The sequence below is a fragment of the Aliisedimentitalea scapharcae genome, assembly GCF_045277565.1.
Lineage (GTDB): Bacteria > Pseudomonadota > Alphaproteobacteria > Rhodobacterales > Rhodobacteraceae > Aliisedimentitalea > Aliisedimentitalea scapharcae.
Map to the genome: position 1 here is coordinate 3,620,195 of NZ_CP123584.1, position 230,686 is coordinate 3,850,880.

Below are 230,686 nucleotides of genomic sequence, written 5' to 3' on the forward strand. Positions count from 1 at the left end.
CAGGGTCAGGGCACCACCCGGAGCGATATCCCAATGTTCCCTTTCGAACCGGGTCATGATCTGCTTGTCCTGATGGGCTCGTTTTCCGTTAGGCGCAAACAAAAATGCCCGGTTGACCGGACGCCCCTGGCCTTCGATAACCGGAGCCGACGCTCCAAGGATATGGACCCCATGGTCCATCGCCAATTTCTGATGCAGAACCGCAGCTTCATCCATCCGCTCCGATACGGCATGGATCGAATGTTCCAGATCTCCGGCAACTTTTGCACCGGCCAGGGTCGACAACTCCATGGCCCCATATTCCGGAAACACCAACAGATCCGCCCCCTGCCCGGCCGCATCAGCCACCCAGGTCGCGATCTTGTCTTCGTAATGTGCCCAGCTGTCCAGCCAATCAAGCGGATAGGCGGCGGTGGCAATCTTCATCAATGCAACTCCCCGACAGATTCCCGCAGATGTAACGACAGCCACAGGGCAAAGGCAATCCTGGTGGCCCTGACGTTACAGATCCCTAATCCAGAATTGCAGCGGCTTGGCTGTGGCCTGTGTCTGTCCCACATCCTTCCAGGTGAACTGAGCCACAGCCCCTGTCAACGGCTCATACCCTCGTTTGCGCCAGAACGGATCAAGCGGCGCATAATCTGGCGGTCGCATCACATGATCCTCGGGCCGTTGCACCCCACAAAACGCCGACTTTGAAAACCCATGCGCCCGGGCGTGTGCCTCGCGGGCATCAAAGAATCCATGCCCGACCCCGTGGCCACGATAGTTGGGCAGCAATACGGATTCGGCACAGTAAAACACGGTTGTCAGATCAACTCCCGTGCCCACAAAGGCGGCGGCAAAATCATCGGCATGATCAGCCAATGGCGCGCCGGTTGATGCCCCCACCAACCGGGTGCCATCAAAGGCACCAACAACAACAGCCCGGTCGCTGTCCCGATAGCTCTGCAGGTACGCCCGCTCGTATCCCAAATCCCCGTCATACAGATACGGCCAGGCCCGGAACACAGCAATCCGCAGTCGCGCAACATCGTCCAAGGCCGCCTCAAGAGCCGCACCTGTCATCGGACGCACATCAATCTGCGTCATGCAGAAACCTGTCGCGTCCAATCTGCCAGATTGTAAAACGTGGTAACTCGGATGATTTTGCCATCCCGCAGGGAAAAGAACGATCCAGCGGGCAACCGATAAGTCTGCCCATTGGCCTCGGGCAGCCCGTCGTCTGTCACCAAATAGGTGCCGTTGACGATGAATTCGGCGGCCGCGCGGGTCCCATCCTGCGCCTCGAAGACAACTATATCGGTCAACTCTTCCTTATAGCAACGCTCCATGTGGGCGCAAAAATCGGCAAACTTTTCCTTGCCCAAGCGAATTTGGCCTTCGTTGACGTGATGTGCCACATCATCGGCCAGACAGGCCAACATCCCATCAATATCACCCGCGTTAAAGGCGGCGAAATACTGTTCGATTGTCTTGTTCATCTCAGTTCTCTCGGTTCCCCCCAGCGCCCCTTGAGCTGCTGGATAATCTGATCTCGGGTTTGTCGGTAGCTATTTAGCTTGGCGTCTCGTGTTTCGCCCAGCCCAGTTGGGTCCATTATTGGCCAATATTCGACATCAAGATGAAAAAACCGGGTTAACTCCAGCGCCCGCCGCTGGGATGCGGGGGACAATGCAACGATCAGATCAAAGGATGACAGGTCATCCCCCCATTGCTCCATCTCATCAAAAGAACGGGACCGATGACGGCTCAGTTCGACCCCGATTTCCTGACAAACGGCGATACAGAACCCGTCGATTTCCATATCGTTCTTGACCCCGGCCGACTGCACATAGGTGCCCGTGCCAAAGAACTTCTTCATCAGCCCTTCGGCCATGGGGGATCGAACTGCATTGTGGTCGCAACAAAACAGGATCGACTGCGGAAGCGTCTCCACCCGTTAGCTCCCGAAATGCAGGACGCAGATCAACGTGAACAGACGACGGGCCGTGTCCGTATCAATTTCGGCCTTGCCCTCCAACCGCTCCTGCAGAACACGACTGCCTTCATTGTGGATCCCACGTCGCGCCATGTCGATGGTTTCAATTTGGCTGGGGGGCATGGTCTTGACTGCGTTAAAATAGCTTTCGCAGATTTGATAGTAGTCTTTTACAACCTGCCGAAACGGCGACAGGGACAGATGAAACTCTGCTGCTTTTTCTCCGGCCTCTGTATTGACGTCAAACACCAGCCGTTTGTCCCGGATCGCGAGCCCCAGGTGATAAGGACCATCCGGGATTTCCCGTCCGTCCCGTTCAGGCAGATCAAAGTTGTTCTCTTCGATCAGATCGAACATTGCCACTTTGCGCTCCTGCTCGATTTCGGGCGTTGGCGGCGGCAAGTTGCGGTCATCAAGTTCGATATGACTGATACGGCTCATCTTCTCGTGGGTCTCGGCTCTGAAACTGGGTGTCAAAGACCTACAACATGGCGCACAGCGGGGCAATGCGGCGCACGCGTCAAAAAGCACCATCAAAGCGTCAGACCGCTTGGAAAAATCTACGCCTTTTCTCTGAAAAGGCTTGAGGCCTCCGGCGGGGATATTTTTGGCCAGATGAAGTAACGGATCCTTAACCCTGTTGCGCCACCTTGATTGGGCGGAACAGGCAGGGATGCCGATGGCCGCGCCAGGTGAAGCTCTCCGGCCAGACCCGGGAGAGCGGATCGCCTGTTCATCTGGCCAGAAATATCCCGGGGGAGTCACGCCTGCGTGACGGGGGCAGAGCCCCCATTCGTCGCACCACCCGGAATGCGGTTAGTCGTTCAACGCATCCAACCGCACCCGAACCGACAACCCATGGGCTTCCAAGCTCTCAGATATCGCCAAAGCTTCGGCGGAGGGACCAATGGCACGCAACGCCTGAGGGGTCATTTGCGACATCGTGGTGCGTTTGACAAAATCCATCACTGACAAGCCAGACGAAAACCGGGCCGAGCGCGCAGTGGGCAGAACGTGGTTGGGACCACCGACATAATCGCCGATGGCCTCGGGCGTAAACTGCCCAAGAAAAATCGCCCCCGCATGAATTGTCTTTTCCGACAACGCCAGAGGATCAGCCACACAGAGTTCCAGATGTTCAGGCGCGATGCGGTTCGACAGCTTGGCCGCCTCGTCCAGATCCCGAACGGTGATAACTGCGCCAAAGTCGCGCCAGCTGGGACCAGCGATGGCGCGACGCTCGAGGGTTTCCAACCGTGCATCCACGGCTTGGGCGACTGCCCGACCAAAATCTGCATCGTCGGTGATCAGCAGAGACTGGGCACTTTCATCATGTTCAGCCTGGCTCATCAGGTCCAGCGCGATCCAATCGGGATTGTTGTCCGCATCCGCGATTACCAGAATTTCCGAAGGGCCAGCGATCATGTCGATGCCAACCTTGCCAAACACCCGACGCTTGGCCGCCGCAACAAAGGCGTTGCCAGGGCCGGTGATCTTGTCCACCGGAGCAATGGTCTCGGTGCCATAGGCCAGCGCCGCAATCGCCTGTGCGCCGCCAATTCGATAGACTTCATCGACCCCTGCCAGATCAGCGGCCAACAGCACCAGCGGATTGATTTGCCCGTCGGGCGTCGGAACCGTCACCACCAACCGTTCGACCCCGGCTACCTTGGCGGGAATTGCATTCATCAAAACAGAAGACGGATAGGTCGCCAAACCGCCGGGCACATACAGTCCTGCTGCAGACACAGCAGACCAACGCCACCCCAAAGTTGCGCCGGCCTCATCCGTCCAACTGTCATCCTGCGGCATCTGCCGGATGTGATAAGCCCGAATCCGGTCCGCTGCCAATTCCAGCGCGGCACGATCATCGGCGCTGACCTGGGCAATGGCGCTGGAAATCTCGTCAGCGCTGACCCGCATTGTCTCTGCCGTCAATTCGATGCGATCAAATTTAGCCGTCAGTTCGGTCACCGCGGCATCACCCCGGGTGCGCACATCCTGAATGATACCAGCAACGATGGCGTCTACATCTGGGCTGTCTTCGCGTTTGGCAGCCAGCAGAGTGGCAAAGCGGGTTTCGAAATCAGTGTCGGCAGTATCGAGGAATACGGGCATGGCTCTCTCCGAAAGTTGCCTTTCCCTTAGCGCTCCCCGCTGATTGTCTCAAGTGGGCTCAAGCCGTGTCAGGTGCGCGAGATAGTCGCTTGACCATGGATTGGCACTGGCTTCGGCCTTTGCCACAGGGGGTGCTGTCGGTTTTCCATCCCCGTGCCACATAGAAACCCCTTGCAGTTTGTGTGGCTTCGAGCCGGGCGAACTCGGCCCCCAATGTGACAAGCCGCGCTTCGAGATGTGTCAGAAGCGTGTTGCTGAGACCCTGGAACCGGAATTCCGGAGACACGTAATTCAAGGTGATCAACCCTTCGCGCTCCGCCAGCGGCCCGATGCCGCCAACCGCGGCCAGGTGCCCGTCCACTTCGATCACCCAGATCTCTCCGGGGTCGCCCAGCCAGTCGCGAATGTGTTCGGGTGTCTTATTGTGTAGCCAGTCCTGCAAGGCGGTGGGGTCATCCAGATGGTCCGCCCTGCACAATTCCCGAATCGATGAACACAGGACCCGACTGATATCAAAGACATCAAACACTGTGGCCCGCCGGGTCAAACGGCCAACCTCGGCCGCCCCAAACGCCTGACTGATCCCACGTTTGTTCTGCATGTTACCCGGCCAGCTCTCAGGCGTCGTGATCAGGCACATGACCTGACGGAGCCCGATACGGGCGGGTTACGTCGCGGATAGACACATCCAGCGCCTCTACAGACAACCGCAGACCACCGTCTCCCGCCAGGGTCAGCTCGACATGTCCTGCGCCGTCCGCGCCCGGTTCGAATGCAACCGACAGCAACGAAAGCACCACGTCCTTGTCCTTGCGATCAATTCCCTGGCTGGCGACGCCCAGAACATTGTCGATGACCAACAGGGATTGCACCCGCTCATAGGCCCGCCCCCGGGCCTCGGCAGCGGAGCGATCTTCCCACCGAAACCTGTTCAGCAAAATGGCAAAACGGCGCTGCGACGACCGCCATGACATTTCCGACGCAGGAAACACTGCGTCCTGCAGCAGGGTCGAAATCACTTTGAGGTCGTCGCTATCCTCGGCCCCCAGGTTCAATGGGGTTTCGCGCCCATCGTCAAAACTCGCGTCACTCATCATTCACCCCGGATCCGTTCAATCTTGGCACCAACGCCAGACAGCTTGCGCACCACATGTTCATACCCACGATCCAAATGATACACCCGGCTGACCTTGGTTTCACCCTCGGCCGCCAAACCCGCCAGAATCAGCGACACCGACGCACGCAGATCGGTGGCCATCACCGGCGCGCCTTTCAGGCGTTCAACACCAGTCACCGTAGCTGTTCCGCCATGGACGTCGATACTGGCCCCCATACGGATCAGTTCAGGAGCGTGCATGAACCTGTTTTCAAAAATTTTCTCTTCCAGAACGCTGGTGCCGGACGCCGTGCACAACAGAGCCATCATCTGCGCCTGCAAATCGGTTGGAAATCCCGGGAAAGGTTCGGTGGTGACATTCACAGCTTTGATCCGTTCCTGCCCGCGTGTCACCTTCAACCCTTTTTCGGTCTCCTGCACATTGACACCGGCGTCGTGCAGCTTGTCCACGAACGCCTGGAGCAAACTGATCCGCCCACCCAGCAATTCGACTTCGCCACCACAGATCGCCGGGGCCAACATATAGGTCCCCAGCTCGATCCGATCAGTGACGACAGGGTGCGTTGCCCCATGCAGCCGGTCAACGCCCTGGATTGTAATGGTCGACGTGCCATCGCCTTCGATCTGGGCGCCCATTTTACGCAGGCAATCGGCCAGATCGACAATTTCTGGTTCGCGTGCAGCATTCTCAATGACCGTCGTCCCCTTGGCCAACGTCGCCGCCATCAACGCGTTTTCCGTTGCCCCAACCGAGACCAACGGGAATGTCACCCGCCCCCCCTTGAGCCCGCCGGGAGCCTTGGCATGGACATATCCGTCTTTCAGCTCCAGTTCGGCCCCCATGGCTTCCAGCGCCTTGAGATGCAGATCAACCGGTCGCGCGCCAATGGCACAACCCCCAGGCAAAGACACGACCGCATGTCCGTGTCGGGCCAGCATCGGCCCCAACACCAGAATCGACGCCCGCATTTTGCGAACGATGTCATAGTCGGCCTTGTGATTGTTCAAATCGTGGCTCGACATTGCCAGAACCTGCCCGTCCTGCAGGCTCGATACTTCGGCCCCCAATGACTGCAACAACGTTGTCATGGTGCGTATATCGCTGAGACGCGGCGCATTGGTCAATGTCAGCGGCTCGTCGCTGAGAAGCGTGGCCGGCATCAGCGTCAAACACGCATTTTTTGCCCCCGCGATCGGGATCTGCCCATTCAATGGGCCATTGCCGGTTACCAGAATCGAATCCATCTGCTCTTACCTTTCGGATTTACCCGTAGTGTCGTCCGTTTCGCTGGTGCGTGCCTTGGCCTGCGCCTTGCGGCGGCCCAGGTTTGCCTTGAGCGCCGCCTTGAGACGATCCTCGCGCGATGCAGCGGATTTGCCGCCGGATTTGGGTGATTTTTTATCTGCCATGTCCCTTCTGTAACGAAGTGCGAAAAAAGCGTCCAGATTGCTCTTGCACCACGTTTCGTTTGAGTCTAATCACCCCCTCACCGGCGCTGCTGTAGCTCAGAGGTAGAGCACTCCCTTGGTAAGGGAGAGGTCGAGAGTTCAATTCTCTCCAGCAGCACCATTAAATCCCTCTAAAACAACACTATGACCTGCGACACCCGAACCCTGTTGCTGTCCTTTGTGCGGGATTTCACCGGAATACGCAGGGAACGACTATGACGTTCGTGCAATGCCGGTCGGACATTTCACACCCCGTTCTCAAAGCAATCCCTTGTTGCGCCGACTCGCAGGGTGGAATCAAATCTGCCAATCCGCGTTCTTCGATCCAGTGCCCGTTTCAGGCATTGCCACGTCACAGCCAGCCCTCGATGCGATTCGAAACGCTTGACGATGGCTGCGCCAGAATACGCGCACCGGAAACAGGCTCCCACGTCAGCAACGATGACATGGGACATCAAATAGGCACAAAGGGCTTTGTCATCGTGCGGTGCACGATAAGTGCCTGGCAAAAGCTATCGGGCCCAAGGGCGGACGCCTGCAACCACTGCGCAGCAGCCCATCGCAGCAACCAAGTCTGCGCAAATCGAAACGGGTCGGTTTGCGCCGCTCTTTCAGTCCAGATCTTCAGTCCAGGTCAATATTGGCGATCAGCTTCTTGCGACTGGCCCCCAACCGTTCACTCACCTGATCGCGGATGTCGGCATATTGACGCCCGCTCAGGCTGGCCCGTTGGGCCGCCATCCAATATTTGACTTCGTTCTTGCCCCATTTGACGAACAGCACGTTCTTTTGTTCATCCGTCCAGCGGTAGTGGAACGCACCCAGCGCCATGGACACGACTTCGCCACTGGCTTCTGCCGCACCGACCTGAAAATGCCCGCCTTCCGTTACCGACGTTGATCGGTCAAACAGTTTTATCTGGCCGGAGTTGTCAGCCAACTTACCCAATGCTCCCAAGGCTTCCTGCAGGATCGCAAACTGGCTTTGGCTGGCAACCACCGCGAGGATTTTCAGTATTGCCTCGTCAAACGTGGCATTGGCCTTGAGCGTCTGTTGCTGCATCTGTGGTGCGCTTTCGACCGACCAGCCCAACAGACTGAGCGTATCCAGATAAACGGTGAGCCAGGCCTGTATTTCCTTGACCGGATCTTTTTTTGCGCTGGCAGCCCGTTGTGCGAACAACGTGGACAACAGCACGTCATCCTTTTGCTGCGGTGTCAGGTTCTCGACAAACGAAACGACACTGGACGCATTCACCGCAGCATTCAGCTTTTGTTTCTCCAACGCCAGCGCTGTTTCTTCATCCGCAGTCTCAGGGGAGCGAAACGCGGATCGAACCCGTGGCAGACGGCCTTGGATTGGTGCCAGATCTATCGCCTCGATCATCGCCCGGCGATCTTTGGGTGACAGATCCGCATGTCGGGGTGCCAATACGGTACCAGCGGGAGATGCGGCATTTTTGAATTCCGGTGGCCAAGTGGCATTCACCCCCCGCGTATCCACATGAACAAAACTGTTATATAGCCCGACCCCTCCTTTGAACCGGTTTTCGTCATCACGCATCTGACGCAGGGCCCAGGCGATGTCCCGGGTTGATACACCTGGCACCTTGAAGTCCAAAGCATTGAACTGCTTGTGCTGGCTACCCGTCGCTCCGCCGATACAGGTATTATAGGCAGGTGCGCGATAGGCATTGGTGATCACTGTCGGCTTGCCAATGCGATCCCGCAGTTCATCCAGAACCTGGGCAGTATTGGCGATATTGGGCCACAGCGACCGAGGCGGATAGCTGTTCTTGCCCGCGCAGGGGCCAGTACCATTGTGTGATCCGCCCAGGATCAGGAATTCACCGGGCGAAAAATGGCGCAAACCCAGCGCCTTGATAAAGTCAAAGAAATCCTGCGCATCCGGCCATGAGGCCACCGACCGTGTGCCCGGATCTGCCGGGCTGCGCCAGCGGCCTTCGGCAATCTCGGTCACAACATCATCCGGTAGATCGTCATGCTCGTCGCCCTCGGTCGCCAACATGCGATCAGCCAATGACATGGGAGGCGCTGAAACGGGAACCACCTTGGGTGGCGCAGGCGGAGCTATCCCCCCCAAAACCGTGCTGCTCGGGTTGGTCCAAAGCGTAAACGGCACCTGCGCCCTGAAGCCTGCATCCTCGGCCCCTGTCCAATAAAGGTTGGGTGTCTGGTCAGGCGAACCAATTGCCCGATCAACCGCTGTGCGAAATTGTACATAATTCCCCGAGAAACGTCCCTTATTCCAGACCTTCAACAACGCTTCAGTAAAGGCTCCGTTCTGATGCCCATCCATGGCGACCTGATGATCCTGACAGGCCGTCAGGCTCAGAACCGACGCACGCACCCGCGCACTAAGAGGGTTGTGAAGGATGTCATCGCGTTGGTGGGCGAATTCGTCGATATAGTTGCGATATGCCTGTTCATTTTGCTCAAACGTCCGCGATCCGATGGCTTGCGGCATCATACGCATCTTGGGTTGGTCTACTTCTGGAAACATGGCCCGAATAACCGTCCCGGAGTGACAGCAATCAGGCACCATCAGAATCCGCACCCCAGGTTTAAACCGGCTCCAAAGGCTGAACAGCTCATCATCGATAATCTGAAAATCGTAAAGCACCAGCGTCTCGTCCCAATGCTCTCCCTTTGCGTCCGGGGCTTCGTCTCGGTTGAAATCAGGTAGCTTGTACCCATGCCCGGCAAAGCTCCAAAAGAACATATCCCCTTCGGTGAGCGTCTCAGCAGCAGCAGCCAAGCGGGCCACAACGGCTTCGCGCGTGGCATTCCGAGTCAATAGGAGTTCTGGTTCAAAGCCTTGGCCTGCTGCCAAATTCGCCATCGCATGGGCGTCGTTTTCGCAGGCGTTTAGCGCACCGTCCCAACCCGCATAGTGATCGGCGTCGACCGAATTCAACCCCACATGCAGCGACATGGCCTTGTTTGCGCGCCCCACGACAGCGGGCGCTGCAAGATGCGAGGCACCGCCAAATGGGCCACGACTGTGCGGCAGGCTGCGCGGTGCCGCATTGGAAATCCGCCGGATTTCGCGGTCGAACTTGCCTGCCACATCCGCATATCCGGGGTTTTCCGGGTGCAATTCATCATACCACCGGCCATCACCCACGACACTGCGACAATCAATATAGGTTACATGCGGCATTGATTTGGCCAGACGTCGCATGCCCCGATTGAACCGATCCATCATCTCGGCGGCAATCGCCTTTTGCAGGCTGCGGTCACGGATCCCACGGGTTTCCATCGGTTTGCCCAACCATTTGCCCCGGTTGGGGATCGGATAGTCATAGCCGTGGCACAGGATCTGAACATGCGGAAAAGCGCCCTGAACCTGACGGCACATTTGTTCGTAATAGCCAAAGGCGCTGTCCAGAAGCCCCTGGAATTCGGGTTTCAGGTAATCCGCAGGTTTCAGATCGACATCAAATTCTTCGAGATAGTCAGCCAAAGCGCCATTGGCCACCAGATCATTCCCGCCGCCTGACAACAGCAGAATGGATGCGCCAGTGTCGCGCAAGGCCTTGAGATACTCCTGCTTGCGCGCCATGCGCTCTAACAGGTCGCCGGCCGCGCCCAGCGACAGAATCGCATAGCGTTCCATCAGCTTGTCGATGGTGTCATGCAAACGTATCGGATATTGGAACCAGCTGTCGCCTTCGGAGACGATGATCGGCCCATCATAACCGCTGCGGATCTTTTCATAAAACCGACCGGTGCGGCGCCAGCGTTCAAAGCGGTTGGCCATATTCATAATCTGGGCAGAACGTGCCTGACCATCCGGGCCCAACGGAATATCAACAGTATCCGGGTTAAAGGTGAACACAGGCGCGAATGGTCCAGATGCCTCCTGGTCCAGAATGAAATAATCGGACAGATCTGCATCCGCGCGTGCGGGATCTGCGATCAACGCTTCGAGTTGCTCCAATGTGATTTTGGTCATTTTATCCTCCAATACCGGGGCGAAAATGCGGGCCACCCCATTGCCCGAACATCAATGCTCTGATTTTTGGTGCTGAACCGTTGCTGCCAGAATTGCAGCTTCCAGCTGTGGGCTGCGGCTCAGTTCATGTTGCTGAACCGCCCCAACTCCGGGCGAAATCTCCATACGAATGGGTGTGAACATGCCGGTTTGAAAATCGGGCCAATTGTTCTCTGGGTCACTGGCTATTTCGCCGGGCGCACCGGCCATCCCCAGCATGGCGCGGGGCGGCGCATCCGGATGGGTGGTGCGGCGGTCTTCAAACGCGTTGGCAACCAGATGCAAGATGGACTTCCCATAGACCCCGACACGCAGCGTTTGTTCCAAATCCCGATCCGGGATCAGGATCCGCCCCGGCAAAAGATCATCGGCACCCAAAGCTGCCTGGCCCCCTCCCAAAACAATCTCCTGGGGTGCGTGGTTTGGTCGGCCGGCATTCAGCGCATTCAAAAACGGAAGAATGGTTTCACCGGCTCTGGGCACATCAATGGCGGGCAACGACAGTTGGGCGCTGGTAATCTGGCGCGCCTTGGCCACGATCCGCATTTCGGCGGCGTCCTCTGGAAGGCTGGACTGTACGCGGGATGTTTCCGTCACCAATGGCTGCTCCAACCATTCAGCCAAAACCAGCGCCCCGGCCCCTTCACAGACCAAATGCAATTCGCTCCCCTGCATTTCTGCCTGCTCAACCAGCCGGTTTATCAGATGGTCCACATGACCGGGGTGTTTGGGGGGGACGTGATTGCGCGGATGTTCCGAGATACCCTCGATCGCCCGTTGCGCCGCGTGTTCGATATCCCTCCAAAATGCGCGACCGATTCCACGCGCCTGGTTTTCGATGATCACGTCCAGATGCTCTGAACCTTCGCCCACAAGGCTTTGGCTGTCGGCGAATACACGTTCCAACACCCCCATGGACTGCTCAAAGAAATCGTTGCACCAGAACACCGTGATCAGAAACAATCCGCGTTCCTTCAGCCATTTCTTGCGTCGTACAGATGCGGCAAAACCCGCCTTCATCGGATCCAGATTGCCGGCAATCCACAGCACGACACCGCGATAGCCTTTGGGGGCATCGACCGCCCCGCCCAGCCGGCCATCCAGAAAGTCCAACGTTTTTGCAACCATTTGATCGCTGGACGGGTATGATCCACGTTCAACATGATGACCGTCGTCCAGATGTAAAAAATGTCCCAGCAATTCACGACATGGGACCGACCCGGATTGTGTCGGACCATAAATGCGGCTGGTCCCCTGTTCCCCGACACTCAGATCAAACGCTTCGGGCGTCGGCACGCCCAACCGCAACACCCAACCATCCATCACGTTTTCCGCCCAATCGGCGTATCGCCATAGCGCAACACCGGGCATTCCATTGAAACCGCCCCAATTGCCCCAGGAATTCAGAACCAAAAAACCCTGCTGCGTATATCCGACGATGACCACCGCATGGGACCCGTTCAGGGGCTCTACCCCAGCGCCAAAATCAATGACACCGTCGGGGCTGCGCCACCCGGTCGTCAAATTGGCGGACACCAGTATCACTCCGGCTTCGTTCAACGCGGCGTGATAATGGTTCAGGACCGGGCGCAGCCGGTAATAGGCTCCCAGCGAAACCTGCTGCGCAGCCTTGGCCTGTTCGACGCTGGGAAAGACGTCTTCTTTCAGGTCGGTTCCGAACCGATAGCACAGGCTTTGCCAGCGTCGCGCACGCGCGCCTTGGTCCACCACACATTCACCGGGCAAGTCGAGACAGACACCGTGGTGGTAGAACCCCTTGATCGCAGAGCGCAAGGAATAAACGCCCTCGGCTGCCATCCTGCCACCGTTTGTTGACCGGGCTGCGTTCATTTCGTGAAACCGTGCCATATGATACAGCATGTCGGCACTGACCTGATCGGTAGGTCCCAATGGAACATCGCCCTGCAACGCCCGTTGATAGTCGATCAGGTTGGCCATCGCAAAACCGACACATCGCCCGGTTTCTCCTTGATCACGCAACCCGAACACCGGACCGGTGACCGGATCAATGCATTCAGGGTCCGGCAGGCATGTGGATTTAAGAGAGCCAAGATTGGGCGAATAATAGAAATCGCGTAAATCAACCCAATCGCGGCTGACGCCCTTTCCGAATAAGAGTCCGGTATCTAGATGACTTGTTGGTGACATGAAAACCACCCAAACATATGTGGGTTGTGCAACCCTGGAAAACCTACACAACCTAACATAATATGGGTCGCGTCCATACCCCTGGCCCGGCTGCCGCCCAAATCGGCCCCGTTTTTTTACGCTAATTTAAGATTTCCAACCAGTTGCGCCGCTGTGGTTATGTCTCGCTCAGATTATCCAGACCAGCCATCAATGCCGCCGCCATACCCTGATCTACCATATGATCGCGTAGCCTCGCATTATAGCCACCAGGCGTATCCAACGCCTCCAGCAATGGCCCGGTTTCGCTGGCCAACAGGCTGCTACCCACCAGCACCCTCAGAAAGTCCTCGGCCTGTTGTGGATCAGCGACCCGTTCACCCAACCACCCTGCAGCACCGTTCACCATCTTGGCCGCCGGTGACAAAACCGCCTGCGCACATAGATACGCCGCCAATTCGGCATCGGTTTTCAGGTCGAACACAGAGTTGGCGGGCGCAAACAGATCCCGGATCAAAGCCGCGTTGCCACGTACCATGATCGGGGACCCGCCCTGGGCAATTCCTGGGAACGGAATCATGACGGCTTCGGCTTTGGCTGGGCCGACCATGTGCTGGACCTGATCCAGCGACGCCCCCGCCATAAGCGACACAATTCTGTGGTCCGCATCAAAGCTCAATGGCTGCAAGACTTCGGCTGCATGCTCGGCCATGAGCCCCAGAAAAACCACATCGCTGGCATTCAGGATCGACTGATTGTCTGCAATGTTCACTTCTTCGATCCGTGCGGCCAGTTCCGCAGCCTTGTCGGCGCTGCGTTCGGAAACAAGGATCCCATGCCCTTGCCCGGCCAACCCGTGGACGACTGCGCTGGCAATGGTGCCAGTTCCGATGACTCCGATTTTCATTTACAGGTCCTTCATAGTTCTGAGCGCATCATAGATTGCGGCGTGTGTGTTTCTGGCGCTAACGGCGTCGCCGATGCGGAAGAGTTGGAATGTGGCGTTCGGGTTTGTGTTGATGGTCTGGGGCTGGCCGGTGATCAGGGCGGTGTGGTCCACTTCGCCCCGGTTTGAGGAGAGCGGCTTCAGGTCGAAGTAGAGATCGTCAAGCGGCAAGGTTCCGTAGTTGACCACCACCTGATCATAGGAGGATTGGGATGTGAAATCACTGTAATCCGTGCCGATTGTGGCGCACAGGCGATTGCCGTCGCGCATCACGTCCAACAGGCGGCGGGTGACGGTGAATGTCACGTCGCGGGCCTGCAATTCGCGCATGTAGGGCACCAGGTTCATCGCCATGATATCGGGGGCAAACACCCGATCCGGGGTCATGACTTCGACCTTCGCACCCGCTGCAGCGGCGATTTCCGCCGCCATCAGACCAGGATGATCGCCGCTTTCGTCATAGATCAGCACCTGTTGGCCCGGTTTGACATCGCCCGAGATGAGATCCCAGGCGCTGACCACCAGATCGTTTTCCTGGCCCGATTCGAACAATTCGGTATTGGGCAGACCCCCGGTGGCGATGATCACCACATCCGGGTTCAGCGCGGTGACGTCATCGGCTTCGGCCCAGGTGTTGAAACGAAAGTCCACATCCCGCGCGGCGCATTGCGCCATGCGCCAGTCGATGATGCCGATCATCTCGCGCCGGCGCGCGTGTTGCGCGGTCAGCCGCACCTGACCGCCGGGATCGGGCTGGGCCTCGAACACGGTCACGGCGTGGCCGCGTTCGGCCGCCACCCGCGCCGCTTCGAGCCCGGCCGGACCGGCACCGACGATGACCACCCGCTTGGGGGTCTCGGCAGGGGCGATGTCATGGGGCATCGACAGCTCGCGCCCGGTGGCGGCATTGTGCAGGCACAGCGCTTCGCCCACCTGATAAATCCTGTCCAGGCAATAGGTTGCGCCAACACAGGGGCGAATGTCATCCTCGCGCCCTTCGACGATCTTGCGCACGATATGTGGATCGGCCATATGCGCCCGCGTCATCCCCACCATATCCAGAAGCCCCGCCTGCACCGCATGGCGCGCCGTGGCCACATCCGGAATGCGCGACGCATGAAAGGTCGGCATGCCGGTGGCCCGTTTGACCGCGCCGGCAAAATCCAGATGCGGTGCCGATGGCATCCCCTGCACCGGGATCACATCGGTCATCGCCGGATCGGTGTGGATGCGCCCGCGGATCACATTCAGAAAATCGACCATGCCGCTGCGCGCAAGCCGCTTGGAAATCTCGATGCCTTCGACCGGCGTGATGCCCCCGGCGGCGGCCTCATCGGCCGTATAGCGCAGCCCGACGATGAAATCGTCGCCCACCCGGTCGCGAATGGCGCGCAGCACGTCCAGCGGGAATTTTAACCGGGAATCAAGAGTTTGCCCCCCGTATTCCCCATCCAGATCATTGGTCAGAGGCGACCAGAACTGGTCCAGAAGATGGCCGTAGACCTGCAATTCAACCCCATCCATGCCCCCTTCCTTCATCCGTTCGGTGGCATCGGCGAAATCGTTGATGATGCGGGCAATGTCCCAATCCTCGGCCAGCTTGGGAAACGCGCGATGCGCTGGTTCGCGGTGTTTGGAGGAACTGACCGAGGGCAGCCAGTCGCCCTTGTTCCACCCCGTGCGCCGCCCCAGATGGGTCAGCTGGATCATCACCGCACAGCCATGCGCGTGGCAGGCATCGCTTAGCCGCCGGATGTGGGGCACAACCTCGTCCTTGTAGGCCAGGATGTTGTTGAACACCGGCGGGCTGTCCCGGCTCACCGCAGCCGACCCCGCCGTCATCGCCAACGCAACCCCCGCCCGCGCCCGTTCCGCGTGATAGGCAACATAGCGCTCCTTCGGCATCCCGCCCTCGGGATACGCAGGTTCATGGCTCGTCGTCATGATCCGGTTCTTCAACGTCAAATGCTTCAACTGATAAGGCTGCAACAAAGGGTCAGTCGACATGGGAGACCTTCTCGATGAGACGCATTAGGATCTGGACACATGTGTCAATTCCCTAAATGATTCTGTCAACAGATTGCACCGCCCGCCCACCACTGTTACCACAGCGCCATGAAAAATCAGGATGTCACCAAGCTGCGCGGTTCCGAAGTTCTTTGGCTCAATGCGGCCTGTGAACTGTTGACCGAAGCAGGTGTGGAAGCGGTCAAGGTCATGCCCTTGGCCAAGCGGCTCGGTGTATCTCGCACCTCATTCTATTGGCATTTTCGCGACCGGGATGCGTTGCTGGAGGCACTGTTCCAAAGATGGGAACAGAAAAACACCGGCAACCTGGTGGCGCGCACCCAGGCCCCGGCTGACAACATTTGCGAGGCGGTATTCAATCTGTTCGATTGTTGGCTGGATGATACGCTGTTTGACGCGCGGTTGGATCTCGCGATCCGGAATTGGGCGCGCAATGACAAGGACATGCAACAACGGCTGGATCGGTCCGACGATCAACGTAAACAGGCGCTTGTAGACATGTTTGTGCGCCATGGATTTGATCCGCGGGATGCCGAAGTCCGCACGATGACTGCGATCTATGTGCAGATCGGATATATTTCGATGCAAGTCCGGGAAAGCTTCGAATATCGGATCGGGTTGATGCCGGATTATGTGACGGTATTTACCGGGCAGTCTCCCGCCAAACAGGACATTGCCAAGTTCATGGCCCGCCACGAACGCTGAGCAGATCTGGCAACAGCGCACGAACGCTCCGGCCCGGACATCGTGACATCCACACTGTGCTGTCTCGGATTGGACCAAACGCCACGGCGCAGGCGCCCTGAGCCACCAGGCATGAGGCAAAATCACAAGTCCGATCTTTTGCCATTTTTGCGTCTGCAGCCATACCATCACAGCTGTACAGCACGCCGCCAGGCCACAGGCTGTGCAACTATCGACGCGCACCGACACCATGAAACGTAAAACGGGAGCCCTAAGGCTCCCGTTCTGATGTCTTGCGACTTTGGCAGAGGTTACTCAGCCGCGATCTGCTCTTCGACCTTTTCGACCCGCACCGCCGAGAATTTGAACTCGGGGATCTTGCCGTAAGGGTCCAACGCCGGGTTGGTCAGGATATTGGCAGCGGCCTCAACATAGGCAAACGGCACAAACACCATATCCTCGGCAATAGCCCGATCCGCACGCGCCATGATCTCGATGGACCCGCGCCGTGTGGACAGACGGATCATGTCGCCGGGTTCAACCCCCATCAGCTTGAGCGTGCGCGGGTTGAGCGAACAATTTGCTTCTGGTTCCACCGCATCCAGCACCATGGACCGGCGGGTCATCGACCCGGTGTGCCAATGTTCCAGCTGTCGCCCGGTGGTCATGATCATCGGGTATTCGTCATCCGGTGCCTCATCCGGCGGGATCACGGATGCAGGCGTGAACCGGGCGCGCCCATCGGGACGTGGGAAGCCATCGCCAAACACAATCGCCTGACCCGGATCTGTTTCGTGCAGTGACGGATAGGTGATGGTTTCGGTTTTCAGGCGCTCCCAGGTGATGTTGTTGAGCGACTTCATGTTCAACTTCATCTCGTTGAACACCTGGCTCACATCCGTGTAGGGCCATGCCAAACCGATACGCTGTGCCAGTTCAACGGTAATCGCCCAATCTTCGCGGGCCTCGCCCGGAGGTGTCACAGCAGGACGCACGCGCTGCACCTGACGGTTGGTGTTGGACACTGTGCCGTTCTTTTCATACAGCGCCGAGGCTGGCAGAATGACGTCGGCGTAGTTGGCCGTTTCGGTCAGGAAGATATCCTGAACAATCATCAACTCCAGCTTGGCGAATGCATCACGGGCATGGTCCGCATCCGGGTCGGACATCGCCGGGTTTTCACCCTGGATGTACATCCCCTTGATATTGCCGGCATAGGCCTGATCGACGATCTCGGTAACGGTCAGCCCCTTCTCGTTTGAGAAGTCATCGCTCTCCCAGACGTCAGTGAACGATTTGCGAATACCGTCGTCCATGACCGATTGGTAATCCGGCAGGAACATCGGAATCAGACCCGCATCGGACGCACCTTGAACGTTGTTCTGACCACGCAGCGGGTGCAGACCCGCGCCTGGTTTACCCACGTTACCAGTCATCAGCGCCAGCGAAATCAGGCAGCGCGAATTGTCGGTGCCATGGATGTGCTGAGACACGCCCATACCCCAGAAGATCAATCCGGCCTTGGCCCCGGCAAACAGACGGGCCACCCGGCGCAGCTGTTCAGGTTCGATGCCACAGATTTCCGACATCTTTTCGGGGGTAAAGTCGCGCAGGTGCTCCTTTTCCGCATCCCAGTTTTCGGTCCAGCGGTGGATGTACTGGCTGTCATACAGTTCTTCTTCGACGATCACATTCATGATCGCGTTCAGCATCGACACGTCAGCACCGGGGCGGAATTGCAGCATTTCGGTCGCATAGCGACGCATACCAACACCGCGCGGATCCATCACGATCAGCTTGCCACCGCGTTTGGTGAACTGTTTGAAATAGGTCGCTGCAACGGGGTGGTTTTCAATCGGGTTGGACCCGATGATGATCGCCACATCCGCATTCACGATCTCGTTAAAGGTCGCGGTCACAGCGCCCGATCCCACGTTTTCGATCAGCGCCGACACCGAAGAGGCGTGGCACAGACGGGTACAATGGTCGACGTTGTTGTGTTTGAACCCCTGGCGAATGAACTTTTGGAAGAGATAGGCTTCTTCGTTGGTGCATTTCGCCGAGCCAAAGCCCGCAACCGATTTCGGATCTTCTTCGCGCAGCTTGATCAGGCCCTTGGCGGCGAAATCCATTGCCTCTTCCCAGGATGCTTCGCGGAAATGGGTCGACAGGTCGCCGGGATCGACGTTCAACCCCTTGGCGGGCGCATCTTCGCGACGGATCAACGGTTTGGTCAGGCGGTGGGGGTGGTGGATATAGTCATACCCGAACCGGCCCTTGACGCACAGGCGGCCTTCGTTGGCGGGGCCGTTGATGCCCTCGACGTATTTGACTTTGCCGTCTTTGACTTTCAGCGAAACCTTGCAGCCCACACCGCAGAACGGGCAGACGCTTTCGGTTTCGGAATCGTAATCCTTGCTGTCGCCAACCTGCGCATCATCCATGACCGATGCAGGCATCAGCGCACCCGTCGGGCAGGCCTGAACACATTCACCACAGGCCACACAGGTGGACGCGCCCATCGGGTCGGAAATGTCAAAGGTCGGATAGGCATCATGCCCGCGACCGGCCATGCCAATCACGTCATTGACCTGAACCTCGCGGCAGGCGCGCACGCACAGACCACAGGAAATACAGGCGTCCAGATTGACCTTCATCGCCACATGGCTGTCATCGAGCAGCGGAATGCGGCCCTCTTCCAGCTTGGGGAACCGGCTCTCGGAAACGTGGTTCAGCTCGGCCATGTCCCACAGGTGGCTCGACTTGTCGTGCGCCTCTTCCTGTTTGGGTTGGTCGGCCACCAGCAGTTCCATAACCATCTTGCGGGCGCTGGTTGCGCGGGCGTTGTTGGTGGTGACAACCATGCCGTCGGCGGGTTCACGGATACAGGACGCCGCCAGCGTGCGTTCGCCTTCGATCTCGACCATACAGGCGCGACAGTTGCCATCAGGGCGATAGCCCGGTGCCGGTTTGTGGCACAGATGCGGAATAACCAGACCGCGACCGTTGGCCACTTCCCAGATGGTCAGACCGGCGTCTGCGGTGACCTCTTCGCCATCCAGCGTAAATGTAACTTGGTTGCTCATGGCTTATACCTCCTCGGGGAAGTGTTTCATGGTCAGGCGGATCGGGTTTGGCGCAGCCTGCCCCAGACCACAGATCGACGTGTCGATCATGGCGGCGCTCAGCTCTTCCAGCAGGTTTTGGTCCCACTTTTCCGACTGCATCAGCTTGACGGCTTTCTCACAGCCCACCCGACAGGGGGTACACTGGCCACAGCTTTCATCCTCGAAGAACCGCAGCATGTTCAGCGCGGCGTCACGGGCGCTGTCCTGATCGGACAGGACCACCACAGCAGCTGAACCAATGAAGGTGCCATGCGGCTGCAGCGTGTCGAAATCCAACGGAATGTCATGCATCGACGCAGGCAACAGACCCGACGACGGGCCACCGGGCTGATAGGCCTTGAAGGCATGGCCTTCGATCATGCCACCACAGGCGTCAATGATATCGGTGATTGTCGATCCGGCGGGCAGCAGGTGCACGCCCGGATTGTTGACCCGGCCCGACACCGAATAGCTGCGCAGCCCCTTGCGGCCGTTTTTCTCGACCGAATTCAGGCATTCGGGGCCTTCGCGGTTGATCTTGGCAACCCACAACAGGGTTTCGACATTGTGCACCAACGTCGGACGGCCAAAGATACCAACCTGCGCCACAAACGGTGGACGGTGGCGCGGTTCGCCGCGTTTGCCCTCGATGGATTCGATCATCGCGGATTCTTCACCGCAGATATAGGCACCCGCACCACGGCGCAGGTCGATATATCCGGGCTCGACAATGCCCGCGTCTTCCAGCGCCTTGATTTCGGCCGCGAGGATGTGCAGCACCGCCGGGTATTCGTCGCGCATGTAGATAAAGGCTTTTTCCGCCCCGACCGCCCAGGCCGCGATCAGCATGCCTTCGAGGAACAGATGCGGGGTGCGTTCCAGATAATAGCGGTCCTTGAACGTGCCGGGTTCGCCTTCGTCACCGTTGACGGCCAGATACCGCGTGCCTTCGTTGGCGCGCACAAAGCCCCATTTGGTGCCCGACGGGAAACCCGCGCCACCCAGACCGCGCAGACCGGCCTCTTTCACTTTGGCCTGAACCGCTTCCCAATCGCCATTGGCGCGTAGATCCTTCAGCGTTTCATAGCCACCTTCGGCGACATAGGCGTCATAGGCTTCGTAGGCAGGGATATGGGCGTGGGTGTCATCGGCTGCGATTGCGGCCTGCACCTTTTCCGGTGTGGCGTGGTCGATGTGATTGTGACCGATCTCCAGCACCGGCGCTGTGTCGCAGCGGCCCATGCAGGGCGCGCGCACAACGCGCACCTGGGATTCGTCCAGACCGTCTTCCAACGCTTTTTGCAGCTGCTCGGCTCCGGCCAACTCGCACGACAGGGAATCACAGACACGGATTGTCAGCGCAGGTGGCGGTGTTTCGCCTTCGCGTACCACGTCAAAATGGGCGTAAAAGGAGGCCACTTCGTAAATCTCGGCCTGCCCGGTGCGCATTTCCTCGGCCAGCGCCCGGATATGCGTGGCGCTGAGATGGCCATAGGCATCCTGAATCAGATGCAGAAATTCGATCAGAAGATCCCGGCTGCGCGGGCGATCGCCCAGCAGCGCACGGATTTCTTCCAGAGCAGTATCATCGACTTGGCGGCCTTTTGGAGTACGGCGGCCCTTGCCTTTGCCCGACTTCCAAACGCCTTTGCTATTGTCCAGAGGTGCCATGGTGTCCTTCCCTTGCGCACGCGAAATTCAGCCAGCAATGCCATCAGGAAAGAATATCGTCAAATCTGTATTTTGGATCGCACGATAAGCAATGATTATCGTGCGAACTTCAGAACCACCTCTTTGAGCGCGCTAACAGTGGTCAATTCCGGTTGCCGATCCAAGATCGCCAGGCAGATGGGTTTGGTCTGCTCCGGATCGGTCAGAGGCAAGGCCCGCGTGCCATCCAGATCCCCCAATGCATCAATCAGCGCCCGGGGCAGAATCGTGGCTGCGGCCCCGCTGCGCGCCAAAACGATAGACGCCATGAACCCATTGGATTCAGAGACAATTTCCGGCTTCAGCCCCAGCTCGTCGAAAATCCGATCCAGAATGCGCCGGTTCTGCATTTCAGGAATCAACAGGCTCAGCGGCAACTCTGCGGCCTCGACCCATGTGATTCCTTCGGAATGCTCTGACACCAGATCTTGGGGGGCGAGCAAGACGTAGCTTTCGTCATACAGTGGATGCACCGTCACCAGATCGCGCCCCAGACTGTCGGCATAGGTGATTCCGACATCAATCGTACCATCATACAGACGCTGCTGAATGATCAGGGACGTCGTGACCTCGATCCGGGCCTGAATCAGCGGATAGGTTTGATTCACCAGATCCACCACCTGTGCAGCATAGGTGGTCGCCGTCGGCACCACCCCCAGAATCAATGCGCCAGCCACCTGGCCCCGCGCGGCCGAAATCTCCTGTTCCAGCGCCTTGGCGTCGTCCAGAATCGGGCGTGCGCGGCGAACGATCATCTCGCCTTCTTCGGTGAGCCCCTGAAACCGATTGGCCCGCCGCACGATCGACACCCCCAGCTTTTCCTCCAGATTGCGGATACGCATCGAAAATGCGGGTTGCGACATTCCGCAATCCTGGGCGGCTTTGGCAAAATGCTGATGCCGGGACAGCGCCAACAACACCTGAAGATCCTTGAGCTCGATCACATCCTGCCCCCGTCTTGCGCTGTCTGATCCATCGGGTTTCCGAAAGGCATCAGACGATAGTCACTCCGCCCAAGACATCCTCCTGTTCCCGGTGCAAAGCAACGAGAAAGAAGGGCTGTGCCTCAGGTGCCGTGGAACAGAGTATGGGCCCAAAGGTCAACTGTCCACGCAAGCCACTGAAAAACCTGCATACCCCGCACTCGATCCAGAGACCGCTCACCCGCTGATCACTTGCCGTCCCAGGCCACGTCAGACCGGCAATTCCATTTCCCCGTGCGTGCCCTCTGCAGGCCAAAGCCACCGCAGAGCGGTGTCATCGACGGGCAAGCAAACATGCTGATGCCAGTCCGACAACGACACGCGCCCCCCCGATATCATCCGGAAAAGCACTATATTCTTGTTGCATGCGCTTCCTCTCGGTCGACGAGCTCACAATAAAATAGTTTTTGCCTAAGCAATGCTGACCGGCTTTTTTCTTTTCAACGTCGCCCGTGTCGGTGAATGATCTGCGCAACATGCCAAAGCGCCCCGCCCCATTTCTAGCCATTGGAAACAGCCATGATACGCACAGGATCTGAGTATCTCGCTTCGTTGAGCGCAGGCCGTGAGGTTTATGTGAATGGTGAGCGGGTGCGTGATGTTTCGGGGCATCCTCAGTTCAAGCCGTTGGTGGATATTCGGGCGCGGATTTATGACATGCAGCATCAGGCGCCGCATGCGGATCTGATGACCTATACCGAAGCTGGCGAGGTTTCGGCCATGGGCTACAAGCTGCCCTACAGCCAGGCCGATTGGTGGGCCAAACGCCGCGCCACCGATCACATGATGAATGAAATCGGTGGGGTCGTGACCCGGGTGGGCGATGAAACCGTGGGCGAGATGTGGTCGCTGCTGGATGGGGCTGATGTGCTGGGCGAACTCGACCCGCAGTTTGCGGGCAACATCCGGACCCATATCGACACGGTGCTGCGTCAGGACCTGTTCCAGGTCTCGGCCAATACCGACCCCAAGGGCGACCGGTCGCGCCCTCCGCAGGATCAGGACCCGGACATGCTGTTGCATGTGGTGCGCGAAACCGATGCCGGGATCATCGTGCGCGGGGCCAAATTCGAAACCGCAGCCGCCTATGCCAACCAGGCCTTTACCAAACCGACGATTGCCAATTGGGGCGAGGAAGAGATGTCGCCCTATGCGGTCGGGTTCATCTGTGATCTGAACGCGCCGGGGTTGAAATTCATCTGTCGCACCGGGTTTGCCGGTCGCGCGCCTGCCGCAGATTACCCGCTGGCCAACCGGTTTGACGAGATCGACACGCTGGTCGTGTTTGACGATGTGCTGATCCCCTGGGAGAACGTGCTGTTTTACCGCCACACCCGTGCGGCGATGTTCATGCGCGCCACGTTGCACCGGTATTCGGCGTTTCCGTTCCTGCAGCGGATCCTGAAACAGACCGACATGATGATCGGTGCGGCGCTGTTCAATGTCCGCCAGACCGGGCTGGACCGCGAACAGGGTGTGCAGGAGAAGCTGTCGACCCTGGCGTGCTACCGCGAAGGGATCAACGCGCATCTGACGGCGTCGGTGGCGTTGGCGGAAAAATCGCCCGCCGGGCTGATGATGCCGAACCAATCGCTGCTGTATGCGGGCCGGGTGCAGGCCTGTTCGCAACTGCCCGCCATGGTGCAGCTGACCCGCGACCTGTGCGGTGGCCAGGTCTGCGTGACCCCGGATGCGGCGAGTTTCGCCAGCGATGACACGGGTCCGTGGCTCGAGAAATACTATACCCTCAACGACGAATGGGTGGCCGAGGACCGGCGCAAGCTGCTGGCCTTTGCCCGCGACCTGCTGAATTCGGATTACGCCGGTCACCGCCTGTCGTTCCAGCTGTTCGCCCAATCCCCGCCCCACACCCACCTCGCGGCTGTCTATCAGAACTTTGACTGGGACGGGCCGATGGCATTCGTCAAACACGCCGCAGACCTGTCCGACACCGTCATGGGACCAAGGACAACGTCAAAGGCAGATAGCGCTGTGACCGATTGGCATATCTCGGACCCCAAGATCATAGCCAGAAGGATGGCTGCCGAATGACCTTATCCCTTCACTTGCAGGCGGACTGACCCACCTGTTCCCTAAATTCAAATTTAACGCCCTCCCAACTAGGAGACCCTGACATGGCAAAAGACATTCTTGATCCGGTCGAAGCACTTCGCCAGAACACCTCCATTCCGTTCGAGCAGGCCCGCGCGATGCCGCCCGAGGTCTACACGACCGAGACCTTCCTGCAGGAAGAGCTGAAGCATATCTTTGCGCGTGAATGGTTCTGTGTCGGTCGTGCTGACGCGTTGGCCGAACCCGGATCCTACACCACCTGCGATCTGGCCGGTCAGCCGGTGATCGTGATCCGTGACCGCGACGGCGAACTGCGCGCCCTGTCCAACGTCTGCTTGCACCGTATGTCAACGCTGTTGCAGGGTCGCGGCCAGGTGCGCTCCATCGTCTGCCCGTATCACGCCTGGACCTATAACCTGGACGGCTCCCTGCGTGGTGCCCCGGCGATGACCCTGAACGACGGCTTCTGCAAGGACAGCTATACCCTGCCCCGCGTGCGGTGCGAGGAATGGCTAGGCTGGGTGTTCATCACCCTGAACCCCGACAGCCCCCCAGTGTCCGAACAGCTGGCCGACGTCGAAAAGATGATCGCCGGTTATGACATGACCAACTACACCGAAGCGTTCTTTGAGGAGCACGTCTGGGACACCAATTGGAAGGTGCTGGCCGAGAACTTCATGGAGAGCTATCACCTGCCGGTCTGCCACGCGGGCACCATCGGTGGTCTCAGCAAGCTCGAAGACATGATCTGCCCACCGGGAGAGCCTGCATTCAACTATCACACCATCCTCAAGGACGAGAGCCTGCGCATCGCCATGGCGCATGACAAGAACGACCGGCTGAAAGGCGAGGAACGCCGCACCACGTTCCTCCTGTCGCTCTATCCGTCGCTGTTGATCACCCTGACGCCCGGGTACTTCTGGTATCTGAGCCTGCATCCCGTCAGCCCTGGCAAGGTTCACATCCGCTTTGGTGGCGGCATGTCGGATGATTACAAGGACGACCCGGACGCAAAGCAGAACTTTGCCGATCTGAAAACCCTGCTGGATGACGTGAACGTCGAAGACCGTGGCTGCACCGAAAAAGTGTATAAAGGCTTGTCATCGAACGCCGCATCCCCCGGTCACCTGAGCCATCTGGAGCGCCCGAACTATGATTTCGCGCAATACCTGATGGCCAGGATCGACGCCGGGCGCGCCGCCTGATCGGCGACACCACTGGCTTTTGGGTCGGGCAATTTGGGGGGCTATCCGCCCCCCTGTCCCCCCCGAAGGTATTTGGGACCAGAAAGAAGCCCATTCAGGGGCTATAGGGAGATGAGTGAGAGATGACCTTTTCGCTGGTGGCGCGCTGCGCTGAAACGGGCATGTTCGGAATGGCGATTTCGTCATCTTCGCCAGCAGTCGCGGCGCGATGTGCCTTTGCCCGGGCGGGCGTGGGCGCGGTGGCGAGCCAGAATGTGACTGATCCCTCGCTGGGGCCTTTGACGCTCGATCTGATGGAGCAGGGGCTGAGTGCGACCGAGGCGATTGCACATGTGCAGCGGCGCGGTGCGCATATCGACTATCGCCAGGTTCTGGCTGTGGATGCGCAAGGCGACACGGCGATCCATTCCGGGCCAAATTCCCTGGGCATCTGGACCCAGGCGCAGGGGCGTGATGTGGCGTCGGGCGGTAATCTGCTGGCCAATGACGGGGTCTGCCAGGCCATCGTTGAGGGGTTCGAAGCCGCGACTGGCCATATCGGGGACCGGCTGATTGCCGCCATGCGCGCCGGGATGGCGGCGGGTGGTGAGGCCGGCCCGGTGCATTCGGCGGGAATGCTGATCGTCGACACCGTCAGCTGGCCGGTGGCCGAGCTGCGCTGTGATTGGTCCCAGGACGCCTGTCCGATCGAAAATATCGCCGCCGCCTGGGACGTCTACAAACCGCAGCTGGACGCCTATATCCAGCGCGCCCTAGATCCCCGAGAGGCACCATCATACGGCGTGCCGGGCGATGAATAACCTAAAACTAAAACACACACTTCAATCCAACAGGGATTAGCACCATGACCCGCATTGACCAGATCCGTCAGGACTTGCAGCAGATCACTGCCCTGCCCGCGGACCGCCCAATGACCATGCCCGGCGCCTTTTACACAGACCCCGAGTATTTTGAGCTGGAGACCCAGACCGTGCTGAAACACGGCTGGCATTGCCTGGGTCGCACAGATGAGGTGCCGGAACCCGGTGACTATTTCACCATTCAGCTGTTCAATGAACCGCTGATCGTGGTGCGTGGTGATGACATGCAGGTGCGTGTGCTGGCCAATGTCTGTCGCCATCGCGGCATGCCTCTGGCCGAAGGTCGGGGCAAAGTGAAACGCTTTGTCTGTTCCTATCACGCCTGGGCCTATGGTCGGGACGGTTCGTTGTTGCGTGCCGCGCGGATGGAGAACGCCGGCTTTGACGCCAAATCCTGTCGTCTGCATGGGTTCAACACGGTGATCTGGCAGGGGTTCGTCTATATCAACCTGGATGATCAGGCCGCGCCCTTTACCGACAACACCGAGGCGCTGGACGCCCAGCTGGTGAATTACGAGGCCGACGATTTCCGTGTGGTGCATGTCGAGGAAGGCATCTGGAAGACCAATTGGAAATGCCTGGTCGAGAATTTCATGGAAGGCTACCACCTGTCTGTGGTGCACCCGCAGACCCTGCACGGATATACCCCCACCGGGTTGGCGCGCAAATCGGTGTCAGGTCCCGGGTTCACGTCCTATTGCGCCAACTACCCCGAAGGCATCGAATCCCGTGGCCTGGGTGGCCCGAACCTGACCGAGGCTGAACGCAACCGCTCGACGCTGTATGCAATCTTCCCGACCCAGGTGACCAGTCAGGCCGCCAGCCTTCTGGTGTCAATCTCGATCTTTCCGCTGTCGGCGGACGAAATCCGGGTAAAATGGACCATGTCCGTGCGCGGCGATGATCTGGACGAAGACACCATCCAGCAGCGGATCGCCCTGTGGACCGAGGTCAACCGCGAAGACCGGGAGAAACTGGAGCGGATGCAGGTCGCGCTAAAGTCGTCCCACGCCGAATCCGGGCCTCTGGCCGGAGACGATCTGGAAGGCACTATTCGCGACTTCCAAATGTGGCTGGCACGAGAAGACACAACACAGTTGCAGGCTGCCGAATAATTGGGGGGCTTGCGTCAGGATAGTACGCGCGGGATACATGGGTCATGACCCTGCGCTACACCCTGAGACAGCTGGAATATTTTGTGGCCGTTGGCGAATGCGGTTCAATCGCGGCCGCCAGCGAAAAGGTCAACGTGACAGCCCCGTCCATTTCTGCCGCGCTGAGCCAGCTGCAAAAGGAGTTCGGCCTGCCCCTGTTCGTGCGCAAACATGCGCAGGGGTTGTCGCTGACCCAATCCGGGCGCCATTTCATGGTCCAGGCCAAACAGGTTCTGGCCGAAGCGCATGCATTGAACCGGGTGGCTGACGGTATTGCCGACAGTGTTCAGGGCCCGCTTAGCATCGGGTGTTTGCTGACCTTTGCCCAGCAGTTGGTGCCGTCGCTGCGACGTGGATTTGCCAGGTCCTATCCCAATGTGCGAATGCGCCAGTTCGAGTTGAACCAGATGGAGATATTCGAGGGTCTGCGCCAGGGCGAGATCGACGTTGCGCTGACCTATGACATGTATCTGCCTCAGGATCTGGAGTTCACCCCGATCCGGTCGCTGCCCTCGTATGCGATGCTGGCAGAAACCCACCCGCTGGCGCATCTGCCAGCAGTGTCGGTCGAAGAGCTCGCCGCCCATCCGATGATCCTGCTGGATCTGCCGATCAGCAGCGAATATTTCATGTCGTTCTTTCGGCTCAAGGGGCTGAAGCCAAATATCGTCGAACGCACCCGTGACGTCGAAGTTCTGCGCGCGCTGGTGGCCAATGAGTTCGGGTTTTCAATTCTGAACATCCGGCCTTATGACGACCGGGCTCCGGATGGACGAAAATTGCGGTTCGTGCCCATGACCGGGTCGGTGCCACCGATGGAGCTGGGGCTGATCATGGCACCTGATGCCCGCAACGCAGCGGTCATCGAAGCCTTTTCCAACCACTGCGAGGCGGAGCTGAACGCCTGGGATTTCCCGGGCCAGCCGCTGAAAAAGCTCGGCTGACCCCCGTCCCGTGCCGCGTAGCAATCCACGCAGCCAGCCCATTCAGCCGGCGCAGGCCGCAGTCACGATAATTTCGACCTTCAGGTCAGGGCGGGCCAGCTTGGCTTCGCCACAGGCACGTGCGGGCGCGGCTCCTGCGGGGACCCAGGCATCCCAAACCTCATTCATTTCGGCAAAATCTGCCATGTCAGCCACCCAGATGATGGCCTGTAGAATTTGCTCCTTGGACGACCCGGCATTGTCCAACAGGGCTTCGACGCGCGACAGGCAATCGCGGGTTTGCTCTGCAACCGTGGCACCATCGCCCACCTGGCCGCACAGATAGGCGGTTCCATTGTGTTTAACGATCTTGCTCATCCGTGTGCCGGTGTCGATACGGGTGATGGTCATAAGCGTATTCCTGTTGTGTCAGAGGGTTTTTCGGTCATATCGGTCAATGCGAAACGCATTCAGGTCATAGGAGGTCGCACCGGTCAACACCAGATCGGCCATGACCTGTCCCACGATCGGGCCCATCTGGAACCCATGCGCGGAAAAGCCAAAGGCGTGATAGGCATCCGAGGCATTCACCGCCGGGCCGATCACGGGCAGATTGTCGGGCATATACGCCTCAAGCCCGGCCCACATCCGATTGATCGACGCGGTTTTCATGATCGGAAAGAAGTCGATTGCGGTTTTTGAAGCGGCGGCCAATTTGGCATAATCCAGCCGGGTTGTGTTGTGGTCGCGATCGGCAAAGCCCTTGGCCCCGCCACCGATCAGCACTGTGCCATTCTCAAACTGTTTGAAACTCAGCTGCCGGCTGACGGCCCCGACGACAGGCCCGGCAAAATGCGGCAGGCGTGCGGTAATCATCAGCATCGGCGCTGCATGGCTGAGCGGGACATGGTCCCTGATCATCATTGCCACCCGATCGGCCCAGGCTCCGGCGCAATTCACCACCCTGGCCGCCTCAAAGGTGCCGGTTGGCGTGCGCGCAATCCAGGTCGATCCGACCTGTCTGAGGCTGGTCAGCTCGGCCCCTTCGACAACCTGCGCACCGTGGCGTTCAGCAGCACGACGAAAGGCCGACGTGGCCTTGTAGGGGATCGCATGGCCATCCAGTTCCGAGGTCACGCCGCCGACACAGGAAGGATGCACATGCGGCAGCGCGGCGCGCAATTCATCGCGATCAATGATGCGTTCGTGGGTATATCCAGCGGCGCGCATCCGGACCTCACGGGCCTTTAGCGTTTCGATGTCGGTTTCGTCAGCTGCGATATTGATCAACGTCTTGCGGCGAAATCCGGTGTCTTCACCCAGCGTTTCATCCAACGTCTGCCACATCTCCATCGACGCCTTGGACAGGGGCACTTCGGCCATGTCGCGTCCCAACAGGCGCACACCGCCTGCATTCACCCCCGAGGCGTGGCGGGCGACATAATCTTTCTCCAGAACAATGACCGACGCGCCCTGCCGTGCCAGGTGAAAGGCCGTCGCACAGCCTTGGATGCCGCCGCCGATGATCAGGATATCCGCGTTCATTCCCCTGCCTCCGGCGTGATGGTCTGGAACCGGCTGAACTCTTCCAGGCTCAGCAATCTTTGGGGGCTGCGCAGCCGGAAATACCCGACATCACCGATGGGTTCACGTCGCCATTGCGCCAACAGACCACTGACAATCGGGCCACATTGCCGCCCTTGACACGGCCCCATGCCACAACGGGTCAAAGACTTGAGCGCATTGGGATCGCGGGCACCGCCGTCGAACCCGTCCCGCAGCGCCTGCACGCTTTGCTCTTCGCAACGACAGACCAATGTGTCCGGCTCCTGCGGGACGCTCAGCGCAGGCACCGGCGCATAGAGCCGGTCGACAAAACCACGGAAGGATGCCAGGTGCCCCAATGCTGCGCGGTCAGGGCGGGCCCACCGATCCCGATCTGCCTCCGACACTTCGCCTAGGCGCATCGCGATATTCATTGCGGCCAGCCGCCCCGCCGAGCGCGCTGCATCAGCCCCGATGATCCCGGCCCCATCACCAGCCACCGACACATGCGGGGTCGATGATTGACCCCAGTCATCAGTTTTGACCTGCCAGCTCTGTTGTGCCTCGTTCCAGATGTGATCCAGTCCCATGGCACGAGTCATATTGGTTTGCGGGACCACGCCGTGGTGCAGGAAAACATGTTGTGCTGCAATCTGTTGCGCCCCCTTGCTGTCAAAGGCAAGCCCGCTGGCACGACCCTGCCCCAGCACCCGCAAATTGGTGGCGGATCTGAACATCGGCACACGCGCGGTCTTGATCTCGCGCAATAGCCCCAATCCTTTGCGCAGCATCGGCCAAGCACGCAAAGCTGATGGCCCATACGGCAGAGCGGACAAATAGTTTTCATGCGGCGTGGTATCCACCACCGCCGCCACCGGAACGCCAAGGCGCAGATATTGCGCGACAATCAGGTAGAGCAACGGCCCGGATCCGGCGAACACCGCATTCTCGGCCACAACCGCATCAGATTTCAACATCACCTGCGCCGCCCCGGCAGTCATCACACCGGGCAGCGTCCAGCCCGGGATTGGCATCGGGCGTTCCATGGCACCTGGGCACATCAGAATTTCGCGGGCCTGTAACTGGCGGGTTTCGCCATCGTGAGAAAAAAGGATCGTGCCATCTTCGCCCACATGCCAGACATCGGCCCCGGCCATATGGGTCACGCCTGAGCGTTCGAATTCGGCAATCAGACCGGCACCATCGGTATAATCCGGCCCCAACACCCCCGTATCAATCAAGGGGCTGTTGGCTGCCGCGCGAAAGATCTGTCCCCCAGCACCTGCGCCACGGTCCAGGACCACCACACGCAGACCGGTACCAGCCAGCAAAATGGCCGCGCTCATCCCGGCAGGGCCAGCGCCAATGATTGCGCAGTCAAAAATCATCAAGAGGGGCCTCGGTGGTTTCGGTAATCTGTTGGGTTTCAATGATCATTCCGTCACTGATGCGACGCAGGCAGGCCTGTTGGTTGGGCAACCCATCGACCTGAACCAGACATTCAAAGCACACACCCATGGCGCAATAGGCGCTGCGGTCTTCGGCGGACAGCGCGGATTTGCGTGTGGTGATCTGCCCGGCCAATGCCATGGTTGCCCAGACGGTCTGCCCCTCGGGGGCGGTGATCTGTTGACCATTGACGGTCACGGTAACTGTGTTCTCGGGTGTGCGGCGTAGCGACATGAACATCGGACATTCCTTGATCAACAGGGGGGAAAGGGCGAACCGGGAGGTGCCCGCCCTTTCCAGTGTCGCGCATCAGGGAGCTTACTGCGCGATTTGGTCGAGGATCGATTGCCCCCACTCCTGGCCCACGTCTTCCAGAACCTGTGGCCATACCTGGGCACGGACATGATCAGCGGTGGCGGCCAGTTCGGCGTCTGTCAGCGCGACGATCTTGGCACCATTGTCGGCCAGTTTCTGTTCAAACGCGCCCTGATCCGCCTCGGCAGTGGTCCAGCGTGTGGCTTCGAATTCCAGCGCAGCGGCTTCCAGCGCGGCACGGTCGCTATCGCTGAGATCAACCAAAGCGCCGGAATTGACGATCATGTACCAGACTTCGAAATGGGTGTTCACCGGCACATAGGCGGATGTCACATCGCGGAATGATGCGTAATACCCTTCGGCACCGGAGCCGACGACACCGTCAACCACCCCGGTCTGCACCGCTGTGAACGCTTCGGAGAACGGAATGGGCGAGCTGATATAGCCCAGCGCATCGGCCGTTAGCTGAAAGCTTTTGATGCCGGGAACGCGGACCTTGATGCCTTTGGCTGCCAACGGGTCACCGGGCGATACCGGATCGGTGTGCAACGCAACACCGCCAAAATACACCGGATAGGCGGCCAGCATGGTGATGTCCTGCTTGGCATAAAGCTCCTTCATCGCGCCGTGGATCGCACCACCGGGGCCATAGATTCTTTTGGCTTCGGCCCAATTGGCGGCCACATAGGGAAACGCGCTGATCTGCATCCGGCGATCCACGGCTGTGGCGGCAGGCTGTACGGCCATGTCAATCGCACCCACCGAAATGCGTTCCTGCACCGACGTGTAATCGCCCAGCGCCGAGGCCGGGAACAGCTTCAGATCCAGCGATCCGCCGGTAGCTTCGGACACATTGGCGGCAAAGGCGCGCAATTCATTGTCGATGGTCGCGCCCTGTGGGCGGATATGGCTGAGCTTGAGCGTATCAGCGGCGGCAATCCCGGCAGTGGCCAGCACAGCTGCGGCAAGGCAGGTGGATTTCAGGAAATTCATCATGGGTTTTCTCCTCCAGAGGTATGTGATGATGTGAGTGGTGGTATTCAGTAGCCAAAGAAACGGGGCAGCCCGAGCGACAGGTCCGGCCAGAAGCTGGTCAGGAAAACGACCGGCAGATAGCCCAACAGGATCAGGGTCATGGCAGGGCGGATCACCTTGGTCACCGGCACCTTGCCGATGCGTGCGCCCAGATACAGGATCGACGCATAGGGTGGGGTTACGCCGCCCATCGCGGTGTTGACGCCCATGATCGCGGCGAATTGCACCGGGCTGACCCCGATGGCCTGCATCAGCGGCAACAACAGCGGCGCGATCAGGATGATGGCGGTGACATCATTGACAACCATGCCCACCAGAAACAGCAGGATATTGATCAGGATCAGCAGGATCATCTTGTTGTCGGTGATCGCAAAGATGGCTTCGACCAGCGCCTGCGGGATGCTCTCCAACACGAACATCTGGCTCAGGATCATGGAAAACAGGATCATCAACATGATCGCGCCCACGGATGTGGCGGCCTCGCGCCCTGCCCCGAGGAATGTTTTAACATCCAGACCCCGATAGATCAGGAACCCCACGGGGATCGCATAGATCACTGCCACGGCGGCGGCTTCGGTTGGGGTCATGATGCCGCCATAGATGCCACCCAGAATGATCACCGGCATCAACAACGCCGGGGTCGCCTTGAACCCGCGACTGCTGGCTTCGGCCACGAAGGCCGCACCCTTGGGCGGTTCATTCAGTTTCAGAGGAAACTTGCGGGCCATACGGATGTTGACGATGGAAAACGACAGCATGATCAACAGACCGGGCCCCAATGTGGCCAGGAAGCAGGCCAGGATCGACGTGTCCGTTACCCAGCCATAGACGATCATCGTCACCGATGGCGGGATCAACAGCCCCAACAGGGACGCATTGGCGATCAGAGCGGTGGCATATTCACGGGGATAGCCCTGTTTCTCCATCTCGGGGATCAGCAGCGGACCGATGGCCGCGACACCCGTCAGGCCCGAGCCAGAGATCGCACCGATCAGGGCACAGGAAACGGTCGCCACCACGCCCAGTCCACCGCGCAGATGGCCGATAAAGATATTGACGAAGTTCAACAGACTGGCAGCGATGCCCGACACGGACATGATCGTTCCGGCCAGAACAAACAGCGGGATGGCCAACAGCACCGGGTTGCCCAGCTGTTGAAACCCCCAGAGCATATTGCCCTTCATCACAACGTCGCCGAGGTAATACATCACCATCAATCCGGCGCCAAAACAATAGGGCAGCGGTACACCCAATGTCAGTAGAACAACCAGGATCAGGACGGCAAGGAGAGCAATTTCAACCATCTAAACGGTCCTTTGCAAAAATCGTGCGCAGATGGGTCAGCAGGTGGCCGACGGTGAACAACATCATCAGGATCAGACCGGCAACCAGCGCCATATCCACCCAGAACGTCGGCAGATACAGCGTCGGGCTTTCGCGCCAGACGCGATGCGAGTATTTGGCAAAATCCCAGGCCCAATAGGTCAGCCACACCCCGATGATCAGGCTGATCACCTCGCCAATGGCGGCCAGAATTTGATGCTGGCGATCTGTTGTCAGGAAAATTTCCAGCACATTGGCCCGGATATGCGTGTTCTCGCGCGACGCATTGACCGCCCCCAGAACGTACAGCCACAGGGTCGGAAACAGCAGGCTTTCCTCTAACCCCATCACCGGGATTTCCAGAACATATCTGGTGATCACCTGCACGAACTGACCCAGCGCCACAACGCAGATCAGAACAGTCAACAGGATGCTTGCAAAGCGTGTCATGAACCCCTCCAACAGATGCGCAATACGGTGCTGCGCGGTTCCCGGAGAGGGTCACGACGGGAAGGTATAAAGTCAAAATGATAAAATTGATTGCTAAATAGAGTTGCTTTATAACTCGAAGGAAACCTCAAGGAATTCAAAGCGCCATGAACCTCAGCTTTCGCCAACTTCAGGCCTTTCGCGAAGTGATGCGCACCGGATCCGTGTCAGAAGCCGCGCGAATCTTGGGCCGGACCCAACCTGCCGCCAGCGCCCTGATCGCCAATCTGGAAGGCGAATTGGGGCTGGCTCTGTTTCGCCGTCAGCGCGGGAAACTGGTTCCCACCCCCGAGGCGCGGTATTTTCTGCCGGAAGCCGAAGCAATCCTGGATCGGCTGGCCCTTTCGACCCGCACCATGCGCGAAATCGGAGAACTGTCGCAGGGCCGTCTAAAGATCGCCTGCATGCCTGCCGCCGCCCCGGTGATGATGCCGCAATTGGTTGCCGAATTTCTTGACGACAAACCGGACGTCAGGGTTTCGCTGATGATGCGGGCGTCATCGGTCATCGAAGAATGGATTTCATCCCAGCAATACGACATTGGCCTGTCAGAAACCCCCAACCCGTCCGGCGCATTGGACACCGAAGATTTTCGCCTGGCGTGTGTGTGTGCCCTGCCCGCCGATGATCCGCTGGCCCACAAGGAAGACATCACCGCGGCCGATCTGGATGGACGTCCCATGGCCGCCCTGCAGGACGGACATCCGAATCTGATCGACACCCAAAGAGCATTCGCAGTGCAAAAGGCCAGATTTGTGCAACGGTTCGAATTGCGCAACTTTCAGCCGGCAATGACACTGGTCGAGAACGGGTTGTGTGCCTGTATCTGTGACCCGATCACCGCGGCCGGGTTTATCAAGGCGCGCCCAGAACCCCGTTCAGTCGTCTTTCGCCGTTTCACTCCCAATGTGGAGCTGGCGGTTTCAATCCTGCAACCGGCCCATCGCCCGCCATCAACGCTGGCCACCAGCTTTGCCCAATGTCTGAGCACCGAATTGCACGAAATTCAGAACCTGTTCTGAGGCCCCTGGTTCCAACCCGATGAGGTGCTGTGGTGCTGGACGGGGGCTGATCCGCTCTAGGTTCAGAAAAGTTTCCCAACCGTGCCTCTGGCGGCGTTGACAATGCGGCTGACGTGTAAGAAATGTGGCCCTGAAAACGCGGGCCGTTAGCTCAGCTGGATTAGAGCAGGGAACTTCTAATTCTCAGGTCGGGGGTTCGAGTCCTCCACGGCTCGCCATTCACCCCAATTGATCCAAAATTTTCCGCCGCGGCGCAGCCGTCCGTCATTTAACGCCTTCACAGCGTCCGTGCTCTGTTTGATGATGGCCGCAGCAGCCATGTCCCTGACAGGACATTGCCCTGCGCCACACAGCGGAGAAAACACCATGAGCGCCAGACCAAACATTCTGTTCATTCAGGTCGACCAACTGACCGCGTCGGCGCTGCGTGCCTATGGCGATCAGATCTGTCATGCGCCTACCTTGGACTCGCTCGCAGCAGGCGGGGTCGTGTTCGAAAACGCCTATTGCAACTTTCCGCTGTGCGCACCGTCGCGATTTTCCATGGCCACAGGCCAGCTCTGTTCGACAGTCGCCGCCTATGACAATGCCGCCGAGTTTTCCGCCGAAATCCCCACATACGCCCATTACCTGCGCGCCGCCGGATATCAGACCGCCCTGTCTGGCAAGATGCATTTCATTGGCCCGGACCAATTCCACGGTTTTGAAAAACGCCTGACAGCCGATCTGTATCCCGGTGATTTTGCCTGGGTCCCCAATTGGGAACACGAAGGCAAGCGCGACACCAATGATCCGCGCGCCGTACGCATTGCCGGTATCTGTGAACGCTCGGTTCAGATTGATTACGACGAAGAGGTCACCTTCAAAGCGGTTCAACATATTTTCGATATGGCCCGGTCGGACGATGATCGCCCGTTTTTCCTGCAGGTCTCTTATACCCACCCGCACGAACCCTATCTGTGTCGCAAGGAATTCTGGGACCTCTATGAGGATGTGGACATCCCGATGCCGCGTGTCGGTGCCCTGCCCGAACAGGACCATGATCCACATTCCGCCCGGTTGTTGCGCGATTTTGGGATGATGGGAATCCAGTTCAGTGACGAAGACGTCGGGCGCGCAATCCGCTCATACTATGGGTCGATCAGCTATATCGACAGCCTGGTAACCCGGGTTCTGGATGCGCTCAAATCCACCGGTGCCGATCAAAACACAGCCATCATATTCACGTCGGATCATGGTGAAATGCTGGGTGAACGGGGCATGTGGTTCAAAAAACACTTCTTTGAAAAGGCGCTGCGGGTGCCGTTGATCCTGTCAGCCCCCTGGATCACCCCGCAACGGGTCTCTGAGCTGTCGTCGCTGGTTGACCTGCTGCCGACGTTCAATGGAATCGCAGGGATCACAGCCGAGGCCGAGCCATTGGAAGGCGTTGACCTGACCACATTGATCGACCGCGGCAACCCGTCGCCGGGCCGGACTGTCTATGCAGAATACCTGGCCGAAGCGACCCCGGTACCGATTTTCATGATCCGGCAGGACGCGTACAAGTTCATTTCCTCCTCTCACGACGGACCAATGCTGTTTGACGTCGATGCCGACCCGGATGAACGCACCAATCTCGCCCACAACCCCGAACACAGTGATCTACTGGCCGAATTTACCCGGCAAGTATCTGAAAAATGGGACGAAGCCACGCTGACCCGGGACATACTGCTGAGCCAGAAACGTCGCGCCGTCGTGCGCGCGGCCATGGGACAGGGCCAGAAACAGCGCTGGAACCATGGCGAAACCGGCGCGGACCGGGTTCTGTGGTATCGCGGGGAACAGGGCTACAACGAATGGGCGTTCGACTACATCTGATCCCATCAGACCGCCCCTTTGACCTGAAATCAACCATCCGGCGGGTGTCTCATGACGCCTGCCATATACATTTTTGTTGACAAAATTCATGATTGTAAAAATATTGGCATAAATTTTTACAAATCACGGTGTCCTCCTGTGCCCAACCACCACGAAGGTCAGCTGCTGGCCACACCCCTCGATATAGACACATTGGAGAGCTCGCGACTGGATCCCCGGCTGGGCCAGGAGATCCATGATCTGCGCAAAGCCAAGCGCCTGACGTTGGGCCAATTGGCCACGGCCACGGGGTTGTCTACCGGTTTTATCAGCCAGATCGAACGCGGCCACAATCGCCCGTCCGTCACTGCCCTGTTCAAGATCAGCCGCGCGCTTGGAGTGTCGGTCGGCTGGTTCTTTTCCACGACCATCGCCCCCAGCACCTCAAAGGTCGTGCGTCAGGGAGAGCGCCGCGCGATTGAATATGATGACGGCATCCGGGACGAGCTGTTGACGCCGGGATTGGGGGGCAAGCTCGAGCTTTTGTCCTGTGTTTTTGCTCCCGGCAGCGGCGTGGACACTGTGTATTCTCACGAAGGCGACGAAGCCGGGGTCGTCGTGCGCGGCACGCTCGAATTATGGGTCGGGGACGACCACTACCTGCTGAACACAGGCGACAGTTTTGCCTTTAACAGCGCGACACCGCACCGTTATCGCAACCCTTCTGACACGGAAACCCACGTGATCTGGGCGATCACACCGCCGAACTTCTAATCCAGTTCGACCCAATTCCCTACCAGGCACCCTCCCGAGGCACCCATGACAGACAAACATTTCCCCAACCTGTTTTCACCGATCACCATCGGCAACCTGACGCTGCGCAACCGGATCGTGTCCACGGGACATGAAACTCATCTGGCGGAAAAAGGGCGCGTTGGAGATGCAATGATTGCCTACCACGAGGCCCGCGCCCGCGGGGGCGCAGGGATGATCGTGACCGAAGTGGCCTTGGTGCACCCCAGCGCGGTGTTTGTCGCCGATCCGATCCGGATCGACACCGATGCCTGCATCCCGGGCTATCGCAAACTGGCCGAAGTGATCCACAGCCATGATTGCGGACTGATCGCCCAGCTGTTCCACCCCGGGCGTGAAATGCTGGCCTCCGAAGATGGCACCGCGCCCGTGTCCTACAGCGCGTCGCCTACGCCCAACGAACGGTTCCACGTCCTGCCCCGCCCGATGACACCGGACATGGTTGCCGACGTGATTTCGGCCTATGGCGATGCAGCCGCGCGGATGCAAAGCGCCGGGTTGGACGGCGTGGAAATCGTTGCCTCCCACGGGTATCTGCCCGCACAATTCCTGAACCCGCATGTGAATAAGCGCACTGATGACTATGGCGGATCATTGGACAACCGGACCCGGTTCATCCGTGACATTGCCGCCGACATCCGCGCCAAGACCGGTGATGGGTTCGTTATTGGTTTGCGCCTGTCTGGAAATGAGATGAGCCACGAGGGCCTTGAGCACCCTGAGATGCTGGACGCCTGCGACCGCATCGCGGCAGATCAAACGTTGGACTACTTCAGCGTGGTGGCCGGCTCGTCTGCAACCTTGGCCGGATCGATCCATATCGCCCCCCCGATGTCCGAGGCCGTCGGCTATACTGCACCGTTGGGTCAGGCGATCCGCGAACGCACCGGATTGACGACCATCATCACCGGCCGCATCAACCAACCACAAGAGGCGGACCGCATCATCGGTTCTGGTCAGGCGGACATGTGCGGCATGACCCGAGCGATGATCTGCGACCCCGACATGGGGACCAAGGCGCACCTGGGCGCCGTGGACGATATCCGGGCCTGCATAGGGTGCAATCAGGCCTGTATCGGCCATTTCCACGATGGGTACCCGATTTCCTGTATCCAGAACCCGGTCAGCGGGCGCGAGCTGCGCCTGGGCACCCCCCCGATCCTGAACGGCAAACGACGTCTCATGGTGATTGGCGGCGGTCCCGGCGGGATGAAGGCCGCAGCCGAAGCAGCTGCACGCGGGCATGATGTTACACTCTATGAACGCGATAGCCAATTGGGCGGCCAGGCCCGACTGGCCCAGCTGTTGCCACATCGCGCCGAATTCGGTGGCATCATCACCAATCTGGCGCACGAAATGCGCCGGGCTGGGGTAACGGTGCACAAGGGCACCGAGGTGAACGAAGCCACGATTGCCCAATTCGCCCCCGATGCAGTGATCATCGCCACCGGTGCCACGCCCCGCTGGCCGGATTTCGAGGGCCGGGATGACGCCCATGTGGTCGATGCCTGGCAAGTGTTGCAAGGACAGGCCAATGTGGGCAATTCCGTTGTCGTTGCCGATTGGCGCGCAGATTGGATCGGCATTGGTGTGGCTGAACTTTTGGCGCAAAACGGCCATTCAGTGCGTCTGGCCGTCAACGGGTACATGCCGGGGCAAACCATTCAGATGTATGTGCGTGATGCCAGCATCGGTCGACTGCATAGGCTGGGCGTCGAAACCCTGCCCTATATGCGGCTGTTCGGCGCGGACGAAGACAGCGTCTATCTGCAACATATCATGAGCAACGAACCGGTCATCTGCGACGGCGTCGATACATTGGTGCTGTGTCAGGGTCATACCCCGGCCAACTCTGTCGAAGACATGATCCGTCGAATGGGGCTGAAACACCATCTGGTCGGGGATTGCATTGCCCCCCGTACTGCCGAAGAGGCCGTGCTGGAAGGGCTGAATGCCGGTCGCGCCGTCTGATACGCCGTCTGACACCTGGTATTAGAGCGACATCTCGGGCACCGTGTCAGGAATGGCCAGATCCGCATCCGTTGCCGCCCGGATCTGGTCTACTGACACTCCCGGTGCCCGTTCGATCAGGTGCAGGCCGTCCTCGGCCGGTTCAATCACCGCCAGTTCAGTCACCACCAGATCAACCTGGCGCAACGACGTCAGTGGCAGGGCACATTCCTGTACGATCTTGCTGTGACCCTGATTGGTATGGGTCATCGCCACCACCACCCGCTTTGCCCCGGTCACCAGATCCATGGCCCCACCCATGCCAGGAACGAATTTGCCCGGGATCATCCAATTGGCCAATTGTCCCAACCGGTTGACCTCGAGCCCACCCAGAACCGTCATGTCGATATGGCCGCCCCGGATCAGGCCAAAGCTCATGGCACTGTCGATGGCCGCCGCACCGGGCACCGCGGTGACAAACCCACCTCCGGCATCGGTCAGGTCCGGGTCTTCCATGCCTTCGGGTGGGCGCGCGCCCAATCCGATCACGCCGTTTTCAGCCTGAAAGAACACCCCCGCATCGGCCGCAACAAAGCCGGCCACCATACTGGGCAAACCGATGCCCAGATTGACAAGGGTTCCTGCACGCACTTCCTGTGCCACACGGCGGGCAATGATTTCCCTGGCTTCCATCAATGCGCCCTTTCCAACAGGTGATCCACCAGCACGCCGGGCGTCCGCACCGCATCCGGCGGGATCACCCCGACCGGAACGATATGTTCGGGTTCGGCAATCACCGTTGCGCCTGCCAGTGCCATGATCGGATTGAAATTCTGCGCTGTCAGCGCGTATTCCAGATTGCCCACATAGTCGGATTGATGCGCTGCGATCAGTGTAAAATCGGCTCCGATGGGCTCTTCGAGCAAAAAATCGCGGCCATTGGCGTGAATGATTTGTTTACCTGCCGCGACCTGGGTGCCCAGCCCCGTGGGCGTTAGAATACCTCCCAGCCCAACACCATGCGCCCGGATGCGTTCGACCAGCGTGCCCTGCGGAACAAGTTCGACCTCGAGCGTGCCATCGTTCATCTGGGCCTGTGCTTCGGGGTTGAGACCGATATGAGACACCGTGATCCGGCGACAGGCACGGGCCGAGATCAACTTGCCAATCCCCCGCCCCGGCACAAAGGTGTCATTGGCCACCAACGACAGATCGCGCACCCCACGCGCCACGAGAGCATCAATCAGGCGCAGGGGCGCACCGACCCCCATAAAGCCGCCAATCATCACTGTCGCCCCATCCGGGATCAGCGCAGCCGCCTCCTCGGGTTTCAACGTGGATTTCATTTTGAACATGGTCTTCCCGCAGCAGTGGTTCCGCCCGGACGGGATTGGCCCATCCTGCCCGGCCCGGCGCACACGCCGCACATAGGGCTCTCGGGCCTTCTATATCGCACACGCACAGAGCGAGACCAGACCCTTCTGTCCCAGTTGTAGGCTTGGGGTTGTCTTTGGTGTTCTCCATCCGGCGCGCCGCCGCGTCGAACAATTTGACCTGACAACCAAACCTCCCAAGGATAAGAATGCCGCTGGACGGCTGGCCAAGGCCGGTTATGAAAACGGCGTGATTTTCCGGGCCTTTGCCGATGATGTTATTGGCCTTGCCCCACCTATTTGCATCTCCGAAGCAGAGGTCGACCTGCTGATTGCCCGCCTCCGCGCAACCCTGGACACCATTCTGGACGTAAAAGGATAACCCAATGAAACTGTCTGACTTCAAAGCCCTCACATTCGATGTCTATGGCACTCTGATTGATTGGGAAGGGGGCATGATCACCGGTCTGAAGCCGCTGACCGACCGGGTGAGCCACAGCCTGACGCGCGATGACATCCTCGAAGCGCACGCGTTTTATGAAAGCACATCGCAGCGCTATTCCCCGGCCAAGAAATATTACGAACTTCTGCCCGTCGTGTATCGCCGTCTGGCCGAAGAGTGGGGCGTCGAGGTGACCTGGGAAGAGTGTGAAGCTTATGGCATGTCGGCGCGTCACTGGCACGCTTTCGACGACACAATCGAAGCGCTGACCTACCTCAAAAAGCACTTCAAACTGGTGGTTCTGACCAACACCGACAATCTGACATTCTCGGGCGCGAACACGCGTCTGGGTGTGCATTTTGATGGTGTTTATACCGCTGAGGATGTCGGCAGCTATAAACCCGCCGATCGCAATTTCGACTATATGCTTGAGATGCTGGCGCGTCAGGGGATCGAAAAGGGTGACATCCTGCATACCGCCGAAAGCATGTTCCACGACCATGCGCCTGCCAACAAGTTCGGGCTGGCCAATTGCTGGATCTACCGCCGCCACGACAAGGAAGGCTTTGGTGCCACCATGAACCCCGGCGAGATGCCGACATACAACTTTCGATTCAACAGCATGATGGACATGGCAAAGGCGCATCAGGCAGAACTGGCCGGATAGTCCGGACACCTGCGCGAGTGGCTTTATCCAGTTCGAAAACGAACCCCGGCTGCACGACAATGTGGTCGAATACCGTTTGCTCGGCGGTGGCTATGACCACGTGTAAAATTTGTCGTGGGCGGTGTGTCCCAATTCCAGGAGATCCTAGAGGACCTTCTGGAGCGGAACCGTGGGATCGACCCGTATTTCTCCTCCATCGGGATCAAACCGGTGGTCGAAAAACTCAGCGTGCCGATCCGAAATCACGTCAAGACATTGCCGGAAATTGAGCTCCACCCGGACGGCGCAGTTTCAAGCTTTCAGTCGCGCGTTCTCGGGATCCCAGGGTGCGTCGGCCAAAACGGTGGCAGCAACCTGCTGGCCCAGCAACGACACGGTCAGAACCGTTCCTGATGCCCGCGCCACGTCCGCGAGAAAGGCGATGGCCAGGGATTTGCCGACGCAATGCCCATAAGCCGCCGAGGTGATCGAACCCACCAGTTGATCGCCCAGAAACACCGCCTCGCCCAACAGCGCGTCGGTCTGTTCTCCGTTCAGCATCAACAGGGCAACGCGGCTGCGTGGCTGGCGTGCCATCATGGCATCCCTTCCCACGAACGCTTTGTCCGTGGCGGCGAACCGTTCCAGACAGATATCCTTGTGGCTGGCGTCATTGGTCAATTCATGGCCGCCGCGATAGAATTTCTCCAACCGCAGACTGTCCAGCGCTTTGGTGCCAAAGGTCCCGATACCATGGGGTTGCCCAGCCTCCCACAGCGCATCCCACAGCTCTCCCAGCTTGTCGTTCGGCGCGTGCAGTTCATAGGCCAGTTCACCGGTAAAGCTCAGCCGCATCGCCAGCAGCGGCAGGCCCGCCACATCCAGTGACGTGCAGCTCAGCCAGCGCAAACCACCGGTTGAGACGTCAGCAGATGTGCAGGCCGACAGAACCTTTCGCGCGTTGGGGCCCGCCAGACAGAGAATCCCGGTTTCATCGGTAATATTTTCGATCGTCACGCCATCCATCGGCACGCCGCAGTGCAGGGTCAGCCAATCCCAGACCCGGCGCTCGGACGGGGCACCGGTGACAAAATGAAAGCTGTCCGGGCTGGTGCGGGCGATCGTTGCTTCGCCTTCGATGGTGCCCTTGCGATTGAGCAAAAGCGTCAGGCAGATGCGCCCGACGCGTGGCATCCGGTTGGCACAGACAGCGTTCAACCAGTCCTCGGCCCGGGGACCTGATATGCGGAATTTGGCAAAGGCCGAAAGATCCGCCACCCCCACCTGCTGCCGCACCGTCTTGCATTCCGCCGCCGCCTGATCAAAAGCGGAGGTGCGCCGCCAACCTACCGGATCATCGCCATACAGGCGCGGACGTTCCCAGCCGCCTGCTTCTTCGAATACCGCGCCCAACGCTGCTGTGCGATCATACGCGCCCGAGCGTTTTATATCCCGGCAGCTGTTCCGCTGATGCTGCGGATAAGGCATCGCCTGTCTCAGGGTATAATCCTCAGTGGCGCGCCGGCGGGCAAAATCGGCGTCCGCCCATAGGCCAAACCGGCGCGGATCGAACGCGCGGGTAGAGATATTGGCACTGCCCTCCACCATCCATTCCGCCAGCGCCCTGCCCGCCCCGGGCCCCCATGCAATGCCGACCGTTGCCCCGCATGCCAACCAATAATTGTTCAACCCCGGGGCTGGCCCCAGCATCATCGCCCCGTCCGGCGTATAGGTGATGCCGCCGTTGACCACCCGTTTGATGCCCCGGTTCATCAACGCGGGCATCCGTTCAAAACAATTCTCCAGCCAGGGGGTGATACCGTCCCAATTCGGTTCGAACAGCGCGTTGACGCTGTCCCAGGGGCAGCCGTCCAACCAGACCGATTGCGGATCCTGTTTGTCGTACAGCCCGATCAACGCCGAGCCCTGTTCACGTCGTACATAGCCACAGAAATGATCGTCGCGCGTAACCGGGATTTCATGCGCCATGGCTTTGAACTCTGGCACCGCATCTGTCACCACATAGTGGTGCAGCATGGTGGTAATGGGCAGATCCAGCCCCACCATATGACCCAGCTGGCGGGCGTGATACCCACCGGCGTTCACCACATGCTGGGCAATGATGGTGCCCTGTTCGGTCTCGACATGCCATTCGCCTGACGGCAATTGGTGCGTCGCTGTCACGCGACAATTGCGCCGCACCTTGGCCCCCATCTGGCGCGCGCCCTTGGCCATAGCCTGGCAGGTCCCCGACGGGTCCACGTGGCCATCATCGGGCGTGTAGACCGCGCCCAATACCCCCGCAGCCTTGACATCATACAGCGGGTTCAGCCGCGCCACCTCGTCCGCGTCGATGATATGCGCGTCCTGTCCGCGGGCCAGTATTGCGTCGCGGATATGGTTGATCCAGTCCATGTGATCCGGGCTGGTTGCGACGCGCAAAGAACCGCAATTGTGCCAGCTGACACCGACATCGGTTTCGGCTTCGATCCTCTTGTACAGATCCACGCCATAGTCATGGATCGACCCCAGCGCCTGCCCGCCCACCATACGGCTGACCAATCCTGCCGCATGCCAGGTTGCCCCACTGGTCAGTTCGGCCTTTTCGATCAGAACGCAATCAGTCCACCCCATATGGGCAAGATGATACAGGACGCCGGCCCCCATATTGCCGCCGCCAATCACCACCACGCGCGCGTGTTCGGTCATGTTCTACCTTTTCAGGGAAACCGGCGTATTGGCCCAGACAATCTGTGCCTCCACCTTGCCAGGGTTGTGGTATCGGTGGGGGATATCGGCAGAAAAGCTGAAACTATCCCCGGTTTTCAGATAAAAGACCGTCTCGTCCAAGGTCAATTCGATCTCACCCTTCAAAACCATTCCGGCCTCTTCGCCTTCGTGGGTATACAGATCATCGCCGGTGCTGCCGCCTGCCTCATAGGTGGAAATCCCCATCGCCAGCTGCCGGTCCAGGCTGGCCGACAAAAGGTGATCTTCGCACCCCATGTAATCGGTTCCGGACAGACCTGAATATGTCAGTTTGCGCCGTCTGTCGGCGCGCACGATATAGGGGCGCTCCTCGGCTGGGGCCGGACCGTCGGTTTCAAAGAACCAGCCCACCGGCACCCCCAGCGCCTCGGCGATCTCTTGCAAGGCCGTGACCGACGGGCGCGCCTGGGCCCGTTCGATCTTGGACAGGAACGACACCGAACGACCGCTCGCTTCGGCCAGATCTGCCAGCGTCATGGACTGCGCCTTGCGCAAGGCCCGCAGATCTTCGCCCAGTTGTTGCAACGGGTCAATTTTGTCCGTTTTTGAATTTTTCTTGACGTGCATGAAAATTTATTGTGCAAATTTTTCCCAGAGTCGCAAGATTCTTTTCAAAGGAGCAACCCATGGACGGTACTTTCCCGGACAGTCCGATTTTGCAACGGGTCAAGGATCTGCTGGGAGAAGACGGTTTTGCGAGGACATTTGCTCCGCTCGAAGAGGCCAGCGGCCTGCCCAATGCGGCCTATTGGTCGGATGAGTGGCTGGCGCTGGAAAAAGAGCATTGCTTTCGCCGGTCCTGGGTGTTTGCGGGCGCGGCGGCCGAATTGCCCGAACCCGGCGATATGAAACCAATAGAGATCGGCGGCGCGCCGCTGATCATCCTGTGCGATCACGACAGGCAAATCCGCGCCCTGCACAATGTGTGCCGCCACCGCGGCGCGAAACTGGTAACAGAGCCATGCCAGAAGCGAACTCTCACCTGCCCCTATCACGCCTGGGTTTACGGGCTGAACGGCAAGCTGCGGTCCCGGCCGCATTTCAACGGCCCCAACATCACCGATACGTTCAAGGACGGCGGCGGTGACAAGCTCGACCTGATCGAGGCCCGCTGCGAGGTCTGGAACGGCTGTGTCTTTGTCAATGTTTCGGGGGATGCGGAACCGCTGCTGGACTGGCTGGCTCCGTTGATGGAACGCACGCCAGGCTATGATTTCAATGCAATCCGCTGGGCCGGAAAGCTGGAGTTCGAAGTCAACGCCAACTGGAAGTTGGTCTATGAGAACTACATGGAAGGCTACCACGTCTTTGCCGTTCACCCCAAACTGCTGGACTTTGCGCCGATGAACGTGCGCTGGTCCGGCGAATGGGACCGGCATGTGTTCTACAATGACTATGTCTTTCCTGCATTGGGCGAAGGTCGCGGAGACAGCTTGCCGCATTACCCCGGACTGTCCCAGGCAGACGCAAAACGCGGGCTGTGGTTCCTGTGCTTTCCACATTTTGCCGCAGAAGTGTTTCCCGACCAATTCACCGTTTTGGTGAGCTATCCCATCGCTCCGGACAAAACCCGCGAGGAATTGCATGTCTTCCTGATCGGGGACGCTGCCACCTCGGATGACCACGCCACCGCCCGCACCGCGCTGATGCAAATGTGGGACGATTTGAACCGAGAGGATCTGGGGATGTTGGAATTGCTGCAACAGGGACGGTTGTCACCGGCGTATGACGGTGGGCGGCTCAGCCCGCATTGGGAGGGACCCACCCATGACTTTGGTCGCCGGGTCGTGGAAAGGATCCTGACATGACACATTTTGCCGACGAATTGGTCCAATCGGATGATTGGAGCGACCTCAGCCGCTTCAAGGACATGCCCGAAATCGACTTTGACCGGATGCACCGGTATCGCATAGGTCGGATCCGGGATGAATTGAAACGCAACGGGGCTGCCATGTGCGTTCTGGTCAGTCCGATCAGCCTGCGCTACGCGGTCGATTATCGCTCTTATGCGCTGTTTCAGTCGCACATCCCCACCACCTATCTGTTTGTCCCCCAGGAAGGGCCGGTGGTGATCCATGGCCTGTATGGTCCGCCGCCCGCAATGGTGGACGAAATCCGCCCCAACCGGGCGCTTTCCTATTTTGATGGCGGACCGGTTCTGGGCGAAAGCGCGTCGCTCCTGGCCGATGATGTGGTCAATTTCCTCGGCGAAATCGGCACTGACAACCGTCGTGTCGCTGTTGAATACGTCAACCCATCGCTGACCCTGGCTCTCAATCACCGCGGGCTGGACGTCATCGACGGGGTGCTGATTTCGGAACAGGCCCGCGTCATCAAATCCATCGACGAAGTGGCATGTATACAATGGGCCGTCGACGTGGCCCAGCTGGGCATCGCAAAACTGAAACAGGCGTTGAAACCGGGGGTCAGCGAGCTGCAGCTCTGGGGGCTGTTGAACTACACCAACCTCGCCAACAACGGCGATTGGCATGACGGCCGGATGCTGGCATCTGGACCGCGCATAAACCCCTGGCTTCAGGAGGCGTCGCCCCGCCGGGTGGAATCCGGTGATCTCGTCGGGTTCGACACGGATATGATCGGCCCCTTTGGCTATTTCGCCGATATTTCACGCACGCTGCATTGCGGCCCCGCCAAACCGACAAAACGACAGCGCGACGTCTATCAGCTGGCAGCAGCCGAAATCGCTCACAACTTGGACCTGGTCAGACCAGGGGTGAGTTTCGCCGAGTTTCAGGACCGCGCCTTTCCGGTTCCCGAGGAATACCGCGAAAACGCCTATACCTGTGTCGTCCACGCGGTTGGCATGTGTGATGAATACCCACGTATCAACCCAGGTTATCGCGGCGCCAACCCCTATGACGGTGTGATCGAATCCGGAATGGTCCTGTGCGTCGAAAGCTATATGGGCGCACAAGGCGAAACCGGCGTGGGTGTCAAACTGGAACAACAGGTGCTTGTGACCGATGACGGGTACAAATTGCTGTCGACCTATCCGCTGGAAGAGGCGTTGATGGAGTAACGCCCCGCCCCCTGCACGCGCCAAGGATGACGGCAGAACCCAGGTCCGCGTGTGATCTGACAGGGTCCGACCGTGCCCTTCTGAGGGCGTGGGGGCGGGTGTTACGCCCAAATTGGGTGCGACACTGGCCGACCACCAAGCCGTCTGTACGCCCAACAAACGCATCCGGAAACCTCTCCCGAAACACCAGACCGGCTTGTTGTCCTTCGCCCAAGGGCAGCAGACAGAAAGCGTTCTGCCCATTCATCACGCCAATCGGCCATCGACCTTTACCTGGGCCAGGGAAGGTCCCGTATTTACCGCCAAACCGGTGCGCAAATGGCACCCAAAATTGTTTCTTTGTCAGAATCCGATGATCGCCTATAACCGAAACATACTTTCGAAAGGTGTATTTCATGGCAGATCTGGTTCCACGCCTAATTAACAATGGTCGAGAAGGTGATTCCGAAATTCTTGATCCGGTTATTCCGGTTGTTGGGTCCGCACTGCTTCGACCTGAGGAAGAAGGATCGGGAGATGGCGGAACCGGGGGGCCAGTGGCGGACCGTATTCCTGATGTGCCGGAACCAGACTCTGAACCCGAAGAAGGGCATGAAGGCACCGATGACGCCTGGATTGATGACGCTTTTGGTGCTGATTTCATCGCGCCGCTTCCGGGCCCCTTTGACCCAACCCTGACCGCGCTGCAGCAATCGCAGGTGACGCAATTTTATGATGATTTGGATTTTTCCCTGTCACCCCAACCGGTCCTGATCGACAGCTTTGCGGGGAATGACCGGATTATCGGGTCCGTCTTTGGTGACAATATCCAAAGCGGTGCTGGTGATGATACTGTTATGGGCGGACCCGGTGACGACGAATTGGACGGAGATAGCGGATTTGATATTGCTGTCTACAAAGGGTCGATCCTGCAATATGCTGTCACCCGGATCGACGGGGATGAATTCGACGTCTCGGACATGTCTCACAATCTGAGTCACGATTTGGCTCCTGGTGCCCAAAGCGACGGCAGCGATCTTGTTGACGAAGGCACGGATGAACTGGAAGACTTCGAGGCCATTCGCTTTGCCGATTATCTCCTGCGTTTGGATGGGACGAACAACGCCCCCTTTGTTGTGGCTGAAGATCTGGTGACTCCGGAAAACGGACCTGCCCAGATAACCTTCCAAATCTACGACTTTGACGGGGATCCCGTCCTCATCGACAGTATTACGAGCGAAAGCGGCGCGGTGATCACCCCCATTATCCCTACCGGTGATCCGCAGATTCCGACCTTTTTCGGACGGGCCTTTCAGGCCTCCTATATTTACATACCAAACCCGACCTCCCTGGTCGCGGGAGAGTTTGCCGTCGACACGATCACCTTTAGTGTGACAGACTCCTTCCCGGCGATTGCCATCCCTATCGGCGGTCCCGCATTTGTTCCGCGTATACCGCAGACAACGACAGTCACGGTGAATGTCAACGTGGTGGGGGTCAATGACCCGTTGACGGCCAACGACGACGTGGCCGCGATCGACGAAGACAACACCGTCGAGATCGACGTTTTGGCCAATGATACCAGCGATGGCAACGAGGCGCTTTTTGTGCGCGAGGCCACGGCCGCAAATGGCAGCATCGAGATTCTGGAAAATGGGACGCTGAATTACACGCCTGATACAAATTTCAACGGCGTCGATACGATCACCTATGCAATTTGGAATGGAACCGAAAGCAGCTATACCGATACGGCACATGTGAGCGTAACCGTTGCCCCGATCAACGATCCGCCAGAGGCTCAGGCAGATCGGGCAAGCACAAACGAAGATGTTCCGGTCAACATTGATGTTCTGGCAAATGACACAGACATTGACGGGGATATTTTGACCGTCCTTTCGGCCAGCGCGGCCAACGGAACGGTCAACGTCGAATCCGACAACACCCTGACGTACACACCCAATTTGAATTTCAATGGTCGGGATCAGATCACCTATATGATCAGCGACGGCGAAGGAGGCACCGATACCGGATTTGTCGGCGTGACCATCACCCCGGTCAATGACGATCCAATTGGTGTTGACGACACTGTTGCACCGATCCTCGAAGACGGGATGGTCGTCATCGACGTCCTGGCAAATGACTTTGACGTCGACGGCGACTCGCCGCTGGTCATCACCGGGTTCGGCACTCAGCTAGGTGGCGTGGCTGCGCTGACCAATGACGGTCAGATGCGGTTTACTGCTGCCAAGGATTTCAACGGTCCGGCGCAGGTTCAGTATTTTATCAGCGACGGGAATGGTGGCACTGGATCAGCTCTTGTCGATCTTGTGATCACGCCGGTCAACGACGCCCCGACGACGACCTTTGGTAGTATCGTCGCCGATGAGGATGACGGGCTGATCACGATCCAGCTCAGGGATTTTGCCAACGACGTAGACGGCGACGTCCTGAGCTTTTCTGATATCTCCGCAAATCGGGCTGGTACCCTGATCCCGTTCACGATCACGGATGAAACCAGCCCGGTCCAACCCTTTGAAAATGGCTTGATCACCTTTGATCCCGAAATCCTGGGCCTGGACAGCGGCGAAAGTGCCCAAACCACGTTTACCTTTACGGTGAACGACAACAGCGGCGATACGGGCAACGACACAGCCACAGGAACCTTCGATTTGACGATCAACGGGGCCGATGAACCCTCTACTCCACCGGTCTTTGACGGCGTTACAAATCTGGCCGTGACCGCCGATGAAGGCGACGGAGCGATCCGCATTCCACTCAGCGACCTTGTTACGGATGGCAGTATCGAAGCGAGAACAGCCAATTCGTTGATCACAAACAATTACCTGGGCCTTGGGATAACGATCCCAAGGTTGTTCACTGTTTCCGAAGGCCCGGACGGGCCGGTTTTGGTGATCGAGCCGGATCAGCTTTACATACAAGGGGGGGAGACCGAACCGTCTCCTCCTGCAGCCGGTGACTCTATCCTGTCCGAAGGCGAGACGGAAATACACACCCTAACCATCGATGTCCTGGCTGCGAACGGGTGGCCAACAACTACAGCAACCGTATTGCTGACCCTGGTTGGAGACACGCCCGGTGCAGACGACCCAACCAACCAACCTCCGACAGGCGGGGGGAGTTTGGGCGATATCATCGTTGATGACCCGTTAACGACCACCTTTACTTTCGATCTGGATGATTTTGCATCCGATGACTATTTCGGAACAGATTCGGCAACAAGCCCGCTGGCCTTTACCATTGGTGATCTTGTTGTCGGCAATGACGACAGCACCTGGACACTGACATCACCAACTGTCACTTTCAACAATACCACAAATGAGGTCACGATCGACCTGGCCGCTATCGACGCCTTGCTGGACGACGACACCAACGGCCAGGGCGTTCTTCACTTCACCATCAGTGACGGCACCTTCACTGTTAATGCCGAGATGCGAGCAAGCTTTGTCGATCCATTGGATTCACCCCCTGATCCTGTGCCCGTGCCCGATGAATTCATTCTCGATTTCGAAGAATTTTCTTCGGATCCTGATTCAAACATTCAGATCACAGGATCCAAAGGGTTTGTCTTTTCCGGAAATGCCACTGTGGTCGAAACCGACGAAATTTCTGGAGCGCGCACCCCTGGCGGCACAATCAATGGTCAGACCACCGATCCCGGGGACAACGTTCTCGTCGCATTGCCTTCGACAATTACCACAAGCGAAACGCTTCTGGATTCGACCGGTGCGCCTGAGCGCGACGAAGAAGGCAACCTCATTGTTGTTGAAACCACTGTGGTCGATGCGGAATTTGCGATCCAAGGGCCGGGCAGCGCGCTCGTAATCGGCGAAAACGGAGCATTGATTGGTTCTGGCTTGGCAGGCGGCACCCCACCGCCGTTGCCCGTTGCTTTGCCAGAAGACGTAGGTCAGGCATTTGACCTAAACAGTCTTTCTCTGAACCCATCTTCGGGTGAGAGCGTGATCGTGACCATGACAACCTACGATTTGGGGGTGACCGAAGTTGTCAATCCCTTTAATACATCGTTTGCCAGTTTCTACTTGAACCTGGTCGAACGGGATAGCTTTGACTTTACAGTCAATGCCAGCACCCCCGCACTCGAGATTGATTTCGACGACGCCACCCTGCCCGGCGGTATCGCAAATCCCGATCCAACCGTGTTTGATGATCTATATGCGGTCGAATTTACAACCGCTGATGGCACTGCGATTATTTTGGACGATATCTCGCTGTCCCTCGTTTCGGATGCCGTGCCGATTTGATCGCTGCCGATTGCGTGATCAGCAACCCAAAGAGTTGGGGCGTCAACCTGTGGTGCCTGTCTGCGTGAGCGCGCGGTGATCTGACCAACGCAAGGTTTCCAACAGCGGGATGTGCTGCATGGGGCATCCAGGTTTCCCGTCTTTTTCCTCTGGGTGGCGGAGGCGGGATAACTTTGGTCTTTCGCTTTGAATTCACCAAATGTCCCCTGCCCCTTTCCTTGGGCCCCAAGGCTCGACGGAGCACGTGAAACACATCCCAGAAGGTGTCTGAACAATTGCCCCAAACGTGGCGGGATTTGCAGCGCCTGATCGGTGTTGTGGGAAATACGATATGACCCGATATCGAAACACAATGTCCCAAATTCAAAATTCATTTGACGGTGGTTTCCTTACCTTCAGTGTCAGAAGGCGAACACATCGAACGCCACAGTCAAAAAGGTTGGAACCCATGACAAACGCACGCAAAAACACCGTACTCGCAACCCTCGCCGCCGCAATGATGTTGGCCCTGCCGATGAGCGCCCAGGCTGATTACGTCGCCGAAAAAGCCGTCCGTGGTGCCGTGGCTGGTGCGGCTGTCGCTGAAGCCACCGGTGGCGATGCCGCCCAGGGTGCCGCGGTCGGAGCCGCAGTCGGAGCTGTTGCTGGTGCGGTTCAAAAAGATGACTTCGAAGACCGGGTCCACCACAACAACAACAATCGCGGCAACAACGGCCACCACAAAGGCCAGCGCAAGCACCGCTGACAGAATAACCGGAACGGTTAACCCCTTCCAACCTGGGCCGGATCCCTCTGGCCTTCTGCTTCAAACCCGATCGGCCGCGCGCTGATCGGGTTTGTTGCCTTTTGCCTGGTGCCACGCGACCGCCTGCCCATCATCTGAGCGGGCTGACCTTTTGGGTTGGGCCAATGCCTTCCTTGGCTCGGGTTCAGGACGCAGCTGCGCGCTCTGGTCCTCGACAGGACTGTGGGTTTACTCAGCTTCTCGGCAGCCGACGCACTTTCGGGCGGATGAGACGGACATAACGAGGGGTCTTTCCGTTCTTTCCGTAGTCACGGACATAATAACATAGATCCATTGCCGCCAGTTGGTTGTCCCGCAATCCCTTGATCAGAAACCGGGCTGTTTCGGTGTCGATTGCCTGAACCGCGAGCACAACAACAGCAGCCCCTGGTGTAGCGGTTTCAAAGCTTTCAAACGGTATTCCCTTGCGCATCCAGTCCTCGGCACCTTGGGGGGCAGTAAATGCCCAGCAGGCAAAGCCGACCGCCTTGTTCGCCCGTCGCGCGAAAACATAATAGTTCCGGTCGATCGCACTGAGCATTATGCCCCCCGACATGCCCATCGGCATATCGCGAAACGGCGTCTCTCCCGCAAGCAGACGCAAGGCAAGACCCGCCGCCTCATTCGGGTCCTTCAGACGCATCATCCCGAGCGTTTCTGTTTCTGTCATATCCTCGTGACACTCATGCAATTTAAGGAATATCAATACTTCGCGGCGCTCATCCAAGGGTGGTGCGCAGGGTTCAGCCACCTCTGGCATTGCTGCCTGTTGCAGGTCAGATTGGGCCAGAATGGTATCTTTGTCTAAGTTTTTCTGATGTTTAATCGACCAACGGGCCTTTTTGCTTTCGGTAAAACCCATGATCGTCATGCCGCGGGGCCGCCTATTGGGTGGGGGATGGACGATGGCTAGATTTTTCCGGATATCGTTGGATGGACTGCAGGAAGTGCCCGGTGTGGCGTCTACTGCGACAGGCTATGGTTACGCGCTGTACGAAAATACCGGTTTCTCCGAAACGCTGTGGTATCGCATTTTCCTGACCGGTCTGGATTACAGCCTGGTCTTGCCAGAGTCCGGACCTTTTCCAGTCGACATAAGTGATGACGTCACCGGAATCCATTTTCATTCCGGGGCACGTGGCACCAATGGCGAAGTCGTCTTTAACATCCAGACCGAGGATCCGAACGATCTGAACCTGTCGGAGAGCGGCGGAGTGCTGACGATCGAAGGGCAATGGGACGCCCTGGATCCGGCATCCACGCCTTTGGATTTCTTCTCTGTTCCGCTTGGCAACGCCATCGTCGGAAACGACGTGGATCTGTACGTTAATGTCCACACCACCGGAAACCCCGCAGGTGAAATTCGCGGACAGTTCGTTGCGCTTTCGGATGACGAGGCGAACACAATCACCGGCACCCCGGAACTTGACTACCTCTATGGTCTGGGCGGCGGCGATACTTTGGAGGGCCTCGGCGGTCCGGATCTGCTGGATGGTGGCGAGGGGAGCGACACTGCCAGCTACGCAAGCTCGGGCCAGGAGGTCAGCATCAATCTGGCGACGGGGACCGCCACGGGTGGCGATGCCGAAGGCGATGCGCTGGTTTCCATCGAGAACCTGATTGGAACGTCCCGGACAGACGGTTTGTTTGGCGACGCCAACGATAATGTTCTCGAAGGCGGCGACGGTGCCGACGATATCCAGGGCGAAGGCGGGTCCGACACGGCAAGCTACGCAAGCTCGGACGCAGGTGTGACGATCAACCTGGAAACCGAGGAGACAACAGGTGGGGATGCCACAGGTGATATTCTTGTCAGCATCGAGAACCTGACCGGTTCGACCTTTGCAGATGATCTGACCGGAGACGACACAGCAAACCGCCTCGAAGGTCTTGATCAGAATGACACTCTGGCCGGTTTGGCCGGCGCGGACACTCTACTGGGGGGCGACGGTATCGACACCGCCGACTATAGCGCGTCGCCCGATGCCATCGCCGTAGACCTCGGTGCCGGAACCGCGACGGGCGGTGACGCCGAAGACGACAGCCTTAGCGGGATCGAAAACCTCGAAGGGTCGGAGTTCGCCGACGACCTACGCGGCAACGACGATGCCAACCTGATCAACGGGCTTGGGGGCGACGACACGATCGAAGGTGGCGGCGGTGGTGACACGCTGGATGGTGGCACCGGTGCAAATACGCTCAGCTATGGTGGCTCGGCCGCAGGCGTAACCGTGAACCTGCTGGAAAACCTGACCTCGGGCGGGGATGCCGCCGGGGACGATTTGCGCAATTTCGTGCACATTCTGGGATCTCTCTTTGCCGACGATCTGACGGGCGATGCCCAAAACAATCAGCTGCGCGGCGGCACGGGCAACGACGTGTTGGACGGCGGTGCGGGCCTTGATACCGCGCTCTTTTCCGGCCTGTTTGCAGATGCCGAAATCACGTTCGGGGCCGAACAGGTCATTGTGAGCTCTGTGGACGGGGTCGACACGCTGACCGGGATCGAGCAGTTGCAGTTCGACGATCAAACCGTCTCGACTGACGGATTGGCCCCGGTGCCGACGGTTGCGATCACCGGATCCGCCACACAGCGGGAAACGCTGACCGCCGTCCCGGCAAACACCAGCGCGATCGACACATCAACCATTGCCTATCAATGGTTAAGGGACGGGGTGGATATCGCCGGGGCAACGGCGGACAGCTATAGCCTGACGCAGAACGATGTGGGCCAGCCGGTTTCGGTCCGTATGTCGTACACCGACACGGGCGGAACGCAGACCGTTTCAAGCACCCCAACCGCCGCAGTGGCCAACGTGAATGACGCCCCAACCGGTGCTCCGGAAATCAGTGGGGCCGCTCATGTGGGCAACACTCTGACTGCCGATACCAGCGGGATCGACGATGCGGACGGGTTGGGGACGTTTTCATATCAATGGCAGCGCGACGGAGCCGACATCGACGGGGCAACCGGGGCGACCTATGAATTGACGGGTGCAGACTTGGGCGAAGACGTCAGCGTTGCGGTGTCCTTTACTGATGGGCAAGGCACGGATGAAACGCTGACCAGCACGTCCGAGACTGTTCAGCCGCGCCTCACAATCCTGGTCACCACAACGTCCGATACGCTGGATCCCGACGACGGGGTTCTGAGCCTGCGCGAGGCCATCATTCAGGTCAACGCCGAAGAGGGGCCAGATTCGATTCAGCTGGTGCCACTCACATATACCCTGAGCCTGGATTCCACGAGTTACAGGAACGCAGGCGGTTTTGATGACCGTTCTCAACATCTGTCCAGCGAAGGCAATGCACGGGATGGTGACATTGATATCCACGGCGATTTAACCCTTTTGGGCGCCCCAAGTGGCGGCACCCTTGTGGCCAATACAATGGGTACAAGGGCGTTTCACGTTCACTCAGAAGCGCAGGTATATCTGTCCGACTTCCGGATTGATGGCGGGGAAAGGATGGAACCACTGGCCCCCCTGTTGAACGCCCAGGACGGCGGGGCGCTGTTGAATACTGGCGGTGACATCACAATTCACGAAATGGATTTCACCCGAAACCAAATGTATGCAGAGGAAAGAGTTACATATAACTCTTTGGCAAAAAAGAGCGGCAATTTCACAAATGCTCCATCGGAAGGTGGGGCTATTTTCAATGCGTCCAGAACAATTGAGATTACCGATTCACTGTTTTCAGGGAACATGGCAGTTCGTGGTGGCGCAATATCTGCCGCGAGTGGAGAAATCTCTATTGCGTCCACGCAATTCGATCAAAACGCTGTTTATAATCGTTGGCAGCGCTTAGATGGCCACGGCAAGCACGGTTTCAATGAGTATGAAAATGCCGGCCAAGGTGCGGCGATCTATTCGAACCCGTCGGCACAGGTAAATGTCCTGTCCCGGTCCGGCACCGACCCGACAGGGGAAAACGCCACAAGCTTCACCAACAATACAGTAAGCGACGGGTCTGGGACGCTGATCGACGGGAATGTCTATCTGGAAGATCTGATTGACGTCACCGGCAAGGGCAATAACCCCGAAGCGCTCGGAACTGGCGTGACGCGCGATGCGCCGCTGACCCGTGGCACGCTTGCGTCATCTCTGGTGGCCTCGGCCATTGCGGCAGCCACCGCTGGCGAGGCCGTGCTGACCCGGCTGGCCGGGGCTGGACCTGACGGCTGCGGACCTGTTCGAGCCCGATTTCCTGCTGGCGGACAGCCCCTTGGTCTCCCGCTCTGCGACCGAGATCATCCTGCAATTGGGCGGGGCGCGGTTGGTTATCGGTGGCACCGGGCTTAGCCTGCCAGATGATCTTTTGACACCTACGCGTGAAGACCTTCTTGCCGCCGCGCAGGGAACGGTAACATCGCTGGCGCTGACCAACGCGGATGGAACCGAGGTTCAGGCAACCCTCACAGGGTTGGAACAGGATCTGGGCGAACTGGTGGCAATCGCAACCGAAGTTTACGATCCTGCGGTGCCATCAACAATCGAAGTCATCACCGGTGCGCCGGTTCCAACGGTAGAAAGCGAAACGCCACTCGACCTTCCCGGCTCAGAGGTGGATTTGACCGGCACGCCCGGCCCCGATGTTCTGATCGGCACGGCGGGTGATGACACGATATTGGGCTTTGCTGACGCCGACCGGCTGGTGGGCAATGATGGCAATGACAGCATCGACGGCGGCACCGGGCCGGATACGCTGAACGGCGGCCCGGGAAATGACACCATCATCGGCGGACCCGGAGACGACGATCTGCGTGATCAGATTTTCGGTGGTGAAGGCGACGACAGCATCGACGCAGGCGCGGGCAACGACCAGGTGTTTGGCCAGGCGGGCAACGACACCATCGCCGGCGGCGCGGGCGTCGATGACCTGCAGGGCCAGGACGGGGATGACGTGATCACCGGGTCGGCGTTTTCCGATCTGGTGTTTGGCGGCGCGGGCAATGATTTTGTCAACGGCGGCTTTGGCCATGACCGCATCAACGGTGGGTCGGGGGCGGACAAATTCTTTCACGTCGGGATCGCCGATCACGGGTCCGACTGGGTGCAGGATTATGTCGGCGCGGATGGCGATGTGCTGCTGTGGGGTGGCGGACCAGCAACGGCCAGCGATTTTCAGGTCAACCTGGCCCATACCGCCAACGCCGCCGGGGAACGGTCAGGCGATGACGCAGTGCGGGAGGCCTTTGTCATCTATAAACCAACCGAACAGATCATCTGGGCGCTGGTCGATGGCGGCGGCCAAAGCGCGATCAACATCCAGATCCGCGGCGATACCTTCGATCTGCTGGCCTAGGAAGCTGAAACCAGGACGCTCAGGCGGGAGCCGGGCAAGGGTCTTTTGTTCCTGACAGAAAGACCTATGGACGCCTGTCATCGCGGGGTGCGACACGGCGAACCATCTTGAACCTGCTGAAGCCACATGCGACCAGATCGCGCAAATGATAGAGCGACCAGCCCCAGCCATACGTGTTTTGCAGCACTTGCGCACTCGCTGCCCGGCAGGCGTCATTGCTGCCGAAAGGCGAGATTCCGGCAACAGGGTGCGCGTCTGGCCCTGGGATCCAATTCACCTGACCAATGTGTAAGCGGAGCGAGCGTACTTTGATGGAGAAGTTCCAAAGCGTGTCTTGAATGCGCGCGTGAAATTTCCTGGCTCTCGATACCCCAAGGCATCAGCCACTCCGGCTATGGAGCTTCCTTTCAGACGTAAAAGTTCACAGGCACGATCCATTTTTGCGGCATTCAAAAGCTCGCGAAAATGCGTTCCATATGTCGAAAGCTGGCGTTGAACGCTGCGAGGCCCAATACCCATTGCCTGCGACACGCGTTCGAGTGACGCGTTGCGGTCGGCAATCTGCATGTCCACGACAACCCGAATTGACTGAAGCATGTTCGCTGGCGGTGTTTGGCGTTCCCGGATGATATCGCTTCGCGTCGTCGGCATTGCGAGTCCAGGTTTCAGTGCCGGTGCCGCGAGAACAGATTTTGGGAAAACCAGTCGTAACTTGGGGCGGTCGAACAAAGTCGGGCAACCAAATGTTTCTTCGGCCTGTCCACTCCCGCGTTCTTTTGGAAAATCAAACTCGATTCTTGAGGGAGACCAGTTTTGCCCGAGATATGATTGCGGGATGCTCAGCATGGCGGCAACGGCACTGTATGCCATATCAGGGTAGCTAACATGGTTTTTTAAGCCGAATTTATACGCGTAGGATACCGTGTTACCTTGCTGGACGAACTCGACGCGGTCTGTGTTTGAATGCAACCTCATTTCGCGTTGCGCCCGCAAGAGGGCCGCTCCCAAATCGGGGGCAGCAAGTACGAAGCTGCCCCAAGCGCCATAATCCTTTACGGTTAGATATGGCGAGAATAATAAACCAAGATAGTCTTCGCCCAATGCGCGACCAATTCCCGTCACGAATTCGCACAGCGCGTTCTCTGGGATATAGCCCAATCTTTCTCTGATCAGACTTTCAGCCAATCCAGAGTCAGACAACAGACAAAGGGTTTTTCGTTCGCCCAATTCAGAGATAGCAAAATCGGGCATTGCTCCCAGTGCTTTTGCGGTAATCATTGCAGGCGGTTTGGACAGCGCGAAACTCCTTTTTTCCAGTCTGTCGTGAAATGATATTTCTGACAACCATCTTTATGCAATAATCCAATCTGCTTTTAGGGTTCCCAAATTTCGACGGAGATTGCCATGTCATCTATCAAATTCCTGCCCACCTTCGCACTCGCCACGGGACTGTTGTTCTCAGGCTATGTTGCTCAGGCGCAGACCTTTAATGACACGGGCGATATTCTGGCGCGGTCGGCTGAAGTCGAAGATATTGAATATCAAATCATGGTTCAGCGCGCGACGCAGACGGCGCTTTGGGGTATGCCTGCGGCTGGGATGATCGACTTTCTCAAAGGCATCCGCCGGGATCTTGGCGGTGACTACAACGATGTTATCTATTTGAATAAGCCCTTTGATTCCAAACACGGTTTTCTAACGGCCAATGACGTGACGGCCTATGCCTGGGCCTCGATGACTTCGGAACCGGGGCCGTTGGTGATCGAAGTTCCGGCAGCCACAGACACTGTCAGTTATTTTGGTACCATCGTGAATGCATGGGATCAGCCCATTGCTGATGTCGGGCCAGACGGTTTTGACAAGGGCGAAGGTGGCAAATACCTGATGATCCCTCCCGGTTATGACGGCGACATGTCGATCGAGGATATGAAATCCGCCGGGTATCTCCCTTTTGAAACCGACACCTACGAGTACGGCTTTTCGTTCCGTCCACGTCTTTACAACGGGGCCACCGATCTGGACGCCGCCGACTATGCGCAGACCATCAAGATCTATTACCTGTCCGAGGCCGACAACCCGCCCCCCAACACCTATCACGAGGCGTCAGAAGTCCCATACGACTCGCTGCCCTATTACAATCACACCTATTTTCAGGATTTGAACGACTACGTTCAGAACAACCCGATCCGTCCACAGGACAAGATCATGGTGAATTTCCTCAAGGATCTCGGGATCGAAAAGGGAAAACCGTTTGAACCGACCGAGCGTCAGGTGAAGGCCATGAACGAAGGGCTGGTTCTGGCCTATGCCGCCATGCAGCGCTATTTTGTCGAGCCGGGCCTTTCCACCGTTCCCTTGTGGAAGGACAAGGACGGCACCCTTAAAACCCAGTGGCTCGTCTGGGACTTTGCCGAAGGTCAGGCCGAAGCCGGTTTCCCTTATGAAACCGACACCGAAGTTTTGGTCGATGATCGCGCGGGCGGCAGCTATTTCTGGATCACTTACCTGCCCAAGAATTTGGGCGGCGGCACCTTTTATCTGACCGGACTGCGCGACAGCAATAGCGACATGTATGACCACAACGCCACCTACAAGCTGAACGTCCCCGCCGACACGCCTGCGCGGGATTTCTGGTCAGTGATCGTTTATTCGATGGAGACCAAAAGCTTCATCCGCAACGTCGATCCGGTTGGCCTGTCGTCACGCGATGCCGATACGATGCAGTCCAACGACGATGGATCATATGACATCTATTTTGGCCCAAAGGCACCGGAAGGGCACGAAAGCAACTGGATCCCCACCCCTGAAAGCTACTTCCTGTTGTTCCGCCTTTATGGGCCAGAAGAAGGTTGGCTGCAAAGCGGCTGGGTTCTGCCGGATCTAGAAAAAATCACTCAGTAATTTGGCGTTCCAAATGACAAAGACTCGTGGCCCTGAACGGGGCCGCGGAATGCGGGCCACAAAGTGGGGCAAACATTTGTTCACGACAAGGGAGAGATTCACCATGAAAACACGCTTTAAGCTCAAGGCCTGTACGGCTGCCTTGGCGTTGACCGTTGGATTGGCCGCCAGCACGGGACATGCGCAAACCGTGCGCAAACCCGGAACAGACATCCGTGCCCAAGCCATTGGGGAACTGACGGACGAACGCGTCCGCGAAGTTCTGGTCGAAGAGGGCCGCGTTTCCATGAGCGGCGGCTTTTTCGAAACCGACAGCGCCGATTTGGGCGGCACTTCAAATCAGGTGCTGTTCAAATTGGCAAGTGCTATGGGGCTGCATCCGAACATGAGATTGGCCATTGTTGGTCACACCGACAGCGTTGGCGATTTCAACTATAACGTCAGCCTATCCCATCGTCGCGCTGCGGCGGTGCGAAATGCTCTGATGGGTGAGCCCTACAATGTTGCGCCCGAACGTCTCGTTGCCATGGGGGCGGGTTCCATCAGCCCGGTCGCTTCGAACAAGAGCGATGAGGGTCGCGCCCTGAACCGTCGCGTCGAATTTGTCCTGCTGGATGAAACTGTAGAGGCGCTACCACAAGAAGAGATCGTCATGCCCGCGCAGTCGACTGCGGAATATGCGGCGGCTGTCCCGGAAAATGTTCTGACGCCCGATCTTGTCCGCACCAGAACTCTGGGTGATTTGCGGTTCTTTGACGGGATGCCTTTGCCAGAGACCGTGCAAACGACTTTTGACAATCTGGATCTGATGCGGGCCACCTCCGCGTTTCTTGATGGGATGAAGATCGCATCGCTTCGTGGCATGTTCCAGGGATACGAGGATGTAGGCGCTGCGCCGAATGACATTGTCATCACCGAGACCCTGATGAACGCAAGGTCGATCTGGCTGACGCCGAATACGACAACGATCTATATCGGATCCAACGTCGATATCGCGGACGGCCCGGTCGTCATCGAAGTGCCTGCCGGACTGCTGGGGCTGCTGGATGACGCGGCATTTGAATATGTTGCAGATATCGGTGCGCTGGGTGCGGACAAGGGCAAAGGCGGCAAGTATCTGCTGCTTCATCACGATGATGAAACGCCCGTGCCCGAAGGGTATTTCGAGCTGCGCACAAAAACCAATGAACACTGGCTGTTGTTGCGTCGTTCGCCGGATGCCGACGGTAGCACCGCCGGTCCCGTGGCGAAAATCAAGGCGGGTCTGAACGTCTATTCGCTGTCCGAGGCCGCCAATCCCCCGGCCGAGAAATTCATCAATGTCTCAGATGTTCAATACAACACGGTTCACGCCAACAACGAAGATTTCTTTCACGAAATCAAAGTTGCCTTGGACAACAATCCGATTGGCGCATTCAACCCCGAGATTGTCGGGACTTTCGCCTCTATCGGTCTGAAAAAAGGGGTACCGTTTGAGCCCGATGCCCGGATGCGGGACATCATGGTCGAGGCTGCGTCAATCGCCAATGCTACTGCGCGTTCGATTACATATGCGGCGCGTGATCCTGGTGTCTATTTCTATGAAGATCGCAAGTGGAACTCGCCTTTCCAGCGGCAAAGCTATTTGTTCGAGGAAGATGGCGCTCGAATTCTGGATGACCGGACCTACTTCTTTTACATGGCGACGGGTATTACGCCTGCCATGACCTCACCACCTGTCGGATCCGGTTCGGTCTATGCGATGACTGCGCGGGATGTGAATGGCGACTACCTGGATGGGTCCAAGACATACAGCGTAACGCTTCCTGGCCCAGTTCCTGCCAACAACTTCTGGTCCTTCATGCTTTACAGCGGCCAAACCCGATCAATCCTTGAAACCGATCAGAAATCCGGCGGAATCGATTCCAACCGCGAAGGGATAAAAGCGAATGACGACGGCAGCTATACCGTCTACTTCGGCCCCAAAGCTCCGGAAGGTCGGGAAAACAACTGGGCCCAAACCGCACCGGGTCGAAGCTTTAATGCGATGATGCGTCTCTATGGACCGCTCGAACCCTGGTTTGACAAAAGCTGGAAGCCCGGAGATTTTATTCCGGTCGAGTAGAACTCTCAAAGGCGGGCAACCGGAACAGTGAGCTGTCTGGTTGCCCGCATTCCCAAGACTGGGGACAGCATAATCTTTGGTTGTTCAAACCCATGTCGTATAAACGCCATGGGTTTTTGTTGGCCGGCCCAATTTCAAGAGCGCGTTAATTCAAAAAACCGAGACAGGAATTCGTCCTTGGACTGACTCGCAGACCAGGCCTGAATACGCTCAGGCCGCTTTGTGCTCGGGGCACCTTCGGGCCAAGGCGCAGGTTCGGGCACCATCAGCGACGCCTTTTCGTCAACAAGCAATTGCACATCAGCACGTTTCAATTCAGGGCATTTCAGGTCGTTGGCATCAATGCCAAAGGCTTCGGCAATGACCCGCTCCATCCTGTCCTCAAAAATTTTGAATTCAGCCAAGTGCTTTTTGAGCGGAGACGGGACATCACCCAGGTAGGCTTCAGCCGCATCGTGCAACAATCCCGCAAGAGCGAGCTCCGGCTGTATTTCATAAGAAACGTGAACCGAATGTTCAGCAACCGAGTAGAACTAGGTACCGTGGCCATTGAACCGACATAACATCGAAAGAGCATGTGCAATATCTTCGATATCAATCATCCAAACTTCAGGTTGAACGACACTGACCTGCTTGCCGCTCACGGACTGTATCCATCCCATTTTCATTTTCTCTTTTCTGATTTGGACTGGTTATCAAACAGAGCCAATTCAAACGCAATGTCGCTCTTGTATTGAAGGTACCCACCGCCTTCTATGCATTACTTGTACCTATTCCCCGGCACCTTGGCTGCCCCCTCAGAAAAAGGAAGGGGGGCGGCGGATAGAATGGGTCACCAGAGCACGGCCAAGACCCTGAGGGCGGCCACATTCCCGTCCATCACCAATGATCTGATCTAGCAGGTGCCAGCACTCCGCCAATCCACTCAGAAGGCCCGAAAATAACTGGGTCACTTTCCGGTCAACTGGATCGCTTAGCTGTTTAGATCATTCAGGAAAGGCCGATGGCTGGGGTGGTAGGAAACCTTGCCTCCCATTGATTACTATCGGTTTTTCTGAGTGAGGGGTCGATCTGGGGCGGTTGCTGGGGCAGAACGGAGCCCTAGCGGAGTGAGGCCTGGGGCATTTTGGCTGGACCGAGGGCGATTGGCTGTGGAGGCGTGATAACGCTAGCCGTTGCCTTCGATATCTGGTTCGGTTTTCCCTTCCTCGCCGTCTTTTCGCCTCAATGGATTTAAGCTTGCTATTCGCGACGGAGCGCGGCCAATCACACCGCCAACCGCCGCAGCTGCTGAACCAATGGCGTTACCCACCGGTGCGACGGATCTAGATACGGAAAACTTTCCTTCATCAGCAAAAACCTTTGCGATCCGTTCCAAGGCCATTTCTTCGCGTTCATCCAGGATGCCATCCGCTTCAGCCACAGTTTGCAGGAAGGTCATAATGTCCGAATACATATGCTCAAAACTGCAATCCGGGTTATCTCGAGTGAAAGCGCCAAGCGTTTGCGCCGTGGCTTTGATGTTGTATTCTTCTAGTCGAAGTTTCACGAACTCGAACCCACGCTCGGCGAATTGATCCGAATAGCCCCACTCTTCAACGAAATAGCGCCTAATGGCTGCTTCTTCTGCTTCTTCGACTTTTCCGTCAACTTGGGCAACCTTCATCGCGAGAGGGGCCAATAAGTCGAAAATTCCTAACCCCAAGACGTCCAGCGGTGTGTTGATGAATGTGGGAATTACGGTCGTCTTGCTGTTGTTAGACTTCAGATAACGGGTAATTCCGAGCCACGCGCCACCAGATATAACGCTAGCCGCAGCGATCCAACCGACCGGAGTGGCCGCAGTCGCAGTGCCGATTCCCATAGCAGCGAGCAAACTTGGAGCGGCAAAGAACTTCTGAGCGATCATCGCAGAGCTAGCAACTTGAGCCCCTGTCGCCGCAACGCCAGCAACGTCCCAAGCTTCAAATAGCGCCTTTTTCACTCGTACGGACGTATAGGCGTTCTCACCAATGCCCAGCTTAGCCTTGAACCGCAGATCGTCGTGAACGACGTCATCGACACCGTCAAACCAACCGTGCTCCATTAGCTAACCCCTGATTTGAGTGCGTCAAACTCAACCAACGATGCCATTACCCGCCGCTCGAGTGCTTTGTCTGAAATATCCATGACTGCTCCTGCGGACATCCCGAACAGAATTAGGATGGGAGTAACGACCGGACCAAGAACCCATCCAATCACTGGAATTGAACTAATAAGCGTCCCTGCTATCGCTCCGAACACCACACCAAAGGTTGTGTTTGGATAAGACTTTATAACAGTAAGAACAGTCTCAAGTATCTTTTGGCCGATCTTGACCACTGTCTCCCCGACGCGGATTACCTTCGTTGCGATTTGGAACAGAAGCGCCTTTACATCAGCCGACACATCCAAATTGTCGATTTTTGCCTTCAACTCACCAGTCGACAAATCCAATGTTGCCATTGATTGGAGTTCTTCGGCTGAAACATCAGATATTTCCTGAGTGACCGCCTCTCCAGTATCGTCCGCTATCCCGCTAACCTTCATTGCAAACCTCTAAGCTCAACTACGTAACCAGCTATAATATCAGTGTTTTCCCTTCCATTCTCGCCGCGTAAATTCGAAGCGGCAAGAAAAAAATGTCATTGTGATCCCCCGGCAACCCGCTAAGGGCCGCCGAGGGAAAGTCATCAGGGTGGTCTTCGGTTAACGACATAGTCCGCCAACCACTGCCAGTAGGCGTCAGCGTCACGAAACCCTTGAGCTCTTGCTGCAAGGTTCTCAGCCGCCCTACGAGAAAGACCGCCATCGTATTCAGCGATAGCGGCCCTCTCTTCGAACGCATCAATGTCAGGTATCGTCATGAGGCAACCGTCCCTGTCGGGAGACGTATCTGATCGACGATGCCACGCTTTTGCTCATCGCTGATGCCAGCACTGTAGATGCCATAGGTCAGCCCATTTTCAGATCGGGCCGATTGGTGCCCGACGAGGCTGGCCGTGAAGTGTTCGGGTACGCCGGTGCGTTCGCACTGTGTAACGAACCACTTCCGGGTCGAGTGAAAGACTAGCCCTGGGCGTTCCAGCCGCAATCGCCGACGCAATGCCGCAAACCCCTTGGTCACATGATTCACGGTCAACTCAGGGAACAGCGGCCCCACCGACGGCAAGTGGCGGAACACCTCATCAAGTCGAGAATGCACGGGAACTAACCGCTCTGCAGCATCAGTCTTTAGCAGGCGCAGTTCGTTGGGGCGAACATGGACGAAACACCCAAGATTCCCCTTTGCCACCAGATCTTCCCGAAGCAACCCGACCGCTTCCCCAGCTCGCATTCCTGATAGCAGACAGGTCAGCAGTACGGGGTGTAACGGGTCCCGCGTTGTCAGCAATCGCGCCACTTCGTCATCGGTCGGTACGGCATAGGGTCGGGGCCTGACCTTCTGATCGAACAGAACCGAGTTGAAGGGGTTGGCCTCTATGACCCCCTCATAGACGCAGGACTCGAGCCAGTGGTTGACCTGAGACCAGATGCGCCGCTGTGTCCGGGCGGTGATCTTGATCGTCGCGAGTTCAGAATAGGCGACCAGTTGATCCAGGGTCAGACCCCGGGTTCTGTCCGACTTGCCGATCATGGGTGACAACCGGGCAATCAACCCAAGGAATTCCCGACCATCAGACCGGGTCAGACTGCATACCGACCGGTCGCCGTATTTTGAGGCGAACAGACCCACCGAATACCGCACCGATTTGAACCCACCGGGCCGTAACTCGTTGCTGCGTCGGTTAAGATATACTCTGCTCTGGTCACGAACCGAAACCTTCTCTCGCGCCACCAATGGGTTGAACTCGGGGCGTTCCAGAACAGTACCGGAGTGCTCCAGAGTGGCCCGCAGGTGATCAAGGGCGGTCGTCGGATTCTCCAACCATCCATGGGTGTTACGGGTGCTCTGGGGGTCACTCAGGGCCAGTTCAGCGCCAGCTCGGACTTCCACGACGAGCGTTTCATAGCGAGCGTTCACTTCAGCTGCCCTGACGCGGGCCGTCGAGGCGTCGCCGGTCTTCAGCGACTGTTTCAGGGCCTGCTGACCCAGTGCAACCGCCACGTCCTTTGGCCAGTTGCGTCGATACAGCCACGTATGGCCCTTCAAGTACGCATAACGTATCTGAGCAGACATGCGTCTCCTCCTTTTCTGATTTTTGGGGGGGTTAGGTTGCCCGGGAGTGGACCCTGAGAATAAGATCGATATCCGGCTCACCGTATTCGCCTTCAAAAGGTCCGGTGATCGAATATCCGCCGACGCAATCGTCATAGACCTCTGAAACCCGGAAAAGGTGCTCTGGCCAGTCTTCAGATGCGCGGATGACTACGATGTCGTCAGGCTGCAGGTCAGTCATCGGCACTCTTCCACGCATAGGCGACCGCAATGACGGTCAGGGTAGCGACTGCGGGATGTGAGCGAGAGGCCACCCAGAGCAGGGTTGTCAGGACCGCCTTAGGTGGTGGGTTCGCCAGTAGCTCTCGGATCAGAGAGTCAAGTGATTTCAGATTAGTCATAATTCAAGCTCCTGTAATTGCTTCTATTTTAGATGCATCAAGAGTCTCGGTTTTTTGGATGATGCCTCAATCACAGATTGACTGCCTGCGACCTTGGAGTTAGCGTCCCGTTACTGGCGTAGTAGCCGAGGCGACGTGGGCGCAGTACCGGATGTTCATGGCATCGATGGCGCGTCAGTTGGATAACGACTGGCGTGACGGTGGGGTAGCAAAACACCTACCGGAATCCCTGACTCTTAGCCCACGTCGCCGATCAATTTGGAAAATTTATGCAGAACGCAATTAAGCAAGAAATCAAACGGTTATCGAAGAAAGCCTTTGCAAAGCGAGATCGTGAGGCAAAAAAAGAGGAAAAATACCGACAGTAGTTTAAAAAGCGAACCGGCGTCCCAGCAGGTATCCCAAAGCCAAAAACTGCACTAGTAAAGCCCAAGCATTTTGATCCTAAGTACTGTTCCCGTAACGCAAACTTTCTATCGAAGACGCTTTGGCACAAGGTTTTGGAAAAAACCTACGAGCCGGAGCCTGCTATTAACTACCAGATACCAAAGCCGGATGGCAGCAAGAGAAGTATTATGGCCTTCTCAATCCCAGATGCTGCACTGGCTAACGTAGTTCTCAAACGAACCAGAGATCGCAATACAAAGCGGCTATCTCCTTCTTCTTATGCCTATCACCCCGACAAGAACGTGTTCGATGCAGTCTTGGCACTTCAGGAATATGATCACGACGGTAAGCTTTTTGCGGTGCAAATCGATTTCGAAAAATACTTTGATAATATCCCGTCATGGTACCTCGATGCCAAGATTAACGATGCAAAGAAAATCAGCCTGACACCACATGAGCGCTATGTCTTTGACAGGTTTATGCATCACAGATCGGCTGAGCCGAAAGCCTATAACGCTGGTAAGTTTGCAAGGCGATATAAGGGGACGCCTCAGGGGTCTTCAGTCTCGCTTCTGCTCGCTAACCTAGCTAACCATGATTTAGATGTGAAACTGGCGTCAACTGCTGGCAAGTTTGTCCGATTTGCGGACGATGTGGTGGCACTTTGCAGCAGCTACGATCAAGCTCAACGGATAGAAGAGTGCTTTGTTGGACATTGTAGAGCCAGTGGCTTGGTTTTAAATGGCGAGAAATCCCCTGGAATAGCAATAATTTCGGATGAGACCCAGGAGTTGAGGACCTATCCACATGTTGACTACCTCGGCTACAGAATAAGTGATGCTGGGCTGTCAATGCCTGAAAAAACCATAAGCCGGATGAAAACGCGCGCCTCTAGGCTGATCAACCTGTACCTTATCCAGTATCTCAACGTCGGCTACAACAAATCGCGAGCGAGTATCCATCCTAAGCAATACGACTGGGATCTTCTGGGGTTGATATATGAATTGCGCCGATCATTGTACGGCGGGTTGTCGGAGGCAGATCTACATGGGTTTATTTTTGACGGAAAAAAGTTGCCTAAAATGAAGGGGTTGATGGGGTTCTACTGCCTCCTAGACGACCCTGAGGCACTAAGAGAGCTGGACGGTTGGCTGTTAAGCACAGTCCGCAGGGCGATGAAAAAACGGCAGCAGATTCTTCAAAGAAGCTACGGTGCAAAATGCCCACTTCCAACCAATAGAGAATTAGCCCTTGGTGAGTGGATCGACCCAACTGCATGGCGAGGAGGTGATAGTCCCGAAACCCGCATGCCTAGTTTTATTCGGGGATGGCGGGCAGCAAGAAAGCACTTCTATACGTTCGGGCTGGAGCAAGTACAGGCACCTAGTTATGGGGCCTACACGGACGTGGCTGATCTATTTGATTATTGAACTGCTCATCCAACCTGGGCCAGCAGTCTCAGACATAGTTGACGGTTCGCCGGTGAGCCTCGATAGTTGCCCCATGCGTAAGATCTATGTCCCGACTGCAGGCCCTGAAGACTGGCGAGCCATGCTGGCTGACCCTGTTAAGCAATGGAGGCAGGGGTTCTCAGCAGTCTCAGCGGCGCAATCCTGGGAGGCGGCTGATGGCCTGCCGACCGAAGTGGCCCAGATACTCGGGCCTGATGCTGAACTGCTGCTGGCGATCCCGGAACACAAAGTACCGCTGCCGGGAGGATCGCGAGCGTCCCAGTGCGACGTCTTCGCTCTGGTATCGACAGCAACCGGGATCTGCGCCGTCTCGGTGGAGGCCAAAGTCAACGAGCCGTTCGGTCCGACAGTCGGAGAGTGGTTGCGCGACCCTAGTGAAGGCAAGGTGACGAGGTTGACGGCTATCTGTGAAATGCTGGGCGTGGCCTTCCCACCACCAGATGACCTGCGCTACCAGCTATTCCACCGTGCTGCAGCAGCCATCGTCGAGGCGTCCAGGTTCCAGACGTCTTCAGCGGCGATGATCGTGCAGTCGTTTTCTCCGGAGCACCGCTGGTATGACGATTTTTCGGTCTTCTGCGATTACTGCGGTGTTAACGCGGAACGAGGAGTGCCTCTGACGGTCGAACTGCCCGATGGTCGTCGACTGACGCTGGGTTGGGCCACCGGGTCTCCCCTGGACTAACTCCAACAGCCCCAGACGCTCCAAACTGCCCGTCTCTTTGCTCGGCAACTGCCCCAGGCCTCACTCCGCTAGGGCTCCGTTCTGCCCCAGCAACCGCCCCAGATCGACCCCTCACTCAGAAAAACCGATAGTAATCAATGGGAGGCAAGGTTTCCTACCACCCCAGCCATCGGCCTTTTCCTGAATGATCTAAACACCTAAGCGATCTGGTTGACCGGAAAGTGCCCCAGTTTCTGCCCCAGTTGGGTTGCACGCTGACTGGTAGCTGATGGGGCTAATATCGCATGCGACGGGTGCTGCCAGGTCGCTAGCCGGGCGCTAACGTCTTCAAAGGCTGATCCGGGAGGGATGTACTTGGATGGGTCTATTTCCGGGGCCTAGGACTGACCCTCGATCCTATCGTTATCCTTTCTACCCGAACCCCCTTCCTTCTTCTGAGGGGTCAGCTAAGGTGCTGGGGAATAGGTATAAGTAATGAATAGAAGACGTAGGGAGAGACCCCAGGTTCTTCCTTCCTAACCTAGAAGAAAGGTGACCTATGGGAGACATCGAGAACCCCTGGCACTCCCGCCCCATCGACGTCCACCGCTGGTCAGACCATCCCGAGGTTGCGGGCCTGTGTGATCGGATCTGGGACGGGTACCTGCCGAGTGATCAAACATCGGGGCCGAAGCCGAAGACCGCCTTCCGCCACCAGTTACGGGTTCTGGTCCTGGATCTCTATGTGGCTTGGCTGGAAGACCCGGAGCTCTGCATCGGCGTCTCAATGTCATCGAACTACTGGGACACGACTTCCCGCTATAACGCTCTTCACATCTCCAAGAAGATCATCCCGATCATCCACGCCCTTGATCATGCTGGGCTGCTTGACTTGGCCAAGGGAAGCTTCTCAGGTCCTTTTGTTCGGGGAAACAGAACAACGAGGATCCGGGCCTCTGAAGTGTTGCGGGGATGGTTCGCGGAGGTGACGTTCCAGCGTGATGACATCGGGCGGGCCACTGGTGAAGAACTGATAATTCTCCGGGACACCGAAGAAGGGCTGGTTGAGTATGACGATACCGACCAGACAATTAGAATGCGGGAAGAATTGCGCCGCTATAATGAGGTCATTGCCCATGCTTTCATAGATATACCTGTTCTGGACGCACCCAGAGTCGATGACGTAGCGATTGACAGGTATCATGAGCGAACCCGCCGGATCTTCAGTCGGTCAGACTGGGGAATGAATGGCCGGTTCTATGGCGGTTGGTGGCAAAGTCTGAACAGCGACTGGAGATCCAGGATATTCATCAACGATACCCCCGTGGTTGAGGTGGATTTCCGTGGTCTGCATGTCTCGCTGCTGAGCCTTGAGGCTGGAGTGGAACTGGATGGTGACCCCTATGAAGTCTCTGAGCGGCTTTTGGGTGGCGTCCCGACACAACTGCAACGCTCTCTGATCAAGAAGCTGGTGCTAACAGCTATCAACGCAGGGTCAAAGGACTCTGCATTCAAGAGCCTTCGCGATGGTTTCCCGACCGGTCATGCAGGCAAAACCCTGACCAATGAACAGCTTGAGAGGCTGCTTGCGGCGTTCCTGGAGCGATCACCCCATCTAGAAGACCAACTGTTCAAGGACCAAGGTATCCGACTGATGAACCTAGATGGTCAGATCTCAGAGTGGGTACATCGCCATTTCTCGGATCAGGGTGTTCCAGTTCTGTCGGTCCATGACAGCTATCTGATCGACTATACACGGGTCGGTGAGCTGAAGCGGGTCATGGCTTTCGCGTCTGAAAGGGTGTGTGGGGCGGCATTGCCAACATCAAACGAGTTCTTTGGCCTGGATGAGGTGGACCCGACCGCTGAACACGTCCAGGACTATGTGACGTGGAGGCAGACGCCCCGGTCGGAGGGCTATCTGCAGCGGCTGGCTGAGCATGAGCGGCGGATTGGAAGAGCTGTTGAGCCGTTTACACTCACCTAGCTTCCTTTTTGGGAACGAAGGCATCCATAGCGTTTATCAATACGCAAATAGCTTGCTCGAAATTGTCGTGCTGATCATCAACACCCCTCTTCCATTTGACGCCATGGAAAGCGTTGTTTCGAAGGCGGTAAACTACGAGAAGGAGACCGATTAGCTTTCCTTGGGGCGTGCTGATACTTCCGAGCAGAGCGCTTCGTATGCCCGCTACAGTCTCCTTGTTCGGCTGCATTTTTTGGCTGCCGCCGACCAAAGCGTTGAAGCGTTCGCCCTTGATTTTCCCTTCCTCGACGTACCTCTGCGTATAGTATGCGAAGGCCTCTTCGAACGCGGTAAAGTCATAGTCAGCAGGCACTTTCTCATTTACGAAGCTAGTGATGCTTTCTGGGCTTGCATTGTTATCAAGAGCTTGGAACTCAAAAATGCTCCATACTATTGAGAAGTACATCAGCGTGGCTTTGATTTGCGGGTTCAGATCACGATATCCGTACTGCCTATCTCCAAGCCAGTTATCCAAAACCGTTGCAGCTTTTTTGGTATCTCTGAAATTTGGTCGCTCGATCATTGCAAATTTTTCACCCTTTCCAATCCCGATGTTTGATCACTCGGCAGGTACCCGTCCCAGATCCGATCACACAGGCCCGCAACCTCGGGATGGTCTGACCAGCGGTGGACGTCGATGGGGCGGGAGTGCCAGGGGTTCTCGATGTCTCCCATAGGTCACCTTTCTTCTAGGTTAGGAAGGAAGAACCTGGGGTCTCTCCCTACGCCTTCTATTCATTACTTATACCTATTCCCCAGCACCTTAGCTGACACCTCAGAAGAAGGAAGGGGGTTCGGGTAGAAAGGATAACGATAGGATCGAGGGTCAGTCCTAGGCCCCGGAAATAGACCCATCCAAGTACATCCCTCCCGGATCAGCCTTTGAAGACGTTAGCGCCCGGCTAGCGACCTGGCAGCACCCGTCGCATGCGATATTAGCCCCATCAGCTACCAGTCAGCGTGCAACCCAACTGGGGCAGAAACTGGGGCACTTTCCGGTCAACCAGATCGCTTAGGTGTTTAGATCATTCAGGAAAAGGCCGATGGCTGGGGTGGTAGGATTCGAACCTACGATCTTCAGTACCAAAAACTGTTGCCTTACCACTTGGCCACACCCCATCGGTGAGCGCGTATTTAGGCCGCCTTTTGGGGCGACGCAAGGGGGATTTTCAAAAAGAACACAACTTTTTTCCTCCCCCTTACACCACTTGGGAGTCAGCCGGTTCCACCGACCTTGAGCAGTACGCCACCGGCCCGATTTCCTGCCTCGAGCGTTTCATGGGCCTGCACAAAATCATCCCTGTCATAGATCACTGAAATTTCCGATCGCAACGCCCCGGACAGCAGCGCCTCGTTCAAAACCGCGATCGCGGCGGCGCGCTGTGCCTGTGGCAGCAGGTAGATCAGAATAACATCCAGCGTCACTGCCTTGAACAGCAATGGATAGAACGGCAGCGTCGGCGTCATATTCAGAGCCGAGCCATAGGCGGCAATTGTTCCATTTTCCACAATGACTTGGGTATCAACATCAATATTGGCACCCAGCTCGACTTCGACGATCAGATCGACAGGGCGACCGTCGTTGGCGGCCAAAATCTGGTCCCCCAGATCAGCTGCTGCGTATTCCAGAACCACATCCGCTCCAGAGGTCCTGGCCCGGTCCCGGCTTTTGGAGCTGCAGGTGGCGATCACCTTTGCGCCGCCCCATTTGGCCAATTGCGCCGCCAGATGGCCAACGGATCCGGCCGCGCCCTGCACCAGGACGGTTTTGCCGGCAACCGGTCCTGCACAGAATACGGCGTGCGCGGCGGTCAGCCCTGGAATGCCCAGGGTCGCACCAGTTTCCAGGCTCACATCCGCGGGCAATGCAACGGCCTGTTCGGACGGCAGGGTGATCTGTTCTGCTGCCGTGCCCATCGGGCGTTTCCACTGGCCGTTCCAGATCCAGACCCGTTCACCGATCCTGCCTGGCGACACCCCGTCGCCCACCGCAGAAATCACACCGGATCCGTCGCTGTGGGGGATGATATAAGGCCAAGGCAGGTCGCTGACGCCGACACGGGTTCCGGCACGGGCCTTGAAATCGGACGGGTTGGCCCCGGAATAGACCAGATCGACGGTGACCTCACCCGAGGCTGGTGCCGGACAGCCGATCTCTTCGATCTGCAACACATCGGCCGCAGATCCGAGCCTGCGATACGTGATGGCTTTCATGGGGGCTGATCCTTTCGTGTCGTGGCGTTCCAATGGCGCGCTGCCGCAGAATTGTTACGCTTGGATAGAAACGGGAGGAGAGAGACAAATGCAAGTGCTGCGCACGCCCGACGATCGGTTCCAGGGGCTCAAGGATTATGATTTCGCCTCCAATTACCTTACGTTATCCGGCCCCGATGCGATCCGCATGCATTATCTGGACGAAGGTCCCGCCAGCGAAGGCCCGGTGTTGTGCCTGCATGGCGAACCGACATGGTCCTATCTGTATCGCCACATGATCCCGGTTTTCACAGCAGCAGGACATCGTGTGATCGCCCCGGATCTGGTGGGGTTCGGGAAGTCCGACAAACCTGTCGCACGGGCGGACTATAGCTATCAGACCCATGTGGATTGGCTGACGGACGCAGTTATCCAGCTGGACTTGCGCGAAATCACCCTGGTCTGTCAGGACTGGGGCGGGTTGATCGGGCTGCGGTTGTGGGCCGACATGCCGGATCGGGTTGCCCGTGTGGTGGTGGCCAATACGGCCCTTCCGACCGGAGACCACCCGATGAACGACGCCTTCAAAAGCTGGCGCGCCTATAGCCAGGCGGCCGAACCGTTCAATTCGGGGCGCATTGTCCATGGCGGAACGATCAACAAACTGACCGACGAGGAGATCGCCGCCTATAACGCCCCCTTCCCGGATGAAAGCCATTTGGCGGGCGCGCGACAGTTTCCGATGCTGGTGCCCGACAGTCCCGAGGATCCGGCAGCAGAACCGAATCGGCAGGCGTGGACAGTATTACACACGCTGGACACGCCGGTGCTGACCCTGTTCGGAGCAGAAGACAAGGTGATGGCCGGGGTGGATCGGGTGTTCCAAAAACTGCCGGGTGCCCACGGGCAACCCCATGCACTCCTGCCTGGAGCCGGGCATTTCCTACAGGAAGATGTGGGGCCGGAATTGGCCCGGCGCACCTGCGATTTCATCGCGAGCACGCCGGTGAGTTGAGCTGCGCCGCAGCTAGCGCATGGGATTGATCCCCGGCAGCGGAAAACTGTTGAGATGTCCCAGCCCCTGACGTTCGAACAGGGCCTGCACCAGGTCCGAGTCCAGCGAAAAATGCCCCTCGGCTGCTTCGGTCATGACGCTGGGCAAGCCGCCGCTGCGCAGCTGTCTGCTCAGCCAGCGCGCCACAACCGGCACTGCCGCGCTGGTACCGGATCGCCAGCGTTTGCCACCTGACCGGTTGCTGGCCGACGTCAGCCCCGGTTTGACAATGGACACATCCGACACCGCGCTGACCAGGGGGGCAATGTGGCCGATCCCGCCAGAGTAATCCGCCGCCGAACTGTATTTCGACAACCGGCGGTCGCGCGCCCGTGCCCCCGCCACCGTCAACGCCCGACGCGACCCGGCAAAGCCGCTGATCGTGCCGCTGCGTTTGATCGGTGAGACGTCGCCATCGGGCACTGTAGTCTCGCCCTGCCCCTTGGGGCGATGGCGGCGCAGGGCCTCATAGGCTGCGTCCTCCAAATAGGATTGCGGCTCGAATGGTTGAAACCCAAAATCCTGGTCATCGCGATGAATCCAGGCCCGAACCGTCTGTGGCGTGCTCCCCGAAATCCGCAGCCCCCAGGCCCCTGCAGGGGCTGGTGCCCTGTGTTTCGCCACCCCGGTCGCCGCGTCGCGAACCACGGTGGTATCGGTAGGTGCGAGGATCAGCAGGATCCGCCGCTGCCCGGTGCCAAAGCTGTCTTCGAACGCCAGCCGCCCGATCACATCACCGTCCCGTTGCAGGTCCCAGATGCCCGCATCGGCCGAAAACGCACTGCCATCAGGCAGTGTGATCGCCACCGTCGGGTCGGCCCCGTCCGGCACCCAGATCTCCAGCACGTTCGAGCTGCGATCCCCCGGCGGCAACCGCCACGACAGGTCGGTACCAACATCCAGTTGCCCACGGGCATGACGCTGGTCGTCATAGCTGTTGCCTGCCGGAATGATCGGAAACACCGGAGCGCCGCCTTCGGCCAAATGTGCCTCCACCGCAGCGTCCAGCTGGCTTTCGACATAATGGGTGCCGTCATGCGGGCCACCGGTTATGGAATAGGCAAATGTCACCACGACAGGGACACCGGGAAACTGGGTCCGGGCGTGGGCCAGCATCCGGCGCAATCCCTGAATGGCAAAAAAGCCCACCGTGGCCCCCACGGCGTCCCAATACACCATCGAGGGCAGTTGCACCGCCATGATACCGACCGCCGTCCCCTCCGGGTCGCCAGCGGCATAACCTGCCGCCAGATCGGCGATCTGGGTGCCATGGGCGGTGTTGCCCCAGGCCAGCGGCAGCCCCGGTGCCTGCGACGGTGCCTGACCAAAGCTGCGCAGCAGCGCGTCAAAATCATCGCCATGCGTGGTCAACTGTGCGTCAATCTCGGACTTTTGCCACATCCGGCCGAATGGGACCCGCCCGTCCTGCCACTCTGCGTCCATGATCCACGCGGCGTGAATGCGGCTGCTGGCCGGACCCGAGCGAAATCGTTCATGACCCAGCGAGATGGCATTGTCGATCACCAGAACCAGCACCTCGGGTTGTGCACCCGCCATCGGCAAATCGGGAGCTTGCGCCGCAACAGGTACCGGAAACTGGGCCTGCCCCAATGGGAGGGGGGCCGCCAACCGATAGGTCTGATCCGGGTCCAGCCCATGTTCGGCTGCTCCCAGAGTTGGGCCGCCTTCACGCAAGGCGAACCACCATTCCGGCGCAGCCGCGTGTTTCTGCTTGTGCATCAAGAAATCGAGACCGTCGCCGCACAGCCATTCAGCCAGCCGGTCGCGTATCTGCGGATGTCCTGCGGCCGAGCGTGGCACCGGCCGGGCCTGCCATGTCAGCGTTGTCACCGGATTTCTCCCAGCGCCTGTTCCCACAACCATTGCAGCGTCGGAGCCACGGCAATGTCATCCGCACCGGCAATTGCCGTCACCTCCAGCGCACCGTCAAACAGACTGTCGCCGCCCGAACTGAGCCGCCGCTGACCGGTTGCCGCATCAACCACCTGCCCCATGGTGAACTCTTGACCGCCAATCTCCTGCCCGTTCAGGGCCACATCATGCACGTCAATCTCACGCCCAGCGGCCCGCACCATCAGCTCGGCCAAAGTAAGCCCGATCGAAGCGCCGGCAATCGAATCCGCCGGGAAATGCACCCCTGCGATCACCCGGTTGTCGGAAATGCGCGCCGCTTGACGATACAGCATCACCCGGCGGCGGTCGTTGGCCGCCGTGTAGTGCGCCACGGTTTCCGCATCCGCCCCATCTGGTGCCACCCGTACACACAGCCGCCACAAAACACCTGCAACAATAAAGGCCTCGACCGCATGAGCCGCAGGAAAGCTGGGATGCCCCGGCGTCGGGATCATCGGTTGTACCGACACCGAATAGGCGTCCGGCCGCCGACAAGCCAATGCCCGTTTGATCCGCATCGAAACCGCTGCGGCAAATGTCTGGGCCAGCGAAATCAACTCCAGCGCAAAGGCATTGCGTTCCGGATGCAGCGACACGATTGCCCCGTAATAGGGTGTCGGAAAACCTAGCTGTGTGTGGATTTCCTCGAACCTGTCCAAACGCAGATCACCATAGCTGCGCACATGCGCCATCTGCGCCTGAAACACGTCTTCTCCAGGGCGGGAAATATGGATCAGTTTCTGTGCACTCAATCCGCTGCTGTCGCCGCCAATCGCAAACAGATCAACCGTGGCCGCATCGTGATCTTCTTCGACGATGACCCGCGATTGCAATTCATGCAGCCCCAAAAAGCTGCGCACCCAGGGTGCGTGTTCCTTGAGAACGCCAGGAGCGTTCGGCGCAAGATGGGTCACCGGCAGTTCCGGACCGCCCCACAGGCCGGCGATCCCGTCCTGAGCGCTGATGATCCCGGCCGAAAGCGGCCCGCCATACGCGGTCACCCCCCCGTAAACAGAGGCCCCGACATCCAGTCCGCTTGTCCCCGACGCGCCACCGGACGCCCCGCCCGAGGCCCCACCAGATGCCCCGCCGGATGCTCCACCAGATGCCCCGCCGGATGCTCCACCAGACGCCCCGCCGGATGCCCCGCCAGACGCTCCGCCCGATGCCCCGCCGGACGCACCACCTGAAATTCCGCTGATCGCCATCTCAATATTCCTCCCTTGGAACTTTGTTGTTTTATATGTGTTTTATTCCGGTACGCCCGCCGCTTGCAGGGCCTTGGCCCAATCCCGGCCGACCTGAAACGAGACCGCGGGATGTTCGCGCAGGTATTGGCCAACCGTGAACTGGGGCGTGATTTTCATCAGGTCATGCACCACCTTGCGCGCCTTGTCCCCCTGCCCTGACATCTCGAGCGCAATCGCCTTGGTCCGCAATGTAGAGGGATAGGCCTGGTTGACCTGCAATGACCGATCCGCCAGAAAAACCGCCTGGTCAAAATTATGCGCGGCCAGCTGTGCAGTGGCCGACAAGGCATCAAAATAATAGCCTTGCGGGTCCAGCGGTGACAGGCGCCGCGCTGCATCGGTCAGTTTCACGGCGTCCTGCGGAGCATCCTGAAAGGCCCGCATGGCCCCTTTGAGCAACAACGCAAGCGCCTCGTTCGGGTTGTCCTGAATCGCCAGGTCATAGGAATGGGCAGCCAGATCAAAGCGCCCGTTCAGATGACTTTGCACCATCCCTTTGAGCGTCAGCGCCAAGGAAAAGCCAGGGTCGATCTGCAGCGCCTTGTCGGCAAGCTCTCCGCCCATGCGGGCGTCCTGATCCCGGTCCGGGGACAGGCCCTTTTGCACCCGCATGACATGCCAGAACCCCAACCAGGTCAGGGTCAGCGGATGGTTCGGCTCGCGCTGCACCAGCAGGGTGAACAATTCGTGCGCCGAATTGAACCGATGCGCCCGCATGTCCTGCAACAACGAAATCCCCGCCATCAGCAACGTGTGGCTTTCCAGTTGCTCAAGCGGTCGAAAGGTCGTCATCCGCAGCGCTTCGCCCACAGCAGTCCGTCCGATATGCCCGGTCAGTTCGAGCAGCGAACTTGGATCTCCGGCCAACAGTTCGGTCACATTGCCAGAATAGTCGCGCGACCACAGCACCCGTTCCCGCGTGGCGTCCTGCAAATCCGCCGTCAGACGAAAGGCCTGGCCGCTGACAATCACCGACCCGGTCAACAGGTATTGCACGCCACAGGTCTGGGCAATGTCACCGGTCAGCGCGGTGGTCGGATTGAATTGCCGGGTTGTCAGATACGAGGTCACGCTGAACCCCTGGCTGCGGGACAACAGGCGCGACATTTCTTCGGCCAGGATCGAACCCAAAGGGTTGCCCCCTCCGGCACTGGCCCGATTGGCAAACGGCAACACCGCAATCGACGGCAACAGGGCTTCGACTCCGATCCGCCCCTGATCCCCGACAGCGCCGATCGTTGCGGCGTGATGGACCGCACCCGCGTCCTCGGGGCCCCGCATCTGCGCAATCCACAGCGAGAATTGTTCCTCATGCGGCAGGGCAAACCCCTCCATGAAAGGGCCCGCTCCCTCTTCGACCTCCACCCGGTCCATGTCCAGGATCACCCGTTCGCGATTGGCCGACAGCAATGCACCAGCCTCGGGCCCCAGATTCCGGCGCAACGTCGAAAGCGCCGTTCTTAGGCTGGCCTTGGCCTGCTCTGGTTGCGCCAGGCTCCAGAGATGATTTTCCAGAAAACTACGGGTCCGCACGCCATCAGACGCCGAGCTGAGCAGCCCCAAAAGAGCCTGATGCTTGGCACCCAGCTGCACAACCTTGCCATCTGCCAAACGCACCAGAAATGTGCCATATAACCGAATGTGCAATAAAGATTTCACCGAAAAACTCCGAATAACATAGTTAATTCGGTATCATGATTCCGGGCAAAGTTACGCCATCGTGAAATTCGAAAAAGCTGAATTTCACGATTATTTTACGATAGCACTGCCTCTTGCGTCACCGATCACAACGGGGACACAGAGTCAGGTCTTTGAAACAAATCAATAAAAATTAAACTGAACCCAAAAACCCGCGTTATTTGAACATCACAACTGAACCGATAACAAACCCCATCCAACACATGTCTGCGGATCAAATTCCAGTGTTTACACCGGATCAGGGATGAAACGGTAACCGTCATCTGTCTGCTCTGCGCGCCCGATCCCGCCTCCCGGCAGGTGGAACCCGATCAACTGCATCTGTTCCGAAGCCAGACGATCCAGCAACATTTGTCGCGTATCCGCCGCCTGGACCTGGTCCTGATCAGACCCGGAATGCCATTGCGGACGGGCAAACCCGACATGGTGGTTCCCGATCGCGTCCCCGACCACCAGGACGCTGTTGCTGCCCTGGCGCAGTTCGAATGACATATGCCCGGGCGTGTGCCCGGGGCTGGCCACGGCTGCAACGCCCGGCAAAATCTCCTGACCCGCACCGAACAGGGTCATCTGATCCTCCAACACCTCGAGCCGACGCCGGGCACCGACAGCCATTGTGGCCCGCTCCGTCTGGATGGTGTTCACGGTTTCGGGATCGAACCAATAGTCCCATTCGGTCTGGCCCATCATGTGTTCCGCATTGGCAAACAGCGGATCATCAAAATCATCCAGAACACCCCACAAATGGTCCGGGTGGCAATGGGTGAACACCACATGCGTCACATCGTCGGGCACCAGCCCGACGGCATCCAGCGCATCCACCAACAGACCGGCCGTGTCCTGAAACGCCGGACCGGACCCTGCGTCGAACAGCACCACATTTTGACCATCCCGCACCAGGGTCACATTGCATTCCGGGGTCAGCGGTCCGCTTGCAATCCCGTTGGCCTTCAGAACCGGGGGCAACAGATCCTTGGGCATCGGACCAAAGATGAAATCCGGGGGCAAGCTCAGATGCCCATCCGACAGGGTTTGAATCTGCATTTGACCCAGAGTGATCTCAGATGCAGCCCACCCGCGGTTGGCACCCGATCCGGCCACAGCAATGCTGCACCCGGCGGTGGTCATGAAATGTCGGCGTGTCAGCATCATGGGATCCCTGGGAATGTCAATTAACCCATAATCACATTTGAATGTGATAATTTCAAGTGTTTCCGCATCCAATCTCGCCACCGGCACCGGCGCGACGGCCCCCATGACACCCCCAACAGGTCTCGAACAAAAAAGGGGCCGGCCCCCTCCCGGCCCGGCCCCAATCCGATAAACCGCAGTGTTTACTGACGATCCAGTTCCTTCCACATGCCACCTTCGACAATGGAAATGACGATGTCATCCGCACCACGGTGATCGTCCGCGCTATAGGAGATCTGTGAATCGGTCAGTGCATCAAAATAATCCAGGCTCTCCATCCCCTTGATAAAGCTCTCATGGGTCAGATCCTGTCCTGCCGCTTCGAGAGCACGCACGACCGTGTCAGCCGCCGAATAGCCCAACATGGCGAACCCGCCCGCTGGCTGGTCATATTTGGCTTTGTAGTCCGCGATGAATTTGGCCGGGGCCTCGTCCGCCGCACGTGCATTCAGATCGACCCAGCCAGCCGAGGCATACAGCCCCTCGGTCACGCCACCCGGAACAGCCGCCACAACGCCCAGGAACCCGGCGGATGTGTTCATGAATTTCACGTCGGTCCAACCCAGCTTCTTTGCCGTGCCAACAACCGTGATCCCCTGACGCACACCCAGCGCCATGGTGATCACGTCACACCCTGCCGCCTTCAGTTTGGTCAGCGACCCGACAAAGTCGAGCTCGTCTGGTTTATGCGTGGTTTCCCCGCCAAATGTCAGACCCAGCCCGGCGGTCACATCCTTGGTGCTTTCGGCGATTTCCTTGCCGAAATCGGACGGGATGTACATGGTACAAATCTCTTTGGAGTCGAATTCACCTGCCAGATATTTAACACCGGCCTGGACCTGATCCCAATAGCTCGAAAAGCCCGAGAATTTGTTATCCAGCGGCTCGGACAACATTTCACGCGCAGCAGACAGCGGACCGACATTCGGGATGCCCTTGGGGTCCAACAGCTTGAACCCGGCGATGTTCATTGGTGTGCCCAGCGACAACAACATGCCAAACACCTTGTCGCGATTCAGCAGCTTGTTATAGCCCTGCATCGCGCGCGGAATCTGATACCCATTGTCTTCGACCACGAACCGGATCTGGCGACCATGCACACCACCCGCTGCGTTGGCTTCGTCGAACCGCAGGTTCGCGCCATTCACCGCCGGCACGCCCACGGCGGCAAAAATACCGCTCAGATCATTGACCGACCCAAAAATCACCTCGTCTGCGGTCACGCCCTGGGTTTCGGCCTGCGCCGCCCCGCCCAGACCGCCCGTCAGACCGGTCGCCATCGCTGCCGCCAGCAGCGTGGATGTCACTTTTTTCATAGAAATTTCCTCCCTTGGGTTCAACCGGCGCGGTGGGCCGCGCTTCAATACATGTCGTCAATCAGCGCCTTGTGTTTCTTTTCCACCAAGCCACGCTTGAGCTTCATGGTTGCTGTCAATTCATCGTCTTCAGCCGTCAACAAAACGTTGATCAGGCGAAAATCCTTGATCTGTTCGACGCGGGCGAATTCCTTGTTCACCGCGTCAACTTCGGCGCGGATCAGGTCCACCACCGGCTGCGCCGCACAGAGCGACGCAAAATCACTAAATGGTATCTTATTGTCCTGTGCAAATTTTTCCACGTTTTCCTGATCAATCATGATCAGGCAGGTCAGATATTTGCGCTGATCCCCGATCACCACCGCGTCCGAAATGTAATGGCTGAACTTCAACCGGCTTTCGATTTCAGCCGGGGTGATGTTCTTGCCCCCTGCCGTGATGATGATGTCCTTGATCCGACCGGTGATGGTCAGGAACCCGTCCGCATCCAACCGCCCCACATCGCCCGTGCGCAACCACCCATCGTCGGTAAAGGTTTCGGCGGTCTTTTCATTGTTGCGCCAATATCCCTGAAAATTGTTGGCCCCAAAAGTCTGGATCTCGCCATCTTCGGCAATACGGATTTCGATGCCCTCAATGGCCTTGCCCACGGTTCCGGGCCTGTTCACATCCAGCGTGTTGATTGCCGACAGGCCGGTGTTCTCCGTCATTCCGTACCCTTCGACCAGCGGCACGCCGATGGACCAGTACCATTTCAGCAATTCCGGCGAAATTGGTGCAGCACCGGTGCCGCCACGGCGCATCTTGTCCATGCCCAGCATCCGGCGCAGGTTGCGCAGCACCAGAAAATCCCAAACCGCATAGCGGGCCGCGACGCCCCCTGGCACCGGGCTGTTCTGCATCACATAATCGGCGCGCGCCTCGCCTGCCTTGATGGCGCGCGAAAACGCCCAGCGCCCGATCAAAGTCGCCTCCTGTGCCATGACCAGAACGCGGGAATAGACCTTTTCCCACACCCGGGGCACGGCGAAAAAGGTCGACGGCGACACCTCCTGAATGTTGTCAAACACAGTTTCCGGGCTTTCGGCGAAATTCACCGTGCTTTTCGCAGCCAGCGGAAAATAGACCGACACATTGCGTTCCAGGATATGGCACAGCGGCAGGAAACACAGCTGTTCGTCATCCGTGTGCACCGCCAATCCACGGGCCCCGGATTCGATGGTGGCCAACACGTTTTCGTTGCTGATCATCGCCCCCTTGGGCATCCCCGTGGTACCGGATGTATAGATCAACAACGCCGTGTCACCAGGTTGGGACTTTTCGATCTCGGCCTCGAACACCCCACGGTTTTCCGCCTCATAGGCGCGGCCCGTGTCATACAGCTCGTCAATGAACACGCATTTGTCGTGGCGCAGATCATGCAGCCCATCGCGGTCCATGATGATGACGCGGGCCAATCCGGGCACCTGATCCTGGATCTCCAGGTATTTGTCCAGCTGCTCATCGTTTTCGACAAACAGGAACCGGCTGTCGCTGTCGTTGATCAGATAGGCCAGCTGATGCGCGGAATCGGTGGTATAAACGCCCGAGGCGATCCCCCCGACGCTTTGAATACCCATGTCGGCATACAGCCATTCCTTGTTGTCTTCGCTGAGGATCGAAACCACTTCGCCCCGTTTCAATCCCAGCGCCATCAGCCCCAGGCCAATCCATTTGGCGTGGTCCCAATAGCTGTGCCAGGAGTAGCTCTTCCAGATGCCGAAATCCTTTTCCCGATGCGCAGTGCGGTCGCGCAAATCGGCACAGCGGCTGGCAAAGAGTTTCGAAATCGTGTCACAGCCATCGACTGTCAGCGGGCGCTGGCCTGGTACGGCGTTGTAGGTGACACCGTACAGCTCAATCGTTGGTTGGGCCTGCATGTTCATGATCGTCCCTCCCTTACCGCCATGTCTTCTTGCGCTTCCAGCGCCGTTCGCCACGTTCCCCGACCTCTTGATGGCCCAGATAGAAATCCTTGATATCGTCGCTTTCCATCAGCCGGTCGGCGCTGCCGTCCATGACGATACGCCCTATTTCCATGACATATCCGAAATCGGCAGCGTCCAGCGCAATACGGGCGTTCTGTTCGACCAGCATCATGGTGACACCTTCGTCAGTGTTCAGCCGTTTCAGAATGGCAAAGATTTCCTGAACCAGCAATGGCGACAACCCCAGCGACGGTTCATCCAGCAACATGATCTGTGGGCGCAACATCAACCCACGCCCGATGGCCAGCATCTGCTGCTGCCCGCCTGACAATGTTCCTGCCTCCTGATCCCGCCGTTCGGCCAGGATCGGGAAATAGTCGAACACCAGCTGGCGATCCTTTTCGATCTCGGACTTGTCGGACCGGGTATAAGCCCCAAGGCTCAGGTTTTCGTCGACCGTAAGCAGCGGAAACACTTCGCGCCCTTCGGGCACATGCACGATGCCCGCCTGCACGATTTTATGCGGCTCTTTGCCTTGGATTTCCTGCCCCTGAAAGACGATCTTGCCCTTTTCCGGGTCCATGATGCCGGAAATGGTTTTCAACAGGGTCGATTTACCGGCCCCGTTGGCCCCCAGAACCGTGACGATCTGGCCCTTGTCCACCTTGAGCGACACGCCCCGGATCGCCATGATCGGACCGTAAAAGCTCTCCAGGTTCTTGACCTCCAGCAATGTCTCGCCCATCACGCTGCCCCCGCGCCCAGATAGGCCTCGATCACCGCCGGGTCGGATTGCACTTCGGCTGGTGTCCCTTCGGCCAGTTTCGCACCATCGGCCAGCGCCAGCACACGATCGCTGACACCGGACACCAGCCCCATGTCATGTTCAACCATCAACACGGTGATCCCCATCTGTTTGCGGATGTCATCAATCCACCACCGCATGTCCTGGGTTTCCTCGACCGACAGACCCGATGCCGGTTCATCCAACAGCAACAACCGCGGCCCCGACGCCAACGCACGGCCCAGTTCCACCACCTTGCGCACCCCATACGGCAGCCCGGCGATCATCTTGTTGCGATAGGGTTGCAGGTCCAGGAAATCGATCACCTCTTCGACCGCCTCGCGGTGGGCGTGTTCCTCGCGCCGGACGCTGGGGGTGAAAAACATCTGTTCGACCAGCGACGCCTTGCGGTGGCGATGGCGCCCGACCAACAGGTTCTGCAACACCGTGGCGTGGTCAAACAGTTCGATATTCTGAAACGTGCGCGCAATCCCCAGATCCGCCACTTCATCGGCCTTGCACTCCAACAGGTTCTGCCCGTCGAACTGAAAGCTTCCGGCAAAAGGTTCGTAGAACCGCGAAATCAGGTTGAACACCGTCGACTTGCCTGCCCCGTTCGGTCCGACGATGGCATAGACCTCGCCCTCTTGAACGGAAAAGCTCAGGTCATTCACAGCGACCACGCCGCCAAATTTGAGCGTCGCGTTGTTGATCTCCAAAAGGCTCATCTCAAACGCTCCGTCTTCAGATAGGATTTCTGCCGCTTGAACATATCCTTGCGCGCAAAGGGGAACAGTTCGAACCAGGTGCGGATTTTCAGCCAGCGGCCATAAATCCCCATGGGTTCAAACAGGATGAACAGGATCAGGATCAACCCGAACACCCCGGTTTCCAGCCCCGGAATGGCAACGCCGCCGCCGCCGATCATGTCCTTGCCGATCGACAATGCCTGCGGCAGGAATGCCACGACGACTGCGCCAAAAAACGCGCCGTGGATCGATCCCAGCCCCCCAATGACGATCATCATCAACAGCGTGATCGAAATCACCAACGAAAACGTCTCGTTATTGAACGTCCCGGCATAATACCCCATCAACGCCCCGGCCCAGCCGGTGATCATGCATGACAGGCCAAAGGCCATACCCTTGGTCCGGGCAATATGCACCCCCATGGCGGTGGCCGATACTTCGCTGTCGCGCACCGCAGCAAAGGCACGCCCCAAGGGCGAGCGCAGCAGGTTGCGATAAAACAGCGTGCAGATGATCGTGACGACCAGCACCAGATAATAGAACCGCGCCGGCATCGACCAGCGTTCGATTTCGAACCCGAAAATGGTGATCATGTCAGGGAATTTCCCCGACACGCCACCCGTCCAAGGCTCCAGCAGCACGATAATGTCATCGGCCAGAATGGACAGCGCGATGGTCGCAATCGCCAGATAGATCCCATGCAGCCGCAGCACCGGTATGGCGATCAGCGTTCCAATCACACCGGTCAGCACGCCAGCCAATGGAAAAGCGACGATAAAGGGGAGCCCCAATTCAATCAGGATCGTATTGGCATAACACCCCACGGCCAGAAACGCCGCATGTCCCAGACTGGCCTGACCGGTCTGCCCGGTCAGCAGCATCAGCCCCAAACCCGCGATGGCCCAGATCAGAACATTCGTGACCTCGCCCAGATAGAATTCGTCAATCAGCCACGGGAGCCCAAAGGCAAGAGCCAACAGCGCCGCATAAACCGAGAACGTCCAGCGATCCGGGAACAGGCGGATGTCGTGCTCATAAGAGGTTTTGAAGTGAATGCGCATGACTTAGACCTTCTTGATCCGGACCTGACTGAACAATCCGTGTGGACGGAAGATCAGGACCGCAAGCAACAGCACATAGGGCGCAATCTGGGAGTAGCCGGCCTCTAGGTAACGCGCTGCAAACGGTTCAATGATGCCAACGATCAGCCCTCCGGCCAATGCGCCGGGCAGTGACCCGAACCCGCCAATGACGGCAGCGGCAAAGGCTTTGATCCCCAACAGACCCGCATTGGGGTCAATCGCGCCTTTGGAGGCAAACAGGATACCAGCCACGGCAGCCACCGCGCCCGCAAGCCCCCAGATCATGCCCTGCACCCGTTTGACCGGAATACCCATGTAATACGCCGCCATCTGGTTCTGGCTGGCCGCCTGCATCGCCAGACCCAATTTGGTGCGTTGAAAGAACTGATAGAGGAAAATGGTGAGCAGAACTGTCACGATGATCACCGCCACATCCGCCATGCCCAGAACAACCCCGCCCATCTGCAAATCACCCAGCGCCAGCGGGCTTTCCAGAGTTTGCGGTTCATGTCCCCAGATCGCTCCGGCAATGAACCGGATCACGAACCCCAGCGCAATGGTCAGGATCACCACTGCTGTCTGGCTTTGCCCAAACAGATGCCGCAGGACGAAGAGATCCAACAGATATCCAAGGATCGCCATGATCGCGATGGCCAGCGGTGCGGCGACCCAAAAGGGCAGGTGCATGTATTCGGCATTGGTGAGGCCCAGGGTCACAAACGCCCCCAGCATCATGAAATCGCCCTGAGCGAAATTGACCGCCTCGGTGGCCTTGTAAATCAGCACAAAGCCAAGCGCGATCAGGCCATAAACACAGCCATTCGCAAGGCCGCTGACCAGCAGCTGCAATACGTCCAAATTGTCCTCCCTCCACCCCGCGGGGCGGTATGTTGCCGACACGTTGGCCAGCTGGTGCGCCTTTTGTTCTGAGGTCGACGATCAACGTCCGATCCTCATTGGCGTCAAAAACAGACTAGCGAGTATGTTTTTTCCCTGTCAATCCGCGCGACCCAGCGTCAAAATGGAAAAAACCGCAAAACACGGCAAACTGACGGCGGGGCAACATGTGATCCCGGCTGGAAGGGCGGGGGGCAATGGGCGTCACGGCCCAGACAGACCAGACTCAATGCGTCCCCAGACCGGCTCCACACGCACCGGCTCGAACACAGCCTCCAAACCGGAAGGAAAAATGCTCGAAACTTTATCGACTTCCAAAAGTGAGATCCTGGACGCAGCCGCGTGGTGTTTTATGACGCAGGGCTGCGACTCGGCTTCGATTGATGATATCGCCGGACACCTGGGGTCGACCAAGGGGCGGATCTATCACCACTTTCCCTCCAAGGGCGCATTGCTGAGCGCCGTGCAATTGCGCGCCGCCCGGTTCACCTATCGTGCGGTTGCCCCGGTCGTTGATCTGGATCTGTCCCCGGATCGCTGCCTGCACCAGATGTCACGCACCCACGTACAGGAGGTCCTGCGCACCCTGCCCTATCACAAGGTCGTCCTGCAAAGCTTCAGCGCCGTCGATCCAAAGTCTCCGATCGCCTTTGAACAGGACCTGCGCACGCAGCTGCGCAAAGAGCAGCGGTATTATGCCGGGTTGTTTCTGGACGTCATCAAACGTGGACAGACGGACGGCTGTTTTACCATGGGCGGAGACCCGAGGGTCGCCATGGCCAGCGTGCTGACCCTGCTGAACGCACCACTGTTCTGGTATCAGCCGCGCCAGGACAATTCAAAACGCTTTGACACGGCCTTGGCGGGCCAACTGGCCGCCATGGCGGTGGCCTCTCTGAAACATCCCAGCGACGGCGCGCTGTGATCCATGCTGCACAGGGGCGCTGCCCCTCTGCCCCGTCGGGGCATTCACCCCGGAGTTTTTGGGCGAGATGAATGAAGGAGCGGGGTGCCCGGCTCCCTCATTGGTGTGTTGAAGAGCGGCATCGGGGCCCCGCCCAGCCGCGCCCAGACCCCCCCAGTCCCGGCCAGCCGCGCCCGGACCGCCTTGCCAGTGCCGTGCGGTACGGCGTTCAGCCCATCCAGCGGCGCACCGGCGCATTGCTTTCTTCCAGCGCCTGCGTGACCACGTCGATCAGGGTCGGACCGTCATGGGCAATCGCCTCACGCAGCACCCGCTCGAGATCGTCGGGATTCTCCACCCGCCAGGACTTCACACCATAGGCCGCAGCAACGGCGGCGTGATCCGTCCGATTGAAGTCCACATTGTAATAGCGCGCGTCCTTGTCGGCAAATTGGCTGGCCTTGATCCAGCCAAAGTTCGAATTCGAGAACACGATATAGGTGATCGGCGCGCGCGCACGACAGACAGTTTCCAGTTCACCCACTGTGAACCCAAAGGAGCCATCCCCCATCAGCGCCACGGTTTTCGACGCAGGGCGTCCGAACCACGCCCCCAGCGCCGCCGACAGCGAATAGCCCAGCGCGCCATGGGCCCGGTTGGTGATGAAATGACGCCCCGGTTGCGGCAGTTGGTAGTAGGCCGAGAAATAGGGGCAGCTGGTGCCGGGGTCCGACACCACGGTGGCGTCCGCAGGCAGCGTGTTCATCAGCGCCTGGATCACCCGTTCCGGGCGGATCGGGGCCTGATCCGATTGTGCCAGCTTGTCAAAGATCTCGAACTTGCGCGCTTTTCGTTCGGCAATCGCCGCCGCGCCGCCGAATGTGTCAGCCCCCTGATCGCGGGTGTCCAGCACCGCGTTGACCTCGGCCAATGCCAGGCGCAGATCGCCCACCACCGCCACTTCGGTCTGGTAATTGGCGTTCATCACCATCGGGTCATTGTCGAAATGTACGATACGGGTGCCGGGTTTGGGAGCCTCCCATCGCGCTGTGGTGGTAGACCCGGCACGCGCGCCCATGAACACCACAAGGTCCGCGGCCTCCATCATCTCCCAGGTCTCATCGGTGCCGCCGTTCGACCCGACAACGCCCAGACAGTTGGGGTGGGTTTCCGCCAGCGAGCCCTGCCCCGAGATCGAGGTGGCGACCGGAATGTCCAGACGGGTGGCAAGGCGGTCCAGCTCCTCCATCGCGCCGGCAATCACCACACCGCCGCCACAGACGATCAGCGGGTTTTTCGCCGAAACGATCGCCTCAACTGCCGCCTGCGCCGCGCCGGGGGCCGGGGCCTGAGGATAGGCCGGATAACTGTTGGTCGCGCCATCCGCCCAGATGTCCGATGGGTCCACCGCATCATATTGCACGTCATAGGGCAGACCAATATGGGCCGCCCCCGACCGCCCCGTGGTCATCGCACGAAACGCCGCACGCACCATGCGCGGGATATGGTCGGACCGTTTGATCACCGTGTTCCATTTGGTCAGCGGCGCCATCAGCGCCTCCTGATTGACCTCGGTCAGCGGGTATTTCCCATAAGAGGCCACCGAAATATCAGTGGTGATGCCCAGCACAGCATAGGAGCTCTCGGATGCTTCGATCAGACCCGGCAGGATATAGGTCGCACCACCGCCTGACGGCCCTTCGGCCACGCCGACCTTGCCGGTCACGCGGGAATAGCCATCCGCCATATAGGTGGCGCTGCGTTCGTCGCGGGTCAGCACATGGGTGATGTTGTGATCCAGCCGCAGCATCGCGTCGTAAAACGGCAGCGTGGTATCCCCACACAGGCCAAAGATATGTTCGACGCCCTGTGCCTCGAGCATACGCACCATCGCTTCGGCACCATTCATCTGGTTTTCCATCGTCGGAAACTCCCCCGGTTCATCGCCCGCCACGGGCCTGCGTTCAAAATTGTATACAGCTTAAAATGCAATATTGCACACGAGTCAATCCCGTATTAAGGTCACCCTGAACACACACCCGGCGAGGATTGGGATGGCGAAACCAGAAAGCCCCAGATCAGAAAGCAATGTAGACCGGCTGTACGAGGCGCTCAGACGCATGGCGTCGGATTTCGCCTTTAAACCCGATGCGCGGATCAACGAAAGCGCGCTGGCCACACAGCTGGATGCCTCGCGCACCCCGATCCGCGAAGCGCTGAACCGGCTGGTGGCCGAGGGGTTCCTGACCTTTCAATCGGGGCGCGGGTTTTTTTGCCGGTCCCTGTCGCCCGAATTGGTGATGGATCTGTACGAGGCCCGCGTCGCGGTCGAAGTCGAAGCCGTCCGGCTGGCCTGTGTGCGTGGCAGCGACGCTGAGATCACATCGCTGATGAACGAACTCGACGAAATCGCCCCGGATTATACCCCCGATGCCGATCCGGAATCCCTGTTGGCGATGGATGAACGGTTTCACGGCCAACTGGCCGCTCTTTCGGGCAATGGTGAACTGGGTCGGATGCTGGCCAATCTGAACGACCGGATCCGCTATATCCGTCTCATCGACCTGAAACGCCTGCGCGAGACCGCCAATGACGGTCAGACCATGGTGTCGGCCCATCGTCGCATCCTCGAGGCGATTGCCAGCCGCGATGCAGATGCGGCCAGCACCCAAATGCGTGCCCACATCGAACGCCGTCGCGAAGGCGCGACGCAGGCGGTGCGCGACGCCTACGCCCAACTTTATGTTCCGGAATTCTAAAGGAAACCACCCCATGTCCACACTCAGTTCCACATTCGGGGGCGGCAAGACAGTCTATGGCGCATCGGTCGGTATCCTGATGCTGGAAACCCGATTTCCCCGCATTCCCGGTGACATGGGCAATGCGTTGACCTGGCCGTTTCCGGTGCAATACCGGGTTGTGCGCGGTGCCTCACCGGACAAGGTGGTGCGCGGAAACCCCAAGGATCTCCTGGATATCTTTGTCGAGGCAGGTCAGGATCTGGTTGCTTCGGGGTGTGATGGCATCACCACCAATTGTGGCTTTCTGGCGCTGGTTCAGGACGATCTGCGCGCGGCGTTGGGCGTTCCGGTGGCGACCTCATCGCTCATGCAGGTGCCGATGGTCCAGGCGCTGTTGCCTCCGGGCAAGAAGGTGGTGATTTTGACAATTTCCAAGGCAACCCTGAGCGACGCCCACCTGCGCGCTGCCAATGTGCCTGCGGATACGCTGGTCTATGGCACCGATGGCGGAACCGTCTTTACCCGCGACATCCTCGGGGACGCAGCCGAAATCGACTTTGCCGCCTGCCGCCAGGACATGCTGGATGCAGCGGACGAGATCATGGCCAATGAACCCAACGTGGGCGCCATCGTGCTGGAGTGTACCAATATGGTTCCCTACGCGGCTGATGTGCGCAAACGCACCGGTCTGCCGGTCTATTCGATCGAGAGCTTTGTGAGCTGGTTTCAGGCCGGGCTGATGCCGCGCCGTTACCCTCTGGATCTGGACGACCCGCGGCGATAACCGCAAAACAGCCCCCACATGGGCGGCACTGTCGCGGCACCGTCTCGGACACATTGGGGAAACATCGGGGACACATCGGGGACACATGGGGAGGGGGACATCGGGGGGGGGGAGCCCCCTATTTCAACGTCGCCTCCATCCCCGCCACGCAAAACGTCAACAACACCTTGTCATCCGGGCTGCGCAGACGCGGACCTTCGCCGCCCAGCGCCTCGATCCGCCACGCCGACGTCACCTGCGCCAACAGCGCCGCGACGGAATAGGTGAACCCGGCTGAAACCCGCCGCTTGGACACCCGCGGATAGAGCGCGGCAATTTCATCGACAAATTGCTGCGCAACGGGGTCGAAACACACCATCGCCAGCGATCGCCACCGGGTGTCAGCCGACACATAGGCCACCAGACGGGCATAGGCCATCCACTGCGCCCCCCCGGTCCGTGCCAGCTCCAGATAGGGCAGCAGGAAACACTCCATGATTGCCGGCACATCCAGATCCCCCACTGCCCTGCGACCGGCCAGCGCCTCCAGCCGACGCCGGGACAGCTCATCCGCGCGCCGCGCAACCACCACATGGAACAAGGCCGCCTTGTTGCCCGCGTGATGCGACACCAGCCCCACCTGAACCTGGGCCTCTACCGCAATGTCGCGCATCGACGTGCCATCAAACCCGCGCTCTGCAAACAGCCGCTCGGCCGCATCCAGGATCCGTGCACGGGTTTGCAACGACCGCTGTGACGGGGCGCGCTGGCGTTGTTTGTCTGGTCCAGCGTCCGAATTCATGACTCTGCCTTGCATTATTTTGAACGTTCGTACAATCTAAGGAAAAATTGGCGGAGGGGCAATGTCAGATTATTCAGACCGATATGCGTTGATCGGCGCGGGCCCCATGGGGTTGGCCATGGCCAAGGTCCTGCTTGAACAGGGGATCTCGTTTCAGGGGTTCGAACTGCATTCGGATGTCGGTGGCCTGTGGGACATCGATTCCCCCCGGTCCACGATGTACGACAGCGCGCATCTGATTTCGTCCAAACACATGACCGAATTCACCGATTTTCCGATGCGGCCAGACACGGCCGAATACCCGTCGCACCACGCCCTCAAGCACTATTTCCACGACTTTGCCGACCACTTTGACCTGCGCCCCCATTATCACTTTGATGCCGAAGTCACCCGGATAGAACCGCTGGGCGGCGACGGTGATGGCTGGGCCGTCCACTGGTGCGATGCAGACGGGGACCATCAGGAGATTTTTGCCGGGGTGATGATCGCGAACGGAACGCTCAGCGAACCCAATCTGCCCCGGTTCAAAGGCCAGTTCGACGGAGAACTGATTCACGCATCGCAATATCGCGCACCATCCCAGTTCGATGGCAAACGCGTGCTGGTGGTCGGGGCCGGAAACTCGGGCTGCGACATTGCGGTCGATGCCATTCACCACGGCACCCGCTGCGACCTGTCAATGCGCCGCGGCTATTACTTTGTCCCCAAATACGTCTTTGGCCGCCCGGCCGACACCATGGGGGGTGCCATCAAGCTGCCGATGTGGCTGAAACGCAAGGTCGACGGGATGATCCTGAAATGGTTTGTCGGCGATCCGCAGAAATACGGCTTTCCCAAGCCCGATTATGCGCTGTACGAAAGCCACCCTGTGGTGAACTCGCTGGTGCTGTACCACGCCGGGCATGGGGACCTGACAATTCGCCCTGACATCGACCACCTGGATGGCAAAACCGTTGTGTTTCGCGGTGGTCAGACCGGCGAATACGACATGATCCTGGCCGCCACAGGCTACAAGCTGCACTATCCGTTCATCGACCACAGCCTGCTGAACTGGCAGGGCGATGCCCCCCATCTGTATCTTAACGCGATGCATCCCCACCGCGACGACCTGTTTGTGCTCGGCATGGTCGAAGCCTCGGGGCTGGGCTGGCAGGGCCGCCACGAACAGGCCGAAATGGTTGCGCGCTATATCACCGGGCTGCGCAACAACCACCCCCAGGCTCAGGCGTTGCACTCCGAAAAATCCGCAGGATTTCAACGCGCGACCGGCGGGATGGCCTATCTGGACGTGCCCCGCATGGCCTATTACGTCGACAAGGCGACGTATCGCACGGCCGTGACCCGCTGGATCAAACGGCTCGCCAGTCCCGGACCAACCCGCCACGCCCCCCAGAACGCTGTCGAGGCCACCCAATGAACATCGACGACGTCGCGCTGAACTTCAGCCCCGGATCACTGACACTGCTGAATGCGATCCTGGCGATCGTCATGTTTTCCATTGCCATTGATTTGTCCCCTGCCGACTTTCGCCGATTGGCACGGGCCCCCCGAGCGTTGATCACCGGGTTGATCTCGCAGTTTCTTGTGCTGCCGGTCCTGACCTTTGTTCTGATCTGGATCACTGCGCCGCGCCCGTCAATTGCGCTGGGTCTGATCCTGGTTGCCGCCTGCCCCGGTGGCAATATCTCGAATTTCATCACCCATCGCGCCGGAGGCAATTCCGCCCTTTCGGTATCGATGACCGCCTTTGCCACGGTCGGGGCCATTGTGCTGACCCCGCTCAATATCGCGCTTTGGGGCAGCCTCTATCCGCCAACCCGCGCGATCCTGCAGTCCACCGCCATCGACCCGGTTCAGATCGCCGTCACCGTCTCCCTGATGCTGATCCTGCCTCTGGTACTGGGCGTGCAGTTGAACCAGCGCCACCCGGAATTGACCGCGCGCCTGCGCAAACCGCTGCAAATCGTTTCCTTCCTGATCTTTGTCGCCTTTGTGCTGCTGGCGCTGGCCGCCAATTGGAGCTTTTTCCTGGGCTTTGCCGGGACCGTCGCAGGGCTTGTCGTCCTGCACAATTCGCTGGCTCTGGGCGGCGGGTATCTGACAGCAACGCTGGCTGGTCTGTCCGCCTTTGACCGGCGCGCCGTGACCATTGAAACCGGCATTCAGAATTCGGGTCTGGGGTTGGTGCTGATCTTTGCCTTTTTCAATGGGTTGGGCGGCATGGCCGTGGTCGCCGCCTTTTGGGGCATCTGGCACGCGATATCCGGTATCGCGCTGGCCGGCGTCCTGGCCCGCACACCGCTGGACCGCCCAGAACCGGAGCCCACCGCATGACCCGCATTCTGATCACCGGTGCGTCAGGCATGATTGGGCACGCCCTGCTGGACCTGCTGGGAAAGACCTCACACGACATCATCGCGACCGATCTGCGCGCGCCCGCCTTGCCCACAGCGGCCCGGTTCCTGCCCATGGACGTGACAGGATCGGACCCGGAGCGCGTGATCACCCAAACCCGACCGGATGTGATTGTGCATCTCGCGTCGATCGTCACCCCGTCTGCCGGTGCCAGCCGGGATTTGGCCCATGCCGTCGATGTCACCGGCACCCGGAACGTGCTGCGGGCAGCCTGCGCCAACGGGGTGCGGCGACTGGTGGTGACATCCTCGGGGGCTGCCTATGGCTATCACGCCGACAACCCAGTGCCCCTGCGCGAAACCGATGCCCTGCGGGGCAACCCGGAATTTGCCTACGCCGATCACAAACGCCAGGTCGAAGAGATGCTGGCCCAAGCGCGTCAAAGCCACCCCTCGCTCGAACAGGTCGTGCTGCGGGTTGGCACGGTTCTGGGCGCAGATACCAACAACCAGATCACCGCGCTGTTTCACAAACCCCGCCTGTTGGCGGTGCGCGGCTGCGACAGCCCGTTTGTCTTTATCTGGACCCAGGATCTGGCGCATATTCTACTGCGCGCCTGCACCGATGGCCCGCCCGGTATTTTCAACGTCGCCGGGGATGGCAGCCTGGGCATCGACGATCTGGCCCGGTCACTGAACAAACCGGTCCTGCGCCTGCCCGCCACCGCGTTGAAAGCCGCCCTGGCGATCGCAAAGCCACTTGGCCTGACCCGCTATGGCCCCGAACAGGTCCGGTTCCTGCAATATCGCCCGGTTCTGGCCAATGAGCGCCTCAAATCCGACTTTGGCTATACGCCGCAGCTCGACAGTGCCCAGGTGTTTGACCTGTGGCGCAGACAGGCGGGCCTGTGAAAACCGCGGTCATTTCAGGCGGGGCCGGCGGGCTGGGCCGCGCGCTGAGCACGGCGCTGCAATCACAGGGTTGGCGGGTTGCGCTGATTGATCGCGATATCTCAGGACTGGACAGGCACCCCACACAGTTGCCCCTGCAATGTGACCTGACCGACCCGGCACAATTGTCTGCAACCATGGATCAGCTGCTGACCGATACCCCCCAGATCGACCTGGCCATCTACAATGCCGGCGTCACCCATATCGGGTCCTTTGCCGATACCGCACCGGACACCCACCGCACCGTGTTTGACATCAACTACTTCGCGGCCATCTCTATGGCCCATGCGCTGCTGCACCCGGTCCGCGCCGCCCGTGGCACACATCTGGCCATATCTTCCGTCGCCGGCTTTGCGCCCCTGCACAATCGCACCGCCTATGCCGCCTCAAAACACGCGCTCCAGGGCTTCTTCACGTCCCTGCGCTCCGAAGAACGCCGCCATGGCGTCACGGTCCAGATCGCAGCCCCCTCCTTTGTCGCCACCAACACCGGCAATCCAGATCGCCAACCCGATGGGACTGCGCGCCCCGGCTCCGCTCCGGATGGCCTCGACTACATGTCGCCCGAACAGGCCGCCCGACAGATTCTGCGCGGCCATGGGACCGGTCGCCCGATGATCCCTGTGGGCCGCATCGCGACAGCCGCCTGGTGGATCAACGGCATCGCCCCCCGCCTCTATCAACGCCTCATGGAGCATCAGATACGCGGGCTGTGATCCGCATCTCTTCTGACCGTCCTGGCTTCTTTCTGGTAAAAATACCTGCGGGTGAATGCGCCGCAGGCGCAGAGGGCAGCCGCCCTCCCCTGCAGCGCCCACGGCGCTGCACGGCCCAACGGGACGCCCGCCTCGCAGAGGCGGGATGACCCGGCGGGAGCCCCCCGATACCAGTTTTGCAAAAAGGCGGCTTCCCATTTATATGAAAATGTATATTCTTTTCTGGCGAACAAACCCATCATCGACCCCACACAACGTCTCCACCCACCGACTCTCCCCAAGGACCCCATGGCCGAACGCTCATTCAAATCCGAAGTCCAACACCTCAGGATCCCCGCCGGAGAAACCTTTCGCGGCGAAGGCATTCTCGCCATCACCAAGGCCCTGCTTGAAAACGGTGTCGGCTATGTGGGCGGCTACCAGGGCGCACCGATTTCACATCTGATGGATGTCCTTTCGGACGCCCAGGACATCCTGTCCGATCTCGAGATACGGTTCGAGGCCAACGCCTCCGAAGCCGCCGCCGCCGCGATGCTGGCTGCGTCGATCAATTATCCGATCCGCGGGGCTGTCACCTTCAAATCCGTGGTCGGCACCAATGTCGCGTCTGATGCGCTGTCCAACCTGGCCTCTGCCGGAGTCACCGGCGGCGCATTGATCATCGTGGGCGAAGACTATGGCGAAGGGTCTTCGATCATGCAGGAACGCTCCCACGCCTTTGCCATGAAATCGCAGATCTGGTTGCTGGACCCGCGCCCCAACCTGCCGTCGATGGTTCAGGCCGTGCGCCACGGGTTCGAACTTTCCGAAGCGTCGAACACCCCGGTCATGCTGGAACTGCGTATCCGGGCCTGCCATGTGCACGGGGCCTTTACCACCCGCGCCAATACACCTCCGCCAATGACCGTGGCTGACGCGCTGAAAAACCCGACCCGCAAAACCGACCGGATCGTCCTGCCCCCCGCCCTGTTCTATCACGAACAGGAAAAGATCGCCGAACGCTGGCCTGCCGCTGTCCAATTCATTCTCGACAACCGCCTGAACGAACATTTTGGCCCCGAAACAGATGCGGAAACAGGTAAAATCGGCATCATCACCCAGGGCGGCATGTACAACACCGTGCTGCGCGCCCTGCAGCGCCTAGGGCTGGCCGATATTCACGGCACCTCCCGGATTCCGCTCTATGTGCTGAACGTCACCTATCCCTTGATCGACAGCGAATTCCTGCAGTTCTGCACGGGCAAGGATGCGGTGCTTGTGGTCGAAGAGGGACAGCCTGATTTCATCGAACAGGCCTTTGCCGCGATGCTCTACAAGGCTGGGCAGACCGTCACCCTGACAGGCAAGGATTACCTGCCCAGAGCCGGCGAATACACCGGCGCAGCTATGTATCAGGGCATCACCAATTTCCTGCGCGATCACGCCATCGACCTGCTGAGCGACGCCGACCGCGCGCCCAACACCGACGCCCCCGACCCTGCCATTGCGGCGCTGACCAAAACCCTGCCCCAACGCCCGCCCGGCTTTTGCACCGGGTGCCCTGAGCGTCCGATTTTTGCTGCGCTCAAGATGGTCCAGGAAGAACTCGGCCCGCATCAGATCACCGGAGACATCGGCTGCCACCTGTTTTCGACGCAACCTCCGTTCGAAATCGGCGGCTCCACCATGGGCTATGGGTTGGGACCGGCCTCGAACGCGGCCTTTGATGCGGGCGGCGCGACGCGGCCGATTTCGATCCTCGGCGACGGCGGGTTCTGGCACAACGGGCTGACGTCGTCGATTGGCAACGCCGTCTACAACCGGTCCGACGGGCTGACCGTGATCGTTGACAATTATTACTCTGCCGCGACCGGCGGACAGGACCTCCTGTCTTCGCGCGCTGATAACGAGACCAAAGCCACCAACAATTCCATCGCAGGTGCCATCCGGGGCGTCGGCGTCGACTGGATCCGCCAGATCGACCGCACCTATGACGTGCCGAAATTGCGCGACACCCTGCGCGAGGCGCTGACCACCGATGCCCCCGGCCCCAAGGTGGTGATCGCCGCGTCCGAATGCATGCTGAACCGGCAACGCCGCGAACGCCCGATCCGTCAGCAGGCGATCAAGGCGGGCCAACGCCAGGTGGTGCCACGGTTCGGTGTCGACGAAGACGTCTGTACCGGTGATCACGCCTGCATGCGGCTCTCGGGCTGCCCGTCTCTGGGCCTGAAACACACCGGCGATCCGCTGCGTGACGACCCGGTGGCCCACATCGACCAGACCTGTGTCGGCTGCGGCAATTGCGGCGAGGTCGCAGATGCCGCCGTGCTTTGCCCCTCGTTCTATCAGGCCGACCGGGTGCACAACCCCGGCTGGCTGGAACGGCGCATCAACGGGATGCGCAAATCGGTCATCACCTGGCTGCAACAGCGGCGCGATCGCAAATGGGGACGCACCGCATGACTGCCTCATTCGAACACTCGGGCCTGATCCGGCTGGCCATCCTTGCCGTCGGCGGACAGGGCGGCGGTGTGCTGTCCAACTGGATTGTCGATTTGGCCGAACGCAACGGCTATATCGCCCAAAGCACATCCGTCCCCGGCGTCGCCCAGCGCACCGGGGCCACCATCTATTACGTCGAACTGTTGCCCGACACCAGCAGCCCCCCGGTGCTGGCGCTGATGCCGTCGCCCGGCGATGTGGACATCGTCATCGCCGCCGAAATCATGGAGGCCGGACGTGCCGTGACCCGTGGTTTGGTCACCCCGGATCGGACCACGCTGATTGCGTCGAACCATCGGATGCATGCGGTGTCGGAAAAGGTGGTTCCGGGCGATGGGGTGATCGGCAATGGCCTGGTGCTGCCCCATATTCAGGCCGCCGCCCACCGGTTGATCTGCTGTGATTTCGCCGCCATCGCCGCCGACACCGGAAGCCATATTTCGGCCAGCCTGCTTGGCGCGCTCGCCGGGTCTGATGCCTTGCCGTTTGACCGGGCCGCATTCGAGGCCACGATTACCGCCTCCGGACGTGGGGTCGAGCCCAGCCTGCGTGCCTTTGGGGCCGCTTATGCGGCTGCCCGCGCGCCCGCCCCGTCTCCCTCCCCCCATATGCCCGCGCCTGACCACGCCGCCCCCCGCGCGCCCGACGTCGCCCACCTGCCCGACCCGGTGCAGGACATGGCCAGCGCCGGTCTGGCCCGGGTCATCGACTATCAGGACACAGCCTATGGGCAGGAGTACCTGGACCATCTGGCCAGCGCCGCCCGCGCAGACGCGGCCCAAGGCGGTGACGCCCACCAATTTGCCTATACCAGCACGCTGGCCAAATACCTCGCCAACGCCATGTGTTATGACGACATTCCCCGGGTTGCGGATTTGAAAACACGGTCCCGCCGCACCGCGCGCGTCCGGGACGAGCTGGGTGTACCGTCTGACGCGGTGCTTCAGCTCACCGAATACTTCCACCCCCGGACCGACGAACTCCTCAGCCTGCTGCCCACCCGCGTCGGTCTCTGGGTCGAATCCCGCCCGGCGCTGGTCCGTGGGATCGCGCGTCTGTTTTCCAAGGGACGGCGCCTGCGTTCAGACCGCCTGGTGCCATTCCTGATGCTCTATTGGCTAGCCGGACAACGCCGGCGTCGTCGCGGCATGCTGCGCCATCACCGCGAATTGGCCCATATGCAGGCCTGGCTGGGCTGCGCGTCCCAGCTTCTGCCGCTCAACTATGATCTGGCGGTCGAAACCCTCGGCACCCGACGCCTGATCAAAGGGTACAGCGACACCCACACCCGGGGGTTGGCCAAATTCGACCGGGTGATGCAGGGCATCGCGCTGGTCCAGAACCGCACGGATGCGGCGGATTGGGCGCGGCGGCTCAAAACCGCAGCCTTGGCCGATGTCGATGGCACACAGCTCGACGGGGTGATCCAGACCATCCAGAGCTTTTCGGGCACCCAGGCCGCCGAATGACACCAGCGTGCCCGCCTACAGCTTTCCTGACAGATCCTTGAGGATCGGACAGTCGGGCCGGTTGTCCCCGGCACAGCAATCCACCAGCTCTGTCAGCGTGTCCCGCATGGACTGCAGATCGGCAATCTTGGTCTCGATCCGCGACAGATGCTCCTTGGCCAATCGTTTGACATCGGCGCTGGCGCGGGTTTCATCCTCGTATAACGCCATCAGGGTGCGGCAATCTTCGATGCTGAACCCCAACGCCCGGGCGCGCCCCAAAAAGGCCAGCTTGTGCAAATCGCTGTCGCGAAATCTGCGATACCCGTTGGCGCTGCGATGCGGCTTGATCAGGCCGATGTCCTCGTAATACCGGATCGTCTTGGCTGGAAGGCCCGAGCGGGCGGATACGTCACCGATGTTCATGCGCTTTGCCTCCTCTCACTGTGCCGCCGCAGGTGCCGGGACCAGCCCCGGACCAGATGCGGCGGTCTGCGCCGCCAGCGTCGGCGCAATGCGACGCAGACGCAAGGCATTGCTCAGCACAAACACGCTGGACAGCGCCATGGCACCCGCAGCCAGAGCCGGTGACAACAAGGGCCCGCCAAAGGGATACAAGACCCCCGCCGCCACCGGAATCAGCAGAATGTTATAGCCAAAGGCCCAGGTCAGATTCTGCCGGATATTTCCCATCGTGCGTCGCGACAGAGCAAAGGCATTGACCACGCCGCGCAAATCCCCGGACATCAAAACCACATCCGCCGCCTCGATTGCCACGGCCGTGCCCGACCCGATCGCGATCCCCACATCCGCCGCCGCCAACGCGGGCGCATCATTGATCCCGTCTCCGACAAATCCCAGGTCCCCATGCGTGGCCCGCAGCGCCTCCAGCGCGGCGACCTTGTCACCGGGCAGGCATTCTGCCTTGACGTGATCAATGCCCAGATCGCCAGCAATGGCCCGGGCGGTGGCCGCGTTGTCCCCGGTGATCATCGCGACCGCCAACCCCTGGGCCTGCAAGGCGCGAATGGCCTCGCGGCTGCCCGGTTTGATCGGATCCGCCACCGCGATCACCGCTGCGATCTGGCCGTTGATAGCGGCAAACATCGGTGTTTCCCCCCGTGCTGCGACCTCTTCGGCCCGCTCGGCCAACGCCCCCAGATCGATGCCATCGCGGGCCATCAGCCGGTCCGCGCCAATCAACAGGTCCTGACCCTCCACCCGCGCTGACAGACCCAATCCGGTCAGGGCCTCGACCTTTTCGGCTGTGGGCAGATCCGCACCCGCCGCCGCAACCAGAGCCCGGGCAATCGGGTGTTCGGACTGCGCTTCGGCGGCGGCCACCAGACGCAGGACATCTGCCCGATCAAAACCGGGGCTGGTTTCCAACAGAGTCAGCGCCGGGCACCCTTGAGTCAATGTCCCGGTCTTGTCCAGCGCCACGACCTTGACCTCTTGCAACCGCTGCAGGGCGTCACCCTTGCGAAACAGCACCCCCAGCTCGGCCGCGCGGCCGGTCCCCACCATGATTGACGTCGGCGTGGCCAGCCCCATGGCACAGGGGCAGGCAATGATCAGCACCGACACCCCGGCCACCAGAGCAAAAGGCAAAGACGGGGCCGGGCCGAACACAGCCCAGACCAGAACCGTCAACGCCGCAACGATCATAACCGCAGGCACAAACCACAATGTGATGCGATCCACGACCCCCTGCACCGGCAGCTTGGCTCCCTGGGCGTGCTCCACCATCCTGACGATCTGCGCCAGCTTGGTATCGCGTCCAACCCGGGTCGCGTTATATTCGATCACCCCATTGCCATTGACCGTCCCGCCCGTCACCTCGGTGCCTTCTGTCTTGGCCACAGGCACAGGTTCGCCGGTGATCATGCTTTCGTCCACATAAGACGTGCCGCTGATCACCGTGCCATCCACGGCGATCCTGTCTCCGGGGCGGGCGCGGATCACATCGCCGGGGCGGATCTCTTCGACCGGCACCTCTGCCGCTTTGCCCCCGCGCAAAACGGTGGCCGAACGCGGCTGCATCCCGACAAGTTTGCGGATGGCCGCCCCCGTGCGCCCCTTGGCCCGCGCCTCCATCCAGCGCCCCACCAGGATCAGCACCACAATGACGGCTGCAGCTTCGTAATAGACATTGGCCGTTCCTGCCGGCAGCACACCCGGCGCAAAGGTCGACACCACCGAAAAGACATAGGCCGCCAGCGTCCCGATCGCCACCAGCGCATTCATGTCGGGCGCGCCGCGCAACAGGGCCGGAATGCCACGTTCATAAAACATCCGACCGGGCCCCATCAGCACGGCAGAAGTCAAAGCGAACTGCACCAGATGGCTGTTGGTCGTGCCGATGTTGGCCGCAACCCAATGGTGCAGGGCCGGGATCATGTGCCCGCCCATTTCGATCAGAAACACCGGCAGCGCCAGCGCCGCCGCGATGATCATGTTGCGCCTCAGGGCTGCAATCTCGGCCTCTTTGCGCCTGTCCTGGGACTCTGCCCGAGTGCCCTGGTCCGGCTCGGCACGCGCGGGGTACCCCGCCTCGGTCACGATCCGCGCCAATTCGCCCGGGGTCACAGCGCCCTGCGCATAGGTCACATGCGCAGACTCGTCGGCCAGGTTGACATGTGCGCCCACCACCCCCTGCGCGCCGATCAGGGCCCGCTCGACCCGTCCCACGCAGGAGGCGCAATTCAACTGCTCGACATGTAAAACTACAGACGACGTCACCGCAGGATAGCCCGCAACCTTCAGCGCATCGGTCAGCGCAGACAACGCCACATCGCTGGACTGTGTGACCTGTGCCGTGGCATTGGCCAGATTGACGCTGGCGGTGCTGACGCCATCCACGGCGGCCAGCGCGCGCTCTGCGCGCCCGGCGCATCCGGCGCAATTCAGGCCGCTGATTTGCAGAGAAACGATAGGGCGGTTGGACATGGTGCACAGATCCCGAGTCGATGACATTGCGCGAGATATGGGGCTTCCAGTCACGGGAAGGTCAAGAGGGGGCGTCAGATTTTTTCATTTGACATCTGTGATCACAGAATGCGAAGGCTACGCCAGCAAACAATCGGTCCTGCGACATTCCATGTCGCATATGGGACCAGAACATGCAGACCGGGAATGGTATGCTGCATTTAAGAAATCACACGCGGCGGCCAGATCGCGGCCCGCACACACGAGAAATGGGAGATTACGAAATCCGCAAGCCTGGCAGCTTTGCAAAGCGCATTCCGAACCCGCAGACTGCACAGCATATGCACATGCTTGCCTAACGTCATCCATTTCTGTAACCGTTTGAAAATTGAGCTGACTGCCCTCACGGACCGGGGCGGCTCTGCTCTTCCTGACGTGACGACCGAAGACGACCAATTGACCGCCTGCCCGATGCAGTTTGCCCTAGGCAAGGCCCCGATCAACAAAAGAACATATAGAGCGCCAACAAGAAGGACGTACCCCATATGATGAAAACACGCGCAGCAGTTGCGGTTGCCCCCGGCAAGCCGCTGGAGATCATGGACGTGAACCTCGAAGGCCCGCGTGCCGGCGAAGTTCTGGTGGAAATCAAGGCCACGGGCCTGTGCCACACCGATGAATTCACCCGCTCGGGCGACGACCCCGAAGGCATCTTTCCGGCGATTCTGGGCCATGAGGGTGCCGGTATTGTTCTGGAAGTCGGCGAAGGCGTCACCAGCCTGAAGCCGGGCGATCACGTGATCCCGCTTTATACGCCCGAATGCCGCGAATGCGATTACTGTCTGAACCCAAAAACCAACCTGTGTCAGGCGATCCGCTCGACCCAGGGGCAGGGTCTGCTGCCGGATGGCACCACCCGGTTCAGCATGGAAGACGGCACCCCGATCCATCACTACATGGGCTGCTCGACGTTCGCCAACCACACCGTCGTGCCCGAAATCGCGCTGGCCAAGGTGCGCGACGACGCGCCGTTTGACAAAATCTGCTACATCGGCTGCGGCGTCACCACCGGCATCGGCGCGGTGATCAACACCGCCAAGGTCGAAATCGGGTCGACTGCCGTTGTGTTCGGTCTGGGCGGCATCGGTCTGAACGTGATCCAGGGCCTGCGTCTGGCCGGAGCCGACCAGATTGTCGGCGTCGACCTGAACCCGGGCAAGGTGGAGATGGCCACCCGCTTTGGCATGACCCATTTCGTCAACCCTGCCGAAGTAGACGGTGATCTGGTCGCCCATCTGGTCGAGCTGACCGGCGGCGGCGCAGATTACACATTCGACGCCACTGGCAACGTCAACGTCATGCGCACCGCGCTGGAATGCGCACACAAGGGTTGGGGCGAAAGCATCATCATCGGTGTGGCACCGGCAGGGGCCGAAATCTCGACCCGCCCGTTCCAGCTGGTCACCGGCCGCTCCTGGCGCGGCACCGCATTTGGCGGCGCAGCCGGGCGCACGGATGTGCCCAAGATCGTCGATTGGTACATGGACGGCAAGATCGAGATCGACCCGATGATCACCCACAAGCTGAGCCTGGACGAGATCAACCACGGCTTCCACCTGATGCACGAAGGCAAGTCCATCCGCGCCGTGGTGGAATTCTAAATCACAGCGGAGCTTCTCAGCTTCACAGCATGATCCCGATTTCGGATTGGCCTGCGGCCAATCCGACCGGGGGCCCGGGGGGCGGCGCGTTTCACGCGCCGCCCCCCGGGCCATTTGGGCACTGCTTCCAAAGATGGGCCAGAACCCAAAGTGGCTCCCAAGAAAATCATTGCAGCGGCACAGACAGGCCCTTCACATATCCTCCCAGGGGGGATATTGGTCTGCTATGACCAGACCCCACAAACATCAATCTCATCCCAAGGTGATCGCTCGGCTGAAACGGGCCAACGGTCACCTCGCCCATGTCATCGCCATGATCGAAGAGGGCAGCCCCTGTACCGACATCGCCCAACAGCTGCAGGCCGTGGAAAAGGCCATCACCAATGCCAAGCGGGTATTGATCCACGACCACATCGACCATTGTCTGGATCCCGACGAAGCCGGACACGCCCCTGACACCGCCAGTTTCAAGGCAATCACAAGGTACCTGTGACCCCATGTTGTCGATTCTGGCAAACCGCACCTATCGCCACCTGTTTCTGGCCCAATTGATCGCCGTCATCGGAACCGGGCTGGCCACCATTGCGCTGAGCCTACTGGCCTATGATCTGGCTGGCGAAGAGGCGGGTCTGGTGTTGGGGCTGGCTTTGACGATCAAGATGGTCTGCTATGTGACCATCGCACCCATCGCGGCTGCCTTTGCAGCTCAGATGCCCCGGCGGACCTGGTTGGTGACACTGGATCTGATACGCGCCGGGGCAGCCCTGTGTCTGCCGTTCGTGACCGAAATCTGGCAGATCTATCTGCTGATCTTCGTGCTGCAATCGGCCTCGGCGGCCTTTACACCGGCCTATCAGGCCAGCATTCCCGATGTGCTCCCGGATGAAGAGGAGTACACCAAGGCCCTGTCTCTGTCCCGGTTGGCCTATGATCTGGAGAGCCTCGTCAGCCCCGGGCTGGCCGCTCTGCTGTTGGGGGTCTTGACGTTTGATTCCCTGTTCTTTGGAACCGCCATCGGCTTTGTCGCCTCGGCACTGCTGGTGACGTCGATCCTGTTGCCCTCTCCCGTTCCAACGGTGCGACGCAGCCTCCATGACCGCACCACCCGCGGTCTTCGGCTCTATCTGACGACCCCACGGCTGCGCGGCCTGTTGGGGCTCACTGTTGCGGCCTCGGCAACGGCGTCCATGGTGTTCGTCAACACCGTGGTGATGACCCGGTCCGTGCTGGGCCTGGGCGAAAGCAGCGTTGCGCTGGCGCTGGCGCTGTTCGGTGTCGGGTCCATGCTGGTGGCGCTGATCCTGCCCCCCCTCCTGAAACATACCAAAGAGCGCCGGGTGATGTCGCTGGGCGCGTTGGTTGCCATTCTCAGCCTGACCGGATTGGCCGTTGTCCAGGGGGGCGGGTCGCTGACCATGGGCTGGGTAGGTCTTGCCTGGTTTGGCACCGGTGTCGGCTATGCCGCGGTGATGACCCCATCAGGGCGCCTGCTGCGCCGATCCGTTGCCCCCGAAGACGGCCCGGCGATCTTTGCCGCGCAATTCACCCTGTCCCATGCCTGTTGGCTGGTCAGCTATCCTTTGGCGGGCTGGGCGATGACCCGGCTGGGGGCACAGCCGACATTGCTTCTGCTCACCGGGCTGGCCTGGATCGGGCTGCTGGTCGGCAGATGGGCATGGCCCGCCCCCAAGCCGGACCAGACACAGCCCGAAACCAATTGACCGACGATGGCCCCACCAGATCAATGCGGATCAAAGCCACGCTCGGCCTGGGGGGAAAACCCGAAATGACGACGATAGACCCGGCTGAAATGGCTTTGCGACGAAAACCCGTTGGCCAGCCCCACTTCGATGATCTTCATGTTGGTCTGACGCAGCATCGACCGGGCATTTTCCAGCCGCAACCGGGTGTGGAACACCTTGGGTGTGACGTTGAGATATTTTGAAAACAGCCGCTCCAGCTGCCGGGTCGACAGGCCGACCTGACGGGCGATGTCCGACGGACGCAGCGGGGCTTCCAATTCGCCGCGCATGACGGCCAGCGCGGCAGACAGCTTTTCGTGCCGGACCCCGGTGCGACAATGATCGGCAAGGGTCTGTTCATGGCTGGCACCGCGTGGGGCCGAACACACCAGCCGGTCAGAGACGGCCGTTGCGGTTTCCATCCCATGGTGACGGGCAATCAGCTGCAACATCATATCCAGCGTCGCCGCCCCACCCGCACAGGTAAACCGCGTCTCATCAATGGCGAACAGGGACCGGCTGATCTCCAGATCCGGCCAGGTTTCGGCCGCAACATGAAGCAGGCTCCAATGAGTCGAAACCGGACGATTGTCCAGCAAACCGGCCTTGGCCAGCGCAAAAACCCCGCCTCCCACCGCTCCGATCTGACAGCCCTTGCGGGCGGCCTGACGCAGCCAGGCCAGCACCCCGGGCGAACTATCGGCGATCTGACCGGCCCCGCCACAGACAAAGATCGTATCCGTCCGTTCGACCGGGTCCAGGCTGCCATCAACTGCAACCGTCACTCCGAACACGGATCGGGCCAGTGCGCCGCCCTCATGCACGGTGCGCCAACTGTAACGCTGGTTCCCGTCGTATTGATTGGCACCATCCAGCGCCGAAATGGCGCTGGCCAGATCCAGCGGTGAAAAGCTGGGCAACAGCAGAAACACGAACCGTCTGTGCGCAACCGGAAACACCGGTTGCGCCAGGTCCTGAACCATTTGCATGACTTTGGTCATGATGCGGCCCCCGGCCCAGATCAGGCGCGCATATTGGCGCCGTTGGCGTCATAGATCGGCGCGCCCAGCACCTCGGCGTCAAACATCTCGCCCAGGATCTCGACCTGCAGTTGGGTCCCCGCGCTGGCGTGTTCCGCGGCGACATAGCCCATCGCCATCGACGTGCCTGCGTGATGTGCGTAGCCGCCCGAACTGATGTAGCCGACCGCCTCACCATCCTTCAGGATCGCCTCGTCGTTTGAGACATCAATGCCGTCCACGTCGATGGTCATGGTCACCAACCTGCGGGACGGGCCTGTGTCGCGCGCGGCCAATGTGGCCTCTTTGCCGACAAAATCCTTCTTCCAGTTGATGAACACGTCCATGCCGCTTTCCACCGCGTCGAAATCGGGACGGAAATCCAGGGTCCAGACACCCCACCCCTTTTCCAGACGCATCGACATCAGCGCCCGCGCCCCATACCAGCGATAGCCCAGATCGGCACCGGCCTCCTCGATCGCTTCGGCGAGACGCAGCAGGTATTGCGGCTTGCAATAGATCTCATACCCCAACTCGCCGCTAAAGCTGATCCGGTTCAGGATCACCGGCACCCCGCCCACATAGGTCTGGCGCAGATCGCGGAATTTGAACGCCTCGGCGCTGACATCATCGCGGGTGATCCGTGCCAGCAGGTCGCGCGATTTCGGCCCCGACAGGGCAATGCCGTGCCAGTCGTCGCTGACATTGGCATAGGACACATCGGCTGGCAGATCCGTTTCGAACCAGCGGCGGTGCGCCTCCTGCATGGCGCCCGAACCGAACAGCATGAAATGCTCCTCGCCCAGACAGGCCACGGTCAGATCCCCATACAGCTTGCCCTTGGGCGTCAGCATCGGGGTCAGGGTCAACCGACCCGGTTTGGGCACATACCCGGCCAGCACCCGGTCCAGATAGGCGCGTGCGCCAGCACCCTTGAATTCATGCTTGGCAAAGTTGGCAACCTCGATGCCGCCCACGGCCTCGCGTACGGCCTTGACCTCACGCGCCACATAGTCGTGGCTGCGGTTGCGCTGGAACGTCGGTTCCTCATGCGCGTCCTCGGGACCATCGGCAAACCACAGCGCATTTTCCAGACCAAAGCCCTGCCCCATCCGCGCACCGCGCGCGACCAGCCGATCATACAGCGCGGTGGTTTTCTGCATCCGACCCTTGGGCAGGGTTTCATTGGGGAATGTCATCACAAAGCGACGTTCATAATTTTCGGTGGATTTCACCGTTCCCCAATCCGGAGAGGCAAATTCACCGAACCGCGCCACATCCATGGCCCAGACGTCAATCGAAGGTTCGCCGTCGATCATCCATTCCGCCATGGTCAGACCCACGCCGCCGCCCTGACAGAAACCCGCCATGACGCCCACGGCGCACCAGTAATTCTTCATCCCCGGCACCGGCCCGATCATCGGGTTGCCATCGGGGCCAAAGGTGAACGGCCCGTTGATCATGTCCTTGATCCCCGCCTCGCCAATCGCCGGGATGCGTTCAAACGACATCTCCAGCCGGTCGGCGATCCGGTCCAGATCCGGTTGCAGCAACTCATGCCCGAAATCCCAGGGCGTCCCGTCTACCTTCCACGGTGTGCCCTTGGGCTCATACGTGCCCAGCAGCATCCCCTGGCGTTCCTGACGGAAATAGATATTCGCCTCGTAATCAATCCCGGCGGGCAGGCGCGAACCGTGGTTGGCAACGGCGTCGATCTTGTCGGTGATCAGGTAATGGTGCTCCATCGGCTGCACCGGCAGGTGGATGCCCGACATATGTCCCACTTCGCGCGCCCACAGACCGCCGCAATTGACCACATGTTCGGCGTTGATCTTGCCCTTGGGCGTGGTCAGATCCCAGCTGCCGTCCGGGCGCTGGCTCATCGCGGTGACGCCGCAATGGGTGAAATACTGTGCGCCATGCACCTTGGCCGATTTGGCAAAGGCATAGGTCGCGCCCGACGGGTCCAGATCGCCGTCCTGATCGTCCCACAGCGCCGCGTGATAATGTTTGGGGTCAATCAGCGGATGCCGCTCTGCGACTTCCCTGGGGCTGATGAATTCCTGGTTCAGGCCCATATACCGCGCTTTGGAGCGTTCCCGTTTCAGGTAATCATACCAGGTCTTGTTCGACGCCAGATAGAAACCGCCCGTGATGTGCAACCCGACGCTGTGACCGGATGTCTCTTCGATCTCCTTGTACAGATCAATGGTATAGCTCTGCAAACGCGAGATATTGGGATCCGAGCTGATGGTGTGGATCTGCCCGGCGGCATGCCAGGACGACCCCGAAGTCAGCTCGTCCCGCTCCAGCAGCACGGCGTCTTTCCAGCCGAATTTGGCCAGGTGAAACAGGATCGAACAGCCCACGACGCCGCCACCAATCACCACGACCTTGGCGTGGGACGGCAGCTTTTTGTCCGTAGAGCTCTCTTCCTTGTGAATGTTCAGGGTGGATTGGGCAAAAGTATCTGACATGTTCGGAATCCTCAGTCAGGGATATCAGGGCAGCAAGACCAGCTTGCCGACGAATTTCTTTTGCAGGAACACATCCTGCGCGGTGTGAATGTCGCCGAGCGGGAAAGTCTGGGCGACCAGCGGCTTGATCTCGCCCGCTTCGATATAGGAAATCAGGTTCGGCATGGTTTCGGGGGCCTGCACGGTGCCGCCAACGAATGTCAGATCCTTGAGATACAGATCGCGCACATCCAGCGTCACCAGCGGCCCGCCAATCGCGCCCGACGTGGCATAGCGACCGCCGCGTTTCAAACAGGAGATCAACGACGCAAAGCCATCCCCGGCCACCAGATCAACAACCAATGTGACGCTCTGTTCCCCCAGAATCTGCGCCGGGTCATCATTCCGATCCAGCAACCGATCCGCCCCCAGATCCTGCATCTGGTCATGTTTGCTGGCCGATGCGATCGCGATCACCGTCGCTCCACGCCGTTTGCACAGCTGGATCGCCGCCGACCCGACCCCACCCGAGGCCCCGGTGATCAGCACGATATCCCCGGCCTTGCATCCCGCGCGCGAAATCAGGTTTTCGGCTGTGGAATAGGCACAGGGAAACGACGCCAATTCCGCATCCGACAGATCGGAAGTCACCGCATGGGTGTGCCTGTCGCGCGCAATGGCATATTGCGCGAACCCGCCATCGCATTCCGACCCCCAGGTGATAAAATCCCAATCGTCGATCGCATCCGCTGCGGGTTGCAGGCTGGCGACCAACACCCGTTCGCCAACGCGCGCCGGGTCGACACCATCACCCACGGCGGCAATCTCACCACAACAATCGGCCCCCTGAATGCGGGGAAAGACCAGCGGACGCCCGGTCCAGCTCGCGTCGTCGTCATCAGCGCCCAACGCACCGGCCGCCGCCTCGGTGTCGCCCGCGACCGCCTTGGAGTACCAGCCAATGCGGGTGTTGACGTCGGTGTTGTTGATCCCGGCTGCGCCGACCTTGATCAGCACCTCGCCCGCCGCCGGGGTCGGCACGGCGACATCGTCGCGAAACTGCAGCGCCTCGGGGCCACCGTGGCCAATCAGATGAACAGCTTGCATGGTTTTGGGAATGGTCATGAATGGATCCTCAGGTCAGGGGCAGGCGTCGGAAACGGCCCGGCATTGCCGGATCATGGAAATGATTCAACGGGCCATTGTCCACCAAATGATTGTGCCAATGGGCCAACGCCTGACGATCCAGTGTCACGCCCAGACCGGGGCCCTCGGGCACTGCAACCACGTTGTTGACCTGCCGAAACGGGCCGCCCTGGATCACATCCCCGATCTGCCAGCGAAACAGCGACTGGCTGGGTTCCGAAATCCACGGCATTGCTGCGCTCATGTGCAGATAGGCGGCGGTGGCAACCCCTGCGTCTCCGGAATAGCACCAGAACCCGACGCCCATCGCCTCGCAGGCCCCAATGAAACGCACCGTTCGGGATATCCCGCCCAGCACTGCAAAATTGGTCACGATGTAATCCGGCGCACCCACCGCCACAGCCCGGCGGATATCCGGCACATGGGTCGACATGCGGATCGACGAATGTTTGCGCAGCTCCGCCATCTCTTCGAACGTCGCAACTGGGTCTTCGTAGTTGCGGATGTCATAGAGTTCGATGTCGCGAAACACCCGGATCGCGGTGGGCAGCGACCATTGCATATTGCTGTCCAGCCGGATCATCGCATCCGGCCCCAATGCCGCGCGCATCTCCTTGACCGTGTCGATCTCGATCCGGGGATCACCCAGGATCAGCTTGCCTTCGAACATGGTCGATCCATGCTCTTCGCGCATCCGCACACAATAATCCGCCACCGCCTGGGGATCCATTTCACCACCGGCCCGAAACCCGAAATATTCGGTAAAGGGGATCGCCTTGCGCACAGCCCCGCCCAGCAAACGGCACAGCGGTTCCCCCGCGACCTTGCCCCGCAGATCCCACAGGGCGATTTCGATCGCGCCAAAGGCCTTGACCACGGAACTGTCGTCCGTGTTCTGCACAATCTGCCAGGGCGGAACGCACAGGCTCTCGCAGCCCGCGATGTCCAGCGCATCGGCCCCGATCAGCCGGTCGCCCATGGCACGAATGCTGTCGACCACGTCGACCGACGGTGCCTCTCCCAAACCAATCAGCCCCTGATCGGTTTCCACCTCGATGATGGTCTTGGACGTGCCGGGGTAATGCCCCCCGGTCCACCACATCGGTTTTTCCAGCGGCAGGTTGATCGGAGTGGCCCGCAGCCCGGTAATCCTGAGCCGTGTCATGAAAATCGCCCCGCAAAACAGGCGTTTCGCCGGTGCACGGGTGGTGTACGGGTGGTGCACGCATCGTGCCAGGGGGGAAATGCCCCCCCTGCATCAGCCGGAATTATGCGTAAAGAAATCATTACCTCAGTACCAGGCATCGGGAAGCTGTTCCTTGCGCTTGGCGACATAGGCGGCCAGTTCTTCTTCCTTGGCCGGATCCAGGGCGGGCTTTTCATACTCGTTCAACATCTGGTTCCAACGGTCATACGCACGCGTGCGCATGTCCTTGGACCCGCCCTCTTCCCAGCTTTCGACATTCTCGCTGTCGCTCAGCTTGGGCTCGTAAAACGCATCCTGATAATTGCGCATGGTGTGCGCCGACCCCAGGAAATGCCCCCCCGGTGCGACCTCGCCATAGGCGTCGCGCGCCATCGCTTCGTCGCTGATGTCCAGCCCTTGGCCCAGGACCTTTTGATAGGATCCCAACCGGTCCGCATCCATGATCAGTTTTTCAAACCCGGTGGCCAACCCGCCTTCGAGCCACCCGGCCGCGTGCAAGACAAAATTCGCCCCGGCGAGCATGGTGGAATGCATCGAATCCGCGCTCTCATAGGCGGCCTGGGCATCCTCGGTTTTTGATGCGGTCAGCGACCCACCACAGCGCAAGGGCAGCCCAGCCCGGCGCGCCAACTGACCGATAGCATAATTCGACACCACCGGTTCCGGCATCCCAAACGTGGGGGCCCCGGATTTCAGCGACATGGAGCTCAGAAAATTGCCCAGCACAAAGGGCGCACCGGGACGCACCAATTGCGCATAGGCACAGGCCATCATCGCCTCGGCCATCGCCTGTGCAACCGACGCGGCCGTCGACACCGGACCCATCGCCCCGGTCAGAATAAAGGGAACAACAACAATGCCTTGCCCGCGTCCGCAATAGACGCGGATCGCCTCGGACACGACCTTGTCCACCAGCAAGGGCGAGTTCGTGTTGACGTTGCCCATGATCACGCAATTGTTGTCCATCACGTCCCGCCCATGCAGGATTTCGGCCATATCAACGCTGTCCTGGGCGCGGCTCATTTCGGTAATTGCCCCCAGATGCGGTTTGTCCGACAGGGTCATATGGGCCAGCACCATATCCAGATGGCGTTTGCTGACCGGGACGTCGCAGGGTTCGCAAATCACCAGCCCGGTGTGGTGCAGATTTGGGTGCAGATAGGCGAGTTTGACCAGCTTCTCGAAGCTGTCCATATCGCCATATCGCCGCCCCCCTTCCAGATCGCGCACAAAGGGCGCGCCATAGATCGGGGCGAACACCTGATTGGTCCCTCCAATCACCACCGAGCGCTCCGGATTGCGGGCGACCTGGGTGAACTGGCGCGGGGCCTTGGCGCATAGATCCCGGATCCACTGCGCATCGGCGCGCACAATATCACCCTCGATCCGCGCCCCTTCGCGCCGCCACAGCTCCAACGCTTCCGGGTCGTCGCGAAACGCGATGCCGACGTCTTCGAATATCCAATCGACCTGCGCCTCGAGCTTGGTCAGTTGTTCGTCGTCCAGCACATCAAAAAACGGCAGGATCCGCTGGATATAGGGCGAAGCCGGCGCGCCCACCGGGGCGGCTTGTCTGCTGCGCGAAGCACGGGCACGTCGGGCCATGATCAGGTCTCCATCAATCTGTGGTGCAACACTACGCAACCGAAACAGGTTTGTGACGGTTGAAAAACCTGATGGTTTGGATAAGTCTGAGTTATGCAAGAACTCTGGAAACTCGTCTCCTCCCCCCGCCACGTCATCGTGTTCGAAGCCGCCGCCCGGCACGGATCCTTTACCCGTGCGGCCGCTGAATTAAATGTGCAGCAGCCCGCCGTCAGCGCGGCGATTCGGCAATTGGAGGACGCATTGGGGGTGACCCTGTTCCACCGCAGCCATCGCAAAGTGGAATTGACCAAGGCCGGAGAGCGATTTTTCACTGATATTTCAATGGCTTTAGAACAAATCCTGGCCTCAGCCCGCGCCGTGTATCAACGCGGATTGAACGACCATGTGACTCTGTCGGTTTCGACCGCTTTTGCCTATTACTGGATGGTGCCGCAGTTGGAACAGCTGCATTCCCAGCATCCGGAGATTGATTTACGTCTGCAAACCAGTGATCGAGAGCCCGATATAGACGCCGAGGGAATCAGCCTTGCCATAAGGCGGGGGGACGGCAATTGGCCCGGCGTACATGCCGCATTGATTGCACCCGAAGTGATCTATCCCATCGCTGGTCCGGGGGTTTTGGCCGGGGCGGACCTGCGGGAGATTCGCGATCTTTTGGATCACCGGCTGATCCACCTCGAAGAGCCGGTGCGCGCCCGCCCGACCTGGGCCCAATGGTTCGCCCATTTTGACGTGTTGGACCGCCCGCCAAAGGCGGGATTACGACTGAACGACTATGCGCTGGTTCTTCAGACAGCCATGGCGGGCGAGGGCATCGCCTTTGGCTGGCAGCATGTGACCCGCAGGCTGATTTCGCAGGGTCTGCTGGAGGCGCGCAGGGATTGGGCCTGGAAGACAGGCAAGGGATTCTATCTGGTTTGGTCCCAGAACACCCCCCTGATCCCCCAGGCCGAACGTGTGCGCGACTGGATGATTTCTCTGGGCGAAACCTGATCGCGCGTGGATCAAGGCGCAAGAAACGCCTTGATCCACGCCGATTTTACACAGCTTCCCCGCCGGGATCAGCCATCATCTCCCTTGTAGAACCCGATGACATCGCCATCGGTTGTCGCGCCCAACCCGTTCAACAATCGGTTCGAGTAGTTGAAATAGGCACAGACCTGATTGACTTCCAGGACCTCCCCATCATCGCATCCGGCAATTTTCAACGCCTCGAAATCGGACTTGATCATCTTGCCGACATCCGTTGTCAGCTTGCCCGCATAACGCAACAGCGCCAATTCCTTGCCCTGAAACTCGTCTTCGGGGCGATGTGCCTTGAGCGCCAGAAAGATTCGATCGCTGCGCGGCTGATCACGCAGCAGGTTGCGAACATTCATAAAATGATGGGTCAGCGAATAGGTGCAATCATTCAGGATCGACGTATAGCTGGCAACCACTTCCAGGAACCAGAACGGCAATTTGTTGTCCTTGGAATGCAACGCCGAACGATAGAGCGTGACATGCCCGTTCATTGTTTCCGGGCGCAAGGAATGCACCCGCATAACCGTATCAACGGTGCCATGTGGAGTGCGCGCCTTGTCCAGCAATTCCTTGAGACGACCGTCGGCCTCCTCATCCGGGACCATGTGAATCCAGGCGCTCATGCCGCGTCTCCCGTGAAGATGTCATAGGCCTTGAGCGCCTTGGCGCTATAGGCATAGGCAGGACCGCCGCCCATGTAGGTGGCCATGGCCAATGCCTCGCATAATTCGTCCCGTGTGGCACCCAATCGCACCAGGGATCGCACGTGAAAGCCGATGCAACTGTCACATTTCGTGGCAATGGCAATGCCCAGCGCCATGAACTCCTTGGTCTTTTCGCTAAGCGCGCCATTTGTCTTGGCCGCCTTGCCCATCATGCCAAATCCCTTGACGGTCTCTGGCACCTCCTTGGAATAGGTGGCGATATTGGCCTCGGTTTCGGCCATGAAATCTTTCCAGTCCATTGTCTTCTCCGTTCGCTTCACACGCAGCCCGACATCGGGTGTTCGGACTGCGCAGAGTTTCCTACCCGCGTTCATCTGCCCCCATGCGCCGTTCCAGCCAGCGCACACCGGCGCTGATGATCAGGACCAGCACCAGATATTCAAAGATGAGCAGCGTATAGATTTCCAGCGGGCGATATTCGGTCACCACCAATTCGTTTGCGCGCCGGGTCAGCTCCTGCATCCCGATCACGGACGCAAAGGCGCTCATCTTGACGATATAGATGAACTGATTGGCCAGCGGTGGCAGGATGCGCCGGATCGCCTGGGGCAGGATCACATAGCGCATGGTTTGCAAATAGTTCAGCCCGATGGTCTGGGCCGCCTCGGTTTGTCCTTTGGCAATCGACTGGATCCCGGCGCGATAGATTTCGGCCGTAAAGGCACTATCGGAAATCGCCAGCGTGATGATCGCCCCCCAAAATGGGTCAATCGGGATGTTCAACCCCATCGACTGGAACACGATCGGCAGGCCGTAAAACACCCAGAACAACATCGGCAACAGCGGGATGGCGCGTACGAATTCGACATAGACCCGGTTAAACATCCGAATTTGCCACCGCGTCGATAACCCCGGCAGCGCCACCACAAGCCCCAGACCGATCGAGACCACGGCCGCGATCACGGAAATTAGGATGGTGTCACCAATACCCGAAACCAGAAATTTCACATTGATCCAACCGGACGGTTTGGTCGGGTCGATCACGTACCAGCCCCAGGTCCCCGAGCTGGAACACCCAGCCAAAGCCAACAAGGCAAGCGACAGGAAAATCCACTTTTTCATGATTGTCTTCTCCTCAGTGCTGCAGGATCTGGGACAGGAACTTCTGACACCGCTCGGATCGCGGAGCGCCAAAGAACTCATCCGGAGGGCCCTGTTCGACGATTTCTCCGGCGTCCATAAAGACCATGTTGTCAGCAACTTTGCGGGCAAAGCCCATCTCGTGCGTGACCACAACCATAGTCATCCCGTCATCCGCCAACCCGACCATCACGTCGAGCACTTCAGAGATCATTTCGGGGTCCAGCGCCGAAGTCGGCTCGTCAAACAACAGCACCTTGGGCTCCATGCACAGCGACCGGGCGATGGCCACCCGCTGCTGCTGACCACCCGACAGCTGCCCCGGACGCTTTTTCGCCTGATCCGGGATATGCACTCGTTCCAGATAATGCATGGCCTTGGCTTCGGCCTCGGATTTGGAGAGCCCGCGGGCCTTGATCGGCCCCAACATCAGGTTCTCCAGCACCGTGAGGTGCGGAAACAGGTTGAACTGTTGAAATACCATGCCGACCTCGGACCGGATCGCCGCCACCGATTGCGGATCATTGGTCAGTTCGATGCCATCGACCCGAATCGTTCCCTTCTGATGTTCTTCCAGCCGGTTGATGCAGCGCACTACTGTCGATTTCCCGGACCCCGAGGGGCCGCAGATCACAACCTTTTCACCGGATCCTATGGATAGATTGATATCCTTGAGCACATGAAATGTGCCATACCACTTGTTGACTCCAACAAGCTCGATTGCTGTCTGCGCCATCGAATTCCCCCTGTTTCGCGCGTCACGCATCAAAAAATGCGCAAAATTTTCTCCGTGAGAAAAATTTTTCTTGAGATTAACTGCGGGAATGCCGTTAAATCAAGGAACAATCGAACTATAATCAAAAGCGAACAGACAACACCAACAGGGGAGTCACCAATGAAACGAATTTTCAAGGCAGCCGCAGTCGCGGTTCTGGGCCTGACTTTGTCAGGTGCCGCACAGGCACAATCGGCACTGAACGAAATCCTGGATACGGGCGTGCTCAAGATCGGGACCACGGGTGACTGGAACCCGATGACGCTGCGCGATCCGGCGACAAACAGCTACAAAGGCTTCGACATCGACATCATGAATGAGCTGGCCAAAGATCTGGGTGTCGAAATCGAATTCGTGCCAACCGACTGGAAAACTCTGGTCAACGGCGTTGTGGCCGGAAAATACCACATGACCGGCTCGGCTTCGATTTCTCCCCCGCGAATGAAGGTGGCCGGTTTCTCGGAAAGCTACATTTCCGTAGAGCTGTACCCGTTCACCACCAAGGAGAAAGCTGGAAACTTTGACGGGTATGACAGCATCAACCAACCCGGTGTCAAAGTGGCAACCACGCTGGGAACGACGTTTGAAAAACGCGTGCGCGAATGGTTCCCCAATGCCGACATCAAGGTGGTCGAAGCCCCGGCGCGCGGCTTTCAGGAAGTGCTGGCCGGTCGGGCCGATGTGTTCATCACCTCGAATATCGAAGGATCGACCCTTGAACAGAAATTCCCTGTGACCCGCGTCCCCGGAACCGGCCCACGGTCGCCATCGCCCATCGCGATGTTGTTGCCCCAGGCCGATCAGGTGTGGATCAATTACGTGAACAATTGGGTCAAAGTGAAAAAGGCCCAAGGGTTCTTTGAAACCACCAAGGCGAACTGGGGTCTGTGATCCTGGCCTTGTGATGATTGGGACCGCGCCCCGTTGCGCGGTCCATTTCGTTTTCAGGAACGGGGTTTCAGACCGGACAGGCCCGGGTCAGTGTTCTTCAATGCCGCCCACGTCGAAACCCAGCCCCACCAGCGTGTCAGATTCGGGTACTCTGCAAACAGCTCGCGCCCCTCTTTTGATTGCAGGAAATAGTCTATCATGGGGGCAAGATGGCAATCTGCCAACGTCGGCGCGCGCCCGCTCAGCACTCTGCTCTCCTCGGCAATGTCTTCCAACGCCGCCAACACACGCCGCGACCCTGCTACTCCTGTTGCGATCACCTGTGGATCCCCTTCCTCTCCTACGAGCGGACGAAAGACCGAATGCGAAAACACCTGTCGAACCAGCGGAACATAGCCATAACTGTCCACAATCGCCATGACCTGATCCATGCGCGCCTGGGCCATCGGGTCGTCAGGTTGCAACCCGACGCCGGCAAAGGCGTTGTCCACATAACGGGTAATGGCCCCGGTTTCAAAAAGAGAGAATGCATCATGTTCCAGAACCGGCACCCGGCCAAAGGGATGCCGCCGCAGATGATCATCAGTCAGATCCGTGAAAGGATCAACTTCGACAGTCGCAACTGCGACCTGCTTTGCGGACAGGACCATGCGGACAATTCTGGAATAGACGCTGTAGCGATAGCTGTGCAGTCGAACACTCATCTCACGTCCGCCTCTCAAATTTATCCAAGCATCGCTCAAGGATAGACGCAGATGCCAACAAAACAAAGACAGGAGCGGTAACATGTTACTCAGTCGCATGACCTGGCAACAGGTCGACGCCCATGTGAAATCCGGTGGCGGTATCGTTTTGCCCATGGGATCAACGGAACAACATGGCCCCATGGGAATGATTGGCACCGACACGATCTGTGCCCAGGCGCTGGCCGAACGGGCCGCCGACATCTGCGGGGCCATCTGTGCGCCGCCTCTGGCCTATACGCCTGCCCCATTCAACATGGGGTTTGCGGGGACCATGTCATTGTCTGCGGACCTGTTTCAGGCCATGGCCCGTGAGCTGTTGGAAGGGCTGCAATCCCAGGGTTTCACCCGGATCTATGTTGTGAACGGGCATGGTGCCAATCTGGCACCGATGCGGACAGCGGCCACTGGGCTGACTGCCCGCGTTCAAATTCGCAGCTGGTGGGATTTCGAACCGGTCAACCTGTTGCGGCGTCAATGGTACGGCGCATGGGAGGGGATGCATGCCACCCCATCCGAAATTGCCATCACCCAATCGCTGTTTCACGTCCTGCCCACCGGTGATGCCGCAGACCCTCCCGAACAATTGAGCGCGGAATTCATCGCCGCCCATGCCGGCGACCGCCATGGGCCGCCGCAGGAACACCGCGCCCAGTTTCCAGATGGGCGGGTGGGGTCGCATTCGGCGTTGGCCTGCCCGGAACATGGCGACGCACTGATCGCCGCTGCCACCCAGGCCATTGCCGAAGACATGCGCGGCTTCTTCAATCTGGAAGGTTGACCGCCAGGTGGGATGGTTTGCGCCGCATGAATGCGGCCCGGTCGCAGGTCGCAACCAGAACCCCATCCTGATTAAAGGCCTGGTGCAGGAAGTGCACAATCCCTGCTTCGGGGCGCGATCCGCTGTCGCGGCAATCCTTCACGGTGGTCCGCACTCTCAAAGTGTCGCCCTGAAACACCGGGGCAGGAAAGCGCACATCGCTCATCCCCAGATTGGCGATGGTCGTCCCCAGCGTGGTTTCATTCACCGTGATCCCGATCATCACCCCCAGGGTGAAGATCGAATTGACCAGTGGGCGGCCAAATTCGGTGCCCTCAGCAAAATGGCGGTCGATGTGCAGGGGCTGCGAATTAAAGGTCATCGCGCAAAACATCATATTGTCGGATTCCGTGATGGTTCGGGTGATCGCGTGATCAAACACCATCCCCGGATGAAACTCTTCGAACCAGAGGCCGGCCATGGGTTACGCTCCTTTGGTGATGTCGATGCGAATCAGAATCTCTCCGGCATCGACGGTTGCGCCCGGTTCACAGGCGATGGCTGACACGACACCATCGGCCATGGCCTTTAGCTCCATCAGCAGTTTCATTGATTCCAACACCACCACAGTTTCCCCCTTTTGCACGACCTTTCCGACAGCAACAGGCAGGTCGGCCACCAGCCCCGGTATGGGCGCAACAATGCGATCCGGGGCCGTATCCGTTGTTGATCGGGTCGCCAAACGCAGATCTCCGGCCAACGACAGCCTGTGGCTGGTATCGAACGCGGGGCTCCACAGCCAGATTTCCGTACCCGTGTCAAATACGCCATACCGGCTGGAAAAACCGTTTTCGATGACATTCATCTCTGTCGCACTGGCGCGCGTGATCAGACAGGAAACCGTCCCCTCGCGAGAGGTCACTTCGAATTGTCCCTGTCGCCCGCGGATTTCGACCGCGGCATCGGGCGCATCGGTCTCCAAATATTGGGCACAAGCCGGCTGCCCCGCCTGATCCAACAAACGCATTCCACCCAGTCCGTACCACGGCGACGTGCCCGACGGCTGTGCGGAATGGCGCGCCAGAGCGGCCAGCCTGGTTGTTTGCGCGGCTGGCGCAGCCCAACCATCCGGCCATTGCGCGGCAATGAACCCGGTGGTGGCGCACCCTTGGGCGAACGCATCCCTGGCCAGCGCGTCCCGAAGAAACAGCCTGTTGGTCCCGAGCCCGGCCACGCCGGTCCGCTCCAGCCCCCGGATCAGCGATTTGCGTGCGCTGTCGCGGTCGGGGCCATGGGCGATCAGCTTGGCAATCATGGAATCGTAATGGCTGGCGACAACCGACCCAGTCTGAACCCCGCTGTCGCATCGCAGGCCCGGATCCGGTGCCCAATGCAGGATCTCTCCGGTTTGGGGTCTGAACCCCAAGGCCGCGTCCTCGGCAGTGAGCCGGGCTTCGATCGCATGGCCGCAGCACCGGATATCGGCCTGTGTCAGCCCCAAAGGCTGACCCGCAGCAACCCGCAACTGCTGTTCCACCAGGTCCAGGCCCGTCACTTCTTCGGTCACGGTGTGTTCCACCTGCAACCGCGTGTTCATTTCCAGAAAATGGTAGGCTTCGGTTTCACCCTCCATGACAAATTCCACGGTGCCCGCGCTGTCATACCCGATCTCGCGCCCCAATCGCAGCGCCGCATCGAACATCGCATCGCGTGTGGTAGCGCTCAGATTCGGGGCCGGTGCCTCTTCGAGCAGCTTCTGGTGATTGCGTTGCACCGAACAATCGCGCTCATGCAGGTGCAGCAGATTGCCATGTTTGTCGCCCAACAGCTGCACTTCGATGTGGCGCGGGTTTTGCACCAGCTTTTCGATCATCAACCGCCCCTCGCCAAAGGCGCGTTCGGATTCGGCGCGCGCCGATTTAATGGCGTCAGCCAATCCCCCCGGATCATGGACCACGCGCATGCCTTTGCCCCCACCCCCGGCGCTGGCCTTTATCATGACCGGCAGACCAATGTCATGCGCGGCGGCGATCAGAGTCTCGTCGCGTTGATCCGCGCCTGCATAGCCCGGAAGACAGGGCACGCCAGCGGCCAAGGCCACGGCTTTGGCTTCGATTTTGGCCCCCATGATACGGATCGCATGGGGGTGAGGTCCAACCCAGATCAGCCCGGCTTGGACACAGGCTTCGGCCAGGTCGGGGCGTTCCGACAAGAAGCCATATCCGGGATGGAGCGCCTGGGCACTGCTGGTCTGTGCGGCCGCGATGATCCGATCCACCCGCAGATAACTGTCCCGCGCCGCAGCCCCCCCGATATGCACAGAGGTGTCCGCCAGTTGCACATGCAAGGCGTCCCGGTCCGCGTCCGAATAAACCGCAACCGTTCGGATCCCCATCGCCCGCGCCGTGCGCATGATCCGACAGGCAATTTCGCCGCGATTGGCGATCAGCAATGTGTCAAACATCATGCGCCCTCACATCCGGTAAACTGGGCGCGGCCCGGTTTCGCGGGGCTCTGCTGCGGACAGCGCCAGGCATAACCCCATCACATCTCGGGTCTGGTCCGGTTCGATAATCCCGTCATCCCACAGCCGCGCTGTGGCGTAATAGGGGTCGCTTTGTTCGGTGAACTGGGCCCGCGTGCGCCTGTCCAGCTCTGCGATCTCGTCCTTGGATGCGGGTGATTTCAGGCTGGCCCGGCGCAGGTCGGTGACCACCGTGGCTGCGACATCCGGGCTCATCGTGGCAATGCGCGCATTGGGCCAGGAGAACAGGAACCGGGGCCGAAACCCGCGCCCACACATTCCGTAGTTCCCAGCGCCATAGGAGCCGCCTGTGATCACGGTGTATTTTGGCACTCGCGCATTGGAAACCGCATAGACCAGCTTGGCCGAATGTTTGGCGATGCCACCGCGCTCGGCGTCAGTTCCGACCATGAAACCGGTGATATTCTGCAAGAACAGCAAGGGTATATGGCGCTGATCACACAGTTCGATGAAATGCGCACCCTTGAGCGCACTTTCGGAAAACAACACCCCGTCATTGGCCAGGATTCCCACCGGATAGCCGTGGATATGGGCAAAACCACAGACCAGAGTCGCGCCATAATCGGGCTTGAATTCGGAAAAATCGCTGCCATCCACCAGGCTGCGGATCATGGCCCGCGTATCGGTGGGGCGTTTCAGGTCGATCTGAGCGAACTCTGCCGGTGTTCCGGCATCCGCTGCGGGGGGGGCTGACGCTTGTGGCGGATCACTGGGCATCCCTGGCTCGAGATATCCGACCAATTCGCGCAACTTGCGCAATGCGCCCTCTTCGTCCTCTGCCAGATGGTCACTGACCCCCGACACATTGGTGTGCATCTCGGCCCCGCCCAAAGTGTTGCCGTCGACAACCTCGTTGATGGCTGCCTTGACGATGGGCGGGCCTCCCAGATGGATACGACCGGTCTCCCGCACCATGATCACCTGATCACTCAGCGCCGGAATATAGGCCCCACCCGCCGTGCATCCGCCAAATACCACGGAAATCTGTGGGATACCTGACGCCGACATCTGGCATTGCCGCCAGAATGCACCTCCAAAATGATCCTTGTCCGGGAAAACCCGATCCTGTTCGGGCAGAAACGCACCACCGCAATCCACCAGATACAGACATGGCAACCGATGGGCCTGAGCGATTTCCTGGGCGCGCGCATGTTTGCGCACGGTTTCCGCAAAGAACGATCCGCCTTTGACCGTGGCGTCATTGGCAATGATCATACAGGACCGCCCGCGCACCACGCCGATGCCGGTGACTATTCCGGCACCCGGAACCTCGCCGCCGTACATCCCGTACGCGGCCAGCGGTGACAGCTCGAGAAACGCTGTGGCCGGATCCAACAGAAATTCGATCCGGTCGCGCACAAACATCTTGCCGCGTTCTGCATGGCGGATGCGAAAACGCTCTCCGCCGCCCTGGGACGCGGCCCTGTGACGGCCGCGCAGGTCTGAAATCAGATCTGGAATGGTGGGCATGGCGTCCTCCCTTGATTTTCTACCTAACGTCCGTTAGAAAATCTGTCAACAACCACAAAGAGACCAAAGATGACCCTTGGATTTGACGCCACCACCGCCTCCTCCTTCTTCTTTTCCGATGAACACCACATGTTGCGCGCCCAAGTGCGCCGCCTGGTCGAGGAAGAGATCAAGCCCCATGCGGACATCTGGGAAGAACAGGGGCACACCCCCCGCGACCTGTTGCGAAAGATGGGCGAATTGGGGGTGTTCGGAATCCGCTATCCCGAAGCCTACGGCGGCTCCGATATGGATCAATTGGCCACCGTTGTGCTGGCCGAAGAATTGGGACGATGCACCTATGCAGGTGTGGCGATCACCGCGCTGGTGCACACCGATATGGCCTCGGTTCATGTGTTCAATGCCGGGACCCAGGAACAAAAGGCCAAATACCTGCCAGGAATCATTGCCGGGAACACCATAACCGCGGTTGGCATCACCGAACCCGATGCCGGATCTGACGTCAAAAGCATCCGCACGACCGCACGGCGCGCGGTCGATCACTCCGGCGATCATTATGTTCTGAACGGCACCAAGACCTTTATCACCAACGGGGTGCTGGCCGACCTGTATTGCATCGCGGTCAAAACCGACACCACAGGCCCGGCCAGTCAGAGCGTTTCGATGTTTCTGCTGGAAAAGGGCACGCCTGGGTTTACCGTGACCCGCAAGTTGAAAAAACACGGCTGGCACAGTTCGGACACGGCCGAGCTGTCGCTGGTGGATGTGCGGCTGCCTGCTGAAAACATGCTGGGGGCCGAAGGTCGCGGGTTCTACGAGATCATGAAGAATTTTCAGAACGAACGTCTGGTACTGGGTGCCATGGCCATGGGCGAGGCCCAGGCCGCGATCGAACTGACCGTGGATTATGTGAAAAACCGCACGGCCTTTGGCGCGCCCTTGTGGGAGAAACAGACCATCCGCCAACGGCTAGCCATGCTGTCGGCACGGGTCGAAGCGGGACGCCAGATGATCTATGCCACCGCTGCACGCACGGCAGCAGGGGAACACCTGGTCCGCGACGTGTCGATGATAAAAGCCTACTGTGGTGAGTTGGTAAACGAAGTCATGTATGAATGCGTTCAGTTCCACGGCGGCATGGGTTTTATGGCAGGCAGCACCATTGAACGCATGGCGCGTGACGCCCGTGTGCAAGCCATTGGCGGGGGTGCCACCGAAGTCATGTTGGAAGAAGTCGCCAAACGCATGTGAACCGCACTGGCCGGTTGCACGCAGACCGGATATCTCAAAGGACAGCCTGCCCCGCTTCATGGACCACTCGATGACCGTTTCCTCTGCCAACCCCCGTACTCCCAATCCAAAGCCCAAAGCCGCCGCTGCCCGCGATCAGATATTGACCCATGCAGCGCGAATGATGCGCGCCCGGGGCTATGCTGATATGTCGCTGCGTGAGTTGGCAGCCGAGGTGGGGATGAAGGCCGGCAGCCTGTATTACCATTTCCCCTCCAAAGAGGCGTTGGCGACCGATGTCATGCGGCTGGGGGTTGAAATCGTGTCCGACGCGGTTCAAGCAGGGCTGGAAGACGCCCCCGATTTGCCCCCGCGCGCCCGGATGGCTCGGGCCATGCAGATCCATCTGGAGACGTTGTTGTCCGCCAGCGATTTTTCTTCGGCACATATTCGATGCTACCCCTTTGTCCCGTTGACTGTTCAGAGCGAGCTCAAGTCCGTGCGCAAGAAGTATGACAAGATCTGGTCCGCCTTGATCGAACAGCACCTGGGACCCAAGGCGACGCCAACAGACATACGCTACCTGCGGTACGCCATCATTGGGGCGTTGAACTGGTCATTGGAATGGTTCGACCCCGCCCATGACGACGCCGCAGTTTATGTAACATCGGTGGCGGACCGATTGCTGAGGGAGTCGCCATGATACCCGCAACAGCCGCCACGCGATCCTGGTTGTTCGTGCCCGGAAATGATCCACGCAAGATGGCAAAGGCGCTGACCTGTGACGCTGATGTGGTGATCTTCGATCTCGAAGACGCAGTTGCGCCACAAGACAAGCCAACAGCTCGGGCATTGGTGGCCGAGGCACTGACCCACCCCGCAAGACCCTTGCGCTTTGTCCGTGTCAATGGCCTGGGGACCGGGTTGGCGGCTGCGGATGTCGCAGCCACCCTGCCCCATGCGCCAGATGGCTACGTTCTGCCCAAATGCGAGGGACCCGATGATATTGCGACCCTGTCAGAGATGACGGGCGGGCGGATCGGCATTCTGGCGATTGCGACAGAAACCGTGCGGGCCGTGCGCAATCTGATGCGGCAGGATTGGGCACATCCGGCGCTGACCGGCCTGACCTGGGGCGGCGAGGATCTGGCCGCCGATCTGGGATCGCTGAGCAACCGCGCCACCGATGGCAGCTATCGCAGCCTGTTTGTGCAGGCCCGTGATCTGACGCTGCTGGCCGCGCGGGACGCCGGCGTTCTGGCGATCGATTCAGTGTTCGTCGATTTCCATGATACGGCGGGTCTGAATGCGGAGACGCGCGATGGATTCACCTTGGGGTTCGATGGCAAAATGGCCATTCATCCGGCCCAGATCGACACGATCCACACCGCCATGACCCCGGCCCCCGCGGATGTGGAATGGGCAAGACGTGTGATCGCCGCGCTCGAGACCGCACAATCCGGGGTCGCACAGTTGGACGGCAAGATGCTGGATCTGCCACATTTGATATCGGCTCACAGACTCCTGCGGTTGGCAGGATCAGGCACAGCCTGACCCACGGACGTGTCCCAAACGTTGGCAAACGCCTTGGCCCGGCGTTTCACCACCTTTGAAATCATGTTGCGCTGGAGATGAAACCCGGGTGTCTGAACGATGCAGCGCTGGGTCAGATGGTGACCCTGGTTTCTGGCCAAAGCACGGGCCGCTACGTCACGCACGGCGCGACGCTGCACCATCTTGTGTCACCGCACCCAGCCCATAGAGTACAGGTACAAATTTCCGTCAACCGAGGCCAATATGCCCGGACACATCAGGACACAGCCCGCCTTTACCGCCAAGGGATTGACCAAGACCTATGGCGAAGGCCGTTCCGCTGTGCATGCGTTGCGCGGCGTCGATCTTGAAATTCCGCAGGGTGAAATCGTGGTGTTGCTGGGGCCGTCAGGATCCGGCAAATCGACATTGTTGAACATACTGGGCGGGCTGGATCGCGCCACATCGGGTACGGCGCATTTCCGTGACCAAAACCTCAGCGCCATGACAGATCGGGCGCTGACCCTGTATCGGCGTCGCCATGTCGGGTTCGTGTTTCAGTTCTACAATCTGATGCCCAGCCTGACGGCGTTGGAAAATGTCGAACTGGTTACGGAAATCGCCGATGATCCGATGCCCGCCGAAGACGCCTTGTCTCTGGTCGGGCTGAGCGAACGCATGGATCATTTTCCCGCGCAATTATCCGGTGGCGAACAACAGCGTGTCGCCATTGCCCGTGCCGTCGCCAAACGACCCAATGTGTTGTTCTGCGACGAACCGACCGGCGCATTGGATAGCACCACGGGACGGTCCGTGCTGCGGGTCTTGCGCGATGTGAACCAGCAACTGGGGACGACCATCCTGATGGTGACCCACGCGGCCCATACCGCACAGATGGCCGATCGGGTGATCCATTTTGCTGACGGTGCCATCAGAGAAGTGGTGGAGAACACCACCAAGCTCAGCCCAGATGACATCATATGGTAAGCCCGCTGGATAAGAAACTGCGCCGGGACCTGTGGAGGATGAAGGGACAGGCGACGGCAATTGGCGCTGTCATTGCCGTTGGCGTGCTGATGCTGGTGATGATGACCGGGCTGACCGCGTCGATTTCGCAAACCCGCGCCACCTATTATGACCGCTATCGGCTGGCCGATATCTTTGCCACCGTAGCCCGCGCACCGGAACGGGTCGAAGCCCGGATCGCTGCATTGCCTGGTGTGTCCAGCCTGCAATCGCGGGTGTCGGGACAGGCGCTGATCGACATACCGAACGAAGATCTGCCGATTCAGGCGCAGGCCCTGTCCCTGCCCGACCAGGGCCGACCGGTCCTGAATGACGTGTATCTGACCAGCGGCCGCATGCCCGAGGCACAACAGTCGGATGAAATCCTGTTGTTGCACAGTTTTGCCACCGCACGTGGGCTGAACCCCGGTGATCGTCTGCGCGCAACCATGAATGGCGCACGGCGCAGTTTCCGCATTGTCGGCCTGGCCCAATCACCCGAATTTTTATATGTTACCGCACCCGGCGAATTCATCCCCGACGATGCGCGGTTTGCTGTCATCTGGATGGGGCGCGCCTCGCTCGCAGCAACCTATGACATGAACGGAGCCTTCAACAGCCTGCTTTTGGGCCTGTCGCGCGGTGCAGATGAAAACGCGGTGCTGGACGCAGTGGACCAGATCCTCGCTCCTTTTGGCGGCACCGGGGCCTATCCGCGGGATCAGCAAATGTCGGATCGATTTATTTCCGAAGAAATATCCGGGCTGAAAGCCGCCTCCAAGGTTGTTCCGCCGCTGTTTCTCGCCGTGGCCGCGTTCCTGCTCTATATCGTGATCAACCGCATGGTCCAATCCGAACGCGAGGAAATCGGCCTGCTCAAGGCGTTCGGCTATACCAACATCGAAGTCGGTGCGCATTACGCCAGGCTGGTGTTGGCGATTGCCTTTGGTGGGGCCATCGCAGGATGCATGGGCGGCGTGGTGGCCGGGCGGGCCATGGTCGGCGTCTTTGTGACGTATTACAAATTTCCATTCCTGGTTTTTGAGCTCGAACCGGCTTCGTTCGTGATTGGCGTGACCACCAGCACTTTGGCCGCAGCAGCGGGTGGGGTTCTGGTGCTGAGGCACGTCTTTGCGCTGACGCCCGCCACAGCCATGCGCCCCCCCGCCCCGCCAGATTACAGCCGCACCGGACAGATTGGCCACAGCGTGAACCGTTTTCTCGATCAACCCAGCCGCATGGTGCTGCGTCGACTGACCCGCCAACCGGGACGCATAATGGGCGCTGTGATCGGGGTGGCCTGTGGTATGGGGCTTTCGGCGGCGATGATGACCATCTATGCCGGGTTCGACCGGACCGTCGATCTGACCTTTGGGGTTATTGACCGGTCCGATGTGACCGTCACCTTTACCCATGCCGTCAGCGACAAGACCCTGTTTGAACTGCACCGGATGCCCGGGGTCGAACAGGCCGAAGCCGTGCGGCATGTGCCGGTAGTTCTGTCGCTGGGCCAACGCAGCCACCGCGGGTCCCTGACCGGCCTTCCGCCTTCGCCCGAACTGAACCGCGCCCTGAATGCACAGGCACTGCCGATCGACCTGCCGCGACAGGGCATCGTTCTGTCTACGGCTTTGGCCGATCTTTTGAACGCCAAGCCGGGTGACCTGATCGGCGTTGACGTGCGCGAAGGCCGCCAGCCCCTGATCCGGGTCCCGGTGGCAGCCATCGCCACAGCACTGCTCGGAGCGCCCGCCTATATGGACCTGGAAGCGTTGAACCGCATGCTGCGCGAACCACGGCGCATTTCCGGTGCCTATCTCAGCATTGACCAGGCCCACGCCAAACGGATCTATGCCGATCTGCGTGACATGCCCACAATTGCCGGGATCAGCGTCAAATCACAGGCCCGCGTGGCCTTTGAAGTGCTGATGAACACAGGAGCCGGGGCCATTCGCTATGTGATGGGGGTGATTGCCTTTATCATCACCTTTGGCATCATCTACAATGCCGCGCGCATTGCCTTTGCCGAACGGGCCCGGGATTTGGCCAGCCTGCGCGTGATCGGCTTCAGCCATGGCGAAACCGCCTTTATCCTGCTGGCGGAACTGGGCGCGGTTATCCTCCTGGCCCTGCCGATCGGGGCCCTTCTGGGCTATGGGCTGGCCTTCAACATCGCCTCGGGGTTTTCAACCGAACTGTACCAGATCCCGGTGCTGATTTCACCACGCAGCTATGGCACAGCCATGTTGGTCGTGATCGGTGCGGCCCTGTTCTCAGGCTGGCTGGTGAAACGTGACCTGGATCGGCTCGACCTGATTTCGGCCCTGAAAACACGGGAATAATACCATGACACAAACACGCAAACGCTCTCGTATGACCCTGACTTTTGGGGCGGTCGTGTTGATCGCCGGGGCACTGGCGGTCGCGTTCTGGCCGCAACCGGCATTGGTCGATCTGGGCCAGGTCGTCCGTGCGCCCATGCAGGTCACGATTGACGAAGAGGGGCGCACCCGGGTCAGCGAACCCTATGTGGTATCGACCCCGGTGGCCGGTCGCCTGCAGCGAGTCGAAGTCAACCCCGGTGATCCCGTCGTTCGGGGCGAAACCGTGGTGGCACATATGCTGCCTACCAATCCTTCGGCCCTGGATGTGCGCACCCGCGAACAGGCCCGCGCCGCTGTCACTGCCGCCGAGGCCGCATTGCGGGTGTCGCGCGCGGATCTGAACGCGGCTCTGGCCAAACGCGACCTGGCCTGGACCGAACTGTCGCGCACCCAGACACTGGTGGATCGCCGCATCACATCCGAAGTCATGTTGGAGCGGGCACAACAATCTGCCCGCGTGGCACAGGCCGCCGTTGATACAGCCGAAGCCGCCATTGCCATGCGTGAGGCCGAACTGGCCAATGCCCGCGCTCTGTTGATCGGGTTCGAGGATTCAGCGTTCGCCGGGGCCGTCGGGGTTACCAATGGCATGGACATTCCGCTCCACGCCCCGGCAGACGGGCGCATTTTGCGGGTCATCCAGCAAAGCGCGACCACCCTGCCCGCCGGCGCGCCAATCATGGAGATCGGCAATGTCGACAGCGAGCTGGAGGTTGTGGTCGACCTGATTTCGTCCGATGCGGTGCAGGTCAGCGTCGGGGATCCGGTCGCGTTGGTTGACTGGGGCGGCCCCCAGACCTTGGAGGGCGAAGTTGAACGCATCGACCCATTTGGCGTCACCAAATACTCGGCCTTGGGGGTCGAAGAACAGCGTGTCGCCACCGTCGTACGCCTGACCAGCCCGGCATCCGAGCGCGCCGCTTTGGGGCATGGTTTCCGGGTGGAAGCCCGCATTGTCGTCTGGCAGGACGATCAGGCGCTGACGGTCCCGGCCAGCGCCCTGTTCCGCGTAGGGCCGGATTGGGCGGTGTTTGTGCTGCGCGATGGCACAGCCAGGCAAACCCCGGTTCAGATTGGACACAGCAACGGGACAATGGCGCAGGTGCTGTCCGGCCTTGATGCGGGGGATACAGTGATCCTTTATCCTTCGGCTGCCATCACCCATGGCACCAGGGTTGCCCCCCGACAGGTCCCTTAGGGCAACACGACAAGGTCGATGTCATTGCGCTCCAGCATCTGCACCACAGAGTTGGGGGGCTGATGGTCCGTATAGAAAATGTCGATCTTGGCCGTCTGATCCAACGCCACCGGAGCACGCTTGCCGAACTTGTCACTGTCGGCCACCACGATCCGCACCTGTGCATTTTCAGCAGCGACCCGGGCGATATTCGCCTCTTCCAGGTCGTGCAGCATGAACCCGAACTCTGCGTTCACCGCCCCAACCGAAAACACAGCAAACTGTACATTCAAACGTCCCACCAGATCCAGCGCTTCGGCCCCAAAGGCCCCGCCGTCATGGGCGCGCAATTCACCACCGGCCATGAACACCCGGTTGCCATTGCGCGCCGCCAGACAATTGGCAACAAAGGCTGAATTGGTGACCACGAACAGGTTGCTGCGCTTTTTCAATGCCATGGCCACATAGGCCGTGGTGGATCCGATATCCAGAAACACGGAATCCCCGTCTCCTATGTTCTCTGCGACAGCCGCGGCCAGGTGTTCCTTGCTTTCGGCCTGGGTGCCCATGCGGCTCTGAAATGGGGCCTCGTTGACCTCTTCGACCAGATGCACGCCGCCGTGCACCTTGCGCACGATCTGTGCATCCTCGAGCGTGCGGATATTGCGGCGGATGGTTTCATTCGAAACCCCCAACTGCGCCGCCAGATAACTGACCCGCCCCGAACCACCGACGCGCTGCAATTCCCGCAGGATTTCTTCTTCGCGTTGGTTCGTGGTTTTGCGTGATGTGTTCATTGGGCCCCCTGCATGTGGGTTTACGGCAAAAAGCCACAAAAAACAACACACCGACCAATTTCTCAGCCAATCACCACTGAAGTTTCCGAATTTCGCTGATTTTTTGTGAGTTATTGTGGTTTTGATTGACTAAAGCCAAATTTTACCGCAGCATTCCCACATAAATACAAAAATAAACACATAAAGCCACACAACCGGGAGATCGAAATGACATATAAAATCAACACCTTGGGCGCGGTTACCTTGGCCTTGGCCACAAGCGTTTCCGCCGGATGGGCCGCAGAATCATCTGATCCCATCAAACTGACACTGCATGATTGGTCGGGCCAATTGATCAACACCAAGATCATGGGCTCGATCCTGCAAGAGGCTGGGTACAACGTCGAGTATGTGCAGGCCGACTACATCGCCCAGTTCGCAGGGCTCAAGACCGGCGATCTGCATCTGGCGATGGAAATCTGGGAAACCACTGGCCGCGAAGCGCTGGACGATGCCACCGCGACTGGCAAGGTGGTCAATGTCGGGGAAACCGGCCTGATGGCCATCGAGGAGTGGTGGTATCCCTCCTATATGAAGGACCGCTGCCCCGGTCTGCCCAACTGGGAGGCGCTGAAGGACTGCGCCGAAGAATTTGCCACCGCCGAAACCGACCCCAATGGCCGCTATGTGGGTGGCCCGGTCACCTGGGGCGGCTTTGACGACGAACGTGTCGAGGCGTTAGAGATGGATTTCGAAGTGGTCCACGCGGGAACCGATGCGGCGCTGTTTGCCGAATTGGAATCCGCGTATCAACGTCAGGATCCAATTGTCTTGTGGGTCTATGTCCCGCATTGGGCCCCTGCCAAGTATGACGGAGAGTTTGTAGAATTCCCGCCCTATTCGGCCGAATGCTATTCAGATCCGTCGGTTGGTGTGAACCCAGACATGGCCTATGACTGTGGCAAACCCCGTGGTCCGATCTGGAAAGCGGCCTGGGCTGGGATGCAGGACAAATGGCCCGGGGCCTATGACATCGTCAGCGCCTATACGCTGAGCAACGAAGAGATGAGCGCCATGGTCGGCAAGGCCGATCTGGACGGCGTGGACATTGACACCGTGGTGTCGGATTGGATGACAACAAACAAGGACCGCTGGTCCGGTTGGGTCGCCAAGTAATCCGTCGCAGCCGGGGCTGTACAACGCTCTCAGCAGCCCCGGCCGTAACTCTCGAACTCCCTTTCTGCCCCCTCGCCAACCCGTAGCCCCACCCCGTGGCACGGATCCGGAGACCCTTTGATGACAGCCAAGACCAAACTCTCCTGCCGCAATGTCTGGAAGCTATACGGAGCCGACGCGGACGGGTTTTTGCACCAAAACCCCGCCCCCTCCGGCGATGACATCAAACGCGCCGGGATCATCGGGGCCGTGCGTCAGGCCAGCATCGACATTGCCGAGGGCGAAATCTTTATCATCATGGGGTTGTCGGGTTCGGGCAAATCAACGCTGGTCCGCTGCCTGTCCCGGCTGATCGAACCCACCGGGGGCGAGGTTCTGTTTGATGGCGTCGATCTGTTGCGTGCCACCGAACAGGAGCTGATCGAAATCCGCCGCCACAAGATGGGCATGGTGTTTCAGCATTTCGCCCTGCTGCCGCATCTGACCGTGTTGCAGAACGTCATGTTCCCCCTGACCATTCAGGACACCCCAAAGGCCGAGGCCAACGCCAAGGCGCGCGAAGTCGTCGAACTGGTCGGGCTGAAGGGGCGTGAAGACTATTACCCCCGCGAGCTGTCCGGCGGTCAACAACAGCGCGTCGGCATTGCCCGCTCTCTGGTCACTGAACCCGATCTCTGGTTCCTGGATGAACCGTTTTCCGCGCTTGATCCGCTGATCCGGCGCGAAATGCAGGATGAATTCCTGCGTCTTCAGGCCCGCCTGCACAAAACTATCGTGTTCATCACGCATGATTTCGAAGAGGCCGTGCGTCTGGCTGATCGGATCGCCATCATGAAGGACGGCGAGATCATCCAGGTCGCCACGCCCGAAGAGCTGGTGATGAATCCAGCCACGGATTATGTGGCTGAATTCACCAAACATATCCCGCGCTCAAAGGTTCTGACCGTGGCCGGGTTGATGACAAGAGGCGGCACCGGTGAAGGTGAGCCCATTGTCCACACCACCCGCGTGTCCGAGGTCGCCGAACGGGTGATTTCTGCCGATGCCCCAGTGCCGGTCTGTGACGAAAACGGCCTGCATGTCGGGTCAATCGACCGCAAGGCCATCGCGCATGTGCTGTTCGGCTCGGGAGACCCGGCATGATCCGGCATCTAACCCCACGCGCCCTGGTGACCTGGGGGCTGGTCATCGTGACCATCATTCTGGGCACCTTTGGTCGCGATATTTCCAAGGCGCTGGATGCCCGTTGGCTGACCAAATACCCGTCCAAATGGAAGATCCCTTTCAAGGACAGCATTTCCGACGCGATGACATGGCTGGTCGAAGAGGCTGCCATCGGCCCCGTCTCTTTCACAGACATCACCCGGGCGTTGGCCTGGATGATCGAACAGCCCTATGAGCTGATCCTGGCGCTGTTGGCGCATGGGTTCGTGCTGGGTCAGGGGAACGAAGCTCAGGTATTGCTACCCGCAATCAGCTGGATCGTGGTCACCACCGCAGTCATCGCCTTGGGGCAGTATTGTCGCGACTGGGGACTGGCGGCGCTGGTTGGGGCCTGCTTTGTCTATCTGGCCATCTTTGGCCAATGGAACAGCGCCATGGTCACGTTGGCGTCTGTGCTGATTGCGGTGCCGATCGGCGCGGGTGGTGGACTGTTGGTGGGGATCTGGGCCTATCGCCACCCCACCGGGGAAAAGATCCTGTCGCCCATTCTGGACCTGATGCAGACGATCCCGATCTTTGCCTATCTGGTGCCGATCCTGTTCATGTTCGGCTTTGGTCCGGTGTCGGCGCTGGTTGCCACCATCATCTATGCCACCCCGCCGATGATCCGCATCACCACCATGGCGCTCAAGGCAGTCGACCCCGAAATCCTCGACTTTGGCCGCATGGCCGGCACCACGAAACGACAATTGATGTGGCGCGTGCTGGTGCCTTCGGCCAGCCAGAGCATCATGGTCGGCGTCAATCAAGTGATCATGCTGACCCTGAACATGGTGATCATCGCGTCCATGATCGGTGCCGGGGGATTGGGGTTCGACGTTCTGGCCGCATTGCGCCGACTGGATATCGGCGCGGGCTTTGAAGCCGGTATTGCAATCGTCGTGCTGGCCATCGCTGTCGACCGGCTGAGCCAGGCCTTTGCCGAACGTATGGGACAGGTGACACACGCCCCGGCCGGATCCTGGGCCGCGCGTCACAAACGCACGGTTCTGGTGCTGATCCTGCTGGTTGCCACATGGCTGCTGGGTCAGTTTTCACCGCTGTTGCTGGAGTACCCCGAGGCCCAGACCATCACCACCGGCGAATTCTGGGACAATGCGGTCAGATACCTGAACGTGAACTATTTCGACTTTTTCGAAGCCGTCAAAGTCTTCTTCCTGCATTGGTTCCTGCTGCCGATCAAAAAGACCCTTTTGGGCATTCCCTGGACCTGGGGGCTGGCGATGCTGACCCTGTTGGGCTGGCGCGCGGGCGGTTGGAAGCTGGCGCTGATGTGTGGGACAATGGCGGGTCTGATCGTTGTGACCGGTCTGTGGGCCAAGGCGATGGTGACCGTGTATCTGTGCGGGGCTTCGGTGATCCTGGCAACGTTGATCGGGGTTCCGTTGGGGGTTCTGGCCGCGCTGAACCGACGCGCGGGCGTGGCCATCAACCTGTTCATTGACACGCTGCAAACGCTGCCCAGCTTTGTCTACCTGATCCCGGTCGTCATGTTGTTCCGGGTGGGAGATTTCACCGCCATGATCGCCATCGTGTTGTATGCACTGGCTCCGGCGGTGCGCTATGCCGCCCATGGCATCCGATCCGTCAGTCACGAACTGATCGAGGCCGGGCAGGTGTCGGGCTGCACCCGTTGGCAGCTGTTGCGCCATATCCGCCTGCCCATGGCGCTGCCTGAAATCCTGTTGGGTATCAACCAGACCATCATGCTGGCCCTGTCGATGCTGGTGATCACCGCGCTCGTCGGCACCCGCGATCTGGGACAAGAGGTCTATATCGCCCTGACCAAGGCCGACACCGGCCGTGGGTTGGTCGCAGGCCTTGCCATCGCTTTCATCGCCATCATCGCCGACCGGCTGGTCAACGCCGGGGCGCGCAATGCCCGTATCCGATTTGGACTGGAGAGCTGAGATGAGCCAATCCGACCTGATAACCCGCATCCGTGCCCTGCCGATCTGGCAGGGAGAGATCACGGCCCAGCCGTTGACCGGCGGCATTACCAATGTGAACTTCAAGGTGACCAACCTAAGCGGTTCTTATGTGGTGCGCCTGGGCGATGACATCCCGCTGCACCAGGTGATGCGGTTCAACGAACTGGCCGCCAGCCGCGCCGCCCACGCGGCCGGGCTGTCCCCGGCGGTCGTGCATTCCGAAGGGGATCTGACCGTGCTGGAATTCATCGAAAGCCGCACCCTGACAGAGGCCGACGTGCGCCACTTCGATATGCTGCCGCGCGTTCTGGAGCTGGTAAAGCGTTGCCACCACGAGGTGCCCGCCCATCTGCGCGGCCCGTCGTTGGTGTTCTGGGTGTTCCATGTCATCCGCGATTATGCCGCGACGCTGAGCGAAAACAGCAGCAGCCATCAAACGCTGGTCCCCGAACTGGTCGACATCGGCAACCGGTTGGAACAACAGGCCGGTCCCTATGACATGGTGTTTGGCCACAACGATCTGCTGTGTGGCAATTTTCTGGACGATGGCACCCGGCTGTGGCTGATCGACTTTGACTATGCCGGGTTCAATTCTCCCCTGTTCGATCTGGGCGGGCTGGCATCCAACAACGGCCTTTCGCCCGATCAGGAAGACTGGATGTTGGAAAGCTATTTTGAAACCCCGGTAACCGACGATCTGCGTCACCGGTATACGGCGATGAAATGCGCCTCGCTGCTGCGTGAAACCATGTGGAGCATGGTGTCTGAAATCACCTCTGACATCGACTTTGACTATGCGGCCTATACGGCCGAAAACCTCGCGCGGTTCCGCGCGGCCCTCACCGACTTTGAAAACACCTGAGGACTGACATGACTGAACTTCCTTCCACGGCCAAAGCGGTCATCATCGGCGGCGGCATCATTGGGTGCTCTACCGCGTATCATCTGGCCAAAATGGGCTGGACAGACACCGTCCTATTGGAGCGCAAAAAGCTGACCTCGGGCACCACATTCCATGCCGCGGGCCTGGTGGGCCAGTTGCGATCCAACGCCAATATCACCCAGCTGCTGGGTTATTCGGTGGATCTGTACAAGAAGCTCGAGGAAGAAACCGGGCTGGGCACCGGATGGAAAATGAACGGCGGGCTGCGGCTGGCCTGTAACGAAGAACGCTGGACCGAGGTAAAGCGGCAGGCCACCACAGCGCATTCCTTTGGGTTGGACATGCAGCTGCTGACCCCCAAGGAAGCACAGGACCTGTGGCCACTGATGGATATCGGTGACGTGATCGGCGCGGCCTTCCTGCCGACCGATGGTCAGGCGAACCCGTCGGACATCACCCAGGCGCTGGCCAAAGGCGCGCGGATGGCAGGTGCCAAAATTTTCGAGGACACCAAGGTCACCGACCTGGAGATCGACAACGGCAAGATCCGCGCCGTGATCACCGAACATGGCCGCATCGAATGCGAAAAGGTCATCGTCTGCGCCGGTCAATGGACCCGGGATTTTGCCGCCAAATTCGGTGTGAACGTGCCGCTGGTGCCGATGGAGCACCAATATATGGTCACCGAACCCTTTGGCGTCCCCGGTAATCTGCCGACCCTGCGCGACCCCGACCGATTGACTTACTACAAGGAAGAAGTCGGCGGTCTGGTCATGGGCGGGTACGAGGCCAACCCGATCCCCTGGGCGGTGAACGGCATCCCGCAGGGGTTCCATTACACCCTGCTCGACAGCAATTTCGACCATTTTGAACAGCTGATGGAGCTGTCGCTGGGCCGGGTGCCTGCGTTGGAAACCGCCGGGATCAAAACCCTGACCAACGGGCCGGAGAGCTTTACCCCCGACGGCAATTTCATTGTCGGTGAGGCACCGGAATTGGCGAATTTCTTTGTCGGCGCAGGTTTCAATGCCTTTGGTATCGCGTCTGGCGGTGGCGCGGGCATGGTGCTGGCAGAGTGGGCCGCCAAGGGCGAGCCCCCGTTTGATCTGTGGTCCGCCGACATTCGCCGCTTTGGCCGTCCGCATTTCGACACAGATTGGGTCCGCACCCGCACGGTCGAGGCCTATGGCAAACATTACACCATGGCCTGGCCGCACGAAGAACATGACAGCGGTCGCCCTTGCCGCAAATCACCGCTCTATGATGTGCTCAAGGATCAGGGCGCGTGTTTCGGCGAAAAACTGGGGTGGGAGCGCCCGAACTGGTTCGCAGACGCCGCGCGGGGCGAAACGCCCAAGGACGAATACAGCTTTGGCCGTCAGAATTGGTTCGCCGCCGTGGGTCGCGAACATCAGGCCGCGCGCGAGGCTGCCGTGCTGTTCGATCAGACTTCGTTTGCGAAATTCGCGCTGAAAGGCCCGGATGCGCTGGCCGCAATGAACTGGATCTGTGCCAATGACGTGGACAAACCGGTTGGTGCGCTGGTCTATACCCAGATGCTGAATGATCGCGGCGGGATTGAATGTGATCTGACCGTGGGCCGCGTCGCGCATGACGAATTCTACATCGTCACCGGCACCGGCTATGCCACCCATGATTTCGACTGGATCCGCCGCAACATCCCCGACGGGTTGAACTGTCAGCTGTTCGACATCACGTCGTCCAACGCGGTGCTGTCGTTGATGGGCCCCAAGGCACGCGATATTCTGGAACAGGTCACCCGTGATGACGTGTCGAACGAAGGCTTCAAATTTGGCACCATCCGTACCATCGGTATCGCCGGCTGCCCGGTTCAGGCCTTGCGCGTCACATACGTTGGCGAATTGGGGTGGGAGCTGCACCTGCCGGTGGAATATGCCCACACCGTCTATGAGGCATTGATGACGGCAGGCAAGGACCATGGTTTGATCAACGCCGGTTACCGTGCAATTGAATCTTTGCGACTGGAAAAGGGATATCGTGCCTGGGGGTCTGACATCGGGGCCGATCATACGCCCCTTGAGTCCGGCCTGGGCTGGGCGGTCAAACTGCGCAAGAACATCGATTTCAAGGGGCGCGCCGCTGCCGAGGCGCAAAAGGCTGATGGCGTCAAAAAGATGCTCGCCTGTTTTACCGTGGATCCCGAAGTGGTGCTTTTGGGCCGCGAAACGATCTATCGCAACGGCGAACGCGTCGGCTGGCTGACGTCGGGGGGGTATGGCCACACGATCGGACAATCAATTGGCTACGGCTATGTGCGTAACCCGGACGGTGTGGACGCGGAATTTGTCCTGAATGGCGACTATGAACTGGAGGTCGCGACCCAAAGGGTCAAGGCAACGGTTCATATGCAGCCGCTTTATGATCCCCGCATGACACGGGTAAAGGTCTGATCATCTTTCCTTTTCTCCCTCGTGTCATCTCTTCAGCCGGTCTCTGCAGAGATCGGCTGTTTTTTGTGGCTTTTGATTTCACGGCTTCCCTCGCTATAAAATTGCCATGTTAATGAAATTTCGGTTGTCTGTGCCCCCTGTTGCGACCAGAATGTCTCAACACCCTGCGGATCGCGTAGGAGAAGTCACCTGACCCGGAGGACCGACCACATGGCACAGGCAAAAAACATCCTCTTTGTCATGTTCGACCAACTGCGGTGGGACTATCTCAGCTGCTACGGCCATGAACATCTGCACACCCCCAACATCGACCGACTGGCTGCAAAGGGCGTTCGCTTTGATCGGGCCTATATCCAATCGCCGATCTGCGGCAGCTCACGGATGAGCACCTATACCGGGCGTTACGTGCATTCGCATGGCGCCACCGGCAATGGCATCCCGCTCAAGGTCGGAGAAATGACCATGGGCGATCACCTGCGCAAGGCAGGCATGGACTGCTGGCTGGTCGGTAAGACCCATATGCGCGCCGATGCCGAAGGCATGGCCCGGCTGGGGCTGGCACCTGACAGCCTGATCGGCGTGCGGGTGGCAGAATGCGGGTTCGACGTGTTTGAACGCGACGACGGGATGCTGCCCGAAGGGCCCGATGGGTCCTATGACCCTGATGGTGCCAAAGGGTTCAATGAACACTTGCGCGCCAAAGGATACGAAAGTGACAACCCCTGGCATGACTTTGCCAACTCGGGCCTGGACGCCGACGGCAATGTGCTCTCGGGCTGGTTTCTGAAAAATTCGGACCAGGCGGCAAACATTGACGAACCCGACAGCGAAACCCCCTATCTCACCACTCGGGGAATGGACTTCATCAAACAGGCCGACGGCCCCTGGTGCTGCCATCTCAGCTATATCAAACCCCATTGGCCCTATATCGTACCCGAACCCTATGCGTCGATGTATGGCCCCGAACATATCCAGCCGGTGAACCGGTCGGACGCGGAACGCCAGAATGCCCACCCGGTGTTCAAGGCCTTTATGGACACCAAGGTCGGCCAGACCTTTTCGCGCCAGGATGTGCGCGACGCCGTGATCCCGGCCTATATGGGGCTGATCAAACAAGCCGACGACCAGATGGGGCGGTTGTTCGACTGGCTCGAGAACACCGGTCGGATGGAAGACACGATGATCGTGCTCACCTCGGACCATGGGGATTTTCTGGGCGATCACTGGATGGGGGAAAAGACGTTTTTCCAGGATGCTTCGACCAAGGTACCATTGATCATCTATGACCCCTCGTCTGAGGCCGACGCCACCCGTGGCACTGTCTGCAACGCGTTGGTTGAAAGCATCGACCTGGCCCCCACTTTTGTCGAGGTCGCAGGCGGCGCGGTCGCCGACCATATCCTTGAAGGCGAGAGCCTGCTGCCGATCCTGCGCGGCGCGCGCACTGAAACCAACCGCGATTTTGCGATCTGTGAATACGATTACTCAACCTCCCCCCTGGTCGACCGGTTGGACGTATCGGTCAAGGAGGCCAATATCTACATGCTGACCACCAAACGCTGGAAGCTGATCCACCCGATGGGTGGATTCCGCCCGATGTTGTTTGATCTGGAAAGCGATCCCCAGGAGCTGGTGGATTTGGGCGACAGCCCCGAACACGGCGACATTCTGGATCAGATGTATGATCACCTGCTGGCCTGGAGCGCCCGCAACAGCCAGCGCCAAACCCGCTCGACCGCCCAGATCAACGCCATGCGTGGTGCCAGCAACGGCACAGGTGTGATGATCGGCGTCTATGGTGAAGACGACGCGCCCAAACGCGCCACCATCAAATACCGCGACCGAACTGCCCCGGATTGGCGGGACCGACATGGGAAAAAGGCAGGGCCAAAATCAGAATGAGCGCCTGCGGCGCACAGGTCACCGCGCTGACGCGCGAAATACGAGGCTCTGCCTCGTGCTCCGGGATATTTGAGGCCAGATGAACAAGGGATCCTGTCTTCATCTGGCCTCAAATATCCCGGGGGAATCGCCAACGGCGATGGGGGCAGAGCCCCCTACCCGCTCCAATCACTCTGAAACTGTCAGAATTTCCGCCAAAGGTTTCTTGATCTTGGCAACGGCCGGAACCTTGGCATCTGCAGCCGGGTGACCCACAGCAATGATCATTGTCGGCTTTTCGTGATCTGGGCGGCCCAGCATCTCGTTGAGAAACTTCATTGGGTTCGGTGTATGAGTCAGCGCCACAAGACCCGCGTGATGCAACGCCGTCAGCAACATGCCGGTGGCTATTCCGGTGCTTTCGGGCACGTAGTAATTCTTGAACCGGGTTCCGTCATCGAATTGGCCCCACCGCTGGGCAAAAACCACGATCAGCCACGGCGCGATATCCAAATGCGGCTTGTCATCGTTGGTTCCAATGGGTTCCAGCGCCTTGAGCCATTCATCCCCGGCACCGCCGTCATAAAACCGGCGTTCCTCTTCTTCGGCCGCCAGGCGGATGCGGTGTTTTTGTTCTGGATCAGAAATTGCCACAAAATGCCAAGGCTGGTGGTTTGCACCCGAGGGCGCGGTGCCGGCTGCGCGCACGCACGCCTCGACCACCGTGCGCGGCACAGGGCGGTCGGAAAAGTCGCGCACCGAATGGCGACGTTTCATCCGGTCATAAAACGCTTCGGACTCAGCCAGCATCTGATCGTCGGTCATTTCCATGCGATCCGGCAGATCGATGGGGTCATAGGTGATGTGATCGCGGGTGAACATGGTGCCTCCATCAAACGTCTTTGCCCCTTGTTGCCGTTTTGGGTCCGGGCTGGCAACACTGCAATCGCTTGCGGCCCGGGGGCAGGGCATCTTATCAATTGGACCAAACAGACCAAATGGGATTCATTCAGATGATATTCACGTATGACACCGCCGTTCATCCCGATTGGATTGATTACAACGGACATATGAGAGATGCCTATTACGGACTGGTGTTCAGCCATGCCGGTGTTTCGCTGCAGAAACAGATTGGTATTGATGACGCCTATCGCGCCCAACATCAATGCACGGTGTACCTACTCGAAGATCACAAGTTTTTCCTGCGCGAGGTCCATGAGGGTGCTGCCCTGCATGTGGAGATGCGGGTCCTGGAGGTGGATGCGAAACGCTATCATTTGCACCTGCAAATGATCAGCGGCGGACAGGTGGTTGCGGTCTGCGAGTTCATGGAACTGCATGTGGCCCAGACCCCCAAGCCCCATGCCACCCCCATGCCAACGCATATTCTGGACCAGCTTCGGGACGCCAGGATTTCCGACACCGACCGCGCGGCCCTGTCCCACAGATCGCGACGGTTGTCGCTTGGCTGACACTGCCGGCGTTGCACTTGGCGGCATCTGGTCGCACTCTGGGCCCTGAACCGGCGATTCCCGTCGGTGCGCAGTGCTCGCCCATCAGACAGAGGATTATTCATATGACCCAACAGGACAGTTTTCAAACCAAGGGCCGTGGGCAGCTGTACGCGAGCATCATAGACACTGTTGGTGACACCCCCGCGATCCGGATCAACCGGCTGGCTCCCGAAGGGATCGAGCTGTACGTCAAGGCCGAATTCTTCAACCCTGCCGCTTCGGTCAAGGATCGTCTGGCGCTGAGCATCATCGAAGACGCCGAGCGCAACGGCAGCCTCAAACCCGGCCAGACCGTGGTCGAGGCCACGTCGGGCAACACCGGTATCGGGCTCGCAATGGTTTGCGCGGCCAAGGGGTATCCGTTGGTGGTGACCATGGCCGAAAGTTTCTCAATCGAACGGCGCAAGCTGATGCGGATGTACGGGGCCAAGGTGGTGCTGACACCCAAGGCCGAAAAAGGCTTTGGCATGTATCGCAAAGCGGTTGAACTGGCCGAGGCCAACGGCTGGTTCCTGGCACGCCAATTCGAAACCGATGCCAATGCCAAAATCCATGAAAATACCACAGCTCGGGAAATCCTGGCCGATTTTGACGGCAAGCGGCTGGATTACTGGGTGACGGGTTACGGTACAGGTGGCACCGCAACAGGGGTGTCGCGGGTCCTGCGCCGTGAGCGCCCCGAGACCAAAATCGTGCTGTCCGAACCTGCCAACGCTCAGCTGATCGCCAGCGGCCATGTACAGGCCCGCACCGCCGATCATTCACCGAATGAAAGCCACCCGGCGTTTGAACCGCATCCGATCCAGGGTTGGACCCCCGATTTCATCCCGCATGTGCTGCAGGAATCCATCGACAACGGATATTATGACAGCCTGATCCCAGTCCCCGGCCCCGACGGCATTGTCTGGGCTCAGAAACTGGCCGTGAACGAAGGCATCCTGACCGGCATTTCCGGCGGGGCGACCTTTGCCGTGGCGATGCAGGTGGCGCAACAGGCGGAACCGGGTTCGGTTATCCTGTGCATGTTGCCCGACACTGGTGAACGGTATATGTCGACACCCCTGTTTGACGACATTCCCGCCGATATGACGGCGGACGAAGTGGCCCTGTCAAAATCTACACCGGGCTTTCAGATGGGCTGATTACCCGACCCAAGGCAGGTTTTGCCGATCCTTGTGATAAGGCAGCCTGCTTTGGGCTCTGCCCACAGTTTCAGTTTCGATGAGCGCGCAGATCAGGCCTGGATCTTCCCCGGCCCGCGCCAAATCCGATCCATCGGGCGCTGCAATGCAACTGCCGCCGAAATAGTCCAGACCGTTTTCGCGGCCGCAGTGATTGGCATACGCCACATAGACCCCGTTTTCGAATGCCCGCGTCGGCACCACCCGCTGAGAAACCACGCCCCACTGTGCACCCAGCGCTGTGGGCACGACGACCAAATGGGCACCTTGCATCGCCACATGCCGCAGGTTTTCCGGAAACTCCACATCATAACAGACCAGAATCGCGATCTGCACACCATTGAGTTCAAACACCGTGCATTCGGCTCCGGGTTCAAAATGGTCGCCTTCAAACCCCGGTGGCAATAGAAGTTTACGGTGATGGCCCACCACCTGCCCGGCGGCGTCGAAGCAGATGGCGCTGTTGAACAGATGTTCGCCCTGCCGTTCCGCGTACCCGTACAAAATGGCCAGCCCATGCCTGTGTGCTATGTCGGCGACCACCTTGGCAAAGGGACCATCGGGGGATTGAGCCGCATCGGACAAACCCTCGCCGATGTTATAGCCACATTGGAACAATTCAGGCAGAACCAACAGATCCAGCGGTCTCTCCTCCTGCCCTGCCAGCAGATCACGCAGCCAGGCCAACCGTGCCGCTGCCCCGGTCAGTTCACCGGGGCTTTGCGCGACGGCCAGATTCAATGAGGCGCTCATCAGGTCAATCCTTGCTTAGCAGGATTTCGCGGGGATATTGCGTGATATAGTCAACCCCGGTTTCGGTCACCACCACGGAATCCCCGATCCGCCCGGCCGTTACACCATCGACCGAAATCCCGCCATCCACGGCAAAGGTCATGCCCGGTTGCAACACGGTTTTGTCCCCGGCTTTCAGCTCGGGCGCCTCTAGGTAAGCCACGCCGATGGAACGCCCCGTGCGATAGCCTGTCTCATAGCCACGGTCGCGGTAGACCTCATTCGCGGCAGCCGCGACGTCCTCGGCCAGCACACCGGGGCGGATGGCGGCGATGGCCGCCTGTTGTGCCGCAATGGCCGCCTCCTGGCAGCGGCGATCTTGGTCGCGGACATCGCCAATGTGAAACATCCGGTCAAAGCCCAGTTTGTATTGTTTGAACTGCGCCATGTTGCAGAAGCAGAAATACACAGGGTCGAATTTCTCGAACTGTTTGACGCTGGCGCGGCGGTGCACCATCGAGGCATCCTTGCCGCTTTGCAGGATCTGCAAGTTGTGGATCATCGGAGACACAAAGCGGTCCCATCCCTTGTCGGTCAGAAAATCGGCGGCGCGGCGCGAACCGGCATCAATCACCGCCAGCGCGCTTTCGAATTCCCGTGCGCCTGCACGCAGGCTGTCATGCGCGGTGCCCATCATCGCGCCAGCGATCTGGCCTGCTTCCTTCATGACTTCGATTTCAAACGGGGTTTTGATCACCCGCATTGCGCCCAGAACCGGTGCGATGTCTTTCAGCGGCAGGCCAGGATATGTCTCGTCCAGGTGATTGCGCACAATGGCGGGAATGGTTGTCTTTTCCACCCAGATTTCGGAGGGTTTTTCGCCCAGAGCCCCGGCCAGAGCCCGGCCCCAGGTGCGTTGGCCCATGTCTTCCCAGACGCGCACATCTTCGACCCAGGTCATTTCCGCCACCATTTCGGATTCCATCAGCGGCGTGATCACGATGGGGGCCTCTTCGACATCGACGACCAACATGGTTGGCCGGCCGAATTCAATGCCCAGATACCCCCAGAACCCGGCCAGATAAGCGATTGAGCTTTCGTCGGTGAAAACCGCCTTGCGGATGCCTGTGTCCTTCATCCGGGCCTGAAGGTTCCGGGTTCTCTGTTTTGCCTGCTCCAACATGACGTGCACCTTTTCAATTGGGCTGGTGGCCGCGTGGTCGCGGCCATGGTGGTGGGTTTTCGACTCGGATTTGACGATATCGCCAGATCATTTTCCGGCATAGCTGTACACAGGTGTGGCTGTAAATAGAATTTTTACACCAGTATATTCAAATTTTGACCACCCATGCATACAGCATCAAAAATTTTCAAAGAAAACCGACTTCTCTTTCTCCGGCAGAGCGGATAAAATCGCCGCTCCCGAACATGGACAAGATCATGAATGTGACACCCACACAGATCCCCCAGGACCTGAGACCCACCGTCGATGTGATCCAGGCCGAAATCCTAAAGCGCATCTGTTTTCTGGACTACCCGCCGGGGCGTCAGCTCAAAGAGGCAGATCTGGCGCAGGAATTCGGGGTCAGCCGCACGCCGGTGCGCGATGCGATCAGCCGGATCAAACATCTGGGGCTGGTCGAAACCCGCAATGGTGTGGGCACCGTGGTGGTGGCACTGCCCGATGACCAGATCCGCCATGTCTATGAAATGCGCCTGCATCTGGCGACCCTGATCGGAACCCTGTCGCCGCGAAAGATCACCGCCCCAGATCGCCAGCGCGTCGAGGATCTGTTGGTCGAGGTCAAAGCCTTGGAGCAGGAGTTTGACCCACGCAGATATGTGGAACTGAACCATCGGCTGCACATTCTGGTGGTGGATCTGATCGGCAATACATCGCTGCAATCCTTCTGGTGGCAGACCTATTGCCAGGCGGCCAGCACCTGGCATCGCATTGCCAAGTTAACCGGCGCTGACGCAGCAACCGCTCTGGTGCGCGAAGTACAGGATTTGGTTCAGGCGATGGAACACGGCGACCTGTCAGCCGTCGGGTTTGTTCAACGTATTCATATCGGGTACGGGTTTGACCGGATCCAAAAACACCTGCTGCATTCAGAGTAAAACTCCGGCGGGTCGCCCCGCCGGATCAGAGATCACTCCAGACCCAACGCCTGTTTCTTGCCACTGGCCCATCGGGTGACCAGATGATCCACCATCAACCCCATGAACGCCACGGCAAATCCGAGGACAAGCCCCTTGCCCACGTCGGTCGAAGACAGGGCGCGTTGCATTTCCTGCCCCAGATCCTGGGTGCCGATAAAGGCTGCGATGATCACCATGAACAGCGAAAACATCACCGATTGGTTCACCCCGATCATGATTGTCGGCAAGGCCATGGGCAGGCGCACCTTCCACAGGGTCTGCATCCTTGTGGCCCCCGACATGTCGGCGGCTTCGATCAATGTTTCTGGCACTTGCTGCAGCCCTTCGATGGTATAGCGTATCAGCGGCACGGCGGCGAATAGCACCACGGCCCCGATGACAGCCACATCATTCACGCCAAACAGCATCACGACCGGGATCAGATAGATAAAGCTGGGAAAGGTCTGAAGCGTATCGCAGATCAACAGCGCGCTGGCCGCGCGGCGTTTTGTGAACGACGCCCAGACCCCCAACGGAAAGCCCACCAAAGCCGCAATGATCACCGAGACCACGACCATATAGACGGTGATCATCGCCCGATCCCACCAGCCCGACATGGCGATCAGACCAAAGAACGCCAGGCAGATCAGCGCCGAACGCGCACCGCCAATGGCCCAACCAATTGCCGCCAGAGACATCAGCACCGCTGTATACGGCAACCACAGGAAACCGTCCCGGATCGGGATCAGAACCCAGGTGATCAGGAACCAGCGCAACCATTGTGTCACCGGATCAATTGTCACGATGATCCAATCAGCCAGCGCATCGACGGGTTTCGAAATGGTAAAGGCATCACGACGGCTAATCTGGTCCATCACCGGGAACACCTGGGCCAGTGCGAAACACAGCGCCGCCAACCCGGTGCCTATCAGTAAATATTTGTTGCGCATCGCAAAGGATGTGCCTTTTTCAAAATGCTCCGGCTGACGGGTGGCCCAGGCCTTGGTGCAGCGATCCAGCATCACGGCCAGAAGAACGATGGTCACACCGATTTCAAACGACCGCCCGATTTTCAGCGCCTGCAGCAGTTGCAACAGCTTTTGTCCCAGTCCGGGCATCCCGATGAACGAGGCCAGAACCACCATCGCCAGACATTGCATGATAACCTGGTTCACGCCGACCAGAATTTCGGTCCGTGCCGTTGGAATCCGAACATGACGCAGCAATTGCCAACGCGTTGCGCCACACATGTGACCGCTTTCGATGACTTCGTCCGGGACCTTGCGCAGACCCAGAATGGTCATGCGGATCATGGGTGGGACGGAAAAGATGATGGTGACGATGGCGCCGGCCTTGGGGCCGACACCAATGAACACCACCACCGGAATCATATAGGCAAAATGCGGCAGGCTTTGCGCGATGTTCAGCATCGGGTTCAGCACCCGTTCGAACCGGCGCGACTTCCACCCCCAGATACCCATCAACAGCCCGAACAGGATCGAAAACGGGGCAGCCACGACGATCACCGACAGGGTTTCCATTGACCATTTCCACTGCCCCATCACCGCGATCCAAACGAATGTGCCCCCGGTCAACAGCGACAGACGCCACCCCTGCAACGCATAGCCGATGACAAAACCGATACTGGCAATCACGGTCCATGGGATCGGGCCAACACGCGGCCAGCGGTTTTTGCCGTACAGCAGATTGGCGGTTACATCCAACAACCACTCGACACCTGCGGCAAAGGCCCGTGTCACCTGCATCAGCCCCAGATCATCGCGCAGAAAATTGAAGAGGGCGTTGATCCAGTCGGCAAAAGGCCAGACCAACCAGTCTGGAGGGCGCACCAGCCCAGCGGGCAAGAGGTTTTTTCCCAACAGCAACACAACGGCTGCAACCAACATGGCTGCGGCCACCCGTTGCGGGGTCCATTGCAGGTCCGGTTCCGCCAGGTTCAAGGCACGATCGCTCATGCCGCGTCCCCCAGCAGCACGTCCAGCGCCTTTTGGCGGCTTAGGCTGCCAATTATTGCGCCATCCCTTCCCGACACGGGCAAATAATCCCGACTGTCATTAACCAACAGCCGCGCCAGCTCCAGGATCGTTTTATCCCCGGAAATAGCATCCCCCGTCAGCATGTGCCCATTGACCGGCTGCACCATGCCCTTGGCATGAACCACACGGGCCTTGTCGATTTCTTCGGTGAATTTTGCCACATATTCGGTGGCCGGATTCAGCACGATCTGATCCGGGGTGTCGCATTGTTCAACGACACCGTCCTTCATGATGGCAATCCGGTCGGCCAGGCGCAGGGCTTCGTCAAAATCATGGGTGATAAAGACGATGGTCTTGCCCAGCATTTCCTGCAAGCGCAGGAATTCGTCCTGCATTTCGCGCCGGATCAGCGGGTCCAGCGCGGAAAACGGCTCATCCAGAAACCAGATATCCGGTTCAATCGCCAGGCTGCGGGCAATGCCGACGCGCTGTTGCTGACCACCGGACAATTCGCGGGGGAAATAATCCTCGCGTCCGGCGAGCCCCACCAGTTCGACCACCTCCATGGCGCGGGCGCGGCGTTCATGACGATCCTGCCCCCGCATTTCCAGCGGAAAGGCCACATTGTCCAACACGGTGCGGTGCGGCAACAGGCCAAAGCTTTGGAAGACCATGCCCATCTTGTTGCGGCGCAGGTCGATCAATTCCCGTTCGCTCATGTCGCCGATGTTTTCACCCTCGACCTTCACCTCGCCGCCGGTGATGTCGATCAGACGGGACAGACAGCGCACAAAGGTCGACTTCCCCGACCCCGACAATCCCATGATCACCAACATTTCGCCCTTGGAGATATCCAGCGTCACGTCGCGCACAGCCGCGATATACCCCGCCTGACGGATGTCATCAAAGCTGGGGTTGCCAGTCAGCGATGACAGGTATTTTTCGGGCTGGGCCCCAAACAGTTTCCAGACGTTTTTGCAGGAGATTACGGGCGCGGTCATGGTCTTTCTTTCTTTTGATGTCAAAGAGCCGGGGCAGAAGATCCGCCCCGGTTCCAAAGGTTGAAAAGTGGCGGGTTTAGTTGGTCCAGGACTGCCAGGTGCCCTGATTGGCCTCCAACCATTCGGTCGCCGCGTCCTCGGGCTCCATCTCGTCGATATCAACCAGCTTGGCCATTTCGGCGATCTGTGGGTTGGTAAAGCTGATCTGGGTCAGCGCCTCGTAGGCCGCAGGCCATTTGTCCTTCATCCCGTCCCAGGCCGCTTTTTTCAGATAGCCGTTGGCAGGGTTGCCACAGTCATATGTCGCATCCGGGTTCGGACCCACCGACGCGTCGGTGTCACAGCCATCAACCCAAGTGGGGAATTCGACGAATTCACCGGGCCAGACGGCTTCGGCAAAATTCGGCGTCCAGTTAAAGATAACCACCGGGCGCTTGGTCTTTTCCGCCGCGGCCACTTCGGCCCACAATGCAGAAGCCGAGCCCGCATTGACCACGGTAAAATTCATGCCCAGCGCTTCGACACGTTCTGCATCATGCTTGAGCCAGTCAACCGGACCGCCCAGAAATCTGCCCTTGTCCCCGGTTTCCGGAGTCGCAAATTCAGCGGCACAGCTGTTGAGCGCCTCCCAGCTGGGCAGGCCTGGACAGGCGTCCTTGGTCCAGGCGGGATACCACCAATCTTCGCGCGTGACGGCATTGTGGTCACCTGCATCATGCAGACCGCCCTTGGCCACCGCTTCATTGAACGACTTGCCAAAAGCGCCTTCCCACACTTCGAGTTCGAGCGTGACATCGCCCAGACGCACGGATTCATAAACCGCCTGGCTGTCGGTCGAAACATATTCGACGTTGTTGCCCATGGATTCGAAAATCTGACCGACCACATGGCTCATCACGATCTGGCTGGACCAGTTGTGGGTTGGAATGATGATCGGATCGGATGAATCCGCCGCCATCGCCATTGGTGCCGCCAATGCCAGCGACGCTGCGCCAATCATCATCTGAAACTTAAACTTCATGAGGACCTCCCTGTTGTCCCAAACCCCGTTTTTTTTGCCGGGGATGTTGGTTGTCGAAAGCGCTGCTTTCTGCGGATCAGGCTAGGTGTGGGATATGAACAGGTCAGCCCGATGTGATGAACAGGGTGGTCAATGTTGTTAAAAATTGTTAACAGATCGGGCATTCGCGGGGAGAAACAACATCCATGGCTCATATTCTGATCATCGAGGACGAACCCGTGACTCGGGCGACGTTGGCCAGCTATCTGGATGCACAGGGGTATCGCATCTCCGAAGCAGAAACCGCCGATGCCGCGGAAATGATCCTGACCGAACAGGATGTGGACCTGTTGCTGGTCGATATCAACCTGCCCGGCAAGGACGGGTTGCAGATCACCCGGGAACAACGGGCCAAATCTGATCTGGGGATCATTCTGGTTACCGGGCGTGACGACGATGTGGACCGGATTGTGGGGTTGGAGCTGGGGGCCGACGACTATGTTTGCAAACCGTTCAACAGGCGCGAACTTCTGGCCCGTATCAAGAATTTGTTGCGGCGCACCGAAGACATTCGCCGTCTGTCCCGGCGGATTTACCAGTTCGGGCCGTTCCGGTTCGATGTGACCGCCCGGCATCTGCAATCGGACGACGCCAAGGTCATTCCCCTGACCCGCGCCGAGTTCGAAATGCTGGACTGTCTGGTCAGCCGTGCCGGACAGGTGATCACCCGGGACGCATTGATGACCCGGATTACCCATCGCCAATATGGTGCCAACCCGCGAACGGTCGATGTGCTGATCCGAAGATTGCGGGCCAAACTGGAAACCGACCCGGCCCATCCGCGTGTGATTACCACGGTTCACGGAGAAGGGTATGTATTCACTGCGCCGATCAGCTGACTTTGAGAAACCGGTCCTGAGCCTCGGCCATGGCGGATTCGATCTGCGGGACCAGAGCATTGATCTCTGTGATTAATCCGGCAACCTCGGCCTTGGTGCCTCTCTTGGCCTGACGTTCTGCCTGAGCCAGCAGATCACCCAGATAATCCAGTTCGAAATTTCCGACTGCCCCTTTTAGCCGATGCGCCGTTTTGGCCACCTGATGCCAATCGGCCTGTTCAACGGCGCGCAGCAATTCCTTGTGATCCTGGCCCAGCTGGTCCAAAAAAAGCTGTGCAATCTGAACCGTTTTTTCTGCACCAAAATCACGCGCGTTGGTCTGTAGAACCTGCGATAGCCCGTCCAGGTGACGCTGATCTGCCTTCACCGTTCGTCTCGAAGACAGGAAAACCCGCCCCTGGTGTCCGGCAGCCACCTGGTCCAACGCCTGGGACAGACGTTCCGGAGAAACGGGTTTGGCAACAAACCCGTGCATTCCCGCCTGTAGATGCGATTCAATCTGATCATCCAGAACATGCGCCGAGATGCCGATGACCGGAACACTGGCCAGATAGGGGTCGGACGATTGACGCAACAAACGTGTGGCATCGGTCCCGCTCATCCCCGGCAGATCGACATCCATCAGCACCACGTCAAACTGCTGCTCCTGAAGAAGCTTCAGCGCGTCTTCGGCATTTGCCAAACACTGGCAGCTGTGACCCATCCGCTCCAGATACCCCTGTGCGACCATCTGATTGATTTCATTGTCTTCCACCACCAGAACGCGCAGCGGCGTTTTGCTCAAACCTGGTGCCAGCGCGGCTTCTGGAGGCACCAGATCGCGGGCTTGCGCGATCGGCAAATTGATCGAGAGCGAAAACACCGACCCGACAGCCTTGGTGCTTTCCAGGGTCAACCGCGCACCAATCACCTGTGCAAACCGCCGGCTGATGGCCAATCCCAACCCGGTGCCACCAAATGCGCGTGTGCTGGTGTCATCCTCTTGTTCGAAGGCTTCGAACACCCGGCGTTTGGCTTCATTGGCGATCCCATGGCCAGTGTCGCTGACTTCAAAGGTCAGCATACAGGCGTCGGAGCCACCCCCATTGGCGCGCACCCTCAGGATCACTTCGCCCTGATCCGTGAACTTCACCGCGTTTGACAGCAGATTGAACAGGATCTGGCGCAATTTGGCCACGTCTCCACGCACCACATGCGGCACGTCATCTGCCAGGTCCAGCCATAGATGCAGCCCTTTTTCATCCGCGCTGGGACGCATGAGAACCACAATGTCCGTGACCAGATCGGAAACCGAAAACGCAACCGGGTCATTGGTCAACCCGCCGCTTTCGACCTTGGAGTAATCCAGGATGTCATTGAGGATCTTGAGCAGATTCTGCCCCGAGGCGATGGCTGCGCGCAGCCGCAACTGCTGATCACTGGACAGAGGTTCATCCGTCAATCCACGCAACATGCCCAGCACCCCATTCATCGGTGTGCGGATTTCATGGCTCATCATGGCCAGGAATTCGGACTTGGCCCGGTCTGCGGCTTCGGCCTCGCGCCGGGCCACGTCATGGGCTTCGACTTCATGGCGCAATTTCTCGGTTTGCTCGGCAACCATTGCCTGTAGATTGTTGCGATGTTCCAACAGCTCGCGTTCGGTGCGATCCCGTTCCTTTTCCAGTTCAGATTTGGCAATCGCCTGTTTGCGAAACACTTCGACCGCCTGTTCCATACGCGCGATTTCATCGTATCCGGTCGCGGCAATCCGCCGATCCAACCGGCCTTTGGCCAGGGCCGTCATCGCGTTGGACAGATGGTCCAGCCGCAGGGTGATGTTGCCGCGGATAAAGAACCACAAAATGGCTAGCGAAAATATCAGGCCCACAACAGCCACAACCGTGTTGCGTGTCTGGGCCTGTTGGACATCCGCCGCCGCCCGTTCACCGGTTTCGATCGCCTGTGTCTGGGCCCGATCGGCAACTGCGCCCGCTTCGCCGCCCAATCGGATCGCCGCATCCTGAAGCTCTTGTTTGACGACGCCAATCTGCGCGTTGGTGTCCAGAATGCTTTGGCGTAGCTCGAACAGATTGGGAGCCCCATCCGTCGCAACGCGTAACCGTTGCAACAGAACCTGTGCCTGTTTCAGGCGTCCCGGGTCCGGGATCGCCTTGATCCGGCGTGATACGATGGACAGCCGATGCGTCAATGATGCAGCAATCTCGCCCAGCTCGGTGGCGCTGGTGGCCTCGTCAATCCGGTTGATCAGCAAACCGATCTCGGCCGTCCGCGAGCGCAATTCGAACATCAGTCCCAGTTGGAACAGATCGACTTCGAGCAGCTTGTCCAATGTATCAGCGCGGTTGCTGTCCACGGATGTCCCTGGCCCCGCGTCATAAAGGCTCGATATCACTGCTGTGGTGCCCATTTCGGCATTGGCCACCAATGTGTCGGCCATATCCAACAACGTATTGGATGCCTCCAACACATCAGTGATCTGGTGCTTCAGAATATTGAACTGCGCAATCCGACGTGCCACCACGCTGTTGAGGTGCTGAACCGTGTCGGCCACATCCGCGACAGTTCTGCGCAGGTCGGTGGTGTTCGTGGAACCGCGGGCGTCCAGGCGATCAAGACGAAGGATCAGTGCGTCCACCTGTTCGGACAGAAACGCGGTGCGTTCGGTCCTGTCTTCCTGGGTGTTGACTTCGGCCAATTCCGGCGCGATCGCAATGATCCGGGTGCTTTCTTCCGTGATACCACGCACATCGGCGATCACCGGAATCGTCTGGTTGATGACAATCGCCTGACGTCGCGCCAATTCGCGAAGCTCGAACACCCCTAACAGCCCTGCAATGGTGGGGAGACCCGCGATCAGGATGAACGCGAGCAGCAGTTTCCCACCCAGGCCAAGGTTTTTCAACATCCCGAACCCTAAGCGTGTTTGCCCCAAAAGAGCAAATTTGATTTCCCTTTTGCACCTGTCCACCTATGGTCCGGTCAACATAAAGGGCTGCTATGCGTCGAATTTTGATATTGGGGTTTGCTATTCTGCACAGCACTGCCATGGCTGAAACCTGGCAGTTGAACGCACCGGATACGGCGTTTGACTACACCGGTTCCTTTTCCCAAATCGACTATCAACCAATTGATAAAGCATCGCAAAACTGGTCCATTTGCGTCTCGTATCCACATCTCAAGGATGCCTATTGGCTGAGCGTGAATTATGGCATGGTCGAAGAAGCCCGCCGGTTGGGCGTCTCTTTCCACCTGGTCGAAGCAGGCGGTTATCCCAACCTGGACCGACAAATCCAGCAGATCGAAGCCTGTGTGGATGATCAGGCGGACGCATTGGTTTTGGGCACCGTTTCCTTTGACGGGCTGACCGAAACAGTTGAACGGATTGCCCAGAGCGTTCCGGTGATTGCCGCCGTGAATGATATCGCAGATCCCGGAATCACGGCCAAAGTCGGCGTCTCCTGGACCGAAATGGGGGCCGAAGCCGGCCGAGTGATCGCCCGCGCCCACCCCAAGGGCTCTGACCCGGTCAAGGTTGCCTGGTTCCCCGGCCCGGAAAAGGCCGGCTGGGTCAGATTTGTCGAAGCCGGGTTTCGCGCGGCTGTACGCAACAGCTCGGCAGAAATAGCGGTGACCAAATACGGCGATACCGGGCGGGAAATTCAGGTTCTGCTGATCGAAGAGGCATTGGACGAGGTACCGGATCTTGACTATATCGTCGGATCGGCACCAGCGGCCGAAGCCGCGGTTTCCGTCCTGCGCGCCCGCGGGATGCAGGATCAGGTCCGGATCGTGTCAGATTATTTCACCCACGCGGTGCATCGTGGCATTCGTCGCAACCGGATCATAGCCGCGCCGACGGACATGCCGGTGCTCCAGGGGCGTCTGGCCATCGAAATGGCGGTTCGGGCAATCGAAAACAAATTGGACGTCACCCATCTGGGCCCCGCGATCCAGGTCATATCAGGTGTGCGACCTGATGTTGCGCTGATCCAGCATTCTCTGGCACCTGCCACATTTGTCCCGGTGTTCGAGTTCAAGGCGCAAAGCACAGAAGACCAGTAAGCACAGGTGCCCCGGAAACGACGCCAAAAGTCGCGGACGTGCTTGATCTGCTTCCCGGCTGCCCCGAGGCTGAAACCCGAGCCGCCTTTGTATGCCCAATGGGAAACGACACCAAATGACCCTGCCTTTTGACAGTTTCGCCACCGATTTGCGTTATGACGCCCTGCCTGCGTCCGTGTTGCACGTGCTGCGGCGCAGCTTTGTGGACACGATGGGTGTTGCAGCCGTAGGTGCCACAACCCCGCTGTCAGGAATTGCGCGCAAGGTTGCTCCGATGATCTTTGGCAGCGGGTCGGCGGGATCTGCGCGGATGTTGATGGACGGGCGGGCGACCAGCCCGGTCGGCGCGGCCATGGCCGGAGCCTTTACCATCGACAGCATCGACGCCCATGACGGGGTGACACCCTGCAAGGGGCACGCAGGTTCAGCTATCTTTCCCGCATTGATCGCCATGGCACAGGCGAGCGAACAACAGATCAATGGCCAACGTTTTGCCGAGCTGTTGGCCATCGCCTACGAGATTTCCTATCGCGCGGGATTGGTCCAGCATGCCACCTGTGACGACTATCACACGTCAGGAGCCTGGACCGCCGTGGGCGTGGCAGCGGCGGGGGCGGCGCTTTTGGGTGGAAACAGCGAACAGATCCGCCAGGCCGCCGGGATCGGAGAATATCACGGCCCGCGAAGCCAGATGATGCGCTGCATCGACCACCCGTCAATGGTACGTGACGGGGTCGGATGGGGCGCGCCTTCTGGTGTCACAGCGGCCTATCTGGCACTGGAAGGGTTTACGGGTGCCCCCGCCCTGACCTGCGAAGGCCCCGAAGGGCAAGAGTTTTGGCAGGATCTGGGGACGGGATGGCGCACTGTCGATTACACCCACTACAAGGCCTACCCCTGTTGCCGGTGGGCACACCCATCGCTCGACGCGGTGCATGATATGATGCGCGACAATGAGTTGACCCATGATCAGATCTCGAACGTCGAAATCCGCACCTTTCATTATGCCACCCGTCTGGCCGGGCACGAACCCCGGACCCAGGATGATTTCGCCTATTCCATCGCCTTTCCCGTTGCCGCGATGATCGTGCGCGGTCAGGTCGGGGTGAATGAACTGACCGATGCAGCCCTGAATGATCCAGATATCCTGCGCGTCAGCCGGTCGGTCCAATTGATCGACGACGATGACATGACCCGTATCAGCACCGACAAACGATGGGCTCAGGTGACGCTGGTTCTGACAGATGGTCGCCGGATCGAAGACGCTCCACGGACACCGCGCGGTGACGCGGATCGCCCGCTCAGCGACGCACAGATATCGGACAAGTTCCACGCTCTGGCCGATCCGATACTGGGGCGCGCGCGCGCAGACGAAATCGAAGCGCTGTCCGACCGGTTTGATCACCTGTCCGCAGGTGATCTATCCCGGTTGTTCGACTTGTGCACGCAACCGGTTTGAGCCACCCGAATGCTGACCTTGTCCTGGGGCCGTACGCTCGACCGGATCCCGCCTGTCTGGCGCTGTGCCACAGCCGCCCGGTCCAGCGCAAAGTGATGGACGCAGGTGATCTTCATAGCTGACACGCACACATCCTGGCCCTTGGGCGGCACCTGACCGTCGCCGCCCAAGAATTTTACCTAAAATTCTTGCCCGGTGGCGGGTACAGCGCCCATTTTCAGAGTCTCACGTGAGACCACGCAGCAACTGGATCAGCTTTTGGGTTTCCTGATCACCCAGCTGCCCCAGAATCACCGCATCGTGGTCGTCGATTTCCTGGCGGATCTGAAGCATACGTTTACGCCCCAGGGCCGTGGGGAGAAGGTTGATCTGGCGATTGTCATTCTGGGCCACCTGACGGTGCACCAAACCATCCGACACCATTCGATCCACCATCTTGGTCAGCGTTGGAGGATTCATCAACACGATTTCGGCCAACTGCCCCATCGTCAGGCGTCCGTCCGCCTCCAGCGTCTCCAGAACCCGCCATGCTTCGATCTGAATACCATGCTTGCGCAGCCGCGACGCCAGTGACGTGTTCACCGCGCGATGCGCCGCTGCCAGTGCATAAGAGAGATAGTTGCTGATCGGACTGATTTGATCATCCATGGCGCTCACCGTTTCCTGTATTCGAGAATTTAGTTGACTTGGAAAATAAATTCAAATGGAATGTGGCGGGTCCCCATCACCGAGCGAAAGGGCGACGCCGAAATGATGACATCTGCACCCGGTCCTCATGTTCCAACCGAATTGGAGGAACTGCGCGAGGGTCCGCTGACGCGCGCCAAGGGCACGTATCGCATCGCGCTGCTTATCCCTTTGTGTGGTTCGGCCGGGATCTGGGCCCCCTCCTGTATCTCCAGCGCACAAGTTGCAGTGGAAGAATTGAATCGCGCTCAGGGGCTGGACGGGCGCAAGGTACAGCTGATCATGCTGGATGCCGCACTGGAGGCGAGCATCCCGATCGAAGAAACCGTCAATGACCTGATCGAAACAGAATCGATCGACGCCATTGTCGGCATGCATATCAGCGCAATCCGCCAGCGTCTGAGCAAGGTTGTGCGCCAGCGCATCCCCTATGTCTACACGCCCCTCTACGAGGGTGGAGAGAGCACGGCGGGTCTGTTTGCCATTGGAGAAACACCACAAGAGCAACTGGGCCCCTCCATGGCCCTGATCCAGAGCGAATACAAACCCCGCAGTTGGGCGCTGATCGGCAATGATTATGTCTGGCCGCGCACCTCGCATCTCTATGCCAAGGCAAAACTGCGCGAAATGGCAGTCGGGCTGACCTATGAGAGATATCTGCCGTTTGGGCTGAAAAACATGGACCAATATGTCAGGGAAATCGGGCAATCGGATGCCGATGCCGTGCTGATTTCGCTGGTTGGTCAGGATGCCGTAACGTTCAACCGGGCCTTTGGCAAAGCGGGCCTGCACAAACGTGTGGTTCGTCTGTCCTGCGCAATCGAGGAAAACGCCCTGATGGCCAGCGGTGCCCGAAATACCAAACGCATGTTTGCCGCATCGTCCTATTTTGGCACCTTGCCGACCGAGGCCAACGCCGCCTTCAAGGAGCTGTATTACGGAGTACATGGCGACCAGGCACCCGTGTTGAATGCCTTGGGGCAATCGACGTATGAAGGGGTCCACTTCTTGGCCGGTCTGATGCAAGGCCACGCCTCAATCTGGCACGAAAAAAACCTGTCCAACGCGCTGCCTGTGATTCATCGCAGTGGTCGAAAGTGCCTCTCTGCAAACAAGAGCAAACGTGCACCGATTTACCTAGCGCGCGCAGATGGGTTGAAATTTGAAGTAATAAAAGAAATATAATCAATAGCTTATCTATAATTATTTTCCAATTCAAATTATTACTTGAATTGGAAAGTAAAATCCACCACGGTTTAGCGAACAGTCGTCGCACCGCTTGAAAGCGGGCGTCATGACACATGCTAAGTCGGGGAGAATTGTCTTGCTTTGGGTTGTATTGTTGGTGCTCGCTGCGCTGATCATCCTTGTCGGGATCTGGTTTCTGCAACGCTATTACGCCAAGGCGGCGTTGGATACGGCGCTGGTACGTACCGGGTTCGGGGGACGCCGTGTGGTGACGGATGGCGGGTGTCTGGCGTTGCCGATCCTGCATCAGGTTCAAAAGGTCTCGATGGGGGCTTTGACATTTGCCACCACCAGACAGGGCCGCGACGCGGTGCTGACCCGGGACCAGATGCGTGCAGATGTGGTGTTCGAATTCGAACTGCGGGTCGCTCCGTCCGAAGACGCCATCGCAACCGCCGCCCAAACCCTGGGCCAGCGCATTGCCCGGGGCGGAAATACCGTACAGGGCGTTCTGGCCGGGACATTGGTCAACGCCATACAGAATGCTGCCGCGGCGCGTACTTTGGACGAAATCCATCTGGATCGGTCCGGTTTCTCTGCGGATGTTGCGCAAGCCATCGAAACACAGGCCAGCCTGTTGGGGCTGACGCTGGTTTCGGCCTCGCTGATCTCGGTTGACCAAAGCGATCTGGCGCAGTTGAACGAAAACAACGCATACAACGCGCAGGGGATGCGGCGGCTGGCCGAACTGGTCGCCGACCAGCGCAAGGCCCGCATCAAGGCCGAAACAGAATCCGACATCGCCGTGCGTGAAAGCAAATTGGCCCAACATCAACGCCAGCTGGAGTTGCATCGTCAGGAACGCGAAGCCGAGATTGCCCAACAGGAACATCTGGCCCGGCTCGAAGCGGACGCGACATCGCGCCAGGATCAAGCCCGGGTTGAGGCCCAGCGCGCCAGTGAAACCGCCCGCATCGACAGCGAAGCGCGCGTCAAGACCACCCAGATCGAACAGGATGAAGCCCTTCGTAAATCCGAAATGGCCGCCCTCCTGGCGCTCGAAGAGGCCAAGATTTCCAACGGAATCCAACTGGCCCGCAAACGGGCCGAAGAATCCGAAGCCAAAGCAGCCGAGGAACAGGCCCGCGCCCAGGTCCTGTTGGCTGGCGAACATGTTCAGGCACAAAAGGATCGCGCCGCGGCCGAACGTGAACACGCCATTGCCCGGCTGCAACAGGACAAGGAACTGGATCTCGAAGCGGCCCGTGTCAAACGCGATGTCGACACCCTGTTGACCCGGGCACAGGCCGATGCCACCGCCGCCGCCAAAGTGGCCGAAACCGACCGGTTGCGCATGGAGGCAGAAGCCGCCGGTCGTGTCGCGCTCAACTCCGCTGAAAATACCCTCAGCGACGCGGTGATCCGGATGCGACTCGAAGAGCGCAAACTGGACCGGATGCCGGAAATCATGACCCAGATGATGAAGCCGGTGGAAAAGATCGACTCGATCCGCATCAACCAGATCTCCGGTGCCGGTGGCGCTGGAACCGGGGCAACCGAAGGTGTCGATGGGGCCTTTGGGGCCGCGATGGATCAGATCCTGGGCATGGCCGTGCGCCTACCCGCGATGAAACAGATGGGCGAGGAAATCGGGCTCGACTTTGATGCCAACCTGGCCGGGCGCACCGCCGATTACGCCAACCGTATCAAACCAAAAGACAAAAGCTGAAGCAGGGCAAACCCTGTTCATCTTCATCCAACAGACATCAAGGAGGACAAGACATGTCATTGAACAGACGTAATTTTCTGGCTGGAACCGCGGCCCTGACCGGAGCGGGCCTGCTGCCGCAGGTGGCCATGGCCGGGGACCGGATCAAACTGGGATCCGTTCTGGACACATCCGGCATCTTTGATGCCTATGGCAAACCGATGGATATGGCCATGCGCCTGGCGGTGGACGAGATCAACCAGTCCGGCGGGCTGTTGGGCAAACAGGTCGAGGTCGTCGGTTATGACACCCAATCCGACATGGCGCTGTATTCGCAATACGGCCAACAGCTGACCCGTCAGGACAAAGTGGACGTGGTGCATGGCGGCATCCTGTCGGCCAGCCGTGAGGCAATCCGCCAGACCATGCGCAAGACCAAGACGTTGTATTTCTATAATGTTCTGTACGAAGGCGGTGTGTGTGATCGCAACATCTTTATCAACGGCGTGACCCCGGCCCAACAGGTCGAAGCCCTGGTCCCCTATGCGATGAAAAAGGCGGGCAAGAAGGTCTATATCCTCGCCGCCGACTACAACTATGGACAGATCACTGCCCGCTGGATCCAGAAATTTGTCGCCGAAAACGGCGGCGAAACTGTTGGGGTCGACTTCTTTCCGCTGGATGTCAGCGACTTTGGCTCGACCATCGCCAAGATCCAGACTGCCGCCCCGGATCTGGTGATTGCCCCGCTGGTTGGTGGGGCGCATTTGTCGTTCTTCCGCCAATGGGCGGCGGCCGGCATGAAGGATCGGATACCGTTGGCGTCGACCACGTTGGGTGTGGGCAACGAACACAAGGTGCTGACCCCCGAAGAGGGCAACGGCATCATGGTGGCCTATAATTACAGCCAGGAGCTGGACACCCCCGCCAATGCTGCGTTCAAGCAGAACTGGGCCAACGCCTATGGCGACAGCAATTCGATCCACGAGATTGCCGTGTCGAACTATCAGGGAGTGCTGACCTGGGCCGAAGCGGTGCGTCAGGCCGGATCGCTGGATCGCGATGCGGTGATTGCCGCGCTGGAATCCGGGCTGTCCATCGACGGACCCGCAGGCAAGATCACGGTAGACCCGAAAACCCACCACGCCGTTCTGGATGTCCATATCATGGAGTTCGAGAACCAGGGCATGAAGGTGATCGAAACCCTGCCCCAGCGCCAGCCGATCGACACCCAGGCGGTCTGTGATCTGTCGGCCAACCCCGACGACAACACCCAATACGAAATCCAGATCTGACGCTCTCACAGATCTGTTGCAGGGTGGCTTTGGGCCGCCCTGCCCCTTCCTTTTTCTCCCAAAGAAAACAAAGGCTCATGGACCTGACATTCGTCATACTTGTTGAAATGCTCTATGCGGTAGCCTCGCTGATCCTGATCAGTGCCGGATTGGCTGTCGTGTTCGGCATGATGAAAGTGATCAACCTCGCCCATGGTGAATTCATGATGATGGGCGGATACGCCACCATCACCGCCGTGCAGCTGGGCGTAAACATATTCGTTGCCATGCTGATCATCGCCCCCATCGTGGTGGGGCTGATCGGATTGATCGTGGAACGACTGGTCATCCGGCACCTGTACGGGCGGTTGGTGGATACCATGCTGGCCACCTGGGGGCTCAGCCTGTTTTTCATCGGGTTGGCCACGATGATCTTTGGCAATACCACCACCGGCATTTCGACCCCGATCCCCGGGTTTACGGTGGGGGGCTATCAGATCAACGGCTATAACTTCTTTATCATCCTTGTCTCGGCTGCCCTGCTGATCGCCAGTCTGGTGGTGTTGAAATCCACCCGCGCGGGATTGATCGCCCGCGGTGCCATGCAGCGGTCAGACATGGCCGCGGCATTGGGCTATAGCCCGGACCGGATCTATATGGCGACGTTCTTTTGCGGCTCGGCACTCAGCGGATTGGCCGGGGCGGTTTTGGCACCTCTGGTCGGGTTGGTACCCACATCAGGCGGGGCCTATATCGCCAAGGCGTTCATCACCGTGATCGCGGGGGGCCCTGCGCTGATCGCCGGGTTGTTTTCCAGCGCCACGTTGTTCGGCGCGGTCAGCCAGATCTTTACCTTTGCTGTCTCGCCCGTGATGGGCGAAGTCGCCCTGTTGTTGGCCGCCGTGGTTCTGCTGCGCCTGCTGCCACAGGGGATCACCGGCAAATTCTTCAAGGGAAAGCTGTGATGCAGGGAACCTTGTCAAAAGACGTCATCACCACCGTCATTGTCACCGCGTTGCTGGTCTGGATCCTGCCGCTGATGATCAGCACTTATACGCTGACCGTCCTGATCATCTATGGGATGCTCGGACTTAGCCTGGGGCTGATCTGGGGGTTTGGCGGCATCCTGTGTTTTGGTCAGGCCGCATTTTTCGGATTGGGGGCATACAGTTATGCCATCGCGGCCATCAACATGGGCGAAAGCACCCTGCCGATGATCATCGCCGTTCTGGTTCCGGCGCTGTTCGCCGCGCTATTGGGGGCGATGATGTTCTATGGGCGGCTGACGGATGTCTATCTGGGGGTGATCACATTGGTGGTCACGTTGATCCTGTTCAAATTCATCAACTCGACCGCAGGACCACAGTATGTGATCGGCAATGCACGGTTGGGTGGCTTCAACGGTATCCCTGGATTTCAGACCCTGAACGTGCCTGGCGATCCGGATGCCTATATCTGGGGGGATGCCTATTTCTACGTCTGTGCCGTGCTGCTGGCGGTGGTGTTTATCCTGGTCTCGGCGCTGCTCCGCTCCAGCTTTGGCCGGGTTGCGATGGGCATTCGCGAAAACGAAACCCGCATGTCGCTGATGGGGTATGACGTGCGCGCCCGCAAAACCGTATTGTTTGCTGTTGGAGCCGCCATTGCCGGGCTGGCCGGGGCGCTGTTTGCCAATTGGGGCGAAATCGTCACCCCCAGCCTGTTTTCGCTGGGTCAATCGGCGGAGATCATCATCTGGTGCATTGTCGGCGGGCTCGGCACCCGATTGGGGCCGATCCTGGGCGCGGCCGGGCTGGCCTATCTCAAATTCATGCTGGGACAACAAAGCGTTGTCGACAACACGCTGATCACCGGGCTGATCCTGGTGCTGTTCGTGCTGTTCCTGCCTCGTGGCGTGGTCCCGGCGCTGAGCGGCCTGTGGAAGATCAGCTTTGGCCGTCGCCCGTTGGGCCGCATTCATCACACCCGCCGGATGCGCAACAGGGAGCGTCAACATGGCTGAAATCGTTTTGGAAACCCAAGGTCTGACCATGCGGTTCGGCGGAGTTGTGGCGTCAAACAACGTGGATTTCAAACTGCGCGCGGGCGAGCTGCGGTGTCTGATCGGTCCCAACGGGGCAGGAAAATCCACCTTCTTCAAATGCGTCGCCGGGTTGCAAACCCCGACCGAAGGTCAGGTGTTCATGCGCGGGTTGGAAACCACGCAATGGATGCCGCATGATATTGCCTCGCTGGGTGTGGGGATCAAGACCCAAACCCCCAATGTACTGGACGCGCTGTCTGTGTTTGAAAACATCTGGCTGGCAGCGCGCCGGTTTCATGACCCCAAAACCGCCAATGCCAAGGCACAGGATATCATTGACCGGCTGGCGCTGAATGCCATCGCCCGCAACGATCTGGGCCAACTCGCGCATGGTGAACGCCAACGGGTCGAATTGGGGCTGGTTGCCGTTGGCGACCCATGGCTGGTGTTGCTGGACGAACCCGCCGCAGGCATGAGCGCCGAAGACGTCGCCCGCATGACCGACATCATCCACGAATTGAACCGCACCGCCGCCATCGTGATCGTTGAACACGACATGCAATTCATCCGTTCGATCGCCGATACCGTCACCGTGTTCCATCAGGGCGCGGTGCTGATGGAGGACCATGTCGATAGGGTCATGTCCGACCCGATGGTGCGCAATGTCTATTTAGGAAAGAAGGCCTGATATGGGCACAGAAACATCAACAGACACCGCCCATGTATTGGATGTCAAAAGCCTGTCGGGCGGCTATGGCAAGGTGCCGATCCTGCACGGGATCGAATTTTCCGTCGCCGAAAACGAAGTCGTCGGCATCCTGGGCCACAATGGCATGGGCAAGACGACTCTGCTCAAGACGCTGATGGGGTTCTTGCCACCATCATCGGGGACATTGCGGTTTCACGACACCGACATCACCCGCCTATCCCCCTATGAACGCGCCGGGTTGGGGTTGGGATATGTACCACAGGGACGCGGGATCTTTCCGCAGCTTTCGGTGCGCGACAACCTGCGCTTTGCCTGGCACGAATACGCAGGTGCCAGCGAGAGCGATGTGATGGAGGCCGTTCTGGCCGATTTCCCCCGCCTGCGCCCGCTGCTGGACCGCGATGGCGGCGCGCTGTCGGGTGGTGAACAGCAATTGCTGGCACTCGCGCGCTGTTTGATGGGGGACCCGGATTTCCTGTTGCTGGATGAACCCACCGAAGGCATCCAACCGTCGATCATCGAAGAGATGGCCGAAACCCTGCTGAACCTGCGGCAGGCGCGCGGTTTGTCGATCCTGCTGGTCGAGCAGAATTTTGATTTCATTGCTGATCTGTCGGACAGGGTTCTGGTGCTGGAGCGGGGCCGCATCACCGGCGCGCTGAGCCGGGATGAGCTGTCCGATCAGGCCAAGGTTGATCAATTCCTGGGCTTTGGCGCAGCCAGATCGACGCGGGGCAACGACACCCCGCGTCCTATCGCCAAAACCGCTCAACACGCTGCCCAACATGCCGACCTGCACCCTGCACATCAACCCGCACAAATGGGAACCAACATGACAGTCAAACGCCCCACCCTTGCCCAGATGCGCGACATGGCCACCCGGTTCGGGATGAGCCTGACCGACGCCGAGCTGGCGGAATTCTCCACCATCATGGAACCCTATATCCAAGCCTATGACCGGCTGGACGCCACGCCTGACAACCTGCCCCCGGTGCGGTACCCCAGATCTCCGGGCCATTTCCCGGACTTTTCGGAAAACCCGCTGAACGCCTGGTACGTCAAAACCGAAGTGCGCGGCGCGCCAGATGGTCCGCTGCGCGGCAAACGGATCGCGCTCAAGGACACGATCTGTTTGGCTGGGGTGCCGATGATGAACGGCTCGTCCATCATGGAAGGCTATACCCCCGAAATCGACGCCACCATCGTCACCCGGATGCTGGATGCAGGCGCCGTGATCGCGGGCAAGGCACATAGCGAAAATTTCTGCCTGTCGGGCGGGTCCCATACCGGGGCCAAGGGGCCGATCCAGAACCCGTGGAAACATGGGTATATGGCCGGGGGGTCGTCGGGCGGCTCCGCGGCATTGGTTGCGGCGGGCGAGGTGGATATGGCCATTGCCGGGGATCAGGGCGGGTCGATCCGTATCCCGTCGTCCAACTGCGGCGTTTACGGGATGAAGCCCACGCATGGGTTGGTCCCCTATACCGGTGTCATGCCTATTGAACAGACCATCGACCATGTGGGGCCCGTGTCCAACACGGTGGCCGACAATGCCCTGTTGTTGGAGGTATTGGCCGGCGAAGACGGGTTGGACCCGCGCCAATACAAACCCAAAACCTATCGCTATACCGAAGCGTTGGGACGGGGTGCCCAGGGGCTGAGGATTGGCATCCTAAAGGAAGGGTTTCACCGCCCCGAAAGCGAACCGGATGTGGATCAAAAGGTGCTCGCCGCCGCTGATCGGTTCCGCGAATTGGGCGCACGGGTCGAAGAGGTATCAATCCCGGAACACCATCTGGCGGTGGACTGCTGGACCGCCATCACGGTCGAAGGCTTGCAGGATCACATGATGCACGGCAATTCGGCCGGAACCAATTACCGCGGTCTGTTCCTGCCGTCGATGATCGACCACATGGCGCAATGGCGCAGCCGCGCCGATGAGCTGACCCATTCGCTCAAGGTATGCATGTTTCTGGGCGAATTCTTTCAGACACAATATCGTGGGCGGTTCTATGGCAAAGCCCAGAACCTGATGCGCAAGGTCAATGATCGCTATGCCCAAGCGCTTGGCCAATATGATCTTTTGCTGATGCCCACCGTCCCGATGAAACCCCAGGAGATCCCCCCACCCGATTGTTCGATCACCTTGTATGTGCAACGCGCCTTTGAAATGATCGGAAATACCGCGCCCTTTAATGGCGGACTGCCCGCAATGAATGTCCCCTGCGGGCTGAGCGAAGGTCTGCCCATCGGCATGATGCTGGTCGGGGCGAACTATGGTGAATTGAAACTGTATCAGGCTGCGCATGCCTTTGAACAAAGTGGCGACTGGCGCAGCATGTAAGGAGGCCGAAAATGTCGATCCTGAACGAAAGCCTGGCCTCGCGGATCACCGGGTGGAATACCGGCACCGACGCGCCGACCGCAGCAACTGCGCCGGAAGGTGGCAAATCTTATGTGCGCGGGGCGACCACCCCGCCGCTGACCTATGTCACGATCCCGCAACTGCTGCGCGACGCGGTGTCCCGGTTTGGCCCGCGTGAGGCGGCTGTATTTTCGCAACAGAACATCCGGATGAGCTATTATGATCTGGACCGCGCCGTGGATGAGCTGGCCTCGGGTCTGTTGGCGCTGGGATTGGAAAAAGGAGACCGGGTCGGGATCTGGTCGCCGAACCGGTATGAATGGGTCCTGACCCAATTCGCCACCGCCAGGGTTGGTCTGATCCTCGTCAATATCAACCCGGCCTATCGCCTGTCCGAACTGGAATATGCCCTGAACAAGGTCGGCTGCAAGGCGCTGATCACTGCGAGCGCCTTTAAATCCTCGGATTATGTGGGAATGATTCACACCCTGGCCCCCGAACTGGACACATGCGCTCCGGGCCGGTTACAGGCCGCAAAGCTGCCACATCTTCGCAGCGTCGTCGTGCTGGGTGATGGCGGTGTTGCGGGCACCTATTCCTTTGACCAGTTGTGCCAACTGGGTGGTCCGGCACAGCAATTGCGGCTGGACGAGATCGACAAAACCCTGTCGCCAGATGATGCCATCAATATCCAGTTCACATCCGGAACGACGGGTCTGCCCAAGGGGGCAACCCTGTCGCATTACAACATCGTCAACAACGCGCGTTTTGTCACTGACCGGATCGAACTGACCGAAGATGACAGATTGGCGATCCCCGTGCCTCTGTATCACTGTTTCGGCATGGTCATGGGGGTGCTGGGCGCGGTCAGCAAAGGTGCGGCCATGGTGTTCCCTGGCGAATCCTTTGATGCGGCCCAGACCTTGGATGTGCTGGCAAGCGAACGCTGCACGGCCGTCTATGGCGTGCCGACAATGTTTGTGGCGATGTTGCAAGATCTGGACCATACGCCCCGCGACCTGTCCAACCTGCGCACCGGCATCATGGCCGGTGCCCCCTGCCCGGTCGACGTCATGGAGCAAGTCAACACCCGGATGCATATGCATCAGGTCACCATCTGTTACGGCATGACCGAGACCGCGCCGGTGTCGTTCCAAAGTTTCGTGAGCGACCCCACTGACAAACGCTGTGAAACCGTGGGCCGGGTGCACCCGCATCTAGAGGTCAAGATCGTCGATGACACGGGCCAGATCGTTCCAGTTGGCGCGCGCGGAGAGCTGTGCACCCGCGGCTATTCGGTGATGAAGGGTTACTGGGATGACACGGACAAAACCACCGACAGCATCCGCGACGGCTGGATGCACACTGGTGATCTGGCAGTGTTTGACGCGGACGGGTTCTGTTCCATCGTCGGGCGGGTCAAGGACATGATCATCCGGGGCGGCGAAAACATCTATCCCCGCGAGATCGAAGAATACCTGTTCCGCCATCCCAAGATCAGCGAAGTTCAGGTCTTTGGCATCCCGGACGACAAATTCGGCGAAGAGGTCTGTGCCTGGGCAATTGCCAAACCCGGGTGTGAATTGACCGGGGATGAGCTGCGGGACTTCTGTCAGGGCCAGATCGCCCATTTCAAAGTGCCCCGTCATTTCCGGATCGTCACAGAGATCCCCATGACCATCACCGGCAAGCCGCAGAAATTCGTGATGCGCGACCAAATGATTGAGATGTTGAAACAGGACGGCGGTTGAAGGTCGCTCAATCGCCGGACGTCAGGTCCAGCCGCATGAATGCGCTGTTGGGGTCTTCTTCGTACCCCAGGATCGGCGGGCAATAGATATAGCCCAGCCGTTCGTACAGCGCGCGCGCTGCGTCATATTCAGGCAGCAGGTCAGATCCGGTTTCCAATACCAGCGCCGTGATCCCCGTTGTCTGCGCCGCAGTTGCAAGATGCTGCATGATCTGGCGGGCAATACCGCGGCCGCGGGCCGCTGTGGATACGTAAACGGATTTGACCTCGGCGGTGCCATCGCTCAGCGATTTCAATGCGCCGCATCCAACGGCCGTCGCGCCATCATAGGCCGCCCAGAAACGCACATCTCTGCCCCGCAGCTGATCGACGCCAAAGGTATGATCGCTTTCGGCCGGGGCCGCACCGGCCCCGTGTACCAGGTTTGCGTCAATCAACGAACGCAGATCCGACGCCGCCGGGTCTGCCAATCTGATGTCAATCACACGCGTGGTTCCTATTAGTGGGTCCAGGGCACGCGGCGGTTGGTGGCAAAGTTTTCACCGTATCCGCCAGGACGCACATTTGCCTTGCGGGCATGTGGCTCCATGACCTGGGCATCAATACCGTGGTCGCGGGCGTATTCCACCGCTTCTTCCTTGGTTGTGAAACGCAAGCGCACCTGGGTCTGGGTGTCGCTGGAGGACGTCCAGCCCATCAGCGGGTCCACTTCACGCGCGGATGCAGGCGCATATTCCAGCACCCATTTCCGTGTTTTTGCCATACCCGAGGTCATGGCGTTTCTGGCCGGCTTGAAAATCCGCGCACGCATCGCAGTCTCCGTCGTCATTTGCTGTGCCCTATATGCGCTGAACCGCGCGTGGCGGCAAGGTACCAATTGTCTCAACCCTATCTGGAGCATGTTAACGAATGCCTCTTGAACAAGAACAAAAACAGATCAAAATCAGGCGCGAAAGGAATCTTTGTTCATGCCGTATGCCCATTCCGACAAATCCGACGCCCTGATGAACACTACCGCGCCGGATGTGGCGGCCCGACCCAAGCTGGAAGGTGGGATTCCGTTGCGGATGCAAACGGAATTCAACGCGGCCGGAGACCAGCCCACCGCAATCGCGGAACTGACCCAGGGCATTGTGGATGGGGAACAAAATCAGGTTCTGCTGGGTGCGACCGGCACCGGCAAGACCTTCACCATGGCCAAGGTCATCGAGGAAACCCAACGCCCCGCCATAATCCTGGCACCAAACAAAACATTGGCTGCACAGTTGTATGGTGAATTCAAAGGGTTTTTCCCCGACAATGCGGTCGAATACTTTGTGTCTTTCTATGACTACTATCAGCCCGAGGCCTATGTGGCGCGGTCCGACACCTATATCGAGAAAGAAAGTCAGATCAACGAACAGATCGACCGCATGCGCCATTCGGCAACGCGGGCATTATTGGAACGCGATGATGTAATCATCGTCGCCTCGGTCAGTTGCATCTATGGCATCGGTTCGGTCGAAACCTATGGCGCGATGACATTGGATCTCAAAACCGGCGGCGAATACGACCAGCGGGCCGTGATCGCGGATCTGGTGACCCAGCAATACAAACGCAACGATCAGGCATTTCAACGCGGGTCTTTTCGGGTGCGTGGCGACAGTCTGGAGATCTTTCCCGCCCACCTCGAAGATCGCGCCTGGAGGCTGTCCTTCTTTGGCGAAGAGCTGGAGTCGATTACCGAATTCGACCCGCTCACCGGGGAAAAAACCGATACGTTCGAACAGATCCGGGTCTATGCGAATTCGCATTATGTGACACCGAAACCTACGATGCAGCAGGCGATCATCGAAATCAAAAAGGAACTGCGCATCCGGCTGGATCAATTGGTTGGCGATGGCAAGCTGCTAGAAGCGCAGCGGCTGGAGCAGCGCACCAATTTCGATCTGGAAATGCTCGAGGCCACCGGCGTCTGCAACGGGATCGAAAACTATTCGCGGTATCTGACCGGTCGCGCACCGGGTGAACCGCCCCCGACGCTGTTTGAATTCATCCCCGACAACGCCATTGTCTTTGCCGATGAATCCCACGTTTCCGTGCCCCAGATCGGCGGCATGTTCAAAGGGGATTACCGGCGCAAATTCACCTTGGCTGAACACGGATTCCGGCTGCCGTCCTGCATGGACAACCGCCCGCTCAAGTTCGAGGAATGGGACACCATGCGCCCACAATCGGTGTTCGTCTCGGCCACCCCTGCGAAATGGGAGATTGAACAGACCGGCGGTGTGTTTACCGAACAGGTGATCCGCCCCACCGGCCTGTTGGACCCGCCGGTCGAAATCCGCCCGGTCGACATGCAGGTCGATGACTTGCTGGACGAAGTGCGCAAGGTCGCCGCCGATGGGTATCGCACGTTGGTTACCACGCTGACCAAACGCATGGCCGAGGATCTGACCGAATACATGCACGAACAGGGCATCAAGGTGCGCTATATGCATTCGGACATCGACACGCTCGAGCGCATCGAAATCCTGCGGGATCTGCGGCTGGGCGCGTTTGACGTGCTGATCGGCATCAACCTGCTGCGCGAAGGATTGGACATCCCCGAATGTGGATTGGTGGCCATTCTGGATGCGGACAAGGAAGGGTTCCTGCGGTCCGAAACCTCGCTGGTGCAAACCATTGGCCGCGCTGCGCGGAACGCCGATGGCCGGGTGATCATGTACGCCGATCGCATCACCGGGTCGATGGAACGCGCGCTGGCTGAAACCGACCGCCGCCGCGCCCGCCAGATTGCCTATAACGAAGAACACGGGATCACTCCCGCAACGGTGAAAAAGAACGTCGAGGACGTATTGGCCGGTCTCTACCAGGGCGACACCGACATGAACCGCGTCACCGCCACCATCGACAAACCACTGCATGGTGCCAATCTCGAAGCGGTTCTGGACGGGCTGCGCACCGATATGCGCAAGGCCGCCGAGAATTTGGAGTTCGAAGAAGCCGCCCGCCTGCGCGATGAAGTCAAACGGCTCGAAGCGGTCGACCTCACCATCGCCGACGACCCCATGGCGCGACAATGGGCGGTCGAAAAGGCATCAGAAGCCGCACAGAAAGCCAAGGGGCGATCAACGGCTGGGAGGCCGGGGCAACGTGGTGGGAATGTTCGGAGAAGGGGGAGGTGACGCTAAATAGCTTCAAATAACATGCGAAATTGCCTATGTTAGCGAAAAGAAAGGAGCCGAAATGATTTCGAGTTAGTTTTACCAAGTTTCTTGATTTTGTTGCGCAAACTGGCGAACCCAAAGCCACAACAGCATTGCAAGCTTGGCGACAGAGCAACACGCCATATGATCCCGCAAAAGACTATCATCGCCGTATACGTCAAGAAATCATTGGCTTTGAAAGGTCAGGCATCGAACCGGGCTGGGGGGAATTTGTTTCTTCACAGAATCCGAAGAAGCAGAAGAATTTTACCGAGACGATCGATTGTTACAACAAGTGGCGAAAAAAAATCAGAACGCCCTAAATTGGTTTGATCCGCCAAAAGGAGAATGGTCGACGGCCGAGTTTCAGCTTTCTGTTAACCCAGAAATGGGTTTGATCATTGACGGTCAAAAACACGCGATCAAGATGTTCATCAACAAAAACAAACTTTCTAGATTGAAAGCGCAGATGGGCGGACTGCTGATGTCCAAAGCACTTTCCATCAAAGCGCCCAACACAAAGTTTTCTATCTTCGATATAAAGCAGAAACAGCTTCATACGTTTGCAGCACCGTCCGAAAAACTCGAATATCTTCTTATCGGTGAAGCAGCTCACTTGTCAGCCATGCTTTCGGCGATCCGAGGCAATGAGTAAACACGTGGGCAAAGCTGATCTCCCTCGCCAATAAACTGAGGCCAGCCCCTGACTCTGGGGGGGGGGGCTGGCCGGCGGTGCCGGCCTTGGGACAACAGCAAGTGTTGCGCTTCACCCTCCTTGGCGAAGCAGCGCCTTAGAAATCAAACAGCTCGTCCAGAAACCCGCCACGTTTCTTTTTCTTGCGATAGCCGTGATCACCCTGGTCATCATACCCGCGCTGTTGTTGCGGCGGTGAGGGTGGCGCGCTGTAGGCGGCTGATCGTTCGATGATCTTGTCGAGCTCACCCCGGTCCAGCCACACCCCACGGCATTGCGGGCAATAGTCAATTTCGACCCCGCTGCGTTCCGTGATCACAAGTGGCGTTCCGTCAATCGGGCATTTCATCGGCATCTCCATTTTGCTACCCAAAATAGATAGGGAGCCACCGCGCGGTTTCCACCTGCGACCAATTTGCATTCAACACTCATGGTAAATCCCGGGCGAGTTAAAGCCCCAACTCCGCCCGCAGCTTCTTGGTCAATTTCGCCACAACCATGTCATAGGACATCACGATGTGGTCGCGCAGAGAGGCGTCGGTCATGCCGCGTTCCTCATAGACCTGCAACCATTTCATCCCGCGTGAGGCCAGATAGGGCGCGGGGTGGATGCCCGGTTCGTCTTGCAGCACCTCATAGGCGATGTCGCTAACCTTGAATGTAAAGGCGGCCTCACCATCGTGCCAGCCACAAATGGCGAACACCTTGCCACCGACTTTCCATACGTCCGCATTGCCCCATTGCACCACATGGGTGGTCGCCCGCAGGCCAGCGCAGAAGGTATTGAATTCATTCCGTGTCATGGCCCGATCTTTGACATGCTCGCCATATCTTGCAAGTCCGTTGGCCGGGCGCACCCTTCCACACAACTCATAATTGTGGTAAATTCGCACATGCGGAGTGTAATTTACCTGTTGTCCCTGGGTCAGCTCCTGTTTCTGATGGCGATGACGCTGGATGTGGCATTGACCTCGACGGATGCCGCCGGACAGAGCATGGCGTTTGGTCTGTTGATGGCCGGATACATGATTGTCGCGGCCTGTGTTCTGCCAGCGGTGATCCTGGCGCGGTCTGAAAACTGGCAATGGCTGGGGGTGCCTTTGGCTGTGGCCCCTGTGCTGGTCGCCTTGGCAGTTTTTGCTCTCTAGGTCCCCCTTGCGCACAGTGCTTGCCCGACTCACCCCAACAGGCGCAGACTGGCAGATACCTCCCACCTAGGACGCTCCGGTCGCTCCCTGTCGGGGGTGTACCGCGACCGCGACTGTTCCTTTCTGGGCTTCAAATCTGGAAGGAGGACACAATGATAGCTGCGCGACTGAAACACCACCTGGAGGCCCGCAACCTCCCCTATGACATGCGTGCCCACCCTTATGCTGCCACAGCGCAGGAATGCGCAGAGGCGGCGCATGTACCGGGTGATCGTCTGGCAAAATCGGTGCTGATCCACATGGAGGAAGGTCCGTTATTGGCCGTGATTCCGTCAACCCAGCAGGTCGACCTGACAGCATTGCAGGCGATGATGCACCGGCGGTTGGGGTTGGCACGCGAAGAAGACATGGTGCCTGTTTTTGACGATTGCGATCTTGGTGCCGCGCCGCCTGTCGGTATGGCCTATGACGTGCCAACAGTGATCGACGACAGCCTCACCGGGCTCGAAACTGTCTGGTTCGAAGCCGGAGATCACAAGACCCTGGTCGAAATGAAGGGGCGCGATTTCGATCGTCTCATGCGCCGGGCCGAACATGGCGATATCTGCTGTATGCAGTGACGCGGGCCGCAAGGCAGGGCGGACCTGCCTTGCGGGTGTTCCAAAGACTCAGTTTTCGACGCTTAGCCCCAGCATCCGCCAGACCTGCATTCCGCCGCGATAATAGTGGATCAAATCTGCTGGGTACCCGGCCTTGATCATGTTGCGCGCGGCATTGGGAGATTGGCCGCACCATGGGCCATTGCAAAACAGCGCGACCGGTTTGGCCCCTTCACAGTCAAAGCCGTCAAAGTCGATTTCACACCCCAATGCGTCCAGACGGTCGGCGGCTTCAGTATAGGGGATGTTGATTGACCCGGCGATGGTCCCGGTTTTGTAATGGTCCGGGATCCGGCTATCGACCACAATGGCCTTGGGGTCCTGCAACATGGCGATCAACTCCAGCTCCCCAATCGTGATCACGCCTTCGGCCGGGCTCATCGGTTGGACACAAAATGGCGGGCACGCGCGCGAGGTTTTGGCCCAATCACCGGACACGACATTGTCGTTGTCCTGAATGCGCGAGATGGTTGCCGTGCCACCTTCGGGCAACGGCACCTCTGCAGCAGGCATTTCACGGGTGATTTGTACGGGGTCGGCCCAAATGGGACCGGCCAGACCGGCCATAACAACAGCGAGCGCAAGGTTTTTCATGAATGTTTCCTCCAAATTCACATGACCAGGGCACCGCCAAACGGCGACGCCCTGACATTTTGAGTCATTCATTCAATGCACATATTTGAATGTATTATCTATGTGACAGATTGGTCAGCGCACGACATGCACGGCGCAACTCGCGTGACGCACAATCTGGGTTGCGGTCGACCCCAACAGCAGGTCCTGCATGCCCGGACGGTGAGAAGCAATGATGATCAAGTCCGGTTTGTTGACCTCGGCCCAATCCAGGATTGACCGACCGGAATGCCCTTCGATGACCAATCCGCGCCCGTTTGGTATTGTGTTGGCCAGCGCATCCAGTTCCCCCTGGATGGCAGCCCGGGCCTCGGCCAGATAATCGGCGGGCATATAGCTGATGGCGTAGGCTGGTATATGTTCGACGACATGCAACAGCGTGATCTGCGCCTCGGGTGTGGAAAGCATCTGGGCCAATTTCAATGGTCCAGACACATCGCGTTCGCTGTCAAAAGAAATCGGAACAAGGATATTGTGATACATGAGATCGCTCCTTTTCGGCTGAGCACAGTATCACCCGTGATCCCGAAACGAGCCTTGATTCAAATCATGGTTTCAGGGGACACGAATTCCGACCCCGATTTTGGTCAATCAAAGGTCATGGCAACATCGTACATCACGGGCTCGAAACTCTTGCACAGCTCATTGATATCGCGGTTGCGTCGCCGCATCTCGGGCGTGCGCAACATTGCCTGAAAGTCTTCCCGACGTTGCCACTGCGAATAATTGGCAATCCGGGTCTGTGCGTCGTTGACGTGAAGCCCAGCCGCAATGAACCCCGGCTGCTTAGAGATAAAGTCAGCATACGCAGCCTTGAGCGCGTCCAGCAGATCCTCACAAGTGCCGGGCGTCATTTCGAATGTTGTAATGACCGTCTGGATTTCGTTGTTTTCGGCAATATTGGGCATGTGTTCCTCCGTTTGGACATCTTCAGCCTAAGCCAATTCAATGCCAACAGGGAACAGGTTTTCACCAAACATTTGCCCGGACTGGCACCTTGGATCAGGCGGCCCGGTCTTCGGAAGTATTTAGAATGTCGCGTATTTCGGCCATCAGTGCCGCCATTTCTCCATGCGCAGGGCCCTTTGGTGCTTCGACCGCAGCTTTGCCCTGACCCAGCGTTTCGGCATAGACCACCCGGTTTGACATGGGTGTTTCAGCCAGACGGGCGCTCAGGCCGCGGGCCTTTTCCGTGACATCGGCTGTCAGGCGGGTACCGGGACGGGCACGGGTCATCACCAGCATGGTCTCCTTGTCTTCGCGGTCGGCCAGGTACAGCACCATCTCAACGGCCCACAGATCCAGATGCGAACTGGCGACTGGCACCAGAACCAGATCCGCCGCGCGCAATGCGGGGCGCAAATCGCTGTCTGCCTTTGGGGGCGTGTCGATGATGACGATATCAAAGGTTTCCCGCAATTTGCGGATTTCATAGCTGATCCCCCAGGCCGACGCGGTCGAAAATTCGATCCCTGGGTCGTCCATGACCTCAAGCCGGGTCATGAACCAGCGACCGGCGCTGCCTTGCGGATCAATATCGACCAGAGCAACCGATTTGCCCGCCCGCGAGAACGCAACAGCCAGGTTGACAGCCAGCGTCGTTTTCCCCGCGCCACCCTTTTGCTGTGCAATGGTGATGATTTGGCCCATGACGACACCCCTCTTCGCTGCGACGCAGCATAACCCGATCTTCACAGGGTGCAATGTCCAATCGCTGTGTGGGATCGCCGCAGCGGTGCGGTTCGTAACCAAACCTTAACCAAGTTTACCGAAACCTGTTAACAGGGAGGGAGCCATGCGCGCGATCCTGGTTTGCGTTCTGTTGCACGTCGTCCTCGCCACCCCGGCGCAGGCGGGCGCATGGATGCGCGACAGAGGCACAGGATTTATCGCGACGTCGTCGACACTGCGTCAATTCCCCGACTACCTTGGGCATGAAACCAGCGTCTACGCGGAATACGGGCTCGCTCAGAAATTGACCGTTGGCCTGGACTATAACCAAGGCAGCTTTTCGTCCGGCCATGCCATGCTGTTTGCACGGGTCCCGCTGGGCAAGCCTCGAACAAGATACCGCTTTTCTGCCGAGCTTGGGCTAGGTCTGTATTTCTTTGGCGGTTTTCGGGAACAGATGCAAAAGCTGACGCTGTCTTATGGCCGCAACCTGGAAACCCGATTTGGTCACGGATGGCTCGCAATCGACCTGGCCAGCGAATTTCGCCAGGGCCTCCCCGGCCCCACGATCAAGCTGGACACCACAATCGGTCTGTCCGGCACCAAACGGCTGCAACCAATGCTTCAGATCGAAACGTCACGCCCCGCCATCGGTCCTGTAAATTGGGCCGTCATTCCATCCATCAGATATCGCACAAAAAACAACATCTCCTGGGTGATTGGCGCCGAACGAAAAAGCGTTGGAAACCACAAATCAATTGGCGTCAAACTCGCCTTTTGGAAGGAGTTCTGATCGGTCACGTTCTTGAACAAGGGGCCGCGCAACGTGGCACGGCCCCAAGAATTGAACGCCTACGAGAAATTGTCCATCCGGATGATCACGTTGGCTTCACCTTTGACCGCCTGGCCCCAGCTCAGCTTGACCACATCGAAATTCGCGCCTTCCAAAACTGCGGCATAGGGCGCGATATATCGCGTGGCCCCCCCAGAATCCGACAGCGGGCCAATCGGAACCACGCTGTCCATGTTCCTGGCATATCCCTGGAACGGCAACAGCCCGTCGGTCTTAACATTCCAAACCGCGGCCTCGGTGGCCTGATCATGCCGGACGCGCAATGGATTAGACACGACCGCGCTCACGTTGTGGAACGTATTGCCCTCAAAGCTCACATTCTTGAACCGGTTCCGGTTCAGGTCTGCAAAACTTGTGTCCACCCGTTCGGCCCGGTCGATGGTGCCATTGATGCTGCGGAATTTGTTCCCCATGATCGACACACCGTTCAGGAAATGCCCGGTTCCATGCGGTTTCACCACAATGTAGCTAAACCAGGGGGCCACATCACCTGACAAAAAGATGTTGTCGGTGATTGCCATCGAACTAAAAGAGAACCCGTTCAGGTAATCCGGGTTTGGGTCCTGTTCGTTGGTCCATTCGATAAAGGCATTATCCAGGTAATTCCCCGAAATCGTGCAACTGGTGAACGAACTGATAATGACAAGACCCGCACTGCGAACCCCGTTTGCCACACCGTCACCCTGGAAGAAGTGATTGCCCAGAACCATGCTGTTGAAGCCTGCCAACAACGCAAAATGTTTGAACCGGGTCGCACGGCAATTGCGAATCTTGACGTCATTGGCGTTGGCGTTAATCGCAATCGACGTTCGGTCAGGGACATCCAATGGCTCTTCGGACGACAGAAATTGGCATCGATCGATCAGCATCCCCTGACACCCGCCCCCGATCGAAGTAATCCCGCGGTCCTTGGGACGGGAGATGAAACAATCCTGCAACGAAAAGGTCGCCCCTTTGTCTGCCAGGCGAATGGCGCTGCAGTGGTTGTTGCACTGGAATTCGATATCTTCCATCCCGAATTTATCAAGCTTGGTGAAGCCCGAGAAATCAATCAGGTACTTGAAGCTTCTGAAGGTGAAGTTTTGCGTCCCTTCGGCATCGAACAGGGGCGCGTTCATGGTGATTTCGCCAGCGGCCACATTTTTGCTGCGCACGTAGATTTCGCGACCAACACCGGCACCTTCAATCAAGGCACCAACCGGGATATTGGCAACATTCACCACATTTGTCAGAACCCGACTGTCCGACGTGCTGTATGTCGCCTGCGACACGAACGTTTCTGTATCCCAAACGCTGGATGCAACTGCTTCGAGCTGACCATTTCGGATCACGCGGCGCGTTGCATAGCTGGTTTTGCTGGGCACAGCAGCCTTCATGTCGATCGGTTCGTGCACAGCGACCTTGCGGCCCCGCATGTCCAGGGACTCGTGATCCGAATTGAACAGCAACGCCTGAAACGCCTTTTTAAAGGCAAGCTCTTCGTTTCCAAAAGCCGAGATATAGGCTGGCAGATCAAAATTCTTGGTCAGCAACAGCATCTGATCAGTCGGCATCGTTACTGTGCCTTCAAATTCGACCTCGGAAACAAATTGCGCTCCACTGGCAAGGTGATAGGTCCCGGCAGGCACCAGAACTTTGCGCCCGTTGGCCGCCTGATCCGCCGCTTCGAATGCGGCCGAGTCGTCGGTGACGCCATCCCCCACCGCGCCAAAATCGCGGACGTCCACAACGCTCATCAGATCCCGCAAGTAGATGCCGCTGATGTCGTTGATCTCGATGTCGTCAATGCGCACCACGCCGCCACTGGGACCTGTCAGATCAATGCCAAAATGGCCATACAGGGCGTCCGGCCCCCAAACCATATCAACACCGCCACGCAGACCAGGGCCCACAATCGCGGTCACTTCGACCACCTGACCATAGCTGGTCAATGATGTTGACGTACCAACTTCGGTCACTCCAGCGACATGGCTCCCGCCACTGGCCCCGGCCCAGGCTGCAACACGAACGTCTGGAAGATTGCCGCTGACAGCCTTGATCCGCACTTTGATCTGCAGATAACACCCCGGCAACATCGGCGTTTCGCCCATGTAGCGCAGTTTGGTGGTTGATGTGGTTTTTTGCAGCTCCAAACAACTGCCAAAGTCCTGATCCGCGGGGACAAGCACAGCATTGGGGGCCGAAGCATAGGTGTCAGACCCCGGTGTCCCATCGCCGCTTGACCATACATTCAGCCCATTCTCGAACGCGGGCGGCGTCAGCAGCACCCCCTCGGTGATTGCCTTGTTCATTCGAATCCCTTTCAAAAACCGCCCGCGGCTGATCACCGGAGCTTTTAGGTCATGCTCGGGTCCGGGCAGCACCCGAACGCGAAAAAAGGGAATAAGGTATGGGTCTTAATTCGTCCTCACACCACCGTCACGGTCGCGTTGCTCACGCGCTGGCACCAATTGCCTGAACCCGCTGTACGGCATTGATTTTCCATCCACTTCCGGAGTTAATCATTTGGTAATCCAACAAATGAACACGGCCGGACAGATCGGTCACCATGACTCTTTGCCAGAACCCTGTTTCCGTCTCGCGCAATTCAAGGAACTGAACATCAGCGGGCCGCCAGACCATTGGATACCCTTGGCGCACCATCAAGCCAAAGTTCTGTGGCGTCCCGAACAAACGTTGGATCGTCGGACTGGCATAGGAAAATGCACGGTCAAAGTCATCGACTTCAAGGGCTTCGATCTGTTTTCCGATAACCGCTTTGATATCGGCGCTCTGCGCCTGCACCGTTCCGGTCAGCATCAGAACAAAAACAATCGGAATCCAAAATCGACGCATAGCAAACCTCCCCAGCTGGCTGCCGGAGAGGTAGTGTTTCTTACCTTCAGGTCAAACGGCTGAACAGGTTATCCCAGTTCGCCCGCCAGGCCTTTGTCGATCAGTGCAACGGTTTCACCCACGCCATACAGCGCGACAAAGCCGCCAAAACGCGGCCCCTGACTGGCCCCCAGCAGCACTTCGTACAGCGCTTTGAACCAGTTGCGCATGTTTTCTTTGCCGAAATGCTCGCGGCCGACCTCAAACACGATGCCTTGCAGGCTATCGCCATCCGTTTCCCCATCCCACGCGGCCAGTTTGGCGCGGAATTCTTCCAACGCGGCACGTTCTGCGTCATCCGGTGCACGGAAGACTTTGGCTGGCTGGATGAAGTCCTCGTAGTATTTGACCGCATACCCCGCAGCTGCATCCAGATCCGGATGGGTTTCGGCGGTGGCTTCGGGCGCATAGCGCCGGATGAACCCCCACAGCGTTTCCTTGTCATGGGCTGATGCCACGGATGCCAAATTCAGCAACATACCAAATGGCACCACCATCTTGGACTCGGGCACGTCCCCACCGTGGATATGCCAAACCGGGTTGTTCAACTGCGCCTTCAGTTCCTGCCCATGATAGGCGCGCAGCTGTTGGTGATATTCATCCATCGCCTTTGGGATGACATCGAAATGCATCCGCTTGGCGGTCTTGGGCTTCTGGTACATGAAATAGGCGAGACTCTCGGTCGACGCGTAGGTCAGCCATTCATCAATCGAAATCCCGTTTCCGGACGTTTTGGAAATCTTCTGACCGCTGGCATCCAGAAACAGCTCATAGGTGAAATGCTCGGGCGCGCGCCAACCCAGAATCCGACAGATCTTGTCATAGATAGGCGTGTTGGTGCTGTGGTCCTTGCCGTACATTTCGAAATCGACTTCCAGAGCCGCCCAGCGCGCGCCAAAGTCCGGCTTCCACTGCAACTTCACATTGCCACCAGTCACCGGAAGGGTCCACTCCTTGCCGTCTTCATCGTCAAATGTGATCGTGTAACTCTCGGCATCCACCTTCTTCATCGGTACATACAGAACCCGACCGGTTTCCGGATGGATCGGCAGGAAGATCGAATACGTCTGACGCCGCTCTTCGCGCAGCGACTTTAGCATCACTTCCATCACGTCATCGTATTTATCAACTGCGCGCTTCAGGATCTCGTCGAATTGGCCCGTACCATAGAAATCTGTGGCGGAGTAAAACTCATAGTCGAAGCCAAAGGTGTCCAGGAACCGCCGCAGCATGGCATTATTGTGGTGACCAAAGCTGTCGTGCGTGCCAAACGGATCCGGCACGCTGGTCAGTGGCTTTTGCAGGTGTTCATGCAGGCCTTCGGAATTGGGCACATTGCCCGGCACTTTGCGCATCCCGTCCAGATCATCCGAAAAACAGATCAGTTTCGTCGGAATGTCGCTGATCAACTCGAACGCGGTCTTGATCATCGTGGTGCGGGCCACTTCGCCAAACGTGCCGATATGCGGCAGACCCGACGGGCCATAGCCGGTCTCGAACAGCACATACCCCTTCTCCGGCGCGCCTTTGGCATAACGTTTGAGCACCCGGCGGGCTTCTTCAAACGGCCAGGCTTTGCTCTGCAGAGCGGTTTCGCGCAGTTCGGACATGTCGTTCTCCATCGGCGGCAATCTTGCCGCATCACGTATCAGGGCTGCCCCATGCAGCCGACTGAACCCGTCTATTGTGCTGGTGCAGCATGAGTCAATAAACTCGAAGCACATATCGGTGTCCGCTTGCGACAAAACACCCGTCCGCCGCTCAAAGCCCGCGCGCTCAGCCTCATTGCCCCCACAGCAGCCGAATGTTGCGCATTCGCGTCAGCGGGTGTTGTACCCGCCTCCCTGCCTCCGTATCTTGAACCCACGTAACGCCGCACGAAGGATAAAAACAAATGACCGAGCAACCCTCACATTCGATGACCCCTCAGGATTGCCTTGTGGCCATCATGGTGGCGGTTTCGGCTTCGGACGAAACCATCCGCACGGCCGAATTGGTGAAAATCCAATCTGCAGTCAACATGCTGCCGGTGTTTGCCAAATATGACATCGACCGGATCAGCCGGATTTCGAAAACCGTATTTGATCTGCTGGAACAGGAAGACGGGCTTGATGCCTTGTTCGGGCTCATCCGCGGCGACCTGCCTGACCGTCTGAACGAAACCGCTTATGCGCTGGCCTGTGATGTTGCGGCTGCAGACGGCACGCTGGCCGAACCTGAACTGCGTCTTCTCGAGGAAATCCGCCACGAGCTGAACATTGACCGTTTGCACGCCGCCGCCATCGAACGCGGTGCCCGCGCGCGCCACGTGGTGTAATGTCAGGCGGCAAGACCCCGGTTCACAACGGGTCCTGCCATTGTGGCCGGGTCCGTTTCCGGCTGAGCGCCGCCATCGACCACAAACGGATTTGCAATTGTTCCATCTGTCACAAACGCGGCGCATTGATCTTTCGTGTTGAGCAGGATCAGATCGAACTCCTGACCCCGTTCGAAGATCTCCACGTCTATTCGTGGGGCACGGGCACCGCGCAGGACTATTTCTGCAAGACGTGCGGGATTCTCCCGTTTCGCCGTCCACGTCAAAATACCGTGGATGAAACCGCTGCGGGAGTTCCCGAATTCACGGGCTGGGCTGTCAATCTGCGCTGCCTTGACGGGTTCGACCCATCCGATCTGCCAATCCGACACATAGACGGGCTGGCCCTGCCACTGCCCTAAACTCGGGGCGCGACCTCACGATCCATACAACGCACCCCAGCGTTCTATCAGCTTCTGTTGCAGCTTCTTCGCACTCCGGTTCCAGGTTCGCGCCCCAGCTGGCACCTCTCGGTCGGCCCGTTTTATCCGGGCCCGACGATCAACATCAGCAACAAATATGGCAAAGGCCAGTTCGGTTCCGTCGGCAGCCGTCATAAATCCACCCAATCCAGAGACAAAGTTCAACGTCCCGGTTTTGGCATTCACCTTGATCGGATGTGTCTTGTTGATCCGCCCCTTGGCATCACGCATCGGAAATGGTTTGAGCAGCGGATGCAGAACCCCGGTTTTGCGGACTTTGACCAGCGCTCCGACCAGATCCACGGCCGTCATGCGCGACGCATCGCCCAACCCGGAATGGTCCACCATACGTGTCCCCGTCATTCCATACCGCTGTGCGGCCCAATCACTCATGGCACCGCCTGAATCCTTGAGTGACCGCATTCTGACGCCCCGTGCTGCGGTCGCGGTCATACCGACCATCTCTGCTGTCAGATTGTTGGAGTACTTCAACATTCCATAGAGAATTTTTGACAATGGCACGCTTTGGCGTTGTGCAAGAACAGTACCTCCGGTCGATCTCCCGACGACACCCTTTTTCAGTACAACCCCATTCGCCCGCATCATTGTGGCAAAGACATCCCCCGCATAGGCCGCTGGTCTGCGCACTGGCAACCACCGGGCCCCACCCTTGCCCAACGCTCCACTGGCCACGGTCCAATTGTCCACGCCATTGCGATCCGCATAGGTATAGACCGGCACCTGACGCTTGATGACCTTCATCTTGGCCATATGCACTTCGGGGCGGTATTTCTCGGTGCGGGCATCCATGGCGACGGAATAGCCTTTGGAGCCGCGCTTCCACTCGAAATGCACCCGGTTATAATTCAGCGCGATCCCGGACACCGCCGGACTGTACCCCAGATGATCAGGCTGTTCCGAGTCAATGCTGGCCACCATGGGCAGCGCGCTGTCGTCAATCTTGAACGTGCCGCGCACTTCACGGATGCCCTTGGATTTGACCGCGGCGGCCAGCGCCGCAAGATGGTCGGTATTCAGCGTCGGGTCACCGCCCCCCTGCAACACCAGATCGCCTTTCAAAACGCCGTTCTTGATTGGCCCCGTGGCAATGACACGCGTCTCGAACCGATAATTCGACCCCAGAACTTCCATCGCATACAGCGCAGTCAGCGCCTTGGCCACACTGGCAGGTGGCAGGCTTTCCTTGCCGTTCAGCGCCTCCAGATGCAGGCCCGATTTCACATCGGCTACGGCACAGACCACATGCCCCTGAATGCCAGAGCGTCGCACCAGAGACTCGATACCACCTTGGGCCTGGGCTGTGAACTCTGCTCCACGGGCAATCGGGCGCAAGGATTTGGTAGGGGCCGTTGCCCATCCGGTCGCGGGCAAGGCCACACAACTCAGCCCGGCGACAAACCCGCGTCTTGTCAGCTTCAATGCCATTTGGTCACTCTAATCATCACCCCGGAATGGAATCGGGTCTAGACCGGTTTTTCAAGGGTAATTCGCCGCTTAAGCGATCAATATGTAGCGATCCACACAGTGTTTCCGGATCAGAGACGACCATTCACCCCCGGTTCATCCCTGTTTTACCCCTGCGGCCAGCCGCCTTTGGCGCGGATTTCGGTCGAACTGGCCGACACCATGGGCACGTTCACGAAACACCACGCGGGGGCTTGGGATTGCCCCAACAGATGACTGGCCTGGCTGGACAGCCGATATTTGCCATAGATCCGCGCCGCCGGGGACATCCGCGCCGAGATCCGATCGCCGGGTCGGGCAAGCACCCCGACCGGCACCGTTTCCATGATCTGACGCCAATCCTTCCAGCGATGAAACTGCGCCAGATTGTCGGCCCCCATCAACCAGACGAATTGCACACCAGGATGTCGCCGTCGCAATTCGAACAGCGTTTCAGCGGTATACCGAGTGCCCACATGAGTTTCGAAATCGCTGGCCTGAACGCGCGGGTGGCGCAACAGCTCCTGCGCCGCCTGCATCCGCCGCGTCAATTGCGCAGGCCCCCGCGTTTTCAGCGGATTGCCCGGAGACACCAGCCACACCACCCGATCCAACCCAAAGCGTTTCAACGCCTCGCGCGTGATATGCACATGCCCCATATGCGGCGGATCAAACGACCCCCCAAGCAACCCAACCCGCATCCCCGGGCGCATATGCGGCAACCTGTTACTCATGACGGCCTTGATGCACATAGAATGGGGGAGAAATCAATTGGTTGGCGCAGGGCCACCTTAAGACAAACGCACCGCCTCCTTTGGAGCGCGTCACACAGTGGCACGCCCTGCGCCTGACCTTCTCCATGGGAAGGCGCGGGTCTTTTGTTGAAGGTCGGATTGCTATGTTTTTTTGAGCCTTGATCTATCTACCAGCGCTTCGAACCCCGTCGGAAACTCTACCAAGGCCCCGCGTATCTCCAACCAATCGCCACGTTTTCTGAAATTTGAAAGAGGATGCGAAGGCCACGGTATGACAACGCCCCTATCTTCAATTTTCATTGCAGCGACTCCAGCCTCTTCATCAACTAGAATCTTGTCTGAAATTTCGGGCGGAAAATCCATGTAATGAATTAGATCTTTGTGATCAGCGCGCCCAATAATTGCCTTTCGCAAAGGGATCATTCGGCTATCAAAAGCTATCGAATACCCAAATTTGGCTGCTACGGCCAAAAAAGCAGACTTCAAGTCAGCTTTTTCGATGTTTTCCTTTTGGTAGCCCTTAGGTGGGGAAATGCTTAAGGTATCCCCGTCTTGAAATTCACTAAGGGTATCTTTGCTCACTTCCAAGTGACTAAGGTTGTTTTTGTCTGAAATGTCAAAGTGAGTGATGCCATTTCGGCGCGATAAATTAGCGTTAAGGGACAGCCCGCCTACTTTAAATATTACGTGGCCAAACTCACCATCTTGTTGTCCAACTAGGCACTTTGCTTGTTCGACCATATTTCGGCGCCGAACCAAATCAAATTCATAGTTGTGGCCTGCCGAGTTATTGCAAAGCCGACACGTGAGAATGACAACCTTCCCTCCAACTGACTTTGGTGGGACATCTTCTTCGGTTAACCAGTTGGTATTGGGTTTTCTGTTTAGAAGTCCGGCTTCTAAGGTGAAGCCTTCGCCGCAAATCGGGCAATAGTACTTCCCATCATTTATCCCTAAGCATTCAATGGCCCTTGAGCCTGCATTGAATATCGCCTTCGCTCTAGCTTTTTTCAAATTTGAACCCCAAAGAAAAAGGCGGGGTAAATCCCCGCCTTACAACCTTAACGCACAAATTTCTTGTGCTTCAACCGCTTTGGTTCCAGTGCGTCTGCACCCAACCGGCGTTTTTTGTCTTCTTCGTAGTCCTCAAAGTTACCCTCGAACCATTCCACATGCGCGTCGCCTTCGAACGCCAGGATGTGGGTACAGATCCGGTCGAGGAAGAAGCGGTCGTGCGAGATCACAACGGCGCAGCCGGCGAAATCGACCAGCGCGTCTTCCAAAGCCCGCAAGGTTTCCACATCCAGATCGTTGGTCGGTTCGTCGAGCAGCAGCACATTACCGCCCTCTTTCAACAGACGCGCCATGTGGACCCGGTTGCGTTCACCACCCGAAAGCAGGTTCAGCGGTTTCTGCTGATCGCCACCTTTGAAGTTGAACGACGAACAATAGGCGCGCGAATTCACCTGTGCATCACCCAGTTCAATAATCTCGGCCCCGCCGGAAATCGATTCCCAAACGGTGTCCTTGTCGTTCAGATCATCGCGTGACTGATCCACATAGGACAGTTTGACGGTATCCCCATAGGTCACGGACCCCGTGTCGGGTTGTTCCTGACCGGTCAGCATGCGGAACAGGGTCGATTTACCGGCGCCGTTGGGACCGATGACGCCAACAATACCACCGGGCGGCAGCGCAAAGGACAGCCCTTCGACCAGCTGTTTGTCGCCATAGTGTTTGGCGATATTGTCGACCTCGATCACCTTGCCACCCAGACGGGGGCCATTGGGGATGACGATCTGGGCACGGGCCAGCTTTTCACGTTCGGATTGGTTGGCCAGATCGTTATAGGCGTTGATCCGGGCCTTGGATTTGGCCTGGCGCGCCTTGGCCCCCTGACGCATCCATTCCAATTCGCGTTCCAGCGTCTTTTGCTTGGATTTGTCCTCGCGGGCTTCCTGCTCCAGCCGTTTGGCCTTTTGCTCCAGCCACGCGGAATAGTTGCCCTCGTACGGGATACCACGACCACGGTCGAGTTCGAGGATCCAGCCGGTGATGTCATCCAGGAAATACCGGTCGTGGGTGACGCACAGGATGGTGCCCTTGTAGTCGATCAGGTGCTGTTGCAGCCAGGCGATGGTTTCCGCATCCAGGTGGTTGGTCGGTTCGTCGAGCAGCAACATGTCAGGCGCTTCGAGCAACAGTTTGCACAGCGCGACGCGGCGTTTTTCACCCCCTGACAGATTGGCAATCTCGGCGTCATCCGGAGGGCACCGCAGCGCCTCCATCGAGATGTCGATCTGGCTGTCCAGATCCCACAGATTTTCAGAATCAATGGCGTCCTGCAGGGCGGTCATCTCTTCCATCAGCTCGTCGGTATAGTTTTCCGCCATCTCGACGGCGATTGCATTGAACCGATCCACCTTGGCCTTTTTTTCCGCCACGCCCAGCATGACGTTCTCACGCACGCTCAATGTTTCGTCCAATTTCGGCTCCTGCGGCAGGTACCCGACTTTGGCACCTTCGGCCGCCCACGCTTCGCCGGTGAAATCCGTATCCAGCCCTGCCATGATCTTCATCAAGGTCGATTTACCGGCACCGTTGACGCCGACCACACCGATTTTCACACCGGGGAGAAACGACAGGTGGATGTTTTCAAAGCATTTCTTGCCACCGGGATAGGTCTTGGAGACACCCTGCATATGGTAGACGTACTGATAGGCGGCCATGGTTGGGCTCCGTGCTGGGACATTCAGATCAGAGCGTGTGATAACGGACGATGCGCGTGGGGGCAATCCACCGCCCAGCGAAAGACCCTGAGACCCAGGAAGAAACCTGAAACGGTTCGAGAGCCCCCGTGCATGGGTCAGCGCCGTCTGGCTGCTAATTTTCTGAATCAAAACCAATCCTTGCCAGAGTCCTCTTCACCTGTCATACGCATCGGGCTTACGTTTTTCTTTTTCGACCACTGTCTCCTTTTATACGGCGCTCAGTCTTTCGATCCAGACCTACGACGCCAGGTTGCCGCAGCTACGCGGGCAACATTATTTAGGAGACTACGGATATGGCCAACGGCACCGTAAAATGGTTCAACACCACCAAAGGCTTCGGCTTCATCGCACCTGAAACCGGTGGCAAAGACGTGTTTGTGCACATCTCTGCTGTCGAGCGTTCGGGCCTGACCGGTCTGGCCGACAATCAGAAAGTGACTTTTGACGTGGAATCCGGCCGTGACGGCCGCGAAAACGCGACAAACATCCAGCTGGCCTGATTTTTTCAGAGACCACTGACGAAGGCCGATCCCGATCGGCCTTCGTTTTCCAATCCGCACCAAAAAATGCGGATACGATATTGACTAGCTTACATTTTTTCCGAGCCTTCAGGCCGTCCCCCCGATGTGGCATTGCGCAACGTCGGGAGAATTGATGCGTTCTTCACTCTTGTAAGACGCGTTCACCGATGCCATATCTCAGATCGCTAACGTTTCTATTTCGACCTACTGTCTCCGACCATCGGCGTTCAGTCTATCGATCCAGACGACGACACGCCAAGCTGCCGCATACCGTGGGCAGCATATTTTGAGGAGACACGGATATGGCCAATGGCACCGTGAAATGGTTCAACACCACCAAAGGCTTCGGCTTCATCGCACCGGAAGACGGCGGCAAAGACGTGTTTGTGCACATCTCTGCTGTTGAGCGCGCAGGCCTGACCGGTCTGGCCGACAACCAGAAAGTCACCTACGAGCTGCGCTCGGGTCGTGACGGGCGTGAAAGCGCTGACGATATCGCTCTGGCCTAAGTGCCAGACCAGGGTGGGTCATCAGACCCACCCCATCTCGGACTGCCGTCAGAGCTACCCTTTGACCCAGCTGACAATCTGCCCTGCACGCAGGGCACCGGACTGACGCTTCTTTTCCTTGCCGCGCTCAAAGGCCACCATGGTCGGTATACCGCGGATGCGATAGCGCCCGCCGGTCGATTGGTGTTTCTGCGTGTCGAGCTTGACCAGGCGCGCCTTGCCATTCAGCGTTTTGGCAGCCTTGGAAAATTCAGGGCCCATCATCTTGCAGGGGCCACACCACGGGGCCCAAAAGTCCACCACCAATGGCAGATCATCGTTTTTCGAAGCTTTTTCCAAAACGGCCGGGCTCACATCCATTGCTTGTCCGGTCATCAATCCCTTGCCGCAATGGCCGCATTTGGGGCCGGCTGTCAGCTTGTCTTCAGGCACTCGATTCAACTGACCACAATTCAGGCAGGTAAGAGTTTTGTCACCCATTAGAGATGCCTCCGGTTTATTGGATCATATTCAATTTCTCAGATAGGCAATCGTACCTGCATCGGCAACCCATCGCCGTCCCACCCCACCACGATGCAGTCCAAAACAACGTTCAATTCACCGAGTCCGACGGGCAACATTCTTCACAAAACTGTCACACACACTCGACAATCTTATCTGGATCGCCACCTTTGGTTCATGAAACAGCTCATTCGCATCTTCCGCCCCGGAATTCTTGTGGCCCTTGCAGCGGTGATTGCACATCTGACCAACCTGCCCGCGATGTTGGGCGCACACCCTTGGTGGGCAGACAAAGTGATTTGGGTGGGGGTTCCGGTCGGTTTTAGCCTGGCTGCTACGGCTTGGATTTTGCAATTGCCGGGCGGTGTGCGCAAACTGGGCTTTGCCGGGCTGACGCTGGTGGCCTTTGTTCTGGCCCAGACAGGCAAGATGCGCTTTACCGCTTCGTATGCAGAAGACATGTTGGCCGGTCAGCTTTGGTATTTCGGCTGGATCGCTACCTGTGCCCTGGCTTTTGCAACACTGGCGTCGATTTCCTGGGCTTCGCGTCAAATTCATTGACCGTTGCACCCAACAGGCCGAACATGGCTCCATGTGTTACCAAAGAATGAGGTTTTGACATGTTCACACGAAGAACCTTCCTTACCACGACAACCTTGGCTGCACCGGCGCTGTTTCTACCCCGTGCTGTTTCGGCCAAAACCCAAAAACAAGATTATGATCCAAACCCGCAAGTTGTCCGCATTCGCAAAGAATTCGAACCAGGGCAATTGTTGGTTCTGCCATCGTCCTACTACCTGTATTTTGTGACGGATAAGCGCAAAGCGATCCGCTATGGCGTCGGTGTCGGGCAAGCCGGACTGGAGTTCACCGGTCAGGCTGTTATTGGCGTCAAAAAAGAATGGCCCACCTGGCGACCCACGGACGAAATGATCGAACGCAGCCCGCGTACGTATGCAAAGTTCAAGGGCACCGATTACATCGAACCCGGAGGTCCGAACAATCCGTTGGGTGCACGGGCTTTGTACCTGTTTCAGGGCGGGCGCGACACCTACATTCGCATTCATGGAACAACACAGCCTGATACAATCGGCACCGCGGCGTCAAATGGGTGTTTCCGAATGATCAACGAACACGTTATCGACCTGTATGACCGGGTTCCGGTCGGAACCACGGTCACTGTTCTGTAATCCGATCAGAATTGTCTCTGTGATCTTAACGCCGAACCTGGGTGATCAGTTCAACCACCGAGGGACCCATCGCTGCGACAATGGCGGCCACACCATCGGCGTTCGGATGAATACCGTCTCCCTGCATCACCAGACGCAGCTGGGCTGGGTTGTCGGCCCGATCGGCGATTCCGGCAAAGTAATAAGGGAAAAACACGACGTCATGTGCGGCAGCCAGATCGGGGTACAGTGAATCGAACTTGGTTTTGTAGTCCGCTCCAAAATTGCCAGGTGCCTGCATACCGACGAACAGCACCGCGACTTTGTGGGATTCCGCCTCCGTCAGAATAGCGTTCAGGTTGGATCGCGTTTGCGCCGGGTCCAGTCCCCTCAGGGTGTCATTGCCGCCCAGCACCACGATCATGGCATCAAATCCGTCGCCCAATGTCCAGGAAACCCGCGCCGCGCCACCTGCCGTCGTGTCGCCTGACACTCCCGCATTTGTCAGCGACGCAGAGATACCCTGGCCGTCCAGCCATTTTTGCATTTGCGGCACAAACCCGGCGTCGGATGGCAACCCATAGCCATGCACCAGAGAATCCCCAAAGGCCACAATCCGCACCGGTTCCGCAGCGTAGACCGAACAAACGGCAACAATCTGCATAATCAAACCAATCACTACCTTGCGCATACATTTCCAAGCTCCATATCGAACCGATACCCGGTTCCACAGAAAGACACTCGCCCCATGCCAGCCCCCACGTCAGATGACGCAATCCTGTCCCTCCAAAATGCGTCTCTGTCGCTGAATGGCAATACCGGCACCGTGGATATTCTGCGCGGAATCTCATTGGATGTGCCCGCCGGACAAACCTTGGGGCTGGTTGGGCCATCAGGATCGGGGAAATCGTCATTGCTGATGGTCATGGGCGGGCTGGAACAGGCAACTGGGGGCACAGTCACAGCACTGGGACATGATCTGACTGCAATGTCCGAAGACCAACTGGCCCGGTTTCGCCGTGACCATATGGGCGTGGTCTTCCAAAGCTTCCATTTGATTCCGACCATGACGGCATTGGAAAATGTCGCCACACCGCTGGAATTGGCACATGATCCCGATGCTTTTTCCAAAGCGCAAGACGCGCTGGCAGCCGTCGGGTTGTCCCACCGCGAAGGCCATTTCCCCGCCCAATTGTCGGGCGGCGAACAACAGCGCGTGGCCCTGGCACGCGCCACTGCACCGCGCCCCAAGATCCTGCTAGCTGACGAACCCACCGGCAATCTGGACGGAACCACCGGCGCGACAATCATGGATTTGTTGTTCGATCTGCAAGAACGTCATGGATCGACACTGGTCATAGTCACACATGCCCCCGAACTCGCCGCGCGCTGTGATCAGGTGGTTCACCTGCGAGACGGACGCATTGATGGACCCGAAACCACCGGCCTGCCCTCCGACCAACCTTCGGAGGCCGCAGAATGAGCCTGGCGCTGCGGCTTGCCTGGCGGGATCTGCGGGGCGGATTGCGCGGGTTTCGGATCTTTTTGGCTTGTCTGACCTTGGGTGTCGCGGTCATTGCTGCCATCGGATCGGTGCGCAGCTCGATCGAAACCGGGCTGACACGCGAAGGCTCGACGTTGTTGGGCGGCGACGCCGAAATGGAATTTACCTTTCGCTTTGCCGATGAACGGGAACGCACCTGGATCACCGATACGGCGCTGAAGGTTTCCGAAGTTGTCGAATTCCGTTCTATGGCGGTGGTCGGCGACGAACGCGCCCTGACCCAGGTCAAGGCCGTCGATGACGCCTATCCGCTGGTCGGGCAAATTCGGCTGACACCCGACATGGCTCTGGATGCTGCCCTGCGAGGGACTGATGAACACCCGGGCGCGATCATGGACCGGGTCTTGTCCGACCGCCTGGGCCTGGGGGTCGGAGACACGTTCAATCTGGGCGGGCAGAGCTTTGTTCTGGCGGCTCTGATCCACACGGAACCGGACGCAGCTGCCAGCGGTTTTGCACTGGGACCACGAACAATGGTTCTGACTGAAGACCTCCAACAATCTGGCCTGTTGGCTCCTGGCACGCTGTTCTCCACCAAATACCGCATGACCCTGCCCGAGGGCACCGACCTGGAAATCCTGTCCACCCAGGCCCGTGATAGGTTTGAATCTACCGGTATGCGCTGGACAGATTCACGCAATGGTGCGCCCGGGATTTCTGAATTCGTTGGGCGTCTGGGCGCATTCCTGGTGCTGGTTGGATTGTCCGGCCTGGCCGTCGGCGGCGTGGGCGTTTCTGCTGCGGTACGGGCCTATTTGGCCACCAAGACCGAAACCATCGCAACGCTGCGCACGCTTGGCGCGACCCGCCAAACAATCTTTCGAATGTTTTTCTTGCAGATTGGCGCGCTCACTTTGGTGGGGATCACCCTGGGTCTCATGCTGGGTGGAATCGGTCCGGTGTTACTGGGGCCGGTGCTGGCTGCGCAACTGCCGTTCCCCGCCGTTTTCACCGTGTTCCCCTCGGCCTTGGCCGAAGCAGCACTCTATGGTGCGCTCACCGCCTTTCTCTTTACGCTCTGGCCCTTGGCCCGCGCCGAAGGCATCCGTCCAGCGTCCTTGTTTCGCGATGCTCCGGAGACCCGCAACCGACTGCCCGCGCCGCGTTTTCTGTTCGCCACCTTGATGGCGTTGATCATCCTGGTAGGATCCGCCGCCTGGTTCAGCGGATCGACAGAATTGACGCTCTGGACCGCGGCCGGGTTGATGGGCGCCTTTGTCCTGTTGATCTTTGCTGCGCTGTTGATCCGCGCCCTGGCCCGCATGGCCACCCCCATTGGACGCCATCACCCGGCGTTTCGCTGGGCGCTGGCCGCGTTGGGGGCCGCGCGCGACACCACCACGCCTGCGGTTCTGTCGCTGGGGTTGGCGCTGTCCGTTCTGGCCGCAATCGGACAAATCGACGGCAATATGCGTCGGGCCATTTCCGACAACCTACCCGATGTTGCGCCCTCCTATTTCTTTGTTGATATCCAACGCGATCAGATGCCCGGATTTTCGCAACGGCTGAATGACGACCCAACCGTGTCCAAGGTCGAAAGCGCCCCGATGCTGCGCGGTGTGATTACCAAGATCAACGATACCCCTGCGCGTGAAATCGCTGGCGATCACTGGGTTATCCAAGGGGATCGTGGCATCACCTATGCGGGACAAAAGCCTGCCGACACCAAAATCACGGCGGGCAGCTGGTGGCCGGACGATTACACCGGACCGCCTCAGATCAGCTTTGCCGCGGAAGAGGCCGAAGAACTCGGCCTGAGCCTGGGCGATACGCTGACCGTCAATATTCTGGGGCGCGACATCACAGCCACCATCACCAGCTTCCGTGATGTTGATTTTTCCACAGCAGGAATGGGTTTTGTTCTGGCCATGAATGAAAATGCTCTGGCCGGCGCACCGCACAGCTTTATTGCGACAGTCTATGCAGATCCCGGATCCGAAGCCGTCATCCTGCGCGACCTGGCCAGCCAGTTTCCCAATATCACTGCGATCCGGGTGCGCGATGCGATTGACCGGGTTTCCGATATTCTGAGATCGCTCGCCTCGGCCACTGCTTATGGCGCAGCAGCCACCATGTTGACCGGGTTTCTGGTCTTGTTGGGCACTGCTGCTGCGGCGGAACCGGCACAGCGTTACGAGGCCGCAATCCTCAAATCCCTCGGCGCGCCTCGGCGCACCATTCTGTTCAGCTTTGCCTTGCGCGCGGTGCTGTTGGGTGCGGGCGCGGGCGGGGTGGCTCTGGCTGCGGGTCTCACCGGATCATGGGCCGTGAGCCGCTTTGTCTTTGAAACCAGTTTTCAGGTGATCTGGCCCAATGCCATTGCGATCATCGGCGCTGGTGTGATCAGCACGTTGCTGGCGGGGCTGGCGTTTGCCTGGCGACCGCTCTCGACCCGTCCCGCCCGCATCCTGCGGGCCCGGGACTGACGGCTACAGCTGATACCGGATTGCAGGCCTGTGGATCTTTGATTTAGCGGGCACATTGTACCGGTTGCAGGATCCGCATCAGATCCAGATTGTCACAGACCAGCGCCTCGAGCGTGATGTCATCCAGCGAGGCGTAAAACGCCTGCGCAGCATCTGCCAAAGCCAGCTTCAACCGGCAGGCTTCGGTCAACGGGCAGGTATTATCTGCATCGGCAAAACATTCGGCGATCGGCAAACCGCCTTCGATGTGCCGAAACACATCACCAATCCGGATCTGATCCGCAGGCCGGGCAAGATTCATGCCACCGTTGCGACCCCTTTGGGTGTGCAGAAAATCCAGCTGGCTCAGCTGGTTGATCACCTGCGCCAGATGGTTCTCCGAAATATTGCAGCATTCCGCGATTTCCGCCTTGGTGACCAGTCGGTCTTCATTGGCTGCACAGAACATCAGCAATCGAATCGCTATGTTGGTTCTCTTGGTAATACGCATCGTATCAGCGCCTTCCGCCATTCAACTCCAAAGATGTATTGCACATTTCCCAATTTGGCTGTTTGACATATATCAATTGCTCATCTTCTAAATCGACCGGAACGTCCCTTGGAACACCCTTATTTCTTTGGCTATGGCAGCCTGGTGAATGCCGCAACCCATGATTTCTCCGATCCGCAGCCTGCCCACCTGTCTGGATGGCGCCGCGCCTGGCGGCACACGGATCTGCGCCCGGTCGCCTTTTTGACAGCCGTTCCTGCCCCCGGGCACGAGATCGCCGGCATGATCGCACAGGTGCCTCACGCCGATTGGCAGGCGCTCGATCAACGCGAATGGGCGTATGATCGGATCCCTGCAACACAGGCAATCAGCCACGCTTTGCCAGACAGTCCAGAAATTTCGGTCTATGCTGTACCCGAGGAACGCCACAAGGGAAGCACCACCGAACATCCTGTCTTGCTCAGCTATCTGGATGTGGTGATTCAGGGGTACCTGCGCCACTTTGGCGAAGACGGGGTTCAGCACTTCTTTGACACCACCGACGGGTGGGACGCCCCGTTTCTTGATGACCGGACCGCTCCACGCTATCCGCGCCATCAACGCCTCAACCCCGACGAAACTGCAATGGTCGATGACCACCTTGCCCGCATCGGTGTGCACCTGATCATCCAAGCCTGAAACACGCCGATTCCCCATAGAAACTGGACAATCCCACCTGCCTGTGACAAGGGATGCGGCAACAGGAGACCGCTCATGACCACCACCCGTTTTGCCCCGTCGCCCACCGGCTATATCCACGTTGGCAACCTGCGCACCGCGCTGATGAACTATCTGATCGCCCGCAAGGCCGGCGGTACATTCATTCTGCGCATCGACGACACAGACCCGGAACGTTCCAAGGAAGAATACGTCGACGCGATCAAACAGGATCTGGAATGGTTGGGCATCCAATGGGATCGGGTCGAACGCCAATCCGAGCGACTGGACCGCTATGCCGATGCCGCCGATAAACTGCGCGACATCTCGCGGTTTTACGAGGCGTTCGAAACTCCGGTTGAATTGGACCTAAAGCGCAAAAAGCAGCTCAATATGGGCAAGCCGCCGGTGTATGACCGCGCAGCTCTGTCGCTGAGCGATGATGAAAAGGCTGCTTTGCGCGCCGAACGCGGCAACGGCGTGTGGCGGTTCAAGCTGGATCACCAGCGCATCGAATGGAACGATGGCGTTCTGGGCGACATCTCGATCGATGCGGCTTCGGTTTCTGATCCAGTGCTGATCCGCGGTGATGGCCAGGTGCTGTACACAATTGCTTCGGTTGTTGATGACACCGACATGGGCGTGACCCATGTTGTGCGCGGATCGGACCATGTCACCAACACCGCCACCCAAATCCAGATCATCCAGGCATTGGGTGGCAACGTGCCAAACTTTGCCCACCACTCTCTGCTGACTGGCCCCCAGGGCGAAGCGCTGTCCAAACGTCTGGGCACGTTGGCGCTGCGCGATTTGCGCGAACAGGGCGTGCAGCCCATGGCTCTGCTGTCGTTGATGGCACGGCTGGGGTCTTCGGATCCGGTTGAATTGCGCACAGACATGGCCGAACTGATTGATGGGTTTGACATCAACCGTTTTGGCGCGGCCCCGACCAAATTCGACGTTCAGGACCTGTTTCCGCTGACCGCCCGTTATTTGCAAGGTCTGCCCCTGGACGCAGTGCAATCCTGGATCGACGATCTGGGCGTTCCCGCAGACCGTGCCGCGGCCTTCTGGGACATGGCACGGGAAAACATCACCACGCTTGCAGATCTGGAAACCTGGTCCAAACTGTGCCGCGATGGGGCCGACCCGCTGATTGACGACGAAGATCGTGACTTCATCGCCCAGGCCATGTCCCTGCTGCCCGAAGGACCCTATGACGCCGATACCTGGGGCACCTGGACCAAAGCTGTCAAGGAGGCCACCGGCCGCAAGGGCAAAGGTTTGTTCATGCCCCTGCGCAAAGCCGTCACCGGCATGGAACGCGGCCCCGACATGAGCACGCTGATGTCCTTGATGCAGGTCGTTCGGGCCAAATCCTGAACCGACCGCAGGTCAGTCTTGTGACTGACTTCGAAAACTGCGCGGCGACTGACCGGTCGCCGCCACAAACGCCCGGCTAAAGGCGGTCCGGCTTTGAAACCCGACCTCGGCGCTGATCCGTTTGACGGGCATTTCGCTGTTGCGCAGCAGGTCTGCTGCCTTTTGCATCCTCAGATCCCGCAACAATTCCATCGGTCCAGCGCCATAGGCATCGGCGAACCGCTGGGCCAGGCTCGACCGGCTCATCCCAGACAGAGTTGCCAGACTGTCCAGCGAATGCTCCTGTCCCGGACGCTCCAGCATTGCGGCCAGCACCGGCCACAGCCGCGCATCCCGCAGCGCCATCATCCAGGACATACCAGCCCCTGCCTGTTCCATGTGATGACGCATCAGCCCGATCATGGCCTGCAACAGCAACGCACGGATCATCGCCCGGCTTCCCAGCTTGGGCTCCGCGATTTCTGACAGGATCTGTTCTACCGGTGCCGCCAAATCCGGGTTGCGGATCACGTCGTCCACGATTGGCTCGCGCACCAGGTCCACCACATTCCCCAAATCGCGCAGCGACAAGGTGATATGAGCACACAGGGCCACCATCCCGCCTTCTGGTGATTGGGCTGCGCTGCCATGCACCAGATGCACCAGGTTCAAACCGGCCGGCTGACACTCCGGAACCGGTTGAACACGGGTTCCGAAACTGCGCAGCACATGCGAACGCAAGGCCGGAATGACCACCACACTTCCGCGCGCCACAGGAAGAGTTTTCTGTCCGGGAATCACGATTTCCCCCTCTCCCGCCAGCACGTAATGCAACGTCGCCGTGCTGTCCTGCCCCAATCCCAGATCACAGCGCCCGTTCAATTCGCACAGGGCAAACGGGGCTGCGTCGATCTGCATGCGATCTAGTATGAAATCGGTATCCATGCTGGCATTTGGCACAACGGCAGGACGATATGATACATCTTTCTCTGCTTTTGCACCATTTCTGGACCAAATGATACATCGACTCCACCATCTTGGTGGCATCCACATCTCAGGAGACCCAAAATGTGCAATGATCATGACCACGGAAAACTCACCCGTCGGGATGCCCTGCGGGGGGCGCTGGCCACAGGCGCAGCAGCCGCCACTCTGACCGGAGCCACAGCTGCTCAGGCACAGGAGAACCCCTATGCAGATCCGGCCAGCCCGGCCCTGCCCCCCAGCAACATGAAGCTGGACCTCAGCCGCGCGGCGCTGGTGGTGACCGATCCCCAGATCGACTTCCTGCACCCTGATGGGGTGACCTGGGGTGTCGTCGGCGCATCGGTGACCGAACATGACACCGTCGACAACATCGAACGGCTGTTCAAATCGGCCAAGGCCGCCGGGATCACTGTCGCTGTATCGCCACATTACTATTACCCGACAGATCATGGCTGGAAGTTCGAAGGCGCGCTGGAAAAGCTGATGCACAAAATCGGCATGTTCGACCGCAAGGGGGCCCTGAATCTTGACGGGTTTGACGGCTCGGGTGCGGATTGGATGCCCCAGTACAAACAATACATCGAAGACGGCAAAACCATCGTCACATCGCCACACAAGGTCTATGGAAATGACACCAATGACCTATCGCTGCAATTGCGCAAACGTGGGATAGATCAGGTGATCCTTGCAGGCATGTCCGCCAATCTGTGCACCGAAAGCCACATGCGTGAACTGTTGGAGCAGGGTTTCGAAGTCGCTGTGGTCCGCGACGCCACCGCAGCCGCAAAACTGCCTGAGGGCGACGGATACCAGGCCGCGTTGATCAATTTCCGCTATATGGCAAACGCGCTCTGGACTACCGAACATGTCCAAGGCCTGCTGGCAGCCGGGTGATCCTGCCCCGCACACAGACCGCATCGCCATGGGGGGCTTGCACCCATGGCGATGCCCGGCCCAACGCTTGTGGCAGCATCTTTGATGCTGACACAAGGGGCGGGAGCGCATCATGGGCTGGTCAGACAGGGAACACTGTCCACATCCGCCCCAGATCTTGCACCCCTGCCCGGATCAACTCCTCCAGAACATCCAATTCGATGTCTTGCAGCTTGTTCACATACAGACAGGACTTTCCCGTCTTGTGCTTGCCCAATCGGGACAGGATCGCGCCATAGTCCTGATACCCCGGCATGATGTAGAGCGAAAATGCACCTTTGCGCACAGCAAAGCCGGTCGCCAGAAAATCTCCACTCCGCCCGCTGTTGTACACATAGTGATAGCGCCCGTAACCAACGATTGACTCGCCCCACATCTGGGGCTCGAATCCGGTTGCCCGTTGAAACACACCGTCCAGTTGTCGCGCCTGCAAAGCCCGTCGCTCGGGCACGACAGCCGTCAGAAAAGTTGACACACTTTGCCCAGTTGGAATGGTCTTGTTGGTGCTCATGGCAGCAAGACTACTGCCCATGCTCTCGCCCGGACAGTCTGCCGTTGTCACATTAACTTGAGCGGGCTGCGCGCTGGACTTGGTTTAGAGTTGCCCCATGTTTTGCCCAAGCATACAGGGAGTTTTTAAAAAATGACTATTTCCGTAACCCGACGTTCCGTTCTCGCCAGCGCTGCGGCCCTTCCGCTGGCGGCAGCCGGTTCAGGTGTTTCAGCCGAAAACAACAAACCGGCGGCGGCTGCCCATCTCGCCCACAGCTTCAAGCTTGGCGACTTCACCCTGACCACTTTGCTGGACGGAAGCGCCATGCGCGAAGGTCCCAAGGCAATGTTTGCCCCAGATGCGAGCGATCAGGAATTCGAAGACCTCTCTCAGGACAATTTTGTCCCCGCAGACCGAACCCAATTCTATTTCACTCCGACATTGGTTGACACGGGAAAACAGAAAATCCTGTTCGACACCGGACTGGGACTTGGCGGATTGGGCAAGGCCCTGGCCCAGTCCGGACACAGTGCCGATGACATTGACACCGTCGTGATTACCCATATGCATCCTGACCACATCGGTGGGTTGATGAAGGACGGCCAACCGGTGTTCTCCAACGCCGACTATGTAACCGGCGCAGGCGAGTACAACTTTTGGTCAAAGCGGGACGCCGGTGATCGTGTTGGGGATCTCGTCGCCAAAAACATGACTCCTCTGGCCGAAAAAACCCGCTTTGTCGATGATGGTGGCGCGGTTGTTTCAGGGATCACCGCCCTGAATGCGTTTGGGCACACGCCGGGACATATGGCCTATATGCTTGAAAGCGGCGGCCAACAGCTGGTTTTGACCGCTGATCTGGCCAATCACTACGTCTGGTCTTTTGCCCGTCCTGACTGGGGCTTCAGCTTTGACGTGGACAAAGACCAAGCCAGCCAATCTCGGCGCAGGGTGCTGGGAATGCTCGCCGCCGACAAAACACCGATGATCGGATATCACATGCCTTTCCCAGCTGCGGGATTTGTTGAAACCCATGACGCGGGTTTTCGCTATGTGCCGGTCTCCTATCAGCTGATGGGCTGAGCCCCCAATACCGGGTCAAGGCGTTTGCAAACGTCTTGACCCAACGACCTTCTAGATGCCCGCAAACGGGCGCACCTTAGTACCATCAGTAAACCGTGACAGGCGAAATGCGTGTGGATCCACAATGGGTTTTGTACCCATCACCAGATCAGCCGTCAGACATCCCGCCGCAGGTCCGAGACCGAATCCATGCCCCGAATAGCCTGTCGACAGGAACAGCCCCGGCACATGCTCAACCTCTGAAATCACTGGGATGGCATCCGGTGTTACATCAATCATCCCAGCCCAGCTTTGCACCACATCCACGCCGTTCAGCACCGGAAACGCCCGTCGTGCAGCGGCCCATCCGGATCGCAGCACCTTTTGAGATGGGGCCGGATCCAACACCCGGCAAGTTTCGAAATCCGTGACCTGATCGGGGCTCCAACTGCGCGCCTGTGCCGCCTCTTCGCGCCAACGTCCTGACAGGCGAAACCGCAGCGATCTCCATTCGGCCTGAAACGCAGGTAGAAACCTCAACCCCAAACGGAAAGAATCCGGCACCAGATCAACGATGTTCTCGGTCCCTGCCGCGACGGTGTAACCGCCGTCCACCCGTTTGCGCATGGCGAATCCATTGGCCCACACCGCAGCCTCCGGCCCCTGTACCGGGGCGCTGCGCATGACCGTGTTCAACACTTTCAACTGTGGCAACTGGAGCCCGGCATTGCCGCAGAACAACCGCGACCAGGCGCCGCCGGCTACAACAACCGCAGAACAGGCCACCCGACCGCGTTCGGTCACGACCCCGGCCAGTTTGCCACCTTGAAAGTCCAGAGACCTGACCGCACAGTTGGTCATGATCGTAGCCCCCTGCGCCCGCGCCCCTTCGGCTATGGCGGGGGCCGCCCATTGGGGTTCAGCCCGCCCGTCAACCGGCGTATACAAGGCACTTTGCACCTTCATCTGATGACCCGGCATCAGCGCGTCCATCTCGCCGCCCCGAACCATACGCGCTTCCAGATCAAAGGGACCAAGGTGTTCGGCCCAGCTTTCCAGCCAAGCCGCCTTGCGCTCGGTATCGGCGGTGAACAGAATCCCCGACCGTCTGTATCCGGTGTTGCCGTCGATGCGGGCGTCCAACCCGTCCCAGATCCGCAAAGCCTCGGCCATCAGCGGGATTTCGCGGGGGTCCCGGCGCGAAATGCGCACCCACCCCCAATTGCGTGAACTTTGCTCGCCTGCAATCTGTCCTTTTTCGCACAACAGGACGGACAGCCCCCGCTCCGACAACTCCAAAGCAGTGGAAACGCCAATGATCCCGCCGCCAATCACCACCACATCGGTGGATTTCGGCAGCGCCAGATCTGATTTGAAGGGGGTTGGCGCAGGTCCCGGCATGGGCGGACTTGACCAAATCCCACAGGCGCCGTCCAGCGCGGTTCACGTCATCTGCACACGCGGTTGCGACTTGTCCCGGAATCGGGACAAATCGGTCACAGATCAGCCGGGATCGCGCCAACGATTGGCAATCGGGTATCGGCGATCCAGCCAAAAGGCGCGCGATGTCAGCCGGGCACCCGGTGCCGATTGGAAGCGTTTGTATTCGCTGATGTACAACAGATTTTCGACCCGCTTGGCAGTCTCGCGACGGAACCCCGCCGCCACACAATCGGCAATTGATCCGTCCTGATCCACCAGAATCTCCAGCAGCGCGTCCAGCTCCGGATAGTCAGGAAGGCTGTCGCTGTCCTTTTGATCGTCGCGCAGTTCAGCGCTGGGTGCCTTGTCGATCACGTTGGGGTGGATCACCTCGCCTGCCGGACCTTTCATCCAGCTTCGGTGATTGGCATTGCGCCAGCGACAGGTTTCAAACACCCGCGTCTTGTACAGGTCCTTGATCGGATTATAACCACCATTCATATCGCCATAGATCGTGGCATATCCCACTGCGACTTCGGATTTGTTGCCTGTCGTCAGCAGCATTTCGCCGAACTTGTTGGACAATGCCATCAACAGCAAGCCGCGCAGACGGGACTGGATATTCTCTTCTGTCAGGCCCGGATCCAGGCCTTCGAACAATGGGGCAAGCGTATTGGTCACCGCCGTGCGGCTTTCCGAGATCGGCACATAGTCATACCGCACGCCCAGCGCCTTGGCGACCGCTTCGCCGTCTTCCAGAGACTCGGTACTGGTGTATTCAGACGGCAGCATGACGCAACGGACGTTTTCAGCACCCAGTGCGTCCACAGCAATCGCCGCCACAAGCGCGGAATCCACCCCGCCCGACAGGCCCAGCAAAACCTTGGTAAAGCCGGTTTTGGCCATATAATCACTCAGGGCCTGCACTATGACCCGATAATCCTGCTCCCAGGCATCCGGTTGCGCAACGATGTCATGTGGCACAATGCGCCACCCCGCATCCCCACGTTCCAGATCCACATGCTGGATCATTTCGTCGAACACAGGCATCCGAAACGCCAGCTCACCTCCGGGGTTCAGGCCAAAAGTCGCCCCGTCAAACACCTGGTCATCCTGCCCCCCAACCATATTCAGATAGATCAACGGCAGCCCGGTTTCGATCACCCGCGACACCATATGGTTCAGGCGCACATCATATTTGTCGCGATAATAGGGAGACCCGTTGGGAATCAGCAAAAATTCGGCCCCGGTTTCCTCCAGCGTCTCTGCGACATCTTCGTGCCAGCTGTCCTCGCAGATCGGAGACCCGATGCGCACGCCTGCAACCGAATACGGTCCACCCAACGGGCCGACATCAAATATGCGCATTTCGTCGAACACGGTCTCATTGGGCAGGTGGTGTTTCAATACCTTGCTGGTGATCGTGCCACCTTTGAGAATAAAATAGGCGTTAAACAGTTTCCCGTCTTCTGCCCACGGCCCCCCAATAGCCAACGCAGGACCGTCGGCACACTCCTTTGCCAGGTGTTGGATCTCGGCCATTGCTGCCTGGTGAAAGGCGGGTTTCAGCACCAGATCCTGCGCATTGTAACCCGTGATGAACATTTCGCTGAGCGCCACCAGATCGGCACCTGCATCCCGCCCCATCTTCCAGGCTTCGCGCGCCTTGGCGGCATTGCCGGACAGGTCGCCCACCACAGGGTTCAATTGTGCCAAAGTCACACGGAAACGATCGACCATACTGCCCTCGTGCCTGATTACATTTCCTAGCCATTTAGCAGATCCCGGCCGCAGGGAAAGACCAGGGCGGCAAAAGACATTGCGGCGCGCGGCCTGCTCGCCTAGTTTTAGCACAGTAAAAAGCAACCGCGCGCGATTTGGCAGCTACAGCGGAGCTTTCAGGCAGTCAGGGGACACATGGTGCGGGTCGCAACAATATTGGCAGTCACTTCGGCATTGGCTCTGGGCAATACGGCCTGGGCCCAGCAGGGTCAGGTACTGACGACGCAGAATGAAATCGGTGGCGTCTACGAGGGTGAATTCAAAGGCGGGTTGCAACACGGGACCGGCACCTATCGGTTGCCGAACGGGTTTGAATATACCGGCGCTTGGGATCAGGGCGAAATCAAGGGACGCGGGGTTGCCCGATATCCCAATGGATCCGTGTACGAAGGTGAATTCGACAATGGCCGCGCCCACGGCACCGGGTTGATGATCTATTCGGATGGCAGCGCCTATGAAGGCGATTGGGTCGAAGGCGTATCCACCGGTCACGGGATCAACATCTTCTCAAATGGTGTCCGCTACGAAGGTCAGTTCCTGGACGGCAAGCCCCATGGCAAGGGCATCATGCAAAGCCCGGGCGGCTATGAATACAACGGCGACTGGGTCGCAGGCAAAGAAGAAGGCCAGGCCAGCATCACCTACGCGGATGGATCAACCTACGTAGGCGGCATCAGCAACCGCAAGCGCCATGGAGAGGGCAAGCTCACCTACCCCGACGGGCTGACCTACGAAGGTTTCTTTGCGGATGGTCAGATCAGTGGCGATGGGACCCTGACACAGGCCAATGGCGACGTATATGTGGGACCGTTGGTTGCTGGGCGTCGCGAAGGTGTCGGGCGCCAGGTCTATGCCAATGGCGATATCTACGAAGGCGACTTCCAGGATGACCTGCGGCATGGCCAGGGTACTTTTACCGGGTCTGATGGCTACGTCTATTCCGGGACATGGCTCGCCGGGCAGATCGGCGGCGAAGGTACGATTACCTACCCTGACGGATCGGTCTATGTCGGACAAGTGCGCGATGACTTGCCCGATGGCACGGGCAAAGTCACCTATCCCGATGGTTCCAGCTTTGAGGGGGACTGGGTTGCGGGAGTGATCGAAGGCTCCGGTACGGCGGTCTATGCAAACGGGATCGTTTACAAGGGAGAGTTCCGTGGTGCCCAATACCATGGCACGGGTGTCATTACCTATACTGATGGCTACCGCTATGAAGGTGGTTGGGTCGAAGGCCAACGCCACGGACAAGGCGTTGCCACCTATGCAGACGGGTCGGTCTATACCGGCAGTTTTGCCAATGGTCAGCGCCAGGGCCAGGGAGAAATCGTCATGGCCAACGGGTTCCGGTATGTGGGGAACTGGGACCAGGCGGAAATCTCGGGCCAAGGCGTTGCGACCTATGCCAATGGTGACGTCTACGAGGGCATGTTCCGCAATGGCAAACGCCAGGGCGAAGGCACCATGCGGTATGCCACCGGACAGGAAGACACCGGGACATGGGACAATGGGGCTCTGACAGACGGCAGCTGACCCGCGACAGATCAGGCCATGGTCAGGCGCGGCAAACGTCCGCGCCCCGACAACCCCAAGAAACAGATCAGAATGGCACCGGCAGTGCACAGGATCGTTGGCTCCAACCCGATGACATCCACCATCCGCCCCATGCCAAAGGTCCCCAGCGTCGCCAGCCCCCAAAACGCTGTCTGATCGACCGAGATCAGCAATGCCCGATCCGGCACCGGACTGTTTTCAAGGTAATGACCATAGACCATCGCCTTGCCCAACTTGACTCCGCCCATCAGCATCACGATCAGGCACATGGCGACAAAGCTGCCAACCAGACACAGTGCCGCCAACAGCAGCGCATAGGCAAACCACACCAGCAACGAAACCTGCCCGGGTCGCCGGGTCGTTCCCAAATAGCGGCGTGCCAGAGCCGTGCAGGTGATTGCGCCAATCCAGCTGGAGACATTGACCAGAGCGATCAGATCTCCGTGTTCGGGAAACCGCTCTCGCAGGATCAAGGGCCACAGGATGTAACCCGCTGGCACCAGCAGCAGCCCGAGCATCGCGCTGGACAGCAGAATGTCAAAATTCTGCGGGCAGTCACGATAATGATGAACGAGCCGGCGCAGGGTCCGCCCCCGGACCCCATCCTGGTTCCTTGGGGCCGGGCCACGCCCGACGGGTGACGCACGCAGAAACAGGATCAGAAACACCACGCTCAGCGCCATCAGCCCACCATTCAGCCCAAACCCGCCGACAGCCAACACCACCGGAAGCAGCAACCCGGTCAGCGTGCCGCACAATTTGGCAATGTTATGGGCATTGGCAGCCAATAGGCTGTTTTGCTGAGCCGACAGCGGCGTCGCACCCGGGATAAAGGTATCAATGGCAGGGTTCGAAATTGCGCTCAGTATGCCGGCCGCCACACAATAAAGAAAAAACAGCTCTGGCACAAAACCGACGTGATGATCCACAGCCCCATAGCCGATCAGAACCGCCGCAAACACGGCCGTGGACACCACATAGCTGCGACCCGGCCCGATCCGATCGCTCAGCGCGCCGCCTGCGATGGCAAAGATCAGGAAAGGCGACAAAACCAACGCCTGATAGAACCCGATTTCGCTGGCTGACAGGTTGGCGTGAAAGGTCATGTACCAGGTGAACAACACCGTCTGCAGCCCCTCGCCCCAATGCCAAAAGGCATAGGATTGGAAATACCGGCTTCGCAACATGACAAAACTCCTGAATTCCCCGCCGAAACACCGAAACGGGGCTTTATCTGAAAACCAATGCAGAATACTCTCTTCATCTGAATTTTTGACATAAAATTATGATGAGTCAAGCGAAATGGCACAACACTCGGTCCGTGAGACCCAAACCATCGTTGGCGCCCGGATGCGCGAATTGCGCAAGGCGCGCAAACTGACTCTCAAAGGTCTGGCCGAAAGGACAGGATTGTCTGTGGGTTACCTGTCTCAACTGGAACGCCAGGACGCGGACCCGTCGATCCGGGCGCTGAATGTGATCGGCAAAGCGTTGGGTGTAGGTATCAACTGGTTCTTTCCCGCGCCCCCCGAACAGGACGACCCGGACGCCGATCTGGTGGTGCGCGCCGAACACCGCCGCGCGTTGCGGTTTGACTCAGGGCTCAAGGATGAACTGATCAGCCCCTCATTGTCCGGGCAACTGGAAATGGTGTTGACCACCTTTGAACCCGGCGCTGGATCTGGGGACGAGCTGTATTCCCACACCGGTGAAGAGGCGGGTTATATCGCCGAAGGACAGCTGGAGGTCACTGTTGGTGAACGTGTCATCCACCTTAGGGCAGGAGATACAGTGCAATTCCCGTCAACCGAACCGCATCGCTATTATAATCCTGGCCCGGGCAAGACAATCATGGTTTGGGCGGTGACACCGCCACACTACTAACCCTGCAGACGTCTCATACCGAAATCCGAACCGCCGACGTTTCCTTGAGCGTATCCAGAGAGATCAGAGTTTCGGTCCCGATCACTGCGGGCAACGGCTTTACGGTGTTCTTGAGAAACGCCTGAAGCGCGGGCATGTCCCGCACGCGCAGTTTCATCAGATAGGAATGCGGGCCACTGATATGGTGCAACTCTTGCACCTCAGGGCAGGACCTTAGCGCCGCACAGGCCTGCTCCTCGCCTTCATACTTCATATCGATCAGTACAAAGATACAGACGCCTGCGCCAACCCGCGCAGGATCCAGAACGCCGCGCCATTCGGTAACGATACCAACAGTATGCAATCGTCGGATCCGGTCATTGGCAGTCGACACGGAAACACCAACGGCTTGGGCGACCTCGGCACTGGAAACGCGCCCATTGGTCTGCAAGATCTCAGCGATCTGTTGGTCGATCGCGTCCATCATGCAGCCCCCCGCCGCAGGGCCGCGACAGCGCCGCCCATCGCCACCAGAACACCGCCCCCAATCCGGGTCAGCCAAGGCAGGACCGCTGGGCGCACCAGCTTTTGCCGCAAGACATCCGCCAGAAATGCATAGGCCAACGCATTCAACGCAGCGAGCCCGACAAAGGTCGCGATCAGCACGCTGAATTGCGGCAGCAGCGGCACGGTTGTGTTGATGAACTGTGGGACAAAGGCAATAAAGAACACGATTGATTTGGGGTTCAACGCCGTCACCGCCGCCGCATGGCCAAAGATGCCCCGTGCAGGCAATACCGCCGCTTCCAAAGGCTCCCCAAAGGTTGCAGAGGGCGCGCTGCGGAACAGCTTCACTCCCAGATAAACCAAATAGATCGCCCCGACCCATTTCAAAACAAGGAACATCTTGGCCGAGGTCAACACAACCGCGCCCAATCCCGCCAACGACGCCGACATAGCGATGAAATCACCCAAGGCAACCCCCGCCGCCGAAGCAACGGCCACCCGACGACCCTGGCTAAGCGCATAGCTTATGACCAACAGAATCGTGGGCCCCGGAATGATCAACAAGGCCATTGCAGCAGCAACAAACGCCAACCAAAGACTCAGATCCACCAGCTTCTCCCGATTTGCAATACCACTGCAGCTATACCAACATTTTTGCGGTATATAACACAAATATCTGCAATTTTCCCCTCTTCTTTCCACATCTACAGGAAAAATCACAAATTTCCTGCAAAAATTGCACCCCTACCTTCCAGCCCATCACAAGGTCGCCAACCGACCCGACCCAGAGACCAGCCCAAATTCGCCCTTTCCATTCCCGCCAACGCATGTATAAATCCGCTCCATGATCACCTGCGCACATATCCCTGCCACAAACGCCGCTATTCGCGGCGCGGCTTTGCGCGGCCTACTGATCCTAACCCGCCTCTGAGCGTGCCCTTTCGGCGCGCCCGCTCAGAGGAGACGCTCGCGCGCCAAGAGGTTTTAGGACAGCTACGAAAGACACCAAAATGACCAATTCAATTGAAAAAGATCGCGTCGTGATCTTCGATACCACCCTGCGTGACGGCGAACAAAGCCCGGGCGCAACCATGACCCATGACGAAAAGCTCGAAATTGCCGGGCTGCTCGATGACATGGGTGTGGACATTATCGAAGCGGGTTTCCCGATCGCCTCCGAAGGCGATTTCCGCGCGGTATCCGAGATCGCAGCACAAGCAGTAAACAGCCGGATCTGTGGCCTGGCCCGCGCCAATATCGCCGACATTGATCGCTGCTGGGACGCGATCAAACACGCGGAAAAGAACCGCATTCATACCTTCATCGGCACCTCACCGCTGCACCGCGCCATTCCCAACCTGACCAAGGATGAGATGGCCGACAAAATCCACGAAACCGTAACCCATGCGCGAAACCTGTGTGAAAACGTGCAGTGGTCACCCATGGACGCGACCCGCACCGAATGGGATTACCTGTGCCGTGTGGTGGAAATCGCCATCAAGGCGGGTGCCAGCACCATCAACATCCCGGACACCGTCGGCTATACCGCCCCGGTCGAAAGCGCCGATCTGATCAAACGATTGATCGAAACCGTGCCCGGTGCCGACGACGTGATTTTTGCCACCCATTGTCACAACGACCTGGGCATGGCGACAGCGAATTCGCTGGCGGCCGTGGCCGGGGGCGCGCGTCAGATCGAATGCACCATCAACGGGCTTGGTGAACGCGCCGGAAATACCGCGCTCGAAGAGGTGGTGATGGCGCTGAAGGTCCGCAATGACATCATGCCGTGGCACACAAATATCGACACACGCAAGATCATGCATATCTCGCGGCGGGTGGCGACCGTGTCCGGTTTCAACGTCCAGTTCAACAAGGCGATTGTGGGCAAGAATGCCTTTGCCCATGAATCCGGCATCCACCAGGACGGGATGCTGAAGAACCCCGAGAACTTTGAGATCATGCGCCCCGAGGACGTGGGCCTTTCGGGCACCTCGCTTCCGCTGGGCAAACATTCTGGACGCGCGGCGCTGCGCGACAAGCTGAACCATCTCGGATACGAGGTCGGCGACAACCAGCTCAAGGACGTGTTCATCCGGTTCAAAGAGCTGGCTGATCGAAAAAAGGAAGTGTTTGACGACGATATCATCGCTCTGATGCATTCGGGTGAAAACGCCGAAGCCGACAGGCTGCAAGTTGTGTCGATGAAAGTGGTCTGTGGCACTGGCGGTCCTGCCGAATCCACCGTGGAAATGGAAATTGACGGCGCAGATGTCACGGCAACCGCCCATGGTGACGGCCCGGTGGACGCGACCTTCAAGGCAATCCGCGAACTGCACCCGAACAAGGCGCGCCTGCAGCTGTACCAGGTACAGGCCGTCACCGAAGGCACCGACGCACAGGCCACCGTGTCTGTCCGGCTGGAAGAAGACGGCATGATCGCCACCGGACAATCCGCCAACACCGACACGGTCGTTGCGTCGGCCAAGGCCTATGTCAACGCATTGAACCGCCTGTTGGTGCGCCGCGAAAAGGCAGGTCCGGGTGCCGATACGCGTGAGATTTCCTACAAGGATGTCACCTGACGATCCTCGCAGATCTTGAAGCTAAAGGAGAGGCACCACTGGGTGCCTCTTTTGCATTTCGCCCAAACAGCAGAGACTTAGAGGGTTTTGAACAACCCTGACAGCCGCTTGGCCTCGGCCTCCAGCCCATAGGGGGCATTGACGACGAACAGCCCCGATCCCACCATCCGATGCCCATCGCGCGCCGGTGGAAAGCGGACCTGAGAATGCAGGACTTTGGGCAGGTTCAGCGCAGTGAGCGAATCGATCATCCCGTCATGTGCCGCAGAGGACAGCACAGGATACCACAAGGCGATAACACCCACATTCCATTTGCGATGCAGTTTCGCGATGATCCCCGGAATGCGATCATAGTCGCTTTTGATCTCGTAACTGGGGTCAATCAGCAAAACCCCGCGACGCGGATCCGGGGGACAGATCGCGTGGGCCATGTCGAACCCGTCCTGCAAATGAACTTTGGCCTGGCGGGCCATCGCCCGGGTCAATGCTGCGTTTTCCCCGGGGTGCAATTCGGCCAGATGCAACCGGTCGATGTCACGCAACAGATACCGCGCCAACATCGGTGACCCAGGATAGGCAGCCTCTCCATGCGTCGCGCTCACCTGGGTCAATGCCCTTCGGTAGGGATGGTCAATATCGAACCAGTCGCGAACCGCAGAGATCCCGCCAGCAGCCTCGCCGGTTTTTAATGCCTCGGGCGCATCCAGAAAATACAAGCCGCGCCCCGCGTGGGTCTCGATATAGCTGAGAGGTTTGGGTTTGGCCGTCAGATACTGCAGCATCACGCACAACAGCGCATGTTTGTGCACATCTGCAAGATTTCCGGCATGGAAAATATGTTGATAACTCAGCATGGCCGCCCCGCTGTTCCGTCCTAACGGGGGTCATCGCCCGGGACTGGAGATGACGCAAGGGTGAAGATGTCCCTCGGGGCGAACAACCGGCCCGTTTTCCGGCGGATTGACGCCGATTTACGTCCGCCAAGGCCTTCCCCATTTCCCCTCTGGTGCCTATAAGGACGACGGACCGCTTCGTGGGGACAGAATCGCGGGCCCAAACCTAACATCTCTGGGATCGGAAACCTCATGCTGGGAAAACTGGGCGGTCTTTTTACGTCTGACATGGCCATTGACCTTGGGACTGCAAACACCCTCGTATATGTCAAAGGCCGGGGTATCATTCTGTCTGAACCATCGGTTGTTGCCTACCACGTCAAGGACGGCGTCAAAAAGGTTCTGGCTGTTGGTGAAGATGCCAAGATGATGCTGGGGCGCACCCCCGGTTCCATCGAAGCCATCCGCCCAATGCGCGAAGGTGTGATTGCCGATTTCGATACCGCCGAAGAGATGATCAAGCATTTCATTCGCAAGGTGCATAAACGGTCGACCTTTTCCAAACCCAAGATCATCGTCTGTGTCCCCCACGGCGCGACTCCCGTTGAAAAACGTGCAATCCGTCAATCGGTTCTCTCGGCAGGTGCGCGTCGCGCCGGTTTGATCGCAGAACCCATTGCTGCTGCAATTGGTGCCGGCATGCCAATCACCGATCCAACCGGTAACATGGTTGTCGATATCGGCGGCGGGACCACCGAAGTTGCGGTTCTGTCGCTGGGCGACATCGTTTACGCCCGGTCAGTCCGCGTTGGCGGCGACCGTATGGACGAAGCAATCATTTCCTATCTGCGCCGCCAGCAGAACCTGTTGGTTGGGGAATCCACCGCCGAACGCATCAAGACCTCGATCGGCACCGCGCGGATGCCCGATGATGGCCGTGGTCAATCGATGCAGATCCGTGGCCGTGACCTGTTGAACGGCGTACCCAAGGAAATCGAAATTTCCCAGGCCCAGGTCGCCGAAGCGCTGGCCGAACCGGTTCAACAGATCTGCGAAGCCGTTATGACCGCGCTGGAAACCACACCGCCCGATCTGGCCGCCGACATCGTAGATCGCGGCGTCATGTTGACAGGCGGGGGCGCGTTGCTGGGGGATCTGGATCTGGCCCTGCGCGAGTCAACCGGTTTGGCCGTTTCGATTGCTGATGAATCGCTGAACTGTGTGGCGCTTGGCACTGGCAAAGCGCTGGAGTACGAAAAGCAGCTGCGCCACGCAATTGACTACGACAGCTAAGACGCGCACCCTTCGGGCTGACTGATCGCGTCGAAAGGAGCCTCGTGGCCAAGGACCGCTCACAGCGAGAAGACTATGCAACCCCGCTGCGCCGTTTGCTGATCGGGGTGCTTTGCTTGTGTCTTGCCGCGATCTTTGTCGTGTGGCGGATTGATAGCCCACGGGTCGAACGGTTCCGCGCACAGGTCATCGACACTGTCGTGCCCAATATGGATTGGGCCATGGCCCCGGTCACCGGGATCATAAATCTGATTCGTGATTTTCAGTCCTATCAACGGCTTGCCGAACAGAACCGCGAATTGCGGTCCGAGTTGCGTCAAATGCGGGCATGGAAAGAAGCGGCGCTTCAGTTGGAACAGGAAAACGCGCGCCTGCTGGATCTGAACAACGTGCGCCTGGATCCACGGCTGACATTTATCACCGGGGTGGTGATGGCCGACAGCGGCTCTCCATTCCGTCAATCCGTTCTCCTGAACGTCGGGGCCCGCGATGGCATCCGGGATGGGTGGGCCGCGATGGATGGGATCGGGTTGGTTGGTCGGATTTCCGGCACAGGGCGCGATACGGCCAGGGTCGTATTGTTGACCGATGCAGCCAGCTCTGTTCCTGCGCTCATTCAGCCCTCCGGGCAAACAGCCTTGATCGCCGGGGACAATACTGCGGCACCAGTCATAGACTTCTTGGAAAACAAGGATCTGGTGCGCCCCGGTGACAGGGTCACGACATCAGGCGACGGTGATGTCTTTCCAGCCGGCCTTTTGATTGGCCAGGTGGCTGCCGATCCCTCAGGTCGGTTGCGGGTGCGCCTGTCGGCCGATTTCGAGAGGCTCGAATTCCTGCGCGTTCTGCGTCATCACGGTATCGAATCCGTCACCGACCCTGGCAATGTGGTTGCGCCTGACACCGCAGTTCCATCACCGGAGCAACGCCCTGAAACAACCGGTGATGCGCCCACGGGAACCGGAAATGGCTGAGCTGATGACATCACGCAACTGGCTGATGCAAAGCGTTTTTCTGACCCTGTGCATGTTGGTGATCTTCTTTCATCTGTTGCCCCTGACCACCCTGCCCGCCCGTTGGCCTGCACCTGATCTGCTGATCTGCCTGGTCTTTGCCTGGGGAATGCGGCGACCTGATTATGTGCCCGTTCTGCTCGTGGCTGGTGTGATGTTGATGGCCGACCTTTTGTTTCATCGCCCACCCGGCCTGTTGGCTATGCTGGTGGTGTTGGGCAGCGAATACCTGCGTCGTCAAACTGCGGGGCTGCGCGATGCCAGTTTTGTCGGCGAATGGCTGTCCGTGGCATTGGCTATCGCGGCGATCACCGTGCTCAACCGCCTGATCCTGACCTTAATGGGGGTGGATCAGGCCGCGTTGGGTCCTATTTTGATCCAGATGTTGATGAGTATCGCGGCCTATCCCGGCGTGGTTTTGTTCAGTCACTTCCTGTTGGGTGTTCGCAAGCTAAGCCCGTCGGAAACAGATGCTCAGGGCGGATTGAGATGAGAGGCCAGAGATGAAACGCAATCCCCGTGATCTGGAGCATTCTCACAAGATTCTGAATCGGCGCTCGCTGGTGCTGGGCGGCCTGCAGTTGGCCTTTGTCGGTGGTCTGGCGGCACGGATGCGGCACTTGCAGGTGGATCAGGCCGACCAGTTTCGCCTGCTGGCCGAAGAGAACCGGATCAACATCCGGTTGATCCCTCCTGCGCGCGGTGAAATTTTCGACCGCAACGGAGCAGTGTTGGCGCAAAATACACCGTCCTACAGGATCACCATGGTGCGCGAAGACGCCGGTGACGTGGAAAAGGTTATCGCCAATCTGCAAAAACTGGTGCCGCTGGACCCCGAAGATCTGGAACGGGCCATGGCCGAAATGCGTCGCAGCCCCCCGTTTCTGCCAATCACAATCGCCGACCAAATCGGCTGGCACGACATTTCCCGCGTCGCGGTCAATGCCCCGGCCCTGCCCGGGGTCACCCCCGAAGTCGGCCTGACACGGGTCTATCCGCAGATGGAAGATCTGGCACATGTGGTCGGCTATGTCGGCCCCGTATCCGATTACGATCTGTCCAAGATCGAAGACCCGGAACCGATCCTTCGCATCCCGCGGTTTCAGATCGGCAAGGTCGGGTTCGAAGCCAAGAGCGAAGACATGCTGCGCGGCAAGGCCGGTGCCAAACGGGTCGAGGTCAACGCCACCGGGCGGGTTATGCGCGAACTCGACCGCCGCGAAGGCCAGCCCGGTGCCGACATGCAGTTGACCATCGACACGGATTTGCAATTCTATCTTCAGGCCCGGTTGGGCAACGAAAGCGCCGCAGCCGTTGTCGTCGATTGCGAAAGCGGCGATTTGCGTGCCATTGCCTCTTCGCCCAGCTTTGATCCCAATCTGTTCGTACGCGGCATTTCTGTCGCTGACTACCGCGGCCTGACCGAAGACCCCTATCGCCCGTTGGCCAACAAGACGGTTCAGGGCACCTATCCACCCGGATCAACCTTTAAGATGATCACTGCGTTGGCCGCATTGGAGGCTGGTATCACAGGCACCGAAGAAACCGTTTGGTGTCCTGGCCACCTGGAGGTATCGGGCCGCAGGTTTCATTGCTGGAAGCGCGCCGGACATGGTCACGTTGACCTGTTGAACTCGCTCAAGCAAAGCTGTGATGTCTACTATTATGATCTTGCGCTCAGGGTCGGGATCGACAAGATTTCGGATATGGCCAAACGGTTCGGACTGGGCGTAAAGCACAACCTGCCGATGTCTGCCGTCGCGCGGGGGTTGGCCCCGAACAAAGCATGGAAAGAGCGTGTGCATGGTCAGGACTGGCTGATCGGGGATACCGCCAACGCGTCAATCGGACAGGGTTATATGCTGGCATCCCCCCTGCAGCTGGCCGTGATGACCGCGCGGCTCGCGACCGGGCGCAGTGTCACGCCGCGTCTTGTGAAATCCATCAATGGCGTCGAACAACCAGACGGCGCAGGCGAATCTTTGGGGGTCAACGAAAACAACCTGCGCACCCTGCGTCGGGCCATGTATGCCGTCAGCAATGACCGACGTGGCACTGCCTATCGGTCGCGCATCATTGCTGATGGTTTGCGCATGGCGGGCAAAACCGGCACCAGCCAGGTCCGCAACATCACGGCCGCCGAACGCGCCGCCGGGGTGATCCGGAACAAAGATCTGCCGTGGGAACGCCGGGACCACGCGCTCTTTGTCGGCTTTGCGCCGTTTGACGATCCGAAATACGCGGTCAGCGTGGTTGTCGAACATGGCGGCGGTGGATCCACGGCAGCCGCCCCCATTGCCCGCGATATCATGCTTCAGGCGCTGTACGGTGAAACCCCGCCCCTGTCAGCCTATCCCAAAAAGGACCGCAGCCACATTCAGGCGCTACAGGAACGCCTGCAACGCGAAAGCCCGCCGCGAAAAGCAGACGGAAGCGACCGCGCATGAGTTATCTCGAGTATAACGCCAAATATACACCCAGCGGGCTGCGCAAGATCCTGTATCTGAACTGGGCATTGCTGTTGTTGTTGGCTTCGGTGGCCGGTGTCGGTTTCCTGATGCTCTATTCCGTGGCTGGCGGTTCATTCAGCCCCTGGGTCGAGCCCCAAGTCAAACGGTTTGCATTGGGGATGTTCGTCATGCTGTTCGTGGCGATGATCCCGATCTGGTTTTGGCGCAATGTTTCAGTGGTGGCCTATCTGGGATCACTGCTTTTGCTGTTGGCTGTTGAATTCTTTGGCACAGTCGGCATGGGGGCCCAACGCTGGATCGACGTCGGTTTCATGCGATTGCAACCGTCTGAGTTGACCAAGATCACATTGGTGATGTTGCTGGCCGCCTATTACGATTGGCTCCCCCCGAACAAGACATCACGGCCGCTGTGGGTTCTGTTGCCGGTTCTGATGATCCTGCTACCGACCTTCATGGTGCTGCGCCAACCGGACCTGGGGACCTCGATCCTGTTGCTGGCGGCTGGCGGAGGGATCATGTTTCTGGCCGGGGTGCATTGGGCCTATTTCACGGCCGTTATCGGCGCGGGAATCGGGCTGATCACTGCCGTGTTCAAGAGCCGTGGCACCGATTGGCAGCTGCTCAAGGATTACCAATACCGCCGCATCGACACCTTTCTGGACCCCTCAACGGATCCTCTGGGTGCCGGCTATCACATCACCCAATCCAAGATCGCGCTGGGTTCGGGCGGCTGGACCGGGCGCGGGTTCATGCAAGGCACCCAATCGCGGCTGAACTTTCTTCCTGAAAAACACACGGACTTCATCTTTACCACCCTGGCCGAAGAATTCGGCTTTCTCGGCGGGATTTCCCTGTTGTCACTCTATACGCTGATTATCGTTTTCTGCGTCGCCGGTGCCCTGGCTGCGCGGGACCGGTTTTCGTCGCTGGTGACCTGGGGGGTGGCGATAACTTTTTTCCTTTTCTTTGCCGTGAATATGTCCATGGTCATGGGGCTGGCCCCAGTGGTTGGCGTGCCATTGCCAATGGTGTCCTATGGCGGGTCGGCAATGCTGGTTCTGCTTGCAGCCTTTGGACTGGTCCAAAGCGCGCATGTTCACCGTCCTCGCTGACCCTCACTTTCGGAGCAATCTCCCTATGACTGCCAACATCCTGTTCTCGGCGCGCGCCGCCCTCTGGCCCATTTATGAACCGCTGATCACCCGCTACCTGACCAAAGCCGGGATCTCTTTCAATCTCGCCACGGATTTTCCAGCCGACCAGGTCGATTACGTCATTTATGCGCCTGATGGGGGGATCGCGGACTTTACGCCATTCACCCGGCTCAAGGCTGTGCTCAGCCTTTGGGCCGGAGTGGAAAAGATCGTTGGCAACAAAACCCTGACCATGCCACTGGCTCGGATGGTCGATCACGGTCTTGCCGATGGCATGACGGAATGGGTTACCGGCCATGTGCTGCGCTATCATCTGGGGATGGATGCGCAAATCGTCAATCCGAACCACGATTGGGTCTTTGCCCCTGCACCCCTGGCAAAAGATCGCAAGATCGCCATTCTGGGCCTAGGTGCTCTGGGCGAAGCATCGGCCCGTGCCTTGCGGACACTGAATTTCCAGGTTTCGGGTTGGAGCCGCTCGCCAAAGGAGATTGAGGGTGTGACCTGCCATCATGGGGCCGACGGCCTGAGCCTGGCGTTGAACGGAGCGGACATCGTAGTTCTGCTGCTTCCCGATACACCGGCAACGGAAAACATTCTGAACGCTGACACTTTGGCATTGCTGCCCCACGGCGCGCGGATCATCAACCCCGGGCGCGGCCCGCTGATCGACGACGACGCCCTCCTTGCGGCTTTGGAGAGTGGACAGGTCGGCCATGCGACGCTTGATGTCTTCCGGATCGAACCGCTGCCTTCGGAACATCCGTACTGGGCACACCCCAATGTAACAGTGACACCCCATATTGCGTCGGAAACCCGCCCGGTCACTGCTGCACAAGTGATCTGCGAAAACATCCGGCGCGGCGAGAACGGCGAACCTTTCGTTCACCTTGTTGATCCCGATCTGGGCTACTGAGCCTCGACGGCGCGTGACAAGACCGGGGGCGTTGCCCCCTCTGGCCTTTCAGGCCATTCACCCCCAAGGTATTTTTACCAGAAAGAAGCAGCCGCGTGTTCCGCTTCTTTCTGGTTCAAAATACCTCCGCCGGAGGCAGCGCCCGAAACGGGCGCTTTTTCATGCGACCAAGCCACGCCCTTTGAGCAAGGCCTGAACACCGGGAAGACGGCCACGGAAGGCGACGTACAAGTCGGCAGGATCGCGTGATCCTCCAGTGGATAGAATGTTATTCTCCAGCGCTTGGGCCCGTTCCGCGTCAAATGGGCCACCGGCCTCTTCGAAGGCGGAAAAGGCATCGGCGTCCATCACTTCGGACCACATGTAGCTATAGTATCCCGAACTATAGCCATCCCCGGCAAAGACATGCGCGAAATGCGGGGTCGCGTGGCGCATTGTGATCGCATGAGGCATGCCAATCTCTCCGAGAACCTGAGCCTGTTTGAGCATTGGATCATCCGGCGCAGGTCCGCGATGAAAGGCCAGATCGACCAAGGCCGAGGCAACATATTCCACCGTCTGAAATCCCATATCAAACGTCGAAGCGCCCAGAACCTTGTCCAGCATGTCCTGTGGCATCGGCGCGCCTGTGACGGCATGGGTGGCGAATTCCCTCAGGACCTCCGGCACCTCCAGCCAATGTTCGTACAGTTGGCTGGGCAGCTCGACAAAATCACGCGCGACCGACGTTCCGGAAATGCTCTCGTAGATCACATTCGAAAGCATTTGATGCAACGCGTGGCCAAATTCGTGAAACAGGGTGCGCGCATCATCATAGGAGAGCAACGCCGGTTCGCCCTTGGCAAAGTTGCACACGTTTATCACCACGGGAGTTTGCGGTTGTGGAAATTTGGCCTGTTGGCGCATTGCCGAACACCAGGCGCCGGACCGTTTCGAACCGCGCGCAAAATAGTCGCCTATAAAAACAGCCACGTGTTCACCATGGCGTGTCACCTCCCAGGCGCGGCAGTCGGCGTGATATAGAGACACGTCAAGTGGCGCAAATTCCAACCCAAAGAGCCGATTGGCGCACGCAAAACATGCCTCGATCATCCGATCGAGTTGCAGATACGGTTTCAGTTCGGCTTCATCCAGATCATGTTCCGCCTTGCGCCGTTTTTCAGCGTAGTAGCGCCAATCCCAGGGTTCCAGTTCGCCGTTGATCCCATCGGCATGCATCATTTCGGTCAGGACCTGCGCATCCCGGTCGGCCTGCGTCTTGGCCGGGCCCCAGACATCCATCAACAGTTGCTCGACCGCCGACGGTGTCTTGGCCATTTCGGTTTCCAACTTGTAGTCTGCAAAGCTGTCATAACCCAGCAGTTGCGCCCGTTCCTGGCGCAAGGTCAGGATTTCTGCAGCAATCGCACGATTATCGGTCTTTCCCCCATTTGCCCCACGCGCAGCCCAGGCATTGTAGGCGGTTTCCCGCAGGTCCCGTCGGGATGAAAACTGTAGGAAGGGGGTGATCAGGGACCGAGACAAGGTGATCACAGGCCCGCCCACATCCTTGTCTGTTCCAGCTGCACGGGCTGCATCGACAACAAACTGCGGCAGACCTTCGAGATCGCTTTCCGACAACGCCATGAACCAATCACGCTCGTCTGCCAGCAAGTTTTGCGTGAACTCGGTGCCCAACGTCGCGAGTCGGCCCTTGATCTCTTGCATACGGGTGTCATCGTTTCCCGTCAGCGCCGCACCACCCCGGATAAAGCTGCGATGGGTCAGCATCAAAACCCGCTGCTGTTCGTCGGTCAGATCCAGTGTCCCACGCTGATCCCAAACCGCCTGAACCCGGGTGAACAGCGTCTTGTTTGCAGTGATCTCCGAAAAATGCGCCGCGAGTTTGGGGGAGAAGTCCCGTTGCAATGCTTGGCGGGCCGGGTTGCTGTCAGCCCCTGCAACCGTGAAAAATACCGACAGGGTCTGGTCCAGCCCCTGAGACGGAGTTTCCAGCGCTTCGATCACATTGGCAAAGGTTGGCGGTTCAGGATTCTCTGCAATGGCGGAAATCTGGATCTTGTGATCGGCAAGAGCCTGATCCAGCGCCGGGGCGAAATCATCATCTGAAATCTGGTCGAATGGAGCGATCTGAAATGGGGTGTCCCAGTCGGACAACAGCGGGTTGGTCATGCAGAAAAATCTCCTTTGGCCCCTGACATTATGGGCGACGCTAACGGCAAAGGTGGGGGGTCGCAATCAGGCTTGCAAGGGTGATCAGAGATGACCAGTGTATCGCGAAATAGTGAGGAGGGTTCTATGGCCAAGGGCAACGTTTTTCAAGGCATTCAAACAACGGCGATTCACGCGGGTGAAGGCCCCGATCCGACGACTGGTGCTTCGGCACCTCCGCTGCATATGTCATCGACCTTTGTGACAGAAAATGTCGCTGGGTTTTCCGCCCATGACCTGGCGGAAGACAGTGCCTTTCTTTATGCCCGCTGGTCCAATCCGAATGTCGCGTCGCTGGAGGCAAAAATCGCCGCGCTTCAAGGAACTCAAGCCTGCCTTTGCACCGCATCGGGCATGGCAGCAGCGACAGCAATTTTCCTGACCTTCCTGTCGGCCGGGGATCATCTGATCGTGTCGGATGTGTCCTATGCGGGAGTAGCCGAATTAGCGCGCGATACCCTGCCCCGACTGGGCATTGAAGTGAGCACGGTGAACCTGTCAGATCTGGCTGCGGTCACGGCGGCGGTACGCCCAAACACGCGGCTCATTCATTCGGAAAGCCCGGTGAACCCGATTCTGCGGCTGACTGATCTGGCCGCTGTGTCCAGGATTGCCCATTCGGCAGGGGCGTTGCATTCATGCGATGCGACCTTTGCCTCGCCGCTTGGTATGAATTCCCAAGCTCTGGGGATTGATTTGGTGATGCATTCGATCACCAAGTACATCGGGGGTCATGGCGATGCAGTTGGCGGTGCGGTGGCCGGGTCCGCCGAGCTGATTGCAAAGATGCGGTTGGAATCAGCGATACACCATGGTGGTATCCTGTCCCCCTTTAACGCCTGGCTGATTGCCCGAGGGATGGCGACACTGCCGCTCAGGATGAAAGCCCACGCATCCGGCGCTCAGGCCGTGGCCGAATTTCTGGAAACACATCCCAAAGTAACCCAGGTCATGTACCCAGGCTTGTCCTCGCATCCTCAGGCTGAACTGGCCCAGGCGCAGATGTCAAACACCTCGGGCATGATCAGCTTTCAGGTTGGAAGTGCAGCCGTTGGCCGGGCCACTGCCCAGCGGATGATCGACGACCTGCAGGTGATCCACTATGCCGTATCATTGGGCCACCACCGGTCATTGGTGTTCTGGATGGAAACCGCAGGGCTGATGGAGACTTCCTTTCGTCTGGATCCAACCCAGGAGGAAAGCTATCGGAGTTTTGCTGGAGATGGTATTTTCAGGCTGTCCATCGGTCTCGAAGATGCCGAAGACCTGATCGCTGATCTTGACCGTGTTCTTTGAGAACCCAGCGTAGGGTGCGTGCTTGCACGCACCGATCAGACGATGGGCTCCCGCCCCCGGTCAGGCATCAAAGATGCCTTTCCCGGCGTTGGGCCACGCCGCGCGCCATCGGCGCGCGGTGCCAGTTCCGCCGTCAGCGCCCTCTTCTCAACCGTTGCCACATACAGGGCAGTCCGCGCGCGGGGCCAGGCGGATCTTGCGGGTTTCTCCATACAGTCCGTCATAAATCAGCATCTCGGCCCTCAGCACCGCTCCTGCCCCTGTGATCTGCTTGATCGTCTCGACGGCCATCATCGACCCTATCACTCCGGGCAATGGACCGATCACGCCTGCCTCGGAACAGGATGGTGCCAAACCGGGTGCCGGTGCTTCTGGGAAGATACATTGATAGCAGGGGCCGCCCGCGCCGGGATGGAACACTGACAATTGCCCTTCCCACTGCGACAAAGCGCCTGATATCAATGGCTTACCTAAATTCACCGCTATCCTGTTCGCCAAGTATCGGGTTTCGAAATTATCCGTCCCGTCCAGAATCACATCATATTCCGCAAACAGCTCTGCCGCGATCTCTTCGTTCAAACGCCGGTGATAGGGTTTGACCTCCACATTCGGATTTTGCGCTTCCATGGCAGCTTTCGCCGAAAACACTTTTGGTACGCCGATGTCAGCATCGCGATGAATAACCTGCCGTTGCAGGTTGGCGTTTTCCACCTCATCGTCGTCAATGACCCCGATGGTACCGACCCCGGCCGCAGCCAGATACTGCAAGGCTGGCGCGCCCAAACCACCTGCTCCGATCACCAAGACGCGCGCCTGTTTCAGCTTTTTCTGTCCCGGTCCACCGATTTCGCGCAGCACGATGTGGCGGGCATAACGATTGAGCTCTGTTTCCGAAAAGGTGCCTGTTTTTTGTGTCACGGTCTGTTCCTTTGGCTGTGCCCGGGCCCTCAGCGCAGCAACCAGCCGCGCGTATCCGCCGGCCACAATGCCACAGCCCCCCAAGATCAGCCAGAGCGCTGCCGATCCCCCGGTGGCCTGACGCAAACCGCTTTCGGGCGGCAAAACCAGATGGATAGACACAACTGCAAAAAACAGCACGATCAACAGCAACACGCGCACAACCCGGCCAAAACCGGCAAAGGCTCCACCCCACCAGATCAGCGCAGCAGTCCCCAAAACCAGTATCATCGACGTCCTCCAGCCAAGCCGAAACCAGCCGCGATGTGCTCGGCACCCCCCGATATATCAGCCGCGTCGAACGGGGCCTGTCCGGCAGGGGACGCAATCAGCCCCGCACACCCATCTCCCTGTGCGATCCCACAGGTCTCGTGTTTGGCATTCGGTTCGATCCGCCCAGAACGAGCTGTATTACATGGCGACACCAGGAGATCTGCCGTGCGACTGATGGGGTAATCCACGTGGTTGCGCCTTTTCTGTCTGTTTCACTCCTGCACGACACGACTGTGCCCAATGCTGTCTAAACGGTCTGCTCCGTATCTAGAAGAGAACACATGGTATGCAACGTGCAAATATGGAGCCATTTGGAAAGGGCCGTGTCCTGCCACAAAAAGAGCTCCGCCCGGCATCGCAGCCCATCGCTCTTGTCAAAGGATCACAGCCATCAATCCACACAAGCAAGCAAGCTTTGAGCCTGCACGAACCGGATCTCCCTGTTGGTGCCCAACCTCGCTATTCGGGTCTTGTCTTTGTGGGCACCCGACGGCAGGCTTCTATCACCCTCAGCGCAAGGCAGGACATGTCCGGACCCGACGTACAACTTGGCCGCGCTATCGTGGCAGCAGCAAAGGCAATGCAATGACCACCCCGATTCCTGACGGCGACTTTCGGTTCATCGCGCTGGACGTGGAAACCTCATGTGCGGACAGTGCCAGCATTTGTCAGATCGGGCTGGCCTGCGTCGGAACGCTCGGGTCCATCCAGAGCTATACGACCCTGGTCGACCCACAGCTGCCCTTTGCTCCGTTCAATGTCGAACTGCACGGAATCGGCGCAGACACGGTGTGCGGGGCACCGACCTTTACCCAGATCTGGCCGCAGCTGTTGCCGCTCCTGACCCGTCATCCACTGGTTCAACACAGCCGATTTGACGAAAAGGCAATCGCGGCGGCCTGCAAGATGCACGGGCTGGCCAGCCCCCGCCTTCAGTGGAGCAACAGTGTGACAATTGCGCGAAAGGCCTGGCCCGAGCTCAAGGGCAGCGGTGGTCACGGGTTGGCCAACCTCAAAGAGGTTCTGGGTCTTGTGTTCAAACACCATGATGCCGGCGAAGATGCCCGCGCTGCGGCGCTGGTCACCCTGCAGGCCGAACAAAAAATGGGTCGGTCGTTTGCTGAAATCACCGGCCACCGGCATGGGTTTCAGCTGTCCTTTCAGTTTTGAGACCTGAATTCCCGGCGGCGCTTCCCATCCGATTTCCAGCGGCATTGGGCGCAGGAAAGACCCGACCCCTTCCCCGCTCGAATAAACAGGCGGCTTGACTCATCTCAAGGCCCCCTTTGCTCGCTCCAGATATGACCGCTGCCAACGAAGACCTCCGTCAGGCTGCGGCCGACGCATAATCTGACCATTCGGAGCAACGACCATGATCGTCGAATTTGGCCATTTTGCCCTGTGTGTGGCGTTGATCGCCGCCATCGTGCAATCGGTGATCCCCCTTTGGGGCGCACAACGGGGCAATACCGCAGCCATGCGGGTTGCCGACACTGCCGCCCAGATCCAATTTCTGGGCGTTGCCATTGCCTTTGGGGTTTTGACACACGCATTTGTGACGTCGGATTTCTCTGTCCTGACCACAGCGTTGAATTCCCATTCCGGCAAACCGATGCTGTACAAGATCACAGGCGTCTGGGCCAACCACGAAGGGTCGATGTTGCTGTGGGTGCTGATGCTGGCGCTGTTCGGTGTTCTTATTTCTGTCTTTGGGCGCATAATACCCGTGGCGATGCGCGCCACGGTTCTGGCGGTTCAGGCGATGATCGGTGTGGGGTTCTACGCGTTTATCCTGCTGACATCGAACCCGTTTGAACGCCTGCCTATGCCGCCGATGGATGGACAGGGGATGAATCCGTTGCTGCAGGATCCCGGCGTCGCTTTTCATCCGCCGCTTTTGTATCTGGGTTACGTTGGTTTCTCGACGGCCTTTTCCTTTGCCGTAGCTGCGCTGATCACCGGCCGGGTCGATCCGGCCTGGGCCCGTTGGATGCGGCCCTGGGTGTTGCTGGCCTGGTCCGGGCTGACCGCTGGCATCGCTCTGGGGTCCTGGTGGGCCTACTATGAACTCGGCTGGGGCGGGTTCTGGTTTTGGGACCCGGTCGAAAACGCATCCTTCATGCCGTGGCTGATCGGAACTGCTCTGTTGCATTCCGCCATCGTGGTGGAAAAGCGAAATGCCCTGCTGAAATGGACCATCTTGTTGGCCATCCTGACGTTTTCGCTGTCGTTGATCGGCACGTTCCTAGTGCGCTCGGGCATTTTGACCTCGGTCCACGCTTTTGCCACTGACCCCGAACGCGGTGTGTTCATCCTGTTGCTGCTGGCCATTGCCATCGGCGGCGCGCTCAGTCTGTTTGCCTGGCGCGCACCCGCGATGGAAGATGGCGGTGTCTTTGCCATCTGGTCGCGTGAAACCGGCCTGCTGGTCAACAATCTGCTTCTGTCGGCGGGCTGTGGCATCGTCTTTGTGGGGACCATGTACCCCCTGGTGCTGGAAGTGGTGACCGGCGACAAGATTTCGGTCGGGGCTCCCTATTTCAATCAGGCATTCCTGCCGGTGTTCGGTGCCGTGATGCTGGGTGCAGGAATTGGGCCATTTCTGTCATGGAAACGGGCGCGAAAGCACGATGTTTTCCGTCGCGTTGCCATGACCACTGTCCTTTCGGCCGCTCTGACGGGTCTATTGGCCGTCGTTCTCCGTCTGTTGGACCCTGCAGGCCTGTTCGGTGCCTTTGTGGCGTTGTGGCTGGCTATTGCGACCTGTCAGGACCTCCTGCATCGTTCCGGCTTTCCCGGCGTGCCGCTCGGCATTCTGTTGCGCCGAATGGTTGGATTGCCCCGTTCGGCCTGGGGAATGTACCTGGGGCATCTGGGGCTTGCCATAGCGGCAGCCGGTGTTGTTGCGGTGTCTGTGTGGAAGGTTGAAGTCATCCAATCGGTAGAACCCGGCGTGCCCATGCCTGTCGGAGCCTATGAATTCACCCTCCAAGGGGTCTCGGAAACCCTGGGACCGAATTATGAGGCACTCACGGCCACGATTATCGTCACCCAAGACGGTGCCCCTGTCACCACTTTGCACCCGGAACGGCGCTGGTATCCGATTGAACAAAAGCCATCGACCGAAGCGGGAATTGTGACGCTTTGGCACGGTGACCTCTATGGTGTGCTGGGGGATCCCGACGGTCAGGGCGGTTGGGTCACACGGTACTATTATAATCCAGGGGTACCTTGGATGTGGTTGGGCGCTCTGCTGATCACCTTTGCCGCACTTGTGTCCCTGACCGACCGGCGGCTGCGTATCGGAGCTCCATCCGGCAAACGCAACCGGCCCGCCCCCCCTGCTGTGCAACCTGCCGAATGAGGCCCGCAATGACCCGCTTTCTGACCTTCATTGCCCTGATACTGTCCCTCGCCACCGGCGCGCTGGCGCTGGATTCCGAGGAGATGTTCACCGACCCCGCACAAGAGGCCCGCGCCCGAGATATCGGTCGCCAGCTGCGGTGTCTGAAATGCCGGAACCAATCAATTTTTGACTCCAATGCCGGCCTGGCGCGGGACCTGCGCGTCGTGGTGCGCGAACGGATGGATGCAGGGGACAGTGATCAACAGGTGCTGGATTACGTTCACGAACGCTTTGGCGACTTTGTGCTGCTGAATCCTCCGGTCTCGCCCAAAACATACGCGCTGTGGGCCGCGCCGGTGCTGTTGGTGCTGATGTCCATCGCAGGGGCTGCTGTCTACCTGCGCCAGCGCCCGACACTGCGAACCTCTAGCGGGGCCTTGTCTGACGCAGACCGCGCCGAAGCCCGCAAGCTGTTGAAGGGGGATCAGGAATGATGTTCTGGATCGTCATTACCACGACTGCCATCGCCGCCGGGTTTTGGATCGCGTGGCCATTTCTGCGCGCCAAGCCGGGCGAACTGTCTGGCGTAGACGGCGCGCTGTCGATCTATCGGGATCAGATGAAAGAAGTCGATCGAGATCGTGCCTCCGGCTTGATCAGCGCCACTGAGGCCGAAGCCGCAACATTGGAAATCGAACGCCGGGCGCTGCATGTGTCACGACAGAATGAACGAGCTCTGGTTGCGTCACGCGGCGCACCTATGGCAACGCTGGGCCTGACCGCCGTCACAGCGATTTTGGGCTTGGCGCTGTATGCCGGATTGGGCGCGCCCGGCGCCCCCGACCAGCCATTGGCGGCGCGGGCCGACGACATCCTGCACCAAAAAGCCGAAGCGGGCGACCTGCGCAGCAGCATTCAATTATTGGCGCAAAAGGCCGAACAGGATCCTGAGAATCTGGACGCCTGGGTTCTGTTGGCACAGTCCTATGCTGTGATCGGGGAATACGCCAAATCGCGCGACGCCTATGGCAAAGCTGCCAGCCTCGCCACTGATCAACCCGAAATCCAATCGGCCTATGCCGAAGCCATCGTATCTGCCAACAACGACGTGGTTTCCGCCGAGGCCAGGGAGCTGTTTTTGCAACTGGCCCAGGATTTCAACGACCCACGGGCCCATTATTATCTGTCTTTGGCCAAGGCCCAGGCACAGGATTATCAGGGCGCATTGGTTGGCTGGGTCACCTTGCTCGACTCCTCTGATCCATCTGCACCCTGGGTGCCTTTGGTCCGTCGCGACATCGTTGATGTGGCCCGGACCATCGGGGCGGATCTGCGTCAGATCCTGCCCGATGCAACCCCTGCCGAAATCAAAGCCGCCCAAAACAATGTGGCGTCCGGACCGGCTCTGAGTTCTGCGGCGGATATCGCCAATCTCGCGAACCGTCTTGCCAAAACCCCCAGGGATTTCAAAGGCTGGATCGAACTCGCCCGCCTGTATGTCGACAGCAATGATCCGGATGCGGCCCGGGACGCGTTGAACACCGCACGGGTGGAATATGCCAATGCCCCGTTCGTCAGCCGCAAGATTGACGAGGCTGAGCAAGCCTT

Annotated in this window: 196 protein-coding genes and 3 tRNA genes (2 of these 199 cut by a window edge); 97 read left to right on the plus strand and 102 right to left on the minus strand. The window is 58.8% G+C overall.

Annotated features, from left to right (window positions below; all coding sequences use genetic code 11):
• The 10 genes from QEZ52_RS16885 to QEZ52_RS16930 form a co-directional block, all read right to left on the minus strand.
• Window positions 1-426, minus strand: partial view of a carbon-nitrogen hydrolase family protein gene (locus tag QEZ52_RS16885; protein ID WP_406645639.1) — the start only. It extends 456 nt beyond the left edge of the window; 426 of the gene's 882 nt are visible here — the first part of the coding sequence; it begins with the start codon at window positions 424-426; its stop codon lies beyond the left edge, outside the window.
• A 75-nt stretch (window positions 427-501) separates the two neighbouring features.
• The gene (locus QEZ52_RS16890; RefSeq protein ID WP_406645640.1) at window positions 502-1,092 is read right to left on the minus strand and encodes a GNAT family N-acetyltransferase; all 591 of its coding nucleotides are present in this window, start codon (window positions 1,090-1,092) and stop codon (window positions 502-504) included.
• A complete protein-coding gene (locus tag QEZ52_RS16895) occupies window positions 1,089-1,484 on the minus strand; it encodes a ketosteroid isomerase-related protein (protein WP_406645641.1) in 396 nt (131 codons plus the stop codon). Before QEZ52_RS16895 ends, QEZ52_RS16890 begins: the two co-directional genes overlap by 4 nt.
• Window positions 1,481-1,939, minus strand: a complete 459-nt coding sequence (locus QEZ52_RS16900) for a low molecular weight phosphatase family protein (RefSeq protein ID WP_406645642.1) — start codon at window positions 1,937-1,939, stop codon at window positions 1,481-1,483. Before QEZ52_RS16900 ends, QEZ52_RS16895 begins: the two co-directional genes overlap by 4 nt.
• Before the next feature lie 3 nt (window positions 1,940-1,942).
• Window positions 1,943-2,422, minus strand: coding sequence for a UPF0262 family protein (locus QEZ52_RS16905; protein WP_406645643.1), 480 nt, complete (start codon window positions 2,420-2,422; stop codon window positions 1,943-1,945).
• A gap of 375 nt (window positions 2,423-2,797) precedes the next feature.
• Window positions 2,798-4,099 (minus strand): histidinol dehydrogenase, encoded by a 1,302-nt coding sequence (gene hisD / locus QEZ52_RS16910; protein ID WP_406645644.1) that lies wholly within the window; start codon window positions 4,097-4,099, stop codon window positions 2,798-2,800.
• 58 nt (window positions 4,100-4,157) lie between these two features.
• The gene (locus QEZ52_RS16915; RefSeq protein WP_406645645.1) at window positions 4,158-4,700 is read right to left on the minus strand and encodes a GNAT family N-acetyltransferase; all 543 of its coding nucleotides are present in this window, start codon (window positions 4,698-4,700) and stop codon (window positions 4,158-4,160) included.
• A gap of 16 nt (window positions 4,701-4,716) precedes the next feature.
• Window positions 4,717-5,193 (minus strand): DUF2948 family protein, encoded by a 477-nt coding sequence (locus tag QEZ52_RS16920; RefSeq protein WP_406650542.1) that lies wholly within the window; start codon window positions 5,191-5,193, stop codon window positions 4,717-4,719.
• Window positions 5,193-6,461 carry a UDP-N-acetylglucosamine 1-carboxyvinyltransferase gene (gene murA, locus QEZ52_RS16925; RefSeq protein WP_406645646.1) on the minus strand — a complete coding sequence of 423 codons (1,269 nt, stop codon included), beginning with the start codon at window positions 6,459-6,461 and terminating at the stop codon, window positions 5,193-5,195. Before murA ends, QEZ52_RS16920 begins: the two co-directional genes overlap by 1 nt.
• A gap of 6 nt (window positions 6,462-6,467) precedes the next feature.
• The gene (locus tag QEZ52_RS16930; protein ID WP_406645647.1) at window positions 6,468-6,626 is read right to left on the minus strand and encodes a hypothetical protein; all 159 of its coding nucleotides are present in this window, start codon (window positions 6,624-6,626) and stop codon (window positions 6,468-6,470) included.
• Between the two features lie 85 nt (window positions 6,627-6,711).
• Between QEZ52_RS16930 and QEZ52_RS16935 the strand changes: the two genes are divergently transcribed.
• Window positions 6,712-6,786, plus strand: a tRNA-Thr gene (locus QEZ52_RS16935).
• Window positions 6,787-7,289: 503 nt separating this feature from the next.
• Here QEZ52_RS16935 and QEZ52_RS16940 read toward each other — a convergent pair.
• The 4 genes from QEZ52_RS16940 to QEZ52_RS16955 all read right to left on the minus strand — a co-directional run bounded on the left by QEZ52_RS16940 (window position 7,290) and on the right by QEZ52_RS16955 (window position 15,783).
• On the minus strand, window positions 7,290-10,643 hold the full coding sequence (locus QEZ52_RS16940) for a caspase family protein (protein WP_406645648.1): 3,354 nt from the start codon (window positions 10,641-10,643) through the stop codon (window positions 7,290-7,292).
• Between the two features lie 51 nt (window positions 10,644-10,694).
• Entirely contained in the window at window positions 10,695-12,851 is a 2,157-nt protein-coding gene (locus QEZ52_RS16945; RefSeq protein WP_406645649.1) for a hypothetical protein, read from the minus strand.
• 157 nt (window positions 12,852-13,008) lie between these two features.
• A complete protein-coding gene (locus QEZ52_RS16950; protein WP_406645650.1) occupies window positions 13,009-13,737 on the minus strand; it encodes an NAD(P)-binding domain-containing protein in 729 nt (242 codons plus the stop codon).
• Window positions 13,738-15,783, minus strand: a complete 2,046-nt coding sequence (locus QEZ52_RS16955) for an FAD-dependent oxidoreductase (protein WP_406645651.1) — start codon at window positions 15,781-15,783, stop codon at window positions 13,738-13,740.
• A 108-nt stretch (window positions 15,784-15,891) separates the two neighbouring features.
• Between QEZ52_RS16955 and QEZ52_RS16960 the strand changes: the two genes are divergently transcribed.
• Complete coding sequence (locus QEZ52_RS16960) at window positions 15,892-16,509, plus strand: TetR/AcrR family transcriptional regulator (protein WP_406645652.1); 618 nt, start codon at window positions 15,892-15,894, stop codon at window positions 16,507-16,509.
• A gap of 290 nt (window positions 16,510-16,799) precedes the next feature.
• Here QEZ52_RS16960 and fdhF read toward each other — a convergent pair whose 3' ends face one another.
• From fdhF to QEZ52_RS16975, 3 genes are all read right to left on the minus strand, one after another.
• Entirely contained in the window at window positions 16,800-19,574 is a 2,775-nt protein-coding gene (gene fdhF, locus QEZ52_RS16965) for a formate dehydrogenase subunit alpha (RefSeq protein WP_406645654.1), read from the minus strand.
• 3 nt (window positions 19,575-19,577) lie between these two features.
• Window positions 19,578-21,266, minus strand: coding sequence for an NAD(P)H-dependent oxidoreductase subunit E (locus QEZ52_RS16970; protein ID WP_406645656.1), 1,689 nt, complete (start codon window positions 21,264-21,266; stop codon window positions 19,578-19,580).
• 95 nt (window positions 21,267-21,361) lie between these two features.
• Window positions 21,362-22,249 carry a LysR family transcriptional regulator gene (locus QEZ52_RS16975; RefSeq protein WP_406645657.1) on the minus strand — a complete coding sequence of 296 codons (888 nt, stop codon included), beginning with the start codon at window positions 22,247-22,249 and terminating at the stop codon, window positions 21,362-21,364.
• 558 nt (window positions 22,250-22,807) lie between these two features.
• Here QEZ52_RS16975 and QEZ52_RS16980 point away from each other — a divergent pair.
• The 5 genes from QEZ52_RS16980 (at window position 22,808) to QEZ52_RS17000 (ending at window position 28,524) form a co-directional block, all read left to right on the plus strand.
• Window positions 22,808-24,340, plus strand: coding sequence for a 4-hydroxyphenylacetate 3-hydroxylase family protein (locus tag QEZ52_RS16980; RefSeq protein WP_406645659.1), 1,533 nt, complete (start codon window positions 22,808-22,810; stop codon window positions 24,338-24,340).
• A gap of 83 nt (window positions 24,341-24,423) precedes the next feature.
• Window positions 24,424-25,566 carry an aromatic ring-hydroxylating dioxygenase subunit alpha gene (locus QEZ52_RS16985; protein ID WP_406645660.1) on the plus strand — a complete coding sequence of 381 codons (1,143 nt, stop codon included), beginning with the start codon at window positions 24,424-24,426 and terminating at the stop codon, window positions 25,564-25,566.
• 122 nt (window positions 25,567-25,688) lie between these two features.
• Window positions 25,689-26,366, plus strand: a complete 678-nt coding sequence (locus QEZ52_RS16990; RefSeq protein ID WP_406645661.1) for a DUF1028 domain-containing protein — start codon at window positions 25,689-25,691, stop codon at window positions 26,364-26,366.
• 44 nt (window positions 26,367-26,410) lie between these two features.
• Window positions 26,411-27,541: an aromatic ring-hydroxylating dioxygenase subunit alpha gene (locus QEZ52_RS16995; RefSeq protein ID WP_406645662.1), complete on the plus strand. Its 1,131-nt coding sequence runs from the start codon at window positions 26,411-26,413 to the stop codon at window positions 27,539-27,541.
• A 44-nt stretch (window positions 27,542-27,585) separates the two neighbouring features.
• The gene (locus QEZ52_RS17000; protein ID WP_406645663.1) at window positions 27,586-28,524 is read left to right on the plus strand and encodes a LysR family transcriptional regulator; all 939 of its coding nucleotides are present in this window, start codon (window positions 27,586-27,588) and stop codon (window positions 28,522-28,524) included.
• A gap of 42 nt (window positions 28,525-28,566) precedes the next feature.
• Here QEZ52_RS17000 and QEZ52_RS17005 read toward each other — a convergent pair whose 3' ends face one another.
• From QEZ52_RS17005 to QEZ52_RS17035, 7 genes are all read right to left on the minus strand, one after another.
• Window positions 28,567-28,914 (minus strand): RidA family protein, encoded by a 348-nt coding sequence (locus QEZ52_RS17005; RefSeq protein WP_406645664.1) that lies wholly within the window; start codon window positions 28,912-28,914, stop codon window positions 28,567-28,569.
• Window positions 28,915-28,932: 18 nt separating this feature from the next.
• Window positions 28,933-30,048, minus strand: coding sequence for an NAD(P)/FAD-dependent oxidoreductase (locus QEZ52_RS17010; protein ID WP_406645665.1), 1,116 nt, complete (start codon window positions 30,046-30,048; stop codon window positions 28,933-28,935).
• A complete protein-coding gene (locus QEZ52_RS17015) occupies window positions 30,045-31,436 on the minus strand; it encodes an FAD-dependent oxidoreductase (protein ID WP_406645666.1) in 1,392 nt (463 codons plus the stop codon). Before QEZ52_RS17015 ends, QEZ52_RS17010 begins: the two co-directional genes overlap by 4 nt.
• Entirely contained in the window at window positions 31,426-31,737 is a 312-nt protein-coding gene (locus QEZ52_RS17020) for a (2Fe-2S)-binding protein (RefSeq protein WP_406645667.1), read from the minus strand. Before QEZ52_RS17020 ends, QEZ52_RS17015 begins: the two co-directional genes overlap by 11 nt.
• A 78-nt stretch (window positions 31,738-31,815) precedes the next feature.
• On the minus strand, window positions 31,816-32,808 hold the full coding sequence (dctP, locus tag QEZ52_RS17025) for a TRAP transporter substrate-binding protein DctP (protein ID WP_406645668.1): 993 nt from the start codon (window positions 32,806-32,808) through the stop codon (window positions 31,816-31,818).
• A gap of 44 nt (window positions 32,809-32,852) precedes the next feature.
• Complete coding sequence (locus tag QEZ52_RS17030) at window positions 32,853-34,151, minus strand: TRAP transporter large permease (RefSeq protein WP_406645669.1); 1,299 nt, start codon at window positions 34,149-34,151, stop codon at window positions 32,853-32,855.
• Window positions 34,144-34,620, minus strand: a complete 477-nt coding sequence (locus QEZ52_RS17035) for a TRAP transporter small permease (RefSeq protein ID WP_406645670.1) — start codon at window positions 34,618-34,620, stop codon at window positions 34,144-34,146. The genes QEZ52_RS17030 and QEZ52_RS17035 overlap by 8 nt, the downstream gene beginning before the upstream one ends.
• 146 nt (window positions 34,621-34,766) lie before the next feature.
• Between QEZ52_RS17035 and QEZ52_RS17040 the strand changes: the two genes are divergently transcribed.
• The 5 genes from QEZ52_RS17040 (at window position 34,767) to QEZ52_RS17060 (ending at window position 40,304) form a co-directional block, all read left to right on the plus strand.
• Window positions 34,767-35,681 (plus strand): LysR substrate-binding domain-containing protein, encoded by a 915-nt coding sequence (locus QEZ52_RS17040; protein WP_406645671.1) that lies wholly within the window; start codon window positions 34,767-34,769, stop codon window positions 35,679-35,681.
• Between the two features lie 140 nt (window positions 35,682-35,821).
• Window positions 35,822-35,899 (plus strand) — tRNA-Arg (locus tag QEZ52_RS17045).
• Window positions 35,900-36,047: 148 nt separating this feature from the next.
• The gene (betC, locus tag QEZ52_RS17050; protein ID WP_406645672.1) at window positions 36,048-37,541 is read left to right on the plus strand and encodes a choline-sulfatase; all 1,494 of its coding nucleotides are present in this window, start codon (window positions 36,048-36,050) and stop codon (window positions 37,539-37,541) included.
• 138 nt (window positions 37,542-37,679) lie between these two features.
• Window positions 37,680-38,294: a helix-turn-helix domain-containing protein gene (locus tag QEZ52_RS17055; protein WP_406645673.1), complete on the plus strand. Its 615-nt coding sequence runs from the start codon at window positions 37,680-37,682 to the stop codon at window positions 38,292-38,294.
• A gap of 45 nt (window positions 38,295-38,339) precedes the next feature.
• Entirely contained in the window at window positions 38,340-40,304 is a 1,965-nt protein-coding gene (locus QEZ52_RS17060) for an FAD-dependent oxidoreductase (protein WP_406645674.1), read from the plus strand.
• A 21-nt stretch (window positions 40,305-40,325) separates the two neighbouring features.
• Here the strand turns inward: QEZ52_RS17060 and QEZ52_RS17065 are convergent, their stop codons facing one another.
• On the minus strand, window positions 40,326-40,976 hold the full coding sequence (locus QEZ52_RS17065) for a 3-oxoacid CoA-transferase subunit B (protein ID WP_406645675.1): 651 nt from the start codon (window positions 40,974-40,976) through the stop codon (window positions 40,326-40,328).
• Window positions 40,976-41,629 (minus strand): CoA transferase subunit A, encoded by a 654-nt coding sequence (locus QEZ52_RS17070; protein WP_406650544.1) that lies wholly within the window; start codon window positions 41,627-41,629, stop codon window positions 40,976-40,978. Before QEZ52_RS17070 ends, QEZ52_RS17065 begins: the two co-directional genes overlap by 1 nt.
• A 413-nt stretch (window positions 41,630-42,042) precedes the next feature.
• Between QEZ52_RS17070 and QEZ52_RS17075 the strand changes: the two genes are divergently transcribed.
• Complete coding sequence (locus tag QEZ52_RS17075) at window positions 42,043-42,765, plus strand: haloacid dehalogenase type II (protein WP_406645676.1); 723 nt, start codon at window positions 42,043-42,045, stop codon at window positions 42,763-42,765.
• A gap of 291 nt (window positions 42,766-43,056) precedes the next feature.
• On the opposite strand, the gene QEZ52_RS17080 is transcribed toward QEZ52_RS17075, so the two are convergent.
• Both QEZ52_RS17080 and QEZ52_RS17085 read right to left on the minus strand, forming a co-directional pair.
• A complete protein-coding gene (locus QEZ52_RS17080; RefSeq protein ID WP_406645677.1) occupies window positions 43,057-45,453 on the minus strand; it encodes an FAD-dependent oxidoreductase in 2,397 nt (798 codons plus the stop codon).
• Window positions 45,454-45,456: 3 nt separating this feature from the next.
• A complete protein-coding gene (locus tag QEZ52_RS17085; RefSeq protein WP_406645678.1) occupies window positions 45,457-46,080 on the minus strand; it encodes a cupin domain-containing protein in 624 nt (207 codons plus the stop codon).
• Between the two features lie 59 nt (window positions 46,081-46,139).
• Between QEZ52_RS17085 and QEZ52_RS17090 the strand changes: the two genes are divergently transcribed.
• From QEZ52_RS17090 to QEZ52_RS17105, 4 genes are all read left to right on the plus strand, one after another.
• Window positions 46,140-47,321 carry an aromatic ring-hydroxylating dioxygenase subunit alpha gene (locus QEZ52_RS17090; protein ID WP_406645679.1) on the plus strand — a complete coding sequence of 394 codons (1,182 nt, stop codon included), beginning with the start codon at window positions 46,140-46,142 and terminating at the stop codon, window positions 47,319-47,321.
• Complete coding sequence (locus tag QEZ52_RS17095) at window positions 47,318-48,553, plus strand: M24 family metallopeptidase (RefSeq protein ID WP_406645680.1); 1,236 nt, start codon at window positions 47,318-47,320, stop codon at window positions 48,551-48,553. Before QEZ52_RS17090 ends, QEZ52_RS17095 begins: the two co-directional genes overlap by 4 nt.
• 395 nt (window positions 48,554-48,948) lie before the next feature.
• Window positions 48,949-52,815: an Ig-like domain-containing protein gene (locus QEZ52_RS17100; protein WP_406645681.1), complete on the plus strand. Its 3,867-nt coding sequence runs from the start codon at window positions 48,949-48,951 to the stop codon at window positions 52,813-52,815.
• A 448-nt stretch (window positions 52,816-53,263) separates the two neighbouring features.
• Window positions 53,264-53,560, plus strand: coding sequence for a glycine zipper domain-containing protein (locus tag QEZ52_RS17105; RefSeq protein ID WP_406645682.1), 297 nt, complete (start codon window positions 53,264-53,266; stop codon window positions 53,558-53,560).
• 232 nt (window positions 53,561-53,792) lie between these two features.
• Here the strand turns inward: QEZ52_RS17105 and QEZ52_RS17110 are convergent, their stop codons facing one another.
• Complete coding sequence (locus QEZ52_RS17110; RefSeq protein ID WP_406645683.1) at window positions 53,793-54,470, minus strand: hypothetical protein; 678 nt, start codon at window positions 54,468-54,470, stop codon at window positions 53,793-53,795.
• Between the two features lie 34 nt (window positions 54,471-54,504).
• Between QEZ52_RS17110 and QEZ52_RS17115 the strand changes: the two genes are divergently transcribed.
• Complete coding sequence (locus QEZ52_RS17115; RefSeq protein WP_406645684.1) at window positions 54,505-57,903, plus strand: CHRD domain-containing protein; 3,399 nt, start codon at window positions 54,505-54,507, stop codon at window positions 57,901-57,903.
• Window positions 57,827-58,906, plus strand: a complete 1,080-nt coding sequence (locus tag QEZ52_RS17120) for a calcium-binding protein (protein ID WP_406645685.1) — start codon at window positions 57,827-57,829, stop codon at window positions 58,904-58,906. Before QEZ52_RS17115 ends, QEZ52_RS17120 begins: the two co-directional genes overlap by 77 nt.
• 273 nt (window positions 58,907-59,179) lie before the next feature.
• On the opposite strand, the gene QEZ52_RS17125 is transcribed toward QEZ52_RS17120, so the two are convergent.
• Complete coding sequence (locus QEZ52_RS17125; RefSeq protein ID WP_406645686.1) at window positions 59,180-60,157, minus strand: AraC family transcriptional regulator ligand-binding domain-containing protein; 978 nt, start codon at window positions 60,155-60,157, stop codon at window positions 59,180-59,182.
• 153 nt (window positions 60,158-60,310) lie between these two features.
• On the opposite strand from QEZ52_RS17125, the gene QEZ52_RS17130 reads away from it, so the two are divergent.
• Window positions 60,311-61,807, plus strand: coding sequence for a DUF1214 domain-containing protein (locus tag QEZ52_RS17130; protein ID WP_406645687.1), 1,497 nt, complete (start codon window positions 60,311-60,313; stop codon window positions 61,805-61,807).
• A gap of 103 nt (window positions 61,808-61,910) precedes the next feature.
• Complete coding sequence (locus tag QEZ52_RS17135) at window positions 61,911-63,911, plus strand: DUF1214 domain-containing protein (RefSeq protein ID WP_406645688.1); 2,001 nt, start codon at window positions 61,911-61,913, stop codon at window positions 63,909-63,911.
• Window positions 63,912-64,045: 134 nt separating this feature from the next.
• Here QEZ52_RS17135 and QEZ52_RS17140 read toward each other — a convergent pair whose 3' ends face one another.
• The 5 genes from QEZ52_RS17140 to QEZ52_RS17160 all read right to left on the minus strand — a co-directional run bounded on the left by QEZ52_RS17140 (window position 64,046) and on the right by QEZ52_RS17160 (window position 68,329).
• A complete protein-coding gene (locus tag QEZ52_RS17140) occupies window positions 64,046-64,285 on the minus strand; it encodes a hypothetical protein (RefSeq protein WP_406645689.1) in 240 nt (79 codons plus the stop codon).
• A gap of 794 nt (window positions 64,286-65,079) precedes the next feature.
• Window positions 65,080-65,997: a TerB family tellurite resistance protein gene (locus QEZ52_RS17145; RefSeq protein ID WP_406645690.1), complete on the minus strand. Its 918-nt coding sequence runs from the start codon at window positions 65,995-65,997 to the stop codon at window positions 65,080-65,082.
• Entirely contained in the window at window positions 65,997-66,479 is a 483-nt protein-coding gene (locus QEZ52_RS17150; protein WP_406645691.1) for a hypothetical protein, read from the minus strand. The genes QEZ52_RS17145 and QEZ52_RS17150 overlap by 1 nt, the downstream gene beginning before the upstream one ends.
• 313 nt (window positions 66,480-66,792) lie before the next feature.
• Window positions 66,793-68,109 (minus strand): DUF6538 domain-containing protein, encoded by a 1,317-nt coding sequence (locus QEZ52_RS17155; protein WP_406645692.1) that lies wholly within the window; start codon window positions 68,107-68,109, stop codon window positions 66,793-66,795.
• 31 nt (window positions 68,110-68,140) lie between these two features.
• Window positions 68,141-68,329 carry a hypothetical protein gene (locus QEZ52_RS17160; RefSeq protein ID WP_406645693.1) on the minus strand — a complete coding sequence of 63 codons (189 nt, stop codon included), beginning with the start codon at window positions 68,327-68,329 and terminating at the stop codon, window positions 68,141-68,143.
• A 660-nt stretch (window positions 68,330-68,989) separates the two neighbouring features.
• Here QEZ52_RS17160 and QEZ52_RS17165 point away from each other — a divergent pair.
• The 3 genes from QEZ52_RS17165 to QEZ52_RS17175 all read left to right on the plus strand — a co-directional run bounded on the left by QEZ52_RS17165 (window position 68,990) and on the right by QEZ52_RS17175 (window position 72,999).
• Window positions 68,990-70,306 carry a reverse transcriptase domain-containing protein gene (locus QEZ52_RS17165; RefSeq protein ID WP_406645694.1) on the plus strand — a complete coding sequence of 439 codons (1,317 nt, stop codon included), beginning with the start codon at window positions 68,990-68,992 and terminating at the stop codon, window positions 70,304-70,306.
• 73 nt (window positions 70,307-70,379) lie between these two features.
• The gene (locus QEZ52_RS17170; RefSeq protein ID WP_406645695.1) at window positions 70,380-71,033 is read left to right on the plus strand and encodes a DUF6946 family protein; all 654 of its coding nucleotides are present in this window, start codon (window positions 70,380-70,382) and stop codon (window positions 71,031-71,033) included.
• Window positions 71,034-71,571: 538 nt separating this feature from the next.
• Entirely contained in the window at window positions 71,572-72,999 is a 1,428-nt protein-coding gene (locus QEZ52_RS17175) for a hypothetical protein (protein ID WP_406645696.1), read from the plus strand.
• Here the strand turns inward: QEZ52_RS17175 and QEZ52_RS17180 are convergent.
• The 3 genes from QEZ52_RS17180 to QEZ52_RS17190 all read right to left on the minus strand — a co-directional run bounded on the left by QEZ52_RS17180 (window position 72,992) and on the right by QEZ52_RS17190 (window position 75,252).
• A complete protein-coding gene (locus QEZ52_RS17180) occupies window positions 72,992-73,561 on the minus strand; it encodes a hypothetical protein (protein ID WP_406645697.1) in 570 nt (189 codons plus the stop codon). The genes QEZ52_RS17175 and QEZ52_RS17180 overlap by 8 nt on opposite strands.
• 521 nt (window positions 73,562-74,082) lie before the next feature.
• Window positions 74,083-74,157 (minus strand) — tRNA-Gln (locus tag QEZ52_RS17185).
• A 96-nt stretch (window positions 74,158-74,253) separates the two neighbouring features.
• Complete coding sequence (locus tag QEZ52_RS17190; RefSeq protein WP_406645698.1) at window positions 74,254-75,252, minus strand: NADPH:quinone reductase; 999 nt, start codon at window positions 75,250-75,252, stop codon at window positions 74,254-74,256.
• An 88-nt stretch (window positions 75,253-75,340) separates the two neighbouring features.
• Here QEZ52_RS17190 and QEZ52_RS17195 point away from each other — a divergent pair, with 88 nt between their 5' ends.
• A complete protein-coding gene (locus tag QEZ52_RS17195; protein WP_406645699.1) occupies window positions 75,341-76,246 on the plus strand; it encodes a haloalkane dehalogenase in 906 nt (301 codons plus the stop codon).
• A gap of 12 nt (window positions 76,247-76,258) precedes the next feature.
• Here the strand turns inward: QEZ52_RS17195 and QEZ52_RS17200 are convergent, their stop codons facing one another.
• From QEZ52_RS17200 to QEZ52_RS17245, 10 genes are all read right to left on the minus strand, one after another.
• The gene (locus QEZ52_RS17200; RefSeq protein ID WP_406645700.1) at window positions 76,259-78,136 is read right to left on the minus strand and encodes a hypothetical protein; all 1,878 of its coding nucleotides are present in this window, start codon (window positions 78,134-78,136) and stop codon (window positions 76,259-76,261) included.
• Window positions 78,133-79,407 (minus strand): phosphatase PAP2 family protein, encoded by a 1,275-nt coding sequence (locus QEZ52_RS17205; RefSeq protein WP_406645701.1) that lies wholly within the window; start codon window positions 79,405-79,407, stop codon window positions 78,133-78,135. Before QEZ52_RS17205 ends, QEZ52_RS17200 begins: the two co-directional genes overlap by 4 nt.
• Window positions 79,408-79,449: 42 nt before the next feature.
• Window positions 79,450-81,108, minus strand: coding sequence for a transcriptional regulator (locus QEZ52_RS17210; RefSeq protein ID WP_406645702.1), 1,659 nt, complete (start codon window positions 81,106-81,108; stop codon window positions 79,450-79,452).
• Window positions 81,109-81,375: 267 nt separating this feature from the next.
• Window positions 81,376-82,299: an MBL fold metallo-hydrolase gene (locus QEZ52_RS17215; RefSeq protein ID WP_406645703.1), complete on the minus strand. Its 924-nt coding sequence runs from the start codon at window positions 82,297-82,299 to the stop codon at window positions 81,376-81,378.
• A 182-nt stretch (window positions 82,300-82,481) separates the two neighbouring features.
• The gene (locus QEZ52_RS17220) at window positions 82,482-83,654 is read right to left on the minus strand and encodes an ABC transporter substrate-binding protein (protein WP_406645704.1); all 1,173 of its coding nucleotides are present in this window, start codon (window positions 83,652-83,654) and stop codon (window positions 82,482-82,484) included.
• Between the two features lie 44 nt (window positions 83,655-83,698).
• Window positions 83,699-85,579 carry an AMP-dependent synthetase/ligase gene (locus QEZ52_RS17225; RefSeq protein ID WP_406645705.1) on the minus strand — a complete coding sequence of 627 codons (1,881 nt, stop codon included), beginning with the start codon at window positions 85,577-85,579 and terminating at the stop codon, window positions 83,699-83,701.
• A gap of 13 nt (window positions 85,580-85,592) precedes the next feature.
• Entirely contained in the window at window positions 85,593-86,366 is a 774-nt protein-coding gene (locus tag QEZ52_RS17230) for an ABC transporter ATP-binding protein (protein WP_406645706.1), read from the minus strand.
• Window positions 86,366-87,133, minus strand: coding sequence for an ABC transporter ATP-binding protein (locus QEZ52_RS17235; RefSeq protein ID WP_406645707.1), 768 nt, complete (start codon window positions 87,131-87,133; stop codon window positions 86,366-86,368). The genes QEZ52_RS17230 and QEZ52_RS17235 overlap by 1 nt, the downstream gene beginning before the upstream one ends.
• On the minus strand, window positions 87,130-88,215 hold the full coding sequence (locus QEZ52_RS17240; protein WP_406645708.1) for a branched-chain amino acid ABC transporter permease: 1,086 nt from the start codon (window positions 88,213-88,215) through the stop codon (window positions 87,130-87,132). Before QEZ52_RS17240 ends, QEZ52_RS17235 begins: the two co-directional genes overlap by 4 nt.
• A gap of 3 nt (window positions 88,216-88,218) precedes the next feature.
• On the minus strand, window positions 88,219-89,094 hold the full coding sequence (locus QEZ52_RS17245) for a branched-chain amino acid ABC transporter permease (protein WP_406645709.1): 876 nt from the start codon (window positions 89,092-89,094) through the stop codon (window positions 88,219-88,221).
• 331 nt (window positions 89,095-89,425) lie between these two features.
• On the opposite strand from QEZ52_RS17245, the gene QEZ52_RS17250 reads away from it, so the two are divergent.
• Complete coding sequence (locus tag QEZ52_RS17250; RefSeq protein WP_406645710.1) at window positions 89,426-90,058, plus strand: TetR/AcrR family transcriptional regulator; 633 nt, start codon at window positions 89,426-89,428, stop codon at window positions 90,056-90,058.
• 208 nt (window positions 90,059-90,266) lie between these two features.
• On the opposite strand, the gene QEZ52_RS17255 is transcribed toward QEZ52_RS17250, so the two are convergent.
• A complete protein-coding gene (locus QEZ52_RS17255; protein WP_406645711.1) occupies window positions 90,267-91,958 on the minus strand; it encodes a thiamine pyrophosphate-binding protein in 1,692 nt (563 codons plus the stop codon).
• A 133-nt stretch (window positions 91,959-92,091) separates the two neighbouring features.
• Between QEZ52_RS17255 and QEZ52_RS17260 the strand changes: the two genes are divergently transcribed.
• Complete coding sequence (locus QEZ52_RS17260; protein WP_406645712.1) at window positions 92,092-92,796, plus strand: GntR family transcriptional regulator; 705 nt, start codon at window positions 92,092-92,094, stop codon at window positions 92,794-92,796.
• A 13-nt stretch (window positions 92,797-92,809) separates the two neighbouring features.
• Window positions 92,810-93,562, plus strand: coding sequence for an aspartate/glutamate racemase family protein (locus QEZ52_RS17265; protein WP_406645713.1), 753 nt, complete (start codon window positions 92,810-92,812; stop codon window positions 93,560-93,562).
• A 118-nt stretch (window positions 93,563-93,680) separates the two neighbouring features.
• On the opposite strand, the gene QEZ52_RS17270 is transcribed toward QEZ52_RS17265, so the two are convergent.
• The gene (locus QEZ52_RS17270) at window positions 93,681-94,343 is read right to left on the minus strand and encodes a TetR/AcrR family transcriptional regulator (protein ID WP_406645714.1); all 663 of its coding nucleotides are present in this window, start codon (window positions 94,341-94,343) and stop codon (window positions 93,681-93,683) included.
• A gap of 61 nt (window positions 94,344-94,404) precedes the next feature.
• Between QEZ52_RS17270 and QEZ52_RS17275 the strand changes: the two genes are divergently transcribed.
• From QEZ52_RS17275 to QEZ52_RS17300, 6 genes are all read left to right on the plus strand, one after another.
• Window positions 94,405-95,760: a flavin-containing monooxygenase gene (locus QEZ52_RS17275; RefSeq protein ID WP_406645715.1), complete on the plus strand. Its 1,356-nt coding sequence runs from the start codon at window positions 94,405-94,407 to the stop codon at window positions 95,758-95,760.
• Entirely contained in the window at window positions 95,757-96,677 is a 921-nt protein-coding gene (locus tag QEZ52_RS17280; protein WP_406645716.1) for a bile acid:sodium symporter family protein, read from the plus strand. Before QEZ52_RS17275 ends, QEZ52_RS17280 begins: the two co-directional genes overlap by 4 nt.
• Window positions 96,674-97,609 (plus strand): SDR family oxidoreductase, encoded by a 936-nt coding sequence (locus tag QEZ52_RS17285; RefSeq protein WP_406645717.1) that lies wholly within the window; start codon window positions 96,674-96,676, stop codon window positions 97,607-97,609. The genes QEZ52_RS17280 and QEZ52_RS17285 overlap by 4 nt, the downstream gene beginning before the upstream one ends.
• Window positions 97,606-98,364 (plus strand): SDR family NAD(P)-dependent oxidoreductase, encoded by a 759-nt coding sequence (locus QEZ52_RS17290; RefSeq protein WP_406645718.1) that lies wholly within the window; start codon window positions 97,606-97,608, stop codon window positions 98,362-98,364. Before QEZ52_RS17285 ends, QEZ52_RS17290 begins: the two co-directional genes overlap by 4 nt.
• 288 nt (window positions 98,365-98,652) lie before the next feature.
• A complete protein-coding gene (locus QEZ52_RS17295; protein WP_406645719.1) occupies window positions 98,653-100,809 on the plus strand; it encodes a thiamine pyrophosphate-dependent enzyme in 2,157 nt (718 codons plus the stop codon).
• Complete coding sequence (locus QEZ52_RS17300; RefSeq protein ID WP_406645720.1) at window positions 100,806-102,317, plus strand: indolepyruvate oxidoreductase subunit beta family protein; 1,512 nt, start codon at window positions 100,806-100,808, stop codon at window positions 102,315-102,317. Before QEZ52_RS17295 ends, QEZ52_RS17300 begins: the two co-directional genes overlap by 4 nt.
• Window positions 102,318-102,332: 15 nt before the next feature.
• On the opposite strand, the gene cueR is transcribed toward QEZ52_RS17300, so the two are convergent.
• Both cueR and QEZ52_RS17310 read right to left on the minus strand, forming a co-directional pair.
• Window positions 102,333-102,722: a Cu(I)-responsive transcriptional regulator gene (cueR, locus tag QEZ52_RS17305; RefSeq protein ID WP_406645721.1), complete on the minus strand. Its 390-nt coding sequence runs from the start codon at window positions 102,720-102,722 to the stop codon at window positions 102,333-102,335.
• Window positions 102,723-102,737: 15 nt separating this feature from the next.
• On the minus strand, window positions 102,738-105,245 hold the full coding sequence (locus tag QEZ52_RS17310; RefSeq protein ID WP_406645722.1) for a heavy metal translocating P-type ATPase: 2,508 nt from the start codon (window positions 105,243-105,245) through the stop codon (window positions 102,738-102,740).
• Window positions 105,246-105,772: 527 nt separating this feature from the next.
• Here QEZ52_RS17310 and QEZ52_RS17315 point away from each other — a divergent pair.
• From QEZ52_RS17315 to QEZ52_RS17325, 3 genes are all read left to right on the plus strand, one after another.
• The gene (locus QEZ52_RS17315) at window positions 105,773-106,885 is read left to right on the plus strand and encodes an S-(hydroxymethyl)glutathione dehydrogenase/class III alcohol dehydrogenase (RefSeq protein WP_406650546.1); all 1,113 of its coding nucleotides are present in this window, start codon (window positions 105,773-105,775) and stop codon (window positions 106,883-106,885) included.
• A 226-nt stretch (window positions 106,886-107,111) separates the two neighbouring features.
• The gene (locus tag QEZ52_RS17320) at window positions 107,112-107,378 is read left to right on the plus strand and encodes a metal-sensing transcriptional repressor (RefSeq protein ID WP_406645723.1); all 267 of its coding nucleotides are present in this window, start codon (window positions 107,112-107,114) and stop codon (window positions 107,376-107,378) included.
• A gap of 4 nt (window positions 107,379-107,382) precedes the next feature.
• Entirely contained in the window at window positions 107,383-108,606 is a 1,224-nt protein-coding gene (locus QEZ52_RS17325; RefSeq protein WP_406645724.1) for an MFS transporter, read from the plus strand.
• A gap of 20 nt (window positions 108,607-108,626) precedes the next feature.
• Here the strand turns inward: QEZ52_RS17325 and QEZ52_RS17330 are convergent, their stop codons facing one another.
• The 5 genes from QEZ52_RS17330 to QEZ52_RS17350 form a co-directional block, all read right to left on the minus strand.
• Entirely contained in the window at window positions 108,627-109,628 is a 1,002-nt protein-coding gene (locus tag QEZ52_RS17330) for a GlxA family transcriptional regulator (protein ID WP_406645725.1), read from the minus strand.
• Window positions 109,629-109,648: 20 nt separating this feature from the next.
• Window positions 109,649-112,123 (minus strand): FAD-dependent oxidoreductase, encoded by a 2,475-nt coding sequence (locus QEZ52_RS17335; RefSeq protein WP_406645726.1) that lies wholly within the window; start codon window positions 112,121-112,123, stop codon window positions 109,649-109,651.
• A gap of 24 nt (window positions 112,124-112,147) precedes the next feature.
• Complete coding sequence (locus tag QEZ52_RS17340) at window positions 112,148-113,227, minus strand: alcohol dehydrogenase family protein (RefSeq protein WP_406645727.1); 1,080 nt, start codon at window positions 113,225-113,227, stop codon at window positions 112,148-112,150.
• A gap of 10 nt (window positions 113,228-113,237) precedes the next feature.
• Window positions 113,238-114,413: a mandelate racemase/muconate lactonizing enzyme family protein gene (locus tag QEZ52_RS17345; protein ID WP_406645728.1), complete on the minus strand. Its 1,176-nt coding sequence runs from the start codon at window positions 114,411-114,413 to the stop codon at window positions 113,238-113,240.
• A 126-nt stretch (window positions 114,414-114,539) separates the two neighbouring features.
• Window positions 114,540-116,060 (minus strand): trimethylamine methyltransferase family protein, encoded by a 1,521-nt coding sequence (locus QEZ52_RS17350; RefSeq protein ID WP_406645729.1) that lies wholly within the window; start codon window positions 116,058-116,060, stop codon window positions 114,540-114,542.
• 93 nt (window positions 116,061-116,153) lie between these two features.
• Here QEZ52_RS17350 and QEZ52_RS17355 point away from each other — a divergent pair, with 93 nt between their 5' ends.
• Entirely contained in the window at window positions 116,154-117,056 is a 903-nt protein-coding gene (locus QEZ52_RS17355) for a LysR substrate-binding domain-containing protein (RefSeq protein WP_406645730.1), read from the plus strand.
• Window positions 117,057-117,124: 68 nt separating this feature from the next.
• Here QEZ52_RS17355 and QEZ52_RS17360 read toward each other — a convergent pair whose 3' ends face one another.
• The 4 genes from QEZ52_RS17360 to QEZ52_RS17375 all read right to left on the minus strand — a co-directional run bounded on the left by QEZ52_RS17360 (window position 117,125) and on the right by QEZ52_RS17375 (window position 119,627).
• Window positions 117,125-117,709: a carboxymuconolactone decarboxylase family protein gene (locus QEZ52_RS17360; protein WP_406645731.1), complete on the minus strand. Its 585-nt coding sequence runs from the start codon at window positions 117,707-117,709 to the stop codon at window positions 117,125-117,127.
• Window positions 117,706-118,050 (minus strand): carboxymuconolactone decarboxylase family protein, encoded by a 345-nt coding sequence (locus QEZ52_RS17365; protein ID WP_406645732.1) that lies wholly within the window; start codon window positions 118,048-118,050, stop codon window positions 117,706-117,708. The genes QEZ52_RS17360 and QEZ52_RS17365 overlap by 4 nt, the downstream gene beginning before the upstream one ends.
• A gap of 61 nt (window positions 118,051-118,111) precedes the next feature.
• Window positions 118,112-118,873, minus strand: a complete 762-nt coding sequence (locus tag QEZ52_RS17370) for an amino acid ABC transporter permease (protein ID WP_406645733.1) — start codon at window positions 118,871-118,873, stop codon at window positions 118,112-118,114.
• A 13-nt stretch (window positions 118,874-118,886) separates the two neighbouring features.
• Entirely contained in the window at window positions 118,887-119,627 is a 741-nt protein-coding gene (locus QEZ52_RS17375) for an amino acid ABC transporter ATP-binding protein (protein ID WP_406645734.1), read from the minus strand.
• Between the two features lie 159 nt (window positions 119,628-119,786).
• Between QEZ52_RS17375 and QEZ52_RS17380 the strand changes: the two genes are divergently transcribed.
• On the plus strand, window positions 119,787-120,557 hold the full coding sequence (locus tag QEZ52_RS17380) for a transporter substrate-binding domain-containing protein (RefSeq protein ID WP_406645735.1): 771 nt from the start codon (window positions 119,787-119,789) through the stop codon (window positions 120,555-120,557).
• A 53-nt stretch (window positions 120,558-120,610) separates the two neighbouring features.
• Here QEZ52_RS17380 and QEZ52_RS17385 read toward each other — a convergent pair whose 3' ends face one another.
• Window positions 120,611-121,261 carry a glutathione S-transferase family protein gene (locus QEZ52_RS17385; RefSeq protein WP_406645736.1) on the minus strand — a complete coding sequence of 217 codons (651 nt, stop codon included), beginning with the start codon at window positions 121,259-121,261 and terminating at the stop codon, window positions 120,611-120,613.
• An 82-nt stretch (window positions 121,262-121,343) separates the two neighbouring features.
• On the opposite strand from QEZ52_RS17385, the gene QEZ52_RS17390 reads away from it, so the two are divergent.
• Window positions 121,344-122,081 (plus strand): creatininase family protein, encoded by a 738-nt coding sequence (locus QEZ52_RS17390; protein WP_406645737.1) that lies wholly within the window; start codon window positions 121,344-121,346, stop codon window positions 122,079-122,081.
• Here the strand turns inward: QEZ52_RS17390 and QEZ52_RS17395 are convergent.
• The 3 genes from QEZ52_RS17395 to QEZ52_RS17405 are packed head-to-tail and all read right to left on the minus strand — an operon-like array spanning window position 122,065 to window position 126,075.
• A complete protein-coding gene (locus QEZ52_RS17395; protein WP_406645738.1) occupies window positions 122,065-122,541 on the minus strand; it encodes a MaoC family dehydratase in 477 nt (158 codons plus the stop codon). The two genes, QEZ52_RS17390 and QEZ52_RS17395, sit on opposite strands and share 17 nt — an antisense overlap.
• A 3-nt stretch (window positions 122,542-122,544) precedes the next feature.
• The gene (locus QEZ52_RS17400) at window positions 122,545-124,527 is read right to left on the minus strand and encodes an acetyl/propionyl/methylcrotonyl-CoA carboxylase subunit alpha (RefSeq protein ID WP_406645739.1); all 1,983 of its coding nucleotides are present in this window, start codon (window positions 124,525-124,527) and stop codon (window positions 122,545-122,547) included.
• A gap of 6 nt (window positions 124,528-124,533) precedes the next feature.
• Window positions 124,534-126,075 carry an acyl-CoA carboxylase subunit beta gene (locus QEZ52_RS17405; RefSeq protein WP_406645740.1) on the minus strand — a complete coding sequence of 514 codons (1,542 nt, stop codon included), beginning with the start codon at window positions 126,073-126,075 and terminating at the stop codon, window positions 124,534-124,536.
• A gap of 69 nt (window positions 126,076-126,144) precedes the next feature.
• Here QEZ52_RS17405 and QEZ52_RS17410 point away from each other — a divergent pair, with 69 nt between their 5' ends.
• The 6 genes from QEZ52_RS17410 (at window position 126,145) to QEZ52_RS17435 (ending at window position 133,425) form a co-directional block, all read left to right on the plus strand.
• On the plus strand, window positions 126,145-127,326 hold the full coding sequence (locus QEZ52_RS17410) for an acyl-CoA dehydrogenase family protein (protein WP_406645741.1): 1,182 nt from the start codon (window positions 126,145-126,147) through the stop codon (window positions 127,324-127,326).
• 70 nt (window positions 127,327-127,396) lie between these two features.
• Window positions 127,397-128,008 carry a TetR/AcrR family transcriptional regulator gene (locus QEZ52_RS17415; protein ID WP_406645742.1) on the plus strand — a complete coding sequence of 204 codons (612 nt, stop codon included), beginning with the start codon at window positions 127,397-127,399 and terminating at the stop codon, window positions 128,006-128,008.
• On the plus strand, window positions 128,005-128,859 hold the full coding sequence (locus QEZ52_RS17420) for an HpcH/HpaI aldolase/citrate lyase family protein (protein WP_406645743.1): 855 nt from the start codon (window positions 128,005-128,007) through the stop codon (window positions 128,857-128,859). Before QEZ52_RS17415 ends, QEZ52_RS17420 begins: the two co-directional genes overlap by 4 nt.
• Before the next feature lie 243 nt (window positions 128,860-129,102).
• Window positions 129,103-129,825, plus strand: a complete 723-nt coding sequence (locus QEZ52_RS17425) for an ABC transporter ATP-binding protein (RefSeq protein ID WP_406645744.1) — start codon at window positions 129,103-129,105, stop codon at window positions 129,823-129,825.
• Complete coding sequence (locus QEZ52_RS17430; protein WP_406645745.1) at window positions 129,819-132,185, plus strand: ABC transporter permease; 2,367 nt, start codon at window positions 129,819-129,821, stop codon at window positions 132,183-132,185. Before QEZ52_RS17425 ends, QEZ52_RS17430 begins: the two co-directional genes overlap by 7 nt.
• 4 nt (window positions 132,186-132,189) lie before the next feature.
• A complete protein-coding gene (locus QEZ52_RS17435; RefSeq protein WP_406645746.1) occupies window positions 132,190-133,425 on the plus strand; it encodes an efflux RND transporter periplasmic adaptor subunit in 1,236 nt (411 codons plus the stop codon).
• On the opposite strand, the gene QEZ52_RS17440 is transcribed toward QEZ52_RS17435, so the two are convergent.
• On the minus strand, window positions 133,422-134,201 hold the full coding sequence (locus QEZ52_RS17440; protein WP_406645747.1) for a DeoR/GlpR family DNA-binding transcription regulator: 780 nt from the start codon (window positions 134,199-134,201) through the stop codon (window positions 133,422-133,424). The two genes, QEZ52_RS17435 and QEZ52_RS17440, sit on opposite strands and share 4 nt — an antisense overlap.
• A gap of 207 nt (window positions 134,202-134,408) precedes the next feature.
• Between QEZ52_RS17440 and QEZ52_RS17445 the strand changes: the two genes are divergently transcribed.
• The 6 genes from QEZ52_RS17445 (at window position 134,409) to QEZ52_RS17470 (ending at window position 143,728) form a co-directional block, all read left to right on the plus strand.
• On the plus strand, window positions 134,409-135,356 hold the full coding sequence (locus tag QEZ52_RS17445; RefSeq protein WP_406645748.1) for an ABC transporter substrate-binding protein: 948 nt from the start codon (window positions 134,409-134,411) through the stop codon (window positions 135,354-135,356).
• 120 nt (window positions 135,357-135,476) lie between these two features.
• Complete coding sequence (locus tag QEZ52_RS17450; RefSeq protein ID WP_406645749.1) at window positions 135,477-136,499, plus strand: glycine betaine/L-proline ABC transporter ATP-binding protein; 1,023 nt, start codon at window positions 135,477-135,479, stop codon at window positions 136,497-136,499.
• Window positions 136,496-138,490: an ABC transporter permease gene (locus QEZ52_RS17455; RefSeq protein ID WP_406645750.1), complete on the plus strand. Its 1,995-nt coding sequence runs from the start codon at window positions 136,496-136,498 to the stop codon at window positions 138,488-138,490. Before QEZ52_RS17450 ends, QEZ52_RS17455 begins: the two co-directional genes overlap by 4 nt.
• Window position 138,491: 1 nt before the next feature.
• Window positions 138,492-139,373, plus strand: a complete 882-nt coding sequence (locus QEZ52_RS17460; RefSeq protein WP_406645751.1) for a phosphotransferase — start codon at window positions 138,492-138,494, stop codon at window positions 139,371-139,373.
• A gap of 8 nt (window positions 139,374-139,381) precedes the next feature.
• Window positions 139,382-141,826, plus strand: a complete 2,445-nt coding sequence (locus tag QEZ52_RS17465; protein ID WP_406645752.1) for an FAD-dependent oxidoreductase — start codon at window positions 139,382-139,384, stop codon at window positions 141,824-141,826.
• A gap of 210 nt (window positions 141,827-142,036) precedes the next feature.
• On the plus strand, window positions 142,037-143,728 hold the full coding sequence (locus QEZ52_RS17470) for a sulfatase-like hydrolase/transferase (RefSeq protein ID WP_406645753.1): 1,692 nt from the start codon (window positions 142,037-142,039) through the stop codon (window positions 143,726-143,728).
• A gap of 168 nt (window positions 143,729-143,896) precedes the next feature.
• Here the strand turns inward: QEZ52_RS17470 and QEZ52_RS17475 are convergent, their stop codons facing one another.
• A complete protein-coding gene (locus QEZ52_RS17475; RefSeq protein WP_406645754.1) occupies window positions 143,897-144,589 on the minus strand; it encodes a nitroreductase family protein in 693 nt (230 codons plus the stop codon).
• Window positions 144,590-144,720: 131 nt separating this feature from the next.
• On the opposite strand from QEZ52_RS17475, the gene QEZ52_RS17480 reads away from it, so the two are divergent.
• Complete coding sequence (locus QEZ52_RS17480; RefSeq protein WP_406645755.1) at window positions 144,721-145,179, plus strand: thioesterase family protein; 459 nt, start codon at window positions 144,721-144,723, stop codon at window positions 145,177-145,179.
• A gap of 104 nt (window positions 145,180-145,283) precedes the next feature.
• The gene (gene cysK, locus QEZ52_RS17485) at window positions 145,284-146,363 is read left to right on the plus strand and encodes a PLP-dependent cysteine synthase family protein (RefSeq protein WP_406645756.1); all 1,080 of its coding nucleotides are present in this window, start codon (window positions 145,284-145,286) and stop codon (window positions 146,361-146,363) included.
• On the opposite strand, the gene QEZ52_RS17490 is transcribed toward cysK, so the two are convergent.
• Entirely contained in the window at window positions 146,364-147,155 is a 792-nt protein-coding gene (locus QEZ52_RS17490) for a carbon-nitrogen hydrolase family protein (protein ID WP_406645757.1), read from the minus strand.
• Window positions 147,156-147,159: 4 nt separating this feature from the next.
• Window positions 147,160-148,317, minus strand: a complete 1,158-nt coding sequence (locus QEZ52_RS17495) for a M24 family metallopeptidase (RefSeq protein WP_406645758.1) — start codon at window positions 148,315-148,317, stop codon at window positions 147,160-147,162.
• A gap of 257 nt (window positions 148,318-148,574) precedes the next feature.
• Here QEZ52_RS17495 and QEZ52_RS17500 point away from each other — a divergent pair, with 257 nt between their 5' ends.
• Window positions 148,575-149,255: a GntR family transcriptional regulator gene (locus QEZ52_RS17500; RefSeq protein WP_406645759.1), complete on the plus strand. Its 681-nt coding sequence runs from the start codon at window positions 148,575-148,577 to the stop codon at window positions 149,253-149,255.
• Window positions 149,256-149,287: 32 nt separating this feature from the next.
• Here the strand turns inward: QEZ52_RS17500 and QEZ52_RS17505 are convergent, their stop codons facing one another.
• The 3 genes from QEZ52_RS17505 to QEZ52_RS17515 form a co-directional block, all read right to left on the minus strand.
• Complete coding sequence (locus QEZ52_RS17505) at window positions 149,288-151,252, minus strand: ABC transporter permease (protein WP_406645760.1); 1,965 nt, start codon at window positions 151,250-151,252, stop codon at window positions 149,288-149,290.
• Complete coding sequence (locus tag QEZ52_RS17510) at window positions 151,249-152,274, minus strand: glycine betaine/L-proline ABC transporter ATP-binding protein (protein ID WP_406645761.1); 1,026 nt, start codon at window positions 152,272-152,274, stop codon at window positions 151,249-151,251. The genes QEZ52_RS17505 and QEZ52_RS17510 overlap by 4 nt, the downstream gene beginning before the upstream one ends.
• 76 nt (window positions 152,275-152,350) lie before the next feature.
• Window positions 152,351-153,295: an ABC transporter substrate-binding protein gene (locus QEZ52_RS17515; RefSeq protein ID WP_406645762.1), complete on the minus strand. Its 945-nt coding sequence runs from the start codon at window positions 153,293-153,295 to the stop codon at window positions 152,351-152,353.
• Between the two features lie 185 nt (window positions 153,296-153,480).
• On the opposite strand from QEZ52_RS17515, the gene QEZ52_RS17520 reads away from it, so the two are divergent.
• Entirely contained in the window at window positions 153,481-154,173 is a 693-nt protein-coding gene (locus QEZ52_RS17520) for a response regulator (RefSeq protein ID WP_406645763.1), read from the plus strand.
• Here the strand turns inward: QEZ52_RS17520 and QEZ52_RS17525 are convergent.
• Window positions 154,166-157,081 (minus strand): response regulator, encoded by a 2,916-nt coding sequence (locus QEZ52_RS17525; RefSeq protein WP_406645764.1) that lies wholly within the window; start codon window positions 157,079-157,081, stop codon window positions 154,166-154,168. The genes QEZ52_RS17520 and QEZ52_RS17525 overlap by 8 nt on opposite strands.
• 92 nt (window positions 157,082-157,173) lie before the next feature.
• On the opposite strand from QEZ52_RS17525, the gene torT reads away from it, so the two are divergent.
• The gene (gene torT, locus QEZ52_RS17530; protein ID WP_406645765.1) at window positions 157,174-158,238 is read left to right on the plus strand and encodes a TMAO reductase system periplasmic protein TorT; all 1,065 of its coding nucleotides are present in this window, start codon (window positions 157,174-157,176) and stop codon (window positions 158,236-158,238) included.
• Between the two features lie 115 nt (window positions 158,239-158,353).
• On the plus strand, window positions 158,354-159,697 hold the full coding sequence (locus QEZ52_RS17535) for an MmgE/PrpD family protein (RefSeq protein WP_406645766.1): 1,344 nt from the start codon (window positions 158,354-158,356) through the stop codon (window positions 159,695-159,697).
• Between the two features lie 225 nt (window positions 159,698-159,922).
• Here the strand turns inward: QEZ52_RS17535 and QEZ52_RS17540 are convergent, their stop codons facing one another.
• Window positions 159,923-160,345 (minus strand): MarR family winged helix-turn-helix transcriptional regulator, encoded by a 423-nt coding sequence (locus QEZ52_RS17540; RefSeq protein ID WP_406645767.1) that lies wholly within the window; start codon window positions 160,343-160,345, stop codon window positions 159,923-159,925.
• Window positions 160,346-160,447: 102 nt separating this feature from the next.
• On the opposite strand from QEZ52_RS17540, the gene QEZ52_RS17545 reads away from it, so the two are divergent.
• The 8 genes from QEZ52_RS17545 (at window position 160,448) to QEZ52_RS17580 (ending at window position 171,402) form a co-directional block, all read left to right on the plus strand.
• Entirely contained in the window at window positions 160,448-161,569 is a 1,122-nt protein-coding gene (locus QEZ52_RS17545) for a substrate-binding domain-containing protein (protein WP_406645768.1), read from the plus strand.
• Window positions 161,570-161,708: 139 nt separating this feature from the next.
• On the plus strand, window positions 161,709-163,301 hold the full coding sequence (locus QEZ52_RS17550) for a flotillin family protein (RefSeq protein ID WP_406645769.1): 1,593 nt from the start codon (window positions 161,709-161,711) through the stop codon (window positions 163,299-163,301).
• 53 nt (window positions 163,302-163,354) lie between these two features.
• Window positions 163,355-164,575 (plus strand): ABC transporter substrate-binding protein, encoded by a 1,221-nt coding sequence (locus tag QEZ52_RS17555; RefSeq protein ID WP_406645770.1) that lies wholly within the window; start codon window positions 163,355-163,357, stop codon window positions 164,573-164,575.
• A gap of 77 nt (window positions 164,576-164,652) precedes the next feature.
• The gene (locus tag QEZ52_RS17560) at window positions 164,653-165,519 is read left to right on the plus strand and encodes a branched-chain amino acid ABC transporter permease (RefSeq protein ID WP_406645771.1); all 867 of its coding nucleotides are present in this window, start codon (window positions 164,653-164,655) and stop codon (window positions 165,517-165,519) included.
• A complete protein-coding gene (locus QEZ52_RS17565; protein WP_406645772.1) occupies window positions 165,519-166,556 on the plus strand; it encodes a branched-chain amino acid ABC transporter permease in 1,038 nt (345 codons plus the stop codon). The genes QEZ52_RS17560 and QEZ52_RS17565 overlap by 1 nt, the downstream gene beginning before the upstream one ends.
• On the plus strand, window positions 166,549-167,265 hold the full coding sequence (locus tag QEZ52_RS17570; RefSeq protein ID WP_406645773.1) for an ABC transporter ATP-binding protein: 717 nt from the start codon (window positions 166,549-166,551) through the stop codon (window positions 167,263-167,265). Before QEZ52_RS17565 ends, QEZ52_RS17570 begins: the two co-directional genes overlap by 8 nt.
• Before the next feature lies 1 nt (window position 167,266).
• Window positions 167,267-169,630, plus strand: coding sequence for an amidase (locus QEZ52_RS17575; protein WP_406645774.1), 2,364 nt, complete (start codon window positions 167,267-167,269; stop codon window positions 169,628-169,630).
• Window positions 169,631-169,641: 11 nt separating this feature from the next.
• Window positions 169,642-171,402 (plus strand): AMP-binding protein, encoded by a 1,761-nt coding sequence (locus QEZ52_RS17580; RefSeq protein ID WP_406645775.1) that lies wholly within the window; start codon window positions 169,642-169,644, stop codon window positions 171,400-171,402.
• A 7-nt stretch (window positions 171,403-171,409) separates the two neighbouring features.
• Here the strand turns inward: QEZ52_RS17580 and QEZ52_RS17585 are convergent, their stop codons facing one another.
• Together QEZ52_RS17585 and QEZ52_RS17590 are read right to left on the minus strand one after the other, a co-directional pair.
• A complete protein-coding gene (locus QEZ52_RS17585; RefSeq protein WP_406645776.1) occupies window positions 171,410-171,886 on the minus strand; it encodes a GNAT family N-acetyltransferase in 477 nt (158 codons plus the stop codon).
• 14 nt (window positions 171,887-171,900) lie between these two features.
• Window positions 171,901-172,212, minus strand: coding sequence for an ETC complex I subunit (locus QEZ52_RS17590; RefSeq protein ID WP_406650548.1), 312 nt, complete (start codon window positions 172,210-172,212; stop codon window positions 171,901-171,903).
• A 157-nt stretch (window positions 172,213-172,369) separates the two neighbouring features.
• Here QEZ52_RS17590 and uvrB point away from each other — a divergent pair, with 157 nt between their 5' ends.
• Both uvrB and QEZ52_RS17600 read left to right on the plus strand, forming a co-directional pair.
• On the plus strand, window positions 172,370-174,568 hold the full coding sequence (gene uvrB / locus QEZ52_RS17595) for an excinuclease ABC subunit UvrB (protein ID WP_406645777.1): 2,199 nt from the start codon (window positions 172,370-172,372) through the stop codon (window positions 174,566-174,568).
• Between the two features lie 304 nt (window positions 174,569-174,872).
• Window positions 174,873-175,244: a hypothetical protein gene (locus QEZ52_RS17600; RefSeq protein ID WP_406645778.1), complete on the plus strand. Its 372-nt coding sequence runs from the start codon at window positions 174,873-174,875 to the stop codon at window positions 175,242-175,244.
• A gap of 136 nt (window positions 175,245-175,380) precedes the next feature.
• On the opposite strand, the gene QEZ52_RS17605 is transcribed toward QEZ52_RS17600, so the two are convergent.
• On the minus strand, window positions 175,381-175,632 hold the full coding sequence (locus tag QEZ52_RS17605; RefSeq protein ID WP_406645779.1) for a zf-TFIIB domain-containing protein: 252 nt from the start codon (window positions 175,630-175,632) through the stop codon (window positions 175,381-175,383).
• A 100-nt stretch (window positions 175,633-175,732) separates the two neighbouring features.
• Window positions 175,733-176,086 (minus strand): MmcQ/YjbR family DNA-binding protein, encoded by a 354-nt coding sequence (locus QEZ52_RS17610; RefSeq protein WP_406645780.1) that lies wholly within the window; start codon window positions 176,084-176,086, stop codon window positions 175,733-175,735.
• Window positions 176,087-176,176: 90 nt separating this feature from the next.
• Here QEZ52_RS17610 and QEZ52_RS17615 point away from each other — a divergent pair, with 90 nt between their 5' ends.
• The gene (locus QEZ52_RS17615) at window positions 176,177-176,431 is read left to right on the plus strand and encodes a hypothetical protein (RefSeq protein WP_406645781.1); all 255 of its coding nucleotides are present in this window, start codon (window positions 176,177-176,179) and stop codon (window positions 176,429-176,431) included.
• A gap of 152 nt (window positions 176,432-176,583) precedes the next feature.
• Complete coding sequence (locus QEZ52_RS17620) at window positions 176,584-177,051, plus strand: aminoacyl-tRNA deacylase (protein ID WP_406645782.1); 468 nt, start codon at window positions 176,584-176,586, stop codon at window positions 177,049-177,051.
• A 48-nt stretch (window positions 177,052-177,099) separates the two neighbouring features.
• Here QEZ52_RS17620 and QEZ52_RS17625 read toward each other — a convergent pair whose 3' ends face one another.
• The 4 genes from QEZ52_RS17625 to parA form a co-directional block, all read right to left on the minus strand.
• Window positions 177,100-177,684, minus strand: coding sequence for a rhodanese-like domain-containing protein (locus QEZ52_RS17625; protein WP_406645783.1), 585 nt, complete (start codon window positions 177,682-177,684; stop codon window positions 177,100-177,102).
• A gap of 114 nt (window positions 177,685-177,798) precedes the next feature.
• Window positions 177,799-178,206, minus strand: coding sequence for a universal stress protein (locus tag QEZ52_RS17630; protein WP_406645784.1), 408 nt, complete (start codon window positions 178,204-178,206; stop codon window positions 177,799-177,801).
• A 104-nt stretch (window positions 178,207-178,310) separates the two neighbouring features.
• A complete protein-coding gene (locus QEZ52_RS17635; protein ID WP_406645785.1) occupies window positions 178,311-178,631 on the minus strand; it encodes an antibiotic biosynthesis monooxygenase in 321 nt (106 codons plus the stop codon).
• Window positions 178,632-178,725: 94 nt separating this feature from the next.
• Entirely contained in the window at window positions 178,726-179,373 is a 648-nt protein-coding gene (gene parA, locus QEZ52_RS17640; RefSeq protein WP_406645786.1) for a ParA family protein, read from the minus strand.
• Between the two features lie 145 nt (window positions 179,374-179,518).
• On the opposite strand from parA, the gene QEZ52_RS17645 reads away from it, so the two are divergent.
• Complete coding sequence (locus QEZ52_RS17645) at window positions 179,519-180,187, plus strand: hypothetical protein (RefSeq protein WP_406645787.1); 669 nt, start codon at window positions 179,519-179,521, stop codon at window positions 180,185-180,187.
• Window positions 180,188-180,246: 59 nt separating this feature from the next.
• Here the strand turns inward: QEZ52_RS17645 and QEZ52_RS17650 are convergent, their stop codons facing one another.
• The 3 genes from QEZ52_RS17650 to QEZ52_RS17660 all read right to left on the minus strand — a co-directional run bounded on the left by QEZ52_RS17650 (window position 180,247) and on the right by QEZ52_RS17660 (window position 184,731).
• The gene (locus QEZ52_RS17650; protein WP_406645788.1) at window positions 180,247-182,538 is read right to left on the minus strand and encodes a glycosyl hydrolase family 28-related protein; all 2,292 of its coding nucleotides are present in this window, start codon (window positions 182,536-182,538) and stop codon (window positions 180,247-180,249) included.
• Between the two features lie 142 nt (window positions 182,539-182,680).
• The gene (locus QEZ52_RS17655; protein WP_406645789.1) at window positions 182,681-183,082 is read right to left on the minus strand and encodes a DUF4864 domain-containing protein; all 402 of its coding nucleotides are present in this window, start codon (window positions 183,080-183,082) and stop codon (window positions 182,681-182,683) included.
• Window positions 183,083-183,150: 68 nt separating this feature from the next.
• Window positions 183,151-184,731, minus strand: coding sequence for a lysine--tRNA ligase (locus QEZ52_RS17660; RefSeq protein ID WP_406645790.1), 1,581 nt, complete (start codon window positions 184,729-184,731; stop codon window positions 183,151-183,153).
• A 284-nt stretch (window positions 184,732-185,015) separates the two neighbouring features.
• Between QEZ52_RS17660 and QEZ52_RS17665 the strand changes: the two genes are divergently transcribed.
• Both QEZ52_RS17665 and QEZ52_RS17670 read left to right on the plus strand, forming a co-directional pair.
• Window positions 185,016-185,438 carry a tellurite resistance TerB family protein gene (locus QEZ52_RS17665; protein ID WP_406645791.1) on the plus strand — a complete coding sequence of 141 codons (423 nt, stop codon included), beginning with the start codon at window positions 185,016-185,018 and terminating at the stop codon, window positions 185,436-185,438.
• The gene (locus QEZ52_RS17670; RefSeq protein ID WP_406645792.1) at window positions 185,438-185,839 is read left to right on the plus strand and encodes a GFA family protein; all 402 of its coding nucleotides are present in this window, start codon (window positions 185,438-185,440) and stop codon (window positions 185,837-185,839) included. Before QEZ52_RS17665 ends, QEZ52_RS17670 begins: the two co-directional genes overlap by 1 nt.
• Before the next feature lie 15 nt (window positions 185,840-185,854).
• Here the strand turns inward: QEZ52_RS17670 and dacB are convergent, their stop codons facing one another.
• From dacB to ettA, 4 genes are all read right to left on the minus strand, one after another.
• The gene (gene dacB, locus QEZ52_RS17675; protein WP_406645793.1) at window positions 185,855-187,345 is read right to left on the minus strand and encodes a D-alanyl-D-alanine carboxypeptidase/D-alanyl-D-alanine-endopeptidase; all 1,491 of its coding nucleotides are present in this window, start codon (window positions 187,343-187,345) and stop codon (window positions 185,855-185,857) included.
• Between the two features lie 146 nt (window positions 187,346-187,491).
• Window positions 187,492-188,097, minus strand: a complete 606-nt coding sequence (locus QEZ52_RS17680) for a nicotinate-nucleotide adenylyltransferase (RefSeq protein ID WP_406645794.1) — start codon at window positions 188,095-188,097, stop codon at window positions 187,492-187,494.
• A 162-nt stretch (window positions 188,098-188,259) separates the two neighbouring features.
• The gene (locus QEZ52_RS17685) at window positions 188,260-189,132 is read right to left on the minus strand and encodes a hypothetical protein (RefSeq protein ID WP_406645795.1); all 873 of its coding nucleotides are present in this window, start codon (window positions 189,130-189,132) and stop codon (window positions 188,260-188,262) included.
• A 47-nt stretch (window positions 189,133-189,179) separates the two neighbouring features.
• The gene (gene ettA, locus QEZ52_RS17690) at window positions 189,180-190,847 is read right to left on the minus strand and encodes an ABC transporter ATP-binding protein (RefSeq protein ID WP_406645796.1); all 1,668 of its coding nucleotides are present in this window, start codon (window positions 190,845-190,847) and stop codon (window positions 189,180-189,182) included.
• 335 nt (window positions 190,848-191,182) lie between these two features.
• Between ettA and QEZ52_RS17695 the strand changes: the two genes are divergently transcribed.
• Both QEZ52_RS17695 and QEZ52_RS17700 read left to right on the plus strand, forming a co-directional pair.
• Window positions 191,183-191,389 carry a cold-shock protein gene (locus QEZ52_RS17695; RefSeq protein WP_406645797.1) on the plus strand — a complete coding sequence of 69 codons (207 nt, stop codon included), beginning with the start codon at window positions 191,183-191,185 and terminating at the stop codon, window positions 191,387-191,389.
• Between the two features lie 323 nt (window positions 191,390-191,712).
• Entirely contained in the window at window positions 191,713-191,919 is a 207-nt protein-coding gene (locus tag QEZ52_RS17700) for a cold-shock protein (RefSeq protein ID WP_406645798.1), read from the plus strand.
• Window positions 191,920-191,973: 54 nt separating this feature from the next.
• On the opposite strand, the gene trxC is transcribed toward QEZ52_RS17700, so the two are convergent.
• Window positions 191,974-192,399: a thioredoxin TrxC gene (gene trxC, locus QEZ52_RS17705; RefSeq protein ID WP_406645799.1), complete on the minus strand. Its 426-nt coding sequence runs from the start codon at window positions 192,397-192,399 to the stop codon at window positions 191,974-191,976.
• Window positions 192,400-192,597: 198 nt separating this feature from the next.
• Between trxC and QEZ52_RS17710 the strand changes: the two genes are divergently transcribed.
• Window positions 192,598-192,981 carry a hypothetical protein gene (locus QEZ52_RS17710; protein WP_406645800.1) on the plus strand — a complete coding sequence of 128 codons (384 nt, stop codon included), beginning with the start codon at window positions 192,598-192,600 and terminating at the stop codon, window positions 192,979-192,981.
• Between the two features lie 59 nt (window positions 192,982-193,040).
• Window positions 193,041-193,610 (plus strand): L,D-transpeptidase, encoded by a 570-nt coding sequence (locus QEZ52_RS17715; protein ID WP_406645801.1) that lies wholly within the window; start codon window positions 193,041-193,043, stop codon window positions 193,608-193,610.
• Between the two features lie 25 nt (window positions 193,611-193,635).
• On the opposite strand, the gene QEZ52_RS17720 is transcribed toward QEZ52_RS17715, so the two are convergent.
• On the minus strand, window positions 193,636-194,280 hold the full coding sequence (locus QEZ52_RS17720; RefSeq protein WP_406645802.1) for an arylesterase: 645 nt from the start codon (window positions 194,278-194,280) through the stop codon (window positions 193,636-193,638).
• 57 nt (window positions 194,281-194,337) lie between these two features.
• On the opposite strand from QEZ52_RS17720, the gene QEZ52_RS17725 reads away from it, so the two are divergent.
• Complete coding sequence (locus QEZ52_RS17725; RefSeq protein ID WP_406645803.1) at window positions 194,338-195,072, plus strand: ABC transporter ATP-binding protein; 735 nt, start codon at window positions 194,338-194,340, stop codon at window positions 195,070-195,072.
• Window positions 195,069-197,579: an ABC transporter permease gene (locus tag QEZ52_RS17730; RefSeq protein ID WP_406645804.1), complete on the plus strand. Its 2,511-nt coding sequence runs from the start codon at window positions 195,069-195,071 to the stop codon at window positions 197,577-197,579. Before QEZ52_RS17725 ends, QEZ52_RS17730 begins: the two co-directional genes overlap by 4 nt.
• Before the next feature lie 43 nt (window positions 197,580-197,622).
• Here the strand turns inward: QEZ52_RS17730 and QEZ52_RS17735 are convergent, their stop codons facing one another.
• The gene (locus QEZ52_RS17735; protein ID WP_406645805.1) at window positions 197,623-198,069 is read right to left on the minus strand and encodes an Rrf2 family transcriptional regulator; all 447 of its coding nucleotides are present in this window, start codon (window positions 198,067-198,069) and stop codon (window positions 197,623-197,625) included.
• A 108-nt stretch (window positions 198,070-198,177) separates the two neighbouring features.
• Between QEZ52_RS17735 and QEZ52_RS17740 the strand changes: the two genes are divergently transcribed.
• Both QEZ52_RS17740 and gltX read left to right on the plus strand, forming a co-directional pair.
• Window positions 198,178-198,747 (plus strand): gamma-glutamylcyclotransferase family protein, encoded by a 570-nt coding sequence (locus QEZ52_RS17740; RefSeq protein WP_406645806.1) that lies wholly within the window; start codon window positions 198,178-198,180, stop codon window positions 198,745-198,747.
• A 75-nt stretch (window positions 198,748-198,822) separates the two neighbouring features.
• Complete coding sequence (gltX, locus tag QEZ52_RS17745) at window positions 198,823-200,148, plus strand: glutamate--tRNA ligase (protein WP_406645807.1); 1,326 nt, start codon at window positions 198,823-198,825, stop codon at window positions 200,146-200,148.
• Window positions 200,149-200,160: 12 nt separating this feature from the next.
• Here the strand turns inward: gltX and QEZ52_RS17750 are convergent, their stop codons facing one another.
• Window positions 200,161-201,072 carry an AraC family transcriptional regulator gene (locus QEZ52_RS17750; RefSeq protein WP_406645808.1) on the minus strand — a complete coding sequence of 304 codons (912 nt, stop codon included), beginning with the start codon at window positions 201,070-201,072 and terminating at the stop codon, window positions 200,161-200,163.
• Window positions 201,073-201,195: 123 nt separating this feature from the next.
• Here QEZ52_RS17750 and QEZ52_RS17755 point away from each other — a divergent pair, with 123 nt between their 5' ends.
• Window positions 201,196-202,008 carry a cysteine hydrolase gene (locus tag QEZ52_RS17755; RefSeq protein ID WP_406645809.1) on the plus strand — a complete coding sequence of 271 codons (813 nt, stop codon included), beginning with the start codon at window positions 201,196-201,198 and terminating at the stop codon, window positions 202,006-202,008.
• A 121-nt stretch (window positions 202,009-202,129) separates the two neighbouring features.
• Here the strand turns inward: QEZ52_RS17755 and QEZ52_RS17760 are convergent, their stop codons facing one another.
• Window positions 202,130-202,579 carry a DUF1801 domain-containing protein gene (locus QEZ52_RS17760; protein WP_406645810.1) on the minus strand — a complete coding sequence of 150 codons (450 nt, stop codon included), beginning with the start codon at window positions 202,577-202,579 and terminating at the stop codon, window positions 202,130-202,132.
• Window positions 202,580-202,690: 111 nt separating this feature from the next.
• Here QEZ52_RS17760 and QEZ52_RS17765 point away from each other — a divergent pair, with 111 nt between their 5' ends.
• On the plus strand, window positions 202,691-203,623 hold the full coding sequence (locus tag QEZ52_RS17765) for an MBL fold metallo-hydrolase (protein WP_406645811.1): 933 nt from the start codon (window positions 202,691-202,693) through the stop codon (window positions 203,621-203,623).
• Window positions 203,624-203,674: 51 nt separating this feature from the next.
• Here the strand turns inward: QEZ52_RS17765 and QEZ52_RS17770 are convergent, their stop codons facing one another.
• Window positions 203,675-205,003, minus strand: a complete 1,329-nt coding sequence (locus tag QEZ52_RS17770) for an NAD(P)/FAD-dependent oxidoreductase (protein ID WP_406645812.1) — start codon at window positions 205,001-205,003, stop codon at window positions 203,675-203,677.
• Between the two features lie 102 nt (window positions 205,004-205,105).
• A complete protein-coding gene (locus QEZ52_RS17775; RefSeq protein WP_406645813.1) occupies window positions 205,106-206,764 on the minus strand; it encodes an NAD+ synthase in 1,659 nt (552 codons plus the stop codon).
• Between the two features lie 177 nt (window positions 206,765-206,941).
• On the opposite strand from QEZ52_RS17775, the gene QEZ52_RS17780 reads away from it, so the two are divergent.
• Entirely contained in the window at window positions 206,942-208,339 is a 1,398-nt protein-coding gene (locus QEZ52_RS17780) for an MORN repeat-containing protein (RefSeq protein WP_406645814.1), read from the plus strand.
• An 11-nt stretch (window positions 208,340-208,350) separates the two neighbouring features.
• On the opposite strand, the gene QEZ52_RS17785 is transcribed toward QEZ52_RS17780, so the two are convergent.
• Window positions 208,351-209,547: an MFS transporter gene (locus tag QEZ52_RS17785; protein WP_406645815.1), complete on the minus strand. Its 1,197-nt coding sequence runs from the start codon at window positions 209,545-209,547 to the stop codon at window positions 208,351-208,353.
• A 115-nt stretch (window positions 209,548-209,662) separates the two neighbouring features.
• On the opposite strand from QEZ52_RS17785, the gene QEZ52_RS17790 reads away from it, so the two are divergent.
• Window positions 209,663-210,244 carry a helix-turn-helix domain-containing protein gene (locus tag QEZ52_RS17790; protein WP_406645816.1) on the plus strand — a complete coding sequence of 194 codons (582 nt, stop codon included), beginning with the start codon at window positions 209,663-209,665 and terminating at the stop codon, window positions 210,242-210,244.
• Window positions 210,245-210,257: 13 nt separating this feature from the next.
• On the opposite strand, the gene QEZ52_RS17795 is transcribed toward QEZ52_RS17790, so the two are convergent.
• Window positions 210,258-210,710, minus strand: a complete 453-nt coding sequence (locus tag QEZ52_RS17795) for an Lrp/AsnC family transcriptional regulator (RefSeq protein ID WP_406645817.1) — start codon at window positions 210,708-210,710, stop codon at window positions 210,258-210,260.
• The gene (locus QEZ52_RS17800; protein ID WP_406645818.1) at window positions 210,707-211,339 is read right to left on the minus strand and encodes a LysE family translocator; all 633 of its coding nucleotides are present in this window, start codon (window positions 211,337-211,339) and stop codon (window positions 210,707-210,709) included. Before QEZ52_RS17800 ends, QEZ52_RS17795 begins: the two co-directional genes overlap by 4 nt.
• A 401-nt stretch (window positions 211,340-211,740) precedes the next feature.
• Here QEZ52_RS17800 and QEZ52_RS17805 point away from each other — a divergent pair, with 401 nt between their 5' ends.
• Window positions 211,741-213,315, plus strand: coding sequence for a 2-isopropylmalate synthase (locus tag QEZ52_RS17805; RefSeq protein WP_406645819.1), 1,575 nt, complete (start codon window positions 211,741-211,743; stop codon window positions 213,313-213,315).
• A 77-nt stretch (window positions 213,316-213,392) separates the two neighbouring features.
• Here QEZ52_RS17805 and QEZ52_RS17810 read toward each other — a convergent pair whose 3' ends face one another.
• Window positions 213,393-214,169, minus strand: a complete 777-nt coding sequence (locus tag QEZ52_RS17810) for a 23S rRNA (adenine(2030)-N(6))-methyltransferase RlmJ (RefSeq protein ID WP_406645820.1) — start codon at window positions 214,167-214,169, stop codon at window positions 213,393-213,395.
• Window positions 214,170-214,400: 231 nt separating this feature from the next.
• Between QEZ52_RS17810 and QEZ52_RS17815 the strand changes: the two genes are divergently transcribed.
• The 6 genes from QEZ52_RS17815 to QEZ52_RS17840 are packed head-to-tail and all read left to right on the plus strand — an operon-like array spanning window position 214,401 to window position 220,995.
• Window positions 214,401-215,441, plus strand: a complete 1,041-nt coding sequence (locus tag QEZ52_RS17815; protein ID WP_406645821.1) for a rod shape-determining protein — start codon at window positions 214,401-214,403, stop codon at window positions 215,439-215,441.
• A 44-nt stretch (window positions 215,442-215,485) separates the two neighbouring features.
• Window positions 215,486-216,415, plus strand: a complete 930-nt coding sequence (mreC, locus tag QEZ52_RS17820; protein WP_406645822.1) for a rod shape-determining protein MreC — start codon at window positions 215,486-215,488, stop codon at window positions 216,413-216,415.
• Window positions 216,408-216,947: a rod shape-determining protein MreD gene (locus tag QEZ52_RS17825; RefSeq protein WP_406645823.1), complete on the plus strand. Its 540-nt coding sequence runs from the start codon at window positions 216,408-216,410 to the stop codon at window positions 216,945-216,947. Before mreC ends, QEZ52_RS17825 begins: the two co-directional genes overlap by 8 nt.
• A gap of 10 nt (window positions 216,948-216,957) precedes the next feature.
• Window positions 216,958-218,901, plus strand: a complete 1,944-nt coding sequence (gene mrdA / locus QEZ52_RS17830; protein ID WP_406645824.1) for a penicillin-binding protein 2 — start codon at window positions 216,958-216,960, stop codon at window positions 218,899-218,901.
• Window positions 218,898-220,037 carry an FtsW/RodA/SpoVE family cell cycle protein gene (rodA, locus tag QEZ52_RS17835; protein WP_406645825.1) on the plus strand — a complete coding sequence of 380 codons (1,140 nt, stop codon included), beginning with the start codon at window positions 218,898-218,900 and terminating at the stop codon, window positions 220,035-220,037. The genes mrdA and rodA overlap by 4 nt, the downstream gene beginning before the upstream one ends.
• Window positions 220,038-220,062: 25 nt before the next feature.
• Window positions 220,063-220,995 (plus strand): 2-hydroxyacid dehydrogenase, encoded by a 933-nt coding sequence (locus tag QEZ52_RS17840; RefSeq protein WP_406645826.1) that lies wholly within the window; start codon window positions 220,063-220,065, stop codon window positions 220,993-220,995.
• A gap of 159 nt (window positions 220,996-221,154) precedes the next feature.
• On the opposite strand, the gene QEZ52_RS17845 is transcribed toward QEZ52_RS17840, so the two are convergent.
• The gene (locus tag QEZ52_RS17845; protein ID WP_406645827.1) at window positions 221,155-223,167 is read right to left on the minus strand and encodes a M3 family metallopeptidase; all 2,013 of its coding nucleotides are present in this window, start codon (window positions 223,165-223,167) and stop codon (window positions 221,155-221,157) included.
• 126 nt (window positions 223,168-223,293) lie between these two features.
• On the opposite strand from QEZ52_RS17845, the gene QEZ52_RS17850 reads away from it, so the two are divergent.
• Entirely contained in the window at window positions 223,294-224,502 is a 1,209-nt protein-coding gene (locus QEZ52_RS17850; RefSeq protein ID WP_406645828.1) for a trans-sulfuration enzyme family protein, read from the plus strand.
• A gap of 147 nt (window positions 224,503-224,649) precedes the next feature.
• Here QEZ52_RS17850 and QEZ52_RS17855 read toward each other — a convergent pair whose 3' ends face one another.
• A complete protein-coding gene (locus QEZ52_RS17855; RefSeq protein WP_406645829.1) occupies window positions 224,650-225,690 on the minus strand; it encodes a HesA/MoeB/ThiF family protein in 1,041 nt (346 codons plus the stop codon).
• A 627-nt stretch (window positions 225,691-226,317) separates the two neighbouring features.
• Here QEZ52_RS17855 and QEZ52_RS17860 point away from each other — a divergent pair.
• The 4 genes from QEZ52_RS17860 to ccmI form a co-directional block, all read left to right on the plus strand.
• On the plus strand, window positions 226,318-226,902 hold the full coding sequence (locus tag QEZ52_RS17860; RefSeq protein ID WP_406645830.1) for a 3'-5' exonuclease: 585 nt from the start codon (window positions 226,318-226,320) through the stop codon (window positions 226,900-226,902).
• A gap of 202 nt (window positions 226,903-227,104) precedes the next feature.
• On the plus strand, window positions 227,105-229,096 hold the full coding sequence (locus QEZ52_RS17865; protein ID WP_406645831.1) for a heme lyase CcmF/NrfE family subunit: 1,992 nt from the start codon (window positions 227,105-227,107) through the stop codon (window positions 229,094-229,096).
• Window positions 229,097-229,104: 8 nt separating this feature from the next.
• Window positions 229,105-229,572: a cytochrome c-type biogenesis protein gene (locus QEZ52_RS17870; protein ID WP_406645832.1), complete on the plus strand. Its 468-nt coding sequence runs from the start codon at window positions 229,105-229,107 to the stop codon at window positions 229,570-229,572.
• Window positions 229,569-230,686 carry the 5' portion of a c-type cytochrome biogenesis protein CcmI gene (gene ccmI, locus QEZ52_RS17875; RefSeq protein ID WP_406645833.1) on the plus strand. Its footprint extends 292 nt past the window's final position, so 1,118 of the gene's 1,410 nt are visible here — the first part of the coding sequence; its start codon is at window positions 229,569-229,571; the stop codon falls past the right edge of the window. Before QEZ52_RS17870 ends, ccmI begins: the two co-directional genes overlap by 4 nt.

Bases quoted from the DNA above. Each gene is read 5' to 3' on its own strand.
- QEZ52_RS17355 (WP_406645730.1), top strand. From the start codon at position 116,154: ATGCAAGAACTCTGGAAACTCGTCTCCTCCCCCCGCCACGTCATCGTG.
- QEZ52_RS16890 (WP_406645640.1), bottom strand. From the start codon at position 1,092: ATGACGCAGATTGATGTGCGTCCGATGACAGGTGCGGCTCTTGAGGCG.
- QEZ52_RS17020 (WP_406645667.1), bottom strand. From the start codon at position 31,737: ATGTTCATGTCGCTACGCCGCACACCCGAGAACACAGTTACCGTGACC.
- QEZ52_RS17710 (WP_406645800.1), top strand. From the start codon at position 192,598: ATGAAACAGCTCATTCGCATCTTCCGCCCCGGAATTCTTGTGGCCCTT.
- QEZ52_RS16920 (WP_406650542.1), bottom strand. From the start codon at position 5,193: ATGAGTGACGCGAGTTTTGACGATGGGCGCGAAACCCCATTGAACCTG.
- QEZ52_RS17220 (WP_406645704.1), bottom strand. From the start codon at position 83,654: ATGAAAAAAGTGACATCCACGCTGCTGGCGGCAGCGATGGCGACCGGT.
- QEZ52_RS17755 (WP_406645809.1), top strand. From the start codon at position 201,196: ATGTGCAATGATCATGACCACGGAAAACTCACCCGTCGGGATGCCCTG.
- QEZ52_RS17525 (WP_406645764.1), bottom strand. From the start codon at position 157,081: ATGTTGAAAAACCTTGGCCTGGGTGGGAAACTGCTGCTCGCGTTCATC.
- QEZ52_RS17465 (WP_406645752.1), top strand. From the start codon at position 139,382: ATGACTGAACTTCCTTCCACGGCCAAAGCGGTCATCATCGGCGGCGGC.
- QEZ52_RS17855 (WP_406645829.1), bottom strand. From the start codon at position 225,690: ATGATACTGGTTTTGGGGACTGCTGCGCTGATCTGGTGGGGTGGAGCC.
- QEZ52_RS17230 (WP_406645706.1), bottom strand. From the start codon at position 86,366: ATGGGCGAGACATTGCTGGAGGTCAAGAACCTGGAGAGCTTTTACGGT.
- QEZ52_RS17570 (WP_406645773.1), top strand. From the start codon at position 166,549: ATGGCTGAAATCGTTTTGGAAACCCAAGGTCTGACCATGCGGTTCGGC.
- QEZ52_RS17095 (WP_406645680.1), top strand. From the start codon at position 47,318: ATGACACATTTTGCCGACGAATTGGTCCAATCGGATGATTGGAGCGAC.
- QEZ52_RS17500 (WP_406645759.1), top strand. From the start codon at position 148,575: ATGAATGTGACACCCACACAGATCCCCCAGGACCTGAGACCCACCGTC.
- QEZ52_RS17785 (WP_406645815.1), bottom strand. From the start codon at position 209,547: ATGTTGCGAAGCCGGTATTTCCAATCCTATGCCTTTTGGCATTGGGGC.
- ettA (WP_406645796.1), bottom strand. From the start codon at position 190,847: ATGGCCGCCTATCAGTACGTCTACCATATGCAGGGTGTCTCCAAGACC.
- QEZ52_RS17145 (WP_406645690.1), bottom strand. From the start codon at position 65,997: ATGGAGCACGGTTGGTTTGACGGTGTCGATGACGTCGTTCACGACGAT.
- QEZ52_RS17520 (WP_406645763.1), top strand. From the start codon at position 153,481: ATGGCTCATATTCTGATCATCGAGGACGAACCCGTGACTCGGGCGACG.
- QEZ52_RS17195 (WP_406645699.1), top strand. From the start codon at position 75,341: ATGCAAGTGCTGCGCACGCCCGACGATCGGTTCCAGGGGCTCAAGGAT.
- QEZ52_RS17860 (WP_406645830.1), top strand. From the start codon at position 226,318: ATGACCACCCCGATTCCTGACGGCGACTTTCGGTTCATCGCGCTGGAC.
- QEZ52_RS17460 (WP_406645751.1), top strand. From the start codon at position 138,492: ATGAGCCAATCCGACCTGATAACCCGCATCCGTGCCCTGCCGATCTGG.
- QEZ52_RS17720 (WP_406645802.1), bottom strand. From the start codon at position 194,280: ATGCGCAAGGTAGTGATTGGTTTGATTATGCAGATTGTTGCCGTTTGT.
- QEZ52_RS17005 (WP_406645664.1), bottom strand. From the start codon at position 28,914: ATGACCATCACCCGTATCGACACCGGCACACGGATGAGCAAGATCGTT.
- QEZ52_RS17175 (WP_406645696.1), top strand. From the start codon at position 71,572: ATGGGAGACATCGAGAACCCCTGGCACTCCCGCCCCATCGACGTCCAC.
- QEZ52_RS17535 (WP_406645766.1), top strand. From the start codon at position 158,354: ATGACCCTGCCTTTTGACAGTTTCGCCACCGATTTGCGTTATGACGCC.
- QEZ52_RS17840 (WP_406645826.1), top strand. From the start codon at position 220,063: ATGACTGCCAACATCCTGTTCTCGGCGCGCGCCGCCCTCTGGCCCATT.
- QEZ52_RS17360 (WP_406645731.1), bottom strand. From the start codon at position 117,709: ATGAGCGCCTGGATTCACATGGTCCCGGATGAGGAGGCCGACGGTCGT.
- QEZ52_RS17765 (WP_406645811.1), top strand. From the start codon at position 202,691: ATGACTATTTCCGTAACCCGACGTTCCGTTCTCGCCAGCGCTGCGGCC.
- QEZ52_RS17680 (WP_406645794.1), bottom strand. From the start codon at position 188,097: ATGAGTAACAGGTTGCCGCATATGCGCCCGGGGATGCGGGTTGGGTTG.
- QEZ52_RS17140 (WP_406645689.1), bottom strand. From the start codon at position 64,285: ATGGAGCGGGTCATTGCCGAAGCCTTTGGCATTGATGCCAACGACCTG.
- trxC (WP_406645799.1), bottom strand. From the start codon at position 192,399: ATGGGTGACAAAACTCTTACCTGCCTGAATTGTGGTCAGTTGAATCGA.
- QEZ52_RS17515 (WP_406645762.1), bottom strand. From the start codon at position 153,295: ATGAAGTTTAAGTTTCAGATGATGATTGGCGCAGCGTCGCTGGCATTG.
- QEZ52_RS17130 (WP_406645687.1), top strand. From the start codon at position 60,311: ATGTCATCTATCAAATTCCTGCCCACCTTCGCACTCGCCACGGGACTG.
- QEZ52_RS16895 (WP_406645641.1), bottom strand. From the start codon at position 1,484: ATGAACAAGACAATCGAACAGTATTTCGCCGCCTTTAACGCGGGTGAT.
- QEZ52_RS17285 (WP_406645717.1), top strand. From the start codon at position 96,674: ATGACCCGCATTCTGATCACCGGTGCGTCAGGCATGATTGGGCACGCC.
- QEZ52_RS17395 (WP_406645738.1), bottom strand. From the start codon at position 122,541: ATGGCCGGCCTCTGGTTCGAAGAGTTTCATCCGGGGATGGTGTTTGAT.
- QEZ52_RS17135 (WP_406645688.1), top strand. From the start codon at position 61,911: ATGAAAACACGCTTTAAGCTCAAGGCCTGTACGGCTGCCTTGGCGTTG.
- QEZ52_RS17770 (WP_406645812.1), bottom strand. From the start codon at position 205,003: ATGCCGGGACCTGCGCCAACCCCCTTCAAATCAGATCTGGCGCTGCCG.
- QEZ52_RS17260 (WP_406645712.1), top strand. From the start codon at position 92,092: ATGGCGAAACCAGAAAGCCCCAGATCAGAAAGCAATGTAGACCGGCTG.
- QEZ52_RS17635 (WP_406645785.1), bottom strand. From the start codon at position 178,631: ATGCCCAATATTGCCGAAAACAACGAAATCCAGACGGTCATTACAACA.
- betC (WP_406645672.1), top strand. From the start codon at position 36,048: ATGAGCGCCAGACCAAACATTCTGTTCATTCAGGTCGACCAACTGACC.
- QEZ52_RS17425 (WP_406645744.1), top strand. From the start codon at position 129,103: ATGCCCGGACACATCAGGACACAGCCCGCCTTTACCGCCAAGGGATTG.
- QEZ52_RS17645 (WP_406645787.1), top strand. From the start codon at position 179,519: ATGCGCGCGATCCTGGTTTGCGTTCTGTTGCACGTCGTCCTCGCCACC.
- QEZ52_RS17610 (WP_406645780.1), bottom strand. From the start codon at position 176,086: ATGACACGGAATGAATTCAATACCTTCTGCGCTGGCCTGCGGGCGACC.
- QEZ52_RS16995 (WP_406645662.1), top strand. From the start codon at position 26,411: ATGACCCGCATTGACCAGATCCGTCAGGACTTGCAGCAGATCACTGCC.
- torT (WP_406645765.1), top strand. From the start codon at position 157,174: ATGCGTCGAATTTTGATATTGGGGTTTGCTATTCTGCACAGCACTGCC.
- QEZ52_RS17380 (WP_406645735.1), top strand. From the start codon at position 119,787: ATGAAACGAATTTTCAAGGCAGCCGCAGTCGCGGTTCTGGGCCTGACT.
- QEZ52_RS17625 (WP_406645783.1), bottom strand. From the start codon at position 177,684: ATGAAAAACCTTGCGCTCGCTGTTGTTATGGCCGGTCTGGCCGGTCCC.
- QEZ52_RS17650 (WP_406645788.1), bottom strand. From the start codon at position 182,538: ATGAACAAGGCAATCACCGAGGGGGTGCTGCTGACGCCGCCCGCGTTC.
- QEZ52_RS17780 (WP_406645814.1), top strand. From the start codon at position 206,942: ATGGTGCGGGTCGCAACAATATTGGCAGTCACTTCGGCATTGGCTCTG.
- QEZ52_RS17035 (WP_406645670.1), bottom strand. From the start codon at position 34,620: ATGACACGCTTTGCAAGCATCCTGTTGACTGTTCTGATCTGCGTTGTG.
- QEZ52_RS17475 (WP_406645754.1), bottom strand. From the start codon at position 144,589: ATGTTCACCCGCGATCACATCACCTATGACCCCATCGATCTGCCGGAT.
- QEZ52_RS17440 (WP_406645747.1), bottom strand. From the start codon at position 134,201: ATGAACACATCACGCAAAACCACGAACCAACGCGAAGAAGAAATCCTG.
- QEZ52_RS17400 (WP_406645739.1), bottom strand. From the start codon at position 124,527: ATGATGTTTGACACATTGCTGATCGCCAATCGCGGCGAAATTGCCTGT.
- QEZ52_RS17505 (WP_406645760.1), bottom strand. From the start codon at position 151,252: ATGAGCGATCGTGCCTTGAACCTGGCGGAACCGGACCTGCAATGGACC.
- QEZ52_RS16905 (WP_406645643.1), bottom strand. From the start codon at position 2,422: ATGAGCCGTATCAGTCATATCGAACTTGATGACCGCAACTTGCCGCCG.
- QEZ52_RS17000 (WP_406645663.1), top strand. From the start codon at position 27,586: ATGACCCTGCGCTACACCCTGAGACAGCTGGAATATTTTGTGGCCGTT.
- QEZ52_RS17510 (WP_406645761.1), bottom strand. From the start codon at position 152,274: ATGACCGCGCCCGTAATCTCCTGCAAAAACGTCTGGAAACTGTTTGGG.
- QEZ52_RS17795 (WP_406645817.1), bottom strand. From the start codon at position 210,710: ATGATGGACGCGATCGACCAACAGATCGCTGAGATCTTGCAGACCAAT.
- QEZ52_RS17810 (WP_406645820.1), bottom strand. From the start codon at position 214,169: ATGCTGAGTTATCAACATATTTTCCATGCCGGAAATCTTGCAGATGTG.
- QEZ52_RS17790 (WP_406645816.1), top strand. From the start codon at position 209,663: ATGGCACAACACTCGGTCCGTGAGACCCAAACCATCGTTGGCGCCCGG.
- QEZ52_RS17605 (WP_406645779.1), bottom strand. From the start codon at position 175,632: ATGAAATGCCCGATTGACGGAACGCCACTTGTGATCACGGAACGCAGC.
- QEZ52_RS17080 (WP_406645677.1), bottom strand. From the start codon at position 45,453: ATGACCGAACACGCGCGCGTGGTGGTGATTGGCGGCGGCAATATGGGG.
- QEZ52_RS17575 (WP_406645774.1), top strand. From the start codon at position 167,267: ATGGGCACAGAAACATCAACAGACACCGCCCATGTATTGGATGTCAAA.
- murA (WP_406645646.1), bottom strand. From the start codon at position 6,461: ATGGATTCGATTCTGGTAACCGGCAATGGCCCATTGAATGGGCAGATC.
- QEZ52_RS17180 (WP_406645697.1), bottom strand. From the start codon at position 73,561: ATGATCGAGCGACCAAATTTCAGAGATACCAAAAAAGCTGCAACGGTT.
- QEZ52_RS17540 (WP_406645767.1), bottom strand. From the start codon at position 160,345: ATGGATGATCAAATCAGTCCGATCAGCAACTATCTCTCTTATGCACTG.
- parA (WP_406645786.1), bottom strand. From the start codon at position 179,373: ATGGGCCAAATCATCACCATTGCACAGCAAAAGGGTGGCGCGGGGAAA.
- QEZ52_RS17085 (WP_406645678.1), bottom strand. From the start codon at position 46,080: ATGCACGTCAAGAAAAATTCAAAAACGGACAAAATTGACCCGTTGCAA.
- QEZ52_RS17865 (WP_406645831.1), top strand. From the start codon at position 227,105: ATGATCGTCGAATTTGGCCATTTTGCCCTGTGTGTGGCGTTGATCGCC.
- QEZ52_RS17115 (WP_406645684.1), top strand. From the start codon at position 54,505: ATGGCTAGATTTTTCCGGATATCGTTGGATGGACTGCAGGAAGTGCCC.
- QEZ52_RS17190 (WP_406645698.1), bottom strand. From the start codon at position 75,252: ATGAAAGCCATCACGTATCGCAGGCTCGGATCTGCGGCCGATGTGTTG.
- QEZ52_RS17455 (WP_406645750.1), top strand. From the start codon at position 136,496: ATGATCCGGCATCTAACCCCACGCGCCCTGGTGACCTGGGGGCTGGTC.
- QEZ52_RS17070 (WP_406650544.1), bottom strand. From the start codon at position 41,629: ATGAAATCCACGTTGAAACCCGAGGAGGCGGCTGCGCTGATCCCGGAT.
- QEZ52_RS17750 (WP_406645808.1), bottom strand. From the start codon at position 201,072: ATGGATACCGATTTCATACTAGATCGCATGCAGATCGACGCAGCCCCG.
- QEZ52_RS17270 (WP_406645714.1), bottom strand. From the start codon at position 94,343: ATGAATTCGGACGCTGGACCAGACAAACAACGCCAGCGCGCCCCGTCA.
- QEZ52_RS17170 (WP_406645695.1), top strand. From the start codon at position 70,380: ATGCGTAAGATCTATGTCCCGACTGCAGGCCCTGAAGACTGGCGAGCC.
- QEZ52_RS17565 (WP_406645772.1), top strand. From the start codon at position 165,519: ATGCAGGGAACCTTGTCAAAAGACGTCATCACCACCGTCATTGTCACC.
- gltX (WP_406645807.1), top strand. From the start codon at position 198,823: ATGACCACCACCCGTTTTGCCCCGTCGCCCACCGGCTATATCCACGTT.
- QEZ52_RS17670 (WP_406645792.1), top strand. From the start codon at position 185,438: ATGTCAGGCGGCAAGACCCCGGTTCACAACGGGTCCTGCCATTGTGGC.
- QEZ52_RS17040 (WP_406645671.1), top strand. From the start codon at position 34,767: ATGAACCTCAGCTTTCGCCAACTTCAGGCCTTTCGCGAAGTGATGCGC.
- QEZ52_RS17845 (WP_406645827.1), bottom strand. From the start codon at position 223,167: ATGACCAACCCGCTGTTGTCCGACTGGGACACCCCATTTCAGATCGCT.
- QEZ52_RS17275 (WP_406645715.1), top strand. From the start codon at position 94,405: ATGTCAGATTATTCAGACCGATATGCGTTGATCGGCGCGGGCCCCATG.
- QEZ52_RS17445 (WP_406645748.1), top strand. From the start codon at position 134,409: ATGACATATAAAATCAACACCTTGGGCGCGGTTACCTTGGCCTTGGCC.
- QEZ52_RS16945 (WP_406645649.1), bottom strand. From the start codon at position 12,851: ATGTCACCAACAAGTCATCTAGATACCGGACTCTTATTCGGAAAGGGC.
- QEZ52_RS16990 (WP_406645661.1), top strand. From the start codon at position 25,689: ATGACCTTTTCGCTGGTGGCGCGCTGCGCTGAAACGGGCATGTTCGGA.
- QEZ52_RS16940 (WP_406645648.1), bottom strand. From the start codon at position 10,643: ATGACCAAAATCACATTGGAGCAACTCGAAGCGTTGATCGCAGATCCC.
- QEZ52_RS16955 (WP_406645651.1), bottom strand. From the start codon at position 15,783: ATGTCGACTGACCCTTTGTTGCAGCCTTATCAGTTGAAGCATTTGACG.
- QEZ52_RS17655 (WP_406645789.1), bottom strand. From the start codon at position 183,082: ATGCGTCGATTTTGGATTCCGATTGTTTTTGTTCTGATGCTGACCGGA.
- QEZ52_RS17730 (WP_406645804.1), top strand. From the start codon at position 195,069: ATGAGCCTGGCGCTGCGGCTTGCCTGGCGGGATCTGCGGGGCGGATTG.
- QEZ52_RS17150 (WP_406645691.1), bottom strand. From the start codon at position 66,479: ATGAAGGTTAGCGGGATAGCGGACGATACTGGAGAGGCGGTCACTCAG.
- QEZ52_RS17415 (WP_406645742.1), top strand. From the start codon at position 127,397: ATGACCGTTTCCTCTGCCAACCCCCGTACTCCCAATCCAAAGCCCAAA.
- QEZ52_RS17580 (WP_406645775.1), top strand. From the start codon at position 169,642: ATGTCGATCCTGAACGAAAGCCTGGCCTCGCGGATCACCGGGTGGAAT.
- QEZ52_RS17545 (WP_406645768.1), top strand. From the start codon at position 160,448: ATGATGACATCTGCACCCGGTCCTCATGTTCCAACCGAATTGGAGGAA.
- QEZ52_RS17870 (WP_406645832.1), top strand. From the start codon at position 229,105: ATGACCCGCTTTCTGACCTTCATTGCCCTGATACTGTCCCTCGCCACC.
- QEZ52_RS17110 (WP_406645683.1), bottom strand. From the start codon at position 54,470: ATGACGATCATGGGTTTTACCGAAAGCAAAAAGGCCCGTTGGTCGATT.
- QEZ52_RS17100 (WP_406645681.1), top strand. From the start codon at position 48,949: ATGGCAGATCTGGTTCCACGCCTAATTAACAATGGTCGAGAAGGTGAT.
- QEZ52_RS17335 (WP_406645726.1), bottom strand. From the start codon at position 112,123: ATGTCAGATACTTTTGCCCAATCCACCCTGAACATTCACAAGGAAGAG.
- fdhF (WP_406645654.1), bottom strand. From the start codon at position 19,574: ATGAGCAACCAAGTTACATTTACGCTGGATGGCGAAGAGGTCACCGCA.
- QEZ52_RS17735 (WP_406645805.1), bottom strand. From the start codon at position 198,069: ATGCGTATTACCAAGAGAACCAACATAGCGATTCGATTGCTGATGTTC.
- QEZ52_RS17265 (WP_406645713.1), top strand. From the start codon at position 92,810: ATGTCCACACTCAGTTCCACATTCGGGGGCGGCAAGACAGTCTATGGC.
- QEZ52_RS17590 (WP_406650548.1), bottom strand. From the start codon at position 172,212: ATGCGTGCGCGGATTTTCAAGCCGGCCAGAAACGCCATGACCTCGGGT.
- QEZ52_RS17345 (WP_406645728.1), bottom strand. From the start codon at position 114,413: ATGACACGGCTCAGGATTACCGGGCTGCGGGCCACTCCGATCAACCTG.
- QEZ52_RS17665 (WP_406645791.1), top strand. From the start codon at position 185,016: ATGACCGAGCAACCCTCACATTCGATGACCCCTCAGGATTGCCTTGTG.
- QEZ52_RS17620 (WP_406645782.1), top strand. From the start codon at position 176,584: ATGATAGCTGCGCGACTGAAACACCACCTGGAGGCCCGCAACCTCCCC.
- QEZ52_RS17560 (WP_406645771.1), top strand. From the start codon at position 164,653: ATGGACCTGACATTCGTCATACTTGTTGAAATGCTCTATGCGGTAGCC.
- QEZ52_RS17385 (WP_406645736.1), bottom strand. From the start codon at position 121,261: ATGAGTGTTCGACTGCACAGCTATCGCTACAGCGTCTATTCCAGAATT.
- QEZ52_RS16970 (WP_406645656.1), bottom strand. From the start codon at position 21,266: ATGGCACCTCTGGACAATAGCAAAGGCGTTTGGAAGTCGGGCAAAGGC.
- cueR (WP_406645721.1), bottom strand. From the start codon at position 102,722: ATGAACATCGGTGACGTATCCGCCCGCTCGGGCCTTCCAGCCAAGACG.
- QEZ52_RS17205 (WP_406645701.1), bottom strand. From the start codon at position 79,407: ATGGCGATCAGCGGAATTTCAGGTGGTGCGTCCGGCGGGGCATCGGGC.
- QEZ52_RS17060 (WP_406645674.1), top strand. From the start codon at position 38,340: ATGACAGACAAACATTTCCCCAACCTGTTTTCACCGATCACCATCGGC.
- QEZ52_RS17235 (WP_406645707.1), bottom strand. From the start codon at position 87,133: ATGAGCCTTTTGGAGATCAACAACGCGACGCTCAAATTTGGCGGCGTG.
- QEZ52_RS17825 (WP_406645823.1), top strand. From the start codon at position 216,408: ATGGCTGAGCTGATGACATCACGCAACTGGCTGATGCAAAGCGTTTTT.
- QEZ52_RS17630 (WP_406645784.1), bottom strand. From the start codon at position 178,206: ATGTATCACAATATCCTTGTTCCGATTTCTTTTGACAGCGAACGCGAT.
- QEZ52_RS16930 (WP_406645647.1), bottom strand. From the start codon at position 6,626: ATGGCAGATAAAAAATCACCCAAATCCGGCGGCAAATCCGCTGCATCG.
- QEZ52_RS17280 (WP_406645716.1), top strand. From the start codon at position 95,757: ATGAACATCGACGACGTCGCGCTGAACTTCAGCCCCGGATCACTGACA.
- QEZ52_RS17615 (WP_406645781.1), top strand. From the start codon at position 176,177: ATGCGGAGTGTAATTTACCTGTTGTCCCTGGGTCAGCTCCTGTTTCTG.
- QEZ52_RS17340 (WP_406645727.1), bottom strand. From the start codon at position 113,227: ATGACCATTCCCAAAACCATGCAAGCTGTTCATCTGATTGGCCACGGT.
- QEZ52_RS17815 (WP_406645821.1), top strand. From the start codon at position 214,401: ATGCTGGGAAAACTGGGCGGTCTTTTTACGTCTGACATGGCCATTGAC.
- QEZ52_RS17450 (WP_406645749.1), top strand. From the start codon at position 135,477: ATGACAGCCAAGACCAAACTCTCCTGCCGCAATGTCTGGAAGCTATAC.
- QEZ52_RS17090 (WP_406645679.1), top strand. From the start codon at position 46,140: ATGGACGGTACTTTCCCGGACAGTCCGATTTTGCAACGGGTCAAGGAT.
- QEZ52_RS17030 (WP_406645669.1), bottom strand. From the start codon at position 34,151: ATGGTTGAAATTGCTCTCCTTGCCGTCCTGATCCTGGTTGTTCTACTG.
- QEZ52_RS17105 (WP_406645682.1), top strand. From the start codon at position 53,264: ATGACAAACGCACGCAAAAACACCGTACTCGCAACCCTCGCCGCCGCA.
- QEZ52_RS17715 (WP_406645801.1), top strand. From the start codon at position 193,041: ATGTTCACACGAAGAACCTTCCTTACCACGACAACCTTGGCTGCACCG.
- QEZ52_RS16915 (WP_406645645.1), bottom strand. From the start codon at position 4,700: ATGCAGAACAAACGTGGGATCAGTCAGGCGTTTGGGGCGGCCGAGGTT.
- QEZ52_RS17010 (WP_406645665.1), bottom strand. From the start codon at position 30,048: ATGAACGCGGATATCCTGATCATCGGCGGCGGCATCCAAGGCTGTGCG.
- QEZ52_RS17240 (WP_406645708.1), bottom strand. From the start codon at position 88,215: ATGCGCATTCACTTCAAAACCTCTTATGAGCACGACATCCGCCTGTTC.
- QEZ52_RS17225 (WP_406645705.1), bottom strand. From the start codon at position 85,579: ATGAACATGCAGGCCCAACCAACGATTGAGCTGTACGGTGTCACCTAC.
- QEZ52_RS17215 (WP_406645703.1), bottom strand. From the start codon at position 82,299: ATGATGCTGACACGCCGACATTTCATGACCACCGCCGGGTGCAGCATT.
- QEZ52_RS17700 (WP_406645798.1), top strand. From the start codon at position 191,713: ATGGCCAATGGCACCGTGAAATGGTTCAACACCACCAAAGGCTTCGGC.
- QEZ52_RS17295 (WP_406645719.1), top strand. From the start codon at position 98,653: ATGGCCGAACGCTCATTCAAATCCGAAGTCCAACACCTCAGGATCCCC.
- QEZ52_RS17250 (WP_406645710.1), top strand. From the start codon at position 89,426: ATGCTCGAAACTTTATCGACTTCCAAAAGTGAGATCCTGGACGCAGCC.
- QEZ52_RS17850 (WP_406645828.1), top strand. From the start codon at position 223,294: ATGGCCAAGGGCAACGTTTTTCAAGGCATTCAAACAACGGCGATTCAC.
- QEZ52_RS17480 (WP_406645755.1), top strand. From the start codon at position 144,721: ATGATATTCACGTATGACACCGCCGTTCATCCCGATTGGATTGATTAC.
- QEZ52_RS17695 (WP_406645797.1), top strand. From the start codon at position 191,183: ATGGCCAACGGCACCGTAAAATGGTTCAACACCACCAAAGGCTTCGGC.
- QEZ52_RS17725 (WP_406645803.1), top strand. From the start codon at position 194,338: ATGCCAGCCCCCACGTCAGATGACGCAATCCTGTCCCTCCAAAATGCG.
- QEZ52_RS17375 (WP_406645734.1), bottom strand. From the start codon at position 119,627: ATGGCGCAGACAGCAATCGAGCTTGTTGGAGTCAACAAGTGGTATGGC.
- QEZ52_RS17495 (WP_406645758.1), bottom strand. From the start codon at position 148,317: ATGTTGGAGCAGGCAAAACAGAGAACCCGGAACCTTCAGGCCCGGATG.
- QEZ52_RS17155 (WP_406645692.1), bottom strand. From the start codon at position 68,109: ATGTCTGCTCAGATACGTTATGCGTACTTGAAGGGCCATACGTGGCTG.
- mrdA (WP_406645824.1), top strand. From the start codon at position 216,958: ATGAAACGCAATCCCCGTGATCTGGAGCATTCTCACAAGATTCTGAAT.
- QEZ52_RS17390 (WP_406645737.1), top strand. From the start codon at position 121,344: ATGTTACTCAGTCGCATGACCTGGCAACAGGTCGACGCCCATGTGAAA.
- QEZ52_RS17430 (WP_406645745.1), top strand. From the start codon at position 129,819: ATGGTAAGCCCGCTGGATAAGAAACTGCGCCGGGACCTGTGGAGGATG.
- QEZ52_RS16985 (WP_406645660.1), top strand. From the start codon at position 24,424: ATGGCAAAAGACATTCTTGATCCGGTCGAAGCACTTCGCCAGAACACC.
- QEZ52_RS16960 (WP_406645652.1), top strand. From the start codon at position 15,892: ATGAAAAATCAGGATGTCACCAAGCTGCGCGGTTCCGAAGTTCTTTGG.
- QEZ52_RS17410 (WP_406645741.1), top strand. From the start codon at position 126,145: ATGACCCTTGGATTTGACGCCACCACCGCCTCCTCCTTCTTCTTTTCC.
- QEZ52_RS16950 (WP_406645650.1), bottom strand. From the start codon at position 13,737: ATGAAAATCGGAGTCATCGGAACTGGCACCATTGCCAGCGCAGTCGTC.
- QEZ52_RS17310 (WP_406645722.1), bottom strand. From the start codon at position 105,245: ATGTCCAACCGCCCTATCGTTTCTCTGCAAATCAGCGGCCTGAATTGC.
- QEZ52_RS17350 (WP_406645729.1), bottom strand. From the start codon at position 116,060: ATGGCCCGACGTGCCCGTGCTTCGCGCAGCAGACAAGCCGCCCCGGTG.
- QEZ52_RS17365 (WP_406645732.1), bottom strand. From the start codon at position 118,050: ATGGACTGGAAAGATTTCATGGCCGAAACCGAGGCCAATATCGCCACC.
- QEZ52_RS17370 (WP_406645733.1), bottom strand. From the start codon at position 118,873: ATGAAAAAGTGGATTTTCCTGTCGCTTGCCTTGTTGGCTTTGGCTGGG.
- QEZ52_RS17555 (WP_406645770.1), top strand. From the start codon at position 163,355: ATGTCATTGAACAGACGTAATTTTCTGGCTGGAACCGCGGCCCTGACC.
- cysK (WP_406645756.1), top strand. From the start codon at position 145,284: ATGACCCAACAGGACAGTTTTCAAACCAAGGGCCGTGGGCAGCTGTAC.
- QEZ52_RS17660 (WP_406645790.1), bottom strand. From the start codon at position 184,731: ATGTCCGAACTGCGCGAAACCGCTCTGCAGAGCAAAGCCTGGCCGTTT.
- QEZ52_RS17490 (WP_406645757.1), bottom strand. From the start codon at position 147,155: ATGAGCGCCTCATTGAATCTGGCCGTCGCGCAAAGCCCCGGTGAACTG.
- uvrB (WP_406645777.1), top strand. From the start codon at position 172,370: ATGCCGTATGCCCATTCCGACAAATCCGACGCCCTGATGAACACTACC.
- QEZ52_RS17325 (WP_406645724.1), top strand. From the start codon at position 107,383: ATGTTGTCGATTCTGGCAAACCGCACCTATCGCCACCTGTTTCTGGCC.
- dctP (WP_406645668.1), bottom strand. From the start codon at position 32,808: ATGATGAATTTCCTGAAATCCACCTGCCTTGCCGCAGCTGTGCTGGCC.
- QEZ52_RS17435 (WP_406645746.1), top strand. From the start codon at position 132,190: ATGACACAAACACGCAAACGCTCTCGTATGACCCTGACTTTTGGGGCG.
- QEZ52_RS17315 (WP_406650546.1), top strand. From the start codon at position 105,773: ATGAAAACACGCGCAGCAGTTGCGGTTGCCCCCGGCAAGCCGCTGGAG.
- hisD (WP_406645644.1), bottom strand. From the start codon at position 4,099: ATGCCCGTATTCCTCGATACTGCCGACACTGATTTCGAAACCCGCTTT.
- QEZ52_RS17760 (WP_406645810.1), bottom strand. From the start codon at position 202,579: ATGGGCAGTAGTCTTGCTGCCATGAGCACCAACAAGACCATTCCAACT.
- QEZ52_RS17255 (WP_406645711.1), bottom strand. From the start codon at position 91,958: ATGGAAAACCAGATGAATGGTGCCGAAGCGATGGTGCGTATGCTCGAG.
- QEZ52_RS17320 (WP_406645723.1), top strand. From the start codon at position 107,112: ATGACCAGACCCCACAAACATCAATCTCATCCCAAGGTGATCGCTCGG.
- QEZ52_RS17775 (WP_406645813.1), bottom strand. From the start codon at position 206,764: ATGGTCGATCGTTTCCGTGTGACTTTGGCACAATTGAACCCTGTGGTG.
- QEZ52_RS17330 (WP_406645725.1), bottom strand. From the start codon at position 109,628: ATGACCAAAGTCATGCAAATGGTTCAGGACCTGGCGCAACCGGTGTTT.
- QEZ52_RS17420 (WP_406645743.1), top strand. From the start codon at position 128,005: ATGATACCCGCAACAGCCGCCACGCGATCCTGGTTGTTCGTGCCCGGA.
- QEZ52_RS17805 (WP_406645819.1), top strand. From the start codon at position 211,741: ATGACCAATTCAATTGAAAAAGATCGCGTCGTGATCTTCGATACCACC.
- QEZ52_RS17125 (WP_406645686.1), bottom strand. From the start codon at position 60,157: ATGCCCGATTTTGCTATCTCTGAATTGGGCGAACGAAAAACCCTTTGT.
- QEZ52_RS17470 (WP_406645753.1), top strand. From the start codon at position 142,037: ATGGCACAGGCAAAAAACATCCTCTTTGTCATGTTCGACCAACTGCGG.
- rodA (WP_406645825.1), top strand. From the start codon at position 218,898: ATGAGTTATCTCGAGTATAACGCCAAATATACACCCAGCGGGCTGCGC.
- QEZ52_RS16980 (WP_406645659.1), top strand. From the start codon at position 22,808: ATGATACGCACAGGATCTGAGTATCTCGCTTCGTTGAGCGCAGGCCGT.
- dacB (WP_406645793.1), bottom strand. From the start codon at position 187,345: ATGGCATTGAAGCTGACAAGACGCGGGTTTGTCGCCGGGCTGAGTTGT.
- QEZ52_RS17015 (WP_406645666.1), bottom strand. From the start codon at position 31,436: ATGATTTTTGACTGCGCAATCATTGGCGCTGGCCCTGCCGGGATGAGC.
- QEZ52_RS17405 (WP_406645740.1), bottom strand. From the start codon at position 126,075: ATGCCCACCATTCCAGATCTGATTTCAGACCTGCGCGGCCGTCACAGG.
- QEZ52_RS17300 (WP_406645720.1), top strand. From the start codon at position 100,806: ATGACTGCCTCATTCGAACACTCGGGCCTGATCCGGCTGGCCATCCTT.
- QEZ52_RS17075 (WP_406645676.1), top strand. From the start codon at position 42,043: ATGAAACTGTCTGACTTCAAAGCCCTCACATTCGATGTCTATGGCACT.
- QEZ52_RS17160 (WP_406645693.1), bottom strand. From the start codon at position 68,329: ATGACTGACCTGCAGCCTGACGACATCGTAGTCATCCGCGCATCTGAA.
- QEZ52_RS17065 (WP_406645675.1), bottom strand. From the start codon at position 40,976: ATGGAAGCCAGGGAAATCATTGCCCGCCGTGTGGCACAGGAAGTGCGT.